This is a genomic window from Pseudomonas farris (assembly GCF_019145235.1).
GTDB lineage: Bacteria > Pseudomonadota > Gammaproteobacteria > Pseudomonadales > Pseudomonadaceae > Aquipseudomonas > Aquipseudomonas farris.
On sequence record NZ_JAHSTV010000005.1, the window covers coordinates 285532 to 486029 of the forward strand.

Below are 200498 nucleotides of genomic sequence, written 5' to 3' on the forward strand. Positions count from 1 at the left end.
CTGGGGTTGATCGACTATCTGGTGGCGACCACCCTGCCCGCACAACAGGCCGGCCTGGATCGCCAGTCGATCAGCGACTGGAGCGCCCAAAGCACCTGGCTGGGCCTGGAGGTCGAAAGCGCCGAGGTTTTCGGCGGTCAGCCGGAGCACGCTTTCGTCACTTTCACCGCTCGCTGGCACGACAGCAGCGGCGAACACAGCCACCGCGAACGTTCGTCATTCGTACAGAACGCCGGCCACTGGTATTTCATCGACCCCACCGTGTTACTCAAGGCCGGGCGTAATGATGCGTGCCCGTGCGCCAGCGGGCAGAAGTTCAAGAAGTGCTGCGCGAGTTATTTCGGCGCTTGAGTTGACCAAGGCTAGACTGGGTCTCAAGGGAGATAACTCACCATGACCCGTCAACGACGCGCATTACAGCTGCTCACCCTGCTCCTGTTTCTGGGGCTCGGCGGCTGTGCGTCGTGGTTCGACTTCGACAACGATCTGCCAGAGCCGCAAGTACATCTGGTCAAGGTCGAAGTGGTCCGGGCCAAACTACTGGAGCAGAAGTTCCTGCTGCACTTTCGCGTCGACAATCCCAATGACCAAGACCTGACGGTGCGCGCCCTGGAATATCGCATTCACCTCGGGGACATACTGCTGGCCGAAGGTGAGCACGAACACTGGTTCACGGTCGGCCCCAAACGCAGCGCTTATTTTAAAGTGCCGATCCGCACCAACCTTTGGCCGAAAGTCCGGGACCTGGTGAAATTGCTGAAAAAACCCGATCAACCCATTCCCTATCGTCTGGAAGGTGAACTGGAAACCGGTTTATTCATCGCGCACTACGTGCACCTGGCGCGTAATGGCGTGATAATCGCCGCCGATTTAATTCCGGAGTGACCCCGATGACTCAGCAACCTCATGTCCATGGCCCAGACTGCAACCACGATCATGACCATCACGACCACCATGATCACGACCATGGCCATGTCCACGGCCCGAACTGCGGCCACGCCCACCAGGAACCGGTGCGCAACGCCCTGAAAGACGTCGGCCGCAACGATCCTTGCCCATGCGGCAATGGCAAGAAATTCAAGAAGTGCCACGGCGCTTGATGCTTCGGGCGGATATCTTTTTCGCCTGTTGAATCGTCTTCGCGAGCAAGCCCGCTCCCACAGGGATCTTTTGTGAACACACAAAATTGTGAGCACCGCCGATCAACTGTGGGAGCGAGCCTGCTCGCGATGACGGCGGCACATTCACTATCAATTTGGCAGTTAGAACGCTATCGCGAGCAGGCTCGCTCCCACAGGTTTTCAGCCAGCCGTTAATATTTCTGCTGTGCCGACGACCGTCGCATATTCCCCATGCAAATTACCCAGCGACATCGCATGCACTTCCTCGGCTGAATGGGCGTTACCGAAAAAATCCGCCTTGTCGAAGGTAAAGCACGCATCCTGCGCAACCCACGCTTCAAACCCCAGATTCCCGGCCGTTCGCGCCGTGGACTCCACCGAGTTGTGGGTCGCCACGCCAACGATGATCAACTGATCGATCCCCGCCTCGCGCAAACGCGCCTCCAGTCCTGTCGAACAAAAGGCATCTGGCACCTGCTTCTGAATCAGCCACTCCCCCATCGATGGTTGAAAGCGCTCCTGAAATTCCACCCCCGATTGCTGCGGCCAGAACACTGAGTCCTCTGAGCGGGACAGGTGCTGCACATGAATCACCGGCCGCCCGGTAAGACGCCAATGCACCAGCAGTTCCAGCATGCGCTCTTCGGCACGAGGGTTGTTTCGACGACCCAGTTTGGGATGCAGAATGCCTTTTTGTTGATCGATGATGATCAGCGCCGCGTTTGTCTTGAGCTCCATGCCGATTTTTCTCCTGCTGGGGCATTGAATTCCCCGCACTTCAGCATCACCTCTTGCTACTGGCAAGCCATCAAACGCAAACAGGACGACCTGATGCCGACGGTCGCTGTCCGTACCTGACGATGTCTCTTGATTTGGAGTACTTCATGATCGACTTGTATTACTGGACCACCCCCAACGGCCACAAGATTTCGATATTCCTGGAAGAAGCCGGCCTGCCGTACAACGTTTACCCGATTAACATCAGCCAAAACGACCAGTTCAAACCCGAGTTCCTGAAGATCTCGCCGAATAATAAAATCCCGGCCATCGTCGATCATGAGCCGGTCGATGGCGGTGAGCCGTTGGCATTGTTCGAGTCGGGGGCGATTCTGCTGTACCTGGCGGAGAAAACCGGCAGGTTCCTGCCCAAAGACCTGCGCGGTCGCCAGCAAGCGCTGCAATGGTTGTTCTGGCAGATGGGTGGCCTGGGGCCGATGGCGGGGCAAAATCATCACTTCAGCCAGTTCGCACCAGAGAAAATCCCCTACGCGATCAAACGTTACATCGATGAAACCGCCCGCCTCTATGGGGTGCTCGACAAGCAACTGGCCAACAATGACTTTGTCGCCGGCAGCGAATACAGCATTGCCGACATGGCGATCTACCCGTGGATCGTTTCTCACAAGTGGCAGAGCCAGAACCTGGAAGACTTCCCCAACGTACTGCGCTGGTTCAACCACATCCAGAACCGCCCGGCGACGGTGAAGGCGTATGCGTTGGTGGCCAAGATTAATCCACCTAAATCCTGATAGAGAAAGATCAAAAGATCGCAGCCTTCGGCAGCTCCTACAGGGAATCGGCGTACACCCGTAGGAGCTGCCGAAGGCTGCGATCTTTTGGGTTTAACAATTAAATCCCGAAATAAGATCTGTACCCCGCTTGCGCGCCCACCTCCTGCTCACTAACGTAGCGCCTTTATTGCGTCACTACCCCCGCAGGAGCTTTGCCATGGCCTCGCCAGCCCTCACACATTTTCTTCCCCGGTTCGGCGTTGCCGCAGCAGTGGCCGGTGTTTTAAGCCTGACTGGTTGTCAGACCTGGAACACGCAAGACACCCTCCCGCCTGCCTCCGGCGTGCAACCGCTCAAAGGCTTGGCGCAGAACGTTTCGATTCGACGCAATGCCATGGGCATGCCGCTGATCGAGAGCAACAGCTTCCACGATGCGTTGTTCACCCTCGGCTACGTGCATGCCAGCGACCGCATCAGCCAAATGGTCACTCTGCGTTTGCTGGCCCAGGGCCGTCTGGCGGAGATGTCTGGTTCGGACCTGCTCGACGCCGACCGCTACATGCGTGCAGTCAATCTGAAGAAAAGCGCGGGTGAGCTGTACAAGGCCTCTTCGCCACGCCTCAAGCGTTTCTTCGAAGTCTATGCCCGTGGGGTCAACGCCTACCTGTTCCGCTACCGCGACAAACTGCCTGCCGATCTCGCGGCCACTGGCTACAAGCCTGAGTACTGGAAACCAGAAGACTCGGCGCTGATTTTCTGCCTGCTGAATTTCAGTCAATCGGCGAATCTGCCGGAAGAAATTTCCTCATTGATGCTGGCCCAGACAGTCAGTACCGACAAGCTGGCGTGGCTTGTGCCGTCCGCTCCCGATGAAAAACTGCCGGTCGCAGAAGCGGAAAAACTCCAAGGTATCAAGCTCAACGGACAAATCCCGGGGCTGAGCGAAATCAGCAGGGCTACGGGCCAGCTGTCCGACCTGAACTTGCTGGGCGCCACGTCTTCGAACAACTGGGCGATCGCCCCGCAACGCAGCCGCAGCGGTAAAAGCCTTCTGGCCAGCGACAGCCATGGGCCGCTGGGCGTGCCGTCGTTGTTCAGTTACGTGCAGATTCGCGCGCCGAAATACCAGGCCTCCGGCGTGACCATTGCCGGGTTACCCATGGTGCTCGGTGGTTTCAACGGCAAAGTGGCGTGGAGCATGACCACGGTCATGGGCGACAACCAGGACCTGTTCCTGGAAAAAATCAAACGTCAGGGCAGTGGCCTTTCCTACGAAGTCAGCGGCAAATGGCAGCCGGCGATCGTGCGCAACGAAACCTACTTCGTCAAAGGCCAGAAGCCGATTCGCGAAGCGGTGTACGAAACCCGCCATGGGCCGTTGCTCAACAGCGCCCAAGGCACCGCACTGGCAAATGGTTTCGGCTTGGCCTTGCAGACGCCGAACTTCACCGACGACAAAACCCTGGACGCCTTTTTCGATCTGTCCCGAGCGCAGAGTGTCGAGAAAGCCTCTGACGCCAGCCGTGAGATACGCGCCATCGCCCTGAATCTGGTGTTTGCCGGTGCCAGCAATATCGGCTGGCAAGTTACCGGTCGCTACCCGAACCGTCGCGAAGGCGAAGGCTTGCTGCCGTCGCCGGGCTGGGAAGGTCGTTACGACTGGGACGGTTACGCCGACCCGATGCTCCATCCGTATGACCAGGACCCGGCTCAAGGCTGGCTCGGCACCGCCAACCAGCGGGTCATTCCCCATGGCTACGGCATGCAGCTGTCCAATTCCTGGTCGACACCGGAACGCGGCGAACGCATGGCCGAACTGGCGGGCGTGGGCAAACACGACACGCGTAGCCTGATCGCCATGCAATACGACCAGACCACCACCTTCGCCGCCAAACTGAAGAAGGTGTTTGAAGCGCCGGGCATGGCTCAGCCACTCAAACAGGCCATCGAAGCACTGCCGGTGGCCGATCGTGGCAAGGCTCGCGAGGCTTATACGCGTTTGATGGCTTTCGACGGCAAACTCAGCCCGACCTCCGCCGACGCGGCGATCTACGAGCTGTTCGTGCAGGAAAGTACTAAACAGATTTTCCTCGACGAACTCGGCCCGGAAAGCACCCCGGCGTGGAAAGCCTTTATCGCCAACGGCAAGTTGTCTTACGCGGCTCAGGCCGATCACCTGCTGAGCCGTGAGGACAGTCCGTTCTGGGATGACCTGCGCACTACGCAGAAAGAAGACAAACCGGCGATTCTCGCCCGTAGCCTGGCGGCCGCGATCAGCGCGGGCGACAGCCAGTTGGGTGGCGATCACAAAGCCTGGCAGTGGGGCAAACTGCACCGCTACGAGTGGAAGAACGCCAGTGGCCAGACCGTACGCGGTCCGCTGCCAGCCGGTGGCGACCACACCACGCTCAACACCGCCGCGTTCACCTGGGGTCAGGACTTCAACACCACACTGGCGCCGGCCATGCGCTTTATCGTCGATTTCGGCCAGGCCGAACCGCTGATGGGCCAGAACGGTACCGGCCAATCCGGCAACCCGGCCAGCCCGCACTATCTCGACAGCGTCGATCCATGGCTCAAGGGGCAATACATGAGCCTGCCGATGCAGCCGCAGAACTTTGACAAGGTGTATGGCAAGACGCGGTTGACACTGACACCTGGCAAGTAACCCCGAGTGGGACCGGGATTGCTCGTGAAGGCATGCTGCCGGTCCCCTTGATGTGGATGCACCATCGCTATCGCGAGCAGGCTCGCTCCCACATTTGATCGCATTCTTTCTGACAGAACTCGATTGAATGTGGGAGCGAGCCTGCTCGCGATAGCGGCCTGATTAACGCCTCCATTCTTCCTCAAAAATAAATAGAACTCTCGTCTCGCGCAAACCTCCTAGCTAGCAGGCCTCCCCATTTGGGTAACAACATGGACCTTGTTATCGCTCGTCCTGAAGGTTTGTACTGCCCGCCCGGTGATTTCTATATCGACCCATGGCAGCCGGTCGAACGCTCCGTAATCACCCATGCCCACAGCGACCATGCTCGCCGTGGCAATCAACATTATCTGGCGGCGGCACCGGGTGCAGGCATTCTGCGCGCGCGTCTGGGCCAGGACATCAATCTGCAAACTCTGCCCTATGGCGAGCCATTGCTGCACCGCGGCGTAAAACTGAGCTTTCACCCCGCGGGCCACGTGCTCGGCTCGGCCCAGGTGCGCCTGGAATACGACGGAGAAGTCTGGGTCGCCTCGGGGGATTACAAAACCGAACCCGACGGCACCTGTGCGCCGTTCGAACCGGTGCGCTGCCACACGTTCATCACGGAATCGACGTTCGGCCTGCCGATTTACCGCTGGCAACCCCAGACGCAGATCTTTGCCGAGATCAATCAGTGGTGGCAGACCAACGCCGCTGCCGACAAAACCAGCGTGCTGTTCTGCTATTCCTTCGGCAAGGCTCAGCGGATTCTCCACGGCATCGATGCCAGCCTCGGTCCCATTCTGGTACATGGCGCGGTTGAGCCCATCAATCGGATTTATCGCGAGAGCGGCATTTATTTACCGCCAACGATCTATTCCGGCGAAGTAAAAAAACATGACCCGATGATGCGCAAAGCCTTGGTCCTCGCGCCGCCTTCGGCGGGTGCCAGCCCTTGGGTACGGCGTTTCGGTGACTACAGCGATGCCTTCGCCAGCGGTTGGATGCGCTTGCGCGGGACACGGCGGCGGCGCGGCGTGGACCGCGGTTTCGTGCTGTCCGATCACGCCGACTGGCCCGGTCTGCTCTGGGCCATCGAACAAACCGGAGCCGAACGCGTGATCGTCACCCATGGTTCGATTGGAGTGCTGGTGCGCCATCTGCGCGAACAGGGCCTCGATGCCATGAGTTTCAGCACCGAATACGGCGATGATGAAGACACCACAGTCCTCGAACCCGAGAGCGCTGAGGTGCTGGCATGAAAGCCTTCGCCGACTTGTATGCCGAGCTCGATGCCACCACCTCGAGCAACGCCAAACTGGCGGCGATGCAAAGCTATTTCGCCCAGGCCGTGCCTGAAGACGCCGCCTGGGCGGTGTACTTTCTGTCCGGTGGACGACCTCGGCAATTGGTGCCGGTACGAATGCTGCGGGAAATGGCAACCGCATTTTCCGGGCTCTCACCCTGGTTGTTCGAAGAAAGTTATCAGGCCGTCGGTGATCTGGCGGAAACCATTTCGCTGGTGCTGCCTGAAACGCACCACACATCCACCGATGGGCTGGCGGTGTGGATTGAAGACAAACTGCTGCCGCTGCGTAACGCGCCCCCGCCGACCCTCGCCGAATGCTTGCCCGCCCTGTGGGCGCAACTGGATCGCCAGAGTCTGATGCTGTGCATCAAATTGATCACTGGCAGTTTCCGTGTCGGTGTCTCCAAATTGCTGGTCACCCGCGCCTTGGCGGCGATGGCCGGGCTCGACAGCAAGCGCGTGGCCCAGCGGCTGGTGGGTTATACCGATCTATCTAACCGCCCAAGCGCCGCCAGTTACCTGAAGCTGATCGCCCCCGAATCACCCGATGAACATGCCCACCGAGGTGGCCAGCCGTACCCGTTTTTCCTCGCCCATGCGTTGTCGCACCCGGTCGAGCAGTTCGACGCCCTGCTGGGGCCGGCCAGTCATTGGCAAGTGGAATGGAAGTGGGATGGCATCCGCGCCCAAGTGGTCAAGCGCGATGGGCGCCTGTGGATCTGGTCGCGAGGTGAAGAACTGGTGACCGAACGCTTCCCCGAACTGGAAAGCCTGGTTCATGGCTTACCCGACGGTACGGTGATCGACGGAGAAATCGTCGCCTGGCAAGCCACACAACCAGGCACCAAGGACGCCTTCGACCCACAATCGCCGTCGTCCCCTTCCGTGCAGCCTTTCGCCCTGTTGCAACAGCGGATCGGCCGTAAAATGCTGAGCAAAAAAATCCTCGATGAAGTGCCCGTGGTCGTCCAGGCCTATGACCTGCTGGAATGGCAGGGTGAGGATTGGCGTAACCAGACTCAAGCCACGCGCCGCACTCAGCTGGAACAACTCATCCTCACCTGCGCAAACCCGGTGTTACTGAGCTCGCCCGTGTTGACCGGCGAAGACTGGTTCGACCTCGCCCGCCAACGAGAGGCCTCCCGCAAACTGGGCGTCGAAGGCATGATGCTCAAGGCCCGCGATGCGCTGTATGGCGTCGGGCGGACCAAGGACATGGGTGTGTGGTGGAAATGGAAAGTCGACCCGTTCAGCGTCGATGCGGTGCTGATCTACGCCCAACAGGGCCATGGCCGCCGGGCCAGTCTCTACACCGACTACACCTTCGCTGTGTGGGACGGCCCGCCCTCTGCCCGCGAGCGAACACTGGTGCCTTTCGCCAAGGCCTACTCCGGGTTGACTGACGAAGAAATGCGGCAGGTCGATAGCATCGTACGCAAGACCACGGTGGAAAAATTCGGACCGGTGAGTAGTGTGAAGCCGACCTTGGTGTTTGAGCTGGGATTCGAAGGCATTGCCTTGTCGAAACGGCACAAGAGCGGGATTGCGGTGCGGTTTCCGAGGATGCTGCGTTGGCGGCAGGACAAGTCGGTGGAGGACGCTGACAGCTTGGCGACGTTGCAGGATTTGCTCGCCTGACCTGATTTCTGTGCCCCAATACAGGTCAGTTAAGGTGCAGAACCTGTGGGAGCGGGCTTGCTCGCGAAGAGGGAGTATCAATGTTGCCTGGCACACCGCTTTCGCGAGCAAGCCCGCTCCCACATGGATTGTGGCTACTGATCTGGCAGTGGCTTCCCACACTTGGCACCATCCTGGCGCAGGAATTTGGCGATGCCCATTTTCGTGCACACATCGCGCTTTGCCACTTCTTGCATTACCTTTTAAACGCTTGTTCGGGACTCTGGTTCGGAAATTGCTACTTTGAATAGGTCTTACGCTTTCCAGTAACAGTACTTCTGCGCCACAAGCGCTCATATTGGTTCTTAGGGATTGAATAATGAAAAAAGCATTGCTGACCCTTTCTGCACTGGCGTTGTGCATGGCTGCCGGCTCCGCGCTGGCCAAGGAATACAAAGAATTGCGTTTTGGCGTTGACCCATCTTATGCGCCGTTCGAGTCCAAAGCAGCCGACGGCAGCCTGGTAGGTTTCGACATCGACTTGGGCAATGCAATCTGCGCCGAACTGAAGGTCAAGTGCAAATGGGTCGAAAGCGATTTCGACGGCATGATTCCGGGTTTGAAAGCCAATAAATTCGACGGTGTGATCTCTTCGATGACCGTCACCCCGGCCCGCGAAAAAGTCATCGACTTCTCCGACGAGCTGTTCTCCGGCCCAACCGCTTATGTCTTCAAGAAAGGTTCCGGCCTGAGCGAAGATGTTGCTTCGCTGAAGGGCAAGACCGTCGGCTATGAGCAAGGCACCATCCAGGAAGCCTACGCCAAGGCCGTGCTGGACAAGGCTGGCGTGAAAACCCAGGCCTATCAGAACCAGGATCAGGTGTATTCGGACCTGATGTCCGGTCGCCTCGACGCAGCAATCCAGGACATGCTGCAAGCCGAACTGGGCTTCTTGAAGTCACCAAAAGGCGAAGGCTACGAAGTCAGCAAGCCGGTCGACAGCGAATTGCTGCCGTCGAAAACAGCTATCGGTATCTCTAAAGGTAACAAAGACCTCAAAGACCTTTTGAATAAAGGTATCAAAGCGTTACACGACGATGGCACCTACGCCACCATTCAGAAGAAACACTTTGGCGATCTGAATCTGTACAGCGGCAAATAATGCCCGGCGCCCATCTCGCGATGGGCGCTTTTTTTACCCGATCAGGTTGCTGATTTATGTTCGAAAACCTATTACAAAGCCTGGGGCTCTCTGCCTTCAGCCTCAAGGGCTTCGGTCCGTTGCTGATGGAAGGCACCTGGATGACCATCAAATTATCGGTGTTGTCACTTTTACTGGCCGTATTGCTCGGTCTGCTCGGCGCCAGTGCCAAGCTGTCAAAAGTCAAACTGGTGCGCGTACCTGCCCAGATCTACACCACGCTGATTCGCGGGGTTCCAGACCTGGTGCTGATGCTGCTGATTTTCTACAGCCTGCAAACCTGGTTGACCTCATTTACCGATTTCATGGAATGGGAATACATCGAAATTAACCCGTTCAGCGCCGGGGTCATCACCCTGGGCTTCATTTATGGCGCGTACTTCACTGAAACCTTCCGTGGCGCGATCCTCGCCGTACCGCGGGGCCAAGTCGAAGCCGCCACTGCCTATGGCCTCAAACGCGGTCAGCGTTTTCGTATCGTGGTGTTCCCGCAAATGATGCGCTTCGCCCTGCCGGGCATCGGTAATAACTGGATGGTGATGCTCAAGGCCACCGCGCTGGTCTCGATCATCGGCCTCGCCGATTTGGTCAAAGCCGCACAGGACGCCGGTAAAAGCACTTATCAACTGTTCTACTTCCTGGTGCTTGCCGCATTGATTTACCTGCTGATCACCAGTGCCTCCAATGTCGTCCTGCGCTGGCTCGAACGCCGCTACGCCGCCGGTTCCCGGGAGGCGGTACGATGATCGAACTCTTGCAGGAATACTGGAGACCTTTCCTTTATACCGACGGCTACAACATCACTGGCCTGGCCATGACCATGTGGCTGCTCAGCGCGTCGATCTTCATCGGTTTTGTGGTGTCGATCCCGCTGTCCATCGCCAGGGTTTCGCCCAAGGTCTACGTCCGCTGGCCGGTGCAGTTCTACACTTATCTGTTTCGGGGTACGCCGCTCTATATACAACTGCTGATCTGTTACACCGGCATCTATAGCCTGGCAGCCGTGCGTGCCCAGCCAATCCTCGATGCGTTCTTTCGCGATGCGATGAACTGCACAATCCTGGCGTTCGCCCTCAACACCTGCGCCTACACCACGGAGATCTTCGCCGGGGCGATTCGCAGCATGGCCCACGGTGAGGTCGAAGCGGCCAAGGCCTACGGTCTGACAGGCTGGAAGCTTTATGCCTACGTGATCATGCCGTCGGCCCTGCGTCGCTCGTTGCCTTATTACAGCAACGAAGTGATTCTGATGCTGCACTCGACCACCGTGGCGTTCACCGCGACTATCCCGGATGTATTGAAAGTCGCTCGTGATGCGAACTCGGCAACCTTCATGACATTCCAGTCGTTTGGCATCGCCGCGCTGATCTACCTGACCGTTACCTTTGCGCTGGTCGGCCTGTTTCGCCTCGCCGAACGCCGATGGCTTGCCTTCCTCGGGCCGACTCACTAGGACAACTCGTACATGCGCCACCAGATTCATGACCTGCTGGCCCCGCTGCCGGGGACCGTGCGACAGATTCACAGCTTCCACTTCGGCCCGCAGTCGGCCAAAGGCAAGATTTACATCCAGTCCTCCCTGCATGCCGATGAATTGCCCGGCATGTTGGTGGCCTGGCACCTCAAGCAACGTCTGGCGGAGCTGGAAGCCGCCGGCCGGCTGCGTAGCGAAATCGTGCTGGTGCCCGTGGCCAACCCGATCGGCCTGGAACAAGTGTTGATGGACGTTCCACTGGGCCGCTACGAGCTGGAAAGCGGGCAGAACTTCAATCGCTGGTTCGTCGACTTGAGTGAAGAAGTCGGCAACGAGATTGAAGGCCTGCTCGGCGACGATCCGCAACGTAACCTCGAACTGATCCGCGACAGCCTGCGCAAGGCGTTGGCGCGGCAGACCGCAGGCACGCAACTGCAATCCCAACGCCTGACCCTGCAACGGCTGGCCTGCGATGCAGACATGGTGCTGGACCTGCATTGCGATTTCGAAGCCGTGGCGCACCTTTACACCACGCCCGAGGCCTGGCCGCAGGTCGAGCCGCTGGCGCGCTACATCGGTTCCGAAGCCAGCCTGCTCGCTACCGATTCGGGTGGTCAGTCGTTCGATGAGTGCTTCACCCTGCTTTGGTGGCAGTTGAAAGAGCGTTTCGGCGAGCAGTTCGAGATTCCGCTGGGCAGTTTTTCAGTCACCATCGAATTACGCGGCCAGGGTGACGTCAATCACCCACTGGCCAGCCTCGACTGCCAGGCGCTGATCGATTACCTGATTCATTTCGGTGCGATTGCCGGTGAGCCGGCGCCATTGCCTGAGCTGCCCTACCCAGCCACGCCGCTGGCCGGCGTTGAACCGGTGGCGACACCCGTGGGCGGGCTGCTGGTGTTCACGGCCCTCCCCGGGGAATATCTGGAGGCCGGGCAACTGATCGCCGAAATCATCGACCCGATCAATGATCGCGTCACCCCTGTTCATTGCACCGCCGCCGGGCTGATGTACGCCCGTTCGCTGCGGCGCATGGCCACTGCCGGTATGGTGATCGCCCACGTCGCGGGCACCGAAGCCTATCGCAGCGGCTACCTACTTTCGCCTTGAGGATGCATGCCCCATGTACAAACTGACCATTGAAGGCCTGCATAAAAGCTATGGCGATCATCAGGTGCTCAAAGGCGTTTCGCTCAAGGCCAAAACCGGCGACGTCATCAGCCTGATCGGCGCCAGCGGCTCGGGCAAAAGCACCTTTTTGCGCTGCATCAACTTTCTCGAACAACCCAACGACGGCGCCATGAGCCTGGACGGCCAGTCGATCCGCATGATCAAGGATCGCCACGGCATGCACGTGGCCGATGCAGATGAACTGCAGCGGATCCGCACCCGCCTGGCCATGGTGTTCCAGCACTTCAACCTGTGGAGCCACATGACGGTGCTGGAAAACATCACCATGGCCCCGCGCCGGGTACTGGGTTGCAGCAAGCAAGAGGCCGAAGACCGCGCCCGGCGTTACCTCGACAAGGTTGGCCTGGCGGCACGCGTGGCAGATCAGTACCCGGCGTTCCTTTCGGGCGGCCAGCAACAACGGGTAGCCATTGCCCGCGCACTGGCCATGGAACCGGAAGTCATGCTGTTCGACGAACCGACCTCGGCGCTCGACCCGGAACTGGTGGGCGAAGTGCTCAAGGTGATCCAGGGCCTGGCCGAAGAAGGCCGGACCATGATCATGGTCACCCACGAAATGAGCTTCGCCCGCAAGGTATCGAGCCAGGTGCTATTCCTGCACCAAGGGCTGGTGGAAGAAGAAGGGGCGCCGGAGGATGTACTGGGCAATCCGAAGAGTGAGCGACTGAAACAGTTCCTCAGCGGCAACCTCAAGTAACCCACCTTCCATGAACAACATCGAACCCTGTGGGAGCCGGGCTTGCCCGCGAAGACGTCGGCACCTACAGCATCGATGTGGCTGAAAAACCGCTTTCACGGGCGATCTTTGTCATAGGCGATAAAAAAATATGGCCAGTCAGCTGAAATCTTTTACAGATATCAGCTGACTGGCCATCTATTTTCAGCGACAGGGATCAAGCCACAGGCGCAGGAGGTGGCTCATCCGGCAGCGTGGGCTCTCCGGGCTCTGTCGGCTGTTCGTTGGGGGTGTCGGGATCAGGCTGACCGGGGATTCCCCCTGCCATGCTGACTGGCGGATGTGCCAACAAGGACCAGGCCAGCACGCCAACCTGATTGGGCTCAAGCCTTGCCAGTTCGGCACTTATTCGCGGATCGATCTTCATGAAGCACTCCTGAGCGATGGCCCGATCCGCCTTGCGCGAATCGGAGCAGTACATTCCATAGAGTGTACGCCCGCTCAGGAATTCCAACGGTTTGTCAGACGGCTGACTCAGGTACGCGGCAGGGTCACGCCACGCTGGCCCTGGTACTTGCCGCCACGGTCCTTGTAGGAGACTTCGCACTCTTCGTCCGACTCAAGGAACAACATCTGCGCCACGCCTTCGTTCGCGTAGATTTTCGCCGGCAGATTGGTGGTGTTGGAGAACTCCAGGGTCACGTGACCTTCCCACTCAGGCTCGAGCGGCGTGACGTTGACGATGATGCCGCAACGCGCGTAGGTGCTTTTACCCAGGCAAATGGTCAATACGTTACGCGGGATGCGAAAGTATTCGACGGTGCTGGCCAGAGCGAAGGAGTTCGGCGGAATGATGCACACGTCGCTGTGGATGTCGACGAAGCTGCCAGCATCGAAGTTTTTCGGGTCGACGATCGCCGAATTGATGTTGGTAAACACCTTGAAGTGATTGGTGCAACGCACATCGTAGCCGTAGCTGGACACGCCGTAGGAGATCACACGGCTATCGTCGCCGCCGCGCACCTGGCGCTCGACGAAAGGCTCGATCATGCCGTGTTCCTGCGCCATGCGGCGAATCCACTTGTCCGATTTGATGCTCATGGCGGGTGTCCTGAATAGCGAGGTGGAAAAATTCTGTCCGGCATCTTACCGGGCAGGCGCTCCGGGTTCAAAGTCCGGGAGACAATTCTCGACGATCCCCCGTGAATTCCGGGCCTTCACCGCTATTCGATGCACCGTCAGTCATGAAAACAGAGAAACCTTCGCAAGAACCATTGGCACGTTCCGGAAAAAGGGTTAAGGTGGCGCCACTGTGCTGCTTGTGTCACTGAGAATCTCTACACGATATGTTGAATTTCGATCCAACCATCTACAAGAATTTTTCCTGCTCTTTGCACTCAGTCTCGGCCAGGGTTCTTCCTGCGTCGCAGTTATCTTTGTTCAAGGAGTTACACCATGTCTAATCGCCAAACCGGTACCGTTAAGTGGTTCAACGATGAAAAAGGCTTCGGCTTCATCACTCCACAATCCGGTGACGACCTGTTCGTTCACTTCAAAGCTATCCAATCCGACGGCTTCAAAAGCCTGAAAGAAGGCCAACAGGTTTCTTTCATCGCTACCCGCGGTCAGAAAGGCATGCAAGCTGAAGAAGTTCAAGTTATCTAACTTGTAACTGCTTTAGTAAAAAGCCCCGCCCTTAAAAGCGGGGCTTTTTTGTGCCTGTGTGTTTTGCATGGCCAAAAAAGATCGCAGCCTTCGACAGCTCCTACAGGGTGTACCTCAATCCTGTGTAAGAGCTGCCGAAGGCTGCGATCTTTTGATCTTTCAGTGTTACCAGGTCACGCCAAAACCTGCGGTATATCGAGTCTTGCTCAGGTCAGCCTCATCGCTACCGCTGATGATGTCTTTCTCGGCCTTCAGGTTCAGCGACGCCCAATCGGTGACTTTGTAGCGCAGGCCTACTTCGGCATCGAGGGCGTAATCCGCCACGCCCGACAGCGGCTTGCCGACCTCGCCATTGGTGAAGAACTCGACCTTCTTGCCGACCAGATAACGGTTGTAGTCCCACTTCATCGCCAGGGAGTAGAAGTTTTCCTTCTTGCCGTTGGAATACTCATAGTCCGTGTTGTTCAGGAGCGAGCCCAAGGAGAAGGCGCCCAGCTCGTTATCCCAGAACTGATAACCGGGGCCGGTACCGATGGTGCGCTGGCGGGCGAGCTCTTCGATCTGGTCACGCTTGTAATTCAAACGCCCTTGCCAGAACCACTTCTCGGTGAGGAATCGGTCGAGAGAATATTCGGCACGCCAGTTATCAGTGGTGACGACGTCATCCTGGAACTCGCGGTTGTACTCACCTTCCGCCGTATGACGCCACCGACCATGACGCGCGGTGGTTTTGAAACCAACGTCATAATCATCAGTATCTTTTTCGGCCCGCTGATAATCCAGCGCCATGTCGACATTACCTTTCCACACCAAATCCTCAACCACCGGCTTGGGCTTGAGCATCTGCTGGATACTGGCCAACTCCACGGTCTTGGGGCCGTCGCCGTTGGCCAGGGTGACTTTGCCGTCTTCTGCCGCATGCAGCGCCTTGGCCTTCTCTCCGGTATAGGCATCCTGTTTGACCAACAGCTGCTGATCACTTTCCAGGGTTTTGACCTGTTTCCAGTCGATCGGGACCGCGCCCGCGTACTCGGTCTGAATCAGCAGTTTGCCACCATCGAAGACGGTGATTTTGCCGCTCAATTTGTCACCGTTCTTTAACCAGACGGTATCGGCGAGCAAGGGAGTGGAAGCACTGACGACAGCGACGCACAGCAAGGTTCTGGACAACATAAGCGAATCGAAGGCTCAACTTTGCGAAAAAAAGTCGGCATTATCCTTACGAATAAGGCCATGACAAGGACTGACCCGACTATTTCTATTGAGTTCATTTCTCAATAGGCAATTCAGGATTTACTCTACAGACGGTCAATTGCGCATTTTTCAGGAAACCCGGGACGTGACCGACTCAACCGCTGAAACCGAAAGCGCGGCGCAAATCCGACGCACGGCGCTCTACCTGACCCTGGCACAAGTGCCCGAGGGCAAAGTCGTGAGCTATGGCCAGCTCGCCGAGCTGGCCGGACTGGGTCGTGCTGCCCGCTGGGTCGGGCGAACACTGAGCCAATTGCCCGGCGACACTAAATTGCCCTGGCACCGCGTGCTGGGTGCCGGCGGTCGGATCAGCCTGCCCGTGGGCAGCCCTTCAGGGGATGAACAACGGGCCCGATTGCGCATGGAAGGCATCAGTGTCCTGAACAATCGTGTTGATATTCAGCGTCATGGGTGGCGCCCGGTAGAGCACAGCGGTTAGAGTGCGCGCTTTGTTTCCGTAATTCTTGAGGCAGACTCCAGCCCATGCCCCGTAAAACCTGGCGCGCCGCGCTCGCCGCCTATGCCAGCCCCTCGACGCTCGTGCTGTTGCTGCTTGGTTTCGCCGCCGGCCTGCCCTACATGCTGGTGTTTTCGACGCTTTCAGTCTGGCTGCGCGAGGCCGGTGTTGCCCGCGAAACCATCGGCTATGCAAGCCTGATCGGCTTGGCCTATGCCTTTAAGTGGGTCTGGTCCCCGCTGCTCGACCAATGGCGCCTGCCATTGCTCGGCAAGCTCGGTCGACGACGCTCCTGGCTGGTACTGGCCCAGGCACTGGTGATTCTAGGCCTGATCGGTATGGGATTCTGCGACCCGCAAAAGCACCTTTCCTGGCTGATTGCCATCGCCGTGGTCGTCGCCTTCGCCTCGGCGACGCAAGACATCGCCGTCGATGCCTATCGCCTGGAAATCGCCGATGAAAGCCGTCAGGCCGCGTTGGCAGCCAGCTACATGGCCGGTTATCGGGTCGCGGCCCTGCTGGCGACGGCCGGAGCACTGTTCTTCGCCGAAGGCTTCGGCTCCACCGGTTTCAACTATAAGCATGCGGCGTGGACCGGCACCTACGTGCTGTTCGGCGTCTTGATGGTCCCGGCGTTGCTGACCACTCTATTCATGCGCGAACCGCCGGTGCCTCTGCGTACTCAATTGCAGGCCGGACGCTATAGCTTTGTGCACCAATTGGCATCGGTGTTCGTGCTGATCGTGCTGCTGGTGTCCGTACCGGCCATGTTCACTCAGCTCTATAACACTGACTTCGCCAGCGTACTGTTCGAAGGCGCCAGCGTGCTCGACCTGCTGCTCGAAGACCGCGCGTTCCTGCGGGCGATCCTCTATATCACGCTGACCGGCCTGTGCTTGTCGGCCATGGGTCGCCGTGGCCTGGCTCCGGTGCTGACGCCGGTCAACGACTTTATCCTGCGTTACCGCTGGCAAGCCCTGCTACTGCTCGGGCTCATCGCCACCTATCGGATGTCCGATACGGTCATGGGCGTGATGGCCAACGTGTTCTACATCGACCAGGGGTTCACCAAGGATCAGATTGCCAGTGTCAGCAAGATTTTCGGCCTGATCATGACGCTGGTCGGCGCCGGCATGGGCGGCCTGCTGATCGTGCGCTTTGGCATTCTGCCCATCCTGTTCATCGGCGGTGTGACATCGGCCGGCACTAACCTGCTGTTCTTGATGCTCACGGATATGGGGGCCAATCTGCAGATGCTGATTGTCACCATTTCACTGGATAACTTCAGTTCGGGCCTGGCGACTTCGGCATTTGTCGCTTACCTGTCGAGCCTGACCAATCTTAAGTTCTCCGCCACTCAGTACGCCCTGCTCAGCTCGATCATGCTCCTGCTGCCCCGCCTGATCGGCGGTTACTCAGGGGTCATGGTGGAGAAATTCGGTTATCACAACTTCTTCCTGATCACTGCCCTGCTGGGCGTTCCGACTCTCCTGTTGATCGCGCTGCACTGGTTCCAGGAAAACCGCCGCGCGGGTCCGACACCGACGCCGGAACCGGTTCAGACCCAGGTCGCGGAAGAATCGTAGGCTTTTTAGACAGGAAGCATCACAGAGGGCGGGCAGAATCTCGCCCTCTGCGACACAGCCGGCCGCACTCCTGTACGCCAGCAGATCTCGCCCGTACAATGTTCCGTCATTTCTCGTCATCAGCAACCGACAACGGCCAACCATGCGCACCAGTCAATTTTTGCTCGCCACACAGAAAGAAACGCCTTCCGACGCGGTCGTCATCAGCCATCAGCTGATGCTGCGCGCCGGCATGATCCGCAAACTCGCCTCGGGCCTGTACACCTGGCTGCCCATGGGCTTGCGAGTGATGCGCAAGGTCGAAGCCATCGTGCGTGAAGAAATGAACGCCGCCGGCTCTCTCGAAGTGTTGATGCCGAGCACGCAACCGGCTGAGCTGTGGCAGGAATCCGGTCGCTGGGAAGAATACGGCCCGGAATTGCTGCGCTTCAAGGATCGCCATGGTCGCGACTTCTGTGCCGGCCCGACTCACGAAGAAGTCATCACCGACCTGATGCGCAACGAGCTGAGCAGCTACAAACAGCTGCCGATCAACCTGTATCAGATCCAGACCAAATTCCGTGACGAAATTCGCCCACGCTTCGGTTTGATGCGCGGCCGCGAATTCATCATGAAGGACGCCTATTCGTTCCACGCTGACCAGCCTTCGCTGCAGATCACCTACGACCGTATGCACCAGGCGTACTGCAACGTGTTCACTCGCTTGGGCTTGAAATTCCGTCCGGTTGAAGCCGACAACGGCTCGATCGGTGGTGCCGGCTCCCACGAGTTCCACGTGCTGGCCGAATCCGGTGAAGACGATATCGTCTTCAGCAACGGTTCCGACTACGCAGCCAACATCGAAAAGGCCGAAGCCGTACCGCGCGAAACCTCTCGTGCCGCGCCTGCCGAAGAGCTGCGCCTGGTCGACACGCCGAACGCCAAGACCATTGCGCAACTGGTCGAAGGCTTCAATCTGCCGATCGAAAAGACCATCAAGACCCTGGTGGTACACGCTGAAGAGCAAGGAAAACTGATTGCCCTGATCATCCGTGGCGACCACGAGCTGAACGAAATCAAGGCCGCCAACCAGCCTGGCGTTGCCAGCCCGCTGGTCATGGCTTCCGAAGCTGAACTGCGCGACGCCATTGGCGCCGGCGCCGGTTCTCTTGGCCCGTTGAACCTGCCACTGCCGATCATCATCGACCGTTCCGTCGAGCTGATGAGCGACTTCGGCATCGGTGCCAACATCGACGACAAACACTACTTCGGCGTGAACTGGGAACGTGACTTGCCGGTTCCGACCGTCGCCGACCTGCGTAACGTCGTGGCCGGTGATCCAAGCCCTGACGGCAAAGGCACCCTGGAAATCAAGCGCGGTATCGAAGTCGGGCACATCTTCCAGCTGGGCAACAAGTACAGCAAAGCGATGAAGTGCGAAGTGTTGGGCGAGAACGGCAAGCCGGTCACCCTGGAAATGGGTTGCTACGGCATTGGCGTATCCCGCGTGGTGGCGGCCGCCATCGAACAGAGCAACGACGAGAACGGGATCATCTGGAGCGACGCTCTGGCTCCGTTCCAGGTTGCCCTGGTTCCGCTGCGCTACGAAACCGAACAGGTTCGCGAAGCCACCGACAAGCTCTACGCAGAACTGACTGCCGCCGGCTTCGAAGTGCTGCTGGACGACCGCGACAAGAAAACCAGCCCGGGCATCAAGTTCGCGGACATGGAGCTGATTGGCATCCCACACCGGATCGTGGTCAGTGACCGTGGCCTCGCCGACGGCAATCTGGAATACAAGAGCCGCACAGAGGCCGAGGCGCAAGCACTGCCGGTCGCTGACGTGCTGTCTTTCCTCCAGGCCCGTATCCGCCGCTGACACCAGATAGAGACGTCATGTTCAAGCGAAACACCTTAGGCCTCGGTAGCGCCGCCTTGTGCGGCGCGCTGCTGGTCAGCGGCTGTGCCAATCAGATGTCACAACGTAGCGAGCACGAGGAACGGATCGAGCGCAAATTGCTCGATCACAGCCTGCAGATCGATGTCGGCGAGCCCAAGGTGCTTGAGCTGCCGCAACGTCGGGTGAAAATCCACGAGCAGAAGACCTTCGAAGTCACCGAGTTCGAAGTCACGCGTCACTACGATCGCTACACGCCTTACCAACCCTGGAGGGAGGTCTACGAGATCCCGCTGGGCGCGGTGGCCGTGGTGGCCGGTGTCGGTGCGAACGTGGTCAACGTGTTCGCCCTCGGCAATCTGCCGGACAGCGTGACGAAGGACTGGCTCAGCTATGGTTTCGCCGGGCTGAATCCGTTCATGAACGCGCAGTCCCATGGTCGGGCGCAACAGAACCTGGCGGGTATCGACGAAGTCCAGCGCGACAAGCGCACGGAATACTCGAGCCTGCCGTGGAGCGAGCGCCCGGTGCAGGTCAAGGCTGGCAAGAACACCTTCGAACTGAGCACCGACCGTAACGGCGTGTTGCGCCTGAACCTGCTGGACAGCCCGTTCGCCGAACATGACCTCAATCATCTGGGCAAGCTGCAGATCAGTGTCGAGGACAACAAGGACGATGTGCACACCGACTCGTCCCTGATGATCAGCGGCAACTTGCGCGGCAAGCTGCTCGAAGCGCATGGGCTGATTTACGACGACCTCGAAGACGACGAAGTGAGCCAGTGGGTACACCGGGTCAAACGTCTGTCGGAACTGGGTCTGGAAGAAGAAGCCAGCGAACTGGAACAGAGCCTGATCGAACTGACCCGCAACGATCCCGAGTTGCAGACCGAATTCCTCAAGTCGCTGACCAGGGATGCCGGACGACTGGTGGCGGATCCAGGGCCGAACTAAAAGCCTAAAAGCTTCGCGAGCAAGCCCGCTCCCACATTGGTTTTGTGAACACCATAAATCCAATGTGGGAGCGGCGGTGCGACGATTCGACTTGCTCGCGAAGGCGCCATTACATTCACCACCACACCAAAACCCTGCCCCTACCGCTCAAACAACTCCATCTGCTCAAACCCGCCCCGCAAATCCTCCAGCCTCACCCCAATCCCCAACAACCGCACCGGTTTCCCGCCACGGTTAAAGGCTTGGGTCAGCAGCAACTGATAACTCCCCAGATCCCGCCCTGCCCCGGCCTGCTCCAAAGTAGTCTGGGTAAAGTCATGGAATTTCACTTTGACGAACGGCTTGCCCGGCCGATAACTGCTGTCGATCCGCGCCATGCGGCCATTCAGGGACTCCAGCAACTCAGGCAATTTATCCAGACAACTCACCAAATCCGGCAAGTCCACGTCGTAAGTGTTTTCGACGCTGATCGACTGCCGGCGACTGTCGTTATGCACCAACCGCTCATCGATCCCACGGGCCAGGCTCCAGAGTCGCTCGCCAAAACTGCCGAATTCGCGCACCAGTGCCAACTTGTCCCATTCGCGCAAATGCGAGCAATCGACAATACCGAGCCTGCCGAGTTTGTCAGCAGTCACTTTGCCAACCCCGTGCAGCTTGCTCACCGGCAAACCACTGACGAAGTCTTCCACCTGATCTGGCGTGATCACGAACAAGCCGTTAGGCTTCTTCCAGTCACTGGCGATTTTGGCGAGAAACTTGTTCGGCGCCACGCCAGCTGACACGGTGATGTGCAACTGATTGGAGACCCGGCGGCGAATGTCCTGGGCGATTCGTGTGGCGCTGCCGCCAAAATGCGCGCTATCCGACACGTCGAGGTAGGCCTCATCCAGGGAAAGCGGCTCGATCAGATCGGTGTAATCGCGAAAGATCGTATGAATCTCCTTCGACGCCTCTCTATAGGCATCCATGCGCGGCTTGACGATGGTCAGGTCTGGACAGAGCTTCAAGGCATGCCCGGAAGACATGGCCGAGCGTACGCCATAAGCCCGCGCTTCATAGTTACAGGTGGCAATCACCCCACGCCGATCCGCCGAGCCGCCCACCGCCAATGGCTTACCAGCCAGGCGCGGGTCGTCACGCATCTCGATGGCGGCGTAGAAACAGTCACAATCGACGTGGATGATTTTTCGCTGCGTCATATAAAAGCAGTGTTCATGGCGAAGAAATGATGTGTGGGTGAGTTATACCGGCAGTATCTCACTGACACCTGTATATAGCACCAGTACTCTGAATGTTCTTTCTCCTTTGTAGGAAAAGGGTCAGGGGAATTTATTTTCTCAATCGAAAGACCCCACTCGATAGAGCCACAAGCCTTGCCCTGCCTGCGTTTCAGGCCGGTCAGCCGTTGCTTTTTTCACCTAAGCGCTTGAACGGGAACAGGTTTTACCGAGATTGAAGGTTGACAGCCCTGCGATCCTCTGTAGAATGCCGACACACAGACGCGGGATGGAGCAGTCTGGTAGCTCGTCGGGCTCATAACCCGAAGGTCGTCGGTTCAAATCCGGCTCCCGCAACCAAACATCAAAAAAGGCTACTCGAAAGAGTGGCCTTTTTTGTGCGCGCCTGTTTTATAAAAATCAGCGGTCTATGCCTTTCGGCCCAGAAACAAGAAATCGTTCTGATTCCGAAACTTAGGTCTCCCCCGCTACCGTTCACCGTCGCTTTACACTTATTTGAGCCATACTGGGATTAACGGTTGACACTCCGGCGTTCGCCTGTAGAATGCCGCCACACAGACGCGGGATGGAGCAGTCTGGTAGCTCGTCGGGCTCATAACCCGAAGGTCGTCGGTTCAAATCCGGCTCCCGCAACCAAACATCAAAAAAGGCTACTCGAAAGAGTGGCCTTTTTTGTATCTGTTGAAAAAGTCCTTTCGCAACAATGATCTGTCACTGTGCAGCGAGCCGTTCGGGATCGCCAGACTGTGAGTTCAGCGCAGGCTGGACCACAGATGAAACTTCCTACGACTGAATGACGCGCCATCGCCCACATCCGGTGAGAGGCGTTAATATTTGTGATTATTTTTTTCCACAGGGATTGGTAACTTGGCTGGATACCTCCATCCTGTCGCGCACAATCCAAGAGGTGATTGATGCGCGCCAACTCGTCTGATCCACAAGACACCGTCACAGCGACACAACCGATCAAAGCCGAGCGCCTGCGCTTGCTGGATCGAATCAGCAAATATCGCCAACCCATCGGGCTGGCGGTCACTTTGCTGTTGTTCGCCATTGCGCTGATTGCCTGTCGTCACCTACTGAGCGAACTCGATCTGTACGCGCTGCACGACTCGATTCTGGAAGTGCCAAAACCGGCCTTGCTGGGTGCGCTCGGCGCGACCGTCATCGGCTTCATCATTCTGTTGGGTTACGAATGGTCGGCCAGCCGTTATGCCGGCGTGACGCTGGCGCCGCGAATATTGGCATTGGGCGGCTTCACCGCGTTTGCCATTGGCAACGCCATCGGCCTTTCGCTGCTGTCAGGCGGCTCGGTTCGCTACCGTTTATATGCACGTCATGGTGTAGGGGCTTCGGAAGTCGCGCACATGACCTTGTTTGCCAGCCTCTCGCTCGGCTGCGCCCTTCCGCCCCTGGCCGCCCTCGCTACCCTCAGCAACCTGCCCGCCGCCTCCGTGGCCCTGGGTTTCTCCGAAACGTTGCTGGGTGCGATTGCAGTGGTCGTGCTGCTGCTCTCCACCGTGCTGGCCATCGGCATCTATCGCCGTCGTTTGCCGGAACAGCCCTACCCCGACAACCTGCTGGTCAAGGTCGGTCGCCGCACCTTGCGCCTGCCAGGTCGACGCCTGACGTTCCTGCAACTGGTCATCACCGCTCTGGACGTGGCCGCCGCCGCGACCGTGCTCTATCTGTTGCTGCCGGAAGCGCCGCCCTTTGGTGCGTTCCTGCTGGTCTATCTATTGGCCCTGGCCGCTGGCGTGCTCAGCCATGTACCGGGCGGCGTCGGGGTATTCGAAGCGATTCTGCTCGCTGCCTTCGCCGACAAGCTCGGCGCCGCGCCACTGGCCGCCGCGCTGCTGCTCTACCGCCTGATCTACGTGGTGTTGCCGCTGCTGGTGGCTTGCGTATTGCTGCTGATCAACGAAGGCCAGCGCCTGTTTCAATCGCGTCAGTCCTTGCGTGCTGCATCTGGCATGGCCGCGCCGATTCTGGCGGTACTGGTGTTTCTGTCTGGCGTGGTGCTGCTGTTTTCCGGTGTGACGCCGGAGATCGATACCCGCCTTGAACACATCGGTTTTCTGATTCCGCATCGCTTGGTCGACGCCTCGCACTTCGGCGCCAGCCTTGTAGGTGTCCTCTGCCTGTTGCTGGCTCAGGGGTTGCGTCGCCGCCTGTCAGCCGCGTGGATGCTGACCACCATTCTGTTGTTGGTCGGCGCCCTGCTCTCTCTGCTTAAAGGCTTCGACTGGGAAGAGGCTTGCCTGATGACCCTGACGGCGAGTTTGCTGGGGGTTTTCCGGCGTTCGTTCTATCGGCCCAGTCGCCTGACCGAAGTACCGTTTTCGCCGCTGTACCTGGTGGCCAGCCTCTGCGTACTCGGCGCATCGATCTGGCTGCTGCTGTTCGCCTATCAGGACGTACCCTACAGCCATCAACTCTGGTGGCAGTTCACCCTCGACGCCGATGCTCCGCGTGGCCTGCGCTCGCTGCTCGGCGCCGCGGTCCTGCTGGTGGTGGTGTCCCTGACCTGGCTGCTGCGCACCGCGCGCCCGGTGATCCATCTGCCAACGCCCGATGAGCTGGACCGCGCGGTAAAGATTCTCATGGCCTCGTCCCAACCGGATGGCGGCCTGGCCCTGACCGGTGACAAGGCGCTGCTGTTTCACCCTAACGACGAGGCGTTTCTGATGTACGCCCGCCGTGGTCGCAGCCTGGTGGCCTTGTATGACCCGATCGGCCCGACCCAGCAACGGGCGGAAATGATCTGGCAGTTCCGCGACCTCTGCGATATCCATCACGCCCGCCCCGTGTTCTATCAAGTACGCGCCGAGAATCTGCCGTACTACATGGACATCGGCCTGACCGCGATCAAGCTCGGCGAAGAAGCCCGGGTCGATCTGCACCGCTTTGATCTCGAAGCCAAGGGCAAAGAGATGAAGGACCTGCGCTACACCTGGAACCGCGGCACCCGTGATGGCCTGTCGCTGGAAATCCATGAGCCGGGGCAAGCACCGATGGATGAGCTCAAGGCTATTTCGGACGCCTGGCTGACTGGCAAGAACGTGCGCGAGAAAGGCTTCTCGCTCGGGCGTTTCAGTGATGACTACCTCAAGCACTTCCGTGTCGCGGTGATTCGTTTCGAAGGGCGCCCGGTGGCGTTCGCCAACCTGCTCGAGACTTACGGCCATGAACTGGCCAGCCTCGACCTGATGCGCGCGCACCCCGACGCCCCCAAGCTGACCATGGAGTTCATGATGGTCGGCCTGATTCAACATTATAAAAATCATGGATACGCGCGCTTCAGCCTGGGCATGGTGCCGTTGTCGGGGTTACAACCCCGGCGCGGCGCACCACTGACCCAGCGCCTGGGTTCGATGGTATTCCGCCGTGGTGAGCAGCTGTACAACTTCCAAGGTTTGCGCCGCTTCAAAGACAAGTTCCAGCCCGACTGGGAACCCCGTTATATGGCCGTGCCCGCCGGACTCGATCCGCTGGTTGCCCTGGCCGACACTGCCGCCCTGATTGCGGGCGGCTTGACTGGATTGGTGAAACGCTGATGATTCAACGCTCCCTGCGGTACGTACTGGCCACACTGGTAGTGCTGGCCCTTATTGTCGGTGGCGGTTACTGGTACCTGAAACGCCCGGCACCAGAACCGACCCTCGAACTGCTGACGCCGGCCGATGGCGCCGCGATGACCCGCGTCATCCCCGGCAACACGCCGCGCGCCCAGGTGCTGGTGGCGGTCAATGAAGAGCAGAAGCTCAGCGACAAACAATTGCTGACCCTGAGCCGCAGCGGCTCGGCGCAGATCGTCCAGGTGATCCTGCCCAAGGACTGCATCCTGCAAGGTCGCGCTCTGCAAGCAGGTCTCAGGCAACTCAAAGGCCCGGCAACCCTTGTCAGCGGCATCGGCCCTGGCGCCGTGCTGGCGTGGCGCTGGCTGGCCGAACAGAAGGACGAAAAGGCCCAGGCGATTTCGGTCGACCTGGCCCTGGAAAAACCCGGCTGCACTCACCTGCTGCCGAAAAGCGCTGCCCATGGTCACTGGCTGGTGGCCTGGAACGACAACCCGGACGACACCAGCGCCGGTTTCGTGCGTGACCAGGCCAATGCCGAAACCAGCATCAGCGACTACGACATCAACCTGCCGCAAGTGCTGAACAACGAACTGCGCAAGATCCTCGTCGGTGGCGATAAAGCCGCTGGCGGCCTGCAGATCCCGGTGGTCGAAGTGCCGGCCGGTCAGGCCAAGGACACCGTCACCCTGTTCCTCTCTGGAGACGGCGGCTGGCGCGACCTCGACCGCGACGTCGCGGGCGAGATGGCGAAGATCGGCTACCCAGTGGTCGGCATCGACACCCTGCGCTACTACTGGCAGCACAAGAGCCCGGAGCAAAGCGCTCTGGACCTGACCGAACTGATGCAGCACTACCGGCAGAAATGGGGCACCAAACGCTTCATCCTGACCGGTTACTCGTTCGGCGCGGACGTACTGCCCGCCATCTACAACCGCCTGCCGGAAGCTGAACAGCAGCGCGTCGACGCAATCATCCTGCTGGCCTTCGCCCGCACCGGCAGCTTCGAAATCGAAGTCGAAGGCTGGCTCGGCAACGCCGGCAAAGAAGCCGCCACCGGCCCGGAAATGGCCAAGCTGCCGCCGGCAAAAGTGGTGTGCATCTACGGTGAGGAAGAAGTCGACGAGAGCGGCTGCACCGACAAGACCGCCGTGGGCGAAGCGATGAAACTGCCCGGCGGCCATCACTTCGACGAGAACTATCCTGCATTGGCACAGCGTTTGGTGGATGTGATCGAGAAGCGTCAAGGGAAGGAGACGGCGGCTCAAGAGTGATCTGAGCAGCGCTCACAAAAAGCCCCCGACACCTCACGGTGCGGGGGCTTTTTCATATGAGTGCAAGTTAACCAAACACCGCAGATCCCCTGTGGGAGCGGGCTTGCTCGCGAAAGCGGTATGTCAGTCGACGTCAATGTTGAATGTTAGTCCGTCTTCGCGAGCAAGCCCGCTCCCACAGGATCTGCGTATCGCCTGTGCGGATGCGTCTACCGCCCGCGAGCTCTTAGGCTTTCCTGGCGTACCGTGCCCGCATATCGTCGTGACTAACTGCCTTGGCCTGATCAAACCCTATCAATCGCTCCCCGGCTGCTGCTTCAACGCGAAGATCCTTAAGCTCGTCGAGCATTTCCTGATACACATCGACATTGATAATGACCGCTGCTGGCCGATTATCTTTGAAAATGACCAGGCGCTCGGTGGCACGGCTGGAGATCTCCTCGAGTCTCGCACTGAAGCCCCTGACCATTGCAGGCATCGATGTCGCTTGGTCAGCACGCTCTAATGATGCCGTCATACCTATCTCTCCTCACAATCATGCAGATTTGAACACACAGCTCCACGCAAAGCATTGAGTCGAACTCGACATACAGAAAGCTGCAAAAAACGCGAATTTACCAAGCTGCGTTTTTCAAGCTCACTGGGCATGTTTAGTTTCGTTTACTAAAAGATCTCGCAATATCGGATGACGCCCGCAGACCTTGTAGGCAAACTCCTAATCTTGCCAATTGGGTACGTTTGGGCACTTTGCTGCCTTGTTGGGCTTTTCTTCGACGGGATACTCTCCGGACGTCGCTGACCATTCAGCGATCGGGCTTGGAAACCCGTCGAGCGAATAGTAACAACGTGCCCAACATGACCGCAGACCTTTACGGCTGCAATCTTGTGTCATGGCGGTTGTGCGCGGGACGTCTTCGGACGTGCCGGTTTCCTAGGCTCCCGGTTTTCCAACCTGCGCACAGCTGCCACCCATTCGCTTGGAAACGAACGTGGCAGTTCCTCAAGCTTAGGGAATAGACATGTCCAAAATAGATTCGACCGCGATTTCAGAACTAAAAACCATCGGCCTCACCCCGCTCATCTACTGCTCGGATCAGGCGTTGTTCAACGTCCGGGCCGGCGTCCCCATCGTTGATGCATTGTCACAAGCCTCCGATCTGCTGTTCCTCGCCAAATCATTTACCGAGGATGCAGCCTACATAAAAGACATCGACCGCCACGCCTGGGCCGCGCATTATTTGACGGCTATGTCCAAGGCAGTGATTGATGATGTGGTGAAGGTGCTGACACCGCGACCTGCTCGGACAAAGACTGAATCTGAAGAAGAGCTGCCTGAAAGCAAGTAAAGGCATAGAGACGGAAAAGCCGCGTAACTACGCGGCTTTTTTCATACATGCCAGATCCCCTGTGGGAGCGGGCTTGCTCGCGAAGGCAGTGTGTCAGGCAACATTGATGTCGACTGACACTCCCTCTTCGCGAGCAAGCCCGCTCCCACAAGGGATCTCCTTGACTCCAAAAAATGTACTCCGACACAAAAAAGCGCCCGCTACCTTCATGGCAACAGGGGCTTTTTCATGTGGCTTACATCTCGACTTGCGTACCCAACTCAATCACCCGGTTCAGCGGCAAATTGAAGAACCGCAGGTTGCCGTTGGCATTCTTCAACATGAAGGCAAATAACGCCTCGCGCCAGCGGGCCATGCCTTCGAGTTTGGAGGCGATGACCGTCTCGCGGCTGAGGAAGTAGGTGGTGCGCATCGGGCTGAAATTCAGATCATCCAGATGGCACAGTTTCAAGGCCTCAGGCACGTCCGGCTCGTCGGTGAAACCGAAGTGCAGGATCACCCGGAAGAACCCTTCGCCGTAGGAATCGACATCGAAACGCCGTTGTGGCGGGACGCGCGGGATGTCTTCGTACACCACTGTCAGCAACACGACTTGCTCGTGCAGCACCTGGTTATGCAGCAGGTTGTGCAACAGCGCGTGAGGCACGGCATCCGGGCGGGCGGTAAGAAACACAGCCGTTCCCTGGACCCGATGCGGCGGTTGCACGCGGATACTGCTGATGAAGATCGGCAGCGGTAACCCGCCTTCGTCCAGTCGCTCCACCAGCAGTTGCTTGCCGCGTTTCCAGGTGGTCATCAACACGAACAGCGCGATACCGGCAATTACCGGGAACGCACCGCCCTGAATGATTTTCGGCACGTTGGCGGCGAAGTAAAGACCGTCCACCAACAGGAAACCCAGCAGCACCGGAACCGCGAGGATCGGTGGCCACTTCCACAACAGCAACATCACCGCCGACACCAGGATGGTGGTCATCAGCATCGTACCAGTCACCGCCACGCCGTAAGCCGAAGCCAACGCGCCGGAGGACTCGAAGCCCAGTACCAACAGAATCACGCCAACCATCAGCGCCCAGTTCACCGCGCCGATATAGATCTGGCCTTGCTCGGCACTGGACGTGTGCTGGATGTGCATGCGTGGAATGTAGCCGAGCTGGATCGCCTGACGAGTCAGGGAGAACGCACCGGAGATGACCGCTTGCGAGGCAATCACCGTGGCCATCGTCGACAATCCCACCAATGGAATCAACGCCCAGCTTGGCGCCAGAAGATAGAACGGGTTACGAGCGGCTTCTGGATCACCAAGCAGCAATGCGCCCTGCCCGAAGTAGTTCAGCATTAGCGCCGGCAGAACCAGAATGAACCAGGCCCGGGCGATCGGCTTGCGACCGAAGTGGCCCATGTCGGCGTACAACGCCTCGGCACCGGTCAATGCCAGCACCACGGCGCCAAGAATCGCGATCCCCATGCCCGGATGGACCATGAAGAAGCGCACGCCCCACACCGGATTCATTGCCTGCAACACTTCCGGGTGCTGGCTGATGCCATACACGCCCAGCGCGCCCAGCACCAGAAACCAGGTGACCATGATTGGCCCGAACAAAATACCGATCCGCGCCGTACCGTGGCGCTGAATCAGGAACAACGCCACCAGCACGATCAATGACAGCGGCACCACCCAATGGTCGATACCCTCGAATGCCAGCCCCAGGCCTTCAATCGCCGAGAGAACGGAAATCGCCGGGGTGATCATGCTGTCGCCATAGAACAGCGCCGCGCCGATCAGCCCGCAGACCACCAACAACGTGCGCAATTTTGGATGCCCGGCCGCTGCTCGTCGGGCCAGGGCGGTCAAGGCCATGATCCCGCCTTCGCCCTGGTTGTCGGCACGCAGCACGAACATCATGTATTTGATTGAGACGACCCAGATCAGCGACCAGAAGATCAGCGCCAGAATGCCCAGCACGCCGTCATGGTTGACCGGCACGCCATAGCCACCGGAAAACACTTCTTTGAGGGTGTACAGCGGGCTCGTGCCGATATCGCCATAAACCACCCCGACCGCCGCGACCAGCATGCCGATCGGCTTCGCCGCCGAATGCTCGGCACCCGCAGCCTGACTACTTGCCTGACCCATCCACCACTCCTACTTCCAGACCCGGACTTCTTTGAAAAAGACACTATGCTTTGCGTCGCAGCATGCACTGTTTTACTTGTTGTTACAGACGTTTTGTTGACTGTAGAAAATCGGTAAAGCGCAACGGCGCGAAGCATAGCGCAGCACTCGTCGTATTTCCCTGCATAAAGCTGGTCAAGTGCGCCTCTCACCGCTAGAATTGCGCACTTTTTGACCAGAGGCGCAACATAGCGCCCGTCTGTCGCCTTGCCGTCTTCGGCTGGAGGCGTCCCAAAACACCGAGGTTAGACATGTCCACCACTCCTGCGCCGGCCAATCCAAAGGTTGGCTTCGTTTCCCTGGGTTGCCCGAAAGCACTGGTCGACTCCGAGCGCATCCTTACCCAGCTGCGCATGGAAGGCTATGACGTTGTGTCCACTTATCAGGACGCCGACGTCGTGGTGGTCAACACCTGCGGCTTCATCGACTCGGCCAAGGCTGAGTCCCTGGAAGTGATCGGCGAAGCCATCAAGGAAAACGGCAAGGTCATCGTGACCGGCTGCATGGGCGTCGAAGAAGGCAACATCCGCAACGTGCACCCAAGCGTATTGGCCGTGACCGGTCCGCAGCAGTACGAGCAAGTGGTCAACGCCGTGCACGACGCCGTGCCGCCGCGTCAGGATCACAACCCGCTGATCGACTTGGTGCCGCCGCAAGGGATCAAACTGACCCCGCGTCACTACGCCTACCTGAAGATTTCCGAAGGCTGCAACCACAGCTGCAGCTTCTGCATCATCCCGTCGATGCGCGGCAAACTGGTCAGCCGTCCGGTCGGCGACGTGCTCGACGAGGCTCAGCGCCTGGTCAAGGCCGGCGTCAAAGAGCTGTTGGTGATTTCCCAGGACACCAGCGCCTACGGCGTCGACGTGAAATACCGCACTGGCTTCTGGAATGGCGCGCCGGTGAAAACCCGCATGACCGAACTCTGCGAAGCGCTGAGCACCCTCGGTGTCTGGGTGCGTCTGCACTACGTTTACCCGTACCCGCACGTCGACGAGCTGATCCCGCTGATGGCCGCCGGGAAAATCCTGCCGTACCTGGACATCCCGTTCCAGCACGCCAGCCCGAAAGTCCTGAAAGCCATGAAACGCCCGGCCTTCGAAGACAAGACCCTGGCGCGGATCAAGAACTGGCGCGAAATCTGCCCGGACCTGATCATCCGTTCGACCTTCATTGTCGGCTTCCCTGGCGAAACCGAAGAAGACTTCCAGTACCTGCTGAACTGGCTGACCGAAGCGCAGCTGGACCGCGTTGGCTGCTTCCAGTACTCGCCGGTCGAAGGAGCACCAGCCAACCTGCTGGACGCGGCCATCGTGCCGGACGACGTCAAGCAAGACCGTTGGGACCGCTTCATGGCTCACCAACAAGCCATCAGCTCGGCGCGCCTGCAAATGCGCGTCGGCCGTGAAATCGAAGTGCTGGTCGATGAAGTCGACGAGCAAGGCGCGGTCGGCCGTTGCTTCTTCGATGCCCCGGAAATCGACGGCAACGTGTTCATCGACAACGGCAGCAACTTGAAGCCAGGCGACAAAGTCTGGTGCAAAGTGACCGACGCCGACGAATACGACCTGTGGGCTGAACAGATCTAAACGCAAAAAATACAAAAAGCCCTGCTCTCTTGACGAGATGTGGGGCTTTTTTACGTCTATCGTTTTGTGAGAGAAAGAACTCGCGTCATCCACGCAAGAGAGGCCAGCGGGCATGCGCCAACACTCGGTCATTCACACACCGAAACAGAGCGACTACGAAGAACTCACCCAAGTGTGGGAAGCCTCGGTGCGCGCCACCCATGACTTTCTGCCCGACAGCTACATCGACCTGCTGAAGAATCTGGTACTGACCCGCTACCTCGACGCGGTGATGCTGATCTGCACCAAAGACTCGCGCCAGCGCATCACCGGGTTCGCTGGCGTGGCGGCGGGCAAGATCGAAATGCTCTTCATCGACCCGGCGCATCGCGGCAAGGGCCTGGGCAAGCAATTGCTGCGCTACGCCCTGGAACACCTGAACGCCGATGAACTGGACGTCAACGAGCAAAACCCGCAGGCCTTGGGGTTTTACTTCAAACAGGGCTTTGAGGTGATCGGTCGCTCCGAGCACGACGGTATGGGTCAGCCCTATCCGTTGCTGCACATGCGTTTGCGTCAAAACCAGCAAAGTTCACAGCATGGCTGACACAACACGGAACAAATGTGGGAGCGGGCTTGCTCGCGAAAGCGGTGTGTCAGTCAACATTGATGTCAGCTGACAAATTGCATTCGCGAGCAAGCCCGCTCCCACAAAAAAGCCACACGGCGCAAATGGATTCGCGATTAACCGGCGCCAGGCAGGTACAATGCCCACCCCTTTTTTGTTACGGCCCTGTCATGACTGACCCGATTCGTCTCTCCAAACGCCTCATCGAACTCGTCGGCTGTTCCCGTCGGGAGGCTGAGCTGTTCATCGAGGGCGGCTGGGTCACCGTGGACGGCGAAGTCATCGACGAGCCGCAGTTCAAGGTCGACACCCAAAAAGTCGAGCTTGACCCAGAGGCCAAGGCCACTGCGCCGGAGCCCGTGACCATCCTGTTCAACGTCCCTGCGGACATGGACGCGGAAACGGCCATGGCGACCATCAGCGCCGAGACCCTGAGCGAAGAACACCGCTACGGCAAACGTCCGCTCAAGGGCCACTTCCTGCGCCTGACCGCCAGCACCGATCTGCAGGCCAATGCCAGCGGTCTGCTGGTGTTCACCCAGGACTGGAAGATCCTGCGCAAACTCACCGCCGACTCCGCCAAGATCGAGCAAGAGTATGTGGTCGAAGTTGAAGGCGACATGGTGGCGCACGGCCTCAACCGCCTGAACCACGGCCTGACCTACAAGGGCAAGGAACTGCCGCCGGTCAAAGCCAGCTGGCAGAACGAAAACCGCCTGCGCTTTGCGATGAAGAACCCACAACCGGGCGTGATCGCCCTGTTTTGCCAGGCTGTAGGCCTGAAGGTCGTCGCCATCCGCCGCATCCGTATCGGCGGCGTATCCATCGGCAAAGTGCCGTTGGGACAATGGCGCTACCTGTCCGGCAAAGAGAAGTTCTAAGACTTTTCACGCCGCCATACATTTCGGCGCCGCTGCTTATGCGGCGCCCACTGCTGAATATCAGGACTGCACACCATGATTCATAACGACGTACTGCGCAGCGTGCGCTACATGCTCGACATCAGCGACAAGAAAGTCATCGAAATCATCAAGATCGGTGGCATGGACGTGTCCCTGGAAGACTTGCTGACCTACCTCGACAAGAAAGAGGAAGACGAGGAAGGCTTCGTACGCTGCCCGGACGAGGTCATGGCGCATTTCCTCGATGGCCTGGTGATCTTCAAGCGCGGCAAGGACGAAAGCCGTCCGCCGCAGCCGATCGAAGTGCCGGTGACCAACAACATCATCCTGAAGAAGTTGCGTGTGGCCTTCGAACTGAAGGAAGACGACATGCACGCCATCCTCAAGGCTGCCGAGTTCCCGGTGTCCAAGCCTGAGCTGAGCGCGCTGTTCCGCAAGTTCGGCCACACCAACTACCGTGCGTGCGGCGACCAGTTGCTGCGCAATTTCCTCAAGGGCCTGACCCTGCGCGTTCGCCCGCAGTAAATCGCCCACGAACCTGTAGGAGCACAGCTTGCTGGCGAAGGCGATCTTGAAAACGCCTTCGCCAGCAAGCTGTGCTCCTACAGGGATGGTGGCAAAGGCTGTATAGACCCTCATTCCTCGCAAAAATAGTGGCTCCGCTTCTGGCGGCTGACGACTAGGGTGTATTGACCCTCAGCTCTCAGGATTCGCCATGCATCCCTACTTTTCCCTGCAAGGCCGCACCGCTCTGGTGACCGGCGGCACCCGTGGTATCGGCAAAATGATCGCCAAGGCTTATGTCGAGGCTGGCGCCACTGTGTACGTGTGTGCCCGCAATGCCGACGCCTGCCAGCAAACTGCCAACGAACTGAGTGCCTTCGGGGTTTGTCACGCGGTAGCTGCCAACCTGGCCCATGAAGAAGGCGTCCAGCAATTGGCTGCGCACCTGAGTGAACAGATCGGTCAGCTGGATATTCTGGTGAACAACGCCGGTACCACCTGGGGCGCGCCGCTGGAGAGTTACCCGGTCAAGGGCTGGGAAAAGGTCATGCAGCTCAACGTGACCTCGGTGTTCAACTGCATTCAGCAATTTCTGCCGCTGCTGCGCAAGGCTGGTTCCGAAGCGAATCCGGCGCGGATCATCAACATTGGTTCGGTGGCCGGGATTTCGTCCTTTGGCGAACAGGCGTATGCCTACGGCCCGAGTAAAGCCGCCCTACATCAACTGTCGCGGATTCTGGCGCGGGAGCTGGTGAGCCAGCACATCAACGTCAACGTGATTGCGCCGGGGCGTTTTCCGAGCAAGATGACTCAGCACATAGGGAATGATGAGCAGGCGTTGGCCGAGGATACGGCGTTGATTCCGATGAAGCGTTGGGGGCGGGAAGAAGAGATGGCTGCCTTGGCTATCAGTCTGGCGAGTACGGCCGGGGCATATATGACTGGGAATATTATTCCTTTGGATGGAGGGTTCAGCCTTTAGTCCGTGGCGCGGCCTTCGCGAGCAAGCCCGCTCCCACACTGGATATCCTGTGACCACACCATTTGTGGCCAGCATAAATCCAGTGTGTGCGGGCTTGCTCGCGAAGGCGATTTGTCAGTCACCTCCGCCCCAAGGGCCGCTCGGGTTATCATGCCCACCCACACCCCGCCTCGACCCCAAACCATGACCTACAGCGTTTCCCCCATCGGCTTCGTGCGCTCCTGTTTCAAGGAGAAGTTCGCCATTCCGCGCCAACCGCAACTGGCCCCGGCCGCTCGAGGCGTGCTGGAGCTGGTGGCGCCGTTCGATCAGGGTGATGCGGTGCAGGGGCTGGAGCAGGTCAGCCATGTCTGGCTGTTGTTCCTGTTCCATCAGGCCCTGGAAGAAAAGCCACGCCTGAAAGTCCGCCCTCCACGTCTGGGCGGCAACAAATCCATGGGCGTGTTCGCCACTCGGGCGACGCACCGGCCCAATGGCATCGGTCAATCGGTGGTCAAACTGGATAAGGTCGAAGCCAATCGGCTGTGGATCTCCGGCATCGACCTACTCGACGGGACGCCGATTCTCGACATCAAACCTTACGTGCCCTACGCCGACATTATCGACACGGCGTCCAACAGCATCGCCAGCGCCCCGCCACAGTTGATTCCCGTGCAGTGGACAGACTCAGCGCTGCAACAGGCTCACGACCACGCTCAGCGGCTTGATGAGCCCTTGGTCGAGCTGATCGAGCAATGCCTGGCACAAGACCCACGCCCGGCGTATCAGATTCCTGCACCGGAAAGGGAATACGGCGCGCAGTTCTGGGATGTGGACGTGCGCTGGCATTACCCTACGCCTGACCTGATCCGCGTCCTCGAAGTCATTTCCGTATCCAACACGTAGGAAATTTCGTCCGGCATAAAAAAGCCCGCGCAGCCTTAAGGCTACGCGGGCTTTTTATGGTCTACGCCAAACCAATGTGGGAGCGGGCTTGCTCGCGAAAGCGGACTCTCAGTCAACATCATCGTTGAATGTTAAACCGTCTTCGCGAGCAAGCCCGCTCCCACATTTTTCAGCGAAACTTACTTCTCGACGAACGCACGCTCGATCAGGTAATCACCCGGCTCGCGCATCCGCGGCGAAACTTTCAGGCCGAAGCTGTTCAACACTTCGCTGGTCTCGTCGAGCATGCTCGGGCTGCCGCACAGCATGGCGCGGTCGTCCTGCGGGTTGATCGGTGGCAGACCGATGTCGCTGAACAGCTTGCCGCTGCGCATCAGGTCGGTCAGGCGGCCTTCGTTCTCGAATGGCTCGCGGGTCACGGTCGGGTAGTAGATCAACTTGTCACGCAGCGCCTCGCCGAAGAACTCGTTCTGCGGCAGGTGCTCGGTGATGAACTCGCGGTAAGCGACTTCATTGACGTAACGCACGCCGTGGCACAGGATCACTTTTTCGAAACGCTCGTAGGTTTCCGGGTCCTGGATGACGCTCATGAATGGCGCCAGACCGGTACCGGTGCTGAGCAGGTACAAATGTTTGCCAGGCTTCAAGTCATCCAGCACCAGCGTGCCGGTAGGCTTTTTGCTGATGATGATCTCGTCGCCTTCCTTCAGATGCTGCAACTGGGAAGTCAGCGGGCCATCAGGCACCTTGATGCTGAAGAACTCGAGATGCTCTTCCCAGTTCGGGCTGGCAATCGAGTAAGCGCGCATAAGCGGGCGGCCATTGGGCTGTTGCAGGCCGATCATCACGAACTGACCGTTCTCGAAGCGCAGGCCCGGATCGCGGGTGCACTTGAAGCTGAACAGAGTGTCGTTCCAGTGGTGAACACTGAGGACACGCTCGTGGTTCATGTTGCTCATGTACGTGGGACTCCTGGAGATTTGCCTGCGCCGATGATGTGCGCAATTGCAGCGCATTCTAATGGCAGCGACAATATCTGTTAACTGGATTATTAAGATAAGGGTTATCGGTTATATCGATATGCGATTTACTCTCCGTCAACTTCAAGTATTCGTCGCCGTCGCCCAGCAGGAAAGCGTATCCCGTGCTGCATTGACGCTCAACCTCTCGCAATCGGCGGCGAGCACCTCAATCACCGAGCTAGAGCGTCAGTGCAGCTGTCAGCTGTTCGATCGCGCCGGCAAACGGCTGAGCCTCAACGCCCTCGGCAAACAGCTGTTGCCGCAGGCGGTGGCCCTGCTCGACCAGGCCAAGGAAATTGAAGACTTGCTCAACGGCAAGTCCGGTTTCGGCTCCCTGGCGGTCGGCGCGACCCTGACCATCGGCAATTACCTCGCCACCCTGCTGATCGGCAGCTTCATGCAGCGCCATCCGGAAAGCCAGGTGAAGCTACATGTGCAGAACACTGCCAACATCGTGCAACAGGTCGCGCACTATGAAATTGATCTGGGTCTAATCGAAGGCGATTGCAGTCATCCGGACATCGAAGTACAGAGCTGGGTCGAAGATGAGCTGGTGGTGTTCTGTGCTCCTCAGCATCCGCTGGCCAAACGCGGCATCGCGACCATGGAGGAGCTGAGTCATGAGGCGTGGATTCTCCGCGAACAAGGTTCGGGCACCCGGCTGACGTTCGACCAGGCCATGCGACACCATCGCAGCGCGCTGAACATTCGCCTGGAGCTGGAACACACCGAAGCGATCAAGCGCGCGGTGGAATCAGGTTTGGGGATTGGCTGCATTTCGCGCCTGGCGCTGCGCGATGCGTTCCGCCGCGGCAGCCTGGTGCCAGTGGAAACACCGGATCTGGATCTGGCGCGGCAGTTCTATTTCATCTGGCACAAGCAGAAATATCAGACATCGGCGATGCGCGAATTCCTCGAACTGTGCCGCGCGTTCACCGCCGGGGTTCAGCGCAGCGACGAGATCGTTCTGCCCACCATCGCTTAAAGCAGAATCACCGCCCACACCAGCGCGATCATGCTCAACGCCACGAATTGAGCGGCGCTGCCCATGTCTTTGGCGTTCTTGGACAGTGGATGCAACTCAAGGGAAATGCGGTCGATGGCCGCCTCCACCGCCGAATTGAGCAACTCGACGATCAAGGCCAACAGGCAGACCGCAATCAGCAGCGCCTGCTCGACACGACTGACGTTCAGGAAGAACGACAGCGGAATCAGGATAACGTTGAGCAACACCAGTTGCCGGAAGGCCGCTTCACCGGTGAAGGCCGCGCGCAGGCCGTCCAGAGAGTAACCAGAGGCGTTGAGGATGCGTTTGAGGCCGGTCTGGCCTTTGAAAGGTGACATAAAGTAGGCAACTGACCAAAAAGGAGTGGGAAAGCTAGATGAAGCAAAGTCAAAAAAGCGTGAACACGTAGCTCCTTAGTTGCTCGAAATTGACTCAAGTTGTTGCAAGAGCAGCGCTGCCTGAGTCCGGGTCCGCACATTCAGCTTACGGAAAATGGCCGTGACGTGGGCCTTGATCGTCGCTTCGGAAACGCTCAACTCGTAAGCAATCTGCTTGTTCAGCAAACCTTCACAGACCATGGTCAACACCCGGAACTGCTGGGGTGTCAGGCTGGCAAGGCCTTCGCTGGCAGCCTTGGCTTCGGCGGAAACGCTGACCGCTTCAAAGGCCTGGGGCGGCCAGAAAACATCGCCATCCAGCACCGCGCGTACGGCTTTCTGAATGACGCTCAAATCACTGGACTTGGGAATGAAACCGCTGGCGCCGAATTCACGGGATTTCACCATGATCGACGCTTCTTCCTGAGCCGACACCATCACCACCGGAATCTGCGGGTACTGCCCACGCAACAGCACCAACCCCGAAAAACCGTAAGCCCCCGGCATGTTCAGGTCCAGCAATACCAGATCCCAGTCGGCCTTTTCGTCCAGACGGGTTTCCAGCTCGGCAATGCTCGCCACTTCCACCAGGCGGACATCCGGCCCCAGGCCCAGGGTCAACGCTTGATGCAGGGCGCTACGAAAAAGAGGATGGTCATCGGCAATCAGGATTTCGTATGTGGCCATTTTTCAAATGATCCTGTTTTTTATGGGGACGCCTGATGCATTTCAGGCCTCGCCAAAACAACTCGAGGTGCAGCCACGCAGCAGCACCAACAGGGCACGTTCAACGCCAATTACGTAAAAAAGCAGCGTTTCAAACCTTGGCCGCGCCCTAATCGGCGCCAAGCATGCCCAGCGAAGCCGGGGTGGTCAAGTTGCGTGCCCCCCCGCTAGCGAGCCTGATTCTTTGCAGTATGGGCGATGTTCAGCAGATGACGGGCGCCGCGTGCTGCACAAAGGGCATCAGCTCGGCGTGGGCCGGTGTTGCAACATTCATATCCAGCTGATGTTTAGCGTCCAGATAATGCTGGCTGAACACATCAAAATAAGCGTCCAGCGCAGAGGCAGCGTCTGTATCACCGGCAAGATCGAGGCACAGCGCCGCCACTTCGGCCGTGCACAGGTGCTCGCTGCGAGTGGACCTGCGCAATCGGTACCGTGAAAGCTTCTCAGGAAGCAGGCTCAGAATCGGGAACGCATCAAAATAGGGGCTTTTCCGGAAAATCTTCCGGGCTTCGGTCCAGGTGGCGTCCAGCAGAATAAACAGTGGGCGCTTGGTGCCGTCGATCTCGACGCTGTGGGTCACTCGCTCGGGCTCGACGTATTCACCCGGAAACACCAGGTACGGCTGCCATTGCGGGTCGGCTAACAGCGCCAGCAGTTGTTCATCAACTTCCGTGCGCGACCAGATGAACGCATGGTTGTCGCGCACCACATCGGCAATCAGCCAACCGGTGTTGCTTGGTTTGAACACTTCTTTATTGGTCATGATCAGGCACACGCCGCTACGGGTGTCGACCTGCGGGCGCCAGGCGCATAGGCAGTGGCTCTCAATCACACGGCAGGCACGGCAACGGGTTGCTCGCCAGCCACGGGCCTGAATCGGCTTGATGCCCTCTTCCTCTCGCTGATCACGCAAGAGGGCTACGGCGTTGGGGGCGTGGTTCATCGTAGGCAACACCGGTAGACAGGAAAACTCGACACAAACGGCACTCGGCAAGGCAATAAAGGCCAGCAGTTTACCAGAGCGGCCGGCGCAAGCCTGTACCGTCCAGGCGCGCTCCCCTATAATTCGCCGCCACTGAACGCACAGTCACGTGGCTGGTCGAACCACCAGTCACTGAACCAGGAGAGTTTCATGCTGCGCCTTATCGTTCCCACCGCTGCCGTTTTGCTGGCGTCGTCCTTCAGTGCTCAGGCTGCGTCCTTGAGTGAGCAGAATCTGAACAGAGAGCTGCGAAACGTCGCCGTACAAAGCAGTGTCGGCACGCCACGGGCGATCAACGAAGACATTCAGGATCAGGGTTATACCGTCGAAGGCAATCAGCTGATCAACCATCTGAGTGTTCAGAGCAGCCACGCCGACAAGATGCGCGCCGATCCGAAAGCCGTGTACTTCCAGCTTGGCGCCTCCGTCTGCAGAAACGAGGGGTTCCGCAAGCTGATGGCCAAGGGCGCGATCATGCGTTACGACTTCACCGAAGTGAAATCCAACCGCCCGGTCGGCTCCGCAAGCTTCCAGGAATCGGATTGCCCGAAAGCCACACCGGCCAAGAAAAAGTAATCAACGAGAATTGGCGCGCCGCTGTTCATCCTCGGCGCGCAGTTCTGCCAACAGCGCCTGCAAGTAGCGCGAACGTCGCTCTCCGCCCTCCAGACGCCGGCAGCACTCCTCTTCAAGACTCAAATGATTAGTCTCGGCTGATAATTTCAGCAATCGATACAGTTGCGCATCGATTTCCAGAGTGACTCTGGGCATGGTTTACCGCCTCCCTGCACGCAGTGATCGTCGTTGATCACGCGATAAATCCCTGAATTGCTAAAACGTTGCGTCCTGCCATTGACGCAAAGTTGTCGTGTCACGCCTGTAACTTAGTAAATCAGAGCGCAGGACATACGGCTTGCGTTCAGACGAGCGGTGAAAGCACCTTGCAAATCGTCAATAAGCGGTTGCCAGGAAAGACTTTGCGGCGCAATGATCAAGCAGCAAAAATCGTTGCGAGGGTCTAAATTCAAAGTGTTCACGTTGATTTTTTTCCGGGCAGAAAAGGGGCTGCCCATTGCGTGCCTTATTGTGCGAACGTTTCTTTCATTCAAGGGATAAGCAGAGCCCGTATGGATGGCTCGATTGCAACCGAGTCAGATGGAGCGCCCAGGCAAGGGCTTGGGCAGACAGCGACACAAGGGGTGTCGCGGCGCCGACGATTGTTTTGTCGGGCCAAGGGTTCTGTGCAGAAGGAGAAGTTGAATGCCTTACCAACCGAATGACCTCCTGAGCCGTCATTTTCAAGAAAGCGGCCACGACCTCACCAGCAAGGTCGAAGAACAACTCAACCTGGTTTCACCCAACAGCCCCAACATCCCGATTTACCGCGACATGATCCTGACTGTGCTGCGCATGGCCCAGGAAGATCACAACCGCTGGAATGCCAAGATCACCCTGCAAGCCTTGCGCGAACTCGAGCATGCCTTCCGTGTGATGGAGCAGTTCAAGGGACGACGCAAAGTCACCGTTTTCGGCTCGGCCCGCACGCCGATAGAACACCCACTGTATGGTTTGGCCCGAGAGCTTGGCGCCGCTCTGGCGCGCTCGGACATGATGGTCATCACCGGTGCCGGTGGCGGCATCATGGCGGCGGCCCATGAAGGTGCCGGCCTGGAACATAGCTTGGGATTCAACATCACCCTGCCCTTCGAGCAGCATGCCAATCCCACGGTCAATGGCACCGGGAATCTACTGCCCTTCCACTTTTTCTTTACCCGCAAGCTGTTCTTCGTCAAGGAAGCCGATGCGCTGGTCCTGTGCCCGGGCGGTTTCGGTACGCTGGATGAAGCGCTGGAAGTGCTGACCCTGATTCAGACTGGCAAAAGCCCATTGGTGCCCGTGGTGCTACTGGATGCGCCGGGCGGCAAGTTCTGGCAAGGCGCGCTGGACTTCATTCATCATCAACTGGAGGAAAATCGCTACATCCTGCCAACCGACATGAAGCTGTTGAGTCTGGTCTACAGTGCCGAAGAGGCAGTGGAGCAGATCAATCAGTTCTACAGCAACTTCCACTCCAGCCGCTGGCTCAAGCATCAGTTCGTGATTCGCATGAACCACAAACTCAGCGACCGGGCGCTTGAACACATGCAGGAGGCATTCGCCGACCTGTGCCTGAGCGATCACTTCCATCAACACGCCTACAGCGGTGAGGAGCACGACGAACCGCAGTTCAGCCATCTGGCGCGACTTTCCTTCACCTTCAACGCCCGTGATCATGGTCGTCTGCGGGAGTTGGTGGATTACATCAACCTGCCGGAAAACTGGGCCCAGTCCAAACCCCAGGCGCAACAACGCACACGGGAACCGTCCAAGGTAACGTGAGGCAAAAAAACGGCCCGCTATCGAAATAGCGAGCCGTTCATTCAATCGTCCATCCCTCGGCCGCTGAACAAGCGGCTGATCATTTCCATGGAATATCCCCGATAACTCAGGAACCTGCCCTGTTTGGCACGTTCCCGGGCGTCTATCGGTAAGTGCCCAGCAAATTTGCGCCTCCAGGTGTCTTCCAGTTGTTCCTGCCAGTTGATACCGCTCTCGCGCAAAGCGAGTTCGATGTCAGTACGTTGCAGACCGCGCTGGCTCAACTCTTCACGAATTCGCAAAGGGCCATAACCGGAACGGGCACGGTAGGAAACAAAGCTCTCGAGGTAACGGGACTCGGACAACAGGCCCTCTTCCGTCAAGCGGTCGAGTGCTGTGTCGATCATTTCCGGGAGGGCGCCGCGCTGACGCAGTTTACGCGTCAGCTCGACTCGACCGTGCTCGCGTCGCGCGAGCAGGTCCATTGCGGTTCGCCGCACCGCGACGAGTGTATCGAGTACGGCGGTCATCGGATCAATCAGATATCAGCGTCAGCCAGGTCATCAGCCGTCTCTTTGACTGGCGATGCTTTGACGTCCGGCGCTGGAGTCAACAGCTTGTCGCGCAGTTGCTTCTCAAGTTTCGCGGCGATCTCCGGGTTGTCCGCCAGGAACTTGGCCGAGTTGGCCTTGCCCTGACCGATCTTGGTGCCTTCGTAGGCATACCATGCACCGGATTTCTCGACGAAACCGTGCAGAACACCCAGGTCGATCATCTCACCGTTGAGGTAGATGCCCTTGCCGTAAAGAATCTGGAACTCGGCCTGACGGAACGGCGAAGCCACCTTGTTCTTCACGACTTTGACGCGGGTTTCGCTACCGACGACTTCATCACCTTCTTTCACCGCGCCAGTACGACGGATGTCCAGACGAACCGATGCGTAGAACTTCAGCGCGTTACCACCAGTAGTGGTTTCCGGGCTGCCGAACATCACGCCGATTTTCATACGGATCTGGTTGATGAAGATCACCAGGCAGTTGGCGTTCTTGATGTTACCGGTGATTTTACGCAGCGCCTGGGACATCAGACGGGCTTGCAGGCCCACGTGCATGTCGCCCATTTCGCCTTCGATTTCAGCCTTTGGCACCAGAGCGGCCACGGAGTCGACGATGATCACGTCTACCGCGTTGGAACGCACCAGCATGTCGGTGATTTCCAAGGCCTGTTCGCCGGTATCCGGCTGGGAAACCAGCAGGTCGTCGACGTTGACGCCCAGTTTGCCGGCGTACTCAGGGTCGAGGGCGTGTTCGGCATCGACGAATGCGCAGGTCGCGCCGGCTTTTTGAGCCTGGGCGATCACCGACAGTGTCAGGGTGGTTTTACCGGAGGATTCAGGACCGTAGATCTCAACGATACGGCCTTTTGGCAGACCGCCAATGCCGAGCGCGATGTCCAGACCCAGAGAGCCAGTGGAAATAGCCGGGATCGCCTGACGGTCCTGATCGCCCATACGCATTACGGCACCCTTGCCGAATTGACGTTCGATCTGACCCAGGGCCGCAGCCAAGGCTTTCTTCTTGTTGTCGTCCATTAAAGTCCTCACGTAATCAATAAGGCCTGACGGCCAACACCTGTATAAGTAGCCAGTATTATTCCACAGCGTTTCAGGATCGCCTACCCCTGATTTGAGATTTCTCCAGCGGCATGCCGCAGCAGCCCCTCTAGCGCGGCCTTCACCGTTTGTCGGCGGACCTCGTCACGGTTACCGGGAAAGTACTGCACCTCGCTGAACACCTGCTCACCGACACCCCAGGCCAGCCACACCGTGCCCACGGGCTTGCTCGGCGAACCGCCATCCGGCCCTGCCACACCGCTGACCGCCACGGAAAAACGCGCCCGGCTTTTTTCCTGCGCGCCGCGGACCATGGCCTCGACTACCTCGCGACTGACCGCCCCGACGGTTGGAAACAACTCGGCCGGGACATCCAGTTGCTGGGTTTTCTGGCGGTTGGAGTACGTGACATAACCGGCCTCGAACCAGGCTGAACTCCCCGGAATGCGGGTGATCGCCTCGGCAATCCCGCCACCGGTACAGGATTCGGCGGTGGTGACATGGGCATTGAGAACCTGCAAGCGTCTGCCAAGTTCAGCGGCCAGCTGAGTGATATCTTTCACGACTCTCTCCTGATCGAGCGGAATGAGGCCTACCGTACACGAGCCGATCACGCTTGCAAGGTTCAGGATCGATCAAAATGTTAGCGAACGAGGGCTCTGACATAGGCCTGACACGCCTGCAGGGCAATCAGTCCGCTATCGCCTGCGTCGGTGATGGCGATAATTCGTTGAGCATGCGCCGGGTCAAGTCGGGCTCGCGAGGCGCCATGATCCACCCCGCCGGTGCCGGAAGCGGCAGGCACTGCACAGGTTGAGGCAGCGTCATGGGCATCGAGGAGGACTGACAGGCGCACATCAGCAGTGGCAAGACGATCGCGCAGGCGACCTTGATCACGTTCGGCATCGCTAAGCGCTCGATAATGGGTTTGTTCACTGGCCGACAGCCGTTGTTCCAAGGCCAGACGTTTGTTCTGTTCAGCCTGTTGCTCGGTGGCCGCCGTTAGTGTCAGTTGATTAAGGGTCTCGGCGTGCAGCCTGGCCTGCTCCGCCAGTTGCCGGCCGTAGCGCCAATCCTGAAACTGCCAGGCCAATGCCGCCGAACAACCGGCCAACACCAGCAGACCAATCAGTCGCCAACCGATCAGACCGAAGGCTGGCATAACACCGCCCTCGCCCGCGCCCAGAGCTCCAGACGATCTTGCAACCCGTTAAGCCCCCCATTAATCCGGCGAGTGATGCTGTTGAACTGATCGCGGTCGGCCAGTTCATTCAAGCCGTTCTGCTCCCAGAACCATGCTGCTGATTCGGCCGCCCACTGAGGCTGCTCCAACAGTTCAGGCAGAGACAGCAGACGCTCATCGCCAAACAGGCCGAGGCTGCATTGACGGTAATTGTTGCGGCCGGTGATCTGGATCAGGCCTCGGCCACGGTATTTTTGACCGTCACCGTCGGGTTCTGGAGTGTTGCCCAAACGGGTGGCCAGGGTGCCGGTGTCGTATTTACTCAGGTATTGAGTGCCGCCCAGTTCACGTACGTACTGCAACTGCCCCGATTCGTGACCGACTTGCGCGAGGAAGGCGGCGATGCGTTTGGGGGTGTTGATGTTGCGGTGAGACATGGCGGTGTTCAGGGCGGAAATGAAAACGCCCGCTTGGGAGCGGGCGTTTGGCATGATGCTTAGAACTTCTTCGTTCGTGACAGACATTTCAATCTATCCACTCTCTTGCGTTAAAAGGAGGCTTAATTGTTTTTTCGAAGGCTGTCTTCAAGCCAGCCGGGTTTGACAGGGCGATATTCGATTCCAGGAAAATTCGGCGCCAATGGCCAATCCCGGAGTTGCTGCCTGTAAGCAAGCAACTCCTTGAACTGCACGGCGGTCAATGTTGTGCCTTCACCCATTTCCAACTCTTCACTATCACGAACGATAAGCCACTGAGTCATTTCCAGCGCCTTGCTTCGCCAAGCCCTTTCAATGTCTGAACTGGATTGCACAGCCAGTAAAATCCGCTCCGGGTGCCCATCACTGTTCAAGGAGAGCACTGTGCCTTCAGGTGCATCGATTACCAGCGAGCCATACTCCTCTTCGCTAACTTCGAACGCATCAGAGGGTATATCTGCCCCATGTAACCCTGAATGATAAAAACCTGAAGTAGCAGGGGAAAAATAATACATATTCAATACCCTATTCCGATAACCCTAGCGGCGATTGAGTTTGTAGGCCAATCCGGACAACGCACATTAATCCCCACAAGTCGACTCACTGACAGATTATTAGTCCATGTCAAAAAAGTTCCGGAGGCCGTACCTTCATGAGTTGCAACAGCGAGAAACAGTGCATTGGGAAACGCCAACGGCCATAAATTGAGATCACCATAACCACCATTGGCGGCCTGACTTGCAGAACCGGTGATCCACTGAATGATGAGGCCACCCATCCAGGAAGGAAAAACGATATACCCAGAGGCGCCAAGCCTCACCAAAAATCCAAGTCTCAGTTTTTTGGGTGTCACCATGGACGCATCGCTTACTCCAGCATTGACCTCGGCCTGTGAGGCTATTTTTGCAATGCCCACAACTGCTTCCGTCGCCTGAACCACTTTCTTTGCAATAGCCTGAAAAACACGCAGCGGGGTCATCAGCTTAGCGATATTGGTGCCTGCCTCTGCGTCCTCTTGACCCGCCAGGCTTTCAGTCTGCTTTTTTGCGATCAGACTGGTAATCGCGGTTTTCAACTGAGCGTTATCATTCTCATCGGGAATCTCCCCGACACTTTCAATAACCCCGAGAATCTCCTGCGTAACGCCATTCCCCCAACTTGCTGGAATCAACGATCCCGGCACACCGGTCAGCGGATTTTCATCCACAAATTTCCCACTTACCAAACCAGCACTGGGCACACTTCTCGGATAATCCATGTCAACCTCTCCTATACGTCGAAACAATCCCTGCCAATAGCATCGGCTAACCAATCAGGAGCCTCCGGCCGGGCAGCTATAGCTGGAAAGCTTTCAGCGGCAGGCCAGTCGCGCAACGCTTGTCGGTACTCAAGCAACTCCAAGTGATGTTTCACCGTGAGCGTTGTAACGCGTCCAAGCTCCTGCTCATCACGATGGCGCGTCGTCAGCCATTGACTGCTCGCAAGAATGGATTGGCGCCAGACACGTTCCTGCGCCCATGGATTTTCGCGCTTTGTATCCGATGTATCAGCCATACCTGATGCACCCAATACAACGGGAAGCTCGAAGGTCTGTCCTATATCGCTAATCGAAGTGCCTGGCTTTACATCAACACCTTCGGGTACACGTACCATCGAGGTCAGAAAATCCGGAGCAAATAATTGGTTAATCTCGTAGTCGCCCGTATCAACCAACTCAACAACGACTCCATCTTCTACACGTGCATAAACGGCCATTATTCGTACTCCCAGATTTCACAAAAGGCATTGCCGCCGGGTCCGCTCAGGCACGAGGCCGAAGCATTGGTCGAGCAGCTGCCGCTGCCTCCTGAACCTCGCGCGCCGGGATTACCATTGCCGTTCACGCCTGTGAAAGAGCCACCACCGTCGAATGGGCTGGCGCCTCCCGCTCCAGATAGAAGCCCCCAGTTGGTGTTGCTCATCGCATAACCACCGTGAATACCGCGAGCGTTGGCCAGATTTCCTCCTGTTACAGCCAGCCCTCCCGCGCCTCCCTGAACAAATCCGGAGGTGTTTGCTACAAACGTCAGAATTTGTCCGCCATAACCTCCCGCTGCGCTCATGTAGGACCCGAAGGAAGCGCCGCCTCCCGCAGCCCCCATCGCATTGCGCGCGGCACCTCCAGCTCCCAATGTAATAGGTATCCCTGCCAACATTTCCGCGCTCACGTCATAGAGACTTTCGGCATAGGCACCTGAGCCACCGCCACCGCCCAAACTTTGATAAGTCGCCGCGACAGGCGGGCAGCCGGCCCCGGAACCACCGGCGCCCACCAACCGCACGCGAATTCGTTTGGCCTTGGGATTGGGGCGGTAGACCGTGATCCCGACAGTATCGAATTGCTTGACCGCCAACAGTCGGCCTACGGCATCGGTGATGCCGTAACCACTTAGTGTGGTAGGGGTGTTGTTCATCTTGGTGAAATCGACCAATGCGCCAATCGACAGCACCAATTGGTCATTTTTGGCTTCGTCAGGTGTCAGCCCCGCAGCCTTGATGACGTTCAGAATCTCTTGTGTCACGCCATTGCCCCAGGTCGCGGGAATCAACGATCCCGGTGTCCCGACGATGGGATTTTCATCGACAAACCAGCCGTTGACCAAGCCGACGCTGGGCACGCTTTTTGGATAATCCATACGTCTTTCGTTCCTCTGAAATAACAAATGAACCGTGTCGATGCGGTTATCGGTGCAATCGCGACCACGGTTATTCAAGAAAAAAAAGCCCACGGATACGTGGGCCTGAACAAGGGAATTGAATGGCTTTTGCCTAGTCAGCCAGACCGCTGACGAACTCACGAATAGCCACCAACGCTTCATCGCCAACACTACGGGCCAGATTGATATTGCCCTTGGCCGCGTTCGCGCGGATTTGCGTTTTGGCCTTGAGGCGCAATGTGCGCAGGGTCAGTAAGTTGTCGCTCAGTTGTGCGGCTTTGCTCAGGATCTGCTCGGCGGCCTGTTTGGCCGTTCGGCCTTTGACGGCCCATGCGGAGACGGCCAGCGGTACGTCTTTTTTCGGGTAGCCCGCGTCCTGAAAGGCTTGGGCGTCAGCGGCGGCCTGGGCGTATTCCATGGCTTTGAGTGGATCACCGGCCAGGGCAATGCGTGCTTTGTCTGCCGCGGCATCGACTTTGGCACAGAGACGTTCGGTTTCCTGTTGTTCCAGTTCTGCGACTTTCAAAGAGTCCAACACCCACGTTTCACCATTCCAATCATGGGATGGAGAGGGCTGAGCAGGACGTAGTTCATTTTCAAACAGGTGAAGTTCTTGAATGACATTCATCGAATCAACTCCCAAGTAAAATTGACATTGACTGCAGCGCTGAAATTGATCGCAATACCATTCGAATAATCTGATTGAGAAAAAGCCTTGATACCCATGCTCAGCAAAAGTTCGTCGCTGTCGGCGATCCCGGCACCATAGGTATGTTCGGCCTGATACGCCTGCCAGAGCGAGCGCGCCTGCGTATGGTCAAAACTCGCCGCCAGTGTGGAAATCGTCGTGTCGTTCAGGACATTACTGGTAAATATTCGGACGGCATCGTTAGCAGTACTCCACCCGTTCCAACCGCTCGCAGTCGTCGCTGCCGGACTCAGAAATGAATAGTTACCACCGAGCCATCCCCCCGGAGCAAAGCCCACAACGGTGATAGCTGTCGGATGAGGTATCGGATTGCCGACGACTAGACGTGCAGCCCGGGAAAGAGGATCCAGAGGCAGATAAATCAAACCATCACCGTTCACCGTTCTGGTCCAGCACAACGTAGAACGGTTATAGATCAACCGGACCGTAGGCGTGGTACCGGGTGCAGAAGTTGAAACCCACGCAATACACATATCCAGCGGCGTGGACTGAAATCCACCGCCTGCTGTGCCGTTGACTGTGCCCTTCAACCCCTCAGGTTGTGCGTCGTTCAAAGCACCGCGTTGCATGTAAAACGTCAGTATGTTGCCGACCACTTGTGCCCTGAGGAAATATACGGTGCTAGGCAACAGATCCAGACTGCTCCAAGCCGCAGTGCTAAAGGTCCGGGTTCTGCCCAACTGCCCAGCAACGACTTCCTGACCGATGCTGACAAACACCCCCGCCGGAATCGAAACCTTGCCGCCATTCGTAGCCACAGCAATCGCAGTCACTGGCAAACGCCCATCCGCCGTCGCCACCGTAGCCGTCGGCAGCGAGCCGATTGGCAACGCCGAATCCAGATTCCAGCCCTTGGCGGACACGCTCTGAATCGCTTGCAGCAACTGATCGTACTTCGTCTCGTCCGGAGTCAGATCCCCAGCCTTGATGACATTCACAATCTCCTGCGTCACCCCATTCCCCCAATCCGCCGGAATCAGCGATCCCGGCGTCCCGGTCAGCGGGTTCTCATCCACAAACTTCCCATTCACCAACCCGGCGCTGGGCACACTTTTCGGATAATCCATCCCTCTACTCCCTAGTCATAATTGATGTGCACCTTGGTATGCGCCGGTGCGCTGCGGTGGATCAGGCATTCCAGTGCCGAGCCCGGGTTCACGCCGAAGCGTTCGCCCCAATAACTCGCGCCAAAACGCCGGCCCAGCAGCAATCGCCCGCCTGTATTGAGCGTCCACATGAACTGCGCTTCCCACGTGCCCCAGTGCGCAGCACCGAAACGCGAGCGCCCCATGCGCGGGGCTTCCAGTTCGGTGATGGTGGCGTTCGGGTAGCCCTGGCTTTTGGCGATTTCGAGGTAGTAGCCGACGGCCTGGCTGCCGACCGCGAGCAGGCGACGACGTACCGCGAGGCGGCGGTCATCGAACAGTGGCGTGGCGCCGAGGCACGGGTCGGGCAGGTTCATCACCCGCTCCCAGTCCGGCACCAGTTCACTGACGCCGGCCGGGTCCATTTCGTTGAGCAGGTCGGCGGCGCGGGCGTCGAGGCGGGCCAATTCCTGGGCGACGCCTTCGAGGACTTCTTCGAGTTCCGGCACCCGTTCAGGGTCCCAGGCCGGGCCGGTGGGCAGCAGGCTGCGCAGTTGGGCATGGTATTGCGCGGCGGTTCTTATGCCCCCCATACGCAACCTCCGAAGGTCAGCAGCTCATTGCGCTCGGTTTCGACATCAGCGACAGGCGAGGTAAGTACATGGTCGTTTTCGCCGCTGGTGCTGCTGATCGCTTCACGGATGTGACTGATCAACAACTTCTGGCCGAGGTCGGCTTCACGGTTATGCAGGTCTCGCAGCTGCGCTTCAACGGCGGCGCGTATCGCGGTGGTGTCGGGGGTCAGCGTCAGGTGATAGACCACCGGCACCTGAACCGGCCGCTGCACATGCACCTCGGCAGTGACTGGGCGCAGGGGCTCGATGTAGGCCTGGACTTCGGCCAGTTGTTCATCGTTCGGCACCGGTTGCGGGTCGTCGTCGCGCATGATGAACAGGCTGACCGTACCCGGCCCCAACAAACCGCCACGGCACCAGGCGCGGGTCACGCCGGGGCATTCCAGCGCCCAGGTTTCATAGTCCTGGGCCGAACCGCCGTGAGGGATGATGCGGTAGGAGCGGATCACCCGCGCACGCAGCGACTCCAGGCTTTCCCGCGCCACACCGCCGTTGAGACCTGGCGCAAGCACGGTAAAACTATTGCCGACGATACCCGCAATCGGTTGCACCGGAATCAGCGTTATACCGGCCTCGGCATTGCCCAGGCTGCCGGCCTCGAGCGCGGCGATGGTGGTGGTGTTGAGGCCATTGCTGGTGGTGCGTGCGGCGGTCACTTTGTAGGCGCGACCGTCGCTCGATTGCAGCAAAGTGTCGACATCCAGCACGGCACCGGCGCTGGCGGTAAAGCTGACGCTGCCGCTGGCCGCCTGTGCGGGTTTGCGCGGCTGGTTCAAACGCAGTGCGGCGATCCGTTCCAGGGTCGACTCATCGGCCTTGTCCGGGAGGATCTGCTCGGCGATCCAGTCCAGGTAGCCATACAAGCCATAGGCGGCGCCACCGAGGGTGCGGGCGAGCACTTGCGCATCGGACTGGCGCAGCGAATCGCTGGCCAGGTCGCTTTGGGTGCGCTTGATCAGCACCGGCAGCGAAGGGGTTTCAAACGGCATAGATCACCTGCCAACTGTTATCAGGGTTGATGTCCAGGCGCTCGCCATCGGCCAGGGTCAGGACCATGCGCAGGTTCAGGCGCTGGGCGTCGAGGCGTTTGCTGATGATGTCGATGGCGCTGCAATGGCCGTCGTCGATCAGCCATTGCAGGGCTTCGCGGGCATAGAATTCGGCGTCCATCTGGGTTTGTCGGGTCAACTTGACCCGACGCAGCAGCCACAGTCGCGAACCGATGCGGTCGTCGGCCACCGTAGGAAAGGTGTCGCCCCACCAGCCGAAACGTTCCTCGTCATCGAGGGCATCGTCATCGGCGGCGCGACGCCAGGTGAACAGGCTGATCAGCACTGAGCGGGTCAGTGCGGCGTGGAGATTTTGGCTGATGAACATCATTGCCCTCCTGCCGGTACGCCGGTCTGGCCATTGCCTGCTTGAACGCCGACATGCACGTGTTTGATCTGGCTGATGCCGCCAGCAATCTGATCGCCTTGGGAGACGATCTTGCCGGTCTGGGTCAGGGTCGGAGTGTCGATGTTCACGGCGCTGCTCGCGCGGATGTTCAGGGTGGCGGTTTCGATGTCGATGATCCGCCCGCGCTTGAAGTGAATTTTGTCGCCTTCATCGGTGTAGATCGCCACTTCGCCAGCGGCCAGGGACTGGAGGCGATAGCGACGGTCGGCGACCACCAGTACGATGGCGTGGGAGCGATCACCGCCCAGAAAAGTGGCGATACCTTCGGCGCCGGCCAGCGGATTGCTGGTGAAACCGTAGGGTTCGAAATGCTCCATGTCGTCGTTCACTTCGCCGGCGGTGAGGCGCATTTGCAGCGATTGAAGCTTGGTGGCCGAGTTGGCGAGCACGACAGTGCCGCGCGCCAGGAGGCGTGTCAGTAGGCTCATTGGGGGTCCTTCAATGATCAGGTCGGACGCGGTCGAGTGTGGGAGCGGGCTTGCTCGCGAAAGCGGTGGGTCAGTTGACTTCAGTGTTGAATGATCAACCGCCTTCGCGAGCAAGCCCGCTCCCACAAGGCTCGGTGGAAGGCTCAGGTTTTCTTCGCAGGCTCTGGATTGGCATCGAAGGTATGCGGCGGTGCGACTTGCAGGGTGGTGACCGAGCCTTGCGCCGACAGCGAGTAGGTCACCTTCGAGATCAGCATGTCGTCATCGAACCCCAGCACCGGATCCTTGACCCGCACCAGCGTGTTGTGACGCCACAGATCGCCATTCGATTGCCGCCAGCCTTGCACCTGATAGGTGGTGGCTTTGGCCTTGCCCACGCGGGTGGCGCTTTCCCAGTTGGCCCGTTGCAAGGCGAGATCGGGATTGATCTGCATGCCTTCGTTGATCACCGTGACCCGTCGACGCTTGTAGCTCAGGTCGGCGGACACCGATTCAACCTCGCTGACCGCTGCACCGCTCTTCTTGTCCGTGCCCTTGTGCTGACCGATTACCCGGTATTCGGAGAACACCTGGCTGTAATCCATTGGCGCGTTGGCCGACAGAATATTTTTGCCCAACTCCAGCGCATCGCTGGCCCGGCCACCACTGCCAGGCCGGGCCAGCACCAGCCGGCCCTGGGCATCATCGGTAGAAAATACCCGAAACAATGTCAGCAAGCGGTCGATGGATTGAAACACCGTTTCTCCCGGCACAATGGTGTGACTGCTGAGCCGGGCGGTCTCGGGAATTTCGCTGACAACAAAGACCTTGTAGGTGATCGCCAACGCTTCGACGATGCTCAATAGCGATTGCTCATGCCATTGGTTCGGACGGTTGGTCGCGGCGCAATCCACCAGATCCTGGGTGCAGGAACTGCCTTCGATGTTCAGGCTGATCTGCCGCCCGTCATAACTGATCGGCGCCTTGAACACATACCCGGTCAGCACCAGATCCTGGCCGATGCGCACTTCACAGGCGTCACCGGGCTGGATCCGTTTGTCCACGGTCTGCCCCGGCCATTGCCAGGTGATGTTGAGTTTAAAGGTGCGGAACTGGCGCTCCAGATCCGCAGTGATTTCCACGCTTTTCCAGCCACCGTATTCCAGGCCGCCGACGGTCAGGGTGACCCGGTTATCCATGTCGTTCATGGTTCACTTCCCGGAAACTTTCACATCGTTCGGCGGCAGGAACCCCGGATGGGCAACACCGTTGCGTTGAGTCACTTCCGTAACCCGCGTGGCATCGGCAAATTGCCGATAGGCCACGACGACGGCAGGCAGGCTCTCCTGAAAGGATTTGCTGACCAGCCGCACACCGGACGACGCCACGGCTTTTAGGTGCGCATTCAATTTCTGCTTCAGATCGTTGATGGCCTGATAGTGCGCGGGGCTGGCCTTGTTCAGTGCCAGTTGGATCGCTTCGTTCAACTCCTTTTGCAACAACTGCAAATCGTCGGTGACCGGCACTTCCTGACGGGTGACCGGCTGCAGCGCCTGATGATCCAGCGACGGCTGCGAGGTCAGTTTCACCGGCGTCGACGCCACAGGCATCGAAGCGACCCATTGCGCCACCTTCACCAGCAGCGTGTCCTGCACCAGATCGGCCATGGCTTGCGCCGCCGCCGTGGTGTCCTTGCCGGTGGTGAGCTTCGGTGCATCGGCCTTGCGGATGGCTTCGATCTGCTGGGAAACGTTGGCAATCACGCCACGATAGCCCTCCTTCGCGAAGTCCTTGAGCGATTTGATATCGCCGAGCAATCCCTTGAATTCCGCCGCCACTTCCTTGGGCAATTCCTTGACCGCTTTGACCAGCTCGCTAATTTGCCGGTACTCCTCGATCAACGGTTTGAGCTGTTCCTGGATCACTTCATAAACCCCAGTCAGGCTGTTGCGCAGATTGGCGATGCCGATCCGCGCAGCCTTGATCAGGGTCATGGCCTGTTCGAAACGCGTCACCGCCGAGCCCAGCAGCGTGTCCGCCGATGACAGCAGCAGCTTTTGCGTGCTGACCGTGGCCATCGGAAATTGCAGCGGCTGATCGGGGTAGAACTTCAGGGCAAAGGTCACCAACCCGCCGTCCTGGCGGGTCTGGGTCATGTCGCATTCACCGACCTTCACTTGCATCCGCCCCAACCACGGGTGGACCAGTTCACCACTGCCCAGCTCCAACGCCTTGAGCAGTTTGTCGCGCTGCTCCAGGCAATCTGCGCCGACAATGAATGCCGTCAGATCATGGATCTTCGCCTGCTGGCCAAGGCCCTCGAAAAACGGCTGATCGCGTTGTGGATACTCGTGCAACTGGCCCTTGTGGCCGACCGGGGTTTTCGCCTGATCGACCCAAAAACCGACACCGCGAAAGGATGCCGGCAACAAACGGTCACGCCAGTTCATTGGAACCTCCCAGAGACAGCGAGCGATAGCCGATGCGCGAATTGAGCGACAGCCCCGGTTGATTGGTTTGCGGTTGATCGGTGCGCAGCCCGGCCGGCGCGTTTTCGAAGCGCACGGTCAGGCCGCCTTCGAGTTGCGTGCGGTTATTGGCGGCGGTTTGCTGCACCAAGGCGTTGGAGCCTTGGGCCAGGTTGTTCGGCAGCAGCGCCGTGTCATTGCTGGCACCAAAGAACGCAGGTGAGAGCTCGCCCTTGCCTTCGGCATTGGTTTTCTGTTGCGCCGCGGTCAGGCCTTCGACCTGACCGGTGACACTGGCAATGAAACCGCCAAAACCACCGTTGAACATTTCCTTGATCGGCGCGATCAGTTCTTGCAGCTTGCCCCACCAAGTGGAGAACCACTCGGTGACCGGCTCCCAACCTGCCTTGAACATGTCCAAGGGTGACCAATCAAAGAGTCCCTTGAAGTAATCCACTGTCGGTTGCGCCAGCAATTGCAGGTTCTGCCACATCCCCGAGAAGTAATTGCTCACCGGATCCCAGGCTGCACGAAACACTTCAGACGGCGACCAGTCGAACAGGCCTTTGAAAAAATCCATCGTCGGTTGCGCCTGCACCTGCAGGTTCTGCCACATCCCCGAGAAGTAAATGCTCACCGGGTCCCAGGCTGCACGGAACACCTCAGACGGCGACCAGTCGAACAAGCCTTTGAAAAAATCCACCGCCGGTTGCGCCTGCACTTGCAGGTTTTGCCACATCCCCGAGAAGTAATTGCTCACCGGGTCCCAGGCTGCACGAAACATCTGCGTCGGCGACCAGTCGAACAGGCCTTTGAGAAAATCGACCGCCAACGCGGCCAGCGCACGAAGCACATCCCATGTCGCCGAAAAGAACGCAACCAGCGGTTGCCAGGTACGGGCGACGTTGTCCAGCACGTTCCAGTCAAAGAGCTTCTTGAGAAAACTCATCGCCGGCACTGCCAAGGCCCTGAGCAAATCCCAGACCGCGGAAAACAACCCCACCAGCGGCTGCCAATTGCTGGCAACGATGACGAACGGATGCCAGGAAAACAGCGTCTTGAAAAAATCGCCGATCGGTGCGGACAGGTTTTTTATTTCCTGCCAGAGCGAACCGAAAAAGCCACTGATCGGTGCCCACGCAGCTTCGATCAACGCTTCGGGCGACCACTCGAAGATCGCCCGGAAGCCTGCCCAGGTCTGCGTCGTCGTGTCGGAGATCGATCCCCACAGCTCAGAAACGAAACCGCTGACCGGCGCCCAAGCCTCTTTCAACGTTTCGAGCGGCTTCCAGTTGAACAGGCTCTGGAACGCTGCAAACGTCGACTCCGCCGCCCCTTGCATCGCTTGCCAGATACCTTTGAAGAATCCCGATATTGGCTTCCAGTAAGCCACAATCAAACCCGCAGTCAGGGCAATCACTGCCGCGACGATGCCAATCGGCGAAGTCAGCAGCCCCATCACTGCAACGAGCCCCATGGCCCCTGCGGTGACCACCGTGAAGGCCACGGCTGCCGCCGCCAACCCTTCGACCAGTGAAGGGTTATTGGCGACAAATTCGCCAACGGCAGTGATCAACGGCATCAGGCCGGTGACCACACTGTTGACGGCAGGCAGCAGCGCCTGCCCCATTTTCAAGGAAATACCGTCTACCGCATCGTTGAACTGCTTGAGGTTGGTCGCTGTATTACCGAGCGGCACCTCAGGCGCTTTCAGCGTCGTGGTTTTATTGGATTTTCCCTCGAGTTCATCTTCTGCCTTGATTGCCTTTTTGATGCCGCTGATGAAGGGTTCCAGCAGCCCGCCCCCACTGATGAAAGCGCCCGCATCGAGAGTGCCAAGACTGTCCTCGATGCTTTTCTTGAATGCGCCGATCCTGGCCTTGATGCCCTTGAGCTGGGTGTCCAGCTTCTGGGCATTAATCACGACCACGGACATGTTCACCGTGGTCTGAATGTTCGTCAGGCTCATGCTTTGTTGTAAGTTCGCCATCACTGCACCTGCTGCATCGCATTGATCCGTTGCGCGTGCTCCAGCGATTCGCGGAGCACATCCAGTGGCCTGGCCATCATCTGTTCGGGGTCAACCTTCCAGAACCAGGCCAGGTCATAGGCGACTGCGATCAGGTCGGTGATGGCTCCGACGCCGCACTCATGAAAAAACTCGCGACGGCCCAACTCAGCGCGTTGAGGTCAGCCAGATCCAGCTGGTTGACCGACGACGGCGGGATGCCGGCGCACACCGCGATGTATTTGGCCGCGACGTCCATGTCGAGGCTGACCTCTTCGCTCTTGTCGATCTTGTACGGCAGCGCCTTGATCGCTCGAACTTCCTGCACCGTCGGACGGCGCAGGTTGAGTTCGGTCAAGGGCTCGCCGTGGGCTTCGATCGCAACTTGAAGCTTCACGGCGTTGCTCATTGCCAGGTCCCCTTGATGCCTTCGAATTTCAGTTCGATGGTGGCGTCATCGCCTTTCGATACCGGTTCTTCCACCAGGTAGGCGCCGGCCAATACGTAGACTTTGCCGTTGCTGAATTCGCAGGTGACGGTCATGTCAGTGCCTGCGATCAGTTGCTTGAGCGGGAAGTCCGCGGTGTGCAGCGCCGTCACTTTGAACGACGGCGCGATGTCGGTTTCCTTGTAGAAGCCCGGCACGACGGTTTCCCGTTTAACGGCCATCAACGGCGCTTCGCAGCCGCCGTTGATGGTCAATTGAGCGCCGTCCACTTTGACGTAGCAGGTGCCCGCAATCAGTTGCCCCATGGTGTTTCTCCCTTCAAATAAAAAGCCCACGCGAGGTGGGCTGAAATCACACAGTCAAAGGCAGCGATCAGGCTGCGTCGTCGTACTGCAGACGGAACTGGTTGAGCAGCGCGAACACGCGCAGGCCGTTGATGTAATCCGGCGGGAACAGCACGTTGACCCGGCTCGGGTCCTGAACATCGCGCTCGACGATCAGGTGTTCGGCGAACAGTTCGGCGTTTTCCACGTGGCCTTCCAGTTCGAGCTTGGCGTACTGGGCGATCAGCTCACCGCGAATGGTGCTTGGGGTGACGATGGGCTGGCCGGCGCCGAAACGGGTGCCATCGGAGGCCAGTTTGTGCCGACCGTATTTGCTGGTAATCACACTTTGCAGACGACGCACGATGAACGCCGACTGGTGCATGGTTTCGCTGTCCAGGTAGGAGTTATCTGCCTGGCCGTAGGCGTTCTTCTGATAGGTGGTGATCGAACGCTGAATGCGCACGTAGCCGCCTTCGTAGTACGCGGTAGCGATGCCGTAGTTGAGCAACGACTGACGCTCGGTCAGAGTGAAACGCTCGCTTGCCGGTGCCGGGTCCAGACCTGGCAGGCTGCCGCTTTGGGTCGGACGGCTGGCGTCGGCAGAGATAAACACCGAGGTGCGCGCAGCCAGTGCAGCGGCCTGCACCCAGAACGGTTGCGGAACACCCGGTTCCAGCGCCTGGATGGTCATGTGCTGGTCGTTACGCACCTGACCGGCCGCCACCAGCGTACCGAGGGTGCCGCGCTTGGCGCTGTAGACGTGACCGAACAATTGCTTGGCCCACGACCAACGACCGGTGCTGTCATCCATGACGGCTTGCCAGGTGTTGAGGGTCGACAGATCCGACCACGGCATGCAGATGAACTCGAACGGTTCATCGCCCAGCGCCGCCACGGCAGCCACTTGATCCGGCACACCGGCGCCGCCGGTCATGGCGGTGATCGCCGAGGTCAAGCCAGCCGGCGTTTCTTCGCCGTTGCTCTTGCCCAGGCGATTGAATTGCAGGCTGATGTCATTGCCGCTGTCGCCAGTCCATTTGGCGCTCAGAGTGACCACGCCTTCGGCCGCTGCGGCAGTGACCGGCAGATCGGCGCTGGCATTGATTTTCAACGCCAGCGCGGTGGCTGCTTGAGCAGCCGTGGCGCCATTGACGATGGCCGCTTGAACACGAACGCCGCCGACGTACAGGTTGAGCACGCCGCTTTGCGTCGCCGCACCGGTCAGGGTGAGCACGCCTTTGGCAATGCTGCCTTCAGTGTTGTGCAGCGGCAGGCACCAGATCTCGCCGATCGGATCGGTCTTGCGCCAGGTTTCGTACATCGAGGCGAGCATCGAACCTTGGCCGCCAATGCTTTTTGCCAGCGCCACGCTGGACACCAACACCAGTTTGCCTACATCGGCCGGTGCGATGTTGTCGTTGACCTGAGCGACGATCAGGCGGCGCATGACCGACGACGCGCTATTGGCAGCCGAGTTGTCCATTTCGGCATAAAACAGCGGAACACGGATGTCCGCGGGGATGTTGCTGAATCCGATCGCCATTATTTGGCTCCCTGTGGTTTCGCCGCTTTCACGGCTTTGGTAGTGATATCGCCATCGGCCAGACGTCGACGCCACCAGGCGTTGTCCGGCACTTCACGGCCCTCGAGGGGCAACAGATCGCCCGCTTCCGGGTCCGGCACTACACGGCCCGGGGCCGGCAGCACGGTGATGCGTTTGCTCATGGGGTTACGTCTCCAGAGAAAGTCAGTTCCAGGCGCCCGTCGGGGCCTGGGCGTTTCAGATTGGGGTCCGCCGGATCGATCGCATCGACCCGCACGGTGACCCCGGTAAAGGACGACAAGCCGTCCAGTTCACGCTCGTGCCAACTCTCCGCCGGCTGACCCGGCAGATTGCGACCGAGCTGGAATTCGGCAAAAAAGCGCAGGCGATACAGCACGCGGCTGCTGTTGATGGAAACCAGTTCGCCGCCGTCGTACTCGATGGCCTCGTAGTCGCTGCCGGGCTTGAAACCCACCAGTGCGCGCCAGAGTTCGGCGCGTAGGTCATGCAACAGATCCAGCGCTTTTGTAGGGTCCGTGGTGTCGAGTACCAGGGTGACTTCGAAGCGGTCGCGGATCGGTTGCAACATCAGGTTTTGCGCGAGGCTCTTGCTCGCCAGATCGGCAATCGGCACCACATAGGCGCAGGGGGTTTGCAGCGGGGTGTTGGCTTGCAGCGTGGCGAGGTCGATGCCGGCCGCCACTCGATTGGCCAGGGTTGGGCATTGATCGCGCAGCTGTGTGATCAGGGCTGTAATCTTCATAGTTCTTCACCGGGCAATAAAAAAACCCGCCGCGGCGGGTTTGAGTGAACGGTACTGGTCGTGGGAAACCCGCGTCCTTGCGGGTCAGTGCGCTATGCACTGTGGATGACGCTCCTTCAGATGAAGGGCTTAATGATCCTGAGACGAATCACGCGGTGGAACCTCGCAAACGCCAATTCGCTTGGCGGCCCAGCGTTCGTATAGACCAATGGCCACGTCCGCCCCGGCCATCGCCGTCAGGCAGCCAAACGCACCGGCGGCCCAGATCGACACGCCGGCGGCGTACAGCAGCATGATTGCCGAGACCCCGCAGATCATGCAGGCCCCGGAGCGCAGCGCCAGGCGCCGCAGCAGCGACCAGCCACGGGCGCCTTCCTTGTCGGCGCGCCACATTTCGCCGGACACCCCGCCCACCAAGGCGAGAACGATGACCAGCCAGATCGGCATGTCCAGCAACGCTTGTTGCTCGTTTGTCATGTCACGCCTCCTGGGGGTGATTGATGAGTGATGTGTGTTGAGTTCAAACGATGTCTCTTGAGGTAGGCATTCCAAAAAGCCCGGCACTCGCCGGGCTTTTCAGTAATGCGGTCCTTCGCCTTCCTTTAATCCTGTGTCAAAAAGGAAGCTGACTTTTCGGCGCTACTGGCGCGGTACGAGTCCATTCAAATTGTTTTTCCGACCGCGGTCCCTGCCCGCCGGATAACTGCTTCTGGTGCTTTACGCTGCACACCCGGGTCAGTTGCCAACCCTCTGAACCGTTGAGGCCGGTTCATCGCTGCCTTTGTGGTGGAACTAAAGAGCTTCGTTTCAAGCCGCTTTGTTGAGCTGCTTGAGACAAAGAATATGCATGGATGCATATACAGTCAATGCACAAATGCATTTATTTATGCACGACAAATGCACAGATGCATAAAAGCCCCGCTGGCAAAGGCGTTGGCGGTTTTGAGCAGGCGAAAAAAAACCCGCCGGGCAGCGGGTTTTATCTGACAGCATTGAGGTTAACGGGCGTACATGCCCCACCAGAAGACGTGACCGAGGATGACAATCTGCTCTTCCTGGATTTCCTGGAAGCTGTAGTCCTCGTCCGGATGCTCATCGCGATTGAAACTGCGCAGGCGAATCCCTGTCGGCAGGCGATAAAGCTGTTTTACCCGCAACTGGCCGTTGTGGTTAATGGCGTACAGGTCGCCATCGACGATGTCGCCAATCCCGCATTTACCGGCATTCACGCCAACGGTGGCGCCATCGCGCAGCACCGGCAACATGCTGTTGCCGCGCACAGTCACGCATTTGGCCTGGTCGAACTGCACCCCGTTGTGGCGCAGGCTGCGCTTGCCGAAGCGCAGGCTAGAGCGCTCGCTTTCTTCGATGACGAATCTTCCTGATCCAGCAGCCAATTCAACCTCGCGAAGAAAGGGGACCGACACCTCGTCGTCATCGACTGGCGTATCGTCGTCCCACAGGCTTATGTCCTTGAGTTCCGAATGCGACTCATCGCGCCCAGCACTGGCGGCGTGCGCGACATCCGCGCGGCCACGCAACTGATCGGTGCTCACGGCAAAGTAATCGGCAATCTTCGAAATATGTTTATCCGAGGGATCGACGATCTTCCCGCTGAGGATCCGCGAGAGAGTGGATTGAGGCACGCCAGTGCGACGGTGAAGCTCCGTGGGGGAGATCCCGTGCTGATCGAGCAGTGCTCTTAAGACGGTAGAAACATTGCGTTTTTGCATAACGTGCATAGTGCTTGATCTTTTTTCGGAAGACAAATGCTGATTCGCATAGATCATGCATAGCCAGCAGAAACGTACCCGGAGGCTTTCATGCCTGCGTCAGGCAGACCGCCCATGGTAATCTTGCGCCCATCGCGGAAAAGCCGGGCCAATGCCCCTCCTTTGCCCTACACCTTTCAACGAGTTTTCCTGAATTTCCGATGAATAAAGCCCTCTCCGATCTGTCCTCCCACACGCCAATGATGCAGCAGTACTGGCGCCTGAAGAACCAGCACCCTGACCAGCTGATGTTCTACCGCATGGGCGACTTCTACGAGATCTTCTATGAAGACGCGAAGAAGGCCGCCAAGTTGCTGGACATCACCCTGACGGCTCGTGGGCAATCGGCGGGTCAGGCGATTCCGATGTGTGGGATTCCTTACCACGCCGCGGAAGGTTACCTGGCGAAACTGGTAAAGCTCGGCGAGTCGGTGGTGATTTGTGAGCAGGTCGGCGACCCGGCCACCAGCAAAGGGCCGGTGGATCGTCAGGTGGTGCGGATCATCACCCCCGGCACCGTCAGCGATGAAGCGCTGCTGGATGAGCGTCGGGACAACCTGATTGCGGCGGTGCTGGGTGACGAGCGTCTGTTCGGTCTGGCGGTGCTGGACATCACCAGCGGCAACTTCACTGTGCTGGAGATCAAAGGCTGGGAAAACCTGCTGGCGGAACTGGAGCGGGTCAATCCGGTAGAGCTGATGATCCCGGACGACTGGCCGAAAGACCTGCCGGCGGAGAAACGTCGTGGGGTTCGTCGCCGTGCACCGTGGGATTTTGAGCGCGACTCGGCGCTGAAAAGTCTTTGCCAGCAGTTTTCCACCCAGGACCTGAAAGGTTTCGGCTGCGAGAACTTGACCCTCGCGATCGGCGCTGCTGGCTGCCTGCTCAGCTACGCCAAGGAAACCCAGCGCACCGCCCTGCCCCACTTGCGCAGCCTGCGTCATGAACGCCTGGACGACACCGTGGTGCTGGACGGCGCGAGCCGTCGCAACCTGGAACTGGACACCAACCTGGCCGGCGGCCGCGACAATACCTTGCAATCGGTGGTCGATCGCTGCCAGACCGCCATGGGCAGCCGCTTGCTGACTCGCTGGCTGAACCGTCCGCTGCGGGATTTGACCGTATTGCTGGCGCGTCAGAGCTCGATCACTTGCCTGCTCGACGGTTACCGCTTCGAAAAACTGCAACCGCAGCTCAAGGAAATCGGTGACATCGAGCGGATTCTGGCGCGGATCGGCCTGCGTAATGCCCGTCCTCGTGACTTGGCGCGTCTGCGCGATGCCCTCGGTGCACTGCCAGAGTTGCAGGTAGCGATGGCCGAGCTTGAAGCTCCGCACATCATTCAACTGGCGACGACCACCAGCACCTATCCGGAACTGGCGGCGCTGCTGGAAAAAGCCATTATCGACAACCCGCCCGCAGTCATCCGTGACGGCGGCGTGTTGAAAACCGGTTACGACAGCGAACTCGACGAACTGCAATCGCTCAGCGAAAACGCCGGGCAATTCCTGATCGATCTCGAAGCGCGTGAGAAGGCCCGCACCGGCCTGTCGCACTTGAAGGTCGGCTACAACCGGATTCACGGATACTTCATCGAGTTGCCGAGCAAGCAGGCCGAATCGGCGCCCGCGGACTATATTCGCCGGCAGACCCTCAAAGGAGCCGAGCGCTTCATCACCCCGGAACTGAAGGCGTTCGAAGACAAGGCGCTGTCCGCCAAGAGCCGCGCCCTGGCTCGGGAGAAGATGCTCTACGAAGCGCTGCTCGAAGACCTGATCGCCCAGTTGCCGCCCTTGCAAGACACAGCCGCCGCACTGGCCGAACTGGACGTGCTGAGCAACCTTGCCGAGCGCGCACTGAATCTGGACCTGAACTGCCCGCGTTTCGTCAGTGAGCCGTGCATGCGCATCACCCAGGGTCGTCACCCGGTGGTCGAGCAAGTACTCACCACGCCGTTTGTGGCCAACGACCTGAGCCTTGACGACAACACCCGTATGCTGGTGATCACTGGTCCGAACATGGGCGGTAAATCTACCTACATGCGTCAGACTGCGTTGATCGTGTTGCTAGCGCATATCGGCAGTTTCGTGCCGGCAGCCAGTTGCGAATTGTCCTTGGTAGACCGGATCTTCACCCGAATCGGTTCCAGCGATGACTTGGCGGGTGGACGATCGACCTTCATGGTTGAAATGAGCGAAACCGCGAACATTCTGCACAACGCCACCGAACGCAGCCTGGTGCTGATGGACGAAGTCGGTCGCGGCACCAGCACCTTCGACGGTCTGTCCCTGGCCTGGGCCGCGGCTGAGCGTCTGGCGCACCTGCGGGCCTACACACTGTTCGCTACCCACTATTTCGAGCTGACAGTGCTGCCGGAAGCCCAGCCGCTGGTGGCCAACGTGCACCTCAATGCCACTGAACACAACGAGCGCATCGTGTTCCTGCACCACGTGTTGCCTGGGCCTGCCAGCCAGAGCTATGGCCTGGCGGTTGCGCAGTTGGCCGGGGTGCCGAGCGAAGTGATCGTGCGTGCTCGCGAGCATCTGAGCCGACTGGAATCCACAGCGCTGCCTCATGAAGTTCCAAAGCCATCCAAAGGCAAACCGGCCGCGCCGCAGCAGAGCGACATGTTCGCCAGCCTGCCGCATCCGGTACTGGATGAACTGGCCAAACTTGATCTGGACGACATGACACCCCGTCGTGCGCTCGAAATGCTCTATACACTAAAGACACGGGTCTAACGCACTTGCCTGCAAGCTGTTAGAATCTCGCGCGGTTTGGGATGCTGCAGGCTAATAGCCTGGTCTGCAGACTATCGCTCCCAAACCTGGCGACCCCAACGTGAAGGGGCTCCGCTGCCGCCGCCTGAGGAGAGAATTAGAAATGACCTTCGTCGTCACCGACAACTGCATCAAGTGCAAGTACACCGACTGCGTAGAAGTCTGTCCGGTGGACTGCTTTTACGAAGGCCCGAACTTCCTGGTGATTCACCCGGATGAGTGCATCGACTGCGCACTGTGCGAACCAGAATGCCCTGCCGTAGCCATCTTCTCCGAAGATGAAGTTCCGGAAGATATGCAGGAATTCATTCAGCTGAACGTCGAGCTGGCTGAAATCTGGCCCAACATTACCGAGAAGAAAGAATCGTTGCCCGACGCCGAAGAGTGGGATGGCGTCAAAGGCAAGATCAAAGACCTCGAACGCTGATTACCCCCGCGTTTTCAAAAAGGCCCCTTGTGGGCCTTTTTGCTTTTCTGCAGGCAAAAAAAAGGGGCGGTATGACCCGCCCACATTTTTTCCCTATTCCTTGTGTTCCTTTTCATCGTCCTGATGAACCGCTTCCTGCGATGTCCGTTCCCCTCTTCCTTGAAGGGCGTGTCTATCCGTCGACACAGTTCAGATACTAGAGAATTCCCCACCGAGAGCAATCGGCTTCAGCCGATCAAATCGCTTGTCATATGCTGTTAATCTAAAAAAATAATCATGTAAATCAATAAGATAAAAAAGAATCACACCTCGAATAGACGACTGCCAGGGTGTAAAAATAACGAACACTTACGAAAGAGTAAGCAAAGACTTACAACACGAGACTACAAACTTGAGGTGATGTCGGCGACAACTCCCTTCCCATATTCCAGACAACAAAAAGCCCCAAACCAGTCGGGGCTATTTGTTACCGGTTGAGCGAATTGCTTATTGGAACAGCGACTCACTCGACAGGCCGTTTTTCTCGAGAATCTCGCGAAGACGTTTGAGGCCCTCAACCTGGATTTGCCTGACCCGCTCCCGGGTCAGACCGATTTCCAGACCTACGTCTTCAAGCGTGCTGCTCTCGTGACCTCGCAAGCCGAAGCGGCGTATGACCACCTCGCGTTGCTTGTCGGTCAGCTCCGAGAGCCATTGATCGATGCTCTGTGACAGGTCGTCGTCCTGCAACAGTTCGCATGGATCGGTCGGGCGGTCGTCGGTCAGGGTGTCCAGCAAGGTTTTATCCGAATCAGGACCCAGCGAGACGTCGACCGAAGAAACTCGCTCGTTCAGGCCGAGCATGCGCTTGACCTCGCCTACCGGTTTCTCCAGCAGGTTGGCGATTTCTTCGGGTGAGGGTTCGTGATCGAGCTTTTGAGTCAGCTCCCGTGCGGCTCGCAAGTACACGTTGAGCTCTTTGACCACATGAATCGGCAACCGGATGGTCCGGGTCTGATTCATGATCGCGCGCTCGATGGTCTGACGAATCCACCAGGTGGCGTAGGTCGAAAAGCGGAATCCACGTTCAGGATCGAACTTTTCTACTGCCCGGATCAGGCCGAGGTTGCCCTCTTCGATCAGGTCCAGCAGCGACAGCCCACGATTGACATAACGTCGGGCGATTTTCACCACCAGCCGCAGGTTGCTTTCAATCATGCGCTTGCGTCCGGCCGGATCGCCACTTTGCGACAAGCGCGCAAAATGAACTTCTTCTTCCGGGGAGAGCAATGGGGAAAAGCCGATTTCGTTGAGGTACAGCTGCGTGGCATCGAGTGCCCGCGTGTAGTCGATGTACTTGTGTTGCTTAAGCGAAGCGGAGTGTTTGGATTTGGCACGAACGGAAGGTGGTGCATCCCCTTCATCATTCGACATCGAATCCGTGGCGATGCCGGTCTCCATCAGGAGAACCTCATCGTCGATGTCAAACTCCGGCACTTCTTTACTGAGAGCCATTGTTATAGTCCTTTGGTGAGTTCGACCTCAAGCTCAAGCGGCGCCTTTATCCTTGGCAACGCTGGAGCCTGTTCCCTCTACGTGACGGAACAGGCTGGCTAACAAATCAACGACGTGGCAGGAATTGCAGCGGATCCACTGGTTTACCTTGTCGGCGAATCTCAAAATGCAGTTTCACCCGGTCTGTACCCGTTGACCCCATTTCGGCAATTGTCTGTCCGACTTTGACCTGCTGCCCCTCCCGAACCAACAGCCTGCGGTTATGTCCGTAGGCACTGACGTAGGTGTCGCTGTGTTTGATGATGACTAATTCGCCGTAGCCCCTTAAGCCACTCCCGGCGTATACCACCGTCCCATCAGACGCAGCTAAAACAGGCTGTCCCAAATCTCCGGCGATATCAATTCCTTTATTCAAACTACCGTTTGAAGAGAATTTACCAATCAGAATGCCATTAGAAGGCCACCCCCAGCCCGTCGGGGCCGGACCGGCAGGAGGCAATGGAGCGGGCGCCGGCTTATTGGCGACGGACGGTACAGGCACTGTTGTACTGGTTGTCGCGCCATTTGCCTGGCGCCGAATGACTGTGGTTTTACTCGACGACGAAGGCGAGGAACTGGACGAACTCACTACCGCCGTCGGCGTTGAACCGCTGCGACCGTCGAAGCGAATCGTCTGACCCGGATGGATCGTGTAGGGCGTAGGAATGTTGTTCCGTGCCGCGAGGGCTTTGTAGTCCCAACCGTAGCGAAAAGCGATGGAGAACAAAGTGTCCTTGGGGCGGACAACGTACTGCCCGGTGGTCACGGCCGGACGCTGGGCGACCGCGTTGTTGCGATCGACGACACTCGCACTACCTGATTTGGTGCTGGAACATCCGACCAGCAAGGTACTCAAGACAAGGCCAGTCACCAGACGCTGAAAGCTCGTTATACCCATTCGCTGCGCAATGACTGTGAGACTCACCCGCCGCTCCCTTTGTGGTGGCTGAAAATATGAATTGCCGTGCTCCGGCACGAAATGTCGCAAGTATAACGGGCCGAACAGGCTTTACCTTTAATGAAGCGGATTCGCTTCGCGCACACGTTTGCTGTCTGACGATGAATTCCGTTTATCCAATCGATGCCGCTGTAAGACCCGGGCAATCGAAGAGAATTCAGCGTGCTTAAACAAATGCTCAGGCCAACGGCCCATTGAGCAATGGCACAAAGCGCACAGCCCCCAGAACACGCCTGGAAAAGCCCTGCTCTTCACGGATGATCAACATCAATTGTTGAACTTCACCAGAGCCGACCGGAATCACCAGTCGCCCGCCCGGTGCCAATTGATCGAGCAGTGCCTGAGGCACGTCGGTGGCCACGGCGGTGACGATGATGCCGTTGTAAGGCGCCAGCGCCGGCCAGCCTTCCCAGCCATCGCCCCAGCGAAATACCACGTTGCGCAGGTTCAGCTCCACCAGGCGCTCTTTGGCCCGGTCTTGCAGAACCTTGATGCGCTCCACGGAAAAAACACGCTCGACCAGTTGCGACAACACGGCCGTCTGGTAACCCGAACCAGTGCCGATTTCCATCACCTTGTCCAACGGACCGGCTTCCAGCAGCAGCTCGCTCATGCGTGCCACCATATAAGGCTGGGAGATGGTCTGGTTATGCCCGATCGGCAGCGCCGTATCTTCATAGGCTCGATGAGACAACGCTTCATCGACGAATAGGTGACGCGGGGTGCGACGGATGACTTCCAACACCTTGGCGTTGGATATTCCCTCTTCATAGAGACGCTGAATCAGACGCTCACGGGTCCGTTGAGAGGTCATCCCGATACCGCGATGCAGAATATGGTCTTGTTCACGAGCCATTAACGCAGACCCTCCAGCCAGCCATCGAGACTTCTGAAGGCATCATTAAAGGTGCGATCCAGTTGCAGTGGCGTGATTGAAACATAGCCTTGCATCACCGCATGAAAATCGGTGCCCGGGCCACCATCTTCAGCGTCCCCCGCGGCGGCGATCCAGTAACCGGATTTACCGCGAGGATCGACCACTTTCATCGGTGCCGCGGCGCGGGCACGATGGCCTAGGCGGGTCAGCTGAATACCGCGGATGTGCTCAAGCGGCAAGTTGGGAATGTTCACGTTCAGTACCGTGCGCGGTGGCAGATCGAGGTCCGCGTGAGCCTCGACCAGTTTGCGCGCAAAATAGGCGGCTGTGGGAAGGTTCTCTACTTGTCGTGAGACGAACGAAAAGGCAAATGAAGGACGCCCAAGGAAACGTCCTTCAAGGGCCGCCGCCACAGTGCCGGAATACAGCACGTCATCCCCCAGGTTGGCCCCCAGGTTGATGCCGGAAACCACCATGTCCGGCTCGAGCTCCAGCAAGCCGTTAAGGCCCAGGTGCACGCAGTCGGTGGGTGTGCCGTTGAGGCTGATAAAGCCGTTGGCCAAGGTTTGCGGGTGCAACGGACGGTCGAGCGTCAGCGAGCTGCTGGCGCCACTTTTGTCTTGGTCAGGGGCGATAACCACGCATTCGGTGTAATCCGCCAGCGCAGCATAAAGCGCGGCAAGACCGGGTGCGGTTACCCCATCGTCGTTAGAAATCAGAATACGCATGGGCTGTCCGTCTGCCCCACCGGCACCAGATCGACGAGTTCACGCACCAATACGGTGGCGAAGCATCCGGCCGGCAGGACGAATTCCAGTTGCAGAATGTCAGGCTCGGGATAATGCCACGTCAACCCGCCAATGGGCAGCCGCAGGATGCGACGTTCGTGGCTCATTCCGGCGTTAATCAACCAATCGCGCAAATCCGCTTCGCGCGCGGCGATTGCCTGCTCCAATTCATGGACAGCGCCTGACGTCGGCGAGTCACCTTCGCCCCACTGCGGGCCGGTCGGGTGCAGGTCGAGAATCGCCAAGCGCGGGTCGTTGCATTCGGCTTCACCTGCCGGGAAAAAACTGCGGCTGTCGGTGAATGCCAGCAGATCGCCTACTTGGGCGCGCTGCCAGGTGCCATCGGCGACGCGCGCTGCCAACACCTGGTTAAACAGAAAACTACGGGCGGTGGAGAGCAAACGCGAACGGACGTTGCGCTGCTCCGGCAAGGCCTTTCGCGCAGCCCAGGCACGGGCGTCGATCACGTTGCCGCCATCAAAGCCGAACCGCTGGGTGCCGAAATAATTTGGAATACCTTGCTTGGCGATCAGTTGCAAACGCTCTTCGATCGCCGTCTTGTCACCGGCGAACTGGGTCAGGCGCAAGGTGAAGCCGTTGGCCGAGTGGGCACCGCGTTGCAGTTTGCGTTTATGCCGACCGGTCTTGAGGATTTTCAGCGTGTCGTTTTCCGCCGCCGACAGATCAGGATCGGCCTTGCCCGGCAGTTGCACGCTGAACCACTGGCGAGTCAACGCCTGACGGTCCTTGAGGCCGGCATAGCTGACGGTGCGCAATGGCACACCCGCCGCCTTGGCGATGCGCCGTGCCGCTTCTTCGGTATTCAGACCGCGCTTTTCTACCCAGATCCACAGGTGTTCGCCGTCGCCGCTCAGGGGAATATCAAGGACTTCGTCGACCTGGAAATCTTCCGCCGTGGCTTTCAGTACAGCGGTACCGAGAGACTCACCATAGGCCCGAGGGCCGAGCAATTGCAGTTCGTTCATGCGCGCAGCAACAGAGCAACGGAGTGCACGGCAATGCCTTCTTCGCGACCGACAAAGCCGAGCTTTTCGGTGGTGGTAGCTTTCACGTTCACTTGATCCAACTCAACTTGAAGATCCGCGGCAATCAGCGCGCGCATCGATTCGATATGCGGGGCCATTTTCGGGGCCTGGGCAACAATGGTGTTATCGACGTTGCCGACTTTCCAGCCTTTGGCATGGATCAGTGCGACCACGTGACGCAACAGCACACGGCTGTCGGCGCCCTTGAATTGCGGGTCGGTGTCCGGGAAGTGCTTGCCGATATCACCCAGCGCGGCAGCGCCGAGCAAGGCATCGCTCAAGGCGTGCAGCAGGACATCACCGTCGGAATGGGCGAGCAGCCCGAAGCTGTGTGCAATCCGCACGCCGCCCAGTGTGATGAAATCGCCTTCAGCGAAACGGTGCACATCGTAGCCGTGGCCAATACGCATAAAAAAACGCCCCGATTTTTGTCAGGGCGTGATTCTACCTGCTTTGTCGGACATTAGGCGCCTAGAGCGCGCGTGTGATGCTGCAAGTGGTCGTCAATGAAGCTGGCGATGAAGAAATAACTGTGGTCGTAGCCCGGTTGCAGACGCAACGCCAGCGGATGACCTGCCAGTTTGGCGGCCTGCTGCAAGGCTTCAGGCTTGAGCTGGGTGGCCAGGAAATCATCGCGATCCCCCTGATCGACCAGCAGCGGCAGCTTCTCGTCAGCCTCGGCGATCAACGCACAGGCATCCCATTCGCGCCACTTCGAACGGTCCTCTCCCAAGTAACGGGAAAAGGCTTTCTGCCCCCAAGGGCAATCAATCGGATTGTTGATCGGCGAGAACGCCGACACCGACAGATAACGCCCCGGATTGCGCAACGCACAGACCAACGCGCCGTGGCCACCCATGGAGTGACCGCTGATGCCACGCTTGTCCGATGCAGGGAAATGCGCTTCGACCAATGCCGGCAATTCCTGCACGACATAGTCATGCATCCGATAGTGCCGGGACCAGGGTTCCTGCGTGGCATTCAGATAAAACCCGGCACCGAGACCGAAATCCCAGGCGCCGTCCGGATCACCCGGCACATCAGGACCGCGCGGGCTGGTGTCCGGTGCGACGATGATCAGCCCAAGCTCAGAGGCCATGCGCATGGCGCCGGCCTTTTGCATGAAGTTCTCGTCGGTGCAGGTCAGGCCGGACAACCAGTACAGCACCGGCAGTTTACCGCCCTGCTCCGCTTGCGGCGGCAGGTAAACGGCAAAAACCATGTCACAACCGAGCACGTCGGAGCGGTGCCGATAGCGCTTGTGCCAGCCGCCAAAGCTTTTCTGACAGGAGATATTTTCCAGGCTCATGACCGACCTCAGAAATGGATGACGGTACGGATGCTTTTGCCTTCATGCATCAGGTCAAACGCCTTGTTGATATCTTCCAGGCCCATCGTGTGGGTAATGAAAGTATCCAGCGGGATTTCGCCGGTCTGGGCCATTTCGACATAGCTCGGCAACTCGGTACGCCCGCGCACACCACCGAACGCCGAACCGCGCCAGACGCGACCGGTCACCAATTGGAACGGACGAGTAGAGATTTCCTGACCGGCGCCGGCCACGCCGATGATCACCGACTCACCCCAACCCTTGTGGCAGCACTCAAGAGCAGCACGCATCAACTGGACGTTGCCGATGCATTCGAAGGAAAAGTCGACGCCGCCATCGGTCATGTCGACGATCACTTCCTGAATCGGACGATCGAAGTCTTTCGGGTTTACACAATCGGTAGCGCCCAATTGCTTGGCGATCTCGAACTTGGCCGGGTTGATGTCGATGGCGATGATCCGCCCTGCCTTGGCTTTGACCGCGCCAATCACCGCCGACAGACCGATACCGCCCAGACCGAAGATGGCGACGGTATCACCTGGTTTGACCTTGGCAGTGTTGATGACCGCGCCGATGCCAGTGGTGACGCCACAACCCAGCAGGCAGACTTTTTCCAACGGTGCTTCTTTAGGAATTTTAGCGACGGAGATTTCCGGCAGCACGGTGTACTCGGAAAAAGTCGAGGTGCCCATGTAGTGGAAAATCGTTTCGCCCTTGTAGGAAAAACGCGAAGTGCCATCCGGCATCAGGCCTTTACCCTGAGTCGCACGAATCGCCTGACAGAGGTTGGTTTTGCCCGACAGACAGAATTTGCACTTGCCGCATTCCGGGGTATACAGCGGGATCACATGGTCGCCTATCGCGACCGAAGTCACGCCCTCGCCGATCGCTTCGACCACCGCGCCACCTTCATGACCCAGGATCGACGGGAAGATACCTTCCGGGTCCGCGCCCGAGAGGGTATAGGCATCGGTATGGCAGACACCGGAGGCGACGACGCGCAGCAGGACTTCACCCGCCTTGGGCATAGCGACATCGACTTCAACGATCTCGAGGGGTTTCTTGGCCTCGAAGGCAACGGCGGCGCGCGACTTGATCATGCTGTCTCTCCAGTGAATAAAAACGAGACAAGGAGTGTAATACAGCGGCTCACGATGAATAATCGGGACAAAAGCAAAACATTATTGCCATACAGGGATAATCCTGATGTCCGAAAACCGCTGGGAAGGCATCGATGAGTTCGTTGCCGTGGCCGAGTGCAGCCAATTCACCGCTGCGGCTGAGCGCCTTGGGGTGTCTTCCTCCCACATCAGTCGCCAAATCGTACGACTGGAAGAGCGCCTGCAAACCCGTTTGCTCTATCGCAGCACCCGCCGTGTCACGCTAACCGAGGCCGGGCAAACCTTCCTGCAACATTGCCAGCGTTTGCAGGACGGTCGCGAAGAAGCACTGCGCGCGGTCGGCGACCTGACCAGCGAACCCAAGGGCATGCTGCGCATGACCTGTGCCGTGGCCTACGGTGAACGATTCATCGTGCCACTGGTGACTCGCTTCATGGGGCTGTATCCGCAATTGCGCGTCGACATCGAACTGAGTAACCGCCCGCTTGACCTTGTGCATGAAGGGTTGGACCTGGCCATCCGCCTCGGCCGCCTGCAGGATTCAAGATTGGTCGCCACGCGTCTGGCACCACGGCGCATGTACCTGTGCGCCTCACCGTCCTACCTGGAACGGTATGGTCGCCCACATAGCTTGTCGGAATTAAGTCGCCATAACTGCCTCATCGGTAGCTCGGACATCTGGCAACTGGAACAGAACGGGCGGGAATTTTCCCAGCGAGTGCAGGGAAACTGGCGCTGCAACAGTGGGCAGGCAGTGCTGGATGCCGCGCTACAAGGGGTTGGATTGTGTCAGTTACCGGATTACTACGTGCTGGAATACCTGAAAAACGGCGAATTGATTTCGCTGCTGGAAGCCCACCAACCGCCGAACACAGCGGTTTGGGCGCTTTACCCACAGCAACGGCATCTGTCGCCGAAGGTGCGCAAGTTGGTGGATTACTTGAAGGAAGGGTTGGCCGAACGGCCGGAGTACCGTAATTAGATCTATTAGTGAACATCAATGACAGGTTCATTGCCTTAGCTACCGCTTTCGCGAGCAAGCCCGCTCCCACACTGGTTCTGTGTCAGACCCCAAACATGCAACCGACTGAGATCAAGTGTGGGAGCGGGCTTGCTCGCGAAAGGCGCGACGCGGAACCCCGCCTGAACACGAAAAGGCTTAGCGGCGGTTAGCCCAACGCTGCCGCAACCACTCCAGATCTTCGGGGCGAGTGACTTTGATGTTATCGGATCGCCCCTCAATCAAGCGCGGCGCCTGGCCCGACCATTCCATGGCCGAGGCTTCATCGGTGACGACAACGTCCGCCACCAGACTGTCCGCCAACGCCCGATGCAACGCGCCAAGGCGAAACATTTGCGGCGTATAGGCCTGCCAGATCACGCTGCGATCCACCGTTTCCAGCACGCGCCCATGCTGGTCGACCCGCTTGAGAGTGTCGCGTGCAGGCACGGCCAACAGGCCGCCCACCGGATCGTCGGCCAGTTCACTGAGCAATTTATCGAGATCATCACGCGCCAGATTCGGTCGTGCGGCATCGTGAACCAACACCCAATCCTCATCGTCAGCGCCTTGGGCATGCAGATGCAGCAAGGCATTGAGCACTGACCCGGAACGCTCGGCGCCACCTTCGACCCGCTGAATTCGCGGATCGGAAGCACATGCCAGGTTCGGCCAGTAAGGATCGTCGATTGCAAGACTGACCACCAACCCTTTCAGGGCAGGATGATCGAGGAAACAGCCAAGGCTGTGTTCGAGAATAGTGCGCCCGCCCAGTTGCAAGTATTGCTTGGGACGGTCCGCGGCCATACGGGCACCGACGCCCGCGGCAGGAATCACGGCCCAGAAGGCCGGTAACGAATTAATCATTGGGCCAACTGGTAAAGGGTTTCACCGTCCTTGACCATGCCCAACTCATGACGAGCCCGTTCTTCAACGGTCTCCATGCCCTTTTTCAATTCGCTGACTTCGGCGTCCATCACCCGATTGCGCTCCAGCAACGCCTCGTTCTCGGCGTGTTGATCCGCAATCTGCTGCTTCAGCTCGGCCACTTGCGCCAGACTGCCATTACCCACCCACAGGCGGTACTGCAGGCCAGCCAGCAGCAAGAGCAAGACGAGGAACAACCAATTGGGACTGCGCATCGAATATCAGGTATCCAGTGAAAAAAGACAGCCATGCCAAAACTTTGAAGCTTCTGATAGCACGAAGCCTGGAAGAACCAGGCTTGTGCTCTTAAGGCATCAGATTAGTGGCAAATCCATCGCTGCTGCGATTTTTCCGACACAATCCGGTGTCTTTTTTACTTCGTAGCAATTAGCCGCGGAATTCGCTACGACCGTTGTACTTGGCTTTACCATTCAACTGCTCTTCGATACGCAGCAGTTGGTTGTACTTGGAAACACGGTCGGAACGGCACAGGGAGCCGGTCTTGATCTGGCCAGCCGCGGTGCCCACAGCCAGGTCGGCAATGGTCGAATCTTCGGTTTCGCCGGAGCGGTGCGAGATTACGGCGGTGTAACCAGCGGCCTTGGCCATCTGGATCGCTTCCAGAGTTTCGGTCAGGGTGCCGATCTGGTTGAACTTGATCAGGATCGAGTTGGCGATCTTTTTATCGATGCCTTCTTTCAGGATCTTGGTGTTGGTCACGAACAGGTCGTCGCCCACCAGCTGAGTCTTCTCGCCGATTTTGTCGGTGAGGATTTTCCAGCCAGCCCAGTCGGACTCGTCCAGACCGTCTTCGATGGAGATGATCGGGTAACGCTCGGTCAGACCTTTCAGGTAATCGGCGAAACCTTCAGCGGTGAACACCTGGCCTTCGCCGGACAGGTTGTACTTGCCGTCTTCGTAGAATTCGCTGGCCGCGCAGTCCAGGGCCAGGGTCACGTCGGTGCCCAGCTTGTAACCGGCATTGGCCACGGCTTCGGAGATCACTTTCAAAGCGTCTTCGTTGGAGGCCAGGTTCGGCGCGAAACCACCTTCGTCACCGACGGCAGTGCTCAGGCCGCGAGCCTTCAGTACAGCTTTAAGGTGATGGAAAATCTCGGTGCCCATGCGCAGACCTTCCGAGAAAGACTTGGCGCCTACTGGCTGAACCATGAATTCCTGGATGTCGACGTTGTTATCGGCGTGCTCGCCACCGTTGATGATGTTCATCATCGGAACCGGCATCGAGTAAACACCCGGGGTGCCGTTCAGGTTAGCGATGTGTGCGTACAGCGGCAGGTCCTGGTCCTGTGCTGCCGCCTTGGCCGCGGCCAGGGAAACGGCGAGGATCGCGTTGGCGCCCAGGGTCGCTTTGTTTTCGGTGCCGTCCAGCTTGATCATCGCGTGATCCAGCGCTTTCTGGTCGCTTGGGTCTGCACCCAGCAACAGGTCGCGGATCGGACCGTTGATGTTGGCGACGGCTTTCAGAACGCCTTTGCCCAGGTAACGGCTCTTGTCGCCATCACGCAGCTCGAGTGCTTCACGCGAGCCAGTGGAAGCACCGGATGGCGCGCAAGCGCTGCCGATGATGCCGTTATCGAGAAGCACGTCTGCTTCCACAGTGGGATTGCCACGGGAGTCGAGAACTTCACGACCTTTGATGTCGACGATTTTTGCCATTGTTGTAAACACTCCAAAGTTGACGAAAACGACGCAGCTGAAGGAAATCTTTTATCGTCGGCAAGTGACAGACAGCGGGCAGGCTTGCGGACGATAAGGCTCAAGCCCGAGGGCTTGAGCATTAAATCGTGCGGTACTTTACCGGAGAATTGAGGTTTACGCGGTTTCTACCGTCGGAAAACTCTTCACCAGTTCGTCCAGTGCTTTGAGCTGGGCCAGGAAGGGTTCCAGTTTGTCCAGACGCAAGGCGCAAGGGCCGTCGCATTTGGCGTTATCCGGGTCCGGGTGCGCTTCAAGGAACAAACCGGCCAGCGACTGGCTCATGCCGGCCTTGGCCAGGTCGGTGACCTGGGCGCGACGACCACCAGCGGAATCGGAGCGACCGCCGGGCATTTGCAGGGCGTGGGTCACGTCGAAGAACACCGGGTATTCGAACTGCTTCATGATGCCGAAGCCAAGCATGTCGACCACCAGGTTGTTGTAGCCGAAGCTCGAACCACGTTCGCAGAGGATCAACTGATCGTTACCGGCTTCTACGCATTTGTTCAGGATATGTTTCATTTCCTGAGGCGCAAGGAACTGGGCTTTCTTGATGTTGATCACCGCGCCGGTCTTGGCCATCGCGACCACGAGGTCGGTCTGGCGCGACAGGAAGGCCGGCAACTGGATGATGTCGCAGACTTCAGCGACGACCGCGGCCTGATCAGGCTCGTGGACGTCGGTGATGACCGGCACGCCGAAGGCTTGCTTGATGTCCTGGAAAATCCGCATGCCCTCTTCCAGGCCGGGGCCACGGTAAGAGGTCACAGAAGAACGGTTCGCCTTGTCGAAACTGGCCTTGAACACGTAAGGGATACCGAGTTTCTCAGTGACCTTTACGTACTCTTCGCAGACCTGCATCGCCATGTCGCGGCTTTCCAGTACGTTCATGCCACCGAACAGCACCATTGGCTTGTCGTTGGCAATCTCGATGTTGCCTACGCGGATGATCTTCTGCGCCATCAGGTTTATGCCTTCTTCTGGTGTTGGGTCAAAGCGGCTTTAACGAAGCCGCTGAACAACGGGTGACCGTCGCGTGGCGTCGAGGTGAACTCAGGGTGGAACTGGCAAGCGACGAACCATGGATGATCCGGTGCTTCGACCACTTCAACCAGCGCGCCATCACCGGAACGACCGGAGATTTTCAGACCGGCCTCGATGATTTGCGGCAGCAGGTTGTTGTTCACTTCGTAGCGATGACGGTGACGCTCGACGATCACATCCTTGGCGTAGCAATCGTGCACCAGGGAACCTGGCTCAAGCAGGCAATCCTGAGCGCCAAGGCGCATGGTGCCGCCCAGATCAGAGGTTTCGGTGCGGGTTTCGACTGCGCCGGTGGCATCTTCCCACTCGGTGATCAAGCCCACGACCGGGTGACCGCTGGTGCGATCGAACTCGGTGGAGTTGGCGTCTTTCCAGCCCATGACGTTACGAGCGAACTCGATAACAGCCACTTGCATGCCCAGGCAGATACCCAGGTATGGAACCTTGTTTTCGCGAGCGTATTGAACGGCAGTGATCTTGCCTTCAACGCCACGCAGACCGAAGCCGCCCGGTACCAGAATCGCGTCGACACCTTCCAGCAGCGCGGTGCCCTGGTTTTCGATATCTTCGGAATCGATGTAGCGCAGGTTGACCTTGGTGCGGTTGCTGATGCCGGCGTGACTCATCGCTTCGATCAGCGACTTGTAGGCGTCCAGCAGTTCCATGTACTTGCCGACCATCGCGATGGTGACTTCGTGTTCCGGATTCAGCTTGGCATCAACCACCGCTTCCCACTCGGACAGATCGGCGCTGTCGCATTGCAGGCCGAAACGCTCGACGACGAAATCATCCAGGCCCTGGGAGTGCAGAATGCCCGGGATCTTGTAGATGGTGTCGGCGTCTTCCAGCGCGATCACCGCACGTTCTTCAACGTTGGTGAACTGGGCGATCTTGCGGCGCGAAGAGATGTCGATCGGGTGATCGGAGCGGCACACCAGCACGTCTGGCTGCAGGCCAATGGAACGCAGTTCCTTGACCGAGTGCTGAGTCGGCTTGGTTTTGGTTTCGCCGGCAGTGGCGATGTACGGCACCAGCGTCAGGTGCATCAGCATCGCGCGCTTGGCGCCGACTTCGAAACGCAATTGACGGATCGCTTCGAGGAACGGTTGCGACTCGATATCACCCACGGTGCCACCGATCTCGACCATGGCCACGTCGGCATCGCCGGCGCCCTTGATGATCCGGCGCTTGATTTCGTCGGTGATGTGCGGGATCACCTGAATGGTTGCGCCCAGGTAATCACCACGGCGCTCTTTGCGCAGGACGTGTTCGTAGACACGGCCGGTGGTGAAGTTGTTGTTCTGGGTCATGGTCGTGCGGATGAACCGCTCGTAGTGGCCCAGGTCCAGGTCGGTCTCGGCGCCGTCGTGGGTGACGAACACTTCACCGTGCTGGAACGGGCTCATGGTGCCCGGGTCAACGTTGATGTACGGGTCCAGCTTCAGCATGGTGACCTTAAGTCCCCGCGCCTCCAGGATGGCCGCCAATGAAGCCGAGGCAATGCCTTTCCCCAATGAAGAAACAACACCGCCCGTGACGAATATGTAGCGCGTCATGAAAAACCCTAGAAGTCTGCGTTAAAGCGGTCCGAGCCGCCGGGGAAAGCGAAGGAAGGCCGAAGCCCCCGATCACCTGCATTAATCACAGTGCACCTTTCAAAAAAACCGCCGCGTTGGGACAGACCGGTAGATGAAACACCGGAAGGTTGCTCGCTACACATTTTTTGGAATCGCCCAGCAAAGACTGCTTGGTAATCGGCAACTCCTGCGATTCAGGAGAATCCACAGAAGTTGTATCAAGAAGGGAGCGTAGTCTACCGGAAAGCCCCTTTCAGCTCAAACCTTGATCTTCGATCAGCGGCTGCCAATGCAAATACCAGCCACCTTGCTCACCGCCATTTAGCCCCCGCAGGTTCGCCACCGCCAGCAATTGCTGGCCTCTGTAGACCAGCGGCAATCTGCCACGGGCGAAGCCCGGCACACCGCGTTCGTTGAGCAAACGCTTCAAGTCACGGTGGCCGCGATCGGGCAGGTTCATCACCTCCCCGCCTTCACGATAGCGGATTTGCAGCGGGCCATCTGGGGGCTGACCGGTGAACGTAAGGACGCCGTTATCCGGCAACGCCAGTGATACCGCGGGATCAGCCCAAGACACTGGGGGTGGCGGAATGCGCAGCCAACCACCAGACAACCACCAGAGACGCCCGCCCGCGCGATGCAACTCACCCGCCGCGAGCCGCCAAACCGGACGCGCATCGCCGGTCGCATCGCGCAAACTTTCCCAACCCGACCAATGGTCACTGTCCGGCAAAGTCGTCAACGGTTTGAGCCAGTGACTTAGTGCGTTGCGCTGGCGCGCATCAGACAGTTTTTCCAGTGGTGCCAGCTCCAGCGACGGCAAACCCAGCCAATCGAAATCACTGACCGTGGTGGCGTGGGCCAGATCGATTTGCGCCAATTCGTCGAGCAGTCCCTGCGCTTCGCTCAGATGCGCAGCGCTGCGGGCCATGGTCGCCACCACTTGCGGCCAGCGCGCGGTCAACACCGGGAACACTTGATGACGCAGATAATTGCGCGAGAACTGGCGATCCTGGTTCGACGGATCCTCGATCCAGCTCAACTGATATTCAGTCGCGTAGGCCTCAAGCTCGGCGCGAGTGACGTCGAGCAAGGGTCGCAGCAGATGCCCCTGGCCCAAAGGACGCTCGTTCGGCATGCCCGACAAGCCTCTCACCCCTGCCCCACGCATCAGCCGAAACAACAGGGTTTCCGCCTGATCGTCCCGGTGTTGGCCTGTGAGCAGCACTTCACCAGCATAAGTCGCCGCGTTGAAGGCGCCATAACGCGCATCCCGCGCCGCGCGCTCAAGGCTGGCGCCGGGTTCAACCTGAACACGCACGACCTCTAGCGGCACGCCCAACGCATCACAGACCGACTGACAATGCTCCGGCCACGCATCAGCCGCAGCCTGAAGGCCGTGGTGGACATGGATGGCGCTCAGCGCCGGCAGGGATTGGGTTTTCGCAAGGTGCGCGAGAAGGTGCAGCAGGACGGTGGAGTCGAGACCACCGGAGAAGGCGATGCGCCAGGTTGTAGCGGTGCGCCAAGGTGTGAGGTTGCGCAGGAGCCTGGTAGGCAAATCAATCGTGGGCTGACTCATATCGATCACTTCGCACAAATCAAATGTGGGAGCGGGCTTGCTCGCGAAAGCGGCTTAACATTCAACACATCAGTTGACTGTTATACCGCTTTCGCGAGCAAGCCCGCTCCCACATTGGTTATCCAGCATTTGCCGAAGCAGCGTCAGATCAGAGACCGTAGCTCATCAGACGCTCATAACGACGGGCCAACAGCGCCTCGTTGTCGAACTTCTTCAGCATCGCCAGTTGCGAGCTCAGCTCGGCGCGGATCGAGGCAGCCGCAGCGGCCGGATCACGATGAGCGCCGCCCAATGGCTCGCCGATCACTTTATCGACAATGCCCAGGCCCTTCAGACGTTCGGCAGTGATGCCCATGGCTTCAGCAGCATCCGGGGCTTTCTCGGAAGTTTTCCACAGAATCGAGGCGCAACCTTCCGGCGAAATCACCGCGTAGGTCGAGTACTGCAGCATGTTCAACTGATCGCAGACACCGATCGCCAGTGCACCACCGGAACCACCCTCACCGATCACAGTGGCGATGATTGGGGTTTTCAGGCGAGCCATGACGCGCAGGTTCCAGGCAATTGCTTCGCTCTGGTTGCGCTCTTCGGCGTCGATGCCTGGGTAAGCACCCGGGGTGTCGATGAAGGTCAGGATCGGCATTTTGAAACGCTCGGCCATTTCCATCAGACGGCACGCCTTGCGATAGCCTTCCGGACGCGGCATGCCGAAGTTGCGGCGAACCTTCTCGCGCACTTCGCGGCCTTTCTGGTGACCGATGATCATCACCGGCTGGTCGTCCAGACGGGCAACACCGCCAACGATGGCAGCGTCGTCGGAGAAATGACGGTCGCCGTGCAGTTCGTCGAACTCGGTGAAGATGTGTTCGATGTAGTCCAGGGTATACGGACGTTTCGGGTGACGCGCCAGACGTGCGATCTGCCAGCTGGTCAGCTTGCCGAAAATGTCTTCGGTCAGCGTGCTGCTCTTGTCCTGCAGGCGGGAGATCTCATCGCCGATATTCAGCGAATTGTCATTACCGACCAAGCGCAACTCTTCGATCTTGGCTTGCAGGTCGGCGATCGGCTGTTCGAAATCTAGAAAATTCGGGTTCATAGGCGTCCGTCTTGGGTCGACCTTCCAAGAGAGCTTGGGCCGGCCGGTTGTCTATTCGCGCCCTACCTTAAGGGACAGGCGCGTTCAGGTCGAGATTAAAAATTTGGGTCGGGATCAGGCGCGCTCTAATGGTAAAGAATGGCACCTGACCGTCAACGGTATTGGAGGAAGACGTTGTCTCGCCCGAACTGGTCACGCAAGGCTTGAATCAAGGCATCCGCCGGATCGATCCGCCAAGTCTCGCCGAACTGCAACAAGGCCTTCGCATCGGGACTGGTGTACTCCATGGTGATCGGGCACGCGCCGCGATGGCGCTTGAACAGCTCGCCCAGCCAGCGTAGCTGATCCCCCTTCAAATCCTTGGTGTGCAATTTCAGGCGCAGGCTTTCGGCCAGGTTGGTGCGCGCGTCTTCCATGCTCATCACACGCTTGACCCGCAACCGCAGGCCACCAGAGAAGTCGTCGTTGCTGACTTCGCCTTCGACCACCACCATCGCGTCGGTCTGCAACAGCGACTGCGCGGAGTGGAAGGCGTCGGCGAACAGCGAGGCTTCGATTCGGCCGGAGCGGTCGTCGAGGGTGATGAAACCCATCTTGTCGCCCTTTTTGTTCTTCATCACTCGCAGGGCGATGATCATGCCCGCGACCGTCTGAGTATCGCGAGCCGGCTTCAGGTCGATGATGCGCTGACGGGCGAAGCGACGAATCTCGCCTTCGTACTCGTCAATCGGGTGACCGGTCAGGTACAGGCCCAGGGTGTCTTTCTCCCCTTTCAGGCGTTCCTTGAGGGTCAGTTCCTTGGCCTTGCGATGATTGGCGTAGACGTCGGCGTCTTCCTCGACGAACAAGCCGCCAAACAGATCGGCGTGGCCACTGTCGTGGGTACGCGCGGTTTGTTCGGCAGCCTTGATCGCCCCTTCCATCGCGTTCAACAAGACCGCGCGGTTCTGGTCGATGCTGGCTTGATAGGCTTTTGGTTCGTCATGGAAATACGGGCCCAGACGATCAAGCGCGCCGCTGCGGATCAAACCGTCCAGGGTGCGCTTGTTGATCCGTTTGAGATCGACACGGGCGCAGAAATCGAACAGATCCTTGAACGGTCCGTCCTGACGCGCCTCGGTGATCGCTTCCACCGGCCCTTCGCCCACACCCTTGATTGCGCCGAGACCATAAATAATGCGGCCTTCGTCATTCACCGTGAACTTGAACTCCGAAGTATTCACATCCGGCGCGTCGAGACGCAGCTTCATGGTGCGAATTTCTTCGATCAAGGTCACGACCTTGTCGGTGTTGTGCATATCCGCCGACAGTACCGCGGCCATGAACGGCGCCGGGTAATGGGTTTTCAGCCACGCGGTCTGGTACGACACCAGGCCATACGCGGCGGAGTGGGATTTGTTGAAGCCGTAACCGGCGAACTTTTCTACCAGGTCAAAGATGTTACCGGCCAGGTCGGCGTCGATATTGTTGGTGGCGCAACCTTCAATGAAACCGCCACGTTGCTTGGCCATTTCTTCGGGTTTTTTCTTACCCATGGCTCGACGCAGCATGTCTGCACCGCCAAGGGTGTAACCGGCCATGACCTGGGCAATCTGCATCACCTGTTCCTGATACAGGATGATGCCGTAAGTCGGCGCCAGGACGGGCTTGAGGCCTTCGTACTGGTAATCCGAGTGCGGGTACGCGAGCTCCGCGCGACCGTGCTTACGGTTGATAAAGTCGTCAACCATGCCTGATTGCAACGGGCCCGGACGGAACAGGGCCACCAGTGCGATCAAGTCTTCCAGGCAGTCGGGCTTGAGCTTTTTGATCAGCTCTTTCATGCCGCGCGACTCGAGCTGGAACACCGCGGTGGTTTCAGCTTTTTGCAGCAGCGTGTAAGTCGGTTTGTCGTCCAGCGGGATAAAAGCGATATCCAGCGGCGGCTCGTTGACCTTGGCGCGATCGCGGTTGATGGTTTTCAGCGCCCAATCGATGACCGTCAGGGTCCGCAGGCCCAGGAAGTCGAACTTCACCAGACCGGCAGCCTCGACGTCATCCTTGTCGAACTGGGTTACCAGACCATCGCCCGCTTCGTCGCAATAAATCGGCGAGAAGTCGGTCAGCTTGGTCGGCGCGATTACCACACCACCGGCGTGCTTGCCGACGTTACGCACAACGCCTTCGAGCTTGCGCGCCATCTCCCAGATTTCCGCAGCCTCTTCATCGACCTTGATGAAGTCGCGCAGGATTTCTTCCTGCTCGTAGGCTTTCTCCAGAGTCATGCCGACTTCGAACGGAATCATCTTCGACAGACGATCCGCCAAGCCGTAGGACTTGCCCTGCACCCGCGCCACGTCACGGACCACCGCTTTCGCCGCCATGGAACCGAAGGTGATGATCTGGCTAACCGCATTACGGCCGTATTTCTCGGCCACGTAATCGATCACCCGGTCACGGCCGTCCATGCAGAAGTCGACGTCGAAGTCGGGCATGGATACCCGTTCCGGGTTAAGGAAACGTTCGAACAGCAAGTCATATTCCAGCGGGTCGAGGTCGGTGATTTTCTGCACATAGGCCACCAGCGACCCGGCACCCGACCCACGTCCCGGACCTACCGGCACGCCGTTGCTCTTGGCCCACTGGATAAAGTCCATAACGATCAGGAAGTAACCGGGGAAGCCCATCTGGATGATGATATCCAGCTCGAAATTCAGCCGGTCGACATAGACCTGGCGCTTGGCTTCGTAGTCTTCGGTGGTGTCCTTGGGCAGCAGAACGCTGAGTCGCTCTTCCAGACCGTCGAAGGAAACCTTGCGGAAGTATTCGTCGATGGTCATGCCATCGGGAATCGGAAAGTTGGGCAGGAAGTGCTTGCCCAGTTTCACGTCGATGTTGCAGCGCTTGGCGATCTCGACGGTGTTTTCCAGCGCCTCGGGCAAGTCGCTGAACAGCTCGGCCATTTCCTCGGCGCTTTTGAGGTATTGCTGATCGCTGTAATTCTTCGAACGCCGCGGATCGTCGAGGGCGCGGCCCTCACCGATGCACACGCGGGTTTCGTGGGCTTCGAAGTCTTCCTGCTTGATGAAGCGCACATCGTTGGTCGCCACCAGCGGCGCGCCGATCTTCGCCGCCAGCGCCACGGCGCCGTGCAGTTGCTCTTCGTCATTGGGGCGGCTGGTGCGCTGGACTTCCAGATAGAAACGATCCGGAAACACCGCCATCCACTCGCGTGCCAGGGCTTCGGCTTCGTCCGGGTTACCGCTGAGCATGGCCAGACCGATCTCGCCCTCTTTCGCCGCCGACAGCATGATCAAGCCTTCGCTGGCTTCAGCCACCCACTCGCGCTCGATGATGACCGAGCCATTGCGCTGGCCGTCGATGAAGCCGCGAGAGATCAGTTCGGTGAGGTTGCGATAGCCCACGGCGTTCATCGCCAGCAGGCTGATCCGGCTCAAGGAGTTGTCCGGATCCTTGTTCGACAGCCACAGGTCGGCGCCGCAGATTGGCTTGATCCCCGCCCCCATGGCAGCTTTATAGAATTTGACCAGGGAACACATGTTGTTCTGGTCGGTGACCGCCACGGCAGGCATGTTCATGCCGACCAGGGTCTTGACCAGCGGTTTGATCCGCACCAGACCGTCGACCAGGGAATATTCAGTGTGCAGGCGTAGATGAACGAATGAAGCCGGCATAGTGATCCTGTCTAGAAACTAGAAACGTAAAGACAACAAGGCCCGGATTGTACCGGGCCTTGAGTAAAACATCAGCCTGCGACTAACTACCGATCAGGTTTTCCCGCGCTTCATACGCCAAGCGGACCGGGGCGAACGAGCGGCGATGAATCGGGGTCGGCCCCAAGCGGGCCAGCGCTTCCAGATGAACGGGCGTCGGGTAGCCTTTATGGCCTCCGATCCCGTAACCCGGATAAATCAATTCGAACGCCGCCATTTCTCGATCACGGCTGACCTTGGCCAGAATCGATGCCGCGGCAATGGCCGGCACCTTGCCGTCACCCTGAATTACCGCTTCGGCGCGCATAGAGAGTTTCGGGCAACGGTTGCCGTCGATCATCGCCAGTTTCGGCTGAATGTGCAGCCCCTCGACGGCACGCTGCATGGCCAGCATGGTGGCGTGAAGAATGTTCAGTTCGTCGATTTCTTCTACTTCAGCCCGAGCGACATACCAGCTCAGGGCTTTTTCGCAGATTTCGTCGTAAAGCGCATCACGGCGAGCTTCGGTGAGCTTCTTCGAATCATTGAGGCCCAGGATGGGGCGGCTCGGATCAAGGATCACCGCCGCCGTCACCACCGCGCCACACAGCGGGCCGCGACCGACTTCATCGACACCCGCCACCAGATCTTCAAGTTCATCGACTAGCATAAAATCCAGGCCCAGCTGCTTACTTGCTTTGCTCATTATGCTCTGCCAATCAGGTTCAGTACCGCGTCCGCTGCCTGATTGGAGGCGTCCAAGCGCAGGGTTCGGTGGATTTCGTCAAAGCCTCGGGTCTGTTCCTGGCCACCTTCGATCAGTGGCGACAGGGTCTGGGCCAAGGCCTCTACCGTCGCATCGTCCTGCAACAACTCCGGCACCAGCAGGCGCTGGGCCAGCAAATTCGGCAAGGAGACGTAGGGACTTTTCACCATCCGTTTGAGAATCCAGAACGTCAGCGGTGCCAAGCGATAAGCGACCACCATCGGCCGCTTGTACAACAATGCTTCCAGCGTAGCTGTGCCCGAAGCGATCAACACCGCGTCGCAAGCAGCCAGGGCCAGATGGGATTTGCCGTCGAGCAAGGTCAGCGGCAGATCGCGACCGGCCAGCAGCTCTTCAAGCTGGGCCCGGCGCTGCGGGCTCGCGCATGGCATGACGAACCGTACGCCCGGGCGCATGGCGCGCAAGCGCTGGGCGGTGTCGAGGAACAGCGCACCAAGGCGCCCAACCTCACCACCCCGGCTACCCGGCATCAGGGCGACCAGCGGCCCATCCGGCAAACCAAGTTCGGCCCGCGCGGCGGCGCGATCAGCCTCAAGCGGAATCGCATCGGCCAGGGAATGGCCGACAAACCGCACCGGCACGCCCTTCTCTTCATAAAATTTAGCTTCGAACGGAAACAGCGTCAGCATCAGGTCGCAACCTTCGCGAATCTTCAGCACCCGCTTCTGCCGCCAGGCCCAGACCGACGGGCTGACGTAATGCACGGTCTTGATCCCGGCCTGACGCAGCTTGAGTTCGATATTGAGGTTGAAATCCGGAGCATCGATACCGATGAACACGTCCGGCTTCTCGGCGATCAGGTCCGCGATCAGTTTCTTGCGACGCGCCAACAGCTCGCGCAAACGGCCCAGCACTTCCACCAGGCCCATGACAGAAAGGCGTTCCATGGGGAAATACGACGTCAGGCCTTCGGCCTGCATCAGCGGACCGCCGACACCAATGAACTCGACTGCCGGATGCCGAGCCTTGAGCGCGCGCATGAGGCCCGCACCCAGAATGTCACCGGAAGCCTCTCCCGCCACCAGCGCAATACGCAAATTGGCCATGGTTAACGGGTGATGCCGCGGGTCGAAGACTGGATGGAGTCACGGAATACAGCGACTTCCGGGAACTGAAGCGAGGGTTCGGCCAGCTCGGCAAGCGCCTGTTCGACCGTCAGGCCCTGGCGGTAAACCACCTTGTAGGCACGACGTAGCGCGTGGATCGCATCTTCGCTGAAACCGCGACGGCGCAGGCCTTCGAAGTTCATGCTGCGGGCTTCGGCAGGGTTGCCAAATACCGTGACGTAGGCTGGAACGTCCTTGCCAATAGCAGTGCCCATGCCCGAAAAGCTATGGGCCCCAATGTGGCAATACTGGTGAACCAGGGTAAAACCGGACAGGATCGCCCAGTCTTCAACGTGCACATGGCCCGCCAACGCGGTGTTGTTGACCAAGATGCAGTGGTTGCCGATAACGCTGTCGTGACCGATGTGGGCATAGGCCATGATCAGGTTGTGATCGCCCAGGGTCGTTTCCGAACGATCCTGAATGGTCCCGCGGTGAATCGTCACGCCTTCGCGAATGACATTATGGTCACCGACGACCAGACGCGTTTCTTCGCCCTTGTATTTCAAATCGGGCGTGTCCTCGCCTACCGAAGAAAACTGGTAGATGCGGTTGTGCTTACCGATTCGGGTCGGGCCCTTGAGAATCACATGCGGCCCGATCACTGTCCCCTCGCCGATTTCCACACCTGCGCCGATGATCGACCAAGGGCCGACCTCGACGTCGTCGGCCAGAATGGCCGTCGGATCGATGATTGCGCGAGGGTCAATCAAACTCATAGTTTGCGTTCCGCGCAGATGATTTCAGCGGAGCAGACTGGCTTGCCATCGACCGAAGCCTGGCACTCGAACTTCCAGATCTGACGCTTGCAACTGATGAACTTGGCTTCAAGAATCAGTTGATCGCCCGGCAGCACCGGCTGACGGAAGCGCAGTTTGTCGGAGCCGACGAAGTAGTAAAGGGTGCCGTCTGCAGGTTTCACATCCAGCATTTTGAAACCAAGGATCCCGGCAGCCTGAGCCATCGCTTCGATGATCAATACGCCCGGCATGATTGGATGCGCAGGGAAGTGACCATTGAAGAACGGTTCGTTGATGCTGACATTCTTGTAGGCGCGAATGCGCTTGCCTTCCACATCCAGATCCACGACCCGGTCCACCAGCAGGAACGGGTAACGGTGAGGCAGGTATTCGCGAATCTCGTTGATGTCCATCATTTCGGGGGGAAGCCTATGTAAAGATTGGGAGCGCGCGACTGACGCGCACTCCTCTAGCAAATCAAGGAGGCAGTCTAGCGGCTGTGCACACTTGATATGGAAATGGTATCAGCCATCTGATGAAGCATTACCGTCAGGGGTCACGTCCCCCACACGCTTTTCCAGCTGTCGTAGTCGTCGCGCGATGTCATCGAGCTGACGGATACGGGCCGCGCTTTTGCGCCATTCGGCTGCTGGTTGCATCGCCGTACCGGAAGAATAGGAACCCGGCTCGGTAATCGAGTGGGTCACCATGGTCATCCCGGTCAGGAAAACGTTGTCGCAAATCTCGATATGCCCCACCAGCCCTACGCCACCGGCGAGCATGCAATGCTTGCCGATTTTGGTACTGCCGGAGATTCCCACACAGGCGGCCATGGCGGTGTGGTCACCGACCTGGACGTTGTGAGCGATCTGAATCTGGTTATCGAGCTTCACACCATTGCCGATAACGGTATCGGCCAGTGCGCCGCGATCGATAGCGGTATTTACGCCTATTTCCACGTCATCGCCGATCGAGACACCACCGATCTGCGCGATTTTCTGCCAGACACCTTTCTCGTTGGCAAAACCGAAGCCTTCACCGCCGAGTACGGCACCGGATTGAATCACCACCCGTTTGCCGATGCGCACGTCGTGATACAGCGTGACCCGCGGGGCCAACCAGCCGCCCTCGCCGATTTCGCAGCGCGCACCGATGAAGCAATGAGCCCCAACGGTCACACCTGCGCCAATACGCGCTGCACTTTCGATCACCGCAAAAGCACCGATGCTCGCCGCCGGGTCGACCACTGCATCCACTGCCACCACCGCTGTCGGATGAATACCGGCAGGCGCTTTGGGCTTGGGATCGAACAGGTGGGAAACGCGCGCGTAGGCCAGATACGGATCCGGCACCACCAATGCATCACCGGCAAAACCTTCAGCGTCAGCGGCCTTCAGCAATACGGCTGCGGCCTGACTGTCAGCCAGGTATTTACGGTATTGAGGATTTGCCAGAAAGCTCAACTGAGCTGGGCCAGCCTCTTGCAAAGTGGCTAGCCCAGTAATTTCTTTCTTCGGGTCGCCACGTAAGGTGGCGCCGAGGAACTCGGCCAACTGGCCGAGCTTTATAGTCGCTGTCATGGGTTACTTCAGCTGATTCATGCGCTCGATAACCTGGCGAGTGATGTCGTACTGAGGCTTGACATCAATCACTGCGCCACGCTCGAAGACCAGGTCAAAAGCACCTTTCTTGATGACTTCTTCCACAGCGCTGTCCAGTTTCGGCTTGAGCTGTTTCAGCATTTCACGGTCGGCAACGGCCTTGGCTTCGTTCAGTTCCTTGGACTGGAACTGGAAATCACGAGCCTTTTGCTTGAACTCGAGTTCCAGACGTTCACGCTCGCCTTGCTGCATTTTGTCGCCGCCGGCCATCAGACGGTCCTGGATACCCTTGGCGCTGCTTTCCAGGCTCTTAAGCTTGGTCAGTTGCGGGCCGAATTTTTTCTCGGCATCCACGGCGTATTTTTTCGCCGCGTCGGATTCCAGCAATGCCATTTGATAATTCAGCACGGCGATTTTCATGTCGGCAAAAGCCGGACCTGCTACCAGTACGGTCGCCAGGAGAACCAATTGAGTCAACTTACGCACGATGCACTCCTACAAAATCCATTGTCGTTATCTTGGGTCAGACGCTTAGAACGTCTGGCCGAGGGAGAATTGGAACACTTGAGTCTCAGCGTCATCCGGTTTCTTGATCGGCATGGCCAACGCGAAGCTCAAAGGACCCAGTGCGGTAACCCAGGTCACGCCGACACCGACGGAACTGGCCATGTTGCTCAGGCTGATGTCGTTGCACTGCGTATTGGACTTGGAACCGTCAGCATTCCTGGTCTCTTTGCACGTCGAGTCGAACACGTTACCCACGTCCCAGAATACCGAAGTACGCAGGGAGCGCTGATCCTTGACGAACGGCAGAGGGAACAGAACCTCAACACCGCCCTGGATCAGGACATTACCACCGAATGGCAGTGGATCCTGGTCCGGGTCGACCGACGTCCCCGGGTTTTTACCGGTACTTGGTGTACTGCGAGGCCCCAGAGTACTGTCCTTGAAGCCACGCACCGAGTTGAAACCACCGGCGTAATAGTTTTCATAGAACGGCAAGCCATCGGTCGAACCGTAACCATCGCCATAGCCCAGCTCGGTGTGCAGACGCATGGTGTAGTTTTCGGACAATGGCTGGAACAGCTGGCCACGGTAATCGAGCTTGAAGAACGACAAGTCGCTGCCAGGGGTGGTGGTTTCCAGAGTCAGGCTCTGAGAACGACCACGGGTCGCCAGCACGCCTTTGTTCAAAGTGGACTCGGACCAACCGGCCGAAGCCTTGAAGTTCAGGTAGCTGTCGCCCTCGCGGTTAACGAAGTCGAAAATCTCGTCAACGGTGTACTGGCCGGTCTTGATATCGTCCTGTTGCGCGGTCAGACCGAAGGTCAGGCGCGAAGTCTCGCTGATCGGGTAGCCGACGCTCACGCCCGCACCCAGGCTGTCTACGGCATAGCTGGCCACGTCGACATCGAGGTCGTCATAGTCTGTGGTGCGATAGAAAGCGTTGTAACCCAGGCTCACACCATCAGCAGTCCAGTAGGGGTCGACATAACCGAAGTTATAGCGGCTCTGGTATTCACTGCGAGTCAAACCGATGCTGACCTTGTTACCGGTACCCAGGAAGTTGTTCTGGGTGATCGAACCACCGAGGATCAGACCGGCACTCTGGGCGAAGCCGACGCTCGCGGTAATCGAGCCGGAGGCCTGTTCTTCAACGCTGTAGTTCACATCAACCTGGTCGTCTACGCCCGGCACGGCCGGCGTTTCGACGTTGACTTCCTTGAAGAAGCCCAGACGCTCCAGACGGGTTTTGGATTGGTCGATCAGGTAAGTCGAAGCCCAACCACCTTCCATCTGACGCATTTCACGGCGCAGCACTTCGTCTTCGGACTTGGTGTTGCCGCGGAAGTTGATACGGTTCACGTAAGCACGCTTGCCCGGATCGACAGCGAACGTGATGTCGACCGTGTGGTCGTCATCGTGAGGCTGAGGCACGCCGTTGACGTTGGCGAAGGTGTAACCCTCGTTACCCAGGCGACGGGTAATCAGTTCGGACGTGGTGGTCATCAGCTTGCGCGAGAACACCTGGCCTTTTTGAACCAGCAGCAGGGACTTGACCTGGTCTTCAGGCACTTTCAGGTCACCGCTGAGCTTGACGTCACGAACGGTGTACTTCTCGCCTTCGTTGACGTTGACGGTGATGTAGACGTGTTTCTTGTCCGGAGTGATGGACACCTGGGTCGAAGCGATATCCATATTGATATAGCCGCGATCCAGATAGTAGGAACGCAGACGCTCCAGGTCACCGGAGAGTTTTTCACGAGCGTACTTGTCATCGTTCTTGAAGAACGACAGCCAGTTGCTGGTTTTGAGTTCGAACAGGTCGATCAGGTCTTCATCAGGAAAAACCGTGTTACCCACCACGTTGATGTGCTGGATAGCTGCAACGGTGCCTTCGTTGATGTTGACCTTCAGGCCCACGCGGTTACGCGGCTGCGGCACCACTTCGGTATCGACGGTGGCCGAGTAACGGCCCTGAGCGACGTATTGACGCTGCAGCTCGTTACGCACACCTTCAAGGGTGGCGCGCTGGAAGATCTCGCCTTCGGCCAGACCGGATTGTTTGAGGCCCTTCATCAGGTCTTCAGTGGAGATCGCCTTGTTGCCTTCGATCTCGATACTGGCGACCGACGGACGCTCGACTACAGTGATAACGAGGACGTTGCCATCGCGACCCAGCTGGATATCTTGAAAGAACCCGGTTTTGAACAACGCACGAGTGGATTCCACCAGGCGACGATCATCCGCCTGTTCGCCGACGTTCAACGGCAAGGCACCAAAGACGCTACCCGCGGAGACCCGCTGGAGGCCATTGACGCGAATATCAGAGATAGTGAAGGACTCGGCGTGAACTTCGGCGATCATCAATACGGTGAGAACCGCAGTTAGCAGCAGACGTTTCATGAAGTCCTTTCTTATTCCAACTGGCAATAAAAACTGCCGCAAAATGCGGCAGATTCGCAATTCAGCGAAGCGTTACAGTCGACCCAGATCATTGACCAGAGCAAGTAACATCACCCCGACCACCAAACTGATTCCGATCTGTATCCCCCAACCTTGCACCCGATCCGACAAGGGACGACCACGCGCCCACTCGATCAGATAAAACAACAAATGCCCCCCATCCAGTACAGGAATGGGCAACAAATTCAGAACCCCCAAGCTAATACTCAGATAAGCAAGGAAATTCAGGAAATCAGCGACGCCCGACTGGGCAGAAGCGCCCGCCACTTTAGCAATGGTTATCGGTCCACTCAAGTTTTTTACCGAGAGCTCACCGAACAACATTTTCTTGAGCGAATCGAGGGTCAGTACGCTCATGGTCCAGGTACGTCGGGCACCCTCGCCAATCGCAGCCACCGGACCGTAACTGACTTCGCGAATCATCTCTGGTGGCCAATCGACCGCTTTCACCCCGGCGCCCAGATAACCACTGGGTGACTTGCTCTCGCCGCGAGCGGCCAACGTCACAGGGACGTCGATTTGAGCACCATCGCGCTCGACACGCAGCATGATTTTGGTATCCGGATGCATACGGACGATATCGACTACTTGCTGCCAGTCGTCCAGCGCCTTGCCATCAAGGGCCAACAAGCGGTCACCCGGCTTCAGGCCCGCAGCCTTCGCCGGCCCTTTCGGATCAAATTCGGCCAGGACTGGAGGCAACGCCGGACGCCAAGGACGAATACCCAGCGAGCGAATCGGATCTGGCTCCTCAGCACCCTTGAGCCACTTGTCCAGCACCAGCTCACGGGGTGAGTCCACCGTGGAGCCCTGTTCGCGGACCAGCAATTGAAGGGAACCGCTCTCACCCAGACGACGGATCAGCTGCAGGTTCACCGCGGCCCAACCGGAGGTTGGCTCGCCATCGATGGCCATAATTTCCTGGCCCGGGCTCAAACCTGCCTTGGAGGCAATACTGCCGGACTCGACCGCACCGATAACCGGCCGCACCTGCTCGCTGCCCAGCATTGCCAATGCCCAGAAAAACACCATTGCCAATAGAAAGTTGGCGATCGGGCCGGCTGCAACGATGGCGATGCGCTGACGGACAGATTTGCGATTGAAGGATTGATCGACCTGATCGGCCGGGACCTCGCCTTCGCGCTCGTCGAGCATTTTCACGTAGCCACCCAACGGGATGGCGGCGATCACGAATTCAGTGCCTTTGCTGTCGTGCCAGCGCAGCAGCGGCATACCGAAGCCCACGGAGAAACGCAGCACTTTGACCCCACAGCGACGCGCGACCCAGAAATGGCCGAACTCGTGGAAGGTAACCAGCACACCCAGCGCTACCAGGGTGCCGACAATCATATAGAGCGCGCTCATGTATTTTCTCCGCAACTATCGGTGCTGCATGGGGCAACGTATTGCAGCACTTATCGCCCGTGACGGCTCAGCCATTGCCCGGCCAGTACCCGTGCTTTCGCATCAGCCGTAAACACTGCCTCGAGATCATCTACCGCAACCACAGGCTCGAGGTTCAACACTTCCTCGATAATACTCGCGATTTCCAGGTAGCGAACCCGTCCGTCGAGAAAGGCCGCCACAGCCACTTCATTCGCGGCATTGAGCATGGCCGGCGCGCTGTTGCCAGCCTCGGCGGCTTGACGCGCAAGGCGCAGGCAAGGGAAACGTTCTTCATCCGGCGCCTGGAAATCCAGGCGAGCGATGGCAAACAGGTCCAGCGGCGCAACACCCGAGTCGATTCGCTCTGGCCAGGCCAGGGCATTGGCAATCGGTGTGCGCATGTCCGGATTGCCCAACTGCGCCAACACTGAGCCATCGACGTAGTCGACCAGCGAATGAATCACGCTCTGCGGGTGAATCACCACTTCGACCTGGGAAGGCGTGGCGTCGAACAGCCAGCAGGCCTCGATCAGCTCGAGCCCTTTGTTCATCATGCTGGCCGAATCCACCGAAATTTTGCGCCCCATGGACCAATTCGGGTGCGCACACGCTTGCTCGGGGGAAACATGCGCCAGCTCGACCATTGGCGTCTGCCGGAACGGGCCGCCAGAGGCTGTCAGTAAAATCCGGCGCACACCGACCGCACCAAGTCCACGGGCGAAATCCTGTGGCATGCACTGGAAAATCGCGTTGTGCTCGCTGTCGATCGGCAGCAGCACTGAACCGCTTTTGCGCACGGCCTGCATGAACAGCGCACCGGACATCACCAGTGCTTCTTTATTGGCCAGAAGAATTTTCTTGCCGGCCTCGACCGCCGCCAGGGTCGGACGCAAGCCTGCAGCACCAACAATGGCCGCCATCACCGCATCGACTTCCGGATCGGAGGCGACCTGACACAAGCCCTCCTCCCCCACCAGAACGCGGGTCGACAGACCGGCCGCGCGCAAATCGTCCTGCAAGCCCCGGGCAGCGGCAGATTCCGGCACGACCGCGAAGCGCGGCGAATGACGCACACACAGCGCCAGCAACTCACTCAAACGAGTGAAACCGCTCAAGGCGAAAACCTGATAACGCTCGGGATGACGGGCAATGACGTCGAGAGTACTCAGACCAATCGAACCGGTCGCTCCCAGCACGGTAATCTGTTGTGGGCGGCTCATGCTGCCATCCACAGCAGCACAGCGAATACCGGAATCGCCGCCGTCAGGCTATCGATGCGGTCCAGGACGCCGCCGTGGCCGGGCAGCAGATTACTGCTGTCCTTGATCCCCGACTGGCGCTTGAACATGCTTTCGGTGAGGTCGCCCACCACTGAAATGAATACGATAATTGCGGCACCGAACAGGCCCATCAGCATCTGAGCAAAACTCCAGTCCCGCACAAAACCGACGATTGCTGTAATCACCAGACTCAGCAACAAGCCACCGTACACGCCTTCCCAGCTCTTGCCAGGGCTGACCTGTGGCGCCAGTTTGCGCTTGCCGAAGGCCCGGCCGGAAAAGTACGCACCGATATCAGCACCCCAGACCAGCACCATCACCGCCATGATCAGCCAGTTACCCAAGGGCTCCTGCTTGATCAACACCAGACCTTGCCAGGCGGGTAACAGAATCAACAAACCGATTACCAGCTTGCAGGCTGCGCTAGCCCAGTGTTCGCTGGACTGTGGATAAGTCAACACCAAGTACGTGGCCACGCCCCACCAGAGCACCGAAGCGCCCAACACCCAAGGCGCGAGCCCCGGCAGGATGTGCATGACAAACAGCATCAACGCGACCACAGCTGCATAGGCAACGCGGATCGACTGAGCAGTGAAACCTGCCAGGCGCGCCCACTCCCATGCCCCGAGCGTCACCACCAGCCCGATGAACAGCGCAAAACCGGACCCTTCGAGCAGGAAAAACCCGCCCAAGGCGATCGGCAGCAGGATCAGCGCCGTGATGATTCGTTGTTTAAGCATTAAACCCGGGCTCCAGCCTCGACCTGCTCGCTCGTTTTACCGAAGCGACGCTGGCGAGAAGCGAAATCAGCTAGCGCATTGCGCATGGCGTCGTGTTTGAAGTCCGGCCAGAACAGGTCGGAGAAGTACAACTCGGCGTAAGCCAGTTGCCACAGCAGGAAGTTGCTGATGCGATGCTCGCCACCGGTACGGATGCACAAGTCCGGCAACGGCAGATCACCGGTCGCCAGACAGGTTTGCAGCAGCTCAGGGGTAATGTCCTCCGGACGCAGATGCCCGGCCTGAACTTCTCGGGCCAGGCGCTGCGCGGCTTGCGCGATATCCCACTGACCGCCGTAGTTGGCGGCGATCTGCAGGACAAAGCGGTTGGCACCGACAGTCATCGCCTCGGCTTCGCGCATGGCGGCCTGAAGCTCCGGGTGAAAACGCGAACGATCGCCAATGATGCGCAAACTGATGTTGTTGTCGTTGAGGCGCTTGGCCTCGCGACGCAACGCCTTGAAGAACAAATCCATCAAGGCACTGACCTCATCGGCCGGGCGCTGCCAGTTCTCGCTGGAGAAGGCGAACAAGGTCAGTACTTCGACCTTGGCCTCGGCACACACCTCGATTACCGCACGCACTGCATCCACACCCGCTTTATGCCCGGCGACACCCGGCATAAAGCGTTTTTTCGCCCAGCGATTATTACCATCCATGATGATCGCGACATGGCGCGGCACCGCGGACGGCGCAGTCTGCTTTGTCTTATCCATTAAAACGTGACCCTTATACGGCCATCAGGTCTTTTTCTTTCTGCGCCAAATTCGCGTCGATTTCAGCCACGTACTTTTTGGTCAGATCATCAATTTCGCCAGTAGCGCGACGTTCTTCGTCTTCGCTGATTTCCTTTTCCTTGACCAGATCCTTGAGCTGGCTGTTCGCATCACGACGGATGTTGCGCACCGCAACACGGGCATCTTCAGCGACATCGCGAGCCTGCTTGGTGAAGCCCTTGCGGGTTTCTTCGGTCAGGGCCGGCATGGAGATCAGCAGCAACTCACCCAGGTTGGTCGGGTTGAGGTTCAGACCCGCGCTACCGATGGCTTTGTCGACGGCACCCAGCATGTTGCGCTCGAAGGCAACTACTTGCAGGGTACGGGCGTCTTTAACGGTGATGTTCGCCACCTGTTTGATCGGAGTATCGGAGCCGTAGTACGGAACCATCACACCTTCCAGAATGCTTGGGTGCGCCTGGCCCGTACGAATACGACCGAAGTTATGCGCCAGCGATTCCACGGATTTTTTCATGCGCTCTTGAGCGTCTTTCTTGATTTCGTTGATCATTGTTGGCCTTCCTCGATCAGGGTCCCTTCAGCGCCGCCATGTACGATGTTCAGTAGGGCGCCGGGCTTGTTCATGTTAAATACGCGCAACGGCATCTTGTGGTCGCGGCACAAGCAAATAGCCGTCAAATCCATTACACCCAGCTTGCGATCCAGTACTTCATCATAAGTCAGATGATCGAACTTCTCGGCATGCGGGTCTTTGAATGGATCAGCCGTGTAAACGCCATCGACCTTGGTTGCCTTGAGCACGACGTCAGCGTCGATTTCGATTGCACGCAAGCAGGCTGCCGAATCCGTGGTGAAGAACGGATTACCAGTACCGGCCGCAAAAATCACGACTTCCTTGGCGTTCAGGTGGCGCATGGCTTTGCGGCGATCGTAGTGATCGGTCACACCAACCATGGAAATGGCCGACATCACGATGGCCGAGATATTGGCACGTTCCAGCGCATCGCGCATCGCCAAGGCGTTCATCACAGTGGCCAGCATGCCCATGTGGTCGCCAGTAACCCGATCCATGCCCGCCGCGCTGAGCGCCGCGCCGCGGAACAGGTTGCCACCACCAATCACCAGACCGACCTGAACACCGATGCCGACCAGCTGGCCAACTTCCAGCGCCATGCGATCCAGAACTTTGGGGTCGATCCCGAACTCTTCCGAGCCCATCAGGGCCTCGCCGCTAAGCTTGAGTAGAATGCGTTTATAGCGAGCCTGATAACCACTGCCCTGCTGAGCCATTGCGAATCTCTCCTGCGGCGTATTTTAAAAATTCTTTGCGAGCTGTTTACAGCTGGCGTTCACTCTAGCTTGGCACTGCTTCAGCGCCATCGGAACATGGCTTTGTAAGCCAGTTCCAAAAGGAAACCAATTAAAATTGGCAACCCCATCTGAAAAGAGGCTGCGCGCGTGAGCGGGCAGCCTCTTCAGGGCGACAGTTAAAAAACCGTCTTATTGCTTGGCGGCAGCCAGCTGGGCAGCAACTTCTTCAGCGAAGTTGTCGACCGGCTTCTCGATGCCTTCGCCTACTTTGAAGTAGGTGAAAGAAACGATTTCTGCACCGGCTTTCTTGGCCAGTTCGCCAACCTTGATTTCAGGGTTCTTGACGAACGCCTGCTCAACCAGGCTCGCTTCAGCCAGGAACTTGCTGATACGACCTTTGACCATGTTTTCAACGATGTTTTCTGGCTTGCCAGCGATCTTGTCAGCGTTGAGGGTCAGGAACACGCCTTTCTCGCGCTCGACCGCTTCAGCGGAAACTTCCGATGGCAGCAGGAATTCAGGGTTGGTGGCCGCTACGTGCATAGCGATGTCCTTGGCCAGCTCAACGTTGCCGCCTTTAAGAACAACCGCGACACCGATCTTGTTGCCGTGCAGGTAACCACCAACAACATCACCTTCAACGCGAGCCAGGCGACGGATGTTGACGTTTTCGCCAACCTTGCCCACCAGAACCAGACGATCGGCTTCTTGGGATTCGATCAGCGGAGCGACGTCAGTCAGCTTCTCAGCGAACGCTTTTTCTACGCTGGAAGCAACAAATGCCTTGAAGTCGTCTTGCAGGGCCAGGAAGTCGGTCTGCGAGTTCACTTCCAGCAGAACGGCGGATTTACCGTCTTCTTTAAGAGCGATCGCGCCTTCAGCGGCAACGTTGCCAGCTTTTTTGGCAGCCTTGATGGCGCCCGAAGCACGCATGTCATCAATGGCTTTTTCGATGTCGCCGCCAGCCTTGGTCAAGGCCTTTTTGCAGTCCATCATGCCTTCGCCGGTACGCTCGCGCAGTTCTTTGACCAACGCTGCAGTAATCTCTGCCATTTTAAAATTCCTCTTGGATAGGTTTTCAACCATTCCACCCGATCGAACGGGCGTTCAATTCTTCCCGAACCACCCTTGTTAGCCGCTGCACGTTACAAATGCTGTAGCTGCGCTGCTCACAAATGGTTTTCGAGGTGGCAAAAAGGGGGCCAAGCCCCCTTTTTGCTTACTGAGTCAACGCCAGGGCGTCAATTACTCAGCTGCAGCTGCCGGAGCTTCTTCAACGAACTGCTCGGTGCCGCCAGCAACGTGGTTGCGACCGCGGATTACAGCGTCAGCCATCGAACCCATGTACAGCTGGATAGCGCGGATTGCGTCATCGTTGCCTGGGATGATGTAGTCAACGCCTTCCGGGCTGCTGTTGGTATCGACTACGCCGATAACCGGGATGCCCAGCTTGTTGGCTTCGGTGATCGCGATGCGCTCGTGATCAACGTCGATAACGAACAGAGCGTCTGGCAGACCGCCCATGTCCTTGATACCACCCAGGGAACGATCCAGCTTCTCAAGATCGCGAGTGCGCATCAGCGCTTCTTTCTTGGTCAGCTTGGCGAAAGTACCGTCTTCGGCTTGCACTTCAAGGTCACGCAGACGCTTGATGGAAGCACGGATGGTTTTGAAGTTGGTCAGCATGCCGCCCAACCAGCGGTGATCGACGTACGGCGAACCGCAACGTGCTGCTTCTTCAGCAACGATCTTGCCAGCGGAACGCTTGGTGCCGACGAACAGAATCTTGTTTTTGCCCTGGGCCAGACGCTCTACGAAAGTCAGAGCTTCGTTGAACATTGGCAGGGTTTTTTCAAGGTTGATAATGTGGATCTTGTTACGCGCGCCGAAAATGTATTTACCCATTTTCGGGTTCCAGTAACGGGTCTGGTGACCGAAGTGCACACCGGCCTTCAGCATATCGCGCATGTTGACTTGGGACATGATAGTTCCTTAATAAGTCGGGTTTGGCCTCCACGTATCCCAATGACCAACCAGCAGCATCAGCTGAAGGCACCCAGGTCATCGTGTCGACACGTGTGTGGATTTAAGCTTTCTAGGGTATCCCCGGAAAGCGGCGCATTTTATATCACAAGGCAGAAAAAAACGGAACCCGGATTCTGAAAACCTGGGGAAAGCTTTTGGCCCCCGCCTTGGAATCCCCCCAGAATGCGCCATCCTATAAAGAGAAGCGATGCACAGAGGCTCAGATTTGCGCTGATCGTCTGATAGAATCGTGTTTTTCAGGGTCGCGACAATTATTCGCGCAATGCCCATTTCGTTTTAGAAGGCGCCATTGAGCGCAGAGAGAGCCTGTATGACCGTCACCCTCAAAACCCCAGAGGACATTGCAAAAATGCGGATCGCCGGCAAATTGGCCGCCGATGTGCTGGAAATGATTGCTGATTATGTCAAACCGGGTGTCACCACCGAAGAACTGGACCGCATCTGCCATGACTATATCGTCAATGAGCAGAAAGCCATCCCTGCCCCGCTCAACTACAAAGGCTTCCCGAAGTCGATCTGCACCTCGATCAACCACGTGGTCTGCCACGGCATCCCGAACGAGAAACCGTTGAAGGATGGCGATACGCTGAACATCGACGTCACCGTGATCAAAGACGGCTACCACGGCGACACCAGCCGCATGTTCCACGTCGGTTCCGTGCCGGTCTGGGCCGAGCGTCTGTCCCAGGTGACTCAGGAATGCATGTACAAGGCCATCGAACTGGTCAAACCCGGCTGCCGCCTGGGCGATATCGGTGAAGTGATCCAGAAGCACGCGGAAAAGAACGGCTTCTCGGTGGTTCGCGAGTTCTGCGGCCACGGCATCGGCAAGGTGTTCCACGAAGAACCGCAGATCCTGCACTACGGCCGCGCCGGCACCGGCATGGAACTGAAAGCCGGCATGACCTTCACCATCGAGCCGATGATCAACCAAGGCAAGGCCGACACCAAAGTGCTGGGCGACGGCTGGACCGCCATTACCAAGGACCGCAAGCTGTCGGCACAATGGGAACACACCCTGCTGGTGACCGAAACCGGTTATGAGATCTTCACTTTGCGCAGCGACGATACCATCCCGCGCGTTTCGGCCTGATCCCGCCCGCTCCGCTCCCAGCCTTATAGAAAGGAAAGCCAATCGATGCCGCAGGTGGATCCCGAACTCTTCGACCGCGGCCAGTTCCAGGCTGAACTGGCCTTGAAGGCAAGCCCTATTGCTGCTTTCAAGAAGGCGATCCGTCAGGCCCGCGAGGTGCTCGACGAGCGGTTTCGCAGTGGCCGGGACATTCGCCGGCTGATCGAGGATCGCGCCTGGTTTATCGACAACATCCTGCAACAGGCCTGGGAACAGTTTAACTGGAGCGAAGACGCCGATATCGCCCTGGTGGCGGTCGGCGGCTACGGTCGCGGCGAGTTGCACCCCTATTCCGACATTGATCTGCTGATTTTGCTGGACAGCGCCGATCACGAAATTTTTCGGGACTCCATCGAACGCTTTCTGACGTTGCTGTGGGACATCGGCCTGGAAGTCGGCCAGAGCGTTCGCTCGGTAGACGAATGCGCCGTCGAGGCCCGTGCCGACCTGACGGTCGTCACCAATCTGATGGAAAGCCGCACCATTTGCGGCCCCGAGCGTCTGCGTCAGCGCATGCTGGATGTCACCAGCACCGCGCACATGTGGCCGAGCAAGGACTTCTTCCTGGCCAAGCGCGCCGAGCAAAAGGCCCGTCACCACAAATACAACGACACTGAATACAACCTGGAACCCAACGTCAAAGGCTCGCCCGGTGGTCTTCGGGATATTCAGACGATTCTGTGGGTGGCCCGTCGCGAATACGGCACCCTGAACCTGCGGGCCCTGGCGGGTGAAGGTTTCCTGGTGGAGAGCGAAAACGCCCTGCTGGCCTCGTCCCAGGAGTTTCTGTGGAAGGTACGTTACGCCCTGCACATGCTCGCCGGCCGCTCCGAAGACCGCCTGCTGTTCGATCACCAGCGCTCGATTGCAGGGCTGCTGGGTTTCAAAGGCAATGACGCCAAACAAGCCATCGAAAACTTCATGCAGCAGTACTACCGGGTGGTCATGAGCATTGCCCAGCTCAGCGACCTGATCATCCAGCACTTCGAAGAAGTGATCCTGGCCCCCGAAGACGAAGCACCGCCGCAACCGATCAACTCGCGGTTCCAGCTGCACGACGGCTACATCGAGGCGCGTAGCGACAACGTGTTCCGCCGTACGCCATTCGCCATGCTCGAGATCTTTGTGCTGATGGCCCAGCAACCGGAGATCAAAGGCGTACGCGCCGATACCATCCGCCTGCTGCGCGAGAATCGTCATTTGATCGATGACGATTTCCGCAACGATATTCGTAATACCAGCCTGTTCATCGAGCTGTTCAAGTGCAAGATCGGCATCCACCGCAATCTGCGGCGGATGAACCGTTACGGCATCCTTGGGCGCTATCTGCCGGAGTTCGGTTTCATTGTCGGGCAGATGCAGCATGACCTGTTTCACATCTATACGGTCGACGCGCATACCCTGAACCTGATCAAACACCTGCGTAAGTTGCAGTACACCCAGGTGTCGGAAAAATTCCCGCTGGCCAGCAAGCTCATGGCCAAACTGCCCAAACCCGAGCTGATTTACCTGGCCGGTCTGTATCACGACATCGGCAAGGGTCGGCATGGCGATCATTCGGAAATCGGCGCCGTGGATGCCGAAGCCTTTTGCCAGCGCCACCAATTGCCGGTGTGGGACAGCCGCCTGATCGTGTGGCTGGTGCAGAACCATCTGATGATGTCGACCACGGCCCAGCGCAAGGACCTGTCCGACCCACACGTGATTCACGATTTCGCACAGACCGTCGGCGATGAAACCCGCCTCGATTATCTGTATGTGCTGACCGTTGCGGACATCAACGCGACCAACCCGACGCTGTGGAACTCCTGGCGCGCGAGTCTGTTGCGCCAGCTCTACACCGAGACCAAGCGCGCCTTGCGTCGTGGCCTGGAAAACCCGGTGGATCGCGAAGAGCAGATCCGCCAGACCCAGAGCGCTGCACTGGACATTCTGGTACGCGGCGGCAACGACCCGGACGATGTCGAGCAGTTGTGGGCGCAATTGGGCGATGACTACTTCCTGCGCCACACCGCCGGCGATGTGGCCTGGCACACTGATGCGATCCTGCAGCAGCCGGCCGATGGCGGCCCGCTGGTACTGATCAAGGAAACCACCCAGCGCGAGTTCGAGGGCGGTACGCAGATATTCATCTATGCACCGGACCAGCACGACTTCTTCGCCGTGACGGTGGCGGCGATGGACCAGCTCAATCTGAACATTCACGACGCCCGGGTCATCACCTCCAGCAGCCAGTTCACCCTCGACACCTATATCGTGCTCGACACTGATGGCGACTCGATCGGCGACAACCCGGCACGGGTCAAGCAGATCCGCGAAGGTCTGACCGAAGCCCTGCGCAACCCGGACAACTACCCGACCATCATCCAGCGTCGGGTGCCACGCCAGCTCAAGCATTTCGCGTTTGCGCCACAGGTGACGATCCACAACGACGCTCAGCGTCCGGTGACCGTGTTGGAGCTTAGCGCCCCGGATCGCCCCGGCCTGCTGGCACGGATCGGCACGATCTTCCTCGAGTTCGACCTGTCGTTGCAGAACGCCAAGATTGCCACTCTGGGCGAGCGCGTGGAAGACGTGTTCTTCATCACCGACGCGAACAATCAGCCGCTGTCCGACCCGTTGCTGTGCAGCCGTTTGCAGGATGCAATCGTCAAGCAGCTGAGCGTCAGCCAGGAACCCGATATCAAACTGTCGCGACTCAGTATCTGAATTAATAACTTTCCCTGTGGGAGCGCCTGTGGCGAGGGGGCTTGCCCCGTTTGAGTGCGTAGCACTCACAAGATCTTTGGTACATCAGAGAATTTGGGGCTGCTTTGCAGCCCAACGGGGGCAAGCCCCCTCGCCACAAGCTCGCCCCCACATTGAACGAGGCCTCCATGAACAACGCTCTGAACCAGTTGCAGCCCTACCCGTTCGAAAAGCTCCGCGCCCTGCTCGGCAGCGTTACGCCAAACCCGGACAAACGCGCCATCGCGCTGTCCATCGGCGAGCCGAAACACCGTTCGCCGAGCTTCGTCGCCGAAGCACTGGCGAGTAATCTGGATCAGATGGCCGTATACCCGACCACCCTCGGCATCCCGGCCCTGCGTGAAGCCATTGCCGCCTGGTGCGAACGTCGCTTCAGCGTCCCGAACGGCTGGCTCGACCCTGCGCGCAACGTGTTGCCAGTTAACGGCACCCGTGAAGCGCTGTTCGCCTTCACCCAGACCGTGGTCAATCGTGGCGACGAGGCCTTGGTGGTCAGCCCGAACCCTTTCTATCAGATCTACGAAGGTGCCGCGTTCCTCGCCGGTGCCAAGCCGCATTACCTGCCATGCCTGGATGAAAACGGCTTCAACCCGGATTTCGACGCCGTTTCGCCAGACATCTGGAAACGCTGCCAGATCCTGTTCCTGTGCTCGCCGGGTAACCCGACCGGTGCCCTGATTCCTGTCGACACCCTGAAGAAGCTGATCGCCCTGGCCGACGAATACGACTTCGTGATCGCCGCCGACGAGTGCTACAGCGAGCTGTATTTCGACGAACAAACCCCACCGCCAGGCCTGCTCAGTGCGTGCGTGGAACTGGGCCGCAAGGACTTCAAGCGTTGCGTGGTGTTCCACAGCCTGTCCAAGCGCTCCAACCTGCCGGGCCTGCGTTCAGGTTTTGTCGCCGGCGATGCAGATATTCTCAAAGGCTTCCTGCTCTATCGCACCTACCACGGCTGCGCGATGCCGGTTCAGACCCAACTGGCCAGCGTTGCCGCATGGAATGATGAAGTGCATGTGCGCGCCAACCGCGCGCTGTATCGCGAGAAATACGATGCGGTGCTGGAGATTCTCAGCCCGGTGATGGATGTGCAGCGTCCGGACGGTGGTTTCTACCTGTGGCCTAGTGTGGATGGCGATGATGCGGCGTTCTGCCGGGATCTGTTCGAGCAAGAACACGTGACTGTCGTGCCGGGCTCCTATCTGTCCCGCGACGTGGATGGCGTCAATCCGGGTGCCGGGCGTGTGCGTTTGGCGCTGGTGGCACCGCTGGCTGAATGCGTAGAAGCGGCCGAACGCATTCGCAATTTCATACAGCGCCGCAAATAACAGCCTCGCCCCTACATAAATTCCAGGCGCTGCGCCCGCAGCGCCTTCAAACGCACACGCCGCCCCAGCAATCGTTGCCCCCCATTTGAAGTGCCATATTTGCCGTTTAGACTGAAGTCTGACCGCTGCCCCGATGTCGCACGAAACATCTGATGGCGCCAAGTCAAAAGACAAACCCGACCACAGCCGACGCGAAACCGTCCGGTCATGGCATAATCCGTCACCTTTTATTTTCAGCACCTGCAAAGGGGGCAATTCCTTGACCGTTTCAAGCAAAACGTTGCACCTTTTCGGCATCAAAGCCTGCGACACCATGAAAAAGGCGCGCACCTGGCTCGATGAACACGCTGTCAGCTATGACTTCCATGATTACAAAACGGTCGGCATCGACCGTGAACACCTGAACCAATGGTGCGACGAGCACGGCTGGCAAGTGGTGTTGAACCGTGCAGGCACGACCTTTCGCAAGCTCGACGACGAACGTAAAGCCGATCTCGACCAGCCGAAAGCCATCGAACTGATGCTCGCGCAACCCTCGATGATCAAGCGCCCGGTGCTCGATCTCGGTGACCGAACCCTGATTGGCTTCAAGCCAGATATCTACGCGGCCGCACTCAAGTAAGGCAGCCCGTTCCATTTTGTTAGAGGTATCAACATGTCCACTACCCTGTTCAGCCTGGCCTTTGGTGTCGGCACTCAAAACCGTCAAGGCGCATGGCTGGAGGTGTTTTACGCGCAGCCACTGCTCAATCCATCGGCCGAACTGGTCGCTGCCATTGCGCCGGTTCTGGGCTACACCGACGGCAATCAGGCCATCGCCTTCAGCACCGCTCAGGCGTCCCAACTGGCTGAAGCGCTGAAAGGCGTCGACGCTGCCCAGGCTGCGCTGCTGACCCGTCTGGCTGAGAGCCACAAGCCATTGGTCGCCACTATTTTGGCCGAAGACGCTCAGCTGACTTCCACGCCTGAGGCTTACCTCAAGCTGCATTTGCTGTCTCATCGCCTGGTCAAACCGCATGGCCTGAACCTGGCCGGCGTGTTCCCGCTGCTGCCAAACGTAGCCTGGACCAGCCAGGGCGCGATCGACCTGGCCGAACTGGCCGAGCATCAGCTGGAAGCCCGCCTGCGCGGCGAGCTGCTGGAAGTGTTCTCGGTGGACAAGTTCCCGAAAATGACCGACTACGTGGTACCGGCCGGCGTGCGTATCGCTGACGCGGCGCGTATTCGTCTGGGCGCTTACGTGGGCGAAGGCACCACCGTGATGCACGAAGGTTTCGTCAACTTCAACGCCGGCACCGAAGGCCCGGGCATGATCGAAGGTCGTGTCTCGGCGGGCGTGTTCGTTGGCAAGGGTTCGGACCTGGGCGGCGGTTGCTCGACCATGGGCACCCTGTCGGGTGGCGGCAACATCGTGATCAAGGTCGGCGAAGGCTGCCTGATCGGCGCCAACGCCGGTATCGGTATCCCGCTGGGCGATCGCAACACTGTTGAGTCGGGCCTGTACGTGACCGCCGGCACCAAGGTTGCGCTGCTGGACGAGCACAACAAACTGGTCAAAGTCGTTAAAGCCCGTGAACTGGCCGGTCAGCCTGACCTGCTGTTCCGCCGCAATTCGGAGACCGGTGCCGTGGAGTGCAAAACCCACAAATCGGCCATCGAACTGAACGAAGCGCTGCACGCTCACAACTAAGCAGAGCGTCAAACGATCACCTGATCTTGTAGGAGCGAGGCTTGCCCGCGAAGCTTTTGGCGACCTCAAGGGCCCCTTCGCGAGCAAGCTCTGCTCCTACACAGGTCAGGCGTTCCACCCGCCCATGTTCACCAGGGCCCAATAGCATGATGATTCCCTCTCCCTGGCGCGCCGATTTTCCGGCCCTCGCCGCATTGCAACGGCAAGACCAGACTTATCTGGACAACGCCGCCACCACGCAAAAACCTCAAGCCCTGCTGGATGCCCTGGCGCATTACTACGCCAACGGCGCGGCCAACGTGCATCGGGCGCAACACTTGCCCGGCGCCCATGCGACCCAGGCGTTCGAGGACAGCCGCAGCAAAGTTGCGCAATGGCTCAATGCCGGCGATTGCGGACAGATCATCTTTACCCACGGCGCGACGTCCGCGCTGAACCTCCTGGCCTATGGCCTGGAACACGTATTCAATCCGGGCGATGAAATTGTCATCAGCGCTCTGGAGCACCACGCCAACCTGTTGCCGTGGCAGCAACTGGCCCACCGTCGCGACTTGAAGCTGGTGATCCTGCCGCTGGATGCCGACGGTTTGATTGACCTTGAAGCCGCCACTCACCTGATCGGCCCGCGTACCCGCCTGCTGGCGGTCAGCCAGCTGTCCAACGTGCTCGGAGCCTGGCAGCCGTTGCCCGCGTTACTGGCAATGGCCAAAGCGCACAACGCGCTGACCGTGGTCGACGGCGCTCAAGGCGTGGTGCATGGTCGGCATGACGTGCAGGCGCTGGGCTGCGACTTCTATGTGTTTTCCAGCCACAAGCTCTACGGCCCGGATGGCCTGGGTGCGATGTTCGGTCGTCATGAAGCGCTTGAGCAACTGCGTCCGTGGCAGTTCGGCGGCGAAATGGTGCTGGATGCCAACTACCACGACGCACGCTTTCGTCCTGCGCCGCTGGGGTTCGAGGCGGGTACGCCACCGATTTCCAGCGTGATTGGCCTGGGGGCGACCCTGGATTATCTGGCCGGGCTGGATCAGAACGCCGTGTCCGCCCACGAAGCCGCGTTGCATGACTATTTGCTCAAAGGCCTTGAGGCGCGCAACGGCATCCGGTTGCTGGGCAAGCCGCAACTGGCGCTGGCCAGTTTTGTCGTCGAGGGTGTGCATAACTCTGATCTGGCGCATTTGCTGACCGAACAGGGAATCGCCGTTCGCGCCGGTCATCATTGCGCCATGCCGTTACTCAAAAGCTTTGAACTGGCCGGGGCGATTCGGGTGTCGTTGGCGTTGTACAACGATTCCGAAGACCTCGAGCGCTTTTTTGAAGCGCTGGATCAGGCCCTGGAGTTGTTGCGATGACCTTGCCCGCCGATGCCGTCATGGCGCTGGATACTTTTCAGAAGACTGCGAGTTGGGAACAGCGGGCGCGGTTGCTGATGCAATGGGGCGACCGCCTGCCAGCGTTGCGCGATGTGGATAAAGTCGAGGCCAACCGCGTGCATGGCTGTGAAAGCCAGGTGTGGCTGGTCGGCGCGCTGCAGGACGGTCATTGGCAGTTCAGCGCCAGCAGCGATGCACGCTTGATTCGCGGGTTGGTGGCGCTGCTGCTGGCACGGGTCAATGGGTTGTCCGCTGCCGAGTTGCAGCAGGTGGATTTGCCGGACTGGTTTAATCAGTTGGGCCTGTCGCGGCAGTTGTCGTCGTCGCGCAGCAATGGCCTTAATGCCGTGCTACAGCGGATGCGTGAGCTAGCGCACTGATCATTCCCACGCTCTGCGTGGGAATGATCCGGTTAGGCCGGTTTGACCCGATCCGCCGGGCGCCGAACCCCGGCCACAATCTTATCCACAGCCTTGGTCGCCGCGACCATGCCAAACGTCGCCGTCACCATCATCACCGCGCCAAAGCCCCCGGCGCAGTCGAGCTTCACGCCATCCCCGACAAAACTCTTCTGCAAGCAAATGCTGCCATCCGGTTTCGGGTAGCGCAGTTGCTCGGTGGAAAACACGCAGGGCACGCTGTAGTGACGGGTCACGGTGCGGGAGAAGCCGTAGTCGCGGCGTAGCGTGGAGCGCACTTTCGACGCCAGCGGATCGTTGAACGTGCGGTTCAGGTCGCAGACCTGGATCAGTGTCGGGTCGATCTGCCCGCCCGCGCCGCCGGTGGTGATGATCTGGATTTTGCGTCGCTTGCACCAGGCGATCAGCGCCGCTTTGGCGTTGACGCTGTCGATGCAGTCAATCACGCAGTCGATGTTCGGCGTGATGTACTCGGCCATGGTTTCGCGGGTGACGAAGTCCGCCACCGCATGCACCGTGCAGTCCGGGTTGATCCCGCGCAGGCGCTCGGCCATCACCTCGACCTTGGGCTTGCCGACGGTGCTGTCCAGCGCATGCAGTTGACGGTTGACGTTGCTGACGCAGACGTCATCCAGGTCGAACAGCGAAATCTCGCCCACGCCACACCGGGCGACAGCTTCCGCCGCCCAGGAACCGACGCCACCGACGCCGACGATCGCCACATGGGCCGCGCGCAAACGCTCCAGGCCTTCGATGCCATACAAGCGGGCGATGCCAGCAAACCGCGGATCTTCTGTACTCATGACCATTACCCCAAAAACCGGCGCGCATTATAGGGCCGTCGGCGGTCAAGAGCACCTTTGGGCTATGGACGGCAGTCTTGACGGCTTCAAATGACTACAAATTATTGGAATTGGGCTATAGCGCCCCGGTCAAAGAACTTAAGTCGACCTGGATTGCCCAATGTCGGGCGTTTCCCTGTTCGCTGTACGGTCAGAGAACCTCCAGTGTAGGATGCGCGCCCCTGCCACCTGCCACCTGGCAGCCGGCCGCCAACCGTTCCTTCGTTCCACAGCCTTTGGAACCCGAAAAAGCTATGTCATCGCGTAAATTTGGACTCAACCTGGTCGTGGTGCTCGCCATCGCAGCCTTGTTTACCGGCTTCTGGGCGCTGGTCAATCGCCCGGTTACCGCCCCCAACTGGCCTGAACAGATCTCCGGCTTTTCGTACTCGCCGTTTCAACAAGGCCAGTACCCGCAAAAAGCCCAGTACCCGACCGACGATGAAATGCGTCGCGATCTGGAGATCATGAGCAAGCTGACGGACAACATCCGGACCTACTCGGTCGACGGCACCCTGGAGAACATTCCCAAACTGGCGGAAGAATTCGGTCTGCGGGTAACCCTGGGGATCTGGATCAGCCCGGACGAAGAGCGCAACGAGCGCGAGATCACCCGCGCCATCGAAATCGCCAACACCTCGCGCAGCGTGGTTCGTGTGATTGTCGGTAACGAGGCGATCTTCCGTAAGGAAATCACCGCGGCGGAGCTGAGCCTGATCCTGGATCGCGTCCGCGCGGCCGTAAAGGTTCCGGTCACCACCTCTGAACAGTGGCACGTCTGGGAAGAAAACCCGAGCCTGGCCAAGCACGTCGACCTGATCGCCGCTCACGTCCTGCCCTACTGGGAATTCGTTCCGGTGGACAAGGCCGGTCAGTTCGTCCTCGACCGCGCCCGCGACCTGAAAAAGATGTTCCCGAAAAAACCGCTGCTGCTCTCCGAGGTTGGCTGGCCGAGCAACGGCCGCATGCGCGGTGGCGCCGATGCGTCGCCGGCGGACCAGGCGATTTACCTGCGCACGTTGGTCAACAAGCTCAACCGCCAAGGCTTCAACTACTTCGTGATCGAAGCGTTCGACCAGCCGTGGAAGGCCAGTGACGAAGGTTCGGTGGGCGCGTATTGGGGCGTGTTCAACGCCGCTCGCCAGCAGAAATTCAACTTCGAAGGCCCGGTCGTCGCGATCCCGCAATGGCGCGTGCTGGCTATCGGCTCGGTCGTGCTGGCCCTGCTGTCGCTGACCCTGCTGATGATCGACGGCTCGGCCCTGCGTCAACGTGGCCGCACCTTCCTGACCTTTATCGCGTTCCTGTGCGGTTCGGTGCTGGTGTGGATCGGTTATGACTACAGCCAGCAATACAGCACCTGGTTCAGCCTGACCGTGGGGTTCTTGCTCGCCCTCGGTGCACTCGGGGTGTTTATCGTTCTGCTGACCGAGGCCCATGAACTGGCCGAAGCGGTCTGGACCCACAAACGTCGGCGTGAATTCCTGCCAGTGGTGGGCGATTCGCACTACCGTCCGAAGGTGTCGATCCACGTACCTTGCTACAACGAGCCGCCAGAGATGGTCAAACAGACCCTCAACGCCCTGGCCAACCTCGACTATCCGGACTTTGAAGTCCTGATCATCGACAACAACACCAAAGACCCGGCGGTCTGGGAACCGGTACGCGATTATTGCGAAACCCTCGGCCCGCGCTTCAAGTTCTTCCACGTGGCACCGCTGGCCGGCTTCAAGGGCGGCGCGCTGAACTACCTGATTCCGCACACCGCCAAGGATGCCGAAGTGATTGCGGTGATCGACTCGGACTACTGTGTCGACCCGAACTGGCTCAAGCACATGGTGCCGCACTTCGCCGATCCGAAAATCGCCGTGGTGCAGTCGCCGCAGGATTACCGCGACCAGAACGAAAGCACCTTCAAGAAGCTCTGCTACGCGGAATACAAAGGCTTCTTCCACATCGGCATGGTCACCCGCAACGACCGTGATGCGATCATCCAGCACGGCACCATGACCATGACCCGGCGCTCGGTGCTCGAGGAACTGGGCTGGGCCGACTGGTGCATCTGTGAAGACGCCGAGTTGGGTCTGCGCGTGTTCGAAAAAGGTCTGTCGGCGGCGTATTACCACACCAGCTACGGCAAAGGCCTGATGCCCGATACCTTTATCGACTTCAAGAAACAGCGTTTCCGCTGGGCCTACGGAGCGATTCAGATCATCAAGCGTCACACCGCCAGCCTGCTGCGCGGCAAGGACACCGAACTGACCCGTGGCCAGCGTTACCACTTCCTCGCGGGCTGGTTGCCGTGGGTGGCGGACGGCATGAACATCTTCTTCACCGTCGGCGCGTTGTTGTGGTCGGCGGCGATGATCATCGTGCCGCAACGGGTCGATCCACCGCTGCTGATTTTCGCAATCCCGCCGTTGGCGCTGTTCGTGTTCAAGGTCGGCAAGATCATCTTCCTGTACCGTCGCGCGGTTGGAGTCAACCTGAAGGATGCGTTCTGCGCGGCATTGGCAGGGCTGGCGTTGTCGCACACCATCGCCAAAGCGGTGTTGTACGGCTTCTTCACCAGCAGCATTCCGTTCTTCCGCACCCCGAAAAACGCCGATAACCACGGCTTCTGGGTCGCGATTTCGGAAGCGCGCGAAGAAGTATTCATCATGCTGCTGTTGTGGGGCGCTGCGCTGGGGATCTTCCTGGTGAACGGTTTGCCGAGCAACGACATGCGCTTCTGGGTGGCCATGTTGCTGGTGCAATCGCTGCCGTACCTGGCGGCGCTGATTATGGCGTTCCTGTCGTCGCTGCCAAAACCGGTGGCCGAAGCCACGACCGCACCGGCTGTCTAAATCAGTACAGATGCACTAAACGGCGGCCAATGGTCGCCGTTTTGCTTTAAGATAACCGCCATTTTGCAGGCCTTGGCCGGGCACGTACCAACGGCCAAACGCCATACCTGTGGGAGCGGGCTTGCTCGCGAAGCTTTTGGCGTCAGTAATGGCCCCTTCGCGAGCAAGCCCGCTCCCACATTTAGCCCGCGCCCATATTTCATGTTTTCGGAGCTTTCCATGACGGCCCACGCCGACCTTTCGCCGACCCTTCAACTCGCCATCGACCTGATCCGCCGTCCGTCCGTGACGCCGGTCGACGCCGATTGCCAGAAGCAGATGATGCAGCGCCTGGGCGATGCCGGTTTCAAGCTGGAACCGATGCGCATCGAAGATGTGGATAACTTCTGGGCGACCCACGGTAAACACGAAGGCCCGGTGCTGTGTTTCGCCGGTCACACCGACGTGGTCCCGACCGGTCCGGTAGCCGCCTGGCAGATCGATCCGTTCAACGCGGTGATCGACGAGCACGGCATGCTCTGCGGCCGTGGCGCGGCGGACATGAAAGGCAGCCTCGCGGCCATGACCGTAGCCGCTGAGCGCTTCGTCACCGACTACCCGGACCACAAGGGCAAGGTCGCTTTCCTGATCACCAGCGACGAAGAAGGCCCGGCACATCACGGCACCAAGGCAGTGATCGAACGCCTCGCCGCCCGTAAGGAACGTCTGGACTGGTGCATCGTCGGCGAACCGTCGAGCACTACCCTGGTGGGTGACGTGGTCAAGAATGGCCGTCGCGGTTCCCTCGGCGCCAAATTGACCGTACACGGTGTGCAAGGTCACGTGGCGTATCCGCACCTGGCGAAGAACCCGATCCACCTCGCTGCTCCGGCGCTGGCCGAACTCGCCGCCGAGCACTGGGATCACGGCAACGATTTCTTCCCCCCTACCAGTTTCCAGATCTCCAACGTCAATTCCGGCACCGGCGCGACCAACGTGATTCCGGGTGATCTGGTGGCGGTGTTCAACTTCCGCTTTTCCACCGAGTCCACCGTCGAAGGCCTGCAAAAGCGCGTCGCCGATATTCTCGACAAGCATGGTCTGGACTGGCACATCGACTGGGCGCTGTCCGGCCTGCCGTTCCTCACCGAACCGGGCGCCCTGCTCGACGCGGTATCGGCGAGTATCAAGAACATCACCGGTCGCGAGACCAAGGCCTCCACCAGCGGCGGTACTTCCGACGGGCGCTTCATCGCGACCATGGGTACACAAGTGGTCGAACTGGGCCCGGTCAACGCGACGATCCACCAGGTCAACGAGCGCGTGCTGGCGGCCGATCTCGACGTGCTGACCGAAATCTACTACCAGACCCTGATCAAGTTGCTCGCCTGATGCTTGCGTGTCCGATCTGCAGCGAACCGCTGAACGCGGTGGACAACGGCGTGGCTTGCCCCGCCGGGCATCGTTTCGACCGTGCGCGGCAGGGTTACTTGAACCTGTTGCCGGTGCAGCATAAAAACAGCCGCGACCCTGGGGATAACCTGGCGATGGTCGAAGCCCGTCGCGACTTTTTGAACGCCGGCCATTACGCGCCGGTGGCCAAGCGTCTGGCGCAACTGGCGGCGCAATACGCGCCCCAACGCTGGCTGGACATCGGTTGTGGCGAGGGTTACTACACCGCGCAAATCGCCGAAGCCTTGCCCAATGCCGACGGCTACGCCCTGGACATTTCCCGGGAAGCGGTCAAACGCGCCTGCAAACGCAACCCTGCGCTGACTTGGTTGATCGCCAGCATGGCGCGAGTGCCGTTGGCCTCCGCCAGTTGTCAGTTTCTCGCCAGCGTTTTCAGCCCGCTGGACTGGGAAGAAGCCAAGCGCCTGCTCAGCCCCGGCGGCGGCTTGATGAAAGTCGGGCCGACCAGCGGCCATCTGATGGAATTGCGCGAGCGGCTGTACGACGAAGTGCGCGAGTACACCGACGATAAGCATTTGGCGCTGGTGCCGGAAGGCATGGCGCTGCAGCACAGCGAAACCCTGGAGTTCAAACTGACGCTTGCCAGTGGTCAGGATCGCGCGAACCTGTTGGCCATGACACCCCACGGCTGGCGCGCCAGTGCCGAACGCCGGGCAGCCGTCATCGAACAGGCCGAGCCGTTCGAGGTCACCGTGTCGATGCGCTACGATTATTTTGTTCTTCAATAAACTCTAAAATTTGGTCTTGAGCAAACAGCTTGAGGCCGGCTAAATCCGCGAATGGATTTTTCAGACCCGCAGTGAGGACATCCATGCGCCAACCCGATATCGAGATTTACCTGAAAGACGCCGACGTCGACTACAAGGCCATCGCAGCCTGGCTCGGCGCAGCTTTAGGCCCGTGCACCGATTGGGTTCAGAAAGGCCAGACTTACAAGTGCAAGGCCGGCAGCGTGCCGGTGACCTGGCTGCCGAAAGCCGTCGGCAAATGGAACAGCCTGTACCTGGAAAGCGACCAGACCCCATGGGAAGACGACATCGCCTGCGCCCGCGCAGCCTTTGCCGCGCTGAACGTCGAAGTGCGTTGCGCGCCGGGCAGCTGGGTCGAGGAAGAGGGTGAAGAGACGGCTGATCGCTGGATGCGCATCAGCGCCGATGGTGAAGAAGAAATCACCTGGAAAACCGCGTAAAAAATCCGTACGACGGACGTATGCACAACGCGGATCAAATGTGGGAGCGGGCTTGCTCGCGAATGCGGTGTGTCAGTCAAAATTGATGTCGACTGACGCACCGCGTCGCAGCCAGCCTCCATGAGCACGACCAGTTTTGTGTAATGTGAAGGGTTGTGTTTACAAGCCCACCACATCCTCAGCCTGCAAGCCCTTCTCGCCGGTCACCACTGCATACTCAACCTGCTGACCTTCAGTCAGCGAGCGATGCCCTTCGCCGCGGATCGCGCGGTAGTGCACGAACACGTCCACCCCGTCCTCGCGCTGAATGAAGCCATAGCCCTTGGCGTCGTTGAACCACTTCACATTGCCGGTTTCGCGTGTTGCCATTTGTTCATACTCCCTTTTTATTATTGATCGGGCTTTTCGCAGGAAAGCCTCGGGAACGTCAGCCTGCGCATACCGGTCCCATGAGGGCAACGGCGACAGAGTGCCGAGTATATGACAGGCACCAGAACTCTCAATAGGAGTTTACTTCGCTGCTTTTTTGCCGATTTTCGACGAATACGGCACACTATCTACCGCCCGAGCAAACGCTCGGTTTTTTTCACTCACGCAGAAGCCGTATGACCCGTTCCCCGTTTCGCCGTCTTGTGTTTGGCACCCTGCGCCGACTGCTGTACCTCTGGGTTCGCTCGGAGACGATCAATCAGTCGTCGTTCACCCTTAACCTCGACCGCAGCCGGCCGGTGTTCTACGTCCTGCAAAATCCTTCATTGACCGACCTCGCCGTGGTCGATACCGAATGCAGCAAGGCCGGCCTGCCCCGCCCGGTATTGCCAGTATCGGTGGGCGCGTTGGTAGAGCCCGCCGCATTCTTTTACCTGACGCCGGAGCCCGACTGGCTCGGCCGTCAGGACAAGCGCGGTGCGCCACCGACCCTGACCCGTCTGGTCAGCGCCCTGAGCCAGAACGCCGCCGAAGACGCGCAGATCATTCCGGTCAGCGTGTTCTGGGGCCAGTCGCCGGACAGCGAATCGAGCCCGTGGAAACTGTTGTTCGCCGACAGTTGGGCGGTCACCGGGCGTTTGCGTCGGCTGCTGAGCATCATGATTCTGGGGCGCAAGACCCGGGTGCAGTTCTCGGCGCCGATTCATTTGCGTGAACTGATCGATCACAACAAAGGCCACGAGCGCACCGTGCGCATGGCCCAGCGGATTCTGCGGGTGCACTTTCGCAACCTGAAAGCCGCGGTGATTGGCCCGGACATTTCCCACCGCCGCAACCTGGTCAAAGGCCTGCTCAATCAGCCGTCGGTCAAACAGGCGATCCTCGACGAAGCCGAGCGCGAGAACATCTCCCCGGAAAAAGCCAAGGCACAAGCCTTGCGCTACGGCAACGAGATCGCCTCGGACTACACCTACACCGCGATCCGCTTTCTGGAAGTGGTGCTGAGCTGGTTCTGGAACAAGATCTACGACGGGATCAAGGTCAACCACATCGAAGGTGTGCAGAAAGTCGCCCAGGGGCACGAAGTGATCTACGTGCCGTGCCACCGCAGCCACATCGACTACCTGCTGCTTTCCTATCTGCTGTTCCGCAACGGCCTGACTCCGCCGCACATCGCCGCCGGGATCAACCTCAACATGCCTGTGATCGGCAGCCTGCTACGACGTGGCGGCGCGTTTTTCATGCGCCGCACCTTCAAGGGCAACCCGCTCTACACCTCGGTGTTCAACGAATACCTGCATACCCTGTTCACCAAAGGCTTCCCGGTCGAGTACTTCGTCGAGGGCGGCCGCTCGCGCACCGGGCGCATGCTGCAACCGAAAACCGGGATGCTCGCGATCACCCTGCGCAGCTTCCTGCGTTCGTCGCGCATGCCGATCGTCTTCGTGCCGGTGTACATCGGCTACGAGCGCGTGCTGGAAGGCCGCACCTACCTCGGCGAATTGCGTGGCGCGAGCAAGAAGAAAGAATCGATTTTCGACATTTTCAAAGTCATCGGTGCGCTCAAACAGCGCTTCGGTCAGGTTGCGGTCAACTTCGGAGAGCCGATCAAACTGGCGGAGTTCCTCGACAGCGAACAGCCAGACTGGCGCCAACAGGAACTCGGTCCGCAATTCAAACCGGCCTGGCTCAACGAAACCACCAACCGCCTCGGCGAGAAAGTCGCACAGCATTTGAATGAAGCGGCGGCGATCAATCCGGTGAATCTGGTGGCCCTGGCGTTGCTGTCCACCAGCCGTCTGGCGCTGGATGATCGCGCTATGGCGCGGGTGCTCGATCTGTATCTGGCGCTATTGCGCAAGGTTCCCTACTCCTCGCACACCACCCTGCCGGAGGGCGACGGTCGGGCGCTGATCGAGCATGTGAAGGACATGGACCTGCTGTCCGAGCAAAGCGATGCGCTGGGCAAGATTCTGTACCTGGATGAACAAAACGCTGTCCTGATGACCTACTACCGCAACAACGTGCTGCACATCTTCGCGTTGCCTTCGTTGCTGGCGAGTTTCTTCCAGAGCACCTCACGCATGAGCCGCGAGCAGATCCTGCGCTACACCCGCGCGCTGTATCCGTACTTGCAATCGGAGCTGTTCATTCGCTGGACGCTAGATGAACTCGATGGCGTGGTCGATCAATGGCTCGAAGCCTTCGTCGAGCAAGGCCTGCTGCGTTTCGAGAAAGACGTGTACCTGCGTCCGGCACCGAGCTCGCGGCATTTCGTGCTGTTGACGCTGCTGTCGAAAAGCATCGCCCAGACCTTGCAGCGCTTCTACATGACCGTTTCCTTGCTGCTCAACAGCGGCCAGAACAGCATCAGCGCCGAAGAACTCGAAGACCTGTGCACGGTCATGGCCCAGCGCCTGTCGATCCTCCACGGCCTGAACGCCCCGGAGTTCTTCGACAAGAGCCTGTTCCGTCACTTCATCCAGACAATGCTGGACCTCGACGTGCTGCGCCGCGACGAGGCCGGCAAGTTGAGCTATCACGAACTGTTAGGCGAACTGGCCGAAGGCGCCGCCAAACGGGTATTGCCAGCGGAGATCCGCTTGTCGATCCGTCAGGTGGCGCTGCATCGCAGTGAAGATGCGGCGGATCAAGTCGCGGCTCCCGCGCAGACCGTCTAAATTCCTACAGGCGCCAGGCTTCTTCTGGCGCCTTTGATACGGAGATCTTTGATGAAAAAACTCTCTCTTGTTCTGCTGACTGCCCTGCTCGGTGCCTGTCAGTCGACACAACCGATCGCCAACGCCAGCCTCGACGGCGAAGTGTTCTACTTGCAACGCATTGCTCTGCCACCGAACGCGACCTTGAGCGTCAGCTTGCAAGATGTGTCCTTGGCCGACGCACCGGCGGTAGTGCTCGACGAGCAGAAAGGCCCGGTCAAGGGCCAAGTGCCGTTGCCATTCCATTTGAGCTACGATCCGGCGCAGGTCAAACCCGGCCATCGCTACTCGGTCAGCGCCCGCATCGAAGTGGACGGCAATCTGATGTTCATCACCACTGAAAATCACGCCGTGAAACTGGACGGCAAAGATCCGCAACCACTGAAAATCCGCGTCGACGCAGCACGTTAACTCTCTTTTATGAACAAGGAAGCCGCCATGCTCCGCCCTACCCTTCGCTTCGCCGGCCTGTGCGCAGGCTTGATGATCTGCGCCAACGCCCTGGCCCTGTCGCTCAATGACCTGTCGCAACAAGATGCCACCGGCGGTCTCAAGGACGCCCTGACTCAAGGCGCGCAACTGGCCGTTAAACAACTCGGCACACCCGGCGGCTTCAGCAACAACCCGGACGTGAAGATCGAACTGCCGGGCAAGCTGGGTAAAGTCGCCAAGAAAATGAAACAGTTCGGCATGGGTGATCAGGTCGATCAACTGGAAACCAGTATGAACAAAGCGGCTGAAACGGCCGTGACGCAAGCCCAGCCGATCCTGGTAGATGCGGTGAAGAAAATGACCGTGGAAGATGCCAAGGGGATCCTCAGCGGCGGCAAGGACTCGGCCACTCAGTACCTGAGCAAAAGCAGCCGCGAACAGATCCGCACCAAGTTCCTGCCGATCGTCAAACAAGCCACCGATCAAGTCGGCCTGGCGCAGCAGTACAACGCATTCGCCGGACAAGCCGCGACCTTGGGCGCGCTGGATGCGAAAAATGCCAACATCGAAAGCTATGTGACCGAGCAAGCGTTGAACGGTTTGTTCGAGATGATTGGCAAGCAGGAAGAAACCATTCGCCAGAACCCTGCGGCGGCGGCGACCGGTTTGGCGAAGAAGGTGTTTGGTACGCTCTAAACCTCAACTCCGATCCTGTGGGAGCGAGCCTGCTCGCGATTGCGGTGTTTCAGCCACAGTTGATGTCGACTGACACAGCCTCATCGCGAGCAAGCCCGCTCCCACGAAAATCAGATCATCGACGCTGCCCGCAGAAAGAATACCCACTCGCGCCCCATCTTCCTTTTCTCGAACACCTTCAACTCGACCAACCCGTTCAGGGTGGCCGACGCGGTGTTGTAAGAGCAGTTCAGATTCTCCTTCACATTGACCGCCGTGAACTCCTTGGCCATTCCACTCTTGGCCACTTGGTATACGGCTCGCTGTTTCTCGGTGAGCTGGTCGAAGAAACCTGACTCCAGCAGCCATCGATCAAAGCTTTCGGTGTAGGCAAGGCTTTTTCGATAAGCCTCAGTAAAAGCGCTGACTGCCCGGAAGATCACTGAACACTGGAAGTCGATGAAATAGGTCATGTCCAGATCATCGGCCTCGGTATTCAGATACGAGCGCCCATATTTCACCGGCGCATTGCGCAGCAACAGGCTAATCGCGATGTAGCGAAAGGCCGAAAAATCATTCTTGAACATGAACCAGTAAAACAGTGCCCGCGCGACCCGACCGTTGCCATCGCGAAAAGGATGCTCATAGCCCAGCGCAAAATGCAGCGCGATACCTTTGATCAATGGATGAAGGTAATCCACTTGATCGGGATCGTCGTGAGACTGGTTGATCCACTTCGACAGCACCTGCAATCGTGACGCGAGTCCCGCTGCGGGGGGCGGCGTATGAACAGTGTTGCCCTCACCGTCCTGCACCACCACGTCATCGTTGATCCTGAAAGCACCCGGTGAATATTGCGGGTCATCGATACCTTCAACGCCAACACGATGCATCGCCGTGATCAGTTCGATGCTCAAGGGGTCATAACGCTTTTCCCAAGCGAAGTTCATCATCTTGTAGTTGCCGATGACCATCCGCTCATCCGGCGTACGCGGCAGGCGTTTGCGCTTGAGCATGTCCTTGGCCACGCGGGTGGTGGTCGCCGCACCTTCGAGCTGGCTGCTGCTGATGGCTTCGTCTTCGATCAGATCGTTGAGCAGATAGCTGAAATGCGCTCGTTCGCCGATCTGTCCGGTCATGTATTCAAGGGCTGCCGTCGTCGCTTGTCGATCAACGGCCGAAACAGCTTTCTGGGCCAATGGGGTCAGCACAAATTTCCCCCACTGAATGGGCTCGCCCAATGGCAAAAGGCTGGAATACTGCGCGGTCCGGGCTTTCTTGACCAAGGCCCAGCACAGATTCGAATCCAGCCCCGGCGCCCAGCGGTAGCGCAACTCATCGAACGGAAGATAGCGCCCCTGATCGTCCAGAGGCTTGAGCAGTGCGAGGTAGTCCGAGAGGCGTTCCTTGTGGGGAGATTGCCCCAAACGATCGAACACCGGGTCGGATCTGCCCTTCAGCATGGGCGGCTTTTTCATTATTGGTGTCTCAACAACTCACGAAATTGAGTCTTGAGTACACCAGTGCACCTACGTTGACTCAATATCAGACGGATCTGAAATATGTGTAGGAGCCTGGACCACCTTCGCGGGCAAGCCTCGCTCCTACAGTGGAGCTGCGTATACACGCCCCAAAGAGTCAGACCGGCTCTTGCTTGACCCTGAACCAAGCCGCATACAACGCCGGCAAAAACAGCAACGTCAACGCCGTCGCCACAATCAGCCCGCCCATGATCGCCACCGCCATCGGCCCGAAAAACACGCTGCGCGACAATGGAATCATCGCCAACACCGCCGCCAACGCCGTCAGCACAATCGGTCGGAAGCGTCGCACCGTCGCCTCGATAATCGCCTGCCAAGGCTTAAGCCCGGCCGCGATATCCTGCTCAATCTGATCCACCAGAATCACCGAGTTACGCATGATCATCCCGGACAAGGCGATCGTCCCCAGCATCGCCACAAAACCGAATGGCTGGCGGAACACCATCAGAAACAGCGTCACACCAATCAGCCCCAGTGGCGCCGTCAGAAACACCATCACCGTGCGTGAGAAACTGCGCAGTTGCAGCATCAGCAACGTCAGCACCACCACGATAAACAGCGGCACACCGGCCTTCACCGAGTTCTGCCCACGGGTCGAGTCTTCCACCGTACCGCCGACGTCCAGCAGATAGCCGTCTGGCAGCTCGGCGCGAATCGGATCGAGGGTCGGCATGATTTGCTGCACCAGCGTCGCCGGTTGTTCTTTGCCATAGATGTCGGCGCGAACCGTCACGTTGGGCAGGCGGTTGCGGTGCCAGATGATGCCCTCTTCGAAACCGTATTCCAGCGTTGCGATCTGCGACAGCGCCACGCTGCGACCGTTGTCGGTCGGCACGGCCAGGCTTGGCAGCAACGCCAGTTCGGTGCGCTCATGCACCGTGCCGCGCAGCAGGATTTCGATCAACTCGTTGTCTTCGCGGTACTGGCTGACGCTGGCACCGGTCAGCGAGCTTCGCAGGAAACCCGAGAGGTTTGCCGTGCTCACCCCCAGCGCCCGCGCGCGGTCCTGATCGACGTTCAGGTAAACGACTTTGCTCGGCTCCTCCCAGTCCAGATGCACGTTGACCACGTGAGGATTCTCGCGAACCTTGGCCGCAACTTTGCGCGCCAGGGCACGGACGTCTTCGATGTGTTCACCGGTGACCCGGAACTGCACCGGATAGCCAACCGGCGGGCCATTCTCCAGCCGCGTGACCCGCGAACGCAGGGCCGGAAATTGTTCGTTGAGGGTTTCGATCAGCCAGGTGCGCAAGGTTTCGCGATCCTCGATGGTTTTGGCCAGCACGACAAATTGCGCAAAACTCGCTGCTGGAAGTTGCTGATCCAGCGGCAGGTAGAAACGCGGCGAACCGGTGCCGACGTAAGCCACGTAGTTGTCGATCCCGGCGTGATCCTTGAGCAGGCCTTCAAGGCGTTTGACCTCCTCGGCGGTGTTGCTCAAAGACGCCCCTTCGGCCAGTTTCAGATCAACCATTAACTCCAGTCGCCCCGAAGCCGGGAAGAACTGCTGTGGCACGAAACGGAACAGCACCACTGACGCGACGAACATCACGATGGTCAGGACGATCACCGTTTTGCGCCGACGCACGCACCATTCCACCAGCCGTCTGACGCGCTGATAGAACGGCGTGCCATAAGGGTCGGGTTGGCCGTCGCCGATGCCATGCTTGGCGGCGTGAATTTTCGCCAGATCCGGTAGGAGTTTTTCCCCCAGATAAGGCACAAAGACTACGGCGGCAATCCACGATGCCAGCAACGCGATGGTCACCACCTGGAAGATCGAACGGGTGTATTCGCCGGTGCCCGATTGCGCGGTGGCAATCGGCAAGAAACCGGCCGCGGTGATCAATGTGCCGGTGAGCATCGGGAACGCGGTGCTGGTCCAGGCATAGCTGGCGGCTTTGACCCGGTCGAAGCCCTGCTCCATTTTGATCGCCATCATTTCCACGGCGATGATCGCGTCGTCCACCAGCAACCCCAGCGCCAGCACCAGCGCGCCGAGGGAAATCTTGTGCAGGCCGATGCCTAAGTAATACATGCAGGCGAACGTCATCGCCAACACCAGCGGAATCGCCAGTGCTACGACCATGCCGGTGCGCACACCGAGGGAGAAGAAACTCACCAGCAACACAATCGCCAGCGCCTCCACCAATACCTGAACGAACTCGCCGACACCGGTTTTCACCGCGGCGGGTTGATCGGACACTTTGCGCAGCTGCATGCCGGCCGGAAGGTTCTTCTGGATTCGGGCGAATTCGACTTCCAGCGCCTTACCCAGAATCAGAATGTCGCCGCCATCCTTCATGGCCACCGCCAGACCGATGGCGTCTTCAGCCATGAAGCGCATGCGCGGCGCCGGTGGATCGTTGAAGCCACGGCGAACGTTCGCCACATCGGCGATGCGGAACGTGCGATCACCCACGCGGATCGGGAAGTTCTTGATCTCATCGACCGTCTGAAAATTCCCCGAAACCCGTAGCTGCAAACGCTCGCTGGTGGTTTCGAAGAAGCCTGCGGTGGACATCGCGTTCTGCTCTTCAAGCGCCTGCTGCACCACCGCCAACGGCAACCCGAGGGTGGCCAGTTTGACGTTGGAGAGCTCGATCCAGATCTTCTCGTCCTGCAGCCCGAGCAGATCGACCTTGCCCACATCCTTGACCCGTTGCAGCTGAATCTGGACACGGTCGGCGTAGTCCTTGAGCACCGCGTAATCAAAACCTTCGCCGGTCAGGGCGTAGATGTTGCCGAAGGTGGTGCCAAACTCATCGTTGAAGAATGGCCCCTGGATGCCCGGTGGCAGGGTGTGGCGAATGTCGCTGATCTTCTTGCGGACTTGATACCAGAGCTCCGGGATTTCCACCGAATGCATCGAATCCCGAGCGATGAACGTGACCTGAGACTCACCCGGGCGGGAGAATGAAGCGATCCGGTCGTACTCGCCGGTTTCCATCAGTTTCTTTTCAATACGCTCGGTAACCTGGCGCGACACTTCCTCGGCCGTGGCCCCCGGCCAGGTGGTGCGAATCACCATGGCCTTGAAGGTGAACGGCGGGTCTTCGCTTTGGCCGAGCTTGGTGTAGGACAACGCGCCGACGACGGCCAGCAAAAGCATCAGGAACAGGACGATCTGACGGTTACGCAGCGCCCATTCGGAAAGATTGAAACCCATCGGGGATTACTCCTTGTGCGCCAGATTGACCACGCGGTTGGAGCGATCCACCGGGCGCACTTGCTGCCCGTCGTGAAGCACATGAACACCGGCCGCCACCACCCAGTCGCTGGCATTCAGGCCTTCGAGCACCGGCACGGTTTTCTCACCGAATGCACCGACCCGAACCGGGGCTTTTTTCAAGGTGTTGTTGGCGCCGACCACCCACACATAAGTGGCACCGTTTTCCGCGGTGACCGCCGACAGCGGCACCGACAACGACACCACATCGGCGGTCTGGATGAACACCCGGGCGCTCTGGCCGAGTTCGGCGGGAACCTTGCCGGCGGTAAAAGCGATACGGGCGGCGAAGGTGCGGGATTTCGGATCGGCCGCAGGCGACAGTTCACGGATGCGTCCGGGGAAACGTTGATCGGGCTGGGTCCAGAGTTCCACCGAGACCGGCTGGCCGACCTTGAAACGACCGAAGCTCTGCTCCGGCAGGCTGATCAACACTTCACGCTCGCCATCGGTGGCGAGGGTAAACACGGTTTGCCCGGCCGCGACCACTTGCCCGACTTCTACCGCACGTTTGGCCACCACGCCATCCTGGGGCGCGCGCAGCACCGCGTAACTGGCCTGATTGGTCGATACGTTGAATTCGGCTTTGATTTGCTTGAGGCGTGCTTCACCGGAGCGGTAGAGGTTTTCCGCGTTGTCGTACTGCGAACGGCTGACCATTTGCCGCTCCATCAGGGTCTTATAACGATCGCGCTCGGCGCGCACCAGGCTCAGGTTGGCCTCGGCGGCCGCGACTTGGGCACGGGTGGCTTCCAGTTGCAGGCGCACGTCCTGAGGATCGAGTTCCGCCAGAGGCTGGTCAGCCTTGACCCGCTGGCCTTCCTCGACCAGTCGTCGGCTGACTTTGCCGCCAATGCGGAAGGCCAGATCTGGCTCATAGCGCGCGCGGACTTCACCGGGATAACTTTCCATGGCCTGAGCCGAGGGCTCTGGCTGTACGACCATGGCCGGGCGGACGGTGACTTGAGGCGCCTCTTCATGGCCACACGCAGACAATAAAAAAGCCAGACTGACCGGCAATGCGAGGGGCAAGGCATAGCGGAACATGGAGAAGGACCTTTCGCTAATGGTGCTTGGAATAATTATACTGACCAGTATGTTATTAATAGCAAACTCACCAGTCCAGTATTAAAGCGAAGAATGTCGAACAATCTTTCAACACCCAGTGGTCCGGGCCGTCCCAAGGATCTGGCCAAGCGCCAGGCAATCCTCGACGCGGCGAAAATCCTGTTTCTGAGTAAGGGATACGCCAACACCAGCATGGATGCCGTGGCGGCCGAGGCCGGCGTGTCGAAGCTGACGGTCTACAGCCATTTCAATGACAAAGAGACGCTGTTTGCCGCCGCGGTGATGGCCAAGTGCGAGGAGCAACTGCCAACGCTGTTTTTTGAGTTGCCGGACGGCATTGCCGTGGAAACCGTGCTGCTGAACATCGCGCGCGGCTTTCATCAGCTAATCAACAGCGACGAATCGGTGAACCTGCACCGGTTGATGGCGACGCTGGGCAGCCAGGACCCGAAACTTTCGCTGATTTTCTTCGAGGCCGGGCCAGAACGCATGCTGCACGGCATGGAGCGGTTGTTGACCAAGGTCAATCAGAGCAGCGCGTTGAGCATCGATAAACCGCGCAATGCGGCAGAGCATTTCTTCTGCCTGCTCAAGGGCGCGGGGAATTTCCGCTTGCTGTATGGCTGCGGCGAGCCGGTGACCGGGGATGCGGCTGAAGCCCATGTGCGGGAAGTGGTGGGGTTGTTTATGCGGGCTTATCGGCCGGACTCGGCCTGATAAATTGAGGTGTCTGCGCTGACGCCTTCGCGAGCAAGCCCGCTCCCACATTGGATCTCCGGTGTACACAAAATCTGTGACCGACAAAGGTCCAATGTGGGAGCGGGCTTGCTCGCGAAGCAGGCGACATGGTCTTAGGGCTTGAGCGCTTTCTTCGGATAAATATCGTATCGGCTGGACTTGCCATCCAGCGCGTGACTCGGCTTCGGCCCGTCGATGCACGGCGCCTTGCGTGGGCGTTTGACCACCACCCGGTGACTGGCCAGGGCCAAAGCCGCTTCGAGCAATGCCGGCGCATCCGGGTCATCGCCTACCAGCGGCCGGAACAGGCGCATTTCCTTCTTCACCAACGCAGTTTTCTCACGATGGGGAAACATCGGGTCGAGGTAGATCACCTGCGGTGGCTCGCCTTCCCAGTTGCGCATCACCTCGATCGAATTGCCCTTGAGCAAACGCATCCGCGCCACGATCGGCGCCACGTCGAAATCTTCCGCGCCGCGCGCCAGGCCATCTTCCAGCAACGCGCCGATCAGCGGCTGGCGCTCGATCAGGCTCATCTCGCAGCCCAGGCTGGCCAGCACGAACGCGTCCTTGCCCAGCCCCGCCGTGGCATCCAGCACGCGCGGGCGCACGCCTTGGGCGACGCCGACCGCTTTGGCGATCATCTGACCGCTGCCGCCACCGTATAACCGACGATGGGCCGCGCCGCCCTCGACAAAATCCACCCGCACCGGTCCCGGTGCGTCCGGCCCCAGTTGTTGCAGCTGCAACCCCTGCTCGCCCACCTGCAAGGCAAACTCGCCGTCATCCACCTGCAACGGCAACCCCAGGCGCTCGGCCCATTGCTCGGCCTGTGGCTGAAAGGTCGTGCCCAAGGCCTCGACATGGATGCGGCAGGCCGCAGGTTGCTCAATCATGGGAAAACACGCTCAAAAAATTAATGATCGGCAAAAACGGCCGATAACCAAACTATCGAGCATTTTGCCAGAGCTGAGCGTCGACCGAGAGAAATGTCAGACATTCAACGCACATCGATAGGTTACATCTCGCCCCACGGCGATTTTGGCCTGCGAAATTCCCAAGCACTGAGCGGCGTCAGTCACCTGTGGCAGGATTTTTTTGCCCAGGCCCTGGCCGATCAGTCGGGCGATGTCGTGCCGGAGTCTCTCAACTTTCCGCCGGTTGATCTCGACAGCCCGGTCGAACCGACCGTTGGCAGCGAGCTGCTGGCGCACATCATTTCCCAGCGCGAATGTGATGTGATGGAAACACCAGTCCGCCCACCCGAACCACTGTTCCTGCCGATTGCCGAGTTCGAAATGGACCTGGCCGATAAACCTTTCCCGCCGTTCCCGCCGGAAGAAATCGTCGCGCAACAGAAACAACAGGACTTCGACAGCGGCTGGGTACGCCCGATTGTGCTCACCGCCGGTCAACCACTGCCGGAGCCTGGCACCGCACCGCAACCGCGACCGCTGCACTTGCCGATCGCCGAGTTCGAGCTCGACCTGCTGGACAAACCATTCCCGCCGTTCTCGCCCGAAGAGCTGGTGGAGCAACAAAAACAATTCGATTTCGATAACGGCTGGGCGCGCCCGATCGTTCTGCAGAACCTGCGCATCGCCGCGTAACCCTCAGCGACACCGCCACCACGGCCCGACATCCACATGAAAGTGATTGCGATGGGCGGCGTTGTAGTCCGGGCTCAACACCACGCTGAACATGTCGCAAGCGCCGTCGCGGACCTGATGGAGAAATCTCCCGTCCTGGTTATCCTTCGGCCAATCCTTGAGCACGCTGATGAATCGACCATCCGCCAGCCGGAATCCAGTGATATCCAGTGCATCAGCCGTGGCATGCTGGCTGCGTCTGCCGTTTTCGCGGTTGTAGACGTTGCGACAGGCGAAGCTGCCGAGATGGTCGACCCGTTTCACCCCCTGTCCGTAGACCGCCTGAGCCGTCGGTTGCAGGGCGTGGCGTTCGAACAAAGCGAACGCCACAGCCAGACGGCAACTGGCGAGGAAACTGCTGCTCAGCGCCGCCTCGCCACCTTGCACACGCAAGGCGTTGGTCAACGGGCAGGCCGCGTCCGGGCTGTCGGCCTGACGGGCCACCCGCAAATCTGAGCTGCTCAGCGCCTGGTCGCATAACTGCGGATCATCGCGTAGACGCATCAGTTTGTAGCGGGTCAGCAGGTTCGGTTCGGCCTTTACGTCCAGCGGCGCCCATGGGTTCCATTGCGGGGGAATGGAAACCCAGCCGCGCCAGACGCTCAACCCGGCAGCGCCGATGATCAACAGCACCAGCAACAGCCCCCACCGAAACCGCATCGTCAGCCTTTGAACAATTGATTGGCCTTCTGGAACGGCATCGACCGAGAGGTGAAGCCGAAGGTCCCGTGTTGCTGGATTTCCTCGGCAGCCCGGAAGAACTCGCCATACGCCGCCAGGGCCAGGGCCGAACCGACGCTAATGCGCTTGACGCCCATTTCACTCAACTGCTCGACCGTCAGCTTGAGCCCGCCAGACATCAACACATTGACCGGTTTCGGCGCCACCGCGCGGACCACCGCCAACACTTCTTCAGCGCTGCGCAGGCCCGGTGCGTAAAGCACGTCGGCCCCCGCCTCGGCGAATGCCTGCAAGCGGCGAATGGTATCGTCGAGGTCAGGATTGCCGTGTAGAAAATTCTCGGCACGCGCCGTCAGCACAAAGGGGAAAGGCAAACTGCGGGCCGCCGCGACGGCCGCTTCGATACGCGCCACGGCATGCTCGAAGCAGTAGATCGGACCGTCCTCACGCCCGGTGGCATCTTCGATCGAACCGCCGACCGCACCGACCTTTGCCGCACGCACAATACTTTGAGCGCAGTCGGCGGGGGCGTCGGCAAAACCGTTTTCGAGATCCACTGCTACCGGCAGATCAGTGGCCGCGACAATCGCTTCAACGTTCGCCAGGGTTTCATCGAGCGTCAGCCCACCATCGGGACGGCCCCGGGAAAACGCGTAACCGGCACTGGTGGTCGCCAGCGCCTCGAAGCCAAGGCTGGCGAGCATCTTCGCCGATCCGGCGTCCCAAGGGTTGGGAATGACAAAAACGCCCTCACGTTCGTGCAGTGCTTTGAACGCCTGGGCTCGAAGGGTTTGCGCATCCATTGGCAGGCTCCTGAAAGGGAAATAACCCGCTTCAGAGCAAGCCAAGTTGCTCGGCGGCGGGCTCTCTGTATAGCTCAGGCAGCGGCGGCAAGCCAGGCAAACGCAGCATCAGTTGTGCGTGAAAACGTTGTGCCAGTTTCGCTGCCAGCAGGTTATCGGCGGTGTGCAGGAAGATATAGGGCGTGCGGCCCTCTTCGATCCAGACTGCGATTTTCTCGACCCACGGCACCAGGAATGGATCGTTGGCTTCCAACTGCGGATGGCCGATGAAACGCACCTGTGGAAACTGAGTAAACGCAGCAGGTCGAGGCGGCACCCGGGGCTTTTTCGATTGGGCGTGGAGCACCGAAGGATCGGTCGAGGTGCAGCTGAACAGCGCTCGCGGATCGAGGCAGATGCGCTCGACACCGCGGTCCAGCAATAGACGATTGAGCATCCGCTCAGCATCGCCCTTGGCGAAAAACTCATCGTGCCGCACTTCGACCGCCAGAGGCCGGTCCACCGCGTCGATAAAACCGGCCAGCTCGGACAAGCGTTGAGGGGTGAAGCTTTTCGATAATTGCAGCCAGAGGGGAGAAACCCGTTCACCCAGAGGGCTGAGCAATTGCAGGAAGGTTTCGGCGGCGGTCAGCTGGTCGCGCAGGTCGCCGCTATGGCTGATGTCACCGGGGAACTTGGCGGTGAAGCGAAAGTGTTCGGGCATGGTTTCGGCCCAACGCTGCACGGTGGCGGCAGAGGGGCTCGCGTAGAAGGTCGTATTGCCTTCCACGGCGTTGAACACTTGAGAATAAAGATTGAGAAACTCGGCGGGCCTGGCGTCTTGTGGATACAAGTAATCGCGCCAGGCGTTTTCACTCCAGGACGGGCAGCCGAGGTAGTAAGGCAGCATCAGATGTACAGGTCGAGACCCATTACATCCGCATCCCAATCGACAAAAGTGGCGGTGCTCAGGTAACTGGCCAGTGCCATCGCCACGCTTTTGCTCATGGCGCGGTGATAAATCATGTCTTGTTGACGAGCGGGGAGATTGCTCAGCCGTTGCGCGGAGGCTTTGGCGGCGCGGGCGGCCAATTGCTCTTCGGTGGGGAGTTCCAGCTCGCCGTCGATATCGACGGAGTCATCCTCCACGACATGGCCTTTGCGAGGCTTGCGCTTGATGGGGTAGGACTGGGAGGAAACGCCGTCTATACGCATGAGTACATGTCCGGTATCAGTGATGGCAGCTTAGTGGCACATAGCCCACTTCGCAAACTGCCGAGTGATAACTAGAACACAGAAAAGCGAAAAGGTTTAAAAGCGCAGGAGAGAAAATGACGATTCGCGCTGGCTGGTAGACCGCCATCGCGGGCAAGCCCGCTCCCACAGGATCTCCGCTAACCCTGTGGGAGCGGGCTTGCCCGCGATTGGACTCGCTCGGTCTCGGAAGTTAACGCGCTTTGGGCGTCGCAACTTTATCGCGCAGATACACCGGCTGCGCCTGATCGGCCACGATCGCTTCGCCGCGTTCCCAGGCAAAGCGCGCCAGGGTCAGCAGGTCTTCGGCGTGAGGCAGCATGCCCGCGTCCTGCCCGCTCAGGTTGACGGCAATGCGCTCGACATACCCCCAACCGGTGCCTGCGCCGAACCACTCGCCGCTGGCATCGGCTGGCAACGCAGCGGCTTCCGGTGGCAGTACCGCTTCGTTGCCCACCAGTCGCATCTCCCCCGCCGTTTCGCGGTAGCAACCCCAATACACTTCATCCATGCGCGCATCGATGGCCGCCGCGACCTGGCTGACGCCGTGTTCGCGATAGGCCCGCTGGGCGAGAACGGCGAGGTTGGAGACCGGCAACACCGGGCGATCCAGCGCAAACGCCAAGCCCTGGACCACGCCGATAGCGATCCGCACACCGGTGAACGCGCCCGGACCACGGCCGAACGCAATGGCATCGACCGCTTGCAGCGTGGTTCCGGCATCGGCCAGCAGTTGCTGGATCATCGGCAGCAGCTTCTGCGCATGCAGGCGCGGGATCACCTCGTAATGACTCGTGACTTTGCCGTTATGCAGCAAAGCAACGGAGCAAGCTTCAGTCGCGGTGTCCAGGGCCAGCAAGGTGCTCATCGATGTTTCCGTAAGAGAGGTCAGAAAAAGTGCGCCAGTATAAACAACTACGGCCCGCAAGCGGGCCGTAGAAGATGAAGCCGATCAGACTTTTCAGCTCAGTGCTTCAAGCACCTTGCCGGTGATCGCTTCTACCGAGCCAACACCTGGGATATGGCTGTATTTCGGCTTGCCCTTATCAGCGGCCAGCCCTTGGTAGAACTCCACCAGTGGTTTGGTCTGGGAGTGGTAGACCGACAGGCGATGACGCACGGTTTCTTCGGTGTCGTCCTTGCGCTGCACCAGCTCTTCACCGGTGATGTCGTCTTTGCCGGCGATTTTCGGCGGGTTGTAGACGGTGTGGTACACGCGGCCGCTGGCCTCGTGAACGCGACGACCGGCGATACGCTGAACGATTTCTTCGTCATCGACGGCGATTTCGACCACGTTGTCCAGTTCCACACCAGCTTCAACCAACGCTTCAGCTTGCGGAATGGTGCGCGGGAAACCGTCGAACAGGAAACCGTTGGCACAGTCAGGCTGCGCGATACGGTCCTTGACCAGAGCGATGATCAGATCGTCAGAGACCAGACCACCGGCATCCATGATGCCTTTGGCTTTAACACCCAGCTCGGTACCGGCTTTTACAGCGGCACGCAGCATGTCGCCGGTGGAGATTTGCGGAATGCCGAATTTTTCGGTGATGAACTTAGCCTGAGTACCTTTACCGGCCCCGGGAGCTCCCAGCAGAATGACGCGCATCGATGTGCTCCTCAATTTTTTATATAGATAACGTCAGATTCGCCTCTTGGGGCCAATCTCAAAAATAGGATCGCGACCGCCCAAACGGCCAAAGGCTGATCAAGATACACAGCAGGCCCTGCCCACACAAGCCGCCGAAAGTCGGAGAAACCCGCGCCTGAGGAGACCCTGCCAAGGGGTGACCCAAGTCGCAACCCCATCATTAACTGTCGCGTGGCAGACCTTTTCGACCGCTCGCCAACAGGCACTCGACGCTCGCGTCGGGTGCCTGTCCCCCACGATGAAAACCTTAGCCGGTATTTCGCAAACCGGCGGCAATCCCCGCCACAGACACCAGTAACGCCTGTTCTACCGGGCTGCCCTGAGCCACATCCTGTTGCCGCGAACGTGCCAACAGTTCGGCCTGCAATAGATGTAGCGGGTCGAGGTAAGTGTTGCGCAGGCGGATGAATTCAAGGGTAGCTGGGCTATGTGCCAGTAGCTGCGACTGACCGGTCAACCCCAGGACCACCGCACAGGCCTGCGACAATAGGTCGCGTAAATGCGCCCCCAAAGGGAGCAGATCCGGCTCGACCAGGCGCTCATCGTAAGATTGGGCGATATCGGCGTCGGCCTTGGCCAGCACCATTTCCAGCATATCGATGCGGGTACGGAAGAACGGCCACTGCTCGCGCATTTGCCCCAGCAACTCACCTTCGCCGCGCTCCAGCGCCTTGCTCAATGCCGCTTCCCAGCCAAGCCAGGCCGGCAACATCAGGCGCGTCTGGGTCCAGCCGAAGATCCATGGAATGGCGCGCAGGCTTTCAATCCCGCCAGCGCGGCGCTTGGCCGGGCGGCTGCCCAAAGGCAAACGCCCCAACTCCTGCTCTGGGGTGGATTGGCGGAAATACTCGACGAACTGCGGATTCTCTCGCACCACGGCGCGGTAAGCCTTGACGCCATCGGCGGCCAATTCGTCCATCAAATGGCGCCAGGCAGGCTCAGGGGGTGGCGGCGGGAGCAAGGTCGCCTCCAGCACCGCCGCCAAGTACAGATTGAGGTTTTGCTCGGCGATGTCCGGCAGGCCAAATTTGAAACGAATCATTTCCCCCTGCTCGGTGGTGCGGAAACGCCCCGCCACCGACCCCGGCGGCTGCGACAGAATCGCCGCGTGCGCCGGACCGCCGCCACGGCCCACGGTGCCACCGCGACCGTGGAACAACAGCAGTTCCACTTGCTGTTCGCGACAGATGTCGACCAAACGCTCCTGCGCCCGATACTGCGCCCAGGCCGCCGCTGTAGTGCCGGCGTCCTTGGCCGAGTCGGAATAACCAATCATCACTTCCTGCGGCCCTTGCAGGCGCGAGCGATAGCCCGGCAGCAGCAAGAGTTTTTCGATCACCGGGCCAGCGTTATCGAGGTCGGCGAGGGTTTCGAACAGCGGCACCACGCGCATCGGCCGCAATACGCCGGATTCTTTGAGCAGCAATTGCACGGCCAGCACGTCGGAAGCGGCACCGGCCATGGAAATCACATACGAACCGAGGGAAGCTCCCGGTGCCGCGGCGATTTCCCGGCACGTCGCCAGCACTTCGGCGGTGTCGGCAGACGGCTTGAAGTACGCCGGCAGCAACGGCCGGCGATTGTTCAGTTCGCGCATCAGGAAGGCGATGCGCTCCTCTTCGCTCCAGTCCTCATAACGGCCCAGGCCGAGGTAATCAGTGATTTCGGTCATGGCCGCCGTGTGGCGAGACGAGTCCTGGCGCACATCGAGGCGCACCAGAAACAGCCCGAAGGTCACCGCACGGCGCAGGCAATCGAGCAACGGGCCATCGGCGATGACGCCCATGCCGCACTCATGCAGCGAGTGGTAGCACAGCTCCAGCGGGTCCAGCAGGTCGCGGTTGTTTTGCAGCACATCGGCCGACGCTGGCGTGGTTGCCGTCAGGGATGCGTGGGCCCAATTACGGGTCGCGCGCAGGCGTTCACGCAATTGTTTGAGCACTGCGCGGTAAGGCTCGGCACTGTCGCCGGCCTTGGCTTTCAACTCGTCACTGGCCTGCTGCATCGACAACTCGGCGGCGAGGTGATCCACATCGCGCAGATACAAATCGGCGGCCATCCAGCGCGCCAGCAGCAACACTTCGCGGGTCACGGCGGCGGTGACGTTGGGGTTGCCGTCGCGGTCGCCGCCCATCCATGAGGCAAAGCGAATCGGCGCGGCCTCCAGTGGCAAGTGCAGGCCGGTGGCGGCATGCAGGGCCTGATCGGCTTTACGCAAATAGTTGGGAATCGCCTGCCACAGCGAATGCTCGATCACCGCAAAGCCCCACTTGGCTTCGTCCACTGGCGTGGGGCGGGTGCGACGGATTTCTTCGGTGTGCCAGGCTTCGGCGATCAGGCGCTGCAACTTCGTCTTGATCTGCTCGCGCTCGGCGCTGGTCAGGTCACGGTGATCCTGGGCGGCCAGTTGCGCGGCGATCGCGTCGTACTTCTGGATCAGCGTGCGACGCGCCACTTCGGTGGGGTGCGCCGTCAATACCAGCTCGATTTCCAGCCGCCCCAATTGCCGCGCCAGGGACTCGGCATCATGGCCCGCAGTCAGCAGGCGAGCGAGCAGTTCCGGTAACACTCGGGCCTCGAACGGCTCGGGCTGCGACTCTTCGCGGCGATGAATCAGCTGATATTGCTCGGCGATATTGGCCAGATTGAGGAACTGGTTGAACGCCCGCGCCACCGGCAGCAACTCGTCTTCGCTCAACTGGTTGAGGCTGGCGCTCAGCTCGGCGTCCATCGAACCGCGACGATCAGCCTTGGCGCCTTTGCGGATCTGCTCGATCTTGTCGAGAAAGTCGTCCCCGTACTGTTCACGAATGGTGTTGCCCAACAGCTCACCCAACAGGTGAACGTCCTCGCGCAAGCGTGCATCAATATCGGTCATCAGCAGTTCTCCAGCGAAAATCCGGGCGGCTATGCTTGGTTATTAGAGGCTCTGATAGAGAGTGCCGTCGTAAAGCGCTTCTTACAAGCGGACGACTAAGGGACTTCACCTGACGCTAGTCTCAATAATAAGCCGTACAACGGCTTGCCGCCGGCCACCGCCGGAGACTCACCCGGCCTGCCACGAGCAGGTGCGCAATGAGGTTATTATGAAAATCCGCGAGCTCGCCAAGCATTGGGAAGAAAACGCCAAGGGTCGCCTGACCGACTCGGGCTACACGATTCGTCTGGACGTGGAAGCCGCCGCACGGCTGGCAGCGATTATCGAGATGTACCCCAAGCGGCACCCCGAAGAACTGCTCGGTGAGCTGATCGGCGCCGCCCTGGAAGAGCTCGAAGCGAGTTTTCCGTACGTGCAAGGGTCAACGGTGGTGGCCACTGACGAAGAAGGCGATCCGCTGTACGAAGACGTTGGAGCGACGCCGCGCTTTCTAGCCTTGTCCCGTCGTCATTTACACGATTTGTCGGACGATAACGACAAGCAAAAACACTGAATTTGCCGCCGAACGTGTGGGAGCGGGCTTGCTCGCGAAAGCGGTGTGTCGACAACAGAGATGTTGAATGTTAAGCCGCTTTCGCGAGCAAGCCCGCTCCCACATTGGCTTGCATACTCCTTCGATAATTGCGTATTCCCGGGCCATGAAACGATCGGGTATACCACTGCATATCGCTAAAATTCCCCGTTTAGAGCCTTGTCTTCTCGATCAAGTTTTTTCGGGCGATAGGCCATCTTCTCTGAACTTTTGAAAAACACTTCGGGTCAACCCAGTAACCACGCCTGGGACGGCCGTTTAAGAATGCTCTGGAAATTGAAGGTTGCGGCTCCTTGCCCAGGATGGATTCAGATGTTTTTCAGGAGTTATCCAATGGAGTTGAAGACCATGAAGACCAGCACTGCCCCATCCTCGTTCACCCACCTGCGCGGTCTCAAACTGGCGGCCCTGGCCATCGGCAGCAGCTTCGTACTGGCCGGTTGCGCCGGTAACCCGCCGAGCGAGCAATACGCCGTGACCCAATCGGCCGTGAACAACGCCGTCAGCGCCGGCGGTACCGAATTCGCCGCCGTGGAAATGAAGGCCGCTCAAGACAAGCTCAAACAAGCCGAAATCGCCATGCACGACAAGAAGTATGACGAAGCCAGAATGCTGGCCGAGCAAGCCGAGTGGGACGCCCGTGTCGCCGAGCGCAAGGCCCAGGCGATGAAGGCCGAACAAGCTGTGAAGGATTCCCAGAAAGGTGTTCAGGAACTGCGTCAGGAAAGTCAGCGCACCGTGCAGTAAGCGCGCATCCCGATTTCCAGACCTGAAACTCTTATCGATAGAAAGGACGAACCATTATGCGCAAACAATTGATGATCCCCGCCCTCCTGGCCGCAAGCGTTGCACTGGCTGCCTGCTCCACACCGCCCAACGCGAACCTGGAACAAGCCCGTACCAACTACACCGGCCTGCAAGCCAACCCGCAAGCGAGCAAAGTTGCGGCGCTGGAAACCAAAGACGCCAGCGAGTACCTGGACAAGGCCGAAAAGGCTTACCTGGACCGGGAAGACCAGGCCAAGGTCGACCAACTGGCTTACCTGACCAATCAGCGTGTTGAAGTGGCCAAGCAGACCATCGCCCTGCGCACCGCTGAAAACAACCTGAAAAATGCCGCGGCACAACGGGCCCAGGCTCGTCTGGATGCCCGCGACCAGCAGATCAAACAACTGCAAGACAGCCTGAATGCCAAACAGACCGATCGTGGCACGCTGGTGACGTTTGGTGATGTGCTGTTCGCCACCAACAAGGCGGAACTGAAGTCCAACGGTTTGGTGAATATCAACAAACTGGCGCAGTTCCTTCAGGAAAACCCGGACCGTAAAGTGATTGTCGAAGGCTATACCGACAGCACCGGCTCGGCGCCTTATAACCAGTCGCTGTCCGAGCGTCGTGCGACCTCGGTGCAAGTGGCCCTGATCAAGATGGGTGTCGACCCGGCGCGTATCGTGGCCCAGGGTTATGGCAAGGAATACCCGGTTGCGGAGAACTCCAGTGTTTCGGGCCGCGCGATGAACCGTCGGGTGGAAGTGACCATTTCCAACGACAACCAGCCGGTCGTCCCGCGCTCGGCGATCAGCGCCAAGTAAGCGGACCACGCTGAAACTTAAAAGCCCCGCCTGAATGGATCAGGCGGGGCTTTTTTATTTGACGATCACTGAACCTGTGGGAGCGGCGGTGCGACGATTCGACTTGCTCGCGAAAGCGGTGTGTCAGACAACAGAGATGTTGGATGTCACACCGCTTTCGCGAGCAAGCCCGCTCCCACATTGGATCTTCGGTGAACACAGCATTTATGTACGAACGGGTTACTGTTCGAGTTTTTGCGGGGTTTCCTGGCCCATGCAGCGCACGGCTTTTTTCTTGCTGTTGATCAGCACGCCGGTCAGGCCCTTCTGGTCGGTGTCGAACAGCACCAGCACGCCATCGATGCACTGGGCCACTTGCGGGGCCGGTTCCAGGGAGACTTTATAGTCTTCGCCCGGCACGGTCTTGAGCATGGTGAAGTCGCTGAGCAGTAGCGCATCTTCGGGTTTGGCGAAGTGCAGGTAGCCGTACCACCACAGGGCGCCAACGGTGCCGAGGATGCTGCAAATACCGGTGATGATCAGCGGGATAGCGTTACGTTCTTCACTCATTGCGGACTCTCTGGGGGTTCATCTTCAGAATTCGGGGGTGCCGGGTAATTCGGGACTTCACCCAGGCGGCGCAGGCCGTTGAAATGCTGCGGGTCTTCGAGGTAGCGCAGCATGACCTTTTGCCAGACCGGGTCGGCGAAGGTTTGCACATGACCGCCCCGGGTCAGTTGCAGCACTCGCGGCGGCGGCGCAGCTTGATACAGTCGGATGCCGTTGGAAAGGGGCACCAGCTGATCATCGATACTGTGATAAATCAGTTTCGGTACGCCGTTGAGCTGCGTCATGGAATGGATCGCGCTGTCGCCGTCCGGCACCAGCCAGGACAACGGCACCTGGAACGGCCAGGTCATCCATGACGTGCTCAGGGCGAAACGCCCGACATCGCGGTAACTGGCAGGCACACCATCGAGCACAAAGGCCTTGAGTTGCCGCTGGCGCTCGGGATGCTGGGCCAGGAAATGCACGGCCATCGAGCCGCCAAGGCTCTGACCGAGAAGGATCAGCGGCTTGCCCTTGACCTCCGGGGCCTGGTCGAGCCATTTGAACGCGGCGTCGATGTCTTGATAGATCGCCGGCAACGCCGGTTTACCTTCGGACCAACCGTACCCGCGATAGTCCACCAGCAACACTTGATAGCCCTGCTCCGGCAACCACCAGCTCCCACCCAAATGCCACGCCAGGTTGCCGCCGTTGCCGTGCAGATGCAGCACCGTGCCTTTGACCTCGACACCTTTTTTCGCCGACAGCCACCAGCCATGCAGCTTGAGGCCGTCAGTGGTGACCAGGGTAACGTCGCGGAATTCGAGTTTGGCTTTTGCCGGGGTGAACGGCTGGCCTGGCTCGGGATAGAACAGCAGAGAGTCGCAACCGCCGAGGGCCAGGAGCAAGCAAAAGATACCGAGGATTCTCATCCGGTGAAGCCTCGCGAAAAATGGGGGTTGGAATACGATCCAATGTGGGAGCGGGCTTGCTCGCGAAAGCGGTTTTCCATTCAGCATTGATGTCGACTGACACACCGCTTTCGCGAGCAAGCCCGCTCCCACATTTGGACTGCGCCATGGCTAGAGAATATTGGAATAATCCGCTTCGATCCGGTCCAGGCTCAGGTGGTTCAGGAAGTTGGAGAAGCACATCCAGGCCGATAGCGCGTTCATGTCGCGGAATTGGTCGGGCAGGTACTTGGGCGGCACCACCAGGCCTTCGTCCACCAATTGGCGCAAGGTCCGCATGTCTTCCAGCGTGGTCTTGCCGCAAAACAATAGCGGTATCTGCTCCAATTTGCCTTTACGCACGGCCAACTGAATGTAGTTGTAAACCATGATAAAGCCCTTGAGGTAGGACAAGTCTTTGGTAAATGGCAGACCGGTCGGCACCGAGCCGCGGAAAACCCGACTGGCATTGCCATAGCTTTCGGCCATTTCGAAGCCTTGCTCACAGAAGAAATCGTAGATCTGCAAGAAGTCCGCGCCCTCCTCCACCATATGAATGGCACGGGTGCGGTTGGTCAGTTTGCGCAGGCGGCTCGGGTAGGAGGCGAAGGTGATGATTTCCATCAGGATCGCCAGGCCTTCCTGGGTCACGGTGGACGACGGCGGGCCTTTGGACAGGAAGGTACAGATCGGCTGATTCAGGCCGTTGAGCGTGGTGCCCACATGCACCAGCCCTTCGTGGACTTCCAGCGCACGCACGTCGCGGTCGTTGAACATTGCGTCGGCGCGGATCTTGATGTAGTCGGCACCGGCCGCCGCATCGGCGACGATCCCGTCGGACTCGAATACCCGAATGGTTTCCTCGGCCTCGCCAAATACCTTGTTCAACCGATGCTGCAGCAGGTCGACGGCCTCCTTGGCGGTGAGAAGTTTCGGTTCGTCCTTGAGGTCGCCACGGCCATCGATGTTGTTCAGGTAATCGGAGAGCATCAGGCCCAGGTCGGCCAGGGTCGGGTCGCCGGCGTGAAACGCATCGGACGCCGCGCCATACAATTCCTGAGAAATCAGCCCGAAATCCTCGGTGCCGCGCGCTTCGAGCATGCGCACCACCATCCGGTATTCCTTGCACATGCGGCGCATGATCTGGCCGACCGGGTTGAACTGGCCGAGCTGGCGGGTGATGTCGCGCTCGATGTTCTGGAATTCCAGCTTCACTTTGCTGGAGTCAAATGCCAGCGGTCGATTGAGGTAGTAGTCGCGGTCCACGGCTGGCATTTCCTTGCCCTTGCCTTTGAGGAACCCCTTGCGAATGCTGTCGTCCCACTTGACCGCATCCAGAACGCGAATCGGCGTCTGCGCCAGCACTATGCGATCGGACAAAATGCGTATCGTCTGCTGGTATTCGTCCACCCGAAACTCCTGTAGTAAAACCGTTACGTGCTGGGTTTATTTGGTTTTGGCCAGGCGCTGGTAGCGCACCGCTTCGACGAAAACATCGGAATTGGCCGGATCATCGAGGTAGGCAAACACCTGATCCAGGCTGTTGTTGATCAACACCCCGTCGCCGTCGTCGGTCTGGAAGCCTTGGCCACTGAGGGCTTCTTGGCCCATGGCCTGTTTGATCTGTTCGAGGTCGAGGTTGTAGACCACCAGTTCGTGCTTATCGTTGAGCTCGAAACCGGTAATGGTGAAGTTCCCGCCGAACTGCGCCGGCACCTTCGCCGACAGGTACCAGCGATTGCCATGGCGCGACACGGTGAAGGGATAAGCCTCACGCTCATGGGGATTGGCCTTGAAGTAGCTGACCGCCTGATAACGATTGTCGCCGATGCGCGTCAGTTCCAGGTTCATCGGCTCGCCCCAGGCATTGGTGCTGGTCCATTTGCCGAGCAGCCCTTTGGGCGCGGGCTCGCTGGCGGGCAGCGGCTCCTTGAAGGTCACCAGACAGCCACTGAGCAGCAGGATCGACAAGGCGATCACAACGACGCGCCAGGCTTTCATTCAACACTCCCTATGAACACAACACCAACCTCAAGTGAACGCCGGCCCCTGTGGGAGCGAGCCTGCTCGCGATGGCGGTGTGTCAGGCAACAGAGATGTTGAATGTCAGACCGTCATCGCGAGCAGGCTCGCTCCCACAAGGGTTAGCCTCCACTCAGGGGTTACACCGACGCCAGCACCAAATGCATGTAGCGGTTGAGGATGCCGAGCATTTCCTCTTCGGCAACAGGCTCGGCGTCGTTGAGCAGGCCCTGATATTCCATCCGTCCGATAATCGCAGTCAACACTTTGGCATCCTGTTGTGGCTCACGGGAACCCAATACTTCGAAAAGTTGGCAGGTGCCCTGCAGCAGAATTTGCTGATGGGAGCGCACCAACAACGCCAGACGCGGGTTGAGCAAGGCTTCCTGGCGGAAGGCTTGTTCGGCCATCAAGTGCTCGCGGCGATTGATCAATTGCCGATGAACATAGTCAGCCATCAGCCGTGCGATATCGTCCGCCAGCTGTGAGCGGGACTCGGGAGTGCCATCGCCGCTGACAACCATTTCGCGCAACAGGCCTTCGTTGTTGGCCCACAACCGGGCCATGAACGCCGCGCTGCGTTCCACGTATTGGGCGAAGGTATCGGTGAGCAGGTCATCGATGTCCTTGAAATAGTAGGTGGTGGCCGACAGCGGTACACCCGCTTCAGCGGCCACTGCACGGTGCCGCACGGCCCGCACCCCATCGCGCACGACAATGCGCATCGCCGCGTCAAGAATGTCCTGTCGACGCTGTTCACTGCCCTGTCGGCTGGCCTTGCGGCCCTGGTACTGAACACTTTCAGCGACCGCAGTGGCGATACCCGCTGCACCTTCTTGAGCCATTGCACGATTCACGACAGGTATTCCTCTCTAAACGTCAAAAGTAACCAATTGATACGTTTGTACCAGACAGGCAATAAAAAGCCGCCTGTTATAGGCGGCTTTTTAATTGAAACACTTACGCTTGTGGCCGCATGTGCGGGAACAGGATCACGTCGCGGATCGACGGTGAGTTGGTCAGCAACATCACCAGGCGGTCGATACCGATCCCTTCACCGGCCGTTGGCGGCATGCCGTACTCCAGCGCGCGAACGAAGTCGGCGTCGTAGTGCATGGCTTCGTCGTCGCCGGCGTCCTTGTCGGCCACCTGTGCCATGAAACGCTCAGCCTGATCTTCCGCGTCGTTCAACTCGGAGTAGGCGTTGGCGATTTCGCGGCCACCGATGAACAGTTCGAAACGGTCAGTGACGTTCGGGTTCTCGTCGTTACGACGGGCCAGCGGCGACACTTCGAACGGGTACTGGGTGATGAAGTGCGGCTGCTCCAGCTTGTGCTCGACCAGCTCTTCGAAAATCATCACCTGCAGCTTGCCCAGACCTTCAAAACCGAGCACCTTGGCGCCGGCCTTCTTGGCGATGGTGCGGGCCTTGTCGATGTCAGTCAGGTCGTCAGCGGTCAGCTCAGGGTTGTACTTGAGGATCGAGTCGAACACCGACAGACGCACGAACGGCTCGCCGAAGTGGAACACCTTGTCGCCGTAAGGCACGTCGGTGCTACCCAGAACCAGCTGAGCCAGTTCGCGGAACAGCTCTTCGGTCAGGTCCATGTTGTCTTCGTAGTCGGCGTAAGCCTGGTAGAACTCCAACATGGTGAATTCAGGGTTGTGACGGGTCGAAACGCCTTCGTTACGGAAGTTGCGGTTGATCTCGAAGACTTTCTCGAAACCGCCGACTACCAAGCGCTTGAGGTACAGCTCAGGCGCGATACGCAGGAACATTTCCATGTCCAGCGCGTTGTGGTGAGTCTCGAACGGCTTGGCCGCCGCGCCGCCTGGAATGGTTTGCAGCATCGGCGTTTCCACTTCCAGGAAGTCACGCTTCATCAGGAAGCTGCGGATGTGCGCAATCACTTGCGAACGAACGCGGAAGGTCTGGCGCACCTCTTCGTTGACGATCAGGTCAACATAACGCTGACGGTAGCGCTGTTCGGTGTCGGTCAGGCCGTGGTGCTTGTCCGGCAGCGGACGCAGGGATTTGGTCAGCAGGCGCACGCTGGTCATTTCAACGTACAGGTCGCCCTTGCCGGAACGCGCCAGGGTGCCAACGGCTGCAATGATGTCGCCCATGTCCCAGGTTTTCACCGCGGCCAGGGTGTCTTCGGACAGGGTTTTACGGTTGACGTAAACCTGAATCCGCCCGGTCATGTCCTGAATCACCATGAACGAGCCACGGTTGAGCATGATGCGACCCGCCACCTTGACCGGGATCGCAGCCTCTGCCAGCTCTTCCTTGGTCTTGTCCGCGTACTGTTTCTGCAAATCTTCGCAGTAATTGTCGCGGCGGAAGTCGTTGGGGAAGGCATTGCCCTTGGCGCGCTCGGCAGCAAGCTTTTCCTTGCGCAGGGCGATCAGGGAGTTTTCTTCCTGTTGCAGGGCTTGCGGGTCGAGTTGTAGGTCGCTCATGTCTTTAAAAATTCCATCACAGGTTCGTTGCCCCCGGCTTTCGACCGGGGTTCGCGGGCAAGCCAAGCGCCTACAGGGTCGCGATGACCCTGTAGCGCGGGCCTTAAAGCCCTTGTTTCAGGCTGGCCACCAGGTATTCGTCGATGTCGCCGTCGAGCACCTTGTCGCAGTCGCTGCGTTCGATGTTTGTACGCAGATCCTTGATCCGCGAGGCATCGAGTACATACGAACGGATCTGGTGACCCCAGCCGATGTCCGACTTGGTGTCTTCCAGGGCCTGGGAGGCGGCGTTGCGTTTCTGCACTTCCTGCTCATACAAGCGCGCCCGCAACATTTTCATCGCGGTGTCTTTGTTTGCATGCTGGGAACGTTCGTTCTGGCAGCTGACCACGGTGTTGGTCGGTACGTGAGTAATCCGTACGGCCGAATCGGTGGTGTTAACGTGCTGACCACCGGCACCGGAGGAGCGGTAGGTGTCGATGCGCAGGTCCGACGGGTTGATGTCGATTTCGATGTTGTCATCGATTTCCGGCGACACGAACACGGCCGAGAACGAGGTGTGACGACGGTTACCGGAGTCGAATGGGCTCTTGCGCACCAGACGGTGCACGCCGATTTCGGTACGCAGCCAGCCAAAGGCGTATTCGCCCTTGATGTGCACGGTAGCGCCTTTGATACCGGCGACTTCACCGGCCGACAGCTCCATGATGGTCGCGTCGAAACCGCGTTTATCAGCCCAACGCAGGTACATGCGCAGCAGGATGTTGGCCCAGTCCTGGGCCTCGGTACCGCCGGAGCCGGCCTGGATGTCCAGGTAGGCGTTATTGGCGTCCATCTCACCGCTGAACATGCGACGGAATTCAAGTTTTTCCAGGGACTCGCGCAGGCGCTCGACTTCGGCAGCGACGTCATCGACGGCGGCCTGGTCTTCTTCTTCGGCGGACATCAGCAGCAGGTCTTTGGCATCGGCCAGGCCACTGTGCATTTCGTCGAGGGTTTCGACGATCTGAGCCAGCAGCGACCGCTCGCGGCCCAGCTCCTGAGCGTACGACGGGTTGTTCCAGACACTCGGATCTTCAAGCTCGCGATTGACTTCAGTCAGACGCTCATGCTTTTGATCGTAGTCAAAGATACCCCCGAATAGTTTCGGAGCGCTCGGACAGGTCCTTGATACTGTTAAGGATCGGGTTGATTTCCATGGCGGGCAGCACTCGTTGGCGAACTTTTGAAAGCCGACGAGTATAACGTAATGAAGCTGTCAAGGCAGCCCGCCTGGCGGCTTTAGCGGCGAATGAACCTGATGGTTCATTCAATCCCCACTTGATTACGCCCATTGTTCTTCGCCAGGTACAGCCCCTTGTCCGCCGCCGAGATCAATTGCCGACAATCGCTGCCCGGCTGGGGGATCAAGGTCGACAGGCCGATGCTGATGGTCAGGCTCGAACCTTCGGTCGGGAAAGTGTGCGGGATCTTCAACCCGGCCACAGTCTGGCGCAGTTTTTCCGCCACCATTCGCGCACCGCCCGGCGAGGTGTTGGGCAAGACCAGGACGAACTCTTCGCCGCCATAACGGGCCGGCAAGTCCGAAGGCCTGGAGCTGGCGTCGCGAATCGCCGTGGCGACTTTGCGCAGCGCCTCATCGCCTTCGAGGTGGCCAAAGCTGTCGTTGTAGGACTTGAAGTAATCAACATCGATCATCAGCAACGACAGTTGGGTCTGGTCCCGCAGCGAGCGCCGCCACTCCAGCTCCAGGTATTCGTCGAAATGCCGGCGGTTCGACAGCCCGGTCAGGCCGTCGGAGTTCATCAAGCGTTGCAGCACCAGATTGGTGTCGAGCAACTGCTGCTGGCTGACCCGCAGCGCGCGGTACGCCGCGTCACGCTGCAGCAGGGTCATGTAGGAGCGCGAGTGATAGCGGATGCGCGCCACCAGTTCGATGTTGTCCGGCAGTTTGACCAGGTAATCGTTGGCGCCGGCGGCAAACGCCGCGCTCTTGATCAGCGGGTCTTCCTTGGTCGACAGGACAATGATCGGGATGTCCTTGGTCGCCGGATGATTACGGTATTCGCGCACCAGGCTCAGGCCGTCGAGGCCAGGCATGACCAGATCCTGAAGGATCACTGTCGGCTTGATGCGAATCGCCTGGGCGATGGCCTGGTGCGGGTCGGCACAGAAATGGAAGTCGATGTTTTCTTCGTTCGACAAACCACGCCGCACCGCTTCGCCGATCATCGCCTGATCGTCCACCAACAACACCATGGCGGCGTTTTCGTCGGTTTTGAAGTCGTCGAGCTGTAAATCATTCATGTGCGGTCACCTGAGTACTGCTTTGGCCACGATTGCTGCTAATGATAGTCATTTTGGGAAGATCTCCAGCAATCGTGGCGCTATCTTGTCCAGTGGGCGAACTTCCACCGCCGCGTGAATGGCCGCGGCCGCCTTCGGCATGCCGTACACCGCACTGCTTTGTTGGTCCTGAGCGATGGTCAGGTAGCCCTGTTGGCGCATGAGTTTAAGCCCCTGCGCGCCATCGCGCCCCATACCGGTCAGCAGAACGCCCACCGCGTCACCGCTCCAGTAACTGGCCACACTCTCGAAAAACACATCGATCGAAGGCCGATAGATCTCATTGACCGGTTCGGCGGTGTAGGCCAGCGTGCCGTTTTTCAGCAAGCGAATATGATGGTTGGTCCCGGCCAGCAAGACCGTGCCGCTTCGTGGCGGTTCGCCTTCCTGGGCCAGGCGCACATCCAGGCCACTGGCACTGGCAAGCCATTCGGCCATGCCGGCGGCGAATACCTGATCCACATGCTGGACCAGCACGATGGCCGCCGAAAAATCTCGTGGCAGGCCTTTGAGTAGCACTTCGAGCGCCGCCGGCCCGCCAGCGGAAGAACCGATCGCCACCAAATGCTGGCGCGAGGACGAGTGGCGGTGCGAGCTCGGTGCCGATCGCACCCGATTGCTATGGTCGCCGATCAGCCAGCCAATGTTCATGATCTTGCGCAACAGCGGTGCGGCGGCTTCCTGAGGATTGCCGCCCCCGATAGCCGGGGTATCGACCACGTCCAGCGCGCCGTAACCCATGGCTTCGAACACCCGGTGCACGTTCTGCTCGCGGTCGACAGTGACAATGACTATCGCGCACGGGGTCTCGGCCATGATTCGCCGGGTCGCTTCCACACCGTCCATCAACGGCATGATCAAATCCATCAGGATCAGATCCGGGGTGTATTCGGCGCAACGTTGCACCGCCTCGGCCCCATTGCCGGCGACCCAGACCACCTCATGCGCCGGTTCGAACGCCAAAGCGCGGCGCAAAGCCTCTACCGCCATGGGCATGTCATTGACGATAGCGATTTTCATGCCCGCGCGCCTCCAATGAGCTCAACCACTGCATCCAGCAAAGCGTCATCATGAAAACTCGCTTTGGCTAGATAATAGTCGGCTCCGGCGTCCAGTCCACGGCGGCGGTCTTCTTCGCGATCCTTGTAAGACACTACCATCACCGGCAGGGATTGCAGGCGGTTATCGCGGCGCAATAAAGACACCAGCTCGATGCCATCCATGCGCGGCATGTCGATGTCGGTGATCAGCAGATCGAAATCCTCCGAACGCAGAGCGTTCCAGCCATCCATACCGTCCACCGCCACCGCGACGTCATAGCCGCGATTGAGCAGCAATTTGCGCTGCAGCTCCCGAACGGTCAGCGAGTCATCCACCACCAGAATCCGTTTACGCGCCGCTTCGACGGCCTGATTGGCATGCCGGGCAATGCGCTCCAGACGCCCGGTATTGAGCAGTTTGTCCACCGAACGCAGCATGTCTTCGACGTCGACGATCAGCACCACCGAGCCGTCGTCGAGCAACGCTCCGGCGGAAATGTCCTGCACCTTGCCCAGGCGCTCGTCCAGCGGCAGCACCACCAGCGTCCGCTCGCCGATAAACCGCTCGACCGCTACCCCGTAGATCGCCTCGCGCTCGCGGATGACCACGACTTTGAGGGTCTGCGCGCTGTTCTGGCTCGCCGGGCGCTGCAACAGCTGACTGGCGGCAACCAGCCCGACATGCCGGCCTTCGTGCCAGAAATGCTGCCGACCCTCGACCTGCACGATGTCCTCCGGCGCCAGATCACACATGCGCTCGATGTGCGCCAGCGGGAAGGCATACGCCTCCTCACCGACTTCCACCACCAGGCTGCGCACCACCGACAGCGTCAGCGGCACTTCCAGATGAAAGCGACTGCCCTCCCCCGCCGTTTGCTCCAGCACCACGGCGCCGCGCAATTGGCGAACCATATGCTGAACCGCATCCAGGCCAACGCCGCGCCCGGAGACTTCGGTAACCGTATCGCGCAGGCTGAAACCCGGCAGAAACAGGAACGTCAGCAGCTCTTCTTCGCTCAACTGGGCGGCGGTTTCGGCTGGGGATAACTGCCGCTCGACGATGTTGCGGCGCAGTTTTTCCAGATCAACGCCATTGCCATCGTCGCTGAGTTCCAACACCAGAAGACCGGCCTGATGGGAGGCTCGCAAACGGATCACACCTTCTTCCGGTTTACCGGCCAATAGCCGTTGTTCCCGGGTTTCGATACCGTGATCGACCGCATTGCGCAGCAGGTGCGTCAGCGGCGCTTCGAGTTTTTCCAGTACGTCGCGATCGACTTGAGTCTTGTCGCCCTCAATCTCCAGCCGCACCTGCTTCCCAAGGCTGCGGCCAAGATCGCGGACCATGCGCACTTGCCCGCTCAGCACATCGGCGAATGGCCGCATGCGACAGGCCAGCGCGGTGTCATACAACACCTGCGCGCGCTGGCTGGCGTGCCAGGCGAACTCATCCAGTTCGGCGTTTTTTTCCACCAGCAATTGCTGGGACTCCGCCAGTAACCGACGAGCATCGCCCAAGGCTTCTTGGGCTTCGAGGCTCAAGGCATGGTCCTTGAGATGGACGTTGAGACTTTCCAGGGCCCGCAGACCGTTGCTCTGCATGCGTTTAAGGCGCTGCATAGTGGCCAGATGCGGCTTGAGCCGCTGGGTTTCCACCAGGGATTTACTCGACAGGTCGAGCAGGCTGTTCAAACGCTCGGCCGTGACGCGCAATACGCGTTCGCCACTTTCGGTGGTGCGTTTAGCCATGGGCGCTGGCTCGGCGGGCGTTGCCAGGGGAGCTTCGGTGGCGGCCGGCATGGGCGACTCAACCTTGGGCGTCGGCGGTTCCAGCTGAAGTTCTGCCATCGGCGGCGTCATCGGGGCAGTGGCCGCCATGTGATCAAGCAGCCGTCCCATCAAGACGACATAAGCGTCGATATCCGCAGGCGCCGGAGCGTTGCCTGGCGTCGCAATCCGCATCAGCAGATCGGTGCCTTGCAACAGTGCATCAATGTGTTCGGGCCGCAGGTACAGGCGCCCTTCCTGGGCGCTGACCAGGTAATCTTCCATCACATGGGCGACGCTGACCCCGGCATCGACACCGACAATCCGCGCCGCGCCCTTGAGCGAATGGGCCGCGCGCATGCACGACTCAAGGTAATCGGCCTGGGTCGGATCACGCTCAAGCGCCAAAAGGCCTGCGCTCAGCACCAGGGTCTGGGCCTCGGCTTCGAGGCTGAACAGTTCCAGCAAAGAGGCGTCACGCATTTGCTCGGGGGTCATGTGAGGCTCCGGGTCACGGCGGACAGCAGCTGTTCTTCATCCAGCCAACGCAGGCTTCGACCTTTGAATTGCAAAACGCCACGGGTGTATTTGGCGCTGGCCTGGGTGCCGGACTGAGACGCCGCATCGAGAATGCGCTCATCGATGGCATGAATCCCGTCGACCTCGTCCACCGGCACCACCACTGGCCCGCCGTGAGCGGCAATGATCAGCATCCGCGGCATCACCCGCGCACCGGATGCCACGCTACTGGTGGCGTCGAGCCCCAGCAGCTCCACCAGCGAGAGGCACGCCACCAAGGCACCGCGCACATTCGCCACGCCGAGCAACGCCCGGGAGCGCTGATGCGGCAACGAGTGAATCGCCTGCAGCGGCGCCACTTCGACCAGGCTGCGAGTGGCCAGGCCCAGCCATTCTTCGCCGAGGCGAAACATCAGCAGCGAGCGGGTTTTCACATCGCTCTCAGCCGTTGTGGAGACTTGCTGGCGGTCGTCCTGCTGCAACGCATAGCGGTCGAGCAAGCGTGTGGCGGCAGCCGAATACACCGCACAGTTGCGGCAATGAATGTGCTCGCTCAGCAATGGGCAGGACTGGTCGCCGTGGATACCGATACGGTTCCAGCAGTCGTCGATGGCCTGGGCATCTTCATGGGTGACGCTCAAGGTGTCGGCGGCGTTCATCGTTTACGCTCACTGTCAGCGGCGCGCTCGCTGCGGGCGGCGCGGGCCTGCAATCGTCTGGCACCGGCCGTGTCGCCCTGGGACTGCAGCAAAGCGGCCAGATGCATCAATGCGTCGGGGTGTTGCGGTTCGAGGTACAACGCCTTGCGATAAAAGCCCTGGGCCTCGAGAGCGCTGCCTGCGACATCGCTGAGCAGCCCCAGCCAATAGAACACCTGCGCCACCGGCTCGTGACTGCGCAAAAAACTTTCGCACGCGGCGCGGGCCTCAGCGCTTTTGCCTTCATTGGCCAGCGCGGCGATGTTCGCCAGCAGCGTGGCGGCGTCTGAAGGGGTAGCCGAAGGGGTGGCGGCGACCTGAGGCATCGGCACCACCGTCGCGAAAGGCCGACTGCGCGCTGGCGGCGGTGTCACGCTGCGCACCGGTTGTTGCACTGGCAGCGGCGTCGGCACGAAGGACACAAGCGGTTCCGGCGCACTTTGACGACTGAAGGCAAACGACTGCGGGATGCCGATCGAGCGCATGCCGAAACGTCCCAGCAGACTGCCCTCCGCCGGGCCGATAAACAGCACGCCGTCGACGTGGGTCAGGCGCTTGAGCACTTCGAACACTTGCTGCTGGGTCGGCTGATCGAAATAGATCAGCAAATTGCGGCAGAACACGAAGTCATAAGGTGGCTCACTGGCCAGCAAGGCCGGATCCAGCAGATTGCCGACCTGCAAACGCACCTGCTCAAGCACGCGCCCGCTAAGACGATAGTTGTCGTTTTCAGCCGTGAAATGCCGCTCGCGAAAGTCGATGTCCTGTCCGCGAAACGAATTCTTGCCATACAGCGCGAGCCTGGCCTTTTCCACCGACAGCGGGCTGACATCCATGCCGTCGACCTTGAACTGGTGCGGCGCCAGCCCGGCATCAAGCAATGCCATGGCGATGGAGTACGGTTCTTCGCCGGTGGAACACGGCAGACTGAGAATCCGCAGGGCGCGCATGTTATTGATCGCCGCCAGCCGCTTGGCCGCCAGTTTCGCCAGCGTGGCGAAGGATTCCGGGTAACGGAAAAACCAGGTCTCGGGGACGATTACCGCTTCGATCAGCGCCTGTTGTTCGTCGCGCGAGCCCAGCAGGGTGTGCCAGTACTCATCGGCCGTCAGCGCCCGCGCGGCCGTGCAGCGCTGGCGCACCGCGCGTTCGATGATCGCCGGGCCGACCGAGCCCACATCGAGGCCGATACGTTCTTTGAGGAAATCGAAAAACCTTTGATCGCTGCTCATCCCTGCTCCTCAAACTGCGCCAGGTCCAACGGCGGCGAGGGAAACAACAAGGCGCGGACCTGTTCGTCCAGCAAATCGGCAACCCGCACCCATTGCAGTAAACCCTGGACATCTTCGCGCACCGGGCCCAGATACGGCGCTTGGCGATTGTCCAGGCCATAGGGCTGAAAGTCCGCCGGATTGCACCGCAACGTGTCGGTAACCTGCTCCAGAATCAGCCCGAGCAATTGCGCAGGCGTCGCTTCATCCGGACGATAGTGCACCAGCACCAGCCGCGTGCTGGTGCGGGCCTGGGCCGGTTGGCCGAACGTCAGGGCGCTGAGGTCGATCACCGGCACCACCGCGCCGCGATAGGCGAACACCCCGGCCACCCAGTCCGGCGCCCGGGGAATCGGTTTCAACGGCAGTTGCGGCAGCACTTCGGCCACCTCGATGGCCTGCAAGGCGTAACGCTCGTTGCCGATGCGGAACACCAGAAACAACGACTGTTTCACTGGCATCACCGCGCCGCGTTTGACCGCGAGCTCGCTCATCAGACTTTGAATCGCGAGACGCCGCCACGCAGCCCCACGGCCACCTGGCTCAGTTCATCGATGGCGAAACTGGCCTGACGCAGGGACTCGACGGTCTGGCTGCTGGCATCGCCCAACTGCACCAACGCGTGGTTGATCTGCTCGGCGCCGGTGGCTTGGGCCTGCATGCCTTCATTGACCATCAACACCCGTGGTGCCAGCGCCTGAACCTGATGGATGATCTGCGACAGCTGCTCGCCCACCGACTGCACCTCGGACATGCCACGGCGCACTTCTTCTGAAAACTTGTCCATGCCCATGACCCCCGCCGACACCGCCGACTGGATCTCGCGCACCATCTGCTCGATGTCGTAGGTGGCCACCGCGGTTTGGTCCGCCAGACGCCGCACTTCGGTGGCGACCACGGCAAACCCGCGACCGTATTCACCGGCCTTCTCGGCTTCGATCGCGGCGTTCAGGGACAGCAGATTGGTCTGGTCGGCGACTTTGACGATGGTCACCACCACTTGATTGATGTTGCCGGCCTTCTCATTGAGGATCGCCAGTTTGGCGTTGACCAGATCGGCCGCGCCCATCACCGAGTGCATGGTGTCTTCCATGCGCGCCAGGCCTTGTTGACCGGAACCGGCCAGCACCGAAGCCTGATCGGCGGCAGTGGAGACTTCGGTCATGGTGCGCACCAGATCCCGCGAGGTGGCGGCAATTTCCCGCGATGTCGCACCGATTTCGGTGGTGGTGGCTGCGGTTTCGGTGGCCGTGGCTTGCTGCTGCTTGGACGTCGCGGCGATTTCCGTGACCGACGTGGTGACCTGCACCGAGGAGCGCTGGGCCTGGGACACCAGCGAGGTGAGCTCGGTCATCATGTCGTTGAAGCCGGTTTCCACTGCGCCGAACTCGTCCTTGCGATCAAGATTCAGGCGGCTACTGAGATCACCGGTGCGCATGATTTCGAGGATATCCACGATGCGATTCATCGGCGCCATGATCGCGCGCATCAGCAGCAGGCCACAGAGGCCGGCGACGATAATCGCCACCAGCAAAGAGACGCCCATGCTGATTTTGGCGGTCGTCACTGCGTCACCAATGGCCAGTGTGGCTTCTTCAGCCAGATCGTGATTATGCTCGATGAGGCTGTTCAACTGCTTGCGCCCATTAACCCAGGCCGGGGTGAGCTTTTGCTCCAGGGCAAGACGCGCTGGTTCGTACTCTTTGCGCTGATAGAGATCGATGACGTTCGTCAGTTCTTGATTGAAGAGCTGATGGTACGCTTCGAATTTGTCGAAAGTAGCCTGATCTTCCGCTGTGAAAATGGTCTTACGGTAGCTGGCCATCTGCTCGCTCAAGCGCTCTTCGAAGCTCTTGTACATAGCGTGATCGGCGGGTGTTATTTCGCGACGCCCGGAAAGGCCGACAATCTGCTGGGTCAGGTTGTAACTGTCGACCCAGGCACCGCGCATCATCGAACTGAAATACACCCCGGGCACCGCATCGGTGCGGACCCTGTCTGCGCTGGCATCGATCTTCATCAACCGGGAAAAAGACACCACGACCATCAACAGCATGATCGCGATAATCACCGCAAAGCTCGCCAAAATGCGTTGGCGCAACGTCCAGTTCTTCACAGTCAGTCCTCGGTGCGGTTCAAATTGCGGGGGAGTATAGCCGAGGGTGGTGTTTCATTTATCAGATGCTGAGCTCCGCTTCTCATCCTGCCAACAAAAAGCCGGGATTCGGCAGAAACAGACCGTGGATTGGTCATTGGGGGAAAGTTGTCGGGGCTGAGGACGCCATCGCGAGCAGGCTCGCTCCCACAGTAGATCCGCAGTGAACACGCAGCCTGTGCGCGACAGTAATCAACATGTGGGAGCGAGCCTGCTCGCGAAAGCAGTCTAAAAACCTATACCGAAGCCTGGCGCACCTGCTTCTCCAGCTCGGCCTTCAACCCCGGTTCCAGCTTCAACTGCCGCGCCAGTTCATCCAGGTAGGACTTCTCCATGAAGTTCTCCTCATCCACCAGCATCACACTGGCGATGTACATCTCGGCCGCCATTTCCGGTGTGCTGGCGGCGCGGGCGACGTCGGTCGGGTCCAGCGGTTTGTTGAGTTCGGCGTGCAGCCAGTGTTGCAGCTCCTGATCATTGTCGAGCTTGCTGAACTCGCCTTCGATCAATTGGCGTTCACGCTCATCGACATGACCGTCAGCCTTGGCCGCGGCCACCAACGCCTTGAGGATCGCCTGGCTATGTTGCTCAACTTGCGCCGCCGGCAAACGGTCGATAGTTTGCGGTTCGGTAGTGGGGGCAGTGCCCTGCTGGGCCTGCCAGTTGCCATACGCTTTGTAGGCAATCACGCCCAGTGCGGCGAGGCCGCCGTAGATCGCCACTTTGCCGCCGACCTTGCGCACCTTCTTGTTGCCGAGCAACAGGCCCATGGCGCCAGCCGCCAGAGCACCGCCGCCGGCGCCGGATAGCACACTGCCGAGGCCGCCCGAACCACTGGAGCCTCCGAGCAAACCGCCCAAACCACCGCTGGACGCTTTGTTCTGGGTACCGCCGGCCTTGTTCTGCAACAGGTCCTGACCGGATTTGAGTAGTTGATCGAGCAATCCACGAGTGTTCATTTTGCTGCCTCCACGAATTCGGGTTAACCGGATCATTAAGGCCACCAGCCTAGATCGAAAGTGCCCGACATCTCTCGATGAGAGTGCTTCCGGATGTTGCTCAATTGTCAGGCAAACCGGCGGAAACACATCCACGCAATCTATTTCATCGAATGCAGCCTTGAAGATTTGTCGACCGTAGAACCGCGCACTAGGCTGGATAAATTCAAAGACAGCCCGGCCTCAGTCAGCCTTCCACAAAGCGCACTACGCTAATAACAAGCCGTTCATGACGTACCACCCCGTTCAACACTGCCCCGACCATAATTTAAAGAAGAGGGTTCACCCATGCTTGTGCACAAGACCGCACTGCTCAGTGCAATCACCACAGCACTGCTGGCCAGCACCAGCCTGCAGGCCGCCGAACCGCTGAAAGCCGTCGGCGCCGGCGAAGGTCAGCTGGATATCGTCGCCTGGCCTGGTTATATCGAACGGGGCGAAACCGACAAGGCCTACGACTGGGTCAGCGCTTTCGAGAAGGAAACCGGCTGCAAGGTCAACGTCAAGACCGCCGGCACGTCCGATGAAATGGTCAGCCTGATGGCCAAGGGCGGTTACGACCTGGTGACGGCGTCCGGCGACGCCTCCCTGCGCCTGATCGCCGGCAAACGTGTGCAGCCGATCAACACCGCACTGATTCCCAACTGGAAAAATCTCGATCCGCGCCTGAAGGATGCACCGTGGTATGTGGTCGACAAGCAGACCTACGGCGCCCCCTATCAATGGGGCCCGAACGTGCTGATGTACAACACCAACGTATTCAAGCAACCGCCAACCAGCTGGAGCGTGATATTCGACGCGCAGAACCTGCCGGATGGCAAACCCAACAAAGGCCGGGTGCAAGCCTACGACGGCCCGATCTACATCGCCGACGCGGCGCTGTACCTCAAGACCACCAAGCCAGAGCTGGGTATCCAGAACCCCTACGAGCTGACCGAAGCGCAGTACAAGGCTGTGCTCGATCTACTGCGCGCACAGCAAAAGCTGATTCATCGCTACTGGCACGACACCACTGTGCAGATGAGCGACTTCAAAAACGAAGGCGTGGTGGCTTCCAGCTCCTGGCCCTATCAGGTCAATGGCCTGATGAACGAGAAACAGCCAGTCGCGTCGACCATTCCGAAAGAAGGCGCCACCGGGTGGGCCGACACCACCATGTTGCACGCCGAGGCCAAGCACCCGAACTGCGCTTACAAGTGGATGGACTGGTCGCTCACGCCGAAGGTCCAAGGTGATGTGGCGGCGTGGTTTGGTTCGTTGCCGGCAGTTCCCGCGGCATGCACAGGCAGCGAACTGTTGGGTGCGGAGGGTTGCAAGACCAACGGTTTCGACCAGTTCGACAAGATCGCCTTCTGGAAAACCCCGCAGGCTGAGGGCGGCAAGTTCGTGCCTTATAGCCGCTGGACCCAGGATTACATTGCGATTATGGGCGGTCGTTAAGCCCTCTTCGCGAGCAGGCTCGCTCCCACATTTGATCGCGTTCCCCTGTGGGAGCGAGCCTGCTCGCGATGCTTTTAAAGATTCAGATTCTTGGAGCTCCGCACCATGACGCTTGCAGTCCAGTTCTCCAACGTTTCCCGTCAGTTCGGCGAAGTGAAGGCCGTTGACCGGGTTTCTATCGATATCCAGGACGGCGAGTTCTTTTCCCTGCTGGGCCCTTCCGGCTCGGGCAAAACCACCTGCTTGCGCCTGATCGCTGGTTTCGAACAACCGAGCACTGGCTCCATCCGTATTCATGGCGCCGAAGCCGCCGGGCTGCCGCCGTATCAGCGCGACGTGAACACCGTGTTCCAGGATTACGCGCTGTTCCCGCACATGAACGTACTCGACAACGTCGCCTACGGTTTGAAAGTCAAAGGCGTCGGCAAGTCTGAACGCCAAAAACGCGCCGAAGAAGCCCTCGACATGGTCGCTCTCGGCGGCTACGGCGAGCGCAAACCGGTGCAACTCTCCGGCGGCCAACGTCAGCGCGTAGCCCTGGCCCGCGCGTTGGTCAATCGCCCTCGCGTGTTGCTGCTCGACGAACCTCTGGGCGCCCTCGATCTGAAACTGCGCGAGCAAATGCAAGGCGAGCTGAAGAAGCTGCAACGCCAGCTCGGCATCACCTTCATCTTCGTCACCCACGATCAGACCGAAGCGCTGTCGATGTCCGACCGCGTCGCGGTGTTCAACAAGGGCCGCATCGAACAGGTCGACGCGCCGCGCCATCTCTACATGAAACCGGCGACTACCTTTGTCGCCGAATTCGTCGGCACTTCCAATGTGATTCGCGGCGATCTGGCCCGGCAGTTGAGCGGCAATCCACAGCCGTTTTCGATCCGCCCGGAACACGTGCGTTTCGCCGAAGGCCCGCTGGCCAGCCATGAAATCGAAGTCAGCGGCCTGCTGCATGACATCCAGTACCAGGGCAGCGCCACCCGCTATGAACTGAAACTGGAAAACGGCCAGACCTTGAACATCAGCCAGGCCAACGTCCAGTGGCTGGACGTCAGCAAGCAACATCAGACCGGGCAACGCATCAGCGCTCGTTGGGCGCGCGAAGCGATGATCCCGCTGCACGACAATGTTGTGGGCGGGGCCTGAGATGAACAGCGTGACCGTTCCTCAAACCCCGGCCAGCGGCTCGCCGTTGCGCCGGTTTTCCAACCTGCTGTACCGGCGGCCGAATCTTTATTTGTCGCTGCTGCTGGTGCCGCCGTTGCTTTGGTTTGGGGCGATCTACCTCGGCTCGCTGTTGACGTTGTTGTGGCAAGGCTTCTACACCTTCGATGACTTCACCATGGCGGTCACGCCCGACCTGACCCTGGCGAATTTTACCGCACTGTTCCAGCCGTCGAACTTCGACATCATCCTGCGCACTCTGAGCATGGCGATTGTCGTGTCGATCGCCAGTGCAATCGTGGCGTTCCCGATTGCCTACTACATGGCGCGCTACACCAGCGGCAAGACCAAGGCGTTTTTCTACATCGCGGTGATGATGCCAATGTGGGCCAGTTACATCGTCAAGGCCTACGCCTGGACCTTGCTGCTGGCTAAGGGCGGCGTGGCCCAGTGGTTCGTTCAGCACTTGGGGTTGGAGCCGGTGTTGCAACTCGTGCTCGGGATTCCGGGCGTCGGCGGCAGCACCTTGTCGACCTCGCATCTGGGGCGGTTCATGGTGTTCGTCTACATTTGGCTGCCGTTCATGATCTTGCCGATTCAGGCGTCACTGGAACGCCTGCCGCCGTCGTTGCTTCAAGCCTCGGCGGACCTCGGCGCCAAGCCGCGTCAGACCTTCATGCAAGTGATTCTGCCGCTGTCGATTCCGGGCATCGCGGCCGGTTCGATCTTCACGTTTTCACTGACCCTGGGCGACTTCATCGTGCCGCAATTGGTGGGCCCGCCGGGCTACTTCATCGGCAGCATGGTCTACGCCCAGCAAGGAGCGATCGGCAATATGCCGATGGCGGCGGCCTTCACGCTGGTGCCGATCGTACTGATCGCCATTTACCTGTCCATCGTCAAACGTCTGGGGGCTTTCGATGCGCTCTGATGCTTCATCTCAAGACCGGGCATCCCTGGGCCTGCGCATCGCCGCCTGGGGCGGGTTGATGTTCTTGCACTTCCCGATCCTGATCATCTTCCTCTACGCCTTCAACACCGAAGACGCAGCGTTCAGCTTTCCGCCCAAAGGCTTCACCCTGAAGTGGATCGGCGTGGCGTTCTCCCGGCCGGACGTGCTGGAAGCGATCAAGTTGTCGTTGCAAATCGCCGCCATCGCGACGCTGATTGCGATGGTCCTCGGCACTCTTGCGTCGGCGGCGTTGTACCGGCGGGATTTCTTCGGCAAGCAAGGCATCTCGCTGATGCTGATCCTGCCGATTGCCCTGCCCGGGATCATCACCGGGATCGCGCTGCTGGCGACCTTCAAGACCTTGGGGATTGAGCCGGGGATGTTTACCATCATCGTCGGTCACGCGACCTTCTGCGTGGTGATCGTCTACAACAACGTCATCGCCCGCTTGCGCCGAACGTCATACAGTTTGATCGAAGCCTCGATGGACCTCGGCGCCGACGGTTGGCAGACCTTCCGCTACATCGTCCTGCCAAACCTTGGCTCGGCGTTGCTGGCCGGCGGCATGCTGGCGTTTGCGCTGTCGTTCGACGAAATCATCGTAACCACGTTCACCGCCGGCCACGAACGCACCCTACCATTGTGGCTGCTCAATCAGCTCAGCCGCCCACGGGACGTGCCGGTGACCAACGTCGTCGCAATGCTGGTAATGATGGTGACCATGCTGCCGATCCTCGGCGCTTATTACCTGACCCGAGGTGGGGAGAGCGTTGCGGGCAGTGGCGGGAAATAACGGACAACGACTAACCCTCTGTTGGAACGGAGATCTAATGTGGGAGCGGGCTTGCTCGCGAAGGCGGTGGGTCAGCCAACATCAATGTTGAATGTGATGGCCTCTTCGCGAGCAAGCCCGCTCCCACATTAGATCCGGTTCCCATAGAGGAAATACAATCGCTTCGATGAGGACATAGCCATGCAAACCAAACTCTTGATCAACGGCCAACTCGTCAATGGCGACGGCCCTGCCCAAGCCGTGTTCAACCCGGCCCTCGGCCGTGTGCTGGTAGAAATCAACGAAGCCAGCGAAGCTCAGGTCGACGCCGCCGTGCGGGCCGCCGACAACGCCTTCGAAGCCTGGTCGCAAACCACGCCGAAAGAACGCTCGTTGCTGCTGCTCAAACTCGCCGACATCATCGAAGCCCATGGCGAAGAGCTGGCCAAACTGGAGTCGGACAACTGCGGCAAACCCTACAGCGCTGCGCTGAACGATGAGATCCCGGCGATTGCCGACGTGTTCCGTTTCTTCGCCGGCGCCAACCGTTGCATGAGCGGCGCGCTGGGAGGGGAATACCTGCCCGGACACACCTCAATGATCCGCCGCGACCCGGTGGGCGTGATTGCCTCCATCGCGCCGTGGAACTACCCACTGATGATGGTCGCCTGGAAAATCGCCCCGGCCCTGGCCGCCGGTAATACCGTGGTGCTCAAGCCGTCGGAACAAACCCCACTGACCGCCCTGCGCCTGGCAGAACTGGCGTCGGAAATCTTCCCGGCTGGCGTGCTTAACCTGGTATTCGGTCGTGGTCCTACGGTCGGCAGCCCACTGGTCACTCACCCGAAAGTGCGCATGGTGTCGCTGACCGGCTCCATCGCCACCGGCTCGAACATCATTTCCAGCACCGCCGGCAACGTCAAACGCATGCACATGGAACTGGGTGGCAAGGCGCCGGTGATCATCTTCGACGATGCCGACATCGACGCCGCCGTGGAAGGCATTCGCACCTTCGGTTTCTACAACGCTGGTCAGGATTGCACCGCCGCCTGCCGTATTTACGCGCAAGCAGGCATCTACGACCAGTTCGTCGAGAAGCTCGGTGCGGCCGTCAGCAGTATCAAGTACGGCTTGCAGGACGATCCATCGACGGAGCTTGGCCCGTTGATCAGCGCACAACATCGCGACCGCGTGACCGGATTGGTCGAGCGTGCGATGGCGCAACCACACATTCGTTTGATCACTGGCGGCAAAGCGGTGGAAGGCAACGGTTTCTTCTTTGAACCGACGGTGCTGGCCGACGTGCAACAGGACGACGAGATCGTGCGCCGCGAAGTGTTCGGGCCGGTAGTGTCGGTCACCCAATTCACCGATGAAGCCCAAGCACTCGCCTGGGCCAACGATTCAGACTATGGCCTTGCGTCGTCAGTCTGGACCGCGGACGTTGGTCGCGCGCATCGCCTGTCTGCACGCCTGCAGTACGGCTGCACATGGGTGAACACCCACTTCATGCTGGTCAGCGAAATGCCTCACGGCGGTCAGAAACTGTCCGGTTATGGGAAAGACATGTCGATGTATGGGCTGGAGGACTACACCGTTGTGCGGCATGTGATGTTCAAGCATTAAAAGCTTCGCGGGCAAGCCTCGCGCCTACAGGGATCGCGTCGTTTGATCGACACAAAACCTGAGCGAGCGGTGCGGCGATCCGACTTGCCCGCGAATGCCTCACCGCACAATCAAGGCAGACGCCGGCGGTTTAACTCCGTAAAAGCCAAATGGCTCTCACGGAAACCTCCTCCGCTCAAAACCGCGAAACACTGCGCATCGCATCCACCAGATACCGCATCGCAATCCGATCACTCTCCGACAGCTCGCGATACCGCTCCACCAACTTCAACTCCTCCGAACTGAGCCGACGCCTTCGCCGACCGATGGCCAGGCAGGGGAAGATTCCTAATATTTCAGTGATGCCTTGTACTTTCGACATGGACGATGTCCTTCTATACGTCAGAGAAAACTTCAAAACCGCATCGCCCTATCACTTCAGCGGTCACCTTGTACCCGCTGAACCCACCGGTCTGAAGGGCCGAAACCGGTCATGCCCCATAGAATAGAAATTAAATCGGCGCTGAAAAGCGTTTTTAGAGTAATTAGTCGAAAAAAGCAGATATGCCCTATAAATCAGAAAGTGCTGTGAGAAACGTTACCTGAAATGTCTTGTTTCATTGCCGCGCTGTCGCTGTGCCATCAATCATTTTTGCTCTGCAACCGAACGGTTTAAAGTATTTGGCATCTCTTTAGGGGGCGTTCTCAATTAATTTCCCCGCCGCGTTGTCGCCTTAAAGCGGGCCAGGCAAGGCGCAGGCCGCTGGGAATGGTTGTTCCCTTTCCAAGGCCTGCAACGCAGCCTGGCCCGCTTTAAGGCACAACCCGAAGGGCCGGGCCTGCTGTTGTGCAGGGCTGCGTTGCTCGAAGCTTATTTGGAATGACCAAACCACGCTTCTCGCGCCTTGCCCTACACAACAGCAGACCCGGCGCGCCGGGGAAATTAACTGAGAACGCCCCCTAGTCCGTTGCGTTTGGCCAAGGCATGTCCGAACCGATATTTCTGATCCAGCACGTGCCAGGAACGGCGCGGGATTGTTCACGACAGGTTGTACTTATGCACCGCAGGAATTTGCTCAAAGCCTCCATGGCCATCGCGGCTTACACTGGTCTTTCGGCCACCGGCCTATTGGCTGCACGCGCCTGGGCTGGCAGCAGCACCGCTGATGGCGACGCTGTGGCGTTCGACTTCGAAGCGCTGAAGAGCCAGGCCAAACAGCTCGCCGGCAAGCCCTATCAGGACACCAAGCAGGTGCTGCCGCCAACGCTGGCGACCATGACCCCGCAGAACTTCAACGCGATCCGCTACGACGGTAATCACTCGCTGTGGAAGGACTTGAAAGGTCAGCTGGACGTGCAGTTTTTCCACGTCGGCATGGGTTTCAAGCAACCGGTGCGCATGTACAGCGTCGATCCCAAGACTCGACTGGCGCGCGAGGTGCATTTCCGCCCGTCGCTGTTCAACTATGAAAAAACCACTGTCGACACTAAACAGCTCAAAGGCGATCTGGGTTTCTCCGGGTTCAAGCTGTTCAAGGCCCCGGAGCTGGATCAGCACGACGTGTTGTCGTTCCTCGGCGCCAGCTATTTCCGCGCGGTAGATGCCACCGGCCAGTACGGTCTGTCGGCCCGCGGCCTGGCAATCGATACCTACGCCAAGAAGCGCGAAGAATTCCCGGATTTCACCAAGTTCTGGTTCGAAACCCCGGACAAGGACAGCACCCGCTTCGTGGTTTATGCCTTGCTCGATTCGCCGAGCGCCACCGGCGCCTACCGTTTTGATATCGATTGCCAGGCCGAGCGTGTGGTGATGGAAGTCGATGCCCACGTCAATGCCCGCACCGCCATCGAGCAACTGGGTATCGCGCCGATGACCAGCATGTTCAGCTGCGGCACCCATGAGCGGCGTATGTGCGACACGATTCACCCACAAATCCACGACTCCGATCGCCTGGCCATGTGGCGCGGCAATGGCGAGTGGATCTGCCGCCCGCTGAATAACCCGGCCACCCTGCAATTCAATGCCTTTGCCGACACCGATCCGAAAGGTTTCGGCTTGGTGCAGACCGATCACGAGTTCGCCAATTATCAGGACACCGTCGACTGGTACAGCAAGCGCCCGAGCCTGTGGGTAGAACCTACAACCGCGTGGGGCGAAGGCTCCATCGATTTGCTGGAAATTCCTACAACCGGCGAGACCCTGGATAACATCGTCGCGTTCTGGACGCCGAAAAAACCGGTCGCGGCCGGGGATTCTCTCAACTACGGCTACAAGCTCTATTGGAGCGCCCTGCCGCCGGTGAGTACGCCGCTGGCGCGGGTCCACGCGACCCGTTCGGGCATGGGTGGTTTCATTGAAGGCTGGGCGCCGGGCGAGCATTACCCGGAAGTCTGGGCGCGACGCTTTGCCGTGGACTTTACCGGTGGTGGTCTGGACCGCTTGCCCGAAGGCGCGGGGATCGAACCGGTGGTGACCTGCTCTAACGGCCAGGTGAAGGACTTCAATGTGTTGGTGCTCGATGACATCAAGGGCTACCGCATTACCTTCGACTGGTACCCGACCAATGACAGCGTGGCCCCCGTGGAGCTGCGGTTGTTCATTCGCACCAATGACCGGACATTGAGTGAAACCTGGTTGTACCAGTATTTCCCGCCGGCACCGGAGAAGCGTAAGTACACCTGAGTGTTAGTCGGGGTCTGAAATGGCCCCTTCGCGAGCAAGCCCGCTCCCACATGTGAACTTTGTCGTACACGGAATCTGTGCACCATGAAGATCCACTGTGGGAGCGGGCTTGCTCGCGAAGACGGCCGAACAGCCAACTAATATCCCGACCCAAGAACCAAAAAGCCCCGGTCAACACGACCGGGGCTTTTTTTACAGCAACATTCAATCACGCAAATCCGATTCATGAATCGGCTGGTCACGATGGGTGGCCCGCTGGTATTGCGCCGGCCAGATAGCCTTGTTCCCGCCCAGATCGTCATCGGCATGCAGCGGCCAATACGGATCACGCAACAACTCTCGGGCGAGGAAGATGATGTCGGCCTGACAGGTACGCAGAATGTGCTCGGCCTGGGCCGGTTCGGTGATCATTCCTACGGTGCCGGTGGCAATGCCTGACTCCTTGCGTACCCTCTCGGCGAAACGGGTCTGGTAACCGGGGCCTGTAGGAATCTCGGCGTTTACCGCCGTACCACCCGATGAGACGTCGATCAGGTCTACGCCCAGATCTTTGAGGCGTCGCGCCAACTCCACGGTTTCATCGGGGTTCCAGCCGTCTTCCACCCAATCGGTGGCCGACACCCGCACAAACACTGGTAACTCTTCAGGCCACACGGCGCGCACCGCTTCGGTGACTTGCAGCACCAGCCGAATTCGATTCTCGAACGAACCGCCATACTGATCGCGCCGCTGATTGCTCAAGGGCGAAAGAAATTGGTGCAACAGGTAACCGTGGGCGGCGTGTACTTCGACCACTTTGAAACCAGCAGTCAGCGCCCGTTTGGCCGAATCGACGAAAGCTTGAATGATGTCCGCAATCTCACCGTCATCGAGCTGCTTGGGTGGGGTGTGCTGGGGGTCGAAAGCGATCGGCGAAGGGCCGACCGGGACCCAACCACCGTCTTCCGGCTTGACGCTGCCATGCTTGCCGAGCCACGGCCGATGCGTGCTGGCCTTGCGCCCGGCATGAGCCAACTGGATGCCGGCAACGGCGCCTTGGGCGGAGATGAAGCGCGTAATACGCTGCAAGGATTCGATTTGTTGATCATTCCAGAGACCGAGGTCCTGGGCGGTAATGCGCCCATCAGCGGTGACCGCCGTGGCTTCGGTGAATACCAGACCAGCGCCGCCGATAGCACGGCTGCCGAGGTGGACCAGATGCCAGTCATTGGCCAGCCCATCCACGCTGGAATACTGGCACATCGGTGATACCGCAATGCGGTTAAGCAAGGTCAATTGACGAAGGGTATAGGGTTCAAGCAGCAGACTCATGGGGCACCTCTCGAATCAGTGGGCAGGCTCCAGGGTTCTGTTTGAATAGTCGACGAGTGACAGGAAAAAGGCGCAGCACCCGCCCCCGCGGGCAAAAAATTCGACAAGACGTCACAAGGATAATCAAGCAGTGCTTAGAGCCTAGTCGACATCGGGGGATAAGGGAGGGTTCCGAGAGATTGGGTGTCAGAAAGATCGCTTTCGCGAGCAAGCCCGCTCCCACAGGATTTGCGCAGATCCTGTGGGAGCGGGCTTGCTCGCGAAGGGCTTAACGCGGTTCGATGTGGGCAATCATCAACTGCACAGTCTCGTTGCCACGAAATTCATTGAGGTCGAGTTTGTAAGCCAATTCAACCCACTTGATGGTCGGATTCGGCCAGATATCACGGTCGATACCGAAGGCAATGCCGTCCAGCTTCACCGAACCACATTCACTCTTCAGCACCACTTTGAGGTGTCGTTCACCCACAACACGCTGCTCGACCAACTGAAACACCCCGTGAAACAGCGGCTCCGGGAAGTGTTGCCCCCAAGGCCCGGCGTGGCGCAGGGCACGGGCCAGTTCCAGGTGAAACTCTTCGACCGCCAAAGTGCCGTCCGACAGCAGGCGCCCGGTCAGGTCTTCTTCACGCAATTGCCTACGCACTTCTGCGTCAAAGGCCTCGGCAAACAACGGAAAATTCGCTTCCGGCAAGGTCAGGCCGGCCGCCATGGCGTGGCCGCCGTATTTGCTGATCAGGTTCGGATGCTGCGCCGCGACCACGCTCAAGGCATCGCGAATGTGAAAACCCTGAACCGAACGCCCCGAGCCCTTGAGCAGGCCATCGCCGGCATCGGCAAAGGCAATGGTCGGACGGAAATAGCGCTCTTTCATACGCGACGCGAGGATACCGATGACGCCCTGATGCCACTCGGGATCGAACAGGCACAGGCCGAACGGCATCGATTCCACTGGCAAATCCTTGAGCTGGGCCAGCGCCTCACGCTGCATGCCCTGCTCGATGGATTTGCGGTCCTGGTTCATGCCATCCAGCTGAGCGGCCATCTCACGGGCAGCGCCCGCGTCTTCGGTGAGCAGGCATTCGATGCCCAGGCTCATGTCATCCAGACGCCCCGCCGCGTTCAGACGCGGGCCGAGGATAAAACCCAGGTCGGTGGAGGTAATGCGCGAATGGTCGCGCTTGGCCACTTCAAGGATCGCCTTGATCCCCGGCCGCGCGCGCCCGGCGCGAATTCGCTCCAGGCCCTGATGCACCAGAATCCGGTTGTTGGCATCCAGCGGCACCACGTCGGCGACGCTGCCCAGCGCCACCAGGTCCAGCAGTTCGCCAATGTTCGGCTGCGGCTTGCTTTCGTACCAACCCAGGCTGCGCAAGCGCGCGCGCAGGGCCATCAGCACATAGAAGATCACCCCTACACCGGCCAGGGCTTTACTCGGAAACTCGCAACCGGGCTGGTTCGGATTGACGATGGCATCGGCCAACGGCAACTCATCGCCGGGCAAGTGGTGATCGGTGACCAGCACCTTGAGCCCGGCCTTTTTCGCCGCCGCCACGCCTTCGACGCTGGAGATGCCGTTGTCCACGGTGATCAGCAGTTGCGGCTCGCGGGTCAGCGCCACTTCGACGATCTCCGGCGTCAGGCCATAGCCGTACTCGAACCGGTTCGGCACCAGATAGTCGACATGCGCCGCGCCCAACAGGCGCAACCCCAGCATGCCCACGGTACTGGCCGTCGCACCATCGGCGTCGAAGTCACCGACGATCAGAATCCGCTGACGCTGCTCAAGGGCCGTCACCAGCAGATCGACCGCCGCATCGATGCCTTTGAGCTGCTGATACGGAATCAGCCGCGCCAGGCTCTTGTCCAGTTCAGCCTCGGACTGCACGCCACGCGCCGCGTAAAGGCGGGTCAGCAGCGGTGGAATATCACCGAGGAATGGCAGGGTGTCGGGCAACAGGCGAGGTTCGATGCGCATGGGGTGACAGGTGCTTCTCTTGAATACGTAGGATAAAACCGGGTAACGCGGTTCAGCGGCGAATAATCAGCCGCGTTCGCCGCTCAGCCACTGCAACTGGACTTCATGCTGACCACGGTCGTCGGTGACGAAAATCGTTCCTTCGCTGATCATCACATCCCACTTGATAACGCGCGGCATGTCCTTGGCCAGGGTTTCCAGCACTTCCTGGGGCACAGCGGCGATGTGAACGTTTTTCAGGTTTTTGATCGCCGGGATCACTTTGGTTTCCCAGACACGCAGGCTGCCGTAAGCCAACAGGCTGGTGCGCTCGGTGCGGCGCGAGCACCAGGTCAGGCGATCGGCGTCTGGCTGGCCGACTTCGATCCAGTGCAGGACACGATCATCCAGGCTCTTTTCCCACAGCGCTGGCTCATCCACGTCTGACAGACCGCGACCGAAGGACAACTGCTCGTTGTACCAGAAGGCGTAGGCCAGCAGCCGCACGGTCATGCGCTCTTCGGTTTCCGAAGGGTGACGGGCGATGGTCTGCTTCACGCTCTCGTAGACGCTGCGGTCGAGGTCGGTGAGGTTCAGTTCAAACTTGTAGGTCGTGGACGGCTGGGCCATGAACGGGCTTCTTGATACGGGGAAAGGCGGCAAGTCTAACCGATGCAACAGGCAATCAACGAATTGAAGGCGATCAACTTTGGGCGACAGACGTCGGCCTATGTTAAAACTCTGCATCCGCTCAGCCTTTGTCCTACAGGATTCAGCATGCCGTTCTCCAACAAACCGCTCTCCGGTCTGAAAGTCATCGAATTGGGTACGTTGATTGCCGGGCCGTTTGCCTCGCGTATTTGCGGCGAATTCGGCGCCGAAGTGATCAAGATCGAGTCCCCGGACGGCGGTGATCCATTGCGCAAATGGCGTAAGTTGTATGAAGGCACTTCGCTGTGGTGGTTCGTTCAGGCGCGTAACAAGAAGTCGTTGACCCTGAACCTGAAACACCCGGACGGCCTGGCTATTCTGAAACAGCTGCTCAGCGAAGCGGACATCCTGATCGAGAATTTTCGCCCCGGCGTGCTGGAAAAACTCGGGCTGGGCTGGGAAGTCTTGCATGCGTTGAACCCGAAACTGGTGATGGTGCGGCTTTCAGGCTTTGGTCAGACCGGGCCAATGAAGGATCAGCCAGGCTTCGGTGCGGTCGGTGAATCCATGGGCGGCTTGCGTTACATCACCGGGTTCGAGGACCGGCCGCCAGTGCGTACCGGGATTTCCATCGGCGACTCGATTGCCGCGCTCTGGGGCGTGATCGGCGCACTGATGGCCTTGCGTCATCGCGAGGTCAACGGCGGCTTGGGCCAAGTGGTGGACGTGGCGCTGTACGAAGCGATCTTCGCCATGATGGAAAGCATGGTCCCGGAGTTCGATGTGTTCGGCTTCATCCGCGAACGCACCGGCAACATCATGCCGGGCATCACGCCCTCCTCCATTCACACCAGCGCCGACGGCAAACACGTGCAGATCGGCGCCAATGGCGATGCGATCTTCAAGCGTTTCATGCTGATCATCGGTCGCGAAGACCTGGCCAACGATCCTGTGCTGGTCAGCAATGACGGACGCGATAGCCGTCGTGACGAGATTTACGGGGTGATCGATCGCTGGGTCAACTCACTGCCGCTGGACGCGGTGATCGAGCAACTGAATCAGGCCGACGTGCCTGCCAGCCGGATTTTCAGCGCCGAAGACATGTTCAGCGATCCGCAGTACCTGGCCCGGGAAATGTTCCTGCAAGCCAAGCTGCCCGATGGCAAGGACTTCAAGATGCCCGGCATTGTGCCAAAACTCTCTGAAACACCCGGCAGCTCCGAATGGGTCGGGCCGCAGCTGGGTGAACACAATGCGCAAGTACTCCAGGACCTTGGCTACGACTCGGCACAGATCACACGGTTGCGTGAAGACGGGGCCATCTAAGCTGAAGCGCCTGCTTTCATCAGTCATCGATTACGCCGGCATAGGTCGCGCGCTGACGGCGCTCGGGCTGTTGGCGGGACTGATGTCCCCGGCCCAAGCGCAACCTAAAGAGCATTTGCTCTGGCTGCTGCGCGATCTGCCGCCCGTGACGATTTTCGAAGGCCCGAAAAAAGGCCAGGGGGTTATCGATCAACTGATGCCGCTGTTGATCGCCGGCATGCCGCAATACGAACACACCCTGATGCGGGTCAATCGCGCCCGTGGCATGCAAATGCTCCATGAAAAATCCTTTACCTGCGACCCTTCGCTGATCTGGAGCGAGGAGCGCGAACAATGGATCGCCTTTTCCATTCCGGCTTTCCGGGCGGTCAGCAATGGGCTGGTGATTCGACGCGAAGATCGGTCGGTGCTGGAGCCCTTTCTCATTGGCGATGAAGTCGATTTGGCAGCACTGTTGGCCAGCCGTCGAGAAAAAGTCGGTGTAGTGGCCGAGCGCCGTTACGGTCAGTTCCTCGACACGCTGCTGCAACAGGCGCCGCCCGGCGTGCTGGCGCCTCACTACGGCAACAACGCCCTCGGCAGTCTGTTACAGATGCAGCGCCTGGGTCGTTTGCAGGTGGTCTTGGGTTACTGGCCGGAAATCCGCTACCAGGCTCGTCAGGAAAATATTACCGATGAGCAGTTGGAATTCTATCCGGTCAAAGGCACGGGCAAATACTTGTCCGGGTACATCGGTTGCTCGAATACGCCCCAGGGGCGACAGGCAATCAGTGAAATCAATAAGCTATTGCGCGCCCTGCCCCGCGAGCGCCTGGACCCGCTGTACGCCGACTGGCTCGATCCGCAAAGACGCAAGGACTACCTGGAAGAAACCAGGGCCTTTTTCGAGCGTCAGGCCGCGCAGTGACAAATCGCAGGCAAAAAGAAACCCCGAGAAGTGGGGAGACGACTCGGGGTTAAACGTGGCCTACATAAAGACCAGTGGCAACAAGCTACAAGCACCGGAGCACAATGCTTGATCCTGCTGTTACATGGTCTGACTGACCTTGGCGCAGGAAGGTTCCCACAAAAAACAATTCAATTTCGGCTGGCCAGGATCTTGTCCTGAGCAGCATTGCGCAACGCCGCGATGACACAGGGCTCCAGACGTCCTTCAGCGATCAGCACGTCGCGGTGCAATCCGTCGACGACATCCGTCAGCAGACGTTTATCGGTTAACTGGGCCTGATTGAACGCCCGTTCGACCACGATAGCGCCGCTCGTACTCTTCAGCGTCACCAGGCATTCGCCATGGGCACCCGATGGGGTCAACTTGACCAGATACGGGCTTAGAGCCTCACCGAGCAATAGACTGATACTTTCCATCTCGATCACCACTCAATAGTCCGAAAACAAAGTGCCTGGGGCGTGTCCACAGTAAATGACCACAGGCCCGAGAAGAAAGTTCTGGATTCCAACGGCAGGCGCACCGGCGCCTCTGGTAGTTAGAGCATGCACGGTAAAGATGACAGTAAAAAAACAGCTGATTCACACCTGCCTTGTACGCTTGCCGATGTCGCTCCATCCGCCCAGCAGTCCTCGCAATTGACCGTCCGCACTGTAGAACGGCACCGTCCACTGGTAGATGTCCCTGACGCCATCCTTGAACGTTAACTGACGTTCGCTGAAGCGGGTCTTGTGAGTACCTAGCTGGGCCATGAATTCGGCGTGCAGCTGCTCGGCGGTCTCTTTGGGCAAGACGTCGAGTTCGATCAATTGTCGCCCCTGAACCTGGTCGAAACGGGTCGACAAGCGCTCCTCATAACTTTTGTTGCACATGATCAAACGCCCTTCCAGATCACGCACGAACATCGGATCGGGCATGGCGTCTATCAACGCGTGCTGGAATGCGAGCTGGTCATTGAGGTCTTTCTCGGCGTCCCGACGTTGCTTGATCAGTACAGCGAGCCGACGGTTCCAAAGCAATGAGAGCAAGCCGAACAGGCTAACGATGAACATGCTCCAGCAACCCCACTGGGTTATCCGCTGCCAGGCTGAGGGCGCGTGTACCGGCGCAATTCCGCTCAGCCATTGCAGCCGCATGGCGCGTAACTCGGCGGGGGGAAATGCCTCCAGCGCCTTGTTGAGGATGCTCAATAACTGCGGCTGTCCTTTGCGGACTGCCAAATGATCAGCCTCCCATTTGCCTTCCACTGCATGCCCTACTTTGAGCCGGCCCAAGGGGTAGAGCTGCGCTCCGATTTCGTTTTCAATGGTGGCGTAGGCCTCGCCACTTTCCACCAGTGCCCGGGCTTCAGCGTAGGTTTTGACCGAGCGCAGCTCGATCGCCGGGTAGTCACGACGAATCACACCTTCCAGGGCGTGCCGGGTCGGCAAGACCAGGACTCTTTTCGAAAGCTGTTCCAGGGACTGTAACGCTGGCGTACCTGCCAGCCCCACGAGCACCCAGCCCGCCCCGCCGAATGCATGGCTGAAATCCAGAAACACCTTGCGCTCGTCATTCATTGCCAGCGTCGTGCTCATGTCCGCCGCGCCGCTTTCCAGCCGCTCCAGCAGTTGGTCGGTGGAAAACGACTCTTCATGGACGAACCGCAACCCTGTCATGGCGCTGATGCGGTTGAGCACATCGTTGTTCAAACCGCTCCAGTGACCGTGCTCATCCTTGAACAGATACAGCGGGTACTGCGCCGACGCCACGATAACCATCGGATGTTCAGCAATCCATTGCCGCTCCTGAGCATCCAGCTCAATGCGTGCGACGGTGGCTGACTCCCGGGATTCATGTGTCGCCAATTGTGCGGCCTTTACCCATTGCCCAAAGCCCAGGGCGCCCAATAAAAACATCCAGCACACGGCTGGTTTAAACCCTCTAAAAAACAGCATTGCCACTTCCTTGGTGATCGTCTCGCCCGTCCTTCATGGGCGGCTCTTCTTTTACGAAACCCGACAAGTGTGGCATGCAGAAATGAGAAAGCCCGTCAGGAGACGGGCTTCAAAATGTGACAGCTTTTACCGGTTACAGCGGCTTGCCGCGGTTGCCATGCTGACTGACAAAGGCCTGCACGGCTTTCAGGTCGTTCGGTAATACGGTGCAACGCTCATCTCGTTCAAACAAATCAGAAAGATGTGCAGGTAGTTCGAGCGCTTTTCCTACACCGGCTTTTTCCACTGCGTCCGGGAATTTGACCGGATGGGCCGTGCCGAGGATCACCATCGGGATATCCAGGCTGCGACGGCATTCGCGCGCGGCCTTCACGCCGATGGCAGTGTGTGGGTCCAGCAGCTCGCCGGTTTGCTCAAAGACTTCGGCAATGGTTTCGCACGTTTGGGCGTCGTCCACGGCCAGCGAATCGAACAGTTTGCGTGCCTCGGTCCAGCGTTCCTCTTCGACGCTGAAACCGCCGCCCTGCTTGAAGGTGTCCATCAAACCGGCAATCGCCGCGCCGTTGCGACCGTGCAGGTCGAACAGCAGGCGTTCGAAGTTCGACGACACCATGATGTCCATGGACGGCGACAGCGTGGCGTGCAGGGTTTCCTTGACGTACTGATTGCCGCTCATGAAGCGGTGCAGGATGTCGTTGCGGTTGGTGGCGACGATCAACTGGTTGATCGGCAAGCCCATGTTGCGCGCCAGGTAACCGGCGAAGATATCGCCGAAGTTGCCGGTCGGCACCGAGAACGACACCGAACGCGCCGGGCCACCCAGTTGCAGGGCCGCGTGGAAGTAGTAAACGATCTGGGCCATGATCCGCGCCCAGTTGATAGAGTTCACCGCCACCAGACGCGTGCCCTTGAGGAAGCTCTGGTCGGCGAAGCTGGCCTTGACCATTTCCTGGCAGTCATCGAAGTTGCCTTCGATGGCGATGTTATGGATGTTCTCGCCGAAGATGGTGGTCATCTGGCGACGCTGCACTTCGGACACACGGTTGTGCGGGTGCAGGATGAAGATGTCGACGTTTTCGCAGTGCTTGCAACCTTCGATCGCCGCCGAACCGGTGTCGCCGGAGGTAGCGCCAACAATCACCACGCGCTCGCCGCGCTTTTCCAGCACGTAGTCGAGCAGACGACCCAGCAATTGCAGGGCGAAGTCTTTGAACGCCAGGGTCGGGCCGTGGAACAGCTCCATTACCCATTCGTTGCTATTCAGCTGACGCAACGGTGCCACGGCGTTGTGGGAAAACACGCCATACGTTTCTTCAAGAATCTTTTTGAAATCGGCATCGGGGATGCTGCCGGTCACGAATGGGCGCATCACCCGGAAGGCCAGCTCGTGATACGGCAGGCCGGCCCAGGAAGCGATTTCTTCCTGGGTAAAACGTGGCAGGTTTTCCGGGACGTACAGACCGCCGTCGGTGGCGAGACCGGCCAGCAGGACATCTTCGAAATTCAGGGCCGGTGCCTGGCCGCGGGTACTGATATAACGCATGACTGGCTCCAATAGACAGTGTTCGCAATGCCGGGCCCGCGTGCGAGCCCGGTGAACGATAACGGCTTAGTTCAGGTGCTCGACGCGGATCCGTACGACCGGGCCGACCACGCCTTCCAAGGCTTCCAGGGCGGTGATCGCGTCGTTCATGTGCTGTTCCAGCACACGGTGCGTCAGCAGGATCATTGGCACCAGACCGTCATGCTCTTCGACTTCTTTCTGCATGATCGATTCGATGTTGATGCCGCGCTCCGACAGGATGCTCGCCACCTGAGCCAACACGCCCGGATGATCCTTGGCCTGAATGCGCAGGTAGTACGCGCTTTCGCAGGCTTCGATCGGCAGGATCGGATGGGCCGACAGCGAGTCCGGCTGGAAAGCCAGGTGCGGCACGCGGTTTTCCGGGTCGGAAGTCATGGCGCGAACCACGTCCACCAAGTCGGCGATCACCGACGAAGCCGTCGGTTCCATGCCGGCGCCGGCACCGTAGAACAGGGTCGAACCGGCAGCATCGCCGTTGACCATCACTGCGTTCATCACGCCGTTGACGTTGGCGATCAAGCGATCGGCCGGGATCAGCGTCGGGTGCACACGCAGCTCAATACCGGCCGCGGTGCTGCGCGCCACGCCCAGGTGCTTGATGCGATAGCCCAGCGCTTCGGCGTAGTTCACGTCAGCGGTGGTCAGCTTGGTGATGCCTTCGGTGTAAGCCTTATCGAATTGCAGCGGAATGCCGAACGCGATGGACGCCAGGATCGTCAGCTTGTGGGCTGCGTCGATGCCTTCGACGTCAAAGGTCGGATCGGCTTCGGCGTAACCCAGGGCTTGCGCCTCGGCGAGTACGTCTTCGAAGGTGCGACCCTTCTCGCGCATCTCGGTGAGGATGAAGTTGCCGGTGCCGTTGATGATGCCGGCGACCCAGTTGATGCGGTTGGCCGACAGGCCTTCACGGATCGCTTTGATCACCGGGATGCCGCCGGCCACGGCCGCTTCGAACGCCACAATGACGCCCTTCTCGCGAGCCTTGGCGAAAATTTCATTACCGTGAACGGCGATCAGTGCCTTGTTCGCGGTGACCACATGCTTGCCATTCTCGATGGCCTTGAGTACCAGCTCGCGGGCAACGGTGTAGCCGCCCATCAGCTCTATAACGATGTCGATCTCTGGGTTCGTGGCCACTTCGAACACATCGTTGGTAATCGCAATACCGGTCGTCTGGAACTGAGGCTTTGGCGTGCGCATGGCAATTTGTGCCACTTCGATTCCACGCCCGGCACGACGAGCAATTTCCTCGGCGTTGCGCTGAAGTACGTTGAAGGTACCGCCACCGACGGTCCCTAACCCACAGATGCCTACTTTGACCGGTTTCACTGTGAACTCCCCATAAAACGGCCGACTCAAGGCCGGCCGTGAAAACAACCGCATACTCGCGGCTCTCTATTAATGGCCCGACAATGTTGCCGCCAGACCATGATCGTCAAGGCTGACCGTGACGATGCGAAACTATTTCGCGCCCAGTGCCAGTTTGGCGACTTGTGGCGCAGGCTGGTAGCCCGGAATGACCTGTCCGTCGGCCAAAACGATGGCCGGCGTACCGTTCACGCCAATCGACTGACCGAGGGCGAACTGTTTTGAAACCGGGTTCTCGCACTTGGCGGCCTTGATTTCCTTGCCATCGACCATTTTGTCCATGGCGGCTTTCTTGTCTTTCGAGCACCAGACCGCTTGCAGCTGTTCGTCACCCGGTGAGCCCAGGCCCTGGCGCGGGAACGCGACGTAACGCACTTCGATGCCGCGCTTGTTCAGCTCAGGCACTTCGGCATGCAATTTGTGGCAGTACGGGCAGGTGGTGTCGGTGAAGACGGTGATGTGCGATTTAGTTTCGCCGATGGCCGGGTAAACCACGGTTTCCGCGACCGGAATCTCGTTGACCAGCTTGGAAATGCCCAGGCGTTCGGTCTTCTCGGTCAGGTTGACCGGCTTGCCGTCCTTGAGCTGGAACATGTAGCCCTGAACCACGTACTGGCCGTCGGCGCTGGCGTAGAGTACGCGGCTGCCCTTGAGTTTGACTTCGTACAGACCAGGCAACGGGCTGGCGGAAATGCTTTCTACCGGCACTTCGAGCTGGAGGTTTTCCAGGCTTTTACGAATGGCTTTGTCGGCCGCGTCATCGGCGACGGCAAAGGTGCTGACCAACGCAATGGCTGCGGCGGCGAAAATCTGGGTCAGACGCATGAGAACTCCTGAAGGCGGACAAATGGGACGATCAGAACGCCCGTGCCAAAACACCGGGTCATAACCGCCCATCGTACAAACCGGCAAAGCCTACCACATAAGGCCCCCGTGGCGAGGGGGCTTGCCCCCGTTGGGTTGCGCAGCAGCCCCAAAATCTGTCACCCGATTTCATCAGATCGACCGCGAAACCCGGTTCACGACTGCTGCGCAGCCGAACGGGGGCAAGCCCCCTCACCACAGGTAAGCATTTCCATTCCAGGAACTGCATTAACCGCGCGGGTGATGCTTGGCGTGCAGGTCCTGCAACCGTGCGCGGGCGACGTGAGTATAGATCTGGGTGGTCGAGAGATCGCTGTGGCCGAGCAGCATTTGCACCACTCGAAGGTCGGCACCGTGGTTGAGCAAGTGCGTGGCAAAGGCATGGCGCAGGGTATGCGGCGACAGCGACTTGCCGATCCCGGCGACCTTGGCCTGGTGCTTGATGCGATGCCAGAAGGTCTGGCGGGTCATCTGTTCGCCGCGAAGGCTGGGGAATAGCACATCGCTGGGACGCCCGCCCAGCAGTTCGCCACGGGCATCGCGCATGTAGCGCTCGACCCAGACAATCGCCTCTTCGCCCATCGGCACCAGCCGCTCCTTGCTGCCCTTGCCCATCACCCGCAGCACGCCCTGGCGCAGGTTGACCTGTTCCAGCGTCAGGCTGATCAGTTCCGTGACCCGCAAACCACAGGCATAAAGCACCTCAAGCATGGCGCGGTCACGCTGACCGATGGCTTCGCTCAGGTCTGGCGCTGCCAGTAGCGCTTCCACATCGGCTTCCGACAAGGATTTAGGCAACGGCCTACCCAATTGCGGCATATCGACGCGCAATGTCGGATCGACAGCGATCAACTTTTCCCGCAGTAAATAGCGATAGAAGCCACGCACACCGGAAAGAAACCGCGCCGTAGAACGGGGCTTGTAGTTTTGCTCCAGACGCCAGGCCAAGTGATCAAGAATCAACTCGCGTCCAGCGTTGATCAGTTCCAGGCCCTTCTCCTGCAACCAGCCGTTGAACAGGGCCAGGTCACTGCGATAGGCATCGCGGGTGTTATCGGAAAGGCCTTTTTCCAGCCACAGGGCGTCGAGGAACTGGTCTATCAGGGGATGATCGATGGCAGGCATGGAGTCTCAGACAGGCAGGCGTAAGGCCGCGAAAAATGAAGAGTCTTTCATAGCACGTTGGCGGTGAACATAAAATTCAGGCACAAAAAAAGCATCCCTCTCGGGATGCTTCTTTTTGCTTGAGGCGCTCAGCTTATTGTTGAGCCGGTTCGTTTTGCCCCAGGATCAACTTGCCTTCCTTGTCGACCGGAATCTGGTTGCCCGGATCGCGATCCATCCGCACTTTGCCTTCCTTGCCATCCAGCGAATAACGAACGTCGTAGCCTACAACCTTGTCGCTGATGTCATTCACGGTGTTACAGCGGGTTTGAGTGGTGGTGTAGGTGTCACGCTCCTGCATGCCTTCCTGCACCTTGTTACCCGCATAACCACCGCCGACCGCACCGGCCACTGTGGCGATTTTCTTGCCTGTACCGCCGCCGATCTGGTTGCCCAACAGGCCACCCGCCAGCGCGCCGACCACCGTACCGGCGATCTGGTGTTGATCTTTTACCGGCGCTTGCCGGGTAACCGTAACGTCCTTGCACACTTCACGTGGAGTTTTGATTTGTGTCTTGACCGGTTCAACAGCCAACACTTGCGCATACTCAGGGCCGCTTTTAACCAGGTTGTAGGTGGCAACAGCACCCCCGGCAGTGACACCGACAGCACCCAATACCGCACCAACCAGCAACGACTTGTTCACATGAACCTCCTGACCATCACAGACGGGACAAACCCGCGCTTCTCCCAGCCTTGGAGCATAAAAAAAGGCGCGAGTTCAATACTCGCGCCTTCTCGGCCTACAGCTGGAAAAGCGATAACCGTTATGGACGGTCGTCGACTTCCGTCTCTACCGCCGCAGCAGGAATCAGGTCCTCGCTGCTCAGGTTCAGCCAGATCAGCACCACGTTCGCGATGTAGATCGACGAGTAAGTACCCGCCAGAACACCGATGAACAGGGCAATGGAGAAGCCGAACAGGTTGTCGCCACCGAAGAACAACAGGGCCGCGATCGCCAGCAATGTGGAGATCGACGTCGCCATGGTCCGCAGCAGGGTTTGCGTGGTCGAGATGTTGATGTTCTCGATCAGGCTGGCCTTGCGCAGTACCCGGAAGTTCTCACGAACCCGGTCGAATACCACGATGGTGTCGTTGAGCGAGTAACCGATGATCGCCAGCACCGCCGCCAGTACCGTCAGGTCGAAGGTGATCTGGAAGAACGACAGGATGCCGATGGTCACGATCACGTCGTGGATCAAGGACACGATCGCACCGACCGCAAACTTCCACTGAAAGCGGAAAGCCAGGTAGATCAAAATACCGCCCAGCGCCATCAGCATGCCGAGGCCGCCCTGGTCGCGCAGCTCTTCACCGACCTGAGGGCCGACGAACTCGACGCGCTTGACCACCGCAGGGTTGTCGCCACCGACCTTCTGCAAGGCCTCGGCCACCTGGTGACCCAGCTGCGGGTCTTCACCTGGCATGCGCACCAGCAAATCGGTAGTCGCACCGAAGCTCTGTACGATCGCCTCGTGATAACCCGATGTAACCAGCTGTTCACGCACCTTGGTGACATCGGCCGGACGCTCGTAGGTCAGCTCGATGAGCGTACCGCCGGTGAAGTCCAGGCCCCAGTTCATGCCCTTGGTGGCGACACTGAACAATGCCAATGCCGTGAGGAACAATGTGACGCCGAACGCAACGTTGCGAACGCCCATGAAGTTGATTGTACGTAACATGGCAGCCCCTTAAATCCACAACTTCTTGAAGTCACGACCGCCGAAGATCAGGTTGACCATCGCGCGGGTCACCATGATGGCCGTGAACATCGAGGTAAAGATCCCGAGGGACATGGTCACTGCGAAGCCTTTGACCGGGCCGGTGCCCATGGCAAAGAGAATCCCGCCGACCAACAAGGTTGTCAGGTTGGCGTCGAGAATCGCGGTGAATGCCCGGCCGAAGCCTTCGTTGATTGCCCGCTGCACAGTCATGCCAGCCGCGATCTCTTCACGTATCCGCGAGAAGATCAGTACGTTGGCGTCGACCGCCATACCCATGGTCAACACGATACCGGCGATACCCGGCAGGGTCAGCGTTGCACCCAGCAGCGACATCAAGGCCAGCAGCATCACCATGTTCACCGTCAGCGCGACGGTGGCGATGAGGCCGAAGAAGCGGTAGATGGCCATGATGAACAGCGAGACAAACAGCATGCCCCACAGCGATGCATCGATACCTTTGGTGATGTTGTCAGCACCCAGGCTTGGGCCGATGGTACGTTCTTCAGCGAAGTACATCGGTGCCGCCAGACCACCGGCACGCAGCAGCAGTGCCAGTTCGGACGATTCGCCCTGGCCGTTCAGGCCAGTGATGCGGAACTGGGCACCCAGTGGCGACTGGATGGTCGCCAGGCTGATGATCTTCTTCTCTTCTTTAAACGTCTGAACCGGTACGTCTTTCTCGACGCCGTTGACCACTTGCTTGGTGTAAGTGGTGACAGGACGTTGTTCGATGAAGATCACCGCCATGCTGCGGCCGACGTTGTTGCGAGTCGCACGACTCATCAGCTCGCCACCGTGGCCATCCAGACGGATGTTCACTTCTGGCGTGCCTTGCTCGCCGAAGCCAGCCTTGGCGTCAGTCACCTGGTCACCGGTGATGATCAGGCCACGCTCGATCAGTGCAGGAGGACGATTGCCTTCACGGAACTCGAACGACTCGGAAGTGGCTTTCGAAGCGCCAGGCTCAGCCGCCAGACGGAACTCAAGGTTGGCCGTCTTGCCGAGGATACGCTTGGCTTCTGCGGTGTCTTGCACGCCCGGCAGCTCAACCACGATGCGGTTGGCGCCTTGGCGCTGAACGATAGGTTCGGCAACACCCAGCTCGTTGACGCGGTTACGTACCGTGGTCAAGTTCTGCTTGATGGAGTATTCGCGGATTTCCGCCAGCTTGGCCGGGGTCATCGCCAGACGCAGTACCGGTTGGCCATTGAGGTCGGCCGGAACAATGTCGAAATCGTTGAAGTTCTTGCGAATAAGCGCACGCGCCTCTTCACGGGCTGCTTCATCAGTGAAGCCCAGCTGAATGGCACCGCCCAGTTGCGGCAGGCTGCGATAGCGCAGACGCTCTTTGCGCAACAGGCTCTTGACGTCGCCTTCGTAGACTTTCAGGCGTGCATCGAGGGCTTTGTCCATGTCCACTTCCAGCAGGAAGTGCACACCACCGGACAAGTCCAGACCCAGCTTCATCGGGTGCGCGCCAAGGCTGCGCAGCCATTGCGGGGTGGTTTGTGCCAGGTTCAGTGCAACGACGTAGTCATCACCCAATGCCTTGCGCACGACGTCTTTGGCTGGCAGCTGATCTTCAGCCTTGGTCAGACGGATCAGACCGCCCTTGCCGCCCGCAGCCAGGGTGGCCGCCTTGACGTTGATCCCGGATTCCTTGAGCGCGGTGCTCACACGATCCAGATCAGCCTGATTAACCTGCAGTGCAGTGCTTGCACCGCTGACCTGAATGGCCGGGTCATCAGGGTATAGATTGGGAGCGGAATAAATCAGACCGATCGCCAGCACCGCCAGGATCAGAATGTATTTCCACAGAGGGTATTTGTTCAGCATCACGCCGCCCGCTTATGACGCGGGGCGCCTTGCGCGCCCCGTCGATTGAGTAGAATTTGAAACTTAGATCGCTTTGAGCGTGCCTTTTGGCAGCGTGGCGGCGATGGCGCCTTTCTGGAATTTCATTTCGACGGTGTCGGAGACTTCCAGAACTACGAAGTCGTCGGACACTTTGGTGATCTTGCCGGCGATACCACCGGTGGTCACAACTTCGTCACCTTTTTGCAGGCTGCCCAGCAGGGTTTTCTGCTCTTTGGCGCGCTTGGCCTGTGGACGCCAGATCATCAGGTAGAAGATGACCAGGAAACCGACCAGGAAAATCCACTCAAAGCCGCCGCCCATTGGGCCCGCAGCAGGTGCAGCGGCGTCAGCCATGGCATTAGAGATAAAAAAGCTCATTTAGCACTCCAGTTGCAAATGTTGAATCTTGGGGTCAGAAAACTCAGTCCAAAGGCGGAACAGGTAACCCGCGTTTGGCGTAGAAGGCATCGACAAAGGCGGCCAATGTACCCTGTTGAATAGCCTCGCGCAAACCAGCCATAAGCACCTGGTAATGGCGCAAATTGTGGATGGTATTCAACATGCTACCCAGCATTTCGCCGCACTTGTCCAGATGGTGCAGATAAGCACGGGAGAAGTTCTGGCAGGTGTAGCAATCGCAGGTTGGATCCAGCGGCGAATCATCATGGCGATGGAACGCGTTACGGATCTTCAGCACGCCTGTATCAATGAACAGATGCCCATTGCGGGCATTACGGGTTGGCATCACGCAATCGAACATGTCCACACCGCGGCGCACACCCTCAACCAGATCTTCCGGTTTGCCAACGCCCATAAGGTAACGAGGTTTGTCAGCCGGCATCTGGCCTGGCAGGTAATCCAGCACCTTGATCATCTCGTGCTTGGGCTCGCCCACCGACAGACCGCCGATGGCCAGGCCGTCGAAGCCGATCTTGTCGAGACCTTCCAGGGAGCGCATGCGCAGATCCTGGTGCATGCCGCCCTGAACAATGCCGAACAGCGCCGCCGTGTTATCGCCATGGGCATTTTTCGAACGCTGGGCCCAGCGCAACGACAGCTCCATCGAGACACGAGCGACGTCTTCATCGGCCGGGTACGGGGTGCATTCGTCGAAAATCATCACGATGTCCGAGCCCAGATCGCGCTGGACCTGCATCGACTCTTCCGGCCCCATGAATACTTTGGCGCCGTCGACCGGAGAAGCGAAGGTCACGCCCTCCTCCTTGATCTTGCGCATCGCGCCCAGGCTGAACACCTGAAAACCGCCGGAGTCGGTCAAAATCGGGCCTTTCCACTGCATGAAATCGTGCAGGTCGCCGTGCTTCTTGATCACTTCGGTGCCAGGACGCAGCCACAAGTGGAAGGTGTTGCCCAGAATGATTTCCGCGCCAGTGGCGACGATATCCCGCGGCAGCATGCCCTTGACCGTGCCGTACGTGCCCACCGGCATGAAGGCCGGGGTCTCGACGGTACCACGCGGGAAGGTCAAACGACCGCGACGAGCCTTGCCGTCAGTAGCAAGTAACTCAAACGACATACGACTTTGGCGACTCATTCTGTTTCCTCGGGGCCACGTGGTGCGGGGTTACGGGTGATAAACATCGCATCACCGTAGCTGAAAAAGCGGTATTCGTTGTCGACGGCGGCTTTATAGGCGGCCATGGTCTCGGGATAACCGGCGAATGCCGAAACCAGCATCAACAACGTGGATTCAGGCAAATGGAAGTTGGTGACCAGGGCATCGACCACATGAAACGGCCGGCCCGGGTAGATAAAGATGTCGGTGTCGCCACTGAACGGCTTGAGCACGCCATCGCGCGCGGCGCTTTCCAGAGAACGCACGCTGGTAGTCCCCACGGCCACCACGCGACCACCGCGAGCGCGGCAGGCTTCGACGGCATCGACCACGTCCTGACCGACTTCCAGCCACTCACTGTGCATGTGGTGATCTTCAATCTTCTCGACGCGCACTGGCTGGAACGTGCCCGCACCCACGTGCAAGGTCACGAACGCAGTCTCGATGCCCTTGGCGGCAATCGCCTCCATCAGCGGCTGATCGAAATGCAGCCCCGCCGTCGGCGCCGCCACCGCGCCCAGGCGCTCGGCGTACACCGTCTGATAACGCTCGCGGTCCGAGCCTTCATCCGGGCGATCTATATAAGGAGGCAACGGCATGTGCCCGACACGGTCGAGCAGCGGCAACACCTCTTCGGCAAACCCCAGCTCGAACAACGCATCGTGACGCGCCAGCATCTCGGCCTCGCCACCGCCGTCGATCAGGATCTTCGAACCCGGTTTCGGCGATTTGCTGGAACGCACATGCGCCAGCACGCGATGACTGTCGAGCACCCGCTCCACCAGAATTTCCAGCTTGCCACCGGAAGCCTTCTGGCCAAACAGCCGCGCCGGAATCACCCGGGTATTGTTGAACACCATCAAATCGCCCGGGCGCAAATGCTCGAGCAAATCAGTGAATTGACGGTGCGCCAGGGCGCCGCTGACCCCGTCCAGGGTCAACAGGCGACTACCGCGACGCTCAGCCAAAGGATGGCGAGCAATCAGCGAATCAGGGAGCTCAAAAGTAAAGTCAGCAACGCGCATGATGGGGTTCGTCTAGCAGGGCCGGGAAGTCTAGCGGAAATATCAAAAATTCTCCATGTACCTGATTGACCGACGGTTATCTCATCTCTATACTTCGCCGCCATTGAGCCCTGATGGCGGAATTGGTAGACGCGGCGGATTCAAAATCCGTTTTCGCAAGAAGTGGGAGTTCGAGTCTCCCTCGGGGCACCATATAGCAGTATCTGAAAGTCTCTACCAGACTCTCAGACCCAGAGAAACCGGCCACTTGAGCCGGTTTTTTTGTATCTGGCTATCTACCTCTGTATCCCCTTATCCGTTGTATCCCTGTATCCCTGCTTGTATCCTGAGAAAAATACCGAACTTTGGGATACAAGGATGAAGCGCGCAGACATCAAGCGTCGCCCTCTCGCAGACACGACACTTGCGGGGTTGGAGCCGGAATCAAAGGAATACCGGGAGCTGGACGGAAACGGCCTCTACTTCAGGGTCAAACCTGATGGTGGTAAATCCTGGCAGCTCCGCTACAAACGTCCGGCGGGCAATTGGGCTTGGATGGGGCTCGGGGGTTACCCGGAAGTAAGTGGTGCGCTGGCTCGGGACAAAGCTGCCGATCTACGCAAAGTAGTGAGTAGCGGTGCCGACCCCCTTGAGCAAAAGCGGTCCGCGAAAGCTGCTATTGATGCGGCCAAAACCCGAACTTTTCGAGCTGCTGCTGATGCCTGGCTCAAGGCGAAAGAGGAAAAGGGTCTCGCATCCTCCACCCTCAACAAAATCCGCACCTACCTCGACAAGGACATACTCCCGGCACTGGGAGACAAGCCTCTAGACGAAATCACACGCACCGATTGCGCAGAGCTTCAGGCATCCATCGAAGCTCGGGACGCACACAACGTGGCTGAAAAGTGTCGCACCTGGATAAATCAGATCTTCGGGCGAGCCATCGGCTTAGGCCTGACTGAAAACGATCCGGGCAGCCGACTTCGCGATATTGCGGCCCAAGCCCCTAAGACTCAGCAGCATCCACATTTGCTGGAGCCTGAACTGGGTGAATTTCTCCAGGCACTCAAAAACACACCGGCCAGACTGACTGCTCGCACTGCTGCTTGGCTTTGTGTATGGACGGCATCGCGACCTGGCATGGTCCGTTTGGCTGAATGGAAGGAATTTGACCTTGAGAAAGCCATTTGGACCACGCCTGCCGCCAAAATGAAGATGCGTCGAGATTTTATCTGCCCCCTTCCCCACCAAGCAGTTGCAGCTCTGAAAGAGCTGCATTGCTTAACCGGGCGGAGTCGCTGGCTCTGCCCCGGAGTCGGAGCCAAAAATCCAACCATCAGCGAAAACACGATCAATAAGGTCTTCGCCACCATCGGCTATAAAGGCCGCTTAGTTGGACACGGTACTCGGCACACCGCGAGTACGCTGCTTCGAGAACATGGTTGGCCGAAAGAACATGTTGAAGCGCAGCTTGCTCACAAAGAGGAAGGTATTTCGGGGGTATACAACAAGGCTCAATACCTTGAGCAACGCGTAAAGATGATGCAATGGTATGCAGATCACCTAGATGCGCTAGCTGCAGGAAAGGTGGTGCAAAGGCAGTTTGGAAAGGCAGTCTGACAGACATGATCGCCCCCCCCCTGAAAAACGGTGTAACGCGTGTTACAGGTGTAACGATGAAACTTAACCAATTGATATTATTGAATTTTTAACTGTAACACTTGATCATGATTCAACGTACACGAAGTGTAACTCCGCTATGACGTGTAACAGCCGTAGGCACCTCACCCTCGCAGCTGCCTTGCTCGATGAGTGCCCTCACGCCTGCGGGCCAGACCTCGCTTGCGAATACTTAACTAACATACATCGCTGGTTGAGCATTAAAATCTAGGGCGTGGGATCGCGGGTGAGTGAGTGTCCAAATTCTCTCCGGATGAATAATTCACCACCCTGACAACCATCTCGATCACAGTGAAAAATTGCGCAGAAGCAATTACTGTACTGCCGCGTTCACCCTGTATTGCACCTGTATTGACTACACATTCACCGACCTAGAGACAAAGTAGTTTTCTTCGTCTAGATAAATGTATAGATAGATACCCCTGTATCCATACCCAGGGGTTTTCTATGACACACAAGACCTTCAAATCAGCAAATTCTTTCGAAATCCACTCGCCCGAAGCGACCGATACAAACGCTAGGCGAGCCAGTCACCCTGCCGCTGACCCTTCAGCAATTCTGATTCGTATGCCGGAAGTAATGGCCATCGTTGGACTAGCACGTCCAACGATTTACAAACTGATGCAGCAAGCGGATAGCGACTTCCCACTTCCAGTAAAACTAAGCGGTAGTAAAGCTCGCGGAGCGCCTGTCGCATGGGTTCTTGATGAAGTCCAAAGTTGGGTGCGGGCCCGCATTTCGGCAAGAAACAAGGTGGCAGCATGAGAAGACCACCTCCTTCGCTCTCAAAACTCAGGTCATTTCAGGCATTGCACGAAGTTGGTTTTTCCAAAACACGCATCCAACGTTTCGAGCGATTGCGCAGAAAACACGAACAGCGTGGACGGACTCTAGGCGTATTGAGCTGGCCGGATGGAGTTTGGTGCCTGTTGATCATGCATGCGGATCAGTTGGGTGTTGTTGTCTTGGGTGAAGCCCAGGCAGCAAATGCTTATCACGATGCTCGCCAGATGATTCGCGATGGCTATTCCCCCGTACTCACCTTGCGCCACGAGCGCCATGCTTGAAATGAAAACGCCCCCGGGAGCGATCCGGAGGCGTTGAGGTAAATCTACATGCCCGCACAATTTATGCCGCATCAAAAAAATGCGCAAGATCTCCACACGGTTGCACTTTTGAAATCCGGACGCTACTCTTTAGCCGTCGCTGCAAATTCAGCGACCGGGTTTGGCGACCCGAGTTACTTGGCGCACAGGCGCCCCGACCGACAGCAGGCGCTTTTTTTGTGCTCGCCGTTTCGTGTTATGGCAGCTGTGCGTGGGATACCTTCGGGTATGCCGGGTTCCAAGTTCCCGGTTCGCCAACCTGCGCACAGCTGCCACCCTAAATCGTTTGGCGACGATCAGTGGCAGCTCCAGATCAAACTTGGAGCTCTACCTATGCACGCCCTCAATCCGTCCAAAAATCGCGCCGCAGCCCATCGCGCAATGGCTCTCGCCGCTTTACACGCCAACTCCAGTCTCGCAACCCGTCTCGCTCGTTACAACGCTCATATGGCCAAGGCACGCGCGCTCGAAAGCGAAGGCGGTGCCCAATGAACTGCTCACAGGGCTTCACCCTTCCCGAAGATCTACTGTGCGTTAGCAAAGATGCCGAGGCCGGTGTACCGATCGACGCTATCACTTGTGCGATTGACCGCGCTGACTCCGTGTTAACCCTTCTCGAAGACCATTTTGACAGCGACAAACCGCGCCTTGCTGACCACATCATTTCCTCGGTGATTTGGGATGTACGCGGCACTCTGGGCCTAATCAAAACCTTGGCCATGCACGGTGATGCCTCTTCCGCTCCTCAGGTTCAAACCGGAGGTGCGCAATGAGCCTGCAATCGAATACGACCACCCTCGGCAATACCGCTTTTGCCCAATGCGGCCACCCTAGTCAAATGCTGTTCCGTCTCAGTGCCAATGTGCCCCTGACCGACGCACTTGAACACGCCTCAAACCTGCTGAGCTGCGCGACTCGCATGTCGCTCTTGGCCACCCACGGCGACGGGGCAGAAGACTGCGCGATGGCCGCTTACTATCTCAGTGAAATGGGCAAGGCGGTGATCGATGATGTGACCACAACCCTCCTGCGAGTGGAGGCTGGCCATGACCAATAATGCGAAACGCCCCAGCTTCGCCGACGTGAAAGCGGCCTCTCTGAAAGAGATCAACCGGGTGCTTTCCCACTGGCTACCCACGGGCAAACGGGTCGATGGCGGTAAGGAATACACCGCCGCCAATCCAACCCGCGCCGACAAGCGAGCCGGCTCGCTCAAGGTTAACTTGAGCAAAGGCACCTGGGCGGATTTTGCCACCGGTGACAAGGGCGGCGACCTGATCGATCTGGTACGCTATCTGGAGGGCGGCACCGACGTCGAAGCCTGCAACAAGCTGGCGGATCTGCTGCGCGTTAGCGCCAGGACAGCTCCATCGAAGCCGGCCCCCAACAAAAGCGAAACTCCGGAATGGCTCGCCATGCAGCCGATCCCGGCCGAGGCCATGAACAAATGTCCGGCCAAACACCGGCAACACGGCACACCGTCTAAAGTCTGGATATATCGCGACGCTCAGGGCCAGCCAGTCATGGCGCTCTACCGCTTCGATTTGGGCCCGGATGAAGACGGCAAGCCACGCAAGGTGTTTGCCCCCTTAACCTGGTGCCAACGTGCCGACGGTCAAACGCAGCAATGGCGCTGGCAAGGTCTGCCTGAGCCGCGTCCTCTGCTGCGCTTGGATGAACTGGCGCAACGCGCAGAGGCTCCGGTCATTCTGTGCGAAGGCGAAAAGGCCGCCGACGCCGCGGCGGAGCTGCTACCCGGTTACGTGGCCACGTGCTGGCCAAACGGCTCGAACTCCTGGCACAAGGCCGACCTCACGTCGCTGAAAGGTCGGTCCGTGGTGTTGTGGCCCGACAACGACGCCAGTGGCCAAAGCTGCATGGACGCCGTCGCCGGACAACTGAGCCAGATCGGTGCTGCGTCGGTGCGCGTGATCGCCCTGGACGTCTTCAAACGCAAGCCCACCCGCAAGAATGAACAACCGACCTTCAGCAAGGGTGGTCAATGGGACGACGGCGACGACGCGGCCGATGCCCAAGCCAAAGGCTGGACGGCGGCGCACGTTGCCGAGCTGGAACGCTGCGGCGAATTGTTTGGTGTTGAACCGGAGAAAGCACCAACCGAACCACCCGAAGCCAAGGCCAAACCGACGACTAAGCGCGCCGCGAAACCCAAAAACGATCTGCTGCCCGGCGGCTTTCGCCTGACACCTGAAGGCGTGTTTTATTCCGGCGACGATGGCGAGGCGCGCCCGGTGTGCTCGCCACTGGAGATCCTGGCGCGCACTCGTGATGCGCAAGGTCATAACTGGGGTTTGCTGGTCGAGTTCGACGATCCGGACGGCGCAAAAAAGCGCTGGAACATTCCGGCGCGGACCATGACCGGCGACTTCGGCAAGGACGTGCTGGGTCCACTCGTGGACATGGGCCTGCGCCTCGCCGGCAGTCGCTCTGGTCGCAATACCCGCAACGACCTGCAGAGCTATCTCGGCGGCTTCGACAGCGCCCAGCGCGCGCGACTGGTCACTCGCTTGGGTTGGCACGACAGCGCCTTTCTGCTGCCCGAGCGACAGGTCGGCTCACACGCGGAACACCTGCACTTCTATGAGGCCGGCGCGCAGCTGCCACCCATCAGCGAAGCCGGCACCCTGGAGCAGTGGCAAGAACAGATCGGTGCCTTGTGCATCGGCAATCACCGCTTGGCGTTTGTGGCCAGCGTGGCGTTTGCCGGACCGCTGCTGCACATGCTCGGCCATGAGTCGGGTGGCTTTCACCTCTACGGTGACAGCTCGGGCGGCAAGACCACACACCTGCAAGTGGCTGCCTCGATCTACGGCGGACCGCGTCTGGTGCGTTCCTGGCGCTCGACGGATAACGCCTTGGAATCCATCGCCGCCGCGCATTCGGATGGGCTCTTGGTACTGGATGAAATCGGCATGTGCGACCCGCGCATCATAGGCGAAACGGTGTACATGCTCGGTAACGGCACTGGGAAGGCTCGCGCCAATGATCGCGGACAAGCAGGCCGCCAGGTGCAGGAGTGGCGCTTGCTGTTTCTCTCGACCGGCGAGAAGACCTTGGCGCAGCACATGGCTGAAGCGAACAAGGAACTGAAAGCCGGCATGGAAGTGCGGATGCTCGCCGTGCCAGCGGACGCCAGTAAAGGACTAGGCATGTTCGACGCGCTGAACGGTTTTGATGATGCGGCGGCCCTCTCCGATGCACTCAAGGCACGGGTAGCCAAGTACTACGGCACACCGCTCACCGCGTTCCTGTCGGCTCTCTGTGAACCTGGCAAGCTGCACGGTTGGTCGGCCATCTTGCGCCACACCTTGGAGAGGTTCATTACCAAAGCACTGCCTGCCTCGGCGAGCGGCCAAGCGCACCGTGCCGCCACTCGTTTTGGTCTGGCTGCAGCTGCCGGCGAGCTGGCCACTGCAATGGGCATAACGGGCTGGCCCGATGGCACAGCCACCACCGCCGCCCGAGTTTGCCTCAGCGCCTGGCTCAACGAGCGCGGGGGCGCCGGAAATCTTGAAGGTGACGCGATCCTGGCACGGCTGCGCCAAGTCATCGAGCGCTTCGGCGAAAGCCGCTTCACCCGCTGGGAGTCGGCGGCCGCGAAGGTCGATGAACACGGCCCCCGCACCATCGACCGCCTGGGCTTTCGCAAGACGCTGGAGCACGGCTTGGGCGACGCATTGCACACCACCAACACCTACTACGTGTTGCCCGAGTCATGGCGCTCCGAAGTGTTCAAAGGCATGAACATCAATGCAGTGAACAAGGAGCTTATTCGCCGTGGCGTCCTTGAGCCGGGTCCCAACGGCAAAGCCTCCTGCTCCGTCCGCTTACCAGGGATGGGCACCCAGCGTTGCTATGTAGTGAAGACCGTACCGGTAGCGGATGAGAGCGAGGCACAGGCCGCCTAGTGGCCAGCCTACTGACAGAGGTAGAGCCGGCCCGATCCGGCCTCGCCAGCCACTCATTGAACCCACATTCATATTGCACAGGACAAAACACATGAACAGCATTCAGCAATTGAAAGACGCTCGCGCCAAATTGGTCATTGAAATGGACGCCATCAACACGGAGCCACCATCCCTTGAGGCTTCGCTTGAAAGCGAAGACGTCATCAACTCTGGCAAAGAAAGCGCGGTCGAGTTCAACTCCAGCGATCACAAACGAAGGATCGATTCAATCAAGCTTGAGATTCATATACTGGATCAAAAACTTAATCGTCTAGAAACCCTTGCCGATCGAGAAAGCTTGATGGCTGGCTACATCGCCGACATGGCGAATTGGGTGGCTGATGAGCTCGAACTCAATGCAAAACGGGAAAGCCTCAGCACTCGCTTGGAGGAAGTTCGCAAGCAATCACAAGAAGAGATAGCGAGCGCACGGCAGGCTGAGACCCAGGCGGCTACCGCTTACGCACAAGCTGTGGCGTGGGGTGATTTGGAAGGCGAAAAAGTTGCCAGCAGCGACGCTCAGAAAGCTGCGAAAAATCTCACTGCCGCCACGGAACAGCATCGCCGTCAGCAACTGATTATCACAGCCCTGGAGCAGGAGCTGGCCACCGTTGACCATCACATAACCGAGGCTCAAGAGGAACACCAGAAAATAGAGAGAAAAGCCTTACAGCTCGCCCATGACGCACTACAAGAAAAGTGGAATGAAGCCGCTCAGGCGCTGCTCGATGCGGGGGGTAAGCTTTATGCCGCCGCCCGACTGATCGGCCGGGACCCAATATCACTGCTCAAGCTCGACATTCCCGAGCAGGGTGGACACTTTGGCAGCTGGAAATGGCGTGACCTGGCGGACCGTGGGAGCCAGCACCGCACTCGCGATCTGCTCTCGATGTAACTGCCGACTCCCCTGAAACAGCCTGCTTTCGCGGGCTGTTTAAATCATCCAAGGATCGAAGCCATGAACGCAGCGACACAAAACAGCTCATCCATGTCCGAAACGCTTAAAGCGAGAAAAGTCCACCTGACCGCCCTACTCAAGATCGTGGATACCAAAATCGGAAAAAGCACAGCGATGCAGAAGCTCACCATCACTGCGATCAAGGCAGAAATGGGGCTAATCGAGCATAAGCTGAAAAAACGGTGATTAGAATAAGCGAAAGCTCGCGAAAGCTTCCGTTGCATTCAAATTCCGCAGGCAGCTTCCGGCCGATGTGTTGAAAAAGTCGACGCTACCTAGCTAGTGGTGAAAACGCCTTTTTTGCACGCTGCTACTTCAAATCTGAGCCCTGAAACTTTTGCGTAAAAATACAGATTTCAATCTCAGACACGTACTTTTTTGCCGGGGAAACCGAAGCCGACTTTTTCAATAGCATCGGACAAAAGCGGGCATCGGGTGTCTACAGATTCAGGGGCGAATCAGTCGGCCATAATCGCGCCACGCTAATGAAATGGCTAACAGTTCTATCTATTCGTGAACCAAGTTGGCATTGATGCCATGGCGCAGGGCTGCGCCGGCAATCGACGCCTCGGATTGCAGGTATTCATGAACAATCTGGACCTTGAAGAATTGGAGATAGGTGGTGTGTTGGCGCATGGCGATCCTTGCGGTAAAGGCAATGCGGTCCACGTACTTTAAGTGGACACCATCGTCCTTAATGCTGGGATTCTGAAGGCTTGTTCACCCGGCCCCTTACCTTTAAGCTCCATGCCCAGATTCCGCTTTGAGGCAGAAAGCCCCTTGCCAGGGGTTGACGCTATGAGTGTTATCTAAGTGGTTTCTTGCTACACTACTGGTGTGCGGAGGCAAAATTCGGCTGCAGGCCGTGTGAATTATTGGTTTCGGCCAGTGACTCCTATACCTCCCACTCCTATTTCACGCTTCTTGGCTTTTGGCCAGGGGGCGTTTCTTGTTGTAGACCACCCCTTTTCGACCGCCTTCAATGCGGTCGATGTCTTCGATCTCGACTACTTGGTCCCAGATGAGCTCCATATAACGATCTTCGTCACGCTCGTAATATCGTTGCAATGCCCAAAGACAATAGTCAACGGCCTGCAGGCCGGCAGTTTCGGGCGGAGTACTAGCAACAATGGAGACAGTAGCGGATCTTCGTACACCGTAGTCTGACTCGAAGCGTGCTTCTGCCCTCTCAATGGCGGTTCGAAAGGCGTGAGTGCGCGACTTACTGCCGCGCTTGGCGAAGCAGATATTGAGTTGGTCGGTCATGGGATGATAGCGCCGGAACAGCTCCTCAACGAGGGTGTCATACAGTTCGTCACCACGATAACGGTATCCAGGCTCACGTTCGTTGCGTTGGCGCACATAGCTCAGCAGCGCGGACTTAGTTCGCACTACGCCGTAGAAGCGCAAGTCGAATCCTGCCAGCAAACGGAAAACTTCGCGTCGCACTTCAGGCACGTCGTCTTTTGCATGGAAAGCGCGCGCAGTCTTGCCTCGCTCAGGCTGCATGGACGGTACCCGCTTGAAGTAGGGATCGGCCAACAGGTCACCTCGAAGCTGCTTCAGTGCAGCTTCGAGTGCTGCTGGTTCATCCACATCTAGCTTGCCAAGTATGAATGTTCGTGAACATCCCTCCTGCCCAACAAGAATGCGCCCCTTGGAGTCGAAAAGTGTAGGATCGCCAGCCTCATCAACAAAGAAGTGTAATTCGCTGGGATTAGTCTCGTCCGTCATATTCACTCTCCTGGCTCGAATGCCCCGGGCCATCCACCATGCGCACCGATAACACAATCAATTTCCGTCATTAACCGTATGGTTTCGGACAGGCAGACAATAATCTTTTCGTAGTGTGTTATGTCTTCGTCAGAAAGCGGGCGGCCCTTGCGGTCTTTCAGCCATTTTTCGCATACCTTGTAACCTCCAAGGTGGAAGTTCCAGACCTCCGCTGATACGCCGTGAAAGCCAGAGGAACCAGGCGTGGTCTCACTCTTCGTACCACCTGCGTCTATCCATACAGTATTATTGGCGTAGCCTACCTTGACCACCTCTCTTCCCGATCCGACAAAATTTGTAATTTTCTGTACAAGAACAGATGATTCAAATAGATGTAATTCAGTAAGCTCACCGCCGATTCTAATGAGCTCACTTAACAAATCTAGATTAGAAGTAGTTAAGAGCATCGGAAACCCCTGCGAGTTAGCGGTGCGGTAACGGCGTCGATATTCAGGCGAATGACAAAGGCCAAACAACCAAAAAAGGACATCCTCGGGCCCCGTAGTTGTCTTGCAATCACCTTGCCCCGTCGGAACGAATGTTGTACCTGTGGCCGAACACCATGCCCTGATGAACTCGGGACTTAGGTTGTGAGTTACTTCCAGATCTCCGCCAAGCAGACTTTCGAAGCGATACAGAGGAAAGTATGTTGTCCCTCTGTCATGAGTACCTGTCTTCATTTCTACCATAAGTCGTGAGACTCCGATGCTGAATCGATCAGGTGTCGTCCAGGTACTCGAGCAGATCAAGCCGATATTTCGACCTGACACCACGTGTTTCATGGTTGGATACGAGCGACTCTTCACGACTTTTTCATGGTAAAAAATTCTACGAACATCGAACGGGCGGTAGAGAATCGAATGAATACTTTCTTGGGCGTTCGTTCCGGAAAAAAGATTACTATCAAAGCCTCGGATCTGCTCGTGGAGTGAGCTGTCGTCAAAAGCGATTGCTACCGCGTCCCGGTTCGTTTTTATCCCCGCTCCAAATTTTAAAAATACCGTATCCAGGCGACGAGTAACAATTTTTTGAGCGTCGTCCGAAGGTGTGAACCCACAGTTTTCGGAGTTGGGTTTTATCAAATGCCACTTAGTAGAATTTAGGGTACCCGATGTGAGCTCTGCATATTTTTCGGTGCGCCGCCCAAGCAAGTCAGCATATTGGATTTCAGATGAGCCGTCTGGATGGGACCGAGCGTATAAATGAATAGCAACAGCTTGAACTATTTCAAAAACATTTTCGTCATCATCTGCCCCTTCAATAATCTCATTACCCCCTCCATGTAAATTAACTTCATATAACTTGCTAAACTCACGCATGAGATGCTCACGCATTCCACGCAGTGACGTAGAGGCGAGCATCGTTCCATTTGTAATGTATCCCAGTACGCCAACGCCGGACGCACCTATTATGTCCTGTGCCACTGAAAAAAATTTAACAAAATCGTCCTGAATATTTCTTTCAAATTGAAGTTGATTTCTTTCTCGGATTGATGAGCCTCGAAAGGTTCTATATTTATCTACTATTCGCCTGGCTTCAGGAGATAGGTTCGCTGAATAGTTGGCATAAGGAGGATTTCCTAAAACTACAGTAAATCGTTTGAGTCGTTTTATTTCGTTTACGGCTGCGGCCTCATGAGCAAGAGCCGCGAAATCCGGCATTTGAAGCTGTCTCTGCCATGGTTCAAGTGCATTAGTGAGATAAACCCGGGCGCGCTCGCTACTGCCAAATCGGTAGCCAGTTTCAGCAAGTTTTAGTCCTATTTTCATGTGCGCGATGGCATAGGGCGCCATCATCAGCTCGTAAGCATGCAGGCGCGGAAGCAGGTGCTTTGGCACATACTCATTCCACGCGTCACATCGCTCAGCATCTCTAAGCCCTTCTTTTTTCCACTTCGCTACTAACGTGTCATGAATGACATCGATTACTTCGACGAGAAAGGTGGCAGTGCCCGTTGCGGGGTCCAAAATCTGAACGAAATGCTCGTCCGGTGAGATCCTAAAGGACTCGCCTGGCCCATCGGTGATAGAAGGGAGCGATAGCTCGGGACGCTTTGCCAGCATCTCGCCCCAAGTAGCTGTGTCGGCTAGCCCATCGACCAGGCCGAACTCAGTTTGAAGGAGTTCGTGGACGCCTCGAACGATGAAGGACACAACGGCTTGGGGTGTGTAAAACACGCCGCGCTGAATCTTCAATTTCTTGTCGTAGGCGGCGAGGAAATCCTCATAAAAGTGAATAACAGGATCTTCATCGCGGCGCCTGTTGCCAAAATCGTTGAGCACTAGGTCAAGTCGCGTCTTACTGCTCCTGAGCAAATCGACGACTTCTTGGATGCCTAACTCATCAAAGTCGAGCTTCCCCTTGCGTCCACCGGCTTTCAGGAAGCTCTCCAGCATTTCCTTCAGAAACGGGTTTGTCACCGGCACCATGGCAACCACGTCTTCCTGAATGACGGCTGTGCCGGCACCCGGCACGGCGCGCGATACAGCCGCAGAGAACAAGCCATATGTAATGGTTTGGGCATACATGTCGGCGAAGGTCGCTTCGTCCAGATCATGTATCAGCGCCGTCTTAAAGCCCGACATCAATTTTCGGAGGGGCCCAGTACCGCTTTCATGCTGCAACACCATTAATGCGCGGTTGCGGATGCGCTGGGCAAGCTCAGCAAGTCGCTGCGCAAGCTCTTTGGCTGTGTCGATGACTTGGTGATGGCGAATTTCAAAGGCCTGAGACCAATTGGCGCGCCATCCTTCCACATCTCCGGTATCCTTGGGCCATACTAATTGGCTACTAAGCATGTCAGCGACATAATCCAATTTCAGATTGGTATCGTCATCATCCCAGCCGAGCACGCGCAACGTCGGCTTGTTGTCCGCGAACTCTCCTTCAGGTTCACTGAAATGGGCTAATGTAAGTTGGCGCTCTTCTTCTTTTCCGTAAGCCGAGATGAAGAGTAGATCGTGCTGCCTCCAGGCTGCTTGCTGTGCCTTGTTCGCACTTCCACGTTTTCTCATGACTAGAGCATTGAGGACGCGTCGCAGGATTACGATGGGTAATCGTTTCTTCTCAAAATCGATGAAAAAAATACCCCAAGGCTGGCCGGTTTCCAGCGGGCGAAGCTGCTTGATGGCGCGGATGCCTATTCGTTCGGATTCTTTGAGGCCAAGATCATCGGACCAATCAAAGGTGAGATCATCCTCGTCTTCGAACTGATCGATCGGCCAATCCAGCTCATCCCGCAAAAATTCCAGGAGCTGGGTAAAATTCTTGATTCCCCGCAGGCGCAGTCGCTGTGCTTCCGTCATTTTTTTTCCTTATTCTCAATGCTCAGTTAAGTTCCATCCATGCTTTGAGCACGGGTTCAACTCCTAGAGGCGCCTGAACTTTCTTCAAGTAAGTATTCTTGATGTGTTTCTCGATTTTTTCACGAGCCTGTTTTAGCGAAGTCTGTGCAACGTCGCACCGGCGTGGCGTCTCTTGCGTGGATCGAATAGCATCCACGATATGAGCTGCGTCATCCAGAATGTCACCACTGGTGAAATCCAATAGATACCACTGGGTATAGCCAGCTTCTAGTGTCCACTGTGTCTGGTCGTCTGCGGAGTCTTCGTTAGCAGGCTTCGACGGCAGGGCGTAGCAGAAGAACACGGCTTGAGTTCCTGCCTTCAAATGCTGCTTGCCGCTGAACACTTTTCCCGGCAGGGATTGGAGGCGTGCTTCAAGGTCAGGATGCTCATTGAGAAGGGCTTGCAACTCCAGGTGCATGGCCTCTATGGGAGAAAGCGTGCCTTCGTAAGCGTCGGTAAACTCCTTCAACGCTTGATAATCATCTTCCGGCGTCAAAAGCTTGCGACCTTCGATGCCAAAAGTTTTAGAGATACGGAGCGTTTTCTTGGACACGGTGCGGAATAGGCGAAGCAGTTCGTCCAATTCGTCTGGTGGGAGGAAGTTCCAATAAGCAGTTTCGCCTCGCAGTTTTTTCTGATCCGGGTGATCAGTCACAATGCGGGCCTCGATGACCGGGTCCATTCTGCGGTCAACCCGGCCAATGCGCTGCATCAGGCGTACAGGATTCCAGTGAAGGTCGTAATTGATGATGCGTGTGGCGTCTTGCAGGTTGAGCCCCTCTGACAGGACATCCGTAGCGACAAGCACACGAATCTCCTGCTGACGGTTCTCTGCCAATTCGGCGCTGCTGGAGCCATTGTAATATGGCGAAAAACGTGTGATGACTTCACCACGATCAGTCTTGGTTGCGCTGTCGATTTCCTCGACACCCTGGATGTCAGCGTCAATTAGTTGCTGCTTGAGATAACGCGCCGTACTCATGAACTCGCTGAAAATCAGCACCTTGTGCTCTTTAAGTACAGGATCCTTTTTCAGCAACGTAATCAGGGCTTGCAGCTTCTTGTCCTGAGACGGCTTGAATTTGTCCAGTTCCTTCAGGAAGGATGCAATCTGATCTAGATCGAGCAGTGTTTCTGAAATAATTTCATCGACTTTGAATTTTTCTCGTGGAAGCTTTTCGACTGCCTCCATCAGTTCTTGTGGCACTACGTCTTCATCGGCATCGACTCCATCCTCTTCGCCAAACAGCTCGAACTGATGGGATTGTACATAGTCAATTAATCCTGAGTGCTGGTTCTTCCATCGATCAACAAGCCGCTTCTCGTGCGCCGTTTCTGCATGCACTTGCACCCATGCCAGCAATTTAAACAGCAGGGTCCAGCAGGAAGCACGAAATGCATGGACCGAACTTTCGAAGCGTTTCAAGAATTGCGTGCGAATCAGTGAAACTACCTGCTTCTGGCGACCTTCGGCGAATACATCAATGTCATCCATATCGCCGCGGTAGTAGGCGTAAGGGTCGTAGATCGCTAAGGAAAAAAGTGGCTTCTCCTTGCTGAAGGCCGCCTCCAACATTTGAAGCAACTTCCCATATGTTTGCTTCACGGAGTAAGGCTGAACCATTGGCTCCCGCGGCTTCGGGAAAAGAATATCGCCGTCACCCGACGCCTCAAGGCTACGACGTACGTAGGCGCGACTTCTCTGGACCACGAGGGCTTGGAACAGGGCGTCCGTCCCCAGCACAACGTCCGCTTCCACCTGATCGGTCTGGACTTCCTCACTGCCGGTGGTAGTACGATTCAGGGATCGCTCAAGATCTTTTTCCATCTTGCGGAAGTGCCCTGGAAGAGAGTGAATTCCGAGTGGGGCGTCCTTGAAATAGTCTGCTTGCTGGCGGGAGAATATTTCGATCATGTGCTGCAAATCGCGCAATCGGTTATTGACTGGCGTTGCTGTCAGCATGAATACGGTCTTTCCTTCCGCAAGTTCGTACAGTTTCCAGTATCGCGATTGAGGGTCGTTGGGATCGCCCTTAGTGCCCGTATTGCGAAAATGGTGAGCTTCATCGATCAGAATGACATCTGCGCGCTCTTTGACGCTAGCGAGATCCTCAGCGACTTGCCCGCCACGCATTAAGTCGGTGTGATTGAAGATTTCAAGTTGGCTGTACTTTCCGAACAGATGAGGCAAGCGCTGCTTGAGCGCGCGCTCCCACACGGGCTTCCTGGCCGATTTGGGTACAAACAACGCGACCTTCAACCGGTCATGGACAATCAAGCGCTCGATGAGCATCAGTCCGACATAAGTCTTACCAAGGCCAACGCCATCGCACAAAAGTGCACCTTGGAAACGATTGGCGCGTTTTAGTAGGGCGTGATAACCCTCTCGTTGATAAGGAGCAAGTATTTTATAGATAACTGAGTGGTTGCGCTCCCACTCGGTGGCCGTCAGCTCATGTCCTTTGAAAAACTCGTGCAATGCCTTTGTGTAAATATCGAAAGGCCGATACTCCTCTACATGACGCTCTATTACTCGGAGGAGCTCTTCCGTCACATCCTCGGCCTGCTCCCAATGTTGGTCGTACCATTCTTGAAGAACGGCAACAGGGGAGCCTGTGATCTGCACGTTCAACTCCACATTCTGAGTTAGGCCAAGATAAGTAAAATTTGATGAGCCAACTAGGGCTGAAGATCCGATGACTTCCATTCGGGCGTGCGTGATATATGCTTTGGCATGAAACTTGTCTTTGCGATATACGCGACACTGAATTTTTTTACTGCGTATAGCTTCAACGATTGCCTCGACGCCATCAAGAAAGTCGTTCTTCTTCTTTTCGACCTCGATGCTATGGTCCAGCCTGCCCGCTACACGAACCAAGCCTTCGTTAAAAGCCTTCTTCGTTCTTTGGGATACCTCATCCCCCATCAAAATGCGAATGCCATCAACCTTCTTCCATTCGTCACCGAGGGCAAGTAAAGCACTTATCTCAAAATAACCGGTTGCGATATCGATGGATTTGGAAAGCTGGCACCAGTCGCGCAGATAGCGAATAGCTTTCCAGTCTTCCTCGCTGTTATCAACGATGAATAGCTCGCTGCCGGATAGGCTTGTTCTTCTAGGCATGGTTAACCTCGCTCCAATCTGTACCGTTGGTAATCATCATCCATTTAGCCCACGCCCTTTCCCGTCGATTTGATCAAACGTTCTGATTTCATCGCCTGCAGTATCAGCTGTATCTTGCTCAGCTCGCGGGGAGGCACGCTTCAACGATCTCCAAATCCTGATCGAAAGTCTCCGCCCTCTACACCGCGCACATTCGCCCATCATCGCTGGTGTAAACCACTCGATAGTGCCAATACGCCCTTCGAACTCTCGGATGGACCGGATGAAGCGGGTCTTCGTTGAGTCGACGGGGAGAGCGCATTCTACACATAGCGCTGGCACCTCTGACTTTCTGGAAGTCTACGACCCCGTTCGGAAACCGAATCCGGTTCTGTCAGAACTGATCTTGCTGCGGACTGCCGACCCCGTCCGCTTTGGGTCCGGCTGCAGCCTTTCAATCGAATGCCAGCTTCTGGCCGATTGCAGCCTACGGTTTACCCAAATTTGTAAACGTTGCTGTAACACCTATTTTGGCTTGTAACACCCAACGCACGTGAAAGATGAACGGTGTGTAACACAAATAAAAATCAATATATTCAATTAGTTAACGTAGATTGCAACACCGGAAACACCTGTAACACATCTTTTCGAGCCCCCACACCCCATCAGTGATAGAGCCGCCAGCGAATGCAATACTGGCTTGGTATCGACTGATGAGGAATTCGAACACTGGGTTACCGAACGCCAGGACGCTTGGGAGGTGCCGTCTGCCAACAACGACCAGGAAGAGATGCATCGACCGGGGCACCGACATCGCCTGGGACCCTGGGGATGTTCGGTGGGTACGGGGTCGGAAACCCGCGTGATCGTGTTAGCGGAAAAGTGTACAGCTTAGTGAACAGGTGAACCTGGTGAACTGCTGTTCACCTGTGCACTTGCCCTATCGCTTGGTAGCTCGCCGGGGACCCTGGGCACTTCGAATGGGTACGGGGCAAAGAACCCGCGCGTTCGTGTTAGCGGCTGGATTTTTGAAATTGGTTGACAGGTTGACGGAGTTGACTCGGTTGACGAACGCCATGCGTGCGTTATCAGCAACACGAAGGGGCATTTTTACCAACACGGTAACGATGCCCCTTTTTCTTCAAGATCCTTTCAATTTCAACGTTGAAATTTCAGTAAGCTGGGGAATCTGTCGCTACCACGATGTCGCGGGTTTCCGACCCCGTACCAAGAGAAACTCTCCAGGGGCCCCGGCGAGATTTGGCTGAACGGTTGCGTTCCAGTTCGCCCGAGCTAACCTCCACCTCTGCTGGGCAACACGATAATGAACCAGCGTCGAAGCATGTTGAGTAGCACCTGTACCTGAGCCACAACACACCTAGCACATGGAAGCGAGGGCTTAGCAAATGCAGTCATTCATCATCAACAAGAATGTTCAGCCTAACGGCGACTACGAGATACATAACGCAACAACCGGCTGTATGCATATGCCACTGGCGGTAAACCAAATTCCGCTAGGCAATCACCTCACCTGCTACGGCGCTGTCTCGGCAGCTCGAACAGCGTGGGCGAACCAGCGAATAAACGGATGCTTCTACTGCTGTAATCCGTGCCATACGACGTAAGGTTGTATCGACGAGGCGAGATCACGTAAGGTGTCGCGTATTCGAGTAGGCCGTGTCGATTTGTATCCCGACATGTATCCCCACTTACGAAACCGAGCTGCAAGCCACGAATTATATGGAACGCACGAGTCTCCCTCGGGCACCAAAATTAAGAAAGGTCTTGCTTTGCAAGGCCTTTTTTTTCGTCTGTAGAAAAGTGATCTCACCCCGCCGCTACCGTGGAGCGCCGAAGGCTGCGATCTTTTGATCTTGTCTTTTCGGTGCTACAGCCCCAAACCGCTCGCTAACGAATCAAGGATTCACACAATGGAATTGCCACTGGAAACCGTTGCCCTTTTCGCCTTCAAGCTGGCTTATGAGACGGAAGGTGAAAGTCCGATTCTGCGGGATGATCCGATCATGAGTGACTATGAGCGGGAGGTGTTTGGGTTACTGGTACGTAGGGGGGATGTTGAGGGGATTCAGTTTCGAGTGGCGCACTGCGTGAGTTCGGCGATGGAAGCTTTAGGCGGTGTTGATACTCCGCTGGGGCGGGAGCTGCACAGGTTGTCAGTTGACTTCAGCAATGCGCAGACGATGGAGCAGCTTGAAGTGCCGCTCATTTCGCTTAAGGACTACTTGAAAGATATTCAGTGAATGAAAATGCAGCGTGCAAACCAGGCGTTTCCGGCTTTTCTTAAACAAGAGGCAGAGGCTCTCGACCAGATTATTGACCAGCTCCGCCAGGCGCGCGTGGCGATGCATCGATTCATAGAGGTCAGAGTCGGCGAGGAGGAATTGGTCATTCCCTACCGGATTTATCACCAGGGCTATGAGGATGCCTTTGACCACTTGACTGAAACTCAGAGCATTTTGTACTCGTGTCTTCTGACACGGCACCACGATGGTCATGTGCGCCAAGGTCAACTGGAACGCATTCTCTCAGTGCACGAACCCTGGATTGTCCCGTTCGTGTTCCAGTTGACGGGCGAGTACGTCATCCAGATTCTTGAAACCGTTGAGGCGCATCTGCCCAAGTTCGATCCGGTGCTTTACGGCCGCTTCATTCGAGACAATCAGGCGTACTTTCAAACGACGCAAGCACGCATGATCAGTTACTGGGATTGCTACTACCGACGCCTGTACAAACACCCATCCGACTATGTCGGGTTTCGTGTGTTTGCCAAGTTTCGCGAGTTTTCCAAAAGCTGCTAGAACTGAGGATACCCAAGGTGGTGGTGCCCTAGTTCGGCATTAAGGGCTCGCTCGATGAGCGCTTTCTTGAACGCCATCGAGGCATCCTGAATGGCTCCGGCACTCATCAGGCCGCTGACAAACTGATCAATCAGCTCTGTGGAAATGGGCCTCCGGCGAGACCGAGACGGATACAGCCCCATGGATTCCCATAAGCCAGGACGGTGTTTCCGG

The 200498-nt window shown here is 58.6% G+C and carries 187 protein-coding genes, 3 tRNA genes and 1 pseudogene (1 of these 191 running past the window's edge); 73 read left to right on the forward strand and 118 right to left on the reverse strand.

Annotated elements, in window-relative coordinates; translation table 11 throughout:
• The 3 genes in view from KVG95_RS12630 to KVG95_RS12640 are tightly spaced (at most 42 nt apart) and all read left to right on the forward strand, a layout consistent with a single transcriptional unit that may run on beyond the window.
• Window positions 1-351, forward strand: the 3' portion of a protein-coding gene (locus tag KVG95_RS12630) for a YchJ family protein (RefSeq protein WP_123719790.1). It extends 126 nt beyond the left edge of the window; only the last 351 of its 477 coding nucleotides appear in the window; the start codon falls outside the window, past its left edge; the stop codon is at window positions 349-351.
• Window positions 352-393: 42 nt separating this feature from the next.
• Window positions 394-885 (forward strand): LEA/WHy family protein, encoded by a 492-nt coding sequence (locus tag KVG95_RS12635; protein WP_217856689.1) that lies wholly within the window; start codon window positions 394-396, stop codon window positions 883-885.
• Window positions 886-890: 5 nt separating this feature from the next.
• The gene (locus KVG95_RS12640; protein WP_007906737.1) at window positions 891-1100 is read left to right on the forward strand and encodes an SEC-C metal-binding domain-containing protein; all 210 of its coding nucleotides are present in this window, start codon (window positions 891-893) and stop codon (window positions 1098-1100) included.
• A gap of 201 nt (window positions 1101-1301) precedes the next feature.
• Here KVG95_RS12640 and KVG95_RS12645 read toward each other — a convergent pair whose 3' ends face one another.
• A complete protein-coding gene (locus KVG95_RS12645) occupies window positions 1302-1859 on the reverse strand; it encodes a cysteine hydrolase family protein (RefSeq protein ID WP_217856690.1) in 558 nt (185 codons plus the stop codon).
• Window positions 1860-2005: 146 nt separating this feature from the next.
• On the opposite strand from KVG95_RS12645, the gene KVG95_RS12650 reads away from it, so the two are divergent.
• The 9 genes from KVG95_RS12650 (at window position 2006) to KVG95_RS12690 (ending at window position 12810) form a co-directional block, all read left to right on the forward strand.
• Window positions 2006-2650 (forward strand): glutathione binding-like protein, encoded by a 645-nt coding sequence (locus tag KVG95_RS12650; protein WP_217856691.1) that lies wholly within the window; start codon window positions 2006-2008, stop codon window positions 2648-2650.
• A gap of 199 nt (window positions 2651-2849) precedes the next feature.
• Entirely contained in the window at window positions 2850-5300 is a 2451-nt protein-coding gene (locus KVG95_RS12655; protein WP_217856692.1) for a penicillin acylase family protein, read from the forward strand.
• A 251-nt stretch (window positions 5301-5551) separates the two neighbouring features.
• Window positions 5552-6583 carry a ligase-associated DNA damage response exonuclease gene (locus KVG95_RS12660; protein WP_217856693.1) on the forward strand — a complete coding sequence of 344 codons (1032 nt, stop codon included), beginning with the start codon at window positions 5552-5554 and terminating at the stop codon, window positions 6581-6583.
• Window positions 6580-8268 carry an ATP-dependent DNA ligase gene (locus KVG95_RS12665; protein WP_217856694.1) on the forward strand — a complete coding sequence of 563 codons (1689 nt, stop codon included), beginning with the start codon at window positions 6580-6582 and terminating at the stop codon, window positions 8266-8268. The genes KVG95_RS12660 and KVG95_RS12665 overlap by 4 nt, the downstream gene beginning before the upstream one ends.
• Window positions 8269-8626: 358 nt before the next feature.
• Window positions 8627-9409: a transporter substrate-binding domain-containing protein gene (locus KVG95_RS12670; RefSeq protein ID WP_038979216.1), complete on the forward strand. Its 783-nt coding sequence runs from the start codon at window positions 8627-8629 to the stop codon at window positions 9407-9409.
• 56 nt (window positions 9410-9465) lie between these two features.
• Window positions 9466-10194 (forward strand): ABC transporter permease, encoded by a 729-nt coding sequence (locus tag KVG95_RS12675; protein WP_217856695.1) that lies wholly within the window; start codon window positions 9466-9468, stop codon window positions 10192-10194.
• Entirely contained in the window at window positions 10191-10901 is a 711-nt protein-coding gene (locus tag KVG95_RS12680; RefSeq protein WP_052966409.1) for an ABC transporter permease, read from the forward strand. The genes KVG95_RS12675 and KVG95_RS12680 overlap by 4 nt, the downstream gene beginning before the upstream one ends.
• A 12-nt stretch (window positions 10902-10913) precedes the next feature.
• Window positions 10914-12032, forward strand: coding sequence for a succinylglutamate desuccinylase/aspartoacylase family protein (locus KVG95_RS12685; RefSeq protein WP_217856696.1), 1119 nt, complete (start codon window positions 10914-10916; stop codon window positions 12030-12032).
• A gap of 13 nt (window positions 12033-12045) precedes the next feature.
• A complete protein-coding gene (locus KVG95_RS12690) occupies window positions 12046-12810 on the forward strand; it encodes an ABC transporter ATP-binding protein (protein WP_052966407.1) in 765 nt (254 codons plus the stop codon).
• Between the two features lie 196 nt (window positions 12811-13006).
• Here KVG95_RS12690 and KVG95_RS12695 read toward each other — a convergent pair whose 3' ends face one another.
• Window positions 13007-13216, reverse strand: a complete 210-nt coding sequence (locus tag KVG95_RS12695) for a hypothetical protein (protein WP_008060697.1) — start codon at window positions 13214-13216, stop codon at window positions 13007-13009.
• 107 nt (window positions 13217-13323) lie between these two features.
• Window positions 13324-13890 carry a dCTP deaminase gene (dcd, locus tag KVG95_RS12700; protein WP_217856697.1) on the reverse strand — a complete coding sequence of 189 codons (567 nt, stop codon included), beginning with the start codon at window positions 13888-13890 and terminating at the stop codon, window positions 13324-13326.
• Between the two features lie 354 nt (window positions 13891-14244).
• Here dcd and KVG95_RS12705 point away from each other — a divergent pair, with 354 nt between their 5' ends.
• Window positions 14245-14454 (forward strand): cold-shock protein, encoded by a 210-nt coding sequence (locus KVG95_RS12705; protein WP_002554837.1) that lies wholly within the window; start codon window positions 14245-14247, stop codon window positions 14452-14454.
• A gap of 165 nt (window positions 14455-14619) precedes the next feature.
• Here the strand turns inward: KVG95_RS12705 and KVG95_RS12710 are convergent, their stop codons facing one another.
• Entirely contained in the window at window positions 14620-15627 is a 1008-nt protein-coding gene (locus KVG95_RS12710; RefSeq protein WP_217856698.1) for a DUF481 domain-containing protein, read from the reverse strand.
• A 166-nt stretch (window positions 15628-15793) separates the two neighbouring features.
• Here KVG95_RS12710 and KVG95_RS12715 point away from each other — a divergent pair, with 166 nt between their 5' ends.
• The 4 genes from KVG95_RS12715 to KVG95_RS12730 all read left to right on the forward strand — a co-directional run bounded on the left by KVG95_RS12715 (window position 15794) and on the right by KVG95_RS12730 (window position 20580).
• Complete coding sequence (locus KVG95_RS12715; protein WP_007940587.1) at window positions 15794-16147, forward strand: MGMT family protein; 354 nt, start codon at window positions 15794-15796, stop codon at window positions 16145-16147.
• Window positions 16148-16191: 44 nt separating this feature from the next.
• Window positions 16192-17751 (forward strand): AmpG family muropeptide MFS transporter, encoded by a 1560-nt coding sequence (locus KVG95_RS12720; RefSeq protein ID WP_217856699.1) that lies wholly within the window; start codon window positions 16192-16194, stop codon window positions 17749-17751.
• A 142-nt stretch (window positions 17752-17893) separates the two neighbouring features.
• Entirely contained in the window at window positions 17894-19609 is a 1716-nt protein-coding gene (locus KVG95_RS12725) for a proline--tRNA ligase (protein ID WP_217856700.1), read from the forward strand.
• Between the two features lie 17 nt (window positions 19610-19626).
• Window positions 19627-20580, forward strand: a complete 954-nt coding sequence (locus tag KVG95_RS12730; RefSeq protein WP_217856701.1) for a hypothetical protein — start codon at window positions 19627-19629, stop codon at window positions 20578-20580.
• A gap of 140 nt (window positions 20581-20720) precedes the next feature.
• On the opposite strand, the gene dinB is transcribed toward KVG95_RS12730, so the two are convergent.
• Window positions 20721-21782, reverse strand: coding sequence for a DNA polymerase IV (dinB, locus tag KVG95_RS12735; protein WP_201059867.1), 1062 nt, complete (start codon window positions 21780-21782; stop codon window positions 20721-20723).
• Window positions 21783-22083: 301 nt separating this feature from the next.
• Here dinB and KVG95_RS12740 point away from each other — a divergent pair.
• The 4 genes from KVG95_RS12740 (at window position 22084) to KVG95_RS12755 (ending at window position 26673) form a co-directional block, all read left to right on the forward strand.
• Window positions 22084-22160, forward strand: a tRNA-Met gene (locus KVG95_RS12740).
• Between the two features lie 220 nt (window positions 22161-22380).
• Window positions 22381-22457, forward strand: a tRNA-Met gene (locus tag KVG95_RS12745).
• Window positions 22458-22735: 278 nt separating this feature from the next.
• The gene (gene mprF / locus KVG95_RS12750; protein ID WP_217856702.1) at window positions 22736-25378 is read left to right on the forward strand and encodes a bifunctional lysylphosphatidylglycerol flippase/synthetase MprF; all 2643 of its coding nucleotides are present in this window, start codon (window positions 22736-22738) and stop codon (window positions 25376-25378) included.
• Window positions 25378-26673, forward strand: coding sequence for a virulence factor family protein (locus KVG95_RS12755; RefSeq protein ID WP_217856703.1), 1296 nt, complete (start codon window positions 25378-25380; stop codon window positions 26671-26673). Before mprF ends, KVG95_RS12755 begins: the two co-directional genes overlap by 1 nt.
• Before the next feature lie 226 nt (window positions 26674-26899).
• Here KVG95_RS12755 and KVG95_RS12760 read toward each other — a convergent pair whose 3' ends face one another.
• Window positions 26900-27190, reverse strand: a complete 291-nt coding sequence (locus tag KVG95_RS12760) for a type II toxin-antitoxin system Phd/YefM family antitoxin (protein WP_217856704.1) — start codon at window positions 27188-27190, stop codon at window positions 26900-26902.
• Between the two features lie 502 nt (window positions 27191-27692).
• Between KVG95_RS12760 and KVG95_RS12765 the strand changes: the two genes are divergently transcribed.
• Window positions 27693-28019 carry a DUF3077 domain-containing protein gene (locus KVG95_RS12765; protein WP_217856705.1) on the forward strand — a complete coding sequence of 109 codons (327 nt, stop codon included), beginning with the start codon at window positions 27693-27695 and terminating at the stop codon, window positions 28017-28019.
• Between the two features lie 235 nt (window positions 28020-28254).
• Here the strand turns inward: KVG95_RS12765 and KVG95_RS12770 are convergent, their stop codons facing one another.
• Complete coding sequence (locus KVG95_RS12770; RefSeq protein ID WP_217856706.1) at window positions 28255-30156, reverse strand: potassium transporter Kup; 1902 nt, start codon at window positions 30154-30156, stop codon at window positions 28255-28257.
• A 290-nt stretch (window positions 30157-30446) separates the two neighbouring features.
• On the opposite strand from KVG95_RS12770, the gene rimO reads away from it, so the two are divergent.
• The 6 genes from rimO to tsaA all read left to right on the forward strand — a co-directional run bounded on the left by rimO (window position 30447) and on the right by tsaA (window position 35664).
• Entirely contained in the window at window positions 30447-31784 is a 1338-nt protein-coding gene (gene rimO, locus KVG95_RS12775; RefSeq protein WP_048393845.1) for a 30S ribosomal protein S12 methylthiotransferase RimO, read from the forward strand.
• Window positions 31785-31896: 112 nt separating this feature from the next.
• Window positions 31897-32370: a GNAT family N-acetyltransferase gene (locus KVG95_RS12780; RefSeq protein ID WP_217856707.1), complete on the forward strand. Its 474-nt coding sequence runs from the start codon at window positions 31897-31899 to the stop codon at window positions 32368-32370.
• A 191-nt stretch (window positions 32371-32561) separates the two neighbouring features.
• A complete protein-coding gene (locus KVG95_RS12785) occupies window positions 32562-33272 on the forward strand; it encodes an rRNA pseudouridine synthase (RefSeq protein ID WP_217856708.1) in 711 nt (236 codons plus the stop codon).
• Window positions 33273-33347: 75 nt separating this feature from the next.
• A complete protein-coding gene (locus tag KVG95_RS12790; protein ID WP_217856709.1) occupies window positions 33348-33818 on the forward strand; it encodes a YehS family protein in 471 nt (156 codons plus the stop codon).
• Window positions 33819-34008: 190 nt separating this feature from the next.
• A complete protein-coding gene (locus tag KVG95_RS12795) occupies window positions 34009-34779 on the forward strand; it encodes an SDR family oxidoreductase (protein ID WP_217856710.1) in 771 nt (256 codons plus the stop codon).
• A 183-nt stretch (window positions 34780-34962) separates the two neighbouring features.
• On the forward strand, window positions 34963-35664 hold the full coding sequence (gene tsaA / locus KVG95_RS12800; protein ID WP_217856711.1) for a tRNA (N6-threonylcarbamoyladenosine(37)-N6)-methyltransferase TrmO: 702 nt from the start codon (window positions 34963-34965) through the stop codon (window positions 35662-35664).
• Window positions 35665-35843: 179 nt separating this feature from the next.
• Here tsaA and fpr read toward each other — a convergent pair whose 3' ends face one another.
• Complete coding sequence (gene fpr / locus KVG95_RS12805; protein ID WP_003443014.1) at window positions 35844-36623, reverse strand: ferredoxin-NADP reductase; 780 nt, start codon at window positions 36621-36623, stop codon at window positions 35844-35846.
• A 121-nt stretch (window positions 36624-36744) separates the two neighbouring features.
• Here fpr and KVG95_RS12810 point away from each other — a divergent pair, with 121 nt between their 5' ends.
• Window positions 36745-37671, forward strand: coding sequence for a LysR family transcriptional regulator (locus tag KVG95_RS12810; RefSeq protein WP_007907288.1), 927 nt, complete (start codon window positions 36745-36747; stop codon window positions 37669-37671).
• Here the strand turns inward: KVG95_RS12810 and KVG95_RS12815 are convergent.
• The 3 genes from KVG95_RS12815 to KVG95_RS12825 form a co-directional block, all read right to left on the reverse strand.
• Window positions 37668-38030 carry a diacylglycerol kinase gene (locus KVG95_RS12815; RefSeq protein ID WP_008010143.1) on the reverse strand — a complete coding sequence of 121 codons (363 nt, stop codon included), beginning with the start codon at window positions 38028-38030 and terminating at the stop codon, window positions 37668-37670. The genes KVG95_RS12810 and KVG95_RS12815 overlap by 4 nt on opposite strands.
• A gap of 75 nt (window positions 38031-38105) precedes the next feature.
• A complete protein-coding gene (erdR, locus tag KVG95_RS12820; protein WP_007907284.1) occupies window positions 38106-38756 on the reverse strand; it encodes a response regulator transcription factor ErdR in 651 nt (216 codons plus the stop codon).
• Window positions 38757-38997: 241 nt separating this feature from the next.
• Complete coding sequence (locus KVG95_RS12825) at window positions 38998-39741, reverse strand: tRNA-uridine aminocarboxypropyltransferase (protein ID WP_217856712.1); 744 nt, start codon at window positions 39739-39741, stop codon at window positions 38998-39000.
• A gap of 189 nt (window positions 39742-39930) precedes the next feature.
• On the opposite strand from KVG95_RS12825, the gene KVG95_RS12830 reads away from it, so the two are divergent.
• On the forward strand, window positions 39931-40356 hold the full coding sequence (locus tag KVG95_RS12830) for a PA3611 family quorum-sensing-regulated virulence factor (protein WP_048393838.1): 426 nt from the start codon (window positions 39931-39933) through the stop codon (window positions 40354-40356).
• On the opposite strand, the gene KVG95_RS12835 is transcribed toward KVG95_RS12830, so the two are convergent.
• Window positions 40357-40551: a hypothetical protein gene (locus KVG95_RS12835; RefSeq protein ID WP_007907277.1), complete on the reverse strand. Its 195-nt coding sequence runs from the start codon at window positions 40549-40551 to the stop codon at window positions 40357-40359.
• Between the two features lie 489 nt (window positions 40552-41040).
• On the opposite strand from KVG95_RS12835, the gene KVG95_RS12840 reads away from it, so the two are divergent.
• Entirely contained in the window at window positions 41041-42159 is a 1119-nt protein-coding gene (locus KVG95_RS12840) for an LOG family protein (RefSeq protein ID WP_123360605.1), read from the forward strand.
• Window positions 42160-42200: 41 nt separating this feature from the next.
• Here the strand turns inward: KVG95_RS12840 and recX are convergent, their stop codons facing one another.
• The 26 genes from recX to KVG95_RS12970 form a co-directional block, all read right to left on the reverse strand.
• A complete protein-coding gene (gene recX, locus KVG95_RS12845; protein WP_048393833.1) occupies window positions 42201-42668 on the reverse strand; it encodes a recombination regulator RecX in 468 nt (155 codons plus the stop codon).
• Between the two features lie 8 nt (window positions 42669-42676).
• Window positions 42677-43729 (reverse strand): recombinase RecA, encoded by a 1053-nt coding sequence (recA, locus tag KVG95_RS12850; protein ID WP_007907270.1) that lies wholly within the window; start codon window positions 43727-43729, stop codon window positions 42677-42679.
• 83 nt (window positions 43730-43812) lie between these two features.
• On the reverse strand, window positions 43813-44313 hold the full coding sequence (locus KVG95_RS12855) for a CinA family protein (protein WP_217856713.1): 501 nt from the start codon (window positions 44311-44313) through the stop codon (window positions 43813-43815).
• Window positions 44314-44393: 80 nt separating this feature from the next.
• Window positions 44394-44912 carry a lysis system spanin subunit gene (locus KVG95_RS12860; RefSeq protein ID WP_217856714.1) on the reverse strand — a complete coding sequence of 173 codons (519 nt, stop codon included), beginning with the start codon at window positions 44910-44912 and terminating at the stop codon, window positions 44394-44396.
• Window positions 44894-45457 (reverse strand): glycoside hydrolase family 19 protein, encoded by a 564-nt coding sequence (locus tag KVG95_RS12865; RefSeq protein WP_217856715.1) that lies wholly within the window; start codon window positions 45455-45457, stop codon window positions 44894-44896. The genes KVG95_RS12860 and KVG95_RS12865 overlap by 19 nt, the downstream gene beginning before the upstream one ends.
• 35 nt (window positions 45458-45492) lie before the next feature.
• Complete coding sequence (locus KVG95_RS12870) at window positions 45493-45924, reverse strand: phage tail assembly chaperone (protein WP_217856716.1); 432 nt, start codon at window positions 45922-45924, stop codon at window positions 45493-45495.
• A gap of 2 nt (window positions 45925-45926) precedes the next feature.
• Complete coding sequence (locus tag KVG95_RS12875; protein ID WP_217856717.1) at window positions 45927-46667, reverse strand: gp53-like domain-containing protein; 741 nt, start codon at window positions 46665-46667, stop codon at window positions 45927-45929.
• An 11-nt stretch (window positions 46668-46678) separates the two neighbouring features.
• Window positions 46679-47164 carry a phage tail assembly chaperone gene (locus KVG95_RS12880; RefSeq protein WP_217856718.1) on the reverse strand — a complete coding sequence of 162 codons (486 nt, stop codon included), beginning with the start codon at window positions 47162-47164 and terminating at the stop codon, window positions 46679-46681.
• A complete protein-coding gene (locus tag KVG95_RS12885) occupies window positions 47164-48084 on the reverse strand; it encodes a glycine-rich domain-containing protein (RefSeq protein WP_217856804.1) in 921 nt (306 codons plus the stop codon). Before KVG95_RS12885 ends, KVG95_RS12880 begins: the two co-directional genes overlap by 1 nt.
• Before the next feature lie 133 nt (window positions 48085-48217).
• Entirely contained in the window at window positions 48218-48733 is a 516-nt protein-coding gene (locus tag KVG95_RS12890) for a phage tail protein (RefSeq protein WP_217856719.1), read from the reverse strand.
• Window positions 48730-49881 carry a phage tail protein gene (locus KVG95_RS12895; RefSeq protein WP_217856720.1) on the reverse strand — a complete coding sequence of 384 codons (1152 nt, stop codon included), beginning with the start codon at window positions 49879-49881 and terminating at the stop codon, window positions 48730-48732. Before KVG95_RS12895 ends, KVG95_RS12890 begins: the two co-directional genes overlap by 4 nt.
• Window positions 49882-49892: 11 nt before the next feature.
• Complete coding sequence (locus tag KVG95_RS12900; RefSeq protein ID WP_123719827.1) at window positions 49893-50492, reverse strand: YmfQ family protein; 600 nt, start codon at window positions 50490-50492, stop codon at window positions 49893-49895.
• Window positions 50480-51523 (reverse strand): baseplate J/gp47 family protein, encoded by a 1044-nt coding sequence (locus tag KVG95_RS12905; RefSeq protein ID WP_217856721.1) that lies wholly within the window; start codon window positions 51521-51523, stop codon window positions 50480-50482. The genes KVG95_RS12900 and KVG95_RS12905 overlap by 13 nt, the downstream gene beginning before the upstream one ends.
• On the reverse strand, window positions 51513-51911 hold the full coding sequence (locus tag KVG95_RS12910) for a phage GP46 family protein (RefSeq protein WP_217856722.1): 399 nt from the start codon (window positions 51909-51911) through the stop codon (window positions 51513-51515). The genes KVG95_RS12905 and KVG95_RS12910 overlap by 11 nt, the downstream gene beginning before the upstream one ends.
• On the reverse strand, window positions 51911-52420 hold the full coding sequence (locus KVG95_RS12915; RefSeq protein ID WP_038979176.1) for a phage baseplate assembly protein V: 510 nt from the start codon (window positions 52418-52420) through the stop codon (window positions 51911-51913). Before KVG95_RS12915 ends, KVG95_RS12910 begins: the two co-directional genes overlap by 1 nt.
• A 143-nt stretch (window positions 52421-52563) precedes the next feature.
• On the reverse strand, window positions 52564-53607 hold the full coding sequence (locus tag KVG95_RS12920; protein WP_217856723.1) for a phage baseplate assembly protein: 1044 nt from the start codon (window positions 53605-53607) through the stop codon (window positions 52564-52566).
• Between the two features lie 3 nt (window positions 53608-53610).
• Complete coding sequence (locus KVG95_RS12925; protein ID WP_217856724.1) at window positions 53611-54849, reverse strand: DNA circularization protein; 1239 nt, start codon at window positions 54847-54849, stop codon at window positions 53611-53613.
• The gene (locus tag KVG95_RS12930) at window positions 54836-56857 is read right to left on the reverse strand and encodes a phage tail protein (RefSeq protein ID WP_225923027.1); all 2022 of its coding nucleotides are present in this window, start codon (window positions 56855-56857) and stop codon (window positions 54836-54838) included. Before KVG95_RS12930 ends, KVG95_RS12925 begins: the two co-directional genes overlap by 14 nt.
• The gene (locus KVG95_RS12935; protein WP_105340307.1) at window positions 56857-57042 is read right to left on the reverse strand and encodes a hypothetical protein; all 186 of its coding nucleotides are present in this window, start codon (window positions 57040-57042) and stop codon (window positions 56857-56859) included. Before KVG95_RS12935 ends, KVG95_RS12930 begins: the two co-directional genes overlap by 1 nt.
• Window positions 56988-57284 carry a phage tail assembly protein gene (locus KVG95_RS12940; protein WP_123719832.1) on the reverse strand — a complete coding sequence of 99 codons (297 nt, stop codon included), beginning with the start codon at window positions 57282-57284 and terminating at the stop codon, window positions 56988-56990. The genes KVG95_RS12935 and KVG95_RS12940 overlap by 55 nt, the downstream gene beginning before the upstream one ends.
• On the reverse strand, window positions 57281-57628 hold the full coding sequence (locus tag KVG95_RS12945) for a phage tail tube protein (protein WP_007907215.1): 348 nt from the start codon (window positions 57626-57628) through the stop codon (window positions 57281-57283). The genes KVG95_RS12940 and KVG95_RS12945 overlap by 4 nt, the downstream gene beginning before the upstream one ends.
• Window positions 57629-57695: 67 nt before the next feature.
• Window positions 57696-59192, reverse strand: a complete 1497-nt coding sequence (locus KVG95_RS12950) for a phage tail sheath subtilisin-like domain-containing protein (protein WP_217856725.1) — start codon at window positions 59190-59192, stop codon at window positions 57696-57698.
• Window positions 59192-59374, reverse strand: a complete 183-nt coding sequence (locus KVG95_RS12955) for a DUF2635 domain-containing protein (RefSeq protein ID WP_007907211.1) — start codon at window positions 59372-59374, stop codon at window positions 59192-59194. The genes KVG95_RS12950 and KVG95_RS12955 overlap by 1 nt, the downstream gene beginning before the upstream one ends.
• The gene (locus tag KVG95_RS12960) at window positions 59371-59955 is read right to left on the reverse strand and encodes a phage tail terminator protein (RefSeq protein WP_217856726.1); all 585 of its coding nucleotides are present in this window, start codon (window positions 59953-59955) and stop codon (window positions 59371-59373) included. The genes KVG95_RS12955 and KVG95_RS12960 overlap by 4 nt, the downstream gene beginning before the upstream one ends.
• Window positions 59956-60084: 129 nt before the next feature.
• A complete protein-coding gene (locus KVG95_RS12965) occupies window positions 60085-60432 on the reverse strand; it encodes a phage holin family protein (RefSeq protein ID WP_217856727.1) in 348 nt (115 codons plus the stop codon).
• Window positions 60433-60953: 521 nt separating this feature from the next.
• Entirely contained in the window at window positions 60954-61688 is a 735-nt protein-coding gene (locus KVG95_RS12970; RefSeq protein ID WP_217856806.1) for an XRE family transcriptional regulator, read from the reverse strand.
• A 200-nt stretch (window positions 61689-61888) separates the two neighbouring features.
• Here KVG95_RS12970 and mutS point away from each other — a divergent pair, with 200 nt between their 5' ends.
• Window positions 61889-64468: a DNA mismatch repair protein MutS gene (gene mutS, locus KVG95_RS12975; protein ID WP_217856728.1), complete on the forward strand. Its 2580-nt coding sequence runs from the start codon at window positions 61889-61891 to the stop codon at window positions 64466-64468.
• A 142-nt stretch (window positions 64469-64610) separates the two neighbouring features.
• Window positions 64611-64934 carry a ferredoxin FdxA gene (gene fdxA, locus KVG95_RS12980; RefSeq protein WP_003222178.1) on the forward strand — a complete coding sequence of 108 codons (324 nt, stop codon included), beginning with the start codon at window positions 64611-64613 and terminating at the stop codon, window positions 64932-64934.
• 486 nt (window positions 64935-65420) lie between these two features.
• On the opposite strand, the gene rpoS is transcribed toward fdxA, so the two are convergent.
• The 8 genes from rpoS to KVG95_RS13020 form a co-directional block, all read right to left on the reverse strand.
• The gene (rpoS, locus tag KVG95_RS12985) at window positions 65421-66428 is read right to left on the reverse strand and encodes an RNA polymerase sigma factor RpoS (RefSeq protein ID WP_008072688.1); all 1008 of its coding nucleotides are present in this window, start codon (window positions 66426-66428) and stop codon (window positions 65421-65423) included.
• A 106-nt stretch (window positions 66429-66534) separates the two neighbouring features.
• Complete coding sequence (locus KVG95_RS12990) at window positions 66535-67392, reverse strand: peptidoglycan DD-metalloendopeptidase family protein (protein WP_217856729.1); 858 nt, start codon at window positions 67390-67392, stop codon at window positions 66535-66537.
• A 211-nt stretch (window positions 67393-67603) separates the two neighbouring features.
• Window positions 67604-68239 carry a protein-L-isoaspartate(D-aspartate) O-methyltransferase gene (locus tag KVG95_RS12995; protein WP_173667553.1) on the reverse strand — a complete coding sequence of 212 codons (636 nt, stop codon included), beginning with the start codon at window positions 68237-68239 and terminating at the stop codon, window positions 67604-67606.
• 41 nt (window positions 68240-68280) lie between these two features.
• Window positions 68281-69030 (reverse strand): 5'/3'-nucleotidase SurE, encoded by a 750-nt coding sequence (gene surE / locus KVG95_RS13000; RefSeq protein ID WP_123501180.1) that lies wholly within the window; start codon window positions 69028-69030, stop codon window positions 68281-68283.
• Entirely contained in the window at window positions 69018-70076 is a 1059-nt protein-coding gene (gene truD / locus KVG95_RS13005) for a tRNA pseudouridine(13) synthase TruD (RefSeq protein WP_217856730.1), read from the reverse strand. Before truD ends, surE begins: the two co-directional genes overlap by 13 nt.
• Window positions 70073-70546, reverse strand: a complete 474-nt coding sequence (ispF, locus tag KVG95_RS13010; RefSeq protein WP_038979164.1) for a 2-C-methyl-D-erythritol 2,4-cyclodiphosphate synthase — start codon at window positions 70544-70546, stop codon at window positions 70073-70075. The genes truD and ispF overlap by 4 nt, the downstream gene beginning before the upstream one ends.
• 53 nt (window positions 70547-70599) lie before the next feature.
• Complete coding sequence (fghA, locus tag KVG95_RS13015; RefSeq protein WP_217856731.1) at window positions 70600-71445, reverse strand: S-formylglutathione hydrolase; 846 nt, start codon at window positions 71443-71445, stop codon at window positions 70600-70602.
• 8 nt (window positions 71446-71453) lie between these two features.
• Window positions 71454-72566: an S-(hydroxymethyl)glutathione dehydrogenase/class III alcohol dehydrogenase gene (locus KVG95_RS13020; protein WP_217856732.1), complete on the reverse strand. Its 1113-nt coding sequence runs from the start codon at window positions 72564-72566 to the stop codon at window positions 71454-71456.
• A gap of 106 nt (window positions 72567-72672) precedes the next feature.
• On the opposite strand from KVG95_RS13020, the gene KVG95_RS13025 reads away from it, so the two are divergent.
• On the forward strand, window positions 72673-73569 hold the full coding sequence (locus KVG95_RS13025) for a LysR substrate-binding domain-containing protein (protein WP_217856733.1): 897 nt from the start codon (window positions 72673-72675) through the stop codon (window positions 73567-73569).
• 177 nt (window positions 73570-73746) lie between these two features.
• Here the strand turns inward: KVG95_RS13025 and ispD are convergent, their stop codons facing one another.
• The 23 genes from ispD to rpsB form a co-directional block, all read right to left on the reverse strand.
• Entirely contained in the window at window positions 73747-74454 is a 708-nt protein-coding gene (gene ispD, locus KVG95_RS13030) for a 2-C-methyl-D-erythritol 4-phosphate cytidylyltransferase (RefSeq protein WP_217856734.1), read from the reverse strand.
• Window positions 74451-74729, reverse strand: coding sequence for a cell division protein FtsB (gene ftsB / locus KVG95_RS13035; protein ID WP_007907178.1), 279 nt, complete (start codon window positions 74727-74729; stop codon window positions 74451-74453). The genes ispD and ftsB overlap by 4 nt, the downstream gene beginning before the upstream one ends.
• Window positions 74730-74901: 172 nt before the next feature.
• A complete protein-coding gene (eno, locus tag KVG95_RS13040; protein WP_007907175.1) occupies window positions 74902-76191 on the reverse strand; it encodes a phosphopyruvate hydratase in 1290 nt (429 codons plus the stop codon).
• A gap of 156 nt (window positions 76192-76347) precedes the next feature.
• Window positions 76348-77193, reverse strand: coding sequence for a 3-deoxy-8-phosphooctulonate synthase (kdsA, locus tag KVG95_RS13045; protein WP_008072675.1), 846 nt, complete (start codon window positions 77191-77193; stop codon window positions 76348-76350).
• Between the two features lie 5 nt (window positions 77194-77198).
• The gene (pyrG, locus tag KVG95_RS13050) at window positions 77199-78830 is read right to left on the reverse strand and encodes a CTP synthase (RefSeq protein ID WP_007907172.1); all 1632 of its coding nucleotides are present in this window, start codon (window positions 78828-78830) and stop codon (window positions 77199-77201) included.
• Between the two features lie 274 nt (window positions 78831-79104).
• Window positions 79105-80433, reverse strand: a complete 1329-nt coding sequence (gene tilS, locus KVG95_RS13055) for a tRNA lysidine(34) synthetase TilS (RefSeq protein ID WP_217856735.1) — start codon at window positions 80431-80433, stop codon at window positions 79105-79107.
• Between the two features lie 148 nt (window positions 80434-80581).
• Window positions 80582-81529, reverse strand: a complete 948-nt coding sequence (locus KVG95_RS13060; RefSeq protein ID WP_052966371.1) for an acetyl-CoA carboxylase carboxyltransferase subunit alpha — start codon at window positions 81527-81529, stop codon at window positions 80582-80584.
• Window positions 81530-81681: 152 nt separating this feature from the next.
• Window positions 81682-85203, reverse strand: a complete 3522-nt coding sequence (dnaE, locus tag KVG95_RS13065; RefSeq protein ID WP_217856736.1) for a DNA polymerase III subunit alpha — start codon at window positions 85201-85203, stop codon at window positions 81682-81684.
• 82 nt (window positions 85204-85285) lie between these two features.
• Entirely contained in the window at window positions 85286-85927 is a 642-nt protein-coding gene (gene rnhB / locus KVG95_RS13070; RefSeq protein WP_008072671.1) for a ribonuclease HII, read from the reverse strand.
• A complete protein-coding gene (lpxB, locus tag KVG95_RS13075; RefSeq protein WP_217856737.1) occupies window positions 85927-87054 on the reverse strand; it encodes a lipid-A-disaccharide synthase in 1128 nt (375 codons plus the stop codon). The genes rnhB and lpxB overlap by 1 nt, the downstream gene beginning before the upstream one ends.
• A gap of 2 nt (window positions 87055-87056) precedes the next feature.
• Window positions 87057-87833: an acyl-ACP--UDP-N-acetylglucosamine O-acyltransferase gene (gene lpxA, locus KVG95_RS13080; RefSeq protein ID WP_217856738.1), complete on the reverse strand. Its 777-nt coding sequence runs from the start codon at window positions 87831-87833 to the stop codon at window positions 87057-87059.
• Window positions 87830-88270, reverse strand: coding sequence for a 3-hydroxyacyl-ACP dehydratase FabZ (fabZ, locus tag KVG95_RS13085; RefSeq protein WP_007940511.1), 441 nt, complete (start codon window positions 88268-88270; stop codon window positions 87830-87832). Before fabZ ends, lpxA begins: the two co-directional genes overlap by 4 nt.
• A gap of 108 nt (window positions 88271-88378) precedes the next feature.
• Window positions 88379-89434 (reverse strand): UDP-3-O-(3-hydroxymyristoyl)glucosamine N-acyltransferase, encoded by a 1056-nt coding sequence (gene lpxD, locus KVG95_RS13090; protein ID WP_217856739.1) that lies wholly within the window; start codon window positions 89432-89434, stop codon window positions 88379-88381.
• A 3-nt stretch (window positions 89435-89437) separates the two neighbouring features.
• Window positions 89438-89941 (reverse strand): OmpH/Skp family outer membrane protein, encoded by a 504-nt coding sequence (locus KVG95_RS13095; protein ID WP_007907155.1) that lies wholly within the window; start codon window positions 89939-89941, stop codon window positions 89438-89440.
• 45 nt (window positions 89942-89986) lie between these two features.
• Entirely contained in the window at window positions 89987-92362 is a 2376-nt protein-coding gene (bamA, locus tag KVG95_RS13100) for an outer membrane protein assembly factor BamA (RefSeq protein WP_217856740.1), read from the reverse strand.
• Window positions 92363-92434: 72 nt separating this feature from the next.
• A complete protein-coding gene (gene rseP / locus KVG95_RS13105; RefSeq protein ID WP_052966365.1) occupies window positions 92435-93787 on the reverse strand; it encodes an RIP metalloprotease RseP in 1353 nt (450 codons plus the stop codon).
• A 50-nt stretch (window positions 93788-93837) separates the two neighbouring features.
• Window positions 93838-95028 (reverse strand): 1-deoxy-D-xylulose-5-phosphate reductoisomerase, encoded by a 1191-nt coding sequence (gene ispC, locus KVG95_RS13110; RefSeq protein ID WP_217856741.1) that lies wholly within the window; start codon window positions 95026-95028, stop codon window positions 93838-93840.
• Entirely contained in the window at window positions 95025-95828 is an 804-nt protein-coding gene (locus KVG95_RS13115) for a phosphatidate cytidylyltransferase (protein WP_217856742.1), read from the reverse strand. Before KVG95_RS13115 ends, ispC begins: the two co-directional genes overlap by 4 nt.
• Window positions 95828-96583 carry a polyprenyl diphosphate synthase gene (gene uppS, locus KVG95_RS13120; RefSeq protein ID WP_008015050.1) on the reverse strand — a complete coding sequence of 252 codons (756 nt, stop codon included), beginning with the start codon at window positions 96581-96583 and terminating at the stop codon, window positions 95828-95830. Before uppS ends, KVG95_RS13115 begins: the two co-directional genes overlap by 1 nt.
• Before the next feature lie 13 nt (window positions 96584-96596).
• A complete protein-coding gene (gene frr / locus KVG95_RS13125) occupies window positions 96597-97154 on the reverse strand; it encodes a ribosome recycling factor (RefSeq protein WP_007907979.1) in 558 nt (185 codons plus the stop codon).
• Entirely contained in the window at window positions 97151-97894 is a 744-nt protein-coding gene (gene pyrH, locus KVG95_RS13130) for a UMP kinase (protein WP_003172271.1), read from the reverse strand. Before pyrH ends, frr begins: the two co-directional genes overlap by 4 nt.
• 210 nt (window positions 97895-98104) lie before the next feature.
• A complete protein-coding gene (gene tsf / locus KVG95_RS13135; RefSeq protein WP_217856743.1) occupies window positions 98105-98968 on the reverse strand; it encodes a translation elongation factor Ts in 864 nt (287 codons plus the stop codon).
• Between the two features lie 192 nt (window positions 98969-99160).
• Window positions 99161-99898, reverse strand: a complete 738-nt coding sequence (gene rpsB / locus KVG95_RS13140; RefSeq protein WP_007907989.1) for a 30S ribosomal protein S2 — start codon at window positions 99896-99898, stop codon at window positions 99161-99163.
• A 373-nt stretch (window positions 99899-100271) separates the two neighbouring features.
• On the opposite strand from rpsB, the gene map reads away from it, so the two are divergent.
• From map to KVG95_RS13175, 7 genes are all read left to right on the forward strand, one after another.
• Window positions 100272-101054, forward strand: coding sequence for a type I methionyl aminopeptidase (gene map / locus KVG95_RS13145; RefSeq protein ID WP_052966361.1), 783 nt, complete (start codon window positions 100272-100274; stop codon window positions 101052-101054).
• Window positions 101055-101099: 45 nt separating this feature from the next.
• Window positions 101100-103802: a [protein-PII] uridylyltransferase gene (locus tag KVG95_RS13150; protein ID WP_217856744.1), complete on the forward strand. Its 2703-nt coding sequence runs from the start codon at window positions 101100-101102 to the stop codon at window positions 103800-103802.
• Between the two features lie 167 nt (window positions 103803-103969).
• Complete coding sequence (gene dapC, locus KVG95_RS13155) at window positions 103970-105169, forward strand: succinyldiaminopimelate transaminase (protein ID WP_217856745.1); 1200 nt, start codon at window positions 103970-103972, stop codon at window positions 105167-105169.
• Between the two features lie 259 nt (window positions 105170-105428).
• Complete coding sequence (locus tag KVG95_RS13160) at window positions 105429-105791, forward strand: ArsC family reductase (RefSeq protein ID WP_033056306.1); 363 nt, start codon at window positions 105429-105431, stop codon at window positions 105789-105791.
• Between the two features lie 33 nt (window positions 105792-105824).
• A complete protein-coding gene (gene dapD, locus KVG95_RS13165) occupies window positions 105825-106859 on the forward strand; it encodes a 2,3,4,5-tetrahydropyridine-2,6-dicarboxylate N-succinyltransferase (protein WP_048393760.1) in 1035 nt (344 codons plus the stop codon).
• 146 nt (window positions 106860-107005) lie between these two features.
• Window positions 107006-108211: an aminotransferase class V-fold PLP-dependent enzyme gene (locus KVG95_RS13170; RefSeq protein WP_217856746.1), complete on the forward strand. Its 1206-nt coding sequence runs from the start codon at window positions 107006-107008 to the stop codon at window positions 108209-108211.
• A complete protein-coding gene (locus KVG95_RS13175; RefSeq protein WP_217856747.1) occupies window positions 108208-108612 on the forward strand; it encodes a SufE family protein in 405 nt (134 codons plus the stop codon). The genes KVG95_RS13170 and KVG95_RS13175 overlap by 4 nt, the downstream gene beginning before the upstream one ends.
• A 32-nt stretch (window positions 108613-108644) precedes the next feature.
• On the opposite strand, the gene tcdA is transcribed toward KVG95_RS13175, so the two are convergent.
• A complete protein-coding gene (tcdA, locus tag KVG95_RS13180) occupies window positions 108645-109454 on the reverse strand; it encodes a tRNA cyclic N6-threonylcarbamoyladenosine(37) synthase TcdA (protein WP_187326390.1) in 810 nt (269 codons plus the stop codon).
• A 293-nt stretch (window positions 109455-109747) separates the two neighbouring features.
• On the opposite strand from tcdA, the gene KVG95_RS13185 reads away from it, so the two are divergent.
• The 4 genes from KVG95_RS13185 (at window position 109748) to KVG95_RS13200 (ending at window position 114980) form a co-directional block, all read left to right on the forward strand.
• Window positions 109748-112339 carry a glycosyltransferase gene (locus KVG95_RS13185; protein ID WP_217856748.1) on the forward strand — a complete coding sequence of 864 codons (2592 nt, stop codon included), beginning with the start codon at window positions 109748-109750 and terminating at the stop codon, window positions 112337-112339.
• A 219-nt stretch (window positions 112340-112558) separates the two neighbouring features.
• Window positions 112559-113710, forward strand: a complete 1152-nt coding sequence (gene dapE, locus KVG95_RS13190) for a succinyl-diaminopimelate desuccinylase (RefSeq protein ID WP_217856749.1) — start codon at window positions 112559-112561, stop codon at window positions 113708-113710.
• Window positions 113710-114519, forward strand: a complete 810-nt coding sequence (locus KVG95_RS13195; protein WP_217856750.1) for a putative RNA methyltransferase — start codon at window positions 113710-113712, stop codon at window positions 114517-114519. The genes dapE and KVG95_RS13195 overlap by 1 nt, the downstream gene beginning before the upstream one ends.
• An 83-nt stretch (window positions 114520-114602) precedes the next feature.
• Window positions 114603-114980, forward strand: coding sequence for a hypothetical protein (locus KVG95_RS13200; RefSeq protein ID WP_008070352.1), 378 nt, complete (start codon window positions 114603-114605; stop codon window positions 114978-114980).
• A 159-nt stretch (window positions 114981-115139) separates the two neighbouring features.
• Here the strand turns inward: KVG95_RS13200 and KVG95_RS13205 are convergent, their stop codons facing one another.
• On the reverse strand, window positions 115140-115349 hold the full coding sequence (locus tag KVG95_RS13205) for a cold-shock protein (RefSeq protein WP_007964248.1): 210 nt from the start codon (window positions 115347-115349) through the stop codon (window positions 115140-115142).
• Window positions 115350-115585: 236 nt separating this feature from the next.
• On the opposite strand from KVG95_RS13205, the gene plsB reads away from it, so the two are divergent.
• Genes plsB through KVG95_RS13220 form a run of 3 tightly spaced genes read left to right on the forward strand, consistent with a single transcriptional unit; the run spans window position 115586 to window position 119257 of the window.
• Window positions 115586-118090 (forward strand): glycerol-3-phosphate 1-O-acyltransferase PlsB, encoded by a 2505-nt coding sequence (gene plsB, locus KVG95_RS13210; RefSeq protein ID WP_217856751.1) that lies wholly within the window; start codon window positions 115586-115588, stop codon window positions 118088-118090.
• Between the two features lie 51 nt (window positions 118091-118141).
• A complete protein-coding gene (locus KVG95_RS13215) occupies window positions 118142-118540 on the forward strand; it encodes a YbaY family lipoprotein (protein WP_217856752.1) in 399 nt (132 codons plus the stop codon).
• Window positions 118541-118567: 27 nt separating this feature from the next.
• Entirely contained in the window at window positions 118568-119257 is a 690-nt protein-coding gene (locus KVG95_RS13220) for a DUF4197 domain-containing protein (protein ID WP_217856753.1), read from the forward strand.
• 110 nt (window positions 119258-119367) lie between these two features.
• Here the strand turns inward: KVG95_RS13220 and KVG95_RS13225 are convergent, their stop codons facing one another.
• From KVG95_RS13225 to KVG95_RS13235, 3 genes are all read right to left on the reverse strand, one after another.
• Window positions 119368-120714 carry a Fic family protein gene (locus KVG95_RS13225; RefSeq protein WP_123719865.1) on the reverse strand — a complete coding sequence of 449 codons (1347 nt, stop codon included), beginning with the start codon at window positions 120712-120714 and terminating at the stop codon, window positions 119368-119370.
• Window positions 120715-120874: 160 nt separating this feature from the next.
• Window positions 120875-123946: an efflux RND transporter permease subunit gene (locus KVG95_RS13230; RefSeq protein ID WP_217856754.1), complete on the reverse strand. Its 3072-nt coding sequence runs from the start codon at window positions 123944-123946 to the stop codon at window positions 120875-120877.
• A 6-nt stretch (window positions 123947-123952) separates the two neighbouring features.
• Window positions 123953-125053, reverse strand: a complete 1101-nt coding sequence (locus KVG95_RS13235) for an efflux RND transporter periplasmic adaptor subunit (RefSeq protein WP_052967484.1) — start codon at window positions 125051-125053, stop codon at window positions 123953-123955.
• Between the two features lie 93 nt (window positions 125054-125146).
• Here KVG95_RS13235 and KVG95_RS13240 point away from each other — a divergent pair, with 93 nt between their 5' ends.
• Window positions 125147-125791, forward strand: a complete 645-nt coding sequence (locus KVG95_RS13240) for a TetR/AcrR family transcriptional regulator (RefSeq protein WP_217856755.1) — start codon at window positions 125147-125149, stop codon at window positions 125789-125791.
• A 134-nt stretch (window positions 125792-125925) separates the two neighbouring features.
• On the opposite strand, the gene KVG95_RS13245 is transcribed toward KVG95_RS13240, so the two are convergent.
• Window positions 125926-126708, reverse strand: a complete 783-nt coding sequence (locus KVG95_RS13245) for a class I SAM-dependent methyltransferase (protein ID WP_008012270.1) — start codon at window positions 126706-126708, stop codon at window positions 125926-125928.
• 93 nt (window positions 126709-126801) lie between these two features.
• On the opposite strand from KVG95_RS13245, the gene KVG95_RS13250 reads away from it, so the two are divergent.
• The gene (locus tag KVG95_RS13250) at window positions 126802-127422 is read left to right on the forward strand and encodes an energy transducer TonB (protein WP_217856756.1); all 621 of its coding nucleotides are present in this window, start codon (window positions 126802-126804) and stop codon (window positions 127420-127422) included.
• A 3-nt stretch (window positions 127423-127425) separates the two neighbouring features.
• Here the strand turns inward: KVG95_RS13250 and KVG95_RS13255 are convergent, their stop codons facing one another.
• From KVG95_RS13255 to ppc, 7 genes are all read right to left on the reverse strand, one after another.
• Complete coding sequence (locus tag KVG95_RS13255) at window positions 127426-128121, reverse strand: extensin-like domain-containing protein (protein WP_217856757.1); 696 nt, start codon at window positions 128119-128121, stop codon at window positions 127426-127428.
• Window positions 128122-128123: 2 nt separating this feature from the next.
• Window positions 128124-128945 carry an isocitrate lyase/PEP mutase family protein gene (locus KVG95_RS13260; protein WP_217856758.1) on the reverse strand — a complete coding sequence of 274 codons (822 nt, stop codon included), beginning with the start codon at window positions 128943-128945 and terminating at the stop codon, window positions 128124-128126.
• A gap of 31 nt (window positions 128946-128976) precedes the next feature.
• Window positions 128977-129837 (reverse strand): DUF72 domain-containing protein, encoded by an 861-nt coding sequence (locus KVG95_RS13265; RefSeq protein ID WP_217856808.1) that lies wholly within the window; start codon window positions 129835-129837, stop codon window positions 128977-128979.
• Window positions 129834-130139, reverse strand: a complete 306-nt coding sequence (locus KVG95_RS13270) for a hypothetical protein (protein ID WP_217856759.1) — start codon at window positions 130137-130139, stop codon at window positions 129834-129836. The genes KVG95_RS13265 and KVG95_RS13270 overlap by 4 nt, the downstream gene beginning before the upstream one ends.
• Window positions 130140-130371: 232 nt before the next feature.
• Entirely contained in the window at window positions 130372-131046 is a 675-nt protein-coding gene (gene tsaB / locus KVG95_RS13275; RefSeq protein ID WP_217856760.1) for a tRNA (adenosine(37)-N6)-threonylcarbamoyltransferase complex dimerization subunit type 1 TsaB, read from the reverse strand.
• Window positions 131047-131139: 93 nt separating this feature from the next.
• Entirely contained in the window at window positions 131140-131787 is a 648-nt protein-coding gene (adk, locus tag KVG95_RS13280) for an adenylate kinase (RefSeq protein ID WP_038979124.1), read from the reverse strand.
• A 289-nt stretch (window positions 131788-132076) separates the two neighbouring features.
• Entirely contained in the window at window positions 132077-134707 is a 2631-nt protein-coding gene (ppc, locus tag KVG95_RS13285; protein WP_038979123.1) for a phosphoenolpyruvate carboxylase, read from the reverse strand.
• A 208-nt stretch (window positions 134708-134915) separates the two neighbouring features.
• Between ppc and KVG95_RS13290 the strand changes: the two genes are divergently transcribed.
• From KVG95_RS13290 to lptF, 3 genes are all read left to right on the forward strand, one after another.
• Window positions 134916-135260, forward strand: coding sequence for a pilin assembly protein (locus KVG95_RS13290; RefSeq protein WP_123360651.1), 345 nt, complete (start codon window positions 134916-134918; stop codon window positions 135258-135260).
• Window positions 135261-135632: 372 nt separating this feature from the next.
• The gene (locus KVG95_RS13295) at window positions 135633-136046 is read left to right on the forward strand and encodes a DUF4398 domain-containing protein (protein WP_052967474.1); all 414 of its coding nucleotides are present in this window, start codon (window positions 135633-135635) and stop codon (window positions 136044-136046) included.
• Window positions 136047-136102: 56 nt separating this feature from the next.
• Window positions 136103-136891: a lipotoxin F family OmpA-related lipoprotein LptF gene (lptF, locus tag KVG95_RS13300; protein WP_217856761.1), complete on the forward strand. Its 789-nt coding sequence runs from the start codon at window positions 136103-136105 to the stop codon at window positions 136889-136891.
• Between the two features lie 219 nt (window positions 136892-137110).
• Here the strand turns inward: lptF and KVG95_RS13305 are convergent, their stop codons facing one another.
• The 15 genes from KVG95_RS13305 to KVG95_RS13375 all read right to left on the reverse strand — a co-directional run bounded on the left by KVG95_RS13305 (window position 137111) and on the right by KVG95_RS13375 (window position 153609).
• The gene (locus KVG95_RS13305) at window positions 137111-137440 is read right to left on the reverse strand and encodes a PA3694 family proteiin (RefSeq protein WP_008014068.1); all 330 of its coding nucleotides are present in this window, start codon (window positions 137438-137440) and stop codon (window positions 137111-137113) included.
• Window positions 137437-138351, reverse strand: coding sequence for an alpha/beta hydrolase (locus KVG95_RS13310; protein ID WP_217856762.1), 915 nt, complete (start codon window positions 138349-138351; stop codon window positions 137437-137439). Before KVG95_RS13310 ends, KVG95_RS13305 begins: the two co-directional genes overlap by 4 nt.
• A gap of 150 nt (window positions 138352-138501) precedes the next feature.
• Window positions 138502-139779: a flavohemoglobin expression-modulating QEGLA motif protein gene (locus tag KVG95_RS13315; RefSeq protein ID WP_050683184.1), complete on the reverse strand. Its 1278-nt coding sequence runs from the start codon at window positions 139777-139779 to the stop codon at window positions 138502-138504.
• A 36-nt stretch (window positions 139780-139815) separates the two neighbouring features.
• Window positions 139816-140370, reverse strand: a complete 555-nt coding sequence (locus KVG95_RS13320; RefSeq protein ID WP_217856763.1) for a hypothetical protein — start codon at window positions 140368-140370, stop codon at window positions 139816-139818.
• Between the two features lie 161 nt (window positions 140371-140531).
• The gene (locus KVG95_RS13325; protein ID WP_217856764.1) at window positions 140532-141248 is read right to left on the reverse strand and encodes a TetR/AcrR family transcriptional regulator; all 717 of its coding nucleotides are present in this window, start codon (window positions 141246-141248) and stop codon (window positions 140532-140534) included.
• Window positions 141249-141351: 103 nt separating this feature from the next.
• A complete protein-coding gene (lysS, locus tag KVG95_RS13330; protein WP_050683187.1) occupies window positions 141352-142854 on the reverse strand; it encodes a lysine--tRNA ligase in 1503 nt (500 codons plus the stop codon).
• Window positions 142855-142957: 103 nt separating this feature from the next.
• Window positions 142958-144053 (reverse strand): peptide chain release factor 2 gene (prfB, locus tag KVG95_RS13335; protein ID WP_095920368.1). Its coding sequence is split into 2 segments (ribosomal slippage): window positions 142958-143980 and window positions 143982-144053, totalling 1095 coding nucleotides; the frame shifts between segments, so codons are not numbered across the junction.
• A gap of 106 nt (window positions 144054-144159) precedes the next feature.
• A complete protein-coding gene (locus KVG95_RS13340) occupies window positions 144160-145161 on the reverse strand; it encodes a response regulator (protein WP_217856765.1) in 1002 nt (333 codons plus the stop codon).
• A 48-nt stretch (window positions 145162-145209) separates the two neighbouring features.
• On the reverse strand, window positions 145210-146220 hold the full coding sequence (locus KVG95_RS13345; protein WP_217856766.1) for a chemotaxis response regulator protein-glutamate methylesterase: 1011 nt from the start codon (window positions 146218-146220) through the stop codon (window positions 145210-145212).
• On the reverse strand, window positions 146217-148505 hold the full coding sequence (locus tag KVG95_RS13350) for a hybrid sensor histidine kinase/response regulator (protein WP_217856767.1): 2289 nt from the start codon (window positions 148503-148505) through the stop codon (window positions 146217-146219). Before KVG95_RS13350 ends, KVG95_RS13345 begins: the two co-directional genes overlap by 4 nt.
• The gene (locus KVG95_RS13355) at window positions 148502-149185 is read right to left on the reverse strand and encodes a chemotaxis protein CheW (protein ID WP_217856768.1); all 684 of its coding nucleotides are present in this window, start codon (window positions 149183-149185) and stop codon (window positions 148502-148504) included. Before KVG95_RS13355 ends, KVG95_RS13350 begins: the two co-directional genes overlap by 4 nt.
• The gene (locus tag KVG95_RS13360; RefSeq protein WP_123719885.1) at window positions 149182-150456 is read right to left on the reverse strand and encodes a CheR family methyltransferase; all 1275 of its coding nucleotides are present in this window, start codon (window positions 150454-150456) and stop codon (window positions 149182-149184) included. The genes KVG95_RS13355 and KVG95_RS13360 overlap by 4 nt, the downstream gene beginning before the upstream one ends.
• The gene (locus KVG95_RS13365) at window positions 150453-150989 is read right to left on the reverse strand and encodes a chemotaxis protein CheW (RefSeq protein WP_052967462.1); all 537 of its coding nucleotides are present in this window, start codon (window positions 150987-150989) and stop codon (window positions 150453-150455) included. Before KVG95_RS13365 ends, KVG95_RS13360 begins: the two co-directional genes overlap by 4 nt.
• The gene (locus KVG95_RS13370) at window positions 150989-152611 is read right to left on the reverse strand and encodes a methyl-accepting chemotaxis protein (protein WP_038979108.1); all 1623 of its coding nucleotides are present in this window, start codon (window positions 152609-152611) and stop codon (window positions 150989-150991) included. Before KVG95_RS13370 ends, KVG95_RS13365 begins: the two co-directional genes overlap by 1 nt.
• 275 nt (window positions 152612-152886) lie before the next feature.
• Entirely contained in the window at window positions 152887-153609 is a 723-nt protein-coding gene (locus KVG95_RS13375) for a tellurite resistance TerB family protein (protein WP_217856769.1), read from the reverse strand.
• Between the two features lie 327 nt (window positions 153610-153936).
• Here KVG95_RS13375 and ydcS point away from each other — a divergent pair, with 327 nt between their 5' ends.
• From ydcS to KVG95_RS13400, 5 genes are all read left to right on the forward strand, one after another.
• Window positions 153937-155088: a putative ABC transporter substrate-binding protein YdcS gene (gene ydcS, locus KVG95_RS13380; protein WP_217856770.1), complete on the forward strand. Its 1152-nt coding sequence runs from the start codon at window positions 153937-153939 to the stop codon at window positions 155086-155088.
• Window positions 155089-155193: 105 nt separating this feature from the next.
• Window positions 155194-156231: an ABC transporter ATP-binding protein gene (locus KVG95_RS13385; protein ID WP_217856771.1), complete on the forward strand. Its 1038-nt coding sequence runs from the start codon at window positions 155194-155196 to the stop codon at window positions 156229-156231.
• 1 nt (window position 156232) lies between these two features.
• Window positions 156233-157180, forward strand: a complete 948-nt coding sequence (locus tag KVG95_RS13390; RefSeq protein WP_217856772.1) for an ABC transporter permease — start codon at window positions 156233-156235, stop codon at window positions 157178-157180.
• Window positions 157170-157994 (forward strand): ABC transporter permease, encoded by an 825-nt coding sequence (locus KVG95_RS13395; protein ID WP_217856773.1) that lies wholly within the window; start codon window positions 157170-157172, stop codon window positions 157992-157994. Before KVG95_RS13390 ends, KVG95_RS13395 begins: the two co-directional genes overlap by 11 nt.
• Window positions 157995-158174: 180 nt before the next feature.
• On the forward strand, window positions 158175-159599 hold the full coding sequence (locus KVG95_RS13400) for a gamma-aminobutyraldehyde dehydrogenase (protein ID WP_217856774.1): 1425 nt from the start codon (window positions 158175-158177) through the stop codon (window positions 159597-159599).
• A 175-nt stretch (window positions 159600-159774) separates the two neighbouring features.
• On the opposite strand, the gene KVG95_RS13405 is transcribed toward KVG95_RS13400, so the two are convergent.
• Window positions 159775-159960: a hypothetical protein gene (locus KVG95_RS13405; protein ID WP_123360676.1), complete on the reverse strand. Its 186-nt coding sequence runs from the start codon at window positions 159958-159960 to the stop codon at window positions 159775-159777.
• 675 nt (window positions 159961-160635) lie between these two features.
• Between KVG95_RS13405 and KVG95_RS13410 the strand changes: the two genes are divergently transcribed.
• Window positions 160636-162261, forward strand: coding sequence for a glucan biosynthesis protein D (locus KVG95_RS13410; RefSeq protein WP_217856775.1), 1626 nt, complete (start codon window positions 160636-160638; stop codon window positions 162259-162261).
• A 204-nt stretch (window positions 162262-162465) separates the two neighbouring features.
• Here KVG95_RS13410 and KVG95_RS13415 read toward each other — a convergent pair whose 3' ends face one another.
• From KVG95_RS13415 to KVG95_RS13425, 3 genes are all read right to left on the reverse strand, one after another.
• Window positions 162466-163572: an NADH:flavin oxidoreductase/NADH oxidase gene (locus KVG95_RS13415; RefSeq protein ID WP_217856776.1), complete on the reverse strand. Its 1107-nt coding sequence runs from the start codon at window positions 163570-163572 to the stop codon at window positions 162466-162468.
• Window positions 163573-163840: 268 nt separating this feature from the next.
• A complete protein-coding gene (recJ, locus tag KVG95_RS13420; protein WP_123360679.1) occupies window positions 163841-165550 on the reverse strand; it encodes a single-stranded-DNA-specific exonuclease RecJ in 1710 nt (569 codons plus the stop codon).
• Window positions 165551-165616: 66 nt separating this feature from the next.
• Window positions 165617-166159 carry a YaeQ family protein gene (locus tag KVG95_RS13425; protein WP_007897614.1) on the reverse strand — a complete coding sequence of 181 codons (543 nt, stop codon included), beginning with the start codon at window positions 166157-166159 and terminating at the stop codon, window positions 165617-165619.
• A 147-nt stretch (window positions 166160-166306) separates the two neighbouring features.
• Here KVG95_RS13425 and KVG95_RS13430 point away from each other — a divergent pair, with 147 nt between their 5' ends.
• Both KVG95_RS13430 and KVG95_RS13435 read left to right on the forward strand, forming a co-directional pair.
• Entirely contained in the window at window positions 166307-167506 is a 1200-nt protein-coding gene (locus tag KVG95_RS13430) for a CaiB/BaiF CoA transferase family protein (RefSeq protein ID WP_217856777.1), read from the forward strand.
• A complete protein-coding gene (locus KVG95_RS13435) occupies window positions 167487-168413 on the forward strand; it encodes a TIGR02285 family protein (RefSeq protein WP_217856778.1) in 927 nt (308 codons plus the stop codon). The genes KVG95_RS13430 and KVG95_RS13435 overlap by 20 nt, the downstream gene beginning before the upstream one ends.
• A gap of 170 nt (window positions 168414-168583) precedes the next feature.
• Here KVG95_RS13435 and KVG95_RS13440 read toward each other — a convergent pair whose 3' ends face one another.
• From KVG95_RS13440 to queA, 12 genes are all read right to left on the reverse strand, one after another.
• Window positions 168584-168871, reverse strand: coding sequence for a DUF3509 domain-containing protein (locus KVG95_RS13440; protein WP_008014014.1), 288 nt, complete (start codon window positions 168869-168871; stop codon window positions 168584-168586).
• Between the two features lie 162 nt (window positions 168872-169033).
• Window positions 169034-170389, reverse strand: a complete 1356-nt coding sequence (locus KVG95_RS13445; RefSeq protein ID WP_217856779.1) for a transporter substrate-binding domain-containing protein — start codon at window positions 170387-170389, stop codon at window positions 169034-169036.
• Window positions 170390-170522: 133 nt separating this feature from the next.
• Window positions 170523-171932, reverse strand: a complete 1410-nt coding sequence (gene thrC, locus KVG95_RS13450) for a threonine synthase (protein WP_217856780.1) — start codon at window positions 171930-171932, stop codon at window positions 170523-170525.
• A gap of 66 nt (window positions 171933-171998) precedes the next feature.
• A complete protein-coding gene (locus KVG95_RS13455) occupies window positions 171999-173303 on the reverse strand; it encodes a homoserine dehydrogenase (protein ID WP_052964768.1) in 1305 nt (434 codons plus the stop codon).
• A gap of 132 nt (window positions 173304-173435) precedes the next feature.
• Window positions 173436-174167 (reverse strand): bifunctional protein-disulfide isomerase/oxidoreductase DsbC, encoded by a 732-nt coding sequence (gene dsbC / locus KVG95_RS13460; RefSeq protein WP_217856781.1) that lies wholly within the window; start codon window positions 174165-174167, stop codon window positions 173436-173438.
• A gap of 267 nt (window positions 174168-174434) precedes the next feature.
• Window positions 174435-175331, reverse strand: a complete 897-nt coding sequence (gene xerD / locus KVG95_RS13465) for a site-specific tyrosine recombinase XerD (RefSeq protein ID WP_019651849.1) — start codon at window positions 175329-175331, stop codon at window positions 174435-174437.
• A 133-nt stretch (window positions 175332-175464) separates the two neighbouring features.
• Window positions 175465-176016 carry a glycine zipper 2TM domain-containing protein gene (locus KVG95_RS13470; RefSeq protein ID WP_123498043.1) on the reverse strand — a complete coding sequence of 184 codons (552 nt, stop codon included), beginning with the start codon at window positions 176014-176016 and terminating at the stop codon, window positions 175465-175467.
• Between the two features lie 121 nt (window positions 176017-176137).
• Window positions 176138-177052, reverse strand: coding sequence for a protein translocase subunit SecF (gene secF / locus KVG95_RS13475; protein ID WP_123719898.1), 915 nt, complete (start codon window positions 177050-177052; stop codon window positions 176138-176140).
• Window positions 177053-177061: 9 nt separating this feature from the next.
• A complete protein-coding gene (secD, locus tag KVG95_RS13480) occupies window positions 177062-178930 on the reverse strand; it encodes a protein translocase subunit SecD (protein WP_217856782.1) in 1869 nt (622 codons plus the stop codon).
• Window positions 178931-178993: 63 nt separating this feature from the next.
• The gene (gene yajC, locus KVG95_RS13485; RefSeq protein WP_007903559.1) at window positions 178994-179329 is read right to left on the reverse strand and encodes a preprotein translocase subunit YajC; all 336 of its coding nucleotides are present in this window, start codon (window positions 179327-179329) and stop codon (window positions 178994-178996) included.
• Between the two features lie 43 nt (window positions 179330-179372).
• Window positions 179373-180488 carry a tRNA guanosine(34) transglycosylase Tgt gene (tgt, locus tag KVG95_RS13490; protein WP_019651852.1) on the reverse strand — a complete coding sequence of 372 codons (1116 nt, stop codon included), beginning with the start codon at window positions 180486-180488 and terminating at the stop codon, window positions 179373-179375.
• 14 nt (window positions 180489-180502) lie between these two features.
• Entirely contained in the window at window positions 180503-181552 is a 1050-nt protein-coding gene (gene queA / locus KVG95_RS13495) for a tRNA preQ1(34) S-adenosylmethionine ribosyltransferase-isomerase QueA (protein WP_048393697.1), read from the reverse strand.
• A gap of 107 nt (window positions 181553-181659) precedes the next feature.
• On the opposite strand from queA, the gene KVG95_RS13500 reads away from it, so the two are divergent.
• The 10 genes from KVG95_RS13500 to KVG95_RS13545 all read left to right on the forward strand — a co-directional run bounded on the left by KVG95_RS13500 (window position 181660) and on the right by KVG95_RS13545 (window position 189429).
• Window positions 181660-181744: transfer RNA gene (locus KVG95_RS13500), tRNA-Leu, on the forward strand.
• A 165-nt stretch (window positions 181745-181909) separates the two neighbouring features.
• On the forward strand, window positions 181910-183151 hold the full coding sequence (locus KVG95_RS13505) for a tyrosine-type recombinase/integrase (protein ID WP_217856783.1): 1242 nt from the start codon (window positions 181910-181912) through the stop codon (window positions 183149-183151).
• A gap of 507 nt (window positions 183152-183658) precedes the next feature.
• Window positions 183659-183976, forward strand: a complete 318-nt coding sequence (locus KVG95_RS13510) for a helix-turn-helix transcriptional regulator (protein ID WP_217856784.1) — start codon at window positions 183659-183661, stop codon at window positions 183974-183976.
• On the forward strand, window positions 183973-184278 hold the full coding sequence (locus KVG95_RS13515) for a hypothetical protein (protein WP_217856785.1): 306 nt from the start codon (window positions 183973-183975) through the stop codon (window positions 184276-184278). Before KVG95_RS13510 ends, KVG95_RS13515 begins: the two co-directional genes overlap by 4 nt.
• A gap of 48 nt (window positions 184279-184326) precedes the next feature.
• Window positions 184327-184809 (forward strand): hypothetical protein, encoded by a 483-nt coding sequence (locus KVG95_RS13520; protein WP_217856810.1) that lies wholly within the window; start codon window positions 184327-184329, stop codon window positions 184807-184809.
• Window positions 184806-185090, forward strand: a complete 285-nt coding sequence (locus KVG95_RS13525) for a hypothetical protein (RefSeq protein WP_217856786.1) — start codon at window positions 184806-184808, stop codon at window positions 185088-185090. The genes KVG95_RS13520 and KVG95_RS13525 overlap by 4 nt, the downstream gene beginning before the upstream one ends.
• Window positions 185087-185374 carry a DUF3077 domain-containing protein gene (locus tag KVG95_RS13530; protein WP_217856787.1) on the forward strand — a complete coding sequence of 96 codons (288 nt, stop codon included), beginning with the start codon at window positions 185087-185089 and terminating at the stop codon, window positions 185372-185374. Before KVG95_RS13525 ends, KVG95_RS13530 begins: the two co-directional genes overlap by 4 nt.
• Window positions 185364-188246, forward strand: coding sequence for a DUF927 domain-containing protein (locus KVG95_RS13535; RefSeq protein WP_217856788.1), 2883 nt, complete (start codon window positions 185364-185366; stop codon window positions 188244-188246). Before KVG95_RS13530 ends, KVG95_RS13535 begins: the two co-directional genes overlap by 11 nt.
• A gap of 91 nt (window positions 188247-188337) precedes the next feature.
• The gene (locus tag KVG95_RS13540) at window positions 188338-189180 is read left to right on the forward strand and encodes a chromosome segregation protein SMC (protein ID WP_217856789.1); all 843 of its coding nucleotides are present in this window, start codon (window positions 188338-188340) and stop codon (window positions 189178-189180) included.
• A gap of 63 nt (window positions 189181-189243) precedes the next feature.
• The gene (locus KVG95_RS13545) at window positions 189244-189429 is read left to right on the forward strand and encodes a hypothetical protein (RefSeq protein ID WP_217856790.1); all 186 of its coding nucleotides are present in this window, start codon (window positions 189244-189246) and stop codon (window positions 189427-189429) included.
• A gap of 321 nt (window positions 189430-189750) precedes the next feature.
• Here KVG95_RS13545 and KVG95_RS13550 read toward each other — a convergent pair whose 3' ends face one another.
• The 4 genes from KVG95_RS13550 to KVG95_RS13565 form a co-directional block, all read right to left on the reverse strand.
• Complete coding sequence (locus KVG95_RS13550) at window positions 189751-189879, reverse strand: transposase (RefSeq protein WP_217856791.1); 129 nt, start codon at window positions 189877-189879, stop codon at window positions 189751-189753.
• A 279-nt stretch (window positions 189880-190158) separates the two neighbouring features.
• Window positions 190159-190977 carry a DUF3800 domain-containing protein gene (locus KVG95_RS13555; protein WP_217856792.1) on the reverse strand — a complete coding sequence of 273 codons (819 nt, stop codon included), beginning with the start codon at window positions 190975-190977 and terminating at the stop codon, window positions 190159-190161.
• Window positions 190978-190979: 2 nt separating this feature from the next.
• Entirely contained in the window at window positions 190980-194321 is a 3342-nt protein-coding gene (locus KVG95_RS13560) for a type ISP restriction/modification enzyme (protein WP_217856793.1), read from the reverse strand.
• 22 nt (window positions 194322-194343) lie between these two features.
• The gene (locus tag KVG95_RS13565) at window positions 194344-197487 is read right to left on the reverse strand and encodes a helicase-related protein (RefSeq protein WP_217856794.1); all 3144 of its coding nucleotides are present in this window, start codon (window positions 197485-197487) and stop codon (window positions 194344-194346) included.
• Between the two features lie 1910 nt (window positions 197488-199397).
• On the opposite strand from KVG95_RS13565, the gene KVG95_RS13570 reads away from it, so the two are divergent.
• Both KVG95_RS13570 and KVG95_RS13575 read left to right on the forward strand, forming a co-directional pair.
• A complete protein-coding gene (locus KVG95_RS13570) occupies window positions 199398-199727 on the forward strand; it encodes a hypothetical protein (protein ID WP_217856795.1) in 330 nt (109 codons plus the stop codon).
• Window positions 199728-200285: a hypothetical protein gene (locus KVG95_RS13575; protein WP_217856796.1), complete on the forward strand. Its 558-nt coding sequence runs from the start codon at window positions 199728-199730 to the stop codon at window positions 200283-200285.
• On the opposite strand, the pseudogene KVG95_RS13580 reads toward KVG95_RS13575, so the two are convergent.
• Window positions 200282-200498 (reverse strand): annotated as a pseudogene (locus tag KVG95_RS13580) (hypothetical protein); the annotation flags it as partial. The gene KVG95_RS13575 and the pseudogene KVG95_RS13580 sit on opposite strands and share 4 nt — an antisense overlap.

Coding starts and splice junctions, on each gene's coding strand:
- KVG95_RS12635 (WP_217856689.1), top strand. CDS start 394: ATGACCCGTCAACGACGCGCATTACAGCTGCTCACCCTGCTCCTGTTT.
- KVG95_RS12640 (WP_007906737.1), top strand. CDS start 891: ATGACTCAGCAACCTCATGTCCATGGCCCAGACTGCAACCACGATCAT.
- KVG95_RS12645 (WP_217856690.1), bottom strand. CDS start 1,859: ATGGAGCTCAAGACAAACGCGGCGCTGATCATCATCGATCAACAAAAA.
- KVG95_RS12650 (WP_217856691.1), top strand. CDS start 2,006: ATGATCGACTTGTATTACTGGACCACCCCCAACGGCCACAAGATTTCG.
- KVG95_RS12655 (WP_217856692.1), top strand. CDS start 2,850: ATGGCCTCGCCAGCCCTCACACATTTTCTTCCCCGGTTCGGCGTTGCC.
- KVG95_RS12660 (WP_217856693.1), top strand. CDS start 5,552: ATGGACCTTGTTATCGCTCGTCCTGAAGGTTTGTACTGCCCGCCCGGT.
- KVG95_RS12665 (WP_217856694.1), top strand. CDS start 6,580: ATGAAAGCCTTCGCCGACTTGTATGCCGAGCTCGATGCCACCACCTCG.
- KVG95_RS12670 (WP_038979216.1), top strand. CDS start 8,627: ATGAAAAAAGCATTGCTGACCCTTTCTGCACTGGCGTTGTGCATGGCT.
- KVG95_RS12675 (WP_217856695.1), top strand. CDS start 9,466: ATGTTCGAAAACCTATTACAAAGCCTGGGGCTCTCTGCCTTCAGCCTC.
- KVG95_RS12680 (WP_052966409.1), top strand. CDS start 10,191: ATGATCGAACTCTTGCAGGAATACTGGAGACCTTTCCTTTATACCGAC.
- KVG95_RS12685 (WP_217856696.1), top strand. CDS start 10,914: ATGCGCCACCAGATTCATGACCTGCTGGCCCCGCTGCCGGGGACCGTG.
- KVG95_RS12690 (WP_052966407.1), top strand. CDS start 12,046: ATGTACAAACTGACCATTGAAGGCCTGCATAAAAGCTATGGCGATCAT.
- KVG95_RS12695 (WP_008060697.1), bottom strand. CDS start 13,216: ATGAAGATCGATCCGCGAATAAGTGCCGAACTGGCAAGGCTTGAGCCC.
- dcd (WP_217856697.1), bottom strand. CDS start 13,890: ATGAGCATCAAATCGGACAAGTGGATTCGCCGCATGGCGCAGGAACAC.
- KVG95_RS12705 (WP_002554837.1), top strand. CDS start 14,245: ATGTCTAATCGCCAAACCGGTACCGTTAAGTGGTTCAACGATGAAAAA.
- KVG95_RS12710 (WP_217856698.1), bottom strand. CDS start 15,627: ATGTTGTCCAGAACCTTGCTGTGCGTCGCTGTCGTCAGTGCTTCCACT.
- KVG95_RS12720 (WP_217856699.1), top strand. CDS start 16,192: ATGCCCCGTAAAACCTGGCGCGCCGCGCTCGCCGCCTATGCCAGCCCC.
- KVG95_RS12725 (WP_217856700.1), top strand. CDS start 17,894: ATGCGCACCAGTCAATTTTTGCTCGCCACACAGAAAGAAACGCCTTCC.
- KVG95_RS12730 (WP_217856701.1), top strand. CDS start 19,627: ATGTTCAAGCGAAACACCTTAGGCCTCGGTAGCGCCGCCTTGTGCGGC.
- dinB (WP_201059867.1), bottom strand. CDS start 21,782: ATGACGCAGCGAAAAATCATCCACGTCGATTGTGACTGTTTCTACGCC.
- mprF (WP_217856702.1), top strand. CDS start 22,736: ATGCGCGCCAACTCGTCTGATCCACAAGACACCGTCACAGCGACACAA.
- KVG95_RS12755 (WP_217856703.1), top strand. CDS start 25,378: ATGATTCAACGCTCCCTGCGGTACGTACTGGCCACACTGGTAGTGCTG.
- KVG95_RS12760 (WP_217856704.1), bottom strand. CDS start 27,190: ATGACGGCATCATTAGAGCGTGCTGACCAAGCGACATCGATGCCTGCA.
- KVG95_RS12765 (WP_217856705.1), top strand. CDS start 27,693: ATGTCCAAAATAGATTCGACCGCGATTTCAGAACTAAAAACCATCGGC.
- KVG95_RS12770 (WP_217856706.1), bottom strand. CDS start 30,156: ATGGGTCAGGCAAGTAGTCAGGCTGCGGGTGCCGAGCATTCGGCGGCG.
- rimO (WP_048393845.1), top strand. CDS start 30,447: ATGTCCACCACTCCTGCGCCGGCCAATCCAAAGGTTGGCTTCGTTTCC.
- KVG95_RS12780 (WP_217856707.1), top strand. CDS start 31,897: ATGCGCCAACACTCGGTCATTCACACACCGAAACAGAGCGACTACGAA.
- KVG95_RS12785 (WP_217856708.1), top strand. CDS start 32,562: ATGACTGACCCGATTCGTCTCTCCAAACGCCTCATCGAACTCGTCGGC.
- KVG95_RS12790 (WP_217856709.1), top strand. CDS start 33,348: ATGATTCATAACGACGTACTGCGCAGCGTGCGCTACATGCTCGACATC.
- KVG95_RS12795 (WP_217856710.1), top strand. CDS start 34,009: ATGCATCCCTACTTTTCCCTGCAAGGCCGCACCGCTCTGGTGACCGGC.
- tsaA (WP_217856711.1), top strand. CDS start 34,963: ATGACCTACAGCGTTTCCCCCATCGGCTTCGTGCGCTCCTGTTTCAAG.
- fpr (WP_003443014.1), bottom strand. CDS start 36,623: ATGAGCAACATGAACCACGAGCGTGTCCTCAGTGTTCACCACTGGAAC.
- KVG95_RS12810 (WP_007907288.1), top strand. CDS start 36,745: ATGCGATTTACTCTCCGTCAACTTCAAGTATTCGTCGCCGTCGCCCAG.
- KVG95_RS12815 (WP_008010143.1), bottom strand. CDS start 38,030: ATGTCACCTTTCAAAGGCCAGACCGGCCTCAAACGCATCCTCAACGCC.
- erdR (WP_007907284.1), bottom strand. CDS start 38,756: ATGGCCACATACGAAATCCTGATTGCCGATGACCATCCTCTTTTTCGT.
- KVG95_RS12825 (WP_217856712.1), bottom strand. CDS start 39,741: ATGAACCACGCCCCCAACGCCGTAGCCCTCTTGCGTGATCAGCGAGAG.
- KVG95_RS12830 (WP_048393838.1), top strand. CDS start 39,931: ATGCTGCGCCTTATCGTTCCCACCGCTGCCGTTTTGCTGGCGTCGTCC.
- KVG95_RS12835 (WP_007907277.1), bottom strand. CDS start 40,551: ATGCCCAGAGTCACTCTGGAAATCGATGCGCAACTGTATCGATTGCTG.
- KVG95_RS12840 (WP_123360605.1), top strand. CDS start 41,041: ATGCCTTACCAACCGAATGACCTCCTGAGCCGTCATTTTCAAGAAAGC.
- recX (WP_048393833.1), bottom strand. CDS start 42,668: ATGACCGCCGTACTCGATACACTCGTCGCGGTGCGGCGAACCGCAATG.
- recA (WP_007907270.1), bottom strand. CDS start 43,729: ATGGACGACAACAAGAAGAAAGCCTTGGCTGCGGCCCTGGGTCAGATC.
- KVG95_RS12860 (WP_217856714.1), bottom strand. CDS start 44,912: ATGCCAGCCTTCGGTCTGATCGGTTGGCGACTGATTGGTCTGCTGGTG.
- KVG95_RS12865 (WP_217856715.1), bottom strand. CDS start 45,457: ATGTCTGTCACGAACGAAGAAGTTCTAAGCATCATGCCAAACGCCCGC.
- KVG95_RS12870 (WP_217856716.1), bottom strand. CDS start 45,924: ATGTATTATTTTTCCCCTGCTACTTCAGGTTTTTATCATTCAGGGTTA.
- KVG95_RS12875 (WP_217856717.1), bottom strand. CDS start 46,667: ATGGATTATCCGAGAAGTGTGCCCAGTGCTGGTTTGGTAAGTGGGAAA.
- KVG95_RS12880 (WP_217856718.1), bottom strand. CDS start 47,164: ATGGCCGTTTATGCACGTGTAGAAGATGGAGTCGTTGTTGAGTTGGTT.
- KVG95_RS12885 (WP_217856804.1), bottom strand. CDS start 48,084: ATGGATTATCCAAAAAGCGTGCCCAGCGTCGGCTTGGTCAACGGCTGG.
- KVG95_RS12890 (WP_217856719.1), bottom strand. CDS start 48,733: ATGAATGTCATTCAAGAACTTCACCTGTTTGAAAATGAACTACGTCCT.
- KVG95_RS12895 (WP_217856720.1), bottom strand. CDS start 49,881: ATGGATTATCCGAAAAGTGTGCCCAGCGCCGGGTTGGTGAATGGGAAG.
- KVG95_RS12900 (WP_123719827.1), bottom strand. CDS start 50,492: ATGGGGGGCATAAGAACCGCCGCGCAATACCATGCCCAACTGCGCAGC.
- KVG95_RS12905 (WP_217856721.1), bottom strand. CDS start 51,523: ATGCCGTTTGAAACCCCTTCGCTGCCGGTGCTGATCAAGCGCACCCAA.
- KVG95_RS12910 (WP_217856722.1), bottom strand. CDS start 51,911: ATGTTCATCAGCCAAAATCTCCACGCCGCACTGACCCGCTCAGTGCTG.
- KVG95_RS12915 (WP_038979176.1), bottom strand. CDS start 52,420: ATGAGCCTACTGACACGCCTCCTGGCGCGCGGCACTGTCGTGCTCGCC.
- KVG95_RS12920 (WP_217856723.1), bottom strand. CDS start 53,607: ATGAACGACATGGATAACCGGGTCACCCTGACCGTCGGCGGCCTGGAA.
- KVG95_RS12925 (WP_217856724.1), bottom strand. CDS start 54,849: ATGAACTGGCGTGACCGTTTGTTGCCGGCATCCTTTCGCGGTGTCGGT.
- KVG95_RS12930 (WP_225923027.1), bottom strand. CDS start 56,857: ATGGCGAACTTACAACAAAGCATGAGCCTGACGAACATTCAGACCACG.
- KVG95_RS12940 (WP_123719832.1), bottom strand. CDS start 57,284: ATGAGCAACGCCGTGAAGCTTCAAGTTGCGATCGAAGCCCACGGCGAG.
- KVG95_RS12945 (WP_007907215.1), bottom strand. CDS start 57,628: ATGGGGCAACTGATTGCGGGCACCTGCTACGTCAAAGTGGACGGCGCT.
- KVG95_RS12950 (WP_217856725.1), bottom strand. CDS start 59,192: ATGGCGATCGGATTCAGCAACATCCCCGCGGACATCCGTGTTCCGCTG.
- KVG95_RS12955 (WP_007907211.1), bottom strand. CDS start 59,374: ATGAGCAAACGCATCACCGTGCTGCCGGCCCCGGGCCGTGTAGTGCCG.
- KVG95_RS12960 (WP_217856726.1), bottom strand. CDS start 59,955: ATGAAGATTACAGCCCTGATCACACAGCTGCGCGATCAATGCCCAACC.
- KVG95_RS12965 (WP_217856727.1), bottom strand. CDS start 60,432: ATGACAAACGAGCAACAAGCGTTGCTGGACATGCCGATCTGGCTGGTC.
- KVG95_RS12970 (WP_217856806.1), bottom strand. CDS start 61,688: ATGCAAAAACGCAATGTTTCTACCGTCTTAAGAGCACTGCTCGATCAG.
- mutS (WP_217856728.1), top strand. CDS start 61,889: ATGAATAAAGCCCTCTCCGATCTGTCCTCCCACACGCCAATGATGCAG.
- fdxA (WP_003222178.1), top strand. CDS start 64,611: ATGACCTTCGTCGTCACCGACAACTGCATCAAGTGCAAGTACACCGAC.
- rpoS (WP_008072688.1), bottom strand. CDS start 66,428: ATGGCTCTCAGTAAAGAAGTGCCGGAGTTTGACATCGACGATGAGGTT.
- KVG95_RS12995 (WP_173667553.1), bottom strand. CDS start 68,239: ATGACCTCTCAACGGACCCGTGAGCGTCTGATTCAGCGTCTCTATGAA.
- surE (WP_123501180.1), bottom strand. CDS start 69,030: ATGCGTATTCTGATTTCTAACGACGATGGGGTAACCGCACCCGGTCTT.
- truD (WP_217856730.1), bottom strand. CDS start 70,076: ATGAACGAACTGCAATTGCTCGGCCCTCGGGCCTATGGTGAGTCTCTC.
- ispF (WP_038979164.1), bottom strand. CDS start 70,546: ATGCGTATTGGCCACGGCTACGATGTGCACCGTTTCGCTGAAGGCGAT.
- fghA (WP_217856731.1), bottom strand. CDS start 71,445: ATGAGCCTGGAAAATATCTCCTGTCAGAAAAGCTTTGGCGGCTGGCAC.
- KVG95_RS13020 (WP_217856732.1), bottom strand. CDS start 72,566: ATGATCAAGTCGCGCGCCGCCGTTGCCTTCGAGGCCAAGAAACCCCTC.
- KVG95_RS13025 (WP_217856733.1), top strand. CDS start 72,673: ATGTCCGAAAACCGCTGGGAAGGCATCGATGAGTTCGTTGCCGTGGCC.
- ispD (WP_217856734.1), bottom strand. CDS start 74,454: ATGATTAATTCGTTACCGGCCTTCTGGGCCGTGATTCCTGCCGCGGGC.
- ftsB (WP_007907178.1), bottom strand. CDS start 74,729: ATGCGCAGTCCCAATTGGTTGTTCCTCGTCTTGCTCTTGCTGCTGGCT.
- eno (WP_007907175.1), bottom strand. CDS start 76,191: ATGGCAAAAATCGTCGACATCAAAGGTCGTGAAGTTCTCGACTCCCGT.
- kdsA (WP_008072675.1), bottom strand. CDS start 77,193: ATGGCGCAGAAGATCATCCGCGTAGGCAACATCGAGATTGCCAACGAC.
- pyrG (WP_007907172.1), bottom strand. CDS start 78,830: ATGACGCGCTACATATTCGTCACGGGCGGTGTTGTTTCTTCATTGGGG.
- tilS (WP_217856735.1), bottom strand. CDS start 80,433: ATGAGTCAGCCCACGATTGATTTGCCTACCAGGCTCCTGCGCAACCTC.
- KVG95_RS13060 (WP_052966371.1), bottom strand. CDS start 81,529: ATGAACCCGAATTTTCTAGATTTCGAACAGCCGATCGCCGACCTGCAA.
- dnaE (WP_217856736.1), bottom strand. CDS start 85,203: ATGCCGGCTTCATTCGTTCATCTACGCCTGCACACTGAATATTCCCTG.
- rnhB (WP_008072671.1), bottom strand. CDS start 85,927: ATGAGCAAAGCAAGTAAGCAGCTGGGCCTGGATTTTATGCTAGTCGAT.
- lpxB (WP_217856737.1), bottom strand. CDS start 87,054: ATGGCCAATTTGCGTATTGCGCTGGTGGCGGGAGAGGCTTCCGGTGAC.
- lpxA (WP_217856738.1), bottom strand. CDS start 87,833: ATGAGTTTGATTGACCCTCGCGCAATCATCGATCCGACGGCCATTCTG.
- fabZ (WP_007940511.1), bottom strand. CDS start 88,270: ATGATGGACATCAACGAGATTCGCGAATACCTGCCTCACCGTTACCCG.
- lpxD (WP_217856739.1), bottom strand. CDS start 89,434: ATGACAGCGACTATAAAGCTCGGCCAGTTGGCCGAGTTCCTCGGCGCC.
- bamA (WP_217856740.1), bottom strand. CDS start 92,362: ATGAAACGTCTGCTGCTAACTGCGGTTCTCACCGTATTGATGATCGCC.
- rseP (WP_052966365.1), bottom strand. CDS start 93,787: ATGAGCGCGCTCTATATGATTGTCGGCACCCTGGTAGCGCTGGGTGTG.
- ispC (WP_217856741.1), bottom strand. CDS start 95,028: ATGAGCCGCCCACAACAGATTACCGTGCTGGGAGCGACCGGTTCGATT.
- KVG95_RS13115 (WP_217856742.1), bottom strand. CDS start 95,828: ATGCTTAAACAACGAATCATCACGGCGCTGATCCTGCTGCCGATCGCC.
- uppS (WP_008015050.1), bottom strand. CDS start 96,583: ATGGATAAGACAAAGCAGACTGCGCCGTCCGCGGTGCCGCGCCATGTC.
- frr (WP_007907979.1), bottom strand. CDS start 97,154: ATGATCAACGAAATCAAGAAAGACGCTCAAGAGCGCATGAAAAAATCC.
- pyrH (WP_003172271.1), bottom strand. CDS start 97,894: ATGGCTCAGCAGGGCAGTGGTTATCAGGCTCGCTATAAACGCATTCTA.
- tsf (WP_217856743.1), bottom strand. CDS start 98,968: ATGGCAGAGATTACTGCAGCGTTGGTCAAAGAACTGCGCGAGCGTACC.
- rpsB (WP_007907989.1), bottom strand. CDS start 99,898: ATGTCCCAAGTCAACATGCGCGATATGCTGAAGGCCGGTGTGCACTTC.
- map (WP_052966361.1), top strand. CDS start 100,272: ATGACCGTCACCCTCAAAACCCCAGAGGACATTGCAAAAATGCGGATC.
- KVG95_RS13150 (WP_217856744.1), top strand. CDS start 101,100: ATGCCGCAGGTGGATCCCGAACTCTTCGACCGCGGCCAGTTCCAGGCT.
- dapC (WP_217856745.1), top strand. CDS start 103,970: ATGAACAACGCTCTGAACCAGTTGCAGCCCTACCCGTTCGAAAAGCTC.
- dapD (WP_048393760.1), top strand. CDS start 105,825: ATGTCCACTACCCTGTTCAGCCTGGCCTTTGGTGTCGGCACTCAAAAC.
- KVG95_RS13170 (WP_217856746.1), top strand. CDS start 107,006: ATGATGATTCCCTCTCCCTGGCGCGCCGATTTTCCGGCCCTCGCCGCA.
- KVG95_RS13175 (WP_217856747.1), top strand. CDS start 108,208: ATGACCTTGCCCGCCGATGCCGTCATGGCGCTGGATACTTTTCAGAAG.
- tcdA (WP_187326390.1), bottom strand. CDS start 109,454: ATGAGTACAGAAGATCCGCGGTTTGCTGGCATCGCCCGCTTGTATGGC.
- KVG95_RS13185 (WP_217856748.1), top strand. CDS start 109,748: ATGTCATCGCGTAAATTTGGACTCAACCTGGTCGTGGTGCTCGCCATC.
- dapE (WP_217856749.1), top strand. CDS start 112,559: ATGACGGCCCACGCCGACCTTTCGCCGACCCTTCAACTCGCCATCGAC.
- KVG95_RS13195 (WP_217856750.1), top strand. CDS start 113,710: ATGCTTGCGTGTCCGATCTGCAGCGAACCGCTGAACGCGGTGGACAAC.
- KVG95_RS13200 (WP_008070352.1), top strand. CDS start 114,603: ATGCGCCAACCCGATATCGAGATTTACCTGAAAGACGCCGACGTCGAC.
- KVG95_RS13205 (WP_007964248.1), bottom strand. CDS start 115,349: ATGGCAACACGCGAAACCGGCAATGTGAAGTGGTTCAACGACGCCAAG.
- plsB (WP_217856751.1), top strand. CDS start 115,586: ATGACCCGTTCCCCGTTTCGCCGTCTTGTGTTTGGCACCCTGCGCCGA.
- KVG95_RS13215 (WP_217856752.1), top strand. CDS start 118,142: ATGAAAAAACTCTCTCTTGTTCTGCTGACTGCCCTGCTCGGTGCCTGT.
- KVG95_RS13220 (WP_217856753.1), top strand. CDS start 118,568: ATGCTCCGCCCTACCCTTCGCTTCGCCGGCCTGTGCGCAGGCTTGATG.
- KVG95_RS13225 (WP_123719865.1), bottom strand. CDS start 120,714: ATGAAAAAGCCGCCCATGCTGAAGGGCAGATCCGACCCGGTGTTCGAT.
- KVG95_RS13230 (WP_217856754.1), bottom strand. CDS start 123,946: ATGGGTTTCAATCTTTCCGAATGGGCGCTGCGTAACCGTCAGATCGTC.
- KVG95_RS13235 (WP_052967484.1), bottom strand. CDS start 125,053: ATGTTCCGCTATGCCTTGCCCCTCGCATTGCCGGTCAGTCTGGCTTTT.
- KVG95_RS13240 (WP_217856755.1), top strand. CDS start 125,147: ATGTCGAACAATCTTTCAACACCCAGTGGTCCGGGCCGTCCCAAGGAT.
- KVG95_RS13245 (WP_008012270.1), bottom strand. CDS start 126,708: ATGATTGAGCAACCTGCGGCCTGCCGCATCCATGTCGAGGCCTTGGGC.
- KVG95_RS13250 (WP_217856756.1), top strand. CDS start 126,802: ATGTCAGACATTCAACGCACATCGATAGGTTACATCTCGCCCCACGGC.
- KVG95_RS13255 (WP_217856757.1), bottom strand. CDS start 128,121: ATGCGGTTTCGGTGGGGGCTGTTGCTGGTGCTGTTGATCATCGGCGCT.
- KVG95_RS13260 (WP_217856758.1), bottom strand. CDS start 128,945: ATGGATGCGCAAACCCTTCGAGCCCAGGCGTTCAAAGCACTGCACGAA.
- KVG95_RS13270 (WP_217856759.1), bottom strand. CDS start 130,139: ATGCGTATAGACGGCGTTTCCTCCCAGTCCTACCCCATCAAGCGCAAG.
- tsaB (WP_217856760.1), bottom strand. CDS start 131,046: ATGAGCACCTTGCTGGCCCTGGACACCGCGACTGAAGCTTGCTCCGTT.
- adk (WP_038979124.1), bottom strand. CDS start 131,787: ATGCGCGTCATTCTGCTGGGAGCTCCCGGGGCCGGTAAAGGTACTCAG.
- ppc (WP_038979123.1), bottom strand. CDS start 134,707: ATGACCGATATTGATGCACGCTTGCGCGAGGACGTTCACCTGTTGGGT.
- KVG95_RS13290 (WP_123360651.1), top strand. CDS start 134,916: ATGAAAATCCGCGAGCTCGCCAAGCATTGGGAAGAAAACGCCAAGGGT.
- KVG95_RS13295 (WP_052967474.1), top strand. CDS start 135,633: ATGGAGTTGAAGACCATGAAGACCAGCACTGCCCCATCCTCGTTCACC.
- lptF (WP_217856761.1), top strand. CDS start 136,103: ATGCGCAAACAATTGATGATCCCCGCCCTCCTGGCCGCAAGCGTTGCA.
- KVG95_RS13305 (WP_008014068.1), bottom strand. CDS start 137,440: ATGAGTGAAGAACGTAACGCTATCCCGCTGATCATCACCGGTATTTGC.
- KVG95_RS13310 (WP_217856762.1), bottom strand. CDS start 138,351: ATGAGAATCCTCGGTATCTTTTGCTTGCTCCTGGCCCTCGGCGGTTGC.
- KVG95_RS13320 (WP_217856763.1), bottom strand. CDS start 140,370: ATGAAAGCCTGGCGCGTCGTTGTGATCGCCTTGTCGATCCTGCTGCTC.
- lysS (WP_050683187.1), bottom strand. CDS start 142,854: ATGAGCGACCTACAACTCGACCCGCAAGCCCTGCAACAGGAAGAAAAC.
- KVG95_RS13340 (WP_217856765.1), bottom strand. CDS start 145,161: ATGAATGATTTACAGCTCGACGACTTCAAAACCGACGAAAACGCCGCC.
- KVG95_RS13345 (WP_217856766.1), bottom strand. CDS start 146,220: ATGAAAATCGCTATCGTCAATGACATGCCCATGGCGGTAGAGGCTTTG.
- KVG95_RS13350 (WP_217856767.1), bottom strand. CDS start 148,505: ATGACCCCCGAGCAAATGCGTGACGCCTCTTTGCTGGAACTGTTCAGC.
- KVG95_RS13355 (WP_217856768.1), bottom strand. CDS start 149,185: ATGAACGCCGCCGACACCTTGAGCGTCACCCATGAAGATGCCCAGGCC.
- KVG95_RS13360 (WP_123719885.1), bottom strand. CDS start 150,456: ATGAGCAGCGATCAAAGGTTTTTCGATTTCCTCAAAGAACGTATCGGC.
- KVG95_RS13365 (WP_052967462.1), bottom strand. CDS start 150,989: ATGAGCGAGCTCGCGGTCAAACGCGGCGCGGTGATGCCAGTGAAACAG.
- KVG95_RS13375 (WP_217856769.1), bottom strand. CDS start 153,609: ATGAACACTCGTGGATTGCTCGATCAACTACTCAAATCCGGTCAGGAC.
- ydcS (WP_217856770.1), top strand. CDS start 153,937: ATGCTTGTGCACAAGACCGCACTGCTCAGTGCAATCACCACAGCACTG.
- KVG95_RS13385 (WP_217856771.1), top strand. CDS start 155,194: ATGACGCTTGCAGTCCAGTTCTCCAACGTTTCCCGTCAGTTCGGCGAA.
- KVG95_RS13390 (WP_217856772.1), top strand. CDS start 156,233: ATGAACAGCGTGACCGTTCCTCAAACCCCGGCCAGCGGCTCGCCGTTG.
- KVG95_RS13395 (WP_217856773.1), top strand. CDS start 157,170: ATGCGCTCTGATGCTTCATCTCAAGACCGGGCATCCCTGGGCCTGCGC.
- KVG95_RS13400 (WP_217856774.1), top strand. CDS start 158,175: ATGCAAACCAAACTCTTGATCAACGGCCAACTCGTCAATGGCGACGGC.
- KVG95_RS13405 (WP_123360676.1), bottom strand. CDS start 159,960: ATGTCGAAAGTACAAGGCATCACTGAAATATTAGGAATCTTCCCCTGC.
- KVG95_RS13410 (WP_217856775.1), top strand. CDS start 160,636: ATGCACCGCAGGAATTTGCTCAAAGCCTCCATGGCCATCGCGGCTTAC.
- KVG95_RS13415 (WP_217856776.1), bottom strand. CDS start 163,572: ATGAGTCTGCTGCTTGAACCCTATACCCTTCGTCAATTGACCTTGCTT.
- recJ (WP_123360679.1), bottom strand. CDS start 165,550: ATGCGCATCGAACCTCGCCTGTTGCCCGACACCCTGCCATTCCTCGGT.
- KVG95_RS13425 (WP_007897614.1), bottom strand. CDS start 166,159: ATGGCCCAGCCGTCCACGACCTACAAGTTTGAACTGAACCTCACCGAC.
- KVG95_RS13430 (WP_217856777.1), top strand. CDS start 166,307: ATGCCGTTCTCCAACAAACCGCTCTCCGGTCTGAAAGTCATCGAATTG.
- KVG95_RS13440 (WP_008014014.1), bottom strand. CDS start 168,871: ATGGAAAGTATCAGTCTATTGCTCGGTGAGGCTCTAAGCCCGTATCTG.
- KVG95_RS13445 (WP_217856779.1), bottom strand. CDS start 170,389: ATGCTGTTTTTTAGAGGGTTTAAACCAGCCGTGTGCTGGATGTTTTTA.
- thrC (WP_217856780.1), bottom strand. CDS start 171,932: ATGCGTTATATCAGTACCCGCGGCCAGGCACCGGCCCTGAATTTCGAA.
- dsbC (WP_217856781.1), bottom strand. CDS start 174,167: ATGCGTCTGACCCAGATTTTCGCCGCCGCAGCCATTGCGTTGGTCAGC.
- xerD (WP_019651849.1), bottom strand. CDS start 175,331: ATGCCTGCCATCGATCATCCCCTGATAGACCAGTTCCTCGACGCCCTG.
- secF (WP_123719898.1), bottom strand. CDS start 177,052: ATGTTACGTACAATCAACTTCATGGGCGTTCGCAACGTTGCGTTCGGC.
- secD (WP_217856782.1), bottom strand. CDS start 178,930: ATGCTGAACAAATACCCTCTGTGGAAATACATTCTGATCCTGGCGGTG.
- yajC (WP_007903559.1), bottom strand. CDS start 179,329: ATGAGCTTTTTTATCTCTAATGCCATGGCTGACGCCGCTGCACCTGCT.
- tgt (WP_019651852.1), bottom strand. CDS start 180,488: ATGTCGTTTGAGTTACTTGCTACTGACGGCAAGGCTCGTCGCGGTCGT.
- queA (WP_048393697.1), bottom strand. CDS start 181,552: ATGCGCGTTGCTGACTTTACTTTTGAGCTCCCTGATTCGCTGATTGCT.
- KVG95_RS13505 (WP_217856783.1), top strand. CDS start 181,910: ATGAAGCGCGCAGACATCAAGCGTCGCCCTCTCGCAGACACGACACTT.
- KVG95_RS13510 (WP_217856784.1), top strand. CDS start 183,659: ATGACACACAAGACCTTCAAATCAGCAAATTCTTTCGAAATCCACTCG.
- KVG95_RS13515 (WP_217856785.1), top strand. CDS start 183,973: ATGAGAAGACCACCTCCTTCGCTCTCAAAACTCAGGTCATTTCAGGCA.
- KVG95_RS13520 (WP_217856810.1), top strand. CDS start 184,327: ATGCCCGCACAATTTATGCCGCATCAAAAAAATGCGCAAGATCTCCAC.
- KVG95_RS13525 (WP_217856786.1), top strand. CDS start 184,806: ATGAACTGCTCACAGGGCTTCACCCTTCCCGAAGATCTACTGTGCGTT.
- KVG95_RS13530 (WP_217856787.1), top strand. CDS start 185,087: ATGAGCCTGCAATCGAATACGACCACCCTCGGCAATACCGCTTTTGCC.
- KVG95_RS13535 (WP_217856788.1), top strand. CDS start 185,364: ATGACCAATAATGCGAAACGCCCCAGCTTCGCCGACGTGAAAGCGGCC.
- KVG95_RS13540 (WP_217856789.1), top strand. CDS start 188,338: ATGAACAGCATTCAGCAATTGAAAGACGCTCGCGCCAAATTGGTCATT.
- KVG95_RS13545 (WP_217856790.1), top strand. CDS start 189,244: ATGAACGCAGCGACACAAAACAGCTCATCCATGTCCGAAACGCTTAAA.
- KVG95_RS13550 (WP_217856791.1), bottom strand. CDS start 189,879: ATGCGCCAACACACCACCTATCTCCAATTCTTCAAGGTCCAGATTGTT.
- KVG95_RS13555 (WP_217856792.1), bottom strand. CDS start 190,977: ATGACGGACGAGACTAATCCCAGCGAATTACACTTCTTTGTTGATGAG.
- KVG95_RS13560 (WP_217856793.1), bottom strand. CDS start 194,321: ATGACGGAAGCACAGCGACTGCGCCTGCGGGGAATCAAGAATTTTACC.
- KVG95_RS13565 (WP_217856794.1), bottom strand. CDS start 197,487: ATGCCTAGAAGAACAAGCCTATCCGGCAGCGAGCTATTCATCGTTGAT.
- KVG95_RS13570 (WP_217856795.1), top strand. CDS start 199,398: ATGGAATTGCCACTGGAAACCGTTGCCCTTTTCGCCTTCAAGCTGGCT.
- KVG95_RS13575 (WP_217856796.1), top strand. CDS start 199,728: ATGAAAATGCAGCGTGCAAACCAGGCGTTTCCGGCTTTTCTTAAACAA.